We start from the raw sequence: 225,138 nt of genomic DNA, 5'->3' as shown, positions 1-225,138 counted from the left end.
AGGGCATCACGGGGGGCGGCTCTCTGCTCGACAGCCCGATCGCCTCGACTCCCAACCAGATCTTCCGGGCGCTGGGGGGCGGTGCCGGCTTCACCATCTCCGACGGCAACTTCAATGTGGCGGTCAGCCTGCTCAAGACCCAGGGGGACGTGAACACCCTGTCGAGCCCGCGCGTCACCGCCACCAACAACCAGAAAGCGGTGATCAAGGTGGGGACGGACGAGTACTTCGTCACCAACGCCTCGACCACCACCACCACCTCGGGCAATTCGGCCCCCATCGTCACCCCGAACGTGGAGCTGACCCCCTTCTTCTCGGGCATCGCCCTGGACGTGACGCCGCAGATCGATGAGCAGGGCCGGGTGCTGCTGCACATCCACCCCTCCGTCATCGATACCGAGGAGCAGAGCAAGACCATCAACGTCGGCACCACCGATCCCCTGGTGCTGCCGCTCGCCAAGAGCTCCATCCGCGAGTCGGATACCGTGGTGCAGGCCAACAACGGCGACATCGTGGTCATCGGCGGCCTGATGAAGACCGACAAGCAGGAGATCGTCAGCAAGGTGCCCCTGCTCGGGGACATTCCTTGGGTCGGCGAGGCCTTTACCAACCGCCGCGAGAGCAACCGCAAGGTGGAGCTGGTGATCATGCTCAAGCCGACCGTGGTGGAGAAGGACACCTGGCAGCAGGAGCTGCAACGCTCCTCCGAGCTGCTCGACAAGTGGTATCCGCCCAAGGGCTAAGCCATGATGCGCCCCCCCATAGTGCCAGCGCCATCTCGCCGGCCTGTTGCCGCAGCGGCCCCCCATCTTGGGGCTGACGGGAACGGGGAGGGAACATGTATCTGAGCCATTTCGGCCTGCGGGAGGCCCCCTTCGGCCTGACCCCGAACACCGGCTTCTATTACGGCCTGCCGCCCCACGAGGAGGCGATGCAGGTGCTCAACTGGGCGCTGGGGCAGGGAGAGGGCTTCATCAAGGTGACCGGCGAGGTGGGTACCGGCAAGACGCTGCTCTGTCGCAAGCTGCTGAGCGAGCTGGGCTCGGAGGCGCACCCGGTGCGCCTGGCCTGGCTGCCCAACCCTCACCTCACCCCGGGGGAGCTGCGCACTGCCCTGGCCCTGGAGCTGGGATTGCCGCTGGCGGGGGAGAGCGAGCTGGATCTCACGGATCGCATCCACCGCCACCTCATCGCCCTGCACAGACAGGGAAGCCGGGTGGTGGTGCTCATCGACGAGGCGCAGGCCCTGCCGGACGAGACCCTGGAGGCGATCCGGCTGTTTGGCAACCTGGAGACCGAATCGAGCAAGCTGCTGCAGATCGTGCTGTTCGGCCAGCCCGAGCTGGATAAGCGGCTCGGCAAACCCCATCTGCGCCAGCTGCGCCAGCGTATCGGCTTCTCCTACCGTTTGCGGCCGCTGCGGCTCGACGAGACCCGGGCCTATCTGGAATACCGGCTGCAGGTCTCGGGCTATCGCGGGGCTGCACTGTTCGAGGGGCGGGCCCTGCGCCGCCTGTGGCGGGCCTCCCGAGGCATTCCCCGGCTCATCAACGTGCTGGCCCAGAAGTGCCTGATGCTGGCCTACGGCCGCGGGGAGCGCCGGGTCGACAGCGCCCTGGTGCGTCTCGCCATCCGCGATACCGATGATGCCGGCGTGCGCAGCGTCCCCCGCTGGTGGCCCCTGTTGCTGTTGCTGGGGGCTGCCCTGGCCTATGGAGTCTGGTCATGAGCGTGATCAATCAGATGTTGAAGGATCTGGAGCGACGCCAGCCGGGCGCCGAGGAGAGCGCCGTCTACGTGGCGCCGGTGCGCCAGCAGGGCTGGTGGATGCTGGTGCTGACCCTGCTGTGCACCCTGGCCCTGGCGATCCTCGGCTGGCGCACTTGGATCTACTGGCAGCAGAGCCAGCGGGCCACCCAGCCAACGGCGCGGGTCGAGCTCCGGGCCGTCGCATCTCCGGCCCAGGTGTCGTCTGCGGTTGTCACTCCAATCGTCTCGTCCGCTCTCCCTGCGATGGTGAGCACGGCAGTGCCCAGCGCCTCTTCGGTGGGCGCGACGAGCGTGCTGGCGGCGTCCCCCGCGAGGGCGTCGATCCCGGCCCAGACGCAGGCGCCTGTCGATGAGGCCCAGCCGGCGTCCGTGGCCCAGGCCGATGAGGATCAGGCGGATGAGAACCAGGTAGACGAGGTGCCGGTGGACGAGGCGATCCCGAGCGACGAGGAGTTGCAACCGGATCTCTATGCCGAGCTGGCCGTGGAGCAGGAGGCACAGGAGGCGGCGCCGGCCGTCCCGGCCCCGCGCAAGCCCGGGATCCTGAAGATCGAGACGGTGGAGCTCTCCCCCTCCGAGCTGGCCGCCCTGGCGGAACGCAAGGCGACCACCGCCATGGCCAAGGGACAGATGCAGGAAGCCCAGGACAACTACTACGAGGTGCTGGCCCATGACCCCCACAATCAGGGCGCGCGCGAACAGCTGGCGGGCCTGCTCTACGGGGCGGGGCGGCTGGCGGAGGCGGCTCGTGTATTGGAGGAGGGCTTGAGCCTGGATCCGGCCCAGGCCGATCTGCGCCTGCTGCTGGCCCGGGTGGCCATCGCTGGTGGCGAGCGCCAGAAGGCGCTGGACTGGCTCACCGGCTATCGGCCCGAGCTGGCCACCAACCTCGACTACTACGCCACCTGGGCCGGGCTCGCCCAGGAGCTGGGCCAGTCCGGCCAGGCGTCCGAGCTGTACGTCAGGCTGCTGCGCCAGCAGCCGGATCAGGGGCGCTGGTGGCTGGGGCTCGGCGTGGCCGAGGACGGCCAGGGCCACCGCCAGCGGGCGCTGGATGCCTATCGCAACGCCCAGCTGCACGGCGAGCTGGGCGAGGCCTCGACCCAGTGGCTGGAGCAGCGCATCGCCCAGTTGAACCCCTAAGAACCCGCCGTAACCCGAGGGCGACCGGCACAGGTCGGGCGGCCCAAGGGCGGGAGTGAAGCAACCGATTTGGAGTGTAAATGGCACAACCCAGACTGAAGATGCGCCTTGGCGACCTGCTGGTTCAGGAGCAGATCATCTCGGATGATCAGCTGCAGCTCGCCCTGCAGCAGCAGCGCCACACCGGCCGCAAGCTGGGCACCACCCTCATCGATCTCGGCTTCATCAGCGAGGTGCAGCTGCTGACCTTCCTCGCCCGCCAGCTGGACGTGCCCTTCTTCGATCTCAACAACCTCACCATAGACGCCTCGGCCGTGACCCTGCTGCCCGAGGTGCAGGCGCGCCGTTACCGGGCGCTGGCGGTGAACCTCACCGACGACAAGGTGACGGTGGTGATGTCGGATCCCGCAGATCTCAGCGCCCTCGACGCCATCGCGGCGCTGCTAAACCCGCGGGAGCTGGTGCTGGCGGTGGCCAGGGAAGGGCAGCTGCTGGAGTATTTCGACCGCCTCTACCGCCGCACCCGGGAGATAGAGAACTTCGCGGTGCAACTGCACGAGGAGCACCAGGAGACCGGCTTCGAGCTCGGCAACAGCGGCCTGAATACCGGTGCCGACGAGGGAGAGGCGACGGTGGCCAAGCTGCTGCGCTCCCTGTTCGAGGACGCGGTGCAGGTGGGGGCGTCGGATATCCACATCGAGCCGGACGAGAAGGTGCTGCGCATCCGCCAGCGGATCGACGGCGTGCTGCATGAGAACATACTGAGCGAGGTGCGCATCGCCCAGGCGCTGGTGCTGCGCCTCAAGCTGGTGGCGGGGCTCGACATCTCGGAGAAGCGACTGCCCCAGGATGGCCGCTTCAACATGAAGGTGCGTGGCCGCGACGTGGATGTGCGGATGTCCACCATGCCGGTACAGTACGGCGAGTCCGTGGTGATGCGCCTGCTGGACCAGTCTTCCGGCATCCTCTCCCTGGTCGAGACCGGCATGCCACCGGCCATGCTGGCGCGCTTCCGTCGCCAGCTCAAGCGTCCCCACGGCATGATCCTGGTGACGGGCCCCACCGGCAGCGGCAAGACCACCACCCTCTATGGTGCGCTCTCCGAGCTCAACCAGGCGAGCCACAAGATCATCACGGTGGAAGATCCGGTGGAATACCGTCTGCCGAGGATCAACCAGGTACAGGTCAATCCCAAGATAGGGCTCACCTTCTCCCAGGTATTGCGCTCCACTCTGCGCCAGGATCCGGACATCCTGCTGGTGGGGGAGATGCGGGACAACGAGACGGTGGAGATCGGCCTGCGCGGCGCCATCACGGGCCACCTGGTGCTGACCACCCTGCACACCAACGACGCCGTCACCAGCGCCCTGCGCCTCATCGACATGGGGGCGCCCGGCTATCTGGTGGCGAGCGCGCTGCGGGCCGTGGTGGCCCAGCGCCTGGTGCGGCGGGTGTGTGAACACTGCGCCTGCGAGAGCGCGCCGGACGAGGGGCAGGCCACCTGGCTCGGTGCCCTCAGCGGCGAGGTGCCGGGCCAGCATGTCTATCGCAAAGGGCGCGGCTGCCAGAGCTGCAACTTCACCGGCTATGCGGGCCGGATCGGGGTGTATGAGCTGCTGGAGCTGGATCAGCCCATGATGGACGCCCTGCGCCGCAACGATGCCGAAGGCTTCGCCCGGTCGGCGCGGGAGCACGCACACTACAGGCCCCTGGCCCTCACGGCGCTCGACTATGCCCGGGAGGGGATCACCTCGGTGGACGAGGTGCTCAGGCTGGCGGAGGATCTGGGGTAAGTCATGACTCACACCCATAGCAGTGCATCACAGTGCCCCCCGGGCGATCGAGGCCGCCCATGAGCCGCTTTGCCTACAAGGGGCGCGACAACCAGGGCCAGGCCGTCAGTGGCGTGGTGGAGGCGGCCAGCGAGCTGGCGGCAGCCGAGCAGCTGATGCGCCGGGGGGTGATGCCCACCGAGCTGAAGGCCAGCCAGGCGAAAGCGGCGTCCATCGACTGGTCCCTGCTGCTGGAGGGGGGTGTCAAGCTGGAGGAGCTGGTGGTATTCAGCCGCCAGATGTATGCCCTGACCCGGGCGGGCATCCCCATACTGCGCGCCATCGCCGGGCTGGAGGAGAGCGCCCACAGCAAGCCCCTCAAGCGGGCGCTCCACGCTCTGGGGGAGGATCTCGGCAACGGGCGGCCGCTGTCGAGCGCGATGCAGTCGCACCCCAGGGTGTTCAGCAACCTCTTCGTGGCCATCATCCACGTGGGGGAGAACACGGGCCAGCTGGAAGAGGCCTTTCTGCAGCTCGCCAATTATTTCGATCTGGAGCTGGAGACCCGCAAGCGGATCAAGACCGCCATGCGCTACCCCAGCTTCGTGATGATCGCCATCGGCGTGGCCATGGTGATCCTCAACATCATGGTGATCCCGGTCTTTGCCAACATGTTCGCCAAGTTTGGCGTCGAGCTGCCGCTCGCGACCCGGATCCTGCTCGCCACCTCCCACTTCTTCGTCCACTACTGGTGGCTGCTGCTGGCCATCCTGGTGGGGGCGGTCGTCGGCTGGCGCCGCTGGATTGCCACGACCAGGGGCAAGCTGGCCTGGCACCGCTGGCAGCTCCGGTTGCCCATCGTCGGCTCCATCATAGAGCGCTCCCTGCTGGCCCGCTTCGCCCGCAGCTTCTCCATGATGCTCAAGGCCGGGGTTCCGCTGAACACGGCGCTCACCCTGGTGGCCGATGCGGTGGACAATGCGTATATGGCCGGGCGGATCCGCGACATGCGGGGCGGCATCGAACGGGGGGAGAGTCTGCTGCGCACCGCCGGGGCCAGCGGCCTGTTCACCCCCCTGGTGATGCAGATGATCGCCGTGGGGGAGGAGACGGGCCAGGTGGACGAGCTGCTGCACGAGGCGGCCGAGTTTTACGAGCGGGAGGTGGACTATGACCTCAAGAGCCTCACCGCCCGCATCGAACCCATCCTGATCGGCATCGTCGCCGTCATGGTCCTGGTCCTGGCCCTGGGGATCTTTACCCCCATGTGGGACATGATGCGGGCGGTGCGTGGTCAATGATGGGGTTCTGCCTCTTCACTCCTCCTGGAGGGGGACATGATGAGGGCCGTGCGTGGTCAATGATGGGGTTCGGCCTCTTCACTCCTCCTGGAGGGGGACATGATGAGGGCGGTGCGAGGACAGTAAAGGGATGAGCAGACAGTCCGAACTGGATGATCGCTGGCTGGGAGGGTATCGGCGGATGGTCGCCCTTGCCCTGCTGCTGATCATCCTCGCCACCCTGGCCATGAGCTATCGCAGCCACAGGGAAGAGGCGCTGGCGGTCAGCCTGAGCCTGCTCGGGGAGCAGTTTGCCGAGCGGATCCAACGGCTGCACGGGCGCTGGCTCGATGAGCGGCGCCCCGCCGTGCTTCACGCCGAGGGCCTGGCCTGGCAGTTCGACGAGCGGGGCTGGCCGCTGGGGGTGCTGCCACTGGGTTCACCGTCCGAGAACTGCCGCCAGCTGTGGCTGGCCCTGATAGGGCCGGAGGAACAGGGGATGCCGTCATGGCAGGGGCTCGCCAGCCGGGATGGATCCGGGTGCGAATTCGGCCGGGAGGCGCACTGGCTGAGCTACCGTTTTCACGATGGCAGGGTGGTCAAGCCTTGAGCGCCCCCTCTCAAGTACTTCATCGACATGATTTTTTTCTATCTGCATGAAATAATGCACAACATTACGGAGGCAGCATGACAGCAAAGAGAGTGAGTCCCTGTCGGGGCCCCGGCAGGATGGGGGGCTTCTCCCTGATCGAGCTGGTGATCGTCATTGTCATCCTGGGGATCCTGGCCGTCACCGCCTTGCCCCGCTTTCTCGACGTGACCGACGAGGCGAAGAAGGCGAGCGTGGAGGGGGTCTCCGGCGGGTTCGCTACCGGCGTCTCCCTGGTGCGGGCACAGTGGGAGGCGGAAGGGCGCGCCAAACAGGATGGGCTCAACACAGTGCTCTATGACGGCTCGCGTTTTTACCTGACGACGCCAACCGACACTCAGGTCAATAACGGCGAACTCTCCCCGGGGTATCCTATGGACACGGCGGCGAGTGGCAGCGCCGATGTGAACCCGGCCAGCCTGACGGCGGCCCGCTGCCTCAATATCTGGGAGGGACTGTTGCAGAATCCGCCCAAGGCGACCACCAGCTTTAACGAGGTACGCGGCAGCGGCAATGACCTGAAGTTTTATGCTACCGTGAGCAGAAACGGACTCGATTCAGTCTGTCGTTACTATCTGGTCAACAGCCTGAGCAAGGGCAGCGATGGGCGCTATCAGGACCCGCAAGGGAGCACGGACGCCTACATGAGTTTCAGTTACCGCCCGGCCTCCGGCCAGGTGACCACCCATATCAATTGATAAACCGAGGAAAGACGTAATGAAGAAGCAATCGGGTTTCACCCTGATCGAACTGGTCATCGTGATCATCATTCTAGGCATTCTGGCGGTCACCGCCGCACCCAAGTTCCTGAATCTGCAGGATGATGCGAAAAAAGCAGCTGCTAATGGAGTGTTGGCGGCGGTACAAAGTTCTGCCCAGCTGGTGTATAGCCGCGCAGTGCTTGATGGGAAAGAAAAAGATGAAACCGGAAATGCGACTGTAAGCGGAGCCGGGTCAACAACAATCAAGATTTTTGCTGGTTATCCAAAAGCCTCCAAAGACGGTATTGAGGCTGCTATCAATCTTGATGGTGGCTGGAGTGGTTCCACCGTTTCTGGCAGTACTACAACTTATCAATTTGTACCGACTGCAAATAAGAAAGATGCTGAGTGTGTTTTGTACACCCAGGGTTCAAGCACTACAGCTGCCACATCCAAGGTGGGCAAGCTGGATGCTGATGCAGGGAAATGTAGTTAATTCAGTGATAAGCAAGCGAGGCTTCGGCCTCGCTTTCTCTTTTGTTCCGGTGAGAATCCGAATGGCAACAACCAAGGGCTTCACCCTGATTGAACTGGTCATCGTGATCCTGTTGCTCGGGATTCTGGCCGCCTTTGCCGTGCCCAAGTGGCTGGGCAAAGGCGGCTTTGAAACCCATACCCTGCGCGACGAGCTGGTGGCCCGGCTGCGGCTGGTGCAGACCATGAACATGCATGAAGGGGAAGGGCGTTGTACCCAGCTGGTGCTGGAGGCCAACCGCTTCGGCCACCTGACCCGGACGGGGAGCTGTACGCCCGGACCCATCGCTGGCTGGAGCGGGGATGAGCAGACCCGGGGGCGGCTGGTTACGGCCTCCGGTGGCCTCTCCCTCCCCCAAGGCAGCTTCTCTTTCGACAAGCGCAGCGGCCGCCCCCTCTCTCCGTCAACCTGCACCGGTGGTTGTAACCTGGTGGTGAGCGACGGCAGGGAAAGCGCCCGGCTGCGCATCGAGCCCGAAGGCTATATCCATGCGATCCCCTAAGGCTCGCCGCGGCTTCACCCTGGTCGAGTTCGTGGTCGGCATCGTGCTGCTGGCCATCGCGTTGACCGGCATCCTGGGGCTCCTTATCAACCAGGCGCCCCAGGCGGTGGATCCGGTGCAGCAGGTGCGGGCGGCCCAGCTGGCCCAGCGCATCCTGAACGAGGTGCTGCAGAAGTCCTTCGACGAGCATTCGGATCACAACGGCGGGCGTTTTCGCTGCGGCGAGACGGCAGATGAGCCTGCCGTAACCTATTCCCCCTGTACAGCCCCTGCCGACTACGGCCCGGACGGCGGCGAAAGCCGCCCCTATGGGTTCAACGACGTGGACGACTTCGACACCGGGGGGAGCTGGGTGGAGGCCAACCGCTTTACCCAGACTGCCGCCGGTGTCAGCGACGAAGAGTATCGCCACTATCAGGTGAAGATTGCTGTCACCCCCGACACCCTGTTCGGCAGCACGGGCCATGGCGCCGAGTCCATCGGCAAGCGCATCGAGCTGTGGGTGCGCCTGCCGGACAAGAGCGAGCTGGCCTTTGCCCTTTATCGGGGGAACTACTGATGCGCGCGCTATCGAGAGGGTTCACCCTGGTGGAGTTGGTGATGGTGATCCTGCTGCTCGGGGTCTTGGCCACCTTCTCCAGCCAGTTCATCGGCATCGGCACCCAGATCTACGGGGATGCCAGCCGCCGCGAGCAGTTGATGAGCGATGCCCGCTTCGCTCTGGAGCGGCTCAATCGCGAGGTGCGGGACGCGGTGCCGGGGTCGGTGCGCATCGAGGACGAGGGGGGCAACGCCCTGGAGCAGGGGGCCTGCCTGCGTCTCTGGCCCATCGCCACCGCCAGCCGTTACCTGGGCTCGGCCCTCGGCAACGGGCTCACCATAGTCGAGCCGGATCCGCTTCCCCGGGACGGGGAGAGTGCCATCGTCTACCCCCTTGCCGACCCCGTGCTGACCCTGGTTCAGGGCTGCCTCCATGGCACCTGCGTGGCCCGGGTCGATACCGTGGGCAGTCCGGTCTCGGGGGCACTGGCGATGACACTGGGCAGTGGCTTTGCCAGGGAGTCGCCGGGACAACGGGTCTACTTTGCCAGCCAGCAGGTGCGTTACTGCGTGACGGGCACCACCCTGACCCGGGCCAGCGCCGCCATCGGCCTGGATTTTAGCGGGAGCACACCGGCCCTGATGGCCGAGCATATAGGTACGGGTTCCTATTTCTATCGGGATCCCGCTGCCTTTATCTCGAGTGAGGTGGGGCTGCGGCTGGAGTTCGAGCAGCGCGGCGAGCGCGTCCTCTTCAACCACAAGTTGGAGACGCTCAATGTCCCCTAGGCCCCCCCGTATGCGACACGCCCAGCGCGGCAGCGCCATCATGATCGCTCTCTTCGTCATCGTCATCATGGCGCTGCTGGCGGCTGCCATGGGCCGTTTCCTGGTGGACAGCGGCGAGAAGAATACGGTGGAGGTGCGCGGAGTGCGGGCCCTGATGGCAGCCCAGAGCGGGCTGGAGATCGCGCTGTACCGACTCTATCCAAACGACGAGTGGACCGCCCAGCGGTGTGATGCATCGACCACGACCGCCTTTGCGCTGCCCGGGCTGGCGGATTGCGAAGCCGAGGTGAGCTGTCAGCAGATCGCCGTGAGCGCGGCCGGAGGGACCCAGACCGGGTACAGATTCCGCAGTGAGGGGCGCTGCGGCGATCCGGGCGTGAACAGTGGCCCCAACCCGGATTTTGCCGTCAGCCGGACTATGGTGGCTGAAGCCTTCGATGGAGTAAACCCATGATGCGTCGCCTGTGTGCCGCCCTGTTGCTGTTGCTGTGCCTGCCGGTCCAGGCCGCGCTGGATTGTAACAGCGTCTTCCCCGGCCCCATCCAGAGTCACGATACGGCCGGTACCCTCTATATGCAGTCCGGTGCCCGGGTGGAGAATTACAATGGCCTGGAGGTCTGCTTCAAGCGGGTCACCGGGTATACGAATGAGATGAACGCGCTGGCCTGCGGCACGGGCAAGTGCCAGATCACCGGGGTGGCGAGCCTGAAGCAAACCCGCCCTGCCTTTCCGGGCAGCACGGATTCGGCCAGCTATACGGTGGCGAACTGGACCACCCCCACCGTCATCCTCGGGACCACCCCCAACTACGGCAAGGAGGCCAGCAGCAGCCGCTGGGATCTGGGCAGCCTGACCATAGATGGCTTGGTCAATGCCAACGGGTCTGGCAATGTCAGCTTCTCGGACAAATACAGCACCTATGTGATCAAGAGCCTGACCATGCAAAATGGCGGCGTGATGACGCTGACGGCTGGCAAGACCTACATCATAGAGGGTGATCTGCAACTGACGGGGGGCAGCCTTATCAAGCTGGTTGGCAGCGGCACCACCTCGTTTTACGTCAAGGGCGACATCACGGCGCACAACGACTCGCAGCTGCAGACGGGGTCCGCCTTCAAGGCCTATGTGGTCGGCAGCCTCATGCTCACCGGCAGTGACCAGCTGGCCGGGACCTATTACGCGGAAGGGGACGCCACCTTCGAGAATGAGGTGGTGCTGCGGGGCCAGCTGAGCGCCAGGAACGTCAATCTGAAGGGCAACAGCAAGGTCATCTATGACAGCGGTGAGCCCTTGCTCACCTGCTTCAGCGACGACTTCTCCGCCAGCGCCCTCGGCAATAATTGGGTGGTGGCCCGCAGCAGCGGCAGCTTTACCCCGGCCATCGTCAATGGTCGGCTGGGGATGACCCAGGCCAGCACCAAGCAATCCACCTCGGCCACTTACCAGCGGCTCTTCCCCGCCGCCAACAACCTGGTGACCATAGAGTTCGACCAGTACGCCCACAGCGGCAACGGGGCGGACGGCATGGCGGTGGTGCTCTCCGACGCCAGGGTGACCCCCCAGCCCGGTGCCTTCGGCGGACCGCTCGGTTACGGCTTCAAACCGGGGTTGAACGGGTTTGCGGGGGGCTGGCTGGGGATAGGCATCGATGAGTTCGGCAACTTCTCCGGCGAGGGGGGCACGATCAACGTGGGCCAGCGTCGCCAGTCGGTCGTGGTGCGGGGCTCGGGTTCGGGCACCAGCGGCTACAACTATCTCAAGGGAACCTGCAACGACGGCACCACCAACACTACGGGCAACTGCCTGTCGCCGACCGTGGACAGCGGCACCAACACCAACCGGCCACACCGCTATCGGCTGACGGTCGACTCCCGGGTCAGCGGCCAGTCTCTGGTCAAGGTGGAGCGCAACACCGGCAGCGGCTACAGCACCCTGATCGGCAGCTTCAATGCCGCCGCCCAGAGCGGCCAGGCGGCGATCCCGGAGAACCTGCTGCTGTCGTTGACAGGCTCCACGGGGGAGCTGACCAACGCCCACCAGATCGACAACGTCCAGATCTGCGCCCTGCGTTCGAACCCGGTGGGCACCCAGATCGATCACTTCGAGTTCGATCACAGTGGCAACGCCCTGACCTGCAATCCGGAGACCCTGACCATACGCGCCTGTGCCAACGCCAGTTGCAGCCTGCTGGTCACGGGTCAGGTGAGCGCCACGCTGACCCCGCTCAAGAGCGGCAGCAATGGCTGGGTGGCCAGCAGCCAGGTGGCCTATGGAGGCAACGCCGCCACCGTGACCTTCAGCGGTGGCACCACGACCCTGCAGCTTCGCAACAATCTGGCGACGGCCATGACCGTCGGGGTGAGCGGCTCGACACCCGCCACCAGGCCGCTCAGTACTACCCTGTGCCGCGCCGGCAGCGGCGCCCTGAGTGCCGCTGCCTGTACCCTCAATTTTGCCGACAGCGGCTTCGTGTTCGATGTGCTGGATACCTATGCCAACAGGCCGCAGGATGTGGTGATCAGCGCCGTCAAGAAAGACGATGCGACCAAGCAGTGCGTGCCCGGCTTCGCCGGCGTGAGCAAGCCGGTCAGCTTCTGGGGCGCTTATATCACTCCCGATGCCAATGCATTTGGCAGCAAGGTCGCGATAGATGGCAACCCTGTCTCGACATATGCGGCCAATGTGGCGTCGCCGACGGGCACTGTCATCAACGTGAACTTCGATAGCCAGGGCAAGGCGACCCTGAAGAATGTTCGCTATCCAGACGCGGGCCAGATGCGGCTCAATGCCCGCCACGATGGCAGCGGAGATACGGCGGGGCTGGTGATGACGGGGTCGGACACCTTCATCAGCCGTCCGGTGGGGCTCTGCATCACGCCAACCCAGGGAGCCTGCGCGGCAGGCAACAGTAGCTGCCCGCTGTTCAAGCGAACGGGAGAGGCATTCCCGCTGACCGTTGCTGCCATGGCCTGGCAGGCCGACATTGATACCGACTTCTGTAGCGGCAACCTGCCCACTCCCAACTTTACGCTGGCCAATATCGCCCTTGGCAGCCAGCTGGTGGCTCCTTCACCCGGTGTGGAGGCAGTGGTCGGCACTGTCAGCTATGACCACTCCAACCAGCAGGGCAGTAGCAACCTCAACCCCCTCACCCAGACGGTCAATGAGGTCGGGGTGTTCCGGATGACGGCGACCCCGCCGGCCTCGGGTTACTTCGGGTACACCATCCCCCCTGCCAGCAGCGTGCCGGTGGGGCGCTTCGTACCCTGGGACTTCAATCTGGTGAGCGGCACCGTCACTCCGGCCTGCGGCGGTTTCAGCTATATGAGCCAGCCATTTGACGTGCAGACAACGGTGCAGGCGCGCAACAAGGAAGGGAGCGTCACGAAGAACTACCGTGATGCCTTTGCCAGGGGTGCCCTCACCCTGGTGGTCGCCAACAACCAGGACGGGGTGGACAGATCCAACCGGCTGGATCCCCTGGTGACCAGCTGGTCCGCCGGCGTGGCGGACTTCACCGGCCAGAGCCGCTTTATGCGGTTGCGCGAGCTGACCCCGGGCCTGAGTGCGCCGGAAGAGCCGTTGCGGCGGCTGCAGTTCGGCCTTCGGGTCGCGGATGGCGAGACGCCCGAGACCAGCTTCCTCGCCGACCGGGACATGAATCCCGCCGTGACCGGCACCTGCCAGAGCGGGGTGAATTGCACCGCGAAGCGGCTCGATGTCCCGCAGGGGACGGACAACACCATGATCGCCTACTACGGCCGCCTGCTGGCCAGCACCCGTCAGGGGGCCGCCAGTGCCCCCCTGGCACTGCCGCTCCAGGTGCAATATTTCGAGGCGGGCCTGTGGCGGGTGAATCAGGACGATCTCTGTACCCGGATATCCCTCGCGAACGAAGGCATTCGCTTTACCGATGGCGAGCAACATTACGACGCCGCGACCGGGGAGCTGGGCCTCCAGGATGGCGCCCGGATCCGCCTCGGCCTGGGGCAGGTTGCCCCCGGTGGCAGCGAGGGGCGCGTCGAGGGCGGGGAGACCCGGTTCCACTTCGCCGCGCCGAACCAGAGTGTGCGCATTCCCTACGAGATCCTGCTGGACAAACAGCCCCTCTCTCCCCTCTGGCTGGCGGACCCGGCCACGGCGGATCACCTGCTGGGGGAGGCCATCTTTGGCCGGGATCGGGGTAATGACAGAATTATTTATCGCCGGGAAGTGATGCCCTGACACCCGTGCCGCGGCGATGAGAGAGACGCATTGGTGTACACCTGCGTCTTATCTCCTTGTTTCGTAGAGTTTGTCGGCTTGTGCGGGTGAGTGATGACTCGCATTTTTGTCGCGCCTGATTGATTGGCGACAGTTTGAGCGCTTGCCCATTGGGGTGGGCATTGGTAAAGTTAGCCGGTTTTCTGCACCTCAAAATTCTTAGGATTTCCCGTAGCCATGTTCAAAAAGCTCAGAGGCGTCTTTTCCAACGATCTGTCGATCGACTTGGGAACTGCCAACACCCTGATCTATGTAAAAGATCAAGGGATCGTCCTTAACGAACCCTCAGTTGTCGCCATTCGCCAAGAGCGCGGGAACGCCAAATCGGTCGCTGCTGTCGGTCATGCCGCCAAGCAGATGCTGGGTCGTACCCCTGGTAACATCTCCGCCATTCGTCCGATGAAAGACGGCGTGATCGCCGATTTCTACGTGACCGAGAAGATGCTGCAGCACTTCATCAAGCAGGTTCACGACAACAACTATTTCCGCCCCAGCCCGCGCGTGCTGGTGTGCGTACCGTGCGGCTCCACCCAGGTGGAACGTCGCGCCATCAAGGAATCCGCCCTGGGCGCCGGTGCCCGTGAGGTTTACCTGATCGATGAGCCCATGGCTGCCGCCATCGGTGCCGGCCTGCCGGTTTCCGAAGCGACCGGTTCCATGGTGGTGGACATCGGTGGTGGTACCACCGAAGTGGCCATCATCTCCCTGAACGGCGTGGTCTACTCCCAGTCCGTCCGTATCGGTGGCGACAAGTTCGACGAAGCCATCATCAGCTACGTGCGTCGCAACTACGGCAGCCTGATCGGGGAAGCCACCGCCGAGCGCATCAAGCACGAGATCGGCTCCGCCTACCCGGGCGAAGAGGTGCGCGAGATCGAAGTCCGCGGTCGCAACCTGGCCGAAGGGGTGCCGCGCAGCTTCACCCTGAACTCCAACGAGATCCTGGAAGCGCTGCAAGAGCCGCTGTCCGGCATCGTTTCCGCCGTCATGGTGGCCCTGGAGCAGTCCCCGCCCGAGCTGGCGTCCGACATCTCCGAGCGCGGCATGGTGCTGACCGGTGGTGGTGCCCTGCTCAAGGACATCGACCGTCTGCTGATGGAAGAGACCGGCATCCCGGTCGTCGTGGCTGAAGATCCCCTCACCTGTGTCGCCCGAGGTGGTGGCAAGGCGCTGGAGCTGATCGATATGCACGGTGGCGATCTGTTCCACTACGAATAAGACCCAAAGCCGGCCGAGCGCCGGCTCTTTTTTGACGACTCATGAAACCCATCTTTGGTAGAGGCCCTTCGCTTCAGTTACGGTTGTTTCTCGCCGTCATCATCTCCGTCGCTGCCATCGTCGCGGATTCCCGCTTCGGTGTGTTCAGCCACGTCCGCGTTTACCTGAGCTCCCTGGTGAGCCCGCTGCAGTACATCGCCAACACCCCCGGTACCCTGCTCGACACCATGTCGACCCAGGTGCAGACCCGTGCCGATCTCATCGAGCAGACCAAGCAGCAGGAACAGCAACTGTTCACCCTGCGCTCGCGCCTGCTGAAGATGGATCAGCTGGAGCACGAGAACCAGCGCCTGCGGGAGCTGCTCGGTTCCCCCGTGCACAAGGAGTCCCGCAAGATGGTGGCCGAGCTGCTGTCGGTGGATTCCGATCCCTTCAGCCACCAGGTGCTGATCAACAAGGGGGCGCTGGACGGCGTCTACAACGGCCAGCCGGTGATCAACGATCAGGGGGTGGTCGGCCAGGTGCTGCACGTTGGATCCACCACCAGCCGCGTCCTGCTCATCACCGACTCCAGCCACGGCATCCCGGTGCGGGTGCTGCGCAACGACTTGCGCGCCATTGCCTCCGGCAGCGGCGAGCTCGACAAGCTGGAGCTGCGCAACCTGCCGCGCAACACCGACGTCCAGGTCGGCGACCTGCTGGTCACCTCGGGCCTGGGCGGCCGCTTCCCGGAAGGCTATCCGGTGGCCACCGTGACCCGTTCCGACTACGTGGAGGGCAAACCCTTCGCACAGATCGAGGCCAAGCCCCTGGTGGCGCTGGACAGACTGCGCTACCTGCTGCTGCTGTGGACCGACAAGAAACCGGACGTGCACGACAAGGATGAGGAGCCCGCGGCGAACGCCTCGGCGGCGACGGCGACCTCGGCGGCGGGGGCGACGCACTGATGCTGCAACCCGCCAGCGGCAGGATCTGGATCTGGTGCTCGATCCTGCTGGCCCTGTGCCTCTCCATCCTGCCGCTTCCCTTTCAATTCGAGCCCTTCCGGCCGGACTGGCTCGCCATGGTGCTCATCTACTGGGCGCTGGCGCTGCCGCACCGCACCAACGTCGGTACCGCCTGGGTGGCGGGCCTGCTGCTGGACGTGCTGCTCGGCAGCACCCTCGGGGTGCGGGCCATGGCCATGGCCATCACCACCTACCTGGCGGCCTTCCAGTTCCAGAAGATCCGCAACTTCTCCCTCTGGCAGCAGGCGCTGATCATCGGCCTGCTCTCCCTGGTGGGGAAGATCACCGTGTTCTGGGCCGAACACCTGTTCAGCCGGGCCAGCCTCAATTTCGCCTACTTTTGGTCGACGTTGACAACGATGTTAATATGGCCCTGGATTTTTATGGTCTTGCGCAAGGTGCGGCGTCGCTTCAATATCAAATGAATCTGAGCAAAAACAACGGATTGTGACTGCTCCTCGTCTCATTGAGTGAATATGAACAAGCACAACGAACTGCAACTGTATCTCGCCTCGGGCTCGCCCCGCCGGCACGAACTCCTGACCCAGCTGGGCTACCGCTTCGAGGTGCTCAGGCTGGATGTCCCCGAGCAGCGGGAAGCGGACGAGAAGCCACAGGACTACGTCTGCCGGCTGGCCCGGGACAAGGCGATGGCCGGCGTGGCCGCGGCCCCCACGGCGCTGCCCGTGCTGGGTGCCGACACCATAGTGGTGCTGGGTGACCGGGTGCTGGAGAAGCCCTCCGATCTGCTGGACGCCAAGGACATGCTGGAGGCACTCTCCGGGCGGGTACATCAGGTGATGACGGCGGTGGCCCTGGCCACCCCGGAGCGCTGCGACGTGCGGCTGGTCACCACCAACGTGGCGTTTCGCAAGCTGGACGAGGCGGAGATCGAGGCCTACTGGCGCACCGGTGAGCCCTGTGACAAGGCCGGCGCCTACGCCATCCAGGGCATTGCCGGCAAGTTCGTCAGCCGCATCGAGGGGAGCTACAGCGCCGTGGTCGGCCTGCCCCTGCTGGAGACGGACCTGCTGATCAAACAGCATCTGGAACAGCTCAAGTAACTTCCCGTCAGCTGGGCTCTGCTGCGTTTTCCTTGCGCGAGTTGTGCCGGATTGGCTTCATTGAATTCAACACTGGAACAGGCAAGGTAACTTATGTCGGTAGAACTGCTGGTGAACGTCACCCCCTCCGAAACCCGGGTCGCCCTGGTCGAGAACGGTCTGCTGCAGGAAGTGCACGTGGAGCGTCAGGCCAAGCGCGGCATCGTGGGCAACATCTACAAGGGCAAGATCAGCCGGGTGCTGCCCGGTATGCAGGCGGCCTTCGTGGATATCGGCATGGACAAGGCGGCCTTCCTGCACGCCTCCGACATAGTGCCCCACACCGAGTGCGTGGCGATCAAGGAGAAGGAGCAGTTCCAGGCCGGCAACATCGCCGAGCTGGTGCGCCAGGGTCAGGACATCATGGTGCAGGTGGTGAAAGATCCCCTCGGTACCAAGGGGGCCCGCCTCACCACTGACATCACCCTGCCTTCCCGCTACCTGGTCTTCATGCCGGGCAGCGCCCACGTGGGGGTCTCCCAGCGCATCGAGTCAGAGGCGGAGCGTGAGCGTCTCAAGCGCACCGTTGCCGGCTACGTGGACGAGCTCGGCGGCTACATCATCCGCACTGCCGCCGAAGGGGTGGGGGAGCAGGAGCTGGAGCAGGACGCCGCCTTCCTGAAGCGCCTGTGGCGCAAGATCCTGGAGCGCAAGCAGAAGTACCCGCCGTGCAAGATCCTCTACGAGGATCCCAGCCTGGCGTTTAGGGTGGTGCGCGACTTCGTCGGTGCCGAGCTCGACAAGATCCGGGTGGACTCGCGCCAGAGCTTCGACCAGCTCAAGCGCTTCACCGAGGAGTACGTGCCCGAGCTCGCCGGCAAGCTGGAGTATTACCTGGGGGAGTCCCCCATCTTCGATCTCTACGACGTGGAGAACGAGATCCAGCGCGCCCTGGAGCGCAAGGTGGAGCTGAAATCCGGCGGCTACCTCATCATCGACCAGACCGAAGCCATGACCACGGTGGACATCAACACCGGCGCCTTCGTGGGCCATCGCAACCTGGAAGAGACCATCTTCAATACCAACATCGAGGCGACCGCCGCCATCGCCCGCCACCTGCGGCTGCGCAACCTCGGTGGCATCATCATCATCGACTTCATCGACATGCAGTCCGAGGATCACCGCCGCCGGGTCTTGCACAGCCTGGAGCTGGCGCTCGCGAAAGACAGGGCCAAGACTAACGTCAACGGCTTCTCCCAGCTCGGCCTGGTGGAGATGACCCGCAAGCGTACCCGCGAGAGCCTGGAGCACGTGCTGTGCGCCGAGTGCCCCGAGTGCAAGGGGCGCGGTCGGGTCAAGACGGTGGAGTCGGTCTGCTTCGAGATCCTGCGGGAGATCATCCGGGTCAACCGCGCCTACGACGCGGATCAGTTCACCGTCTATGCGGCCCCTTCCGTGGCCGACTACCTGCGGGGCGAGGAGTCTCACAGCCTTGCCGAGCTGGAAGTCTTCATCGGCAAGCAGGTCAGGGTGGTGTCCGAACCGCTCTGTGGGCAGGAACAATTCGATGTGGTGATGATGTAATTGATCTATCGCTGGCTGAGTCGGGGCTGGTTGGCCCTCGGAGTCCTCTTCGTACTGCTGGCCATTCTGGTCAGCGTGGTGCGACTGGGCGGCCCCATGCTCAACCAGCACCGCCAGGCCGTGATCGCGACCCTGCTCGGGGAGAGCCAGCTGGAGGTGAGCGTCGGGCACGTCGGGCTGGACTGGACCCAGCGCGGCCCGGCCATCGAGCTGGAAGGGCTCGTCATCGCCCCCGATTCGGGCCGCTTCTCCCTGCGCCTTGGCAAGGTGTGGGCCCACCTCGACTTCTGGCGCTCCCTCCACGACTGGAAGCCGGTGTTCGGCCAGCTGCTCCTGAGCGACGGCGACATCGCGCTGGATCTGACCCAGCCGGCCACCCCGGCCAACGACAAGGGCGTGAACCAGCAGGAAGCCCTGCTGCGCTTCCTGCTGACCCAGCTCTCCACCTTCGACATTCACGACAGCCGCCTCAGCCTCACCACGGCGTTCGGCGAGGTGCGTGCCCTCAGCATCGCCCAGCTGCGCTGGCAGAATCGCGGCAAGCGTCATCAGGGGGTCGGCAAGGCCTACCTCATCAACGGGATGGGCGAGAGCACCCTGGATCTCATCATCGACGTGGATGCCCCCGAGGCGCGCCTCGACCGCCTCAGGGGTCAGCTCTACCTGGGGGCCAGCGAGCTCGACATCAGCCCCATGCTGGCCAGGATCCACGCCGGCGAGCCAGCGGTGAGCGGCCAGCTCGATTTCCAGCTCTGGAGCGACTTTGCGGACGGCAGGCTGGGAGACTCCCTGCTGGCGTTTGGCAACAACCATCTGATCTGGAAGGATGAAACCAAAGGCGAGCCCCATCGACTCGATCTGCGGGGCGGCAAGATCCAGTTGCGCCGCGACGGCGAGGAGTGGCAGCTCGCGAGCCACGACGTCACCTTCAAGCTCGACGGTGCCACCTGGCTGCGCAGCCGGCTCCAGCTCGAACGGGTGGGCTCCCGCATCCAGGGCTATGTGCCTGCCATCGATCTCGACCAGGTCGCCAACCTGAGCCAGCTGGTGTCCGGCCTCTACCCCGAATTGACCGAGACCCTCAAGCGCACCCGGCCCAGGGGTCAGCTGCAGGAGCTGGTGCTGCAGGCTGATGGCGACTGGCAGGATCTGTCCCTGAGCGGGCAGCTGAAGGGGTTCGAGACCCAGGCCTGGCACGACGTGCCAGGCCTGCAGAAACTGGATGGCGACTTCTGGCTGACCCCGACCGGTGGCAGCGCCCGCCTCACCCTGGGCAAGGGGAAGGTCGACCCCGCCCGTCACTTCAAGGAGCCCATCCCGGTCGACAGCCTGAGCGCTCGGCTCGACTGGTGGCAGGTGCCGGAAGGCTGGGTGCTCTATGGCCAGGACATCGCCCTGGACAACCCCGACCTGCGCCTCGTCAGCCGCTTTCGCCTCGAGTTGTTCGAGCACCCCTTCCTCGCCCTGACTGGCCGCATCGACGTCAAGAATGCGGCCCATGCGGATCGCTACTACCCCCTGGCCGTGATGAGCGACGATCTGGTGGATTACTTGAGCGGGGCCATCAAGGGGGGCAAGGCGAAGGGGGCAGACCTGCTCTGGTACGGGGAGTTCAAAGACTTCCCCTACGCACACGGAGAGGGGGTCTTCCAGGTGGCGGTGCCCCTGGAGCAGGCCACCTATGAATTCTTCCCCGGCTGGCAGCCGCTGACCGACCTGCAGATTGATCTCCTGTTCCAGAATGCGGGGCTGGACATGCGCAGCAGCGCGACCCGGCTCGGCAAGGCGAGCTCCGACTCGGTGCACGCCTGGATCCCGGATCTCTCCCCCGGTGCCCACCTCTATGTGGATGCCAGGGTCCAGGGGGAGGGGCAGGCCATCAGCGACTATCTGCAGGATTCCCCCCTCGGCGACTCGGTGGGGAAGGCGCTGCGGGAGGTGGAGATCCACGGTCCCATGAAGGGCACGGTCAAGCTGGACATTCCCCTGGATGGAGAGGGCGAGGTCAAGGCCAGCGGAGACGCCAGCTTCCACGACAACAAGGTGAGGATCGCCTCCCTGGACCTCCCCTTGGAGAAGGTGGAGGGGCGACTCGAGTATGACAACGAGCAGACGCGCATCCACAACCTCAAGGCCAGCCTGTGGAACCAGCCGCTGACTCTGGACTATCAGGGCAAGCGGCTGCCCCATGCCTACCAGGCCGACCTCAAGTTCAAGGGCAGCTGGGACAGCAGTCGCCAGCGCCAGGACATCCCCGCCCTGGCGATGCTCCAGGGGCGCAGCAACTGGGCGGGGACCCTGGGGCTGACCCTGCCGGAGAAGCAGGCCTTCAGCTTCCAGCTCGCCCTGAACTCCGACCTGCAGGGCATGGGGCTGGATCTGCCGGTGCCGCTGACCAAGGCCCCGGGGGATCGTCTTCCCCTCAGGGTGACGGCGCGGGGCAGGGACGGCAGCGCCGACATCCGTGCCGTGCTGGGGACGGACGTCGACATGCAGAGCCGCCTGGTCTATGGCGAAGGGGCGGCATACCTGAGCCGGGTGCGAGTCAATGTCGGTCAACCCGGGGCGCGGGTGATCCAGGACAGGCCCATGCTGCTCACCATCAACCAGCAGCAGGCGGACGTGGCGGGCTGGCTGGCCCGGCTCGCACGCTGGCTGCCCGGCAAGGGCGAGGAGACGGGGGCGGCGGTGGTCGGTCCCGCCTTCCTGCCCCAGGAGTGGTGGGTCGATGGCCAGCTGGCCCGTGCCGACATCGGCAGCGCCAACCTCAAGGCGGTGCACTTTACCGTGGGGCCGGTGAACCAGGCGACCGAGGTCGTGATCGACAGCCCGGACGTCATGGGGGTGGTTCGCCTGCCGGTGGCACCCCGTCAGCCCGTCGACGCCAGGTTCGCCCGCATCTACTGGTCAGGCAAGGGGGCCGATCTCAGCCCGGATCCCGATGAGCGACAGGACAAGGCCATCATGGATGCCATCCCCTGGCTCACCTTCAGCTGCGTGGACTGCCGCTTCGGCAAACTGCCCCTGGGCGAGCTGAAGGGGGAGCTGGTCCCCGGCGCCAACCGGCTCGATCTCAAGGGGCTGGAGATGCGCCTGGCCGGCAGCACCCTGACCGGCAGCGCCGAGTGGCTGGCGCGCAGCGGCCAGATGCAGACCCGTGCCCGGGTTCACCTCGCGACCCCGAACAGCGAGATGCTGCTCAAGCGCCTTGGCTTTACCTCGCCCATCGGCGATGCGCCGGGCAAGCTGGCGCTGGATCTGGCCTGGCGTGACACCCCCTACCGCCTGAACCTGCAGAGCCTGGCCGGCAGTGCCGACTATCAGCTGGAGGGGGGGACCCTGCGGGAGGTCAACGACAAGGGGGCACGGCTGCTCTCCCTGCTCAGCCTCGACTCATTGCTGCGCAAGTTGCGCCTCGATTTTCGCGACGTGTTCGACAAGGGCTTCTACTTCGAGTCCATGTCCGCCTCGGCCAAGGTCAGGCAGGGGGTGGTGGAGAACAACGACTTCTACATGAAGGGGGCGGCGGGCAACCTGCGCGGGGAGGGGATCGCCGACCTGGTACGCTGGCACCTCGACTACGAACTGAGCTTCTCGCCGAACCTGGGGGGCACCCTGCCGGTGGTGGCGGCCTTCTCCCTGACCCCGATCACCGGGCTCTATGTGCTGGCGCTCTCCAAACTGCTCGAACCCGTGGTGGACGTGGTGACCCGCATCGATTTTCGGGTCTCCGGCCCGCTGGATGATCCCAAACTGATCGAGGCGGGGCGCAACCGGGCTCGCATCAAGCTCAACCAGGAGCAGAAGGAGGCTGTCGATGCGGTGGCTCCCAGCCTGCCGGCGCATGAGGTGACCCCCTTCCTGCTCAGCCCCAAGCACGACGGGCCAGGTCAGCGTTGAGACGGGCAGACTTTCACCCCGCGGGGTAAAGGGCCATAGTGCACCATGAGGGCCCGGGGCAGTCAGCCTCCCGGCCGAGAACACGACAAGGAGCGAGTCATGTGGTTAGCCGCAATACAGCTGGTATCGGGCCGTCAGTGGCAGGATAACCGGGAAGAGATCGCCGCCCAGCTGGCTGCGTTGCCGGCCGGGCGGCCGCTGCTGGCCCTGCTGCCGGAGAACTTCGCCCTGTTTGGCGAGCGTCAGGGCTACCTGGACGGGGCCGAGGCGATCGGTGACGGCCCCATCCAGGCCCAGCTGGCCGAGTGGGCCCGCGAGCACGGCATCTGGCTGGTGGCCGGGGCCATGCCCACCACCATCCCCGGGTCCGATCATATCCACACCAGCTCCCTGGTGTTCGATCCGGCCGGGGAGCTCAGGGGCCACTATCACAAGATCCACCTGTTCGACGTGGACGTGGCGGACAACCATGGCCGTTACCGGGAATCGGAAACCTTCAGTCCGGGGGCGTCCCCCGTGGTGCTGGACTCCCCCTTTGGTCCCCTCGGCCTCTCGATCTGTTATGATCTGCGCTTCCCCGAGCTTTATCGCCAGCTGGCCCGGGCCGGTGCCCGCGTGTTGCTGGTGCCCGCCGCCTTTACCGCCGTGACCGGCGAGGCGCACTGGGAGCCGCTGCTGCGGGCCCGTGCCATCGAGAACCAGTGCTATGTGGTGGCCGCCAATCAGGGGGGCACCCACGAGACGGGGCGCCAGACCTGGGGCCACAGCATGGTGATCGATCCCTGGGGCCGGGTGCTGGCCTGCCGGGACAGCGGGTGTGGCACGGTGCTGGCACAGATGGACGAGCAGCTGGTTGCCGAGCTGAAGCGCACCATGCCCGTGATGGAGCACGCCCGTTTGCTCTGATGCTGTGGTGAAGAACTGAAGCGCAGCCGTTTACCGGTGCTGCAACACGCCAAGCCGTTGTGAATATACGCAGGTTCGATTCGCCCCATGGCGGCGTACTCGGATGTTCGCGAATCCTATAGTGTATTTGACGTCCGCTGACGGTTCGCGAATCGAACCCAGGGTCGGGATTTCACCATTACGACATCTCACATCGAGATTGGAGAGAAAGATTTGAGTCTATTGAGCCAGGTTAGTGCCTCCCTGTTGGCCCCGAATGATCTCGACGAAGGGCGCCTGCAACAGCTGCTCGGCAGCCTGATGAGCCATCAGGTAGAGTTCGGCGACCTCTATTTCCAGCGCAGCTGGCACGAGTCCTGGATGCTGGAAGATGGCATCGTCAAGGACGGCAGCTACAACATCGATCAGGGGGTCGGGGTGCGCGCCGTCAGCGGCGAGAAGACCGGTTTCGCCTACTCGGACGAGCTGAGCCTGCTGGCGCTGCAGCAGTCGGTGACCGCCGCCCGCGGCATCGCAGCCGCCGGTGCCCAGGGCAAGGTGAAGGCCTGGGCCCGCACGGAGGCGAACCTGCTCTATCCGGCCATGGATCCCCTGCAGACCCTCGACAAACAGCAGAAGATCGCCCTGCTCGAGCAGATGGACAAGTTCGCCCGCAGCCTGGATCCCGCCATCAATCAGGTGATGGCCTCCATCAGCGGCGTCTATGAAGAGATCCTGGTGGCCGCCACCGACGGCACACTCGCCGCCGATGTGCGTCCCCTGGTGCGCCTCTCGGTGACCGTGATCGCCGAGAAGGGGGAGCGCCGGGAACGCGGCAGCGCCGGCGGTGGTGGTCGCTTCGGCTACGACTACTTCCTAGAACTGGACGGGCTGGAGAGCCGCGCCTTCGGCTATGTGCGCGAAGCCGTGCGCCAGGCGCTGGTCAACCTGGAAGCCATCGACGCCCCGGCCGGCACCATGCCGGTGGTGCTCGGGGCCGGCTGGCCCGGCGTGCTGCTGCATGAAGCGGTGGGCCATGGCCTGGAGGGGGACTTCAACCGCAAGGGCTCCTCCGCCTTCGCCGGTCGCATCGGCGAGCAGGTGGCCTCCAAGCTCTGCACCATCGTCGATGACGGCACCCTGGTGGGCCGTCGCGGCTCCGTCTCCATCGACGACGAGGGGACACCGGGCGGTTACAACGTGCTGATCGAGAACGGCATCCTCAAGGGGTACCTGCAGGACAAGCAGAACGCCCGCCTGATGGGCGTGCCGCTCACCGGCAACGGCCGGCGCGAATCCTACGCCGCCCTGCCGATGCCGCGCATGACCAACACCTATATGCTGGCCGGGGAGTCGGATCCCCAGGAGATCATCGCCTCGGTCAAGCGCGGCATCTATGCCCCCAACTTCGGCGGCGGCCAGGTGGACATCACCTCCGGCAAGTTCGTCTTCTCCGCCTCCGAGGCCTACCTCATCGAGGATGGCAGGATCACTGCCCCCATCAAGGGTGCCACGCTCATCGGCAACGGCCCCGAGGCCATGAGTCAGGTCTCCATGGTGGGCAACGATCTGGCGCTGGATCGCGGGGTCGGGGTCTGCGGCAAGGAGGGGCAGAGCGTGCCGGTCGGTGTCGGCCAGCCCACCCTCAAGCTGGATCAGCTCACCGTGGGCGGCACTTCGTAGGTTGGGTTAGCCGCGCAAAGAGGTAACCCGACACATTCAGACCCCGGCCCTTGCCGGGGTTTTGCTATTCAGGGGTCACAGACAACAAAAAGCCCCGGTCAGTAGGCCGGGGCTTGCAGAATAATCGGTGTCAATTGACCGAGATGGCGCGGGCATCGATGTAGTAGCGGGTGTGGCCCTTGGCATCGCGCTTGATCAGGGCCACCAGGCGGTCGGCCTCCTTGTATTCCCACCCCTGCGTACCTTGGGCGGGGGTGGGGCCATCGACACCGACCACGTTCAGATACTCGTGAAACAGGCTGTAGCTTCCAATCTCGGTCAGCGTATCTTCCATGGTATCTCTCCTGAGGGTTGATGTGCCGGATCCATTCTAGGCCCACCCGGCTGAATGCCAGCTGTACAAAAAAACATCGCAATGCGTTCGAGGCAGGCTCACCTGTCAGGGGGCGGTACTCGGTGCCTGTGGCAAGGTCTCCTTGTCCGCTACAGGCACGGGGTGCTCGACCTGGACTGCGGCAGGACCGTGGAACACGGGATCCTGGGCCACCTCCTTGACGCCGTTGATGCAGAACTGCATGCCCATGCACACCAACAGGAAGCCCATGATGCGGGTCATGGCGTCAATCCCGGTGGCGCCGAGGATCTTGCACACCGGATCCGCCAGTTTCAGCACGCCCCAGCTGAGCAGGCTCATCAGGGCGAAGGCGGTGACCATGCCGGAGTAGATGACAAAACGATTGTAGTCTGCCGGCAACTCGGCGATCTGGGCGGCGCCGCTGATGACCAGGGCCATGGTGCCCGGCCCGCACATGCTGGGCATGGTGAGGGGCACGAAGGCGATGCTCTGGTTGATGTCATTCTCGGTGGCCTGGCTCGGCGCCGGGAACAACATGCGAAAACCGATGAAGGCGATGATGAGGCCACCGGCGAGGCGCAGCCCGGGGATGGAGATCCCGAACAGATCCAGAATGGAGGATCCGATGAAGAAGCTGACGCACAGGGTGGCAAACAGATAGAGGGCGGCCAGATTGATCTGGCGGCGAATGTGCTCGCGGGACATCCCCTTGCTCAGGCCCAGCAACAGGGTGGCCGTGGTGGGGGGGTTGACCATGGGCAGCAGGGCCAGCAAGGCGAGAAATACGACCTGGAAGAACATCTTGCACCTCGGGGGGGTTGGCAAAAACAGGGGGGCGGACGACGGATCCGACCCAGGGGGGTGGCAACTCTACAGGAGCCCGGCTGAATATAGCCGGAACGAGCGGGCCCCGACAGTCGGGGCCCCTGTTCATCTCATGTCATCAGGCGTCGCCGGCGCAGGCCGATCAGGCTGCCTGGGGCGTGACCTGGCGTTGGCCGCGCTGACGCAGCCAGAGCCAGCAGCCGAGCACGAAGCCGAGGCCGGCCAGGCTGACCACGTAGTGGGAAGGGGCCAGCACGTCGCTCTTCATCCACAGGGTCACCAGCATGGGCGTCAGGCCGCCGAAGATGGCGTAGGCCACGTTGTAGGAGAACGAGAGCCCGGAGAAGCGCACCACTGCCGGGAAGGCGTTGACCATGACGTAGGGCACGGCGCCGACGATCCCCACCGCAAATCCCGCCAGCATGTAGAGGGGAACAAGCTGCTCCGTACCGGCCGCCAGACCGTGATAGAAGGCGTAGGCGGAGCCGGCCAGCAGCAGGGAGCCCAGGATGAAGGTCGGGCCGCTGCCGAGGCTGTCTATCAGGCGGCCGTAGACGATGCAGCCCAGGGTGAGCGCGACTATGGCCAGGGAGTTGGCGGTCAGGGCATCCGCAGGGCTGATGCCGTGCACCTTCTGCAGGTAGGTGGGGGTCATCAGGATCACCACCACGATGCCGGCGGAGAGCAGCCAGGTCAGCAGCATGGAGACGACGACGCTGCCCTTGTGCTCGCGCAGCACCGTCTTGAGCGGCAGCTCCTCGGCCAGGGACTTGTTGGCCTGCATCTCGGCGAAGACCGGGGTCTCGTGCAGCCAGCGGCGCAGGTACATGGCGACGATGCCGAATACCCCGCCGAGAACGAAGGCCAGGCGCCAGCCCCACTCGCTCACATCGCTCGGACTCATGCTGCGGTTGATGGCGGTGGCGACCAGGGAGCCGAGCAGGATGCCGGCGGTCAGTCCCGCCGTGAGGGTGCCGCAGGCGACGCCAACCCGCTTGGCGGGTACGTGCTCGGCCACGAAGACCCAGGCACCCGGCACTTCGCCGCCGATGGCGGCACCTTGCAGGATCCGCAGCAGCAGCAGCAGCAGAGGCGCGGCGATGCCGAGGGCGGCATAGGTGGGCAGCAGGCCGATCAGCAGGGTTGGCAGCGCCATCATGATGATGCTCAGGGTGAACATGCGCTTGCGGCCGATGAGATCGCCGAAGTGGGCCATGATGATGCCCCCCAGGGGGCGGGCCAGATAGCCGGCGGCGAAGATGCCGAAGGTCTGGAACTGGCGCAGCCACTCGGGAATGTCGGCCGGGAAGAAGAGTTCGCCGATGACAACGGCGAAGAAGACGAAGATGATGAAGTCGTAGAATTCGAGGGCGCCGCCGAGGGCAGCCAGGCTCAGGGTCTTGTAGTCCTGTCGATTGAGGGGACGACCGTGGTCGTGAGGTGTGCTGACTGTACTCATATCCTTATGTTTCCCATCGTTTTTTTAGTTATTCTCCCCCATGCTCTGCGGGGATACGCTCAACCACGAGGGTATGCTTTTGTATCCCGCAATGTAAATCGCACAATTTGCAACACTGTCTTTCAGCTTCTTGCCGGGGCGGGACAGTCGGAGAAATCATGACCAAGACCAAGGTGCTGCTCTCCTGGAGCAGCGGCAAAGACAGCGCCTGGGCCCTGCATCGCCTGCGCCAGGATCCTTCCATCGAAGTGGTCGGGCTCTTCACCACCCTCAACGAGGCCTTCGAGCGGGTCGCCATGCACGGGGTGCGCAAGCGCCTGCTGGAGATGCAGGCCGAGTGTGTGGGGCTGCCCCTGCACTGCATCGATCTGCCCTGGCCCTGCAGCAACGAGGAGTACGGCCGCATCATGACGGGTTTCATTGCCGGGGTGCTGGTGCAGGGGATCCACCACGTGGCGTTCGGCGATCTCTTCCTCGAGGAGGTGCGGGCCTACCGGGAGAAGCAGCTGGCGGGTACCGGGATCACGCCGCTGTTCCCGCTCTGGGGCAGCGACACCACGGATCTGGCCAGGGAGATGATGGCTGCCGGGCTCAAGGCGAGGATCTGCACCCTGGATCCGGGGAAGCTGGATGTCGCCCTGGGGGGGCATGAATTTGATTCGGGGCTCCTCGCGGCCTTGCCCGCCGGGGTGGATCCTTGCGGCGAGAACGGCGAGTTCCACACCCTGGTGTACGACGGGCCCATGTTCCTCCGCCCCCTGGCGGTCCGGGTGGGAGAGACGGTGCAGCGGGACGGCTTTGTCTTCACCGACCTGCTGGCGGGCGGCCCCGTATGAGAGGTAGCCCTGGCCGGCGGTAAACAGAAGGGGCCGGCTCCCGAAAGAGCCGGCCCCTCGTGCTGACTGCGTTCAGCGGGCGGCGAAGGTGTCGCAGCTGGCGGGGCTGCCGCTGTCAAAGCCCTTCTTGAACCAGGCGAGGCGCTGGGCCGAGGTGCCGTGGGTGAAGCTGTCCGGCACGACCCGGCCCTGGCCCTGCTGCTGCAGCCGGTCGTCACCTATGGCCTGGGCGGCGTTGAGGGCCTCCTCCAGATCGCCACGCTCCAGCACCTGCTCCTGTTCCATGTAGTGGCCCCAGACGCCGGCAAGACAATCGGCCTGCAGCTCCAGCCTGACCGACAGCCGGTTCTGGGCAACCTGGCTCAGCCCCTGCTGTTGCTGGCGCACCTTGGTGGAGATGCCGAGCAGGTGCTGCACATGGTGGCCCACCTCGTGAGCGATCACGTAACCCTGGGCAAAGTCGCCGTCGGCACCCAGCTTGTCGCGCATGTCCTGATAGAAGGAGAGATCGATGTAGACGGTGCTATCCGCCGGGCAGTAGAAGGGCCCCATCACCGACTGGCCCTGGCCGCAGCCGGTGCGGGTCGCCCCGCGATAGAGCACCAGTCTGGGAGGCTGGTAGCGCTTGCCGCTCTGCTGGAACTGCTTGTCCCAGGCATCCTCGGTGGAGGCGAGCATCACCGAGGTAAAGCGGGCGAGAGGATCGCTTGATGCCTGTGACGGGTTCTGGCGCTGGGTCTGGCTCTGCGGGGCCGGCTCGTCGAGCAGGGGGCTGAGGTCCACGCCGTAATAGCCCGCCACCATGACTACCAGCAGCAGGATGAGGCGCCCTTTGCCGCCGATGGGCAGGCCGCCACCCCCGCTGCCACCGCCCTCCTGGCGCCTGTCTTCCACGTTGTTGCTCTCACGGCGATCTTGCCAGCGCATGTCCCCATACTCCCGTCATTGGTGGTGGGAGTAATGATAATGGCTGGTCACCCGCCTTGCCTAACGAGGGGGCTTACTCGGCCCAGGGCATCTCGGGCAGGCTGTCGAGGAACTCGGCGTAGCGGGTCAGGTTGAACGGGCCCTGCTCGGCCTCCATGGCCATGAGTTCGGCACCTAGGGCACAGGCGATGTATTGCAGCGCCTCCTCCCGCGGGGTGCCCTTCATCACCAGCCGCATCAGGGTGGCCTTCACCTGCAGGGGATGGCCGTCGGCGAGCTGGTTTTCCACCATCTCCAGCAGCGTCTCTTCGTCAAAGAATTCGGGGGTCCCGGTCATGGTGGCTCTCCTGCCTGTTGCATGGGGTTGTCGTGGGGTGGGCAGTATAGCGGGAAGCGCGGCGCGGCTCATGTCATCCCGGCAGAAATGTCGGCAGGCCCTTGCCAAGGGCGGGCGGCGGGCGCAGTCTTGGGGCCTGTTTCTGCTGAATGGAGCCCTTGCCATGATCCTCTCCGAGCGCCTGATGCTGCGCGAACTGACCCCTGCCGACGCCCCCTTCATTCTCGAGCTGCTCAACGACGGCGACTTCCACCGCTACATCGGCGATCGGGGTCTGCGCACGCAGGGGGATGCGGAAGAGTACATTCAGCAGGGACCTATGGTGAGCTATGCCCGTCACGGCCACGGCCTCTACCTGGTGACGCGGCGGGAAGATGGTGCCAGCCTCGGTATCTGCGGCCTGATCCGGCGCGATACCCTGCCCTGTGAAGACATCGGCTACGCCTTCCTGCCGGCCTGGCGCGGGCAGGGCTACGCCATTGAGGCGGCGCGGGCGGCGCTGCAGGATGGTCGTGAGAGGCTGGGGGTAAACCGGGTCGTTGCCATCGTCACTCCGGGCAATGAACGCTCGGTCCGGCTACTGGCCAAACTGGGGCTGAGTCAGTGCAATCGGGTCAGACTGGGTGACAGCGAAGAGGAGTGCCTGCTGCTGGAGGTGCCTGAACCGGCTGCCTGCCAGGTCTAGGACTGTCCGGGACTAAGAGTGCAAGGGGCCGCCGTGAGATGCGGCCTGCCTGCATCACGCAGGATCAGTTGAGTTCTTCGATGGAGAACTCGCCCGGGATGCCATCGCAGGAGATGGCGAAGCCACCGCTGAAGCGGGTGCTGAACTGGATCAGAAACGCATCGTCGTCGTGCTCTTGCACAGGCAGGTTGATGGGTTTGCTGCGACGCAGGGGTTTGCGGGTTTGTACGCTTTTCATCATGGTATTTCTCTATATAAATTAAGTGTTTGCTCCTTGTGTTGGCAAATGTCAGGTCAATGGGCGCGGTCAGATCTCTGGCTGACGGGCGCGCAGGAATACCCAGCCCGGTTCAGGGGCGTCTGCACTTTCAAGGAATGCGCCAAGGACCATGCGGATGCATGATGCTACTTGGGAGTGGGCAGATCGGGTCTGCACCGTGAGAGCCGGGCAACGCAGGCAGACAGCCTGAACGGTTCTCAAGGCGAGTAAATCAGAAGAAGGTTATGCGGGTACTGGCAGGATTCATCGTGAGGTGAAGCATTGCGAACATAATCAGGGCTGATTAACTAGCCGGCGCGCATTCTCTCCTCGAAAAGCATAAAAAGCAAACACTAATTGTGTCGTGACGGGGCGGGGGCTCTCCCTGCCCGGTCAGGACGAACGAAAAGGGCTCCCGAGGGAGCCCTTTTTCAGGTGGCCAGTCAGGGAGTGGCTCAGGCGTCGCCACAGGCCTTCTTGGCCGCGGTGATCATGGGGGTGATGGTCATGCCCTGGACCACGATGGAGAACATCACCACCGAGTAGGTCATCACCAGGATCACCTGGCGCAGATCGACGCCGTGCTCCGGCAGCATCATGACGCCGGAGGGCAGCGCCAGTGCCATGGCCATGGCCAGACCGCCGCGCAGACCGCCCCAGGTGAGGATGCGCACCGAGAAGGTGTTGTAGCTGCGGAACTTGCGGAAGGCCACATAGGGCAGGGAGACGCTGATGAAGCGGGAGGCCAGGCAGAGCGGCACCGCGATGACCAGCAGGATCCAGTCTTGCCAGGCGAGATCCAGCAGCACCAGCGCCAGACCGATCAGCAGGAACAGCAGGGCATTGAGGAACTGATCCATCAACTCCCAGAAGTGATCCAGGTGATGGCTGCTCTGCTCGGAGAAGCCGGAGTGGCGGGTCCAGTTGCCGATCATGATGCCGGTCACCACCATGGCCAGGGCGCCGGAGACGCCGATCATGTTGGCGAAGGCGAAGCCGGCGGTCGGGATGCAGAGGGTCAGCAGCAGCTCCAGGGAGCCATCATCGGTGGCGCTGATCATCACGTGGGCGATGAGGCCCAGCACGGCACCGAACAGGATGCCGCCGAGGGCCTCATGCAGGAACAGGCCGGCCACGCTGGTGAAGGTGGGCTCGACACCGCCAAAGGCCACGGCAAACACGGTGGCGAAGATCACCAGGCCGACGCCGTCGTTGAACAGGGACTCCCCCTCGATCTGGATGGCAATCTGGGGTGGCGCCTTCATCTTCTTGACGATGGCCAGCACGGCGATGGGGTCGGTGGGGGAGATCAGGGCACCGAACAGCATGCAGTAGACCAGCGGCACATCCCAGCCCAGCAGCCTGGCTATGAACCAGAAGCCGTAACCGATGAGGAAGGTGGAGAGCAGGGTCGCGGCGATGGAGAGAATGGTGATCTCCCACTTCTGGCTGCGCAATGCCTTGAGGTTGATGCCAAGTCCGCCGGCGAACAGCAGGAAGCCCAGGATCCCCTTCAGCAGGAAGTTCTGGAAGTCGATGCTCTCCATGGTCTTGACGGCCAGGGGTTCCAGATTGAACCAACCCAGTTTGCCGAACAGCACCATCAGCGCGGAGATCAGCATGGAGCCGGCGGTGATGGCGATGGTGGTCTGGATCTTCACAACATACTGGTTGGCAAAGGCGATAAAGATCGCCAACGCTGCCAGGAAGCAGAGTGTGTAGTAGACGCTCATAGTTGTTTTTCTCTTTTTTAGTAAACAGCAAGCACGTATCCCTCTTGAGGACGGGCATAGGGTACTCTTGGGCCACATCTTACTCATTACCTACTTATGAGTATATGCTCGAATCTTCGGACAGATAGACGGCTAGATTTCCATTTGATTTGTTTGCTGCTAGGATGCTGTTTACGCAGTTGCATGGATGTAAGAGGAACGAGCGGTGTCGAACAAAAAGTCGGATGTGACAAACAAGCTGGAAGCCTGTCTCAAGGAGCGGATCCTGATCATCGACGGGGCCATGGGCACCATGATCCAGGGCTACAAGCTCGGTGAGGCGGACTACCGGGGGGAGCGGTTTGCCGACTGGCATACCGACATCAAGGGAAACAACGACCTGCTGGTGCTGAGTCGTCCCGCCGTGATCCGCGAGATCCACGACCAGTACTGCGCCGCCGGCGCCGACATCCTCGAGACCAACACCTTCAACGCCACCCGCATCGCCATGGCCGATTACGAGATGGAGGATCTCTCTGCCGAGATCAACCGGGAGGCGGCCCGCCTGGCCCGCGCCGTGGCGGACGAGTGGACCGCGAAAGAGCCCCACAAGCCGCGCTTCGTGGCCGGGGTCCTGGGGCCCACCAACCGTACCGCCTCCATCTCGCCGGACGTGAACGACCCGGGCAAGCGCAACGTCACCTATGACGAGCTGGTGGCCGCCTACACCGAGTCGACCCACGCCCTGATCGAGGGCGGTGCCGACCTCATCCTGATCGAGACCATCTTCGACACCCTCAACGCCAAGGCGGCAGCCTTCGCGGTGGACCTGGTGTTCGAAGAGCTGGGCTACAGCCTGCCGGTGATGATCTCCGGCACCATCACGGACGCCTCCGGCCGCACCCTCTCCGGCCAGACTACCGAAGCCTTCTACCATTCCCTTCGCCACGTCAAACCGGTCTCCTTCGGCCTCAACTGTGCGCTAGGGCCCGATGAGCTGCGCCAGTACGTGGAGGAGCTCTCCCGCATCAGCGAAACCTTCGTGAGCGCCCACCCCAACGCCGGTCTGCCGAACGCCTTCGGGGAGTACGACCTGGATGCGGTCGAGATGGCGGAGCATATCCGCGAGTGGGCCCAAAGCGGCTTCCTCAACCTGGTGGGGGGCTGCTGCGGCACTACTCCGGCCCATGTCCGTGCCATGAGCGACGCCGTGGCGGGCATCACGCCCCGCGCCCTGCCGGATCTGCCGGTGGCTTGCCGGTTGTCGGGCCTGGAGCCCCTCATCATCACCCCCGAATCCATGTTCGTGAACGTGGGGGAGCGGACCAACGTCACCGGCTCGGCCAAGTTCAAGCGACTCATCAAGGAGGGGCTCTACGACGAGGCCCTGGATGTGGCCAAGCAGCAGGTGGAAAACGGTGCCCAGATCATCGACATCAACATGGATGAGGGGATGCTGGACGCCGAGGCGGCCATGGTGCGCTTCCTGAACCTCATCGCCGGGGAACCGGACATCGCCCGGGTGCCGGTGATGATCGACTCCTCCAAGTGGGAGGTGCTGGAGGCGGGCCTCAAGTGCGTGCAGGGCAAGCCGGTGGTCAACTCCATCTCCATGAAGGAGGGGGAGGAGAAATTCATCGAGCAGGCGAAACTGCTGCGTCGCTACGGCGCCGCCGTCATCGTCATGGCGTTCGACGAGGTGGGCCAGGCGGATACCCGCGCCCGCAAGTTCGAGATCTGCCAGCGTGCCTACCGCATCCTGGTGGACCGGGTGGGTTTCCCGCCGGAAGACATCATCTTCGACCCCAACATCTTCGCGGTGGCGACCGGCATCGACGAGCACAACAACTACGCGGTGGACTTCATCGAGGCGGTGAAGGACATCAAGGATAACCTGCCCCACGCCATGATCTCCGGCGGTGTCTCCAACGTCTCCTTCTCGTTCCGTGGCAACGAGCCGGTGCGCGAAGCCATCCATGCCGTCTTCCTCTACCACGCCATCAAGAACGGCATGGACATGGGGATCGTCAACGCCGGCCAGCTCGCCATCTATGAAGACATCCCGGCCGAGCTCAAGGAGAAGGTCGAGGCGGTGGTGCTTAACCTCAATGACAACGCCACCGAGGAGCTGCTGGCCATCGCCGAGAAGTATCGCGGCGCGGGCGCCCAGGCCGAAGATCCGCGGGATCAGGAGTGGCGCGGCTGGCCAGTGGGCAAGCGGCTGGAACACGCCCTGGTCAAGGGCATCACCGACTTCATCGAGGAGGACACCGAAGAGGCGCGCGCCCAGGCCGAGCGGCCGCTGCACGTCATCGAGGGGCCGCTGATGGACGGCATGAACGTGGTGGGCGATCTGTTCGGCGCCGGCAAGATGTTCCTGCCCCAGGTGGTGAAGTCGGCCCGGGTCATGAAGCGGGCGGTGGCCTACCTGCAACCCTACATCGAGGCGGAGAAGTCCGGCGGCTCCAGCAACGGCAAAATCGTGCTCGCCACCGTCAAGGGAGACGTGCACGACATCGGCAAGAACATTGTCGGCGTGGTGCTGCAGTGCAATAACTTCGAGATAGTTGACCTCGGGGTCATGGTCTCCTGCGAGACCATCCTCAAGACGGCCCGGGAAGTGAACGCCGACATCATCGGCCTGTCGGGCCTCATCACCCCGTCCCTGGACGAGATGGTGCACGTGGCCAAAGAGATGGAGCGCCAGGGCTTCAAGCTGCCGCTCTTGATCGGCGGTGCCACCACCTCCAAGGCGCACACTGCGGTGAAGATAGAGCAGAACTATTCCGAGCCCGTGGTCTATGTCTCCAACGCCTCCCGCGCCGTGGGGGTAGCCCAGAGCCTATTAAGTGCGGATCTCAAGGAGGCGTTTGTCGCCCGCATCGACAAGGAGTACGAGATTGCCCGCGAGCAGCACGCCCGCAAGCAGCCGCGCTCGCGCCCCATCACGCTGGCGGAGGCCCGTGCCAACCGCCATCAGCTGGACTGGGTGGGGTATGAGCCGCCGGCGCCCCGGGAGTCCGGCGTGCAGAAGTTCGAGAACGTGCCCATCGCGGTGCTGCGCCCCTACATCGACTGGACGCCGTTCTTCCTCAGCTGGGAGCTGGCGGGCAAGTTCCCCCGCATCCTGGAAGATGAAGTGGTGGGGGAGGAGGCGACGCGCCTCTTTGCCGACGCCAACGCCATGCTGGACCAGCTGGAGAAGGATCAGAGCGTGCGCTGCGCCGGCATCGTCGGCCTGTTCCCCGCCAACGCCGTGGGGGACAGCATCGAGGTCTACACCGACGAGTCGCGCACTGAAGTGAAGAAAGTGCTGCACCACCTGCGCCAGCAGAGCGAGAAGCAGGGCTTCCCGAACTACTGTCTGGCGGACTATGTGGCCCCCAAAGAGAGTGGCAAGCCTGACTGGATCGGCGCCTTTGCGGTGACCGGTGGCATCGGTGAAGAGGCCATCGCCAAGGCCTACAAGGCGGAGCACGACGACTACAACGCCATCCTGATCCAGGCGGTGTGCGACCGTCTGGCGGAGGCCTTTGCCGAGTACCTGCACGAGCAGGTGCGCAAAGTGCACTGGGGCTATGCCCCGGACGAGGCGCTCTCCAACGAGGAGCTGATCCGCGAGAACTACCGTGGCATCCGCCCGGCCCCCGGTTACCCGGCCTGCCCGGAGCACACCGAGAAGGGGAGCATCTGGGAGCTGCTGGACGTGGAACAGGCCATCGGCATGCAGCTCACCGAGTCCTACGCCATGTGGCCGGGGGCGGCGGTGTCCGGCTGGTACTTCTCCCACCCCGACAGCAAGTACTTCGCCGTGGCCCAGATCCAGCCCGATCAGGTGGAAGACTACGCCGTGCGCAAGGGGATGACCCTGGAGGAGGCCCAGCGCTGGCTGGGGCCGAACCTGCACTGATCCCTGCCCGCCCCGCATCACGCGTGCGGGGCAGGCTTCGGGAACAGACGCCATATCGAGGTTGCCATGAAGGTTGGATTCGTCGGCCTAGGGGCCGTGGTGCAGACCGCCTATCTGCCTGCACTCGCCACCCTGGCGCCAGATGTCGAGATACGGGGCTTTGACCCCGCCATCACCCTGCCCGGTGTCATCCCTGCACCGACCCTGGCGGCCCTGCTGGCCGCGCCGCTGGACAGGCTGGTCATCGCCACCCCATCCCTGTTGCACCTGCCCGTGCTGGAACAGGCGCTGGCCAGTCCCGTTCCCCTTATCCTGGTGGAGAAACCCGTGGTGGCCACTCTGGCCCAGCGCGATCGTCTGCACGCCCTGCTGGCAGACCCCGCGGTAGCGGGCCGGGTGCTGGCGCTGGATCACTGGATGGCTCGCACCGCCGTGCAGCGGTTGCTGCTGACTGGCGGGCTGGATGAAGGCTGGCTGCCTCGGGAACAGGGCAGCGTCGGTATTGCGCCCGCCACCCTCGCCGAGGTGAGCGCGGTGGAGGGCTTTCTGCTGGAGCCCTGCGGCCTCGACGAGGCGGGACATCCCTATGCCCTGAATTTTGCCACCGGCGAGCCGGATCGGCGGGAACTGCGCCACCCCGACGGGGTGATCCTCGACATCGGCACCCACCTGCTGGCGATGATCCGCGAGTTGCTGGTGGCCCTGGGTGGGGACGACAGCCTGCGTCTGGTCGCGGACGGTGTCTGCGATCGCCTGGGGCAGCCCATCCGGCGCGGGGATCTGGAGACCGCCGAGGGACGGGCCTGCCTGCGCGGCGAGGCGGCGGGAGTGCCCCTGATCCTCTGGCTCGACAAGTACGCCGGTCCCGGGGTGGAGAAGAAGGGGCTTTGCCTGCACTTCAAAGACGGGCGGCGCATCGAGCTGCTTCGCCGCGGCAACCTGGAGTGGTTGCACCATCACGACGTCGACGGGGTGCGGGGCTGGCAACATGAGGGGCCCCTCTATCGCCACTGCATCGCCCAGACCCTGCTGGCCCCCGTGCCGCCGGGCGGCTGGGGCGGGGTCACAGCCCGCCGCCTGCAGGAGGTGGCCCTGCTGCTGGCACTGCAACAGGGGTTGCGCGGCTCCCATTGATGCCAATCTGGCCCTTTTGCAGTGTGGCTCCCTCTGTTTTGTACCGTTCTTGCAGAACCGCGCATGGTGAGGGGAAAGGATTGGCGTTGCCAGTCGTTCATGGCACCTTATACTCTCCAGTCCGATTATCAGGTCTGCCATTTCCATGAATATTGCCATTTTATCCCGTGAGCCCAACAACTACTCCACCCGCCGTCTGGTCGAGGTGGCCCGGGCCCGTGGGCATCAGGTCGAGGTGCTCGACACCCTGCGCTGCTACATGAACATCGCCTCCCACAGCCCCTCCATCCATTACGAAGGACGGGAGCTGGAGAGCTATGACGCCGTGATCCCGCGCATCGGTGCCAGCATCACCTTCTATGGCACCGCCGTACTGCGTCAGTTCGAGATGATGAGCACCATGGCCCTCAACAGCTCGGTGGCCATCTCCCGCTCCCGGGACAAGCTGCGCGCCATGCAGCTGCTCTCTCGCCACGGCATCGGCCTGCCGGTGACCGGCTATGCCCACAGCACCCACGACGTACCCGACCTCATCAAGATGGTGGGGGGCGCCCCCCTGGTGGTGAAGCTGCTGGAAGGGACCCAGGGGATAGGGGTGGTGCTGTGCGAGACCCAGAAGGCCGCCGAGAGCGTGATCGAGGCCTTTATCCAGACCAACAACAACATCCTGGTGCAGGAGTACATCCGCGAAGCCAATGGCGCCGATATCCGCTGCCTGGTGGTCAACGGCAAGGTGGTGGCCGCCATGCGCCGCCAGGCCCAGCCGGGGGAGTTTCGCTCCAACCTGCATCGGGGTGGCGAGGCCTCGGCCATCAAGATCACCCCGGAGGAGCGAGCCACTGCGGTGCAGGCCGCCAAGATCATGGGGCTGGACGTGGCCGGTGTGGATATCCTGCGCTCCGCTCGTGGCCCCCTGGTGCTGGAGGTGAACTCCTCTCCCGGCCTGCAAGGGGTGGAAGCGGCCTCCGGCAAGGACGTGGCGGGCAAAATCATCGAGTTCCTCGAGCTCAAGGCGAGCCGCAAGCACAAGCCGGCGGAGTAAACACCGGGCGAGTGTCAGACAGGTAGAAACAGGGCGCCCTCGGGCGCCTTGCTGCTATCTGGCGGGTGGGTTGGAGGGCAGCGAGCTTGCCGGGACGTGTCTCCCTTCTCCCACTCTGTTGCATCGCCGGGGAGAAGGGTCGGGGATGAGGGGCTATGCCTTCGTGGTTTCGCCGGGGATCATCGCCAGCCGGGCGCTGAAGATGCCGTCTTCCAGCCGGGTCTCTATCTGCCAGCCGAGCTTCTCGCAGATGCGCTGGATGATGGTGAGGCCGCAGCCGTAACCGAGGATCTGATCCGGCGCTGCCGCCGTGGGATTGCTGATGGTAAGCACCTGCTCGTGCAGGGTGATCTCGATGTGCCCCTCGGCGTAGCTCAGGGCATTCTTGAGCAGGTTGCCGAGCGCAATGGCGAGCAGGGAGAGGGGCGCTTGTACCTCGCTCTCCTCGTCCAGGTGCAGGCGGATATCCAGCGTCTCCCGTTGCAACAGGGGAGCGAGGCGGGTCAGCTCCCGGCGAATGAGCGGCGCCACCTGTTGGGGTGGGCGCTCCACGGCCTCCTTGCGGCCCAGCAGCAGGAAGGTCTCGGTGAGCAGGGCCATCTCGTCGGCGGCAGCGCGGATGCGGGCCACGGCACGGGTCGCCGGGGCGGGCAGATCCGTCACCTTGCCGAGCAGGGCGGCGGATCCCTGGATCACCATGTTGGGGGTGCGCAGCTCGTGGCTGGCGAAGCGGCTGAACTCCTGTTCGCGGGCAAACACGGCGGCTACCTCGCGCTTGCCCGCCAGCAGCGCCTGCTCTATCTCTCGCAGCTCCTGCCAGGGGGCATCGGGCACGAAATCGCCCTGATCCGGGGTGAGATGAGCGACCCGCTGGCGCAGCCGCTCCAGGGGCCCCGTGATGTGGCGCACCAGCCAGATACCGAAGGCGAGGCTCCCCAGCAGCAGGGCCAGGCCGATGAGACGGGTGACCAGGTGCAACCTGTCTTCGTAGGGGTCCAGATAGTCGTCGGCGTCGTCGTTGAACACCAGGTAGAGCAGCCCCTGGCCGGACGGATGGTGCCGCACCAGGAAGTGTTTGTCCTCGCGGCCGAGCTGATGTTCGAAGAAGCCGGGGTTGCGGTAAGCCTTGAGCCAGGCCGGCAGGCGGCCCGCCTCGGTCCAGTAGCTGGAAAACTGGCGCGGGCTGGGGGCGGGAGCCAGCTCGCCCAGGCGCAGCCAGTCATCGCCGTAGCGGGTCGCCTCGGCTTCCAGCCAGTGGCGCAGGCTCAGCTCCTCCATCTTGTCCTCGGCCACCACCATCAGCAGGCTCAGCAGCATCAGCAGCAGCAGGCCGGCGCCCCCCAGCGCCAGGATCAGCCGCCGGCGCAGGCTCGGCAGCGGCGGGCCAGGGGGCATAGGGGCACTCATGGTTTCACCAGCCGGTAGCCCTGGCCGTGCAGGGTCTCCAGCATGGGGGTGGGGAAGGGTTTGTCGAGGGCGCTGCGCAGGGCGTAGATGTGGCTGCGCAGGGCGTCGGAGTCCGGTTCCTCGTCCCCCCAGACGGTGTCGAGCACCTCCTGGCGCGTCACCAGCTGGGGGGCGCGTTTCACCAGCAGGGTGAGGATCCGGAACGGGATCTTGCCGAGCTTGAGCTCCACTCCGGCGCGGGTGGCGCGGCTCTCGGCGGTGTCTACCGTCAGATCGCCGAAGCTGAGGGCGCCCATGTCACCCCGGGGGCCGCGCAGGGCAAGGGCCTGCAACCTCACCTCCAGCTCCTCCATGGCGAATGGCTTGACCAGGTAGTCGTCGCCCCCGGCCTTGAAGCCTGCGAGCTTGTCTTCCAGGCTGTCGCGGGCGGTGAGGAAGATCACCGGTGTCGAGATGCCGTCTGCCCGCAGCCGCTCCACGGTGCTAAGCCCGTCGAGGCGGGGCATCATGACGTCCATGATGATGACGTCGAAGCGCTCCTCGGCCAGCCGCTGCAGGGCGGCCTGGCCGTGGTAGGCGCAGTCCGCCCTGTGCCCGGCCAGCTCCAGATAATCCATGATGGTTTCCGCCACCTGGGGATTGTCTTCCACCACCAGTATTTTCATGCTCTGATCTCCTGGTTCTGGCCGGGATTTCACGGCCATTTCACTCCGGATGCGTCATCCTGTGTGCCAGTGTAACCCCGAGGATCCCCGATGAAGAAGTTTCTCTGCACCCTCTGGCTATTGATTTCATTACCTTTTGGTCTGGTGCAGGCGGCCGAGTTCAAGCTCACCGGCCGCACCAGCTGGCAGCTGGGCCAGCTGATGGTCAACGGCATGCCCTTCGTGCTCGATGAGCAGACCCGCTTCAAGGAGGGTCTCGGCGAGGACGATCTCGGCGGCACCTGGGTCGAGCTGGAGGGGGTCGTGCAGGAGACGGCGGCGGGGCCGTCACGGCTGATCCGCGAGGTGGAGCCCCTGGAGGAGGCGGACGAGATGGAGCTGGAGGGGCCGGTAGCGCAGGGGCGGATCTGGGGCTACACCACCTCGGACGACAGCCTGGCACCGTTCGAGGGGCGCTGGCTGGAGCTGGAGTGCAGATTCGACGGCATGCGCCTGAGCCAGTGCCGGGAGGAGGACTGAGGCGCGCCACGAGGGGAAAAATCGCGCATCCCGGCCCATAGTTAAACCTCATCGTGCTGACCCCGGGCCACCCTGTCATGACCAGAACCGCATTGTGTTTGCTGCTGTTGCCCTTCTGCACCCTCGCCGACGACACCGAGCTCTGGCTGGTGGAGCTGGAACACAACGACGGGGTTCGCCTGCAATTCCAGGGGGCTGAGCTCGAGCTCGGCAGTGCCGAACTGCACGGCGTGGCAGGCGATGACGCTCTCAGGCCCGGCATGCGCCTCGCCATCCAGAGCCGCTATGGCGTGGCCGAGACGATCCGTGTACTCCACGCGGCGCCGGATCCGGTGCAGGAGGGCCACTGGCGGCGGGCGGAGGATCGGCTGCTCGCCAGCTCGGGCCAGGCATTGCTGCTACAGGATCTCGGCGTGCTGGTGTTTGATGCCGAGACCCGCTGGCTGAACGGCTCCGCTGCCGATCTGCAACCGGGGCGCCGCCTGGTGCTGAGCCGGGATGAGGAGGGGCGTCTCACCGAGATCCTCATACCCAACCCGGAAGATGAATAAATAGCGCCACGGAGTGGCGCTATTTTTGTCTCTTATTGGAAGTGTATGTGCTCGAGAGGTATCTGGATGGCGTTCCAGGAGGTGGCACAGGGTGTTGGGCTCGGATAGGTGAACTCGAAGAGTTTTTGCTTGTCCTTGTTTATGCCCTGAATGACGACCTTGCTCCGGTTGTCGGCAGCAGCATAGTTGATGAGAAAATCACCTTGAGTCGCCAGTTTATCTTCATAGATGCTGGAACAGATGTCTGAATAGATACCATCGTCGAAACTCCAGGTTACCTGAGCAGTCCTGTTGAGGTTGTCTATATCAAAGATCGCGGTTTGGCTGCTGGCAAGATCTATACCGGCCGGTGTGCCGGCAGGGTTATTGAAACTTCTTAGCCCATTGTTGAACAACATCAGCTTGCCATCTTTGGTCATGGAGACGGCGTGCTGTCCTATCGGGGTCTGTCCGGAGGAGAGCGAAAGAGCCAGTTTCTGCAGGGAAGGGTAGGAGTACCAGTGCTTGGTCTCATCTCCTAGTAGCCAGATCAGTTTGCCGGTGTTGTAGTCCAGCTTCACGACAAAATTTTCCCGGCTGGAGATCACCAGGGTGTCATCAGTTGGATCATATGTGGCTGCATTCATGTGGAACCAGTCCACGCCATCTCTTACAAAGTTGCTGGGGTCATCTCCCTCTTGCACCATATATTCAGAAAATATTTTCCCGAGGTCCCACTCTTTAATCACATTGCCAGAACCATCTATCTCACTTAAAAAAGACTCTATTTTTAACGTGCCGTTAGTTGTACCATCGAGCTCAATCAATATACCTTGTTTGCCAAGATCTATATTGTGATGAAAATAAGCGTCGCTACCCATTGTTGTACCATTGATATGCAAAGTGCCAGACTTTCCATATAGAGATAAAATCTCAATTCTGGTGGCTGCATTCTTAATGTTGCCTGTCCAGAATGCATTGTTTATAAAGGCAGATGAACTTGATACTCTCTTAATGTCGGCATCCCAACGAACTTCTCCATCGACATCCATGATGATGGGGGATTTGAGAGCCCCCTTTAGATAAAAATAACTGTAACTCGGTGTGGCGGTTGGCTTGATACTGATACTAACGTTGTCATAAATGCCAGCACTATCAACATAGGTAGCCGTGGGGATCACTTTCTGAAATGAGTAGATGCTGTCATCGATGTACTTAATGTCTATCGTGAGCTCATTCAGATAGCCGCTGTAGAGACCGAATATCGGGAGCTGTAAGCTGTTATTGACGCTGTCGTATAGTCCATTGCTGGACAGGTAGCTCCAATCATATGTAACAGATACGGGCTTGGCAAAGTTGCCGTCTTTTGTTTTGATGTTGAAGGATATGTTTTTTATCTTTTCTGTATCAAGCCCAGTCATCTTCAAGGCTGAGATAAATACTGATGTATGTGGGTCGTCTTCAAAAACCTGCGTCGTAGGGTCATAAGCGAATTGTTCAGCCAGAGTCCTGCTGTCATTGCTACTATCGCATCCATATAACCCGAAGCAGGTCATGCCAAGAAATAGTGCCTCTTTATGATTCATAATAAACATCATCCCTATGTTAATGAACAAGATTCATTATAGTGAGAAAATCATGGTTGAGTTAAAAGATAGGCCGTATATACTGGCGCCATCTTGTCGGAGTGCTGACCGTCGAACGACGCTAAGCTGAGACCGTTAATTCGGGATCCGTGGAACCTGATCAGGTTAAGACCTGCGAAGGGAAACAAGGGTAACTTGCGGGTTACCGCACCGGGGAAGGAGCACCTTCCCGCCAGCCAGGGGCAGACCGCCTCTGACTGGCACAGGGGGGGAGGCTGTCCCATCCGGTTGTCCATAGGGCGCCGGGTTTCCAGACTAGGGAAACACCGGGACGGCAGAGCTGGGAAGATCCATGCCCGACTCACTCCCCCGAGCACATCCCGCCGCAAGTTCATCTTCTCCTCGAACTCCAGACAAGCAAACACCCATAACTTCAACCAGTTAATGTGAGTTTTGCTATGTCTACCAATGTTTCTGATACCACCAAATCCAGCCGCCGCGAGCAGCGCTCCAGCGCGCAGACCTTTATCGACAACCTCAAGGGGATGGCTCACCCCAACTCCCGCCGCATCTTTATCGAAGGTTCTCGCCCCGACATCCGGGTGCCTTTGCGGGAGATCCAGCTGGCCGACACCTTCGTCGGCGGCACCAAGGAAGCCCCCCAGTTCGAACCCAACGAGCCGGTGCCGGTCTACGACACCTCGGGCCCCTACGGGGAAGAGGCTGCCCCCATCGATGTGCGCCGCGGCCTGCCGCGCCTGCGCGAGGAGTGGGTGCTGGAGCGCGCTGACACCGAGGCGCTGGAGGGCTTGAGCTCCACCTTCACCCAGGAGCGCCTGGCCGACGAGGGGCTGGATCACCTGCGCTTCGAACACCTGCCGAGCGCTCGCCGCGCCAAGCCGGGCCGCCGGGTCACCCAGCTGCACTACGCCCGCGCCGGTATCGTCACCCCCGAGATGGAATTTATCGCCCTGCGCGAGAACATGGGCCGCGAGCGGGTGCGCTCAGAGCTCTTGCGCACCCAGCATCCGGGCCAGGGCTTTGGCGCCAGACTGCCCCAGAACATCACCCCTGAGTTCGTGCGCGATGAAGTGGCCGCCGGGCGCGCCATCATCCCCAGCAACATCAACCACCCGGAAGCGGAGCCCATGATCATCGGCCGCAACTTCCTGGTGAAGATCAACGCCAACATCGGCAACTCGGCGGTCACCTCCAGCATCGAAGAGGAAGTGGAGAAGCTGGTGTGGTCCACCCGCTGGGGCGCCGACACCGTGATGGATCTCTCCACCGGCCGCTACATCCACGAGACCCGCGAGTGGATCCTGCGCAACAGCCCGGTGCCCATCGGTACCGTGCCCATCTACCAGGCGCTGGAGAAGACCAACGGTATCGCCGAAGACCTCACCTGGGAGCTGTTCCGCGACACCCTGCTGGAGCAGGCCGAGCAGGGGGTGGACTACTTCACCATCCACGCCGGCGTGCTGCTGCGCTTCGTGCCCATGACCGCCAAGCGCCTCACCGGCATCGTCTCCCGCGGCGGCAGCATCATGGCCAAGTGGTGCCTGTCCCACCACAAGGAGAACTTCCTCTACGAACACTTCCGCGAGATCTGCGAGATCTGCGCCGCCTACGACGTGAGCTTGTCGCTCGGTGACGGCCTGCGTCCGGGCTCCGTCTATGACGCCAACGACGAGGCCCAGTTCGCCGAGCTGCGCACCCTGGGCGAGCTCACCAGGATCGCCTGGGAATACGACGTGCAGGTGATGATCGAGGGCCCCGGCCACGTGCCCATGCACATGATCGAGCGCAACATGACCGAGCAGCTGGAGCACTGCCACGAGGCGCCGTTCTATACCCTGGGTCCGCTCACCACCGACATTGCGCCGGGTTACGATCACTTCACCTCCGGCATCGGTGCCGCGCTCATCGGCTGGTATGGCTGCGCCATGCTCTGCTACGTGACCCCCAAGGAGCACCTGGGCCTGCCCAACAAGGAAGACGTGAAGCAGGGCCTCATCACCTACAAGATCGCCGCCCACGCCGCGGATCTGGCCAAGGGCCACCCGGGCGCCCAGATCCGCGACAACGCCATGTCCAAGGCGCGCTTCGAATTCCGCTGGGAGGATCAGTTCAACCTGGCGCTGGATCCCGACACCGCCCGCGCCTACCACGACGAGACCCTGCCCCAGGAGTCCGGCAAGGTGGCCCACTTCTGCTCCATGTGCGGGCCCAAGTTCTGCTCCATGAAGATCACCCAGGACGTGCGCGACTACGCCGCCAAGCTGGAAGCCGTAGAGATCAAGCTGGTGGGTATGGATGGCCAGCAGGAGCGGGTCGTGGCCGAGGTGGAGAGCGGCATGGCCCGCATGGCCGAGACCTTCAAGGAGACCGGCGGCGAGATCTACCACCAGGCGGCGACCCTGAAGCAGGCCGCAGGGGAGGAGGCGTGAGCAGCAAGCGCGGGGCTGTCAGCCCCGCCGACCTGTCCGCCGTGACGCAGGCCCGCCCCGTGGTCTGGACCATCGCCGGGTCAGACTCCGGCGGCGGCGCCGGCATTCAGGCCGACCTGCACACGATGCATGACCTTGGCGTGCACGGCTGCTCGGTCATCTCCGCCATCACGGCCCAGAACTCGGTGGCGGTGAAGATGGTCGACCCCGTGCTGATGCAGACCTTCACCGCCCAGATCGACGCCCTGGGGCTGGATCTGCCGCCGGCTGCCATCAAGATTGGCCTGCTGCCGACCCGGCTGCACGTGGAGGTGCTGGCCCGCAGGTTGTCGACCGTCGATGCTCCCTTCGTGGTCTACGACCCGGTGGCCATCGCCAGCACCGGCACCCCCATGGCGGAGCCCGGCATGCTGGCGGCGGTGCGCGAGCAGTTGTTGCCGCGCCTCTCCTTGATTACCCCCAACGGTCCCGAGCTGGAAGCCCTGACCGGTCTGCCCGCCACCAGTCCCGAGCTGGTGCGCCTCGCCGCCCGGCGGCTGCGCGAACTCGGCGCCCGCGCCGTGCTGGTCAAGGGGGGCCACCTTGAATGGGGCGAGGATCTCTGCCTCGACTACTACCAGGACGAGACCCGCGAATTCTGGCTCGCCGCGCCGCGCCTCGATACCCGCCACGGCCACGGCACCGGTTGCTGCTACGCCAGCGCCATCGCCGCCGTGGTGGCACAGGACTACCCGGTGGAAGACGCCATCACCCTGGCGCGCGCCTACCTGCAACAGGGCTTGGCGGCGGCGCAGGGGGTGGGGGCGGGCCCGGGGCCCATCGCCCACCTGGGTTGGCCAGACAATCTCGCCCACTTCCCCCGTGCCGTGCTGGCAGGATCAACCCTGGATCGCCGTTTCGGCCTGTATGAGGTGAGCAGCGCCCGCCTGCCGCAGGGCCCCTTCGCGCCGACCGAGCACAACCTCGGCCTCTATCCGGTGGTGGATTCGGTCAAGTGGCTCAAGCGCCTGCTGGGGGCCGGGGTCAAGACCATCCAGCTGCGCATCAAGGACCTGCCCGCCGCCCAGGTGGCACCGGCCATTCGTGATGCGGTCGCGCTCGGTCGCCGTCATGGGGCGCGGCTCTTTATCAACGACTACTGGCAGCAGGCCATCGAGGCGGGCGCCTGGGGCGTACACCTGGGGCAGGAAGACATGGAGACCGCCGATCTCGCCGCCATTCAGGCCGCCGGGCTGCGCCTTGGCATCTCCACCCACGGCTACTTCGAGCTGATGCGGGCCCGCGAGCTGGCTCCCTCCTATATCGCGCTCGGTCATATCTTCCCGACCAACACCAAGGCGATGCCCTCGCGCCCGCAGGGGCTGGCGCGGCTGCACCACTACCGCGCCCTGATGGCGGAGTGGCCCACGGTGGCCATCGGCGGCATCAGCGAGGAGCGGGTGGCGGCGGTCAAGGCAAGCGGGGTCGGCAGCATTGCGCTGGTCTCGGCCATCACGGCGAGCGACGACTGGCAGGGGGCGACCGAGCGGCTGTTGGCTGCCGTGGGGGCGGGGGACGAGCCACGCTCGGCCACTGATATAAGGGAGGTGGAACATGCGCTCTGATGCCGCGTCCCTTAGTGACGAAGAGTATTTGCGATACGGCCGTCAGCTGATGCTGGCGGAGATAGGGGAAGCCGGTCAGGCGCGACTGAAAGGCAAATCCGTGCTGATTGTGGGCCTGGGCGGGCTCGGCTCGCCGCTCGCCCTCTATCTCGCCGGGGCCGGTGTGGGCACCCTCTGGCTCGCCGATGGCGACACGGTCGATTCCAGCAATCTGCCGCGCCAGATCCTGTTCGACTCTGATGCGGTCAACCACTCCAAGGCGGAGCTGGCCCGCGAGCGCCTTAGCCAACACAACCCCCTGGTGGAGCTGATCGCCATCAATCAGCGGCTCGATGCCACCAGCCTGCCCGGCTTTGTGGAAGAGGTGGATCTGGTTGTCGACTGCTGCGACAACCTGGCCACCCGCCAGGCCATCAACGCCGCCTGCGTGGCCCAGGGCAAACCCTGGATCTCCGCCGCCGCTGTGGGCTGGCAGGGACAGCTGATGGCACGAGTAAACAGCGATCACGCCTGCTACGCCTGCCTCTATCCGCAGGATAGCAAGGTGAGCCAGAGCTGCGAGACCAGCGGCGTCACCGGCCCGCTGGTCGGGGTGATGGGCTCTTTGCAGGCCCTGGAGGCACTGAAACTATTGCTCGGCCTGCCGAGCCCGGTCGCCGGCACATTGCGCCGCTTCGATGCGCTGGCCCATCAGTGGCAGACCCTCGCTCTGGCCCCCGATCCCGATTGCCCGGTTTGCGGGCCGCACAAGGAAATCACCCCATGACCTTGACCATTCGACTCAACGATAAAGCCCAGCCGCTGGCGGCAGGGCAGAGCGTGGCCGACCTGCTGGCCGCCCAGGGCGTCCATCCTCAGGGGGTGGCGGTGGCCCTTAACGGCGCCGTGCTGCCACGAGGCCGCTGGGCCGAGATCCGTCTCAACGACGGGGATGAACTCCACCTCTTTACCGCCATTGCAGGGGGCTGACATGCTCAAGATTGCCGATCACACCTTCTCCTCGCGCCTCTTTACCGGCACCGGCAAGTTTGCCCGCCCGGATCTGATGGCTGCCGCCATCGAGGCGAGTGGCTCCCAGCTGGTCACAATGGCCATCAAGCGGCTCGAACCGGGCAAGACCCACGACGATATCCTCAGCCCCTTGCTGCAACTCGGGGTCAAGCTCTTGCCCAACACCTCGGGCGCCAAGACCGCCGCCGAGGCGGTGTTTGCCGCCCACCTGGCCCGCGAGGCGCTGGGGACGAACTGGCTCAAGCTCGAGATCCACCCCGACCCGCGCTATCTGCTGCCAGACCCCATCGAGACGCTGAAAGCCGCCGAGCAGCTGGTGAAAGAGGGCTTCGTGGTGCTGCCCTACTGCGGCGCCGACCCTGTGCTGTGCAAACGGCTGGAAGAGGTGGGCTGCGCCGCCGTGATGCCGCTCGGCGCCCCCATCGGCTCCAATCAGGGGCTGGTGACCCGGGAGTTTCTCTCCATCATCGTCGAGCAGGCCAATGTGCCCGTGGTGGTGGATGCGGGGATCGGTGCGCCGAGCCATGCGGCCGCCGCCTTTGAGCTGGGCGCCGACGCCGTGCTGGTCAACACCGCCATCGCGGTGAGCGGGGACCCGGTCGCCATGGGCCGCGCCTTCGCGTTGGCCTGTGAGGCAGGCCGTAGCGCCTATAAGGCGGGCCTGGGGGCCCGCGGCGTGCAGGCCCAGGCCTCCAGCCCGCTCACCGATTTTCTGGGGGCCCTATGAGCGTGCACTTCGACTCCATCGAGGGCGTGAGTTTTCTCGATAGATGGCAGGCGCTGGAGTGGGACGACGTGGGGATGCAGGTACGCGCCAAGACCGCCGCGGACGTGGAGCGGGCGCTTGCCACTCCACGCCGCAGCCTGGATGACTTTATGGCGCTGATCTCGCCGGCTGCCGAGGCGTATTTGCCGCAGATGGCGGCCGAGGCCGAGCGGCTGACCCGCCAGCGCTTTGGCAACACCATCGGCTTCTATGTGCCCCTCTATCTGTCGAACCTCTGCGCCAACGACTGCACCTACTGCGGCTTCTCCATGAGCAACCGCCTGAAGCGCAAGACCTTGAATGCAGAGGAGATAGAACGCGAGTGCCTCGCCATCAAGGCGCGCGGCTTCGACAGCGTGCTGCTGGTGACCGGCGAGCACGAGACCAAGGTGGGGCTCGGCTATTTCCGCGAGGTGATGCCCATCATTCGCCGCCACTTCAGCACGGTGGGGATGGAGGTGCAGCCCCTCTCCCAAGACGAATACGCCGAGCTCAAGACCCTCGGCCTCGATTCGGTCATGGTCTATCAGGAGACCTACCACGCCCCCACCTACGCCCGCCACCACCTGCGCGGCAACAAGCAGGACATCGCATGGCGCCTCGCCACGCCGGACCGGCTCGGCCGCGCCGGTATCGACAAAATCGGGCTGGGGGCGCTGATCGGCCTCTCCTCGGACTGGCGTGCCGACAGCTACTTTGTCGCCGAGCATCTGAGCTGGCTTGAGCGCCACCACTGGCAGAGCCGCTATTCGCTCTCCTTCCCGCGCCTGCGCCCCTGCACCGGTGGGCTGGAGCCTGCCGTGGTCATGTCGGATCGCCAGCTGGCCCAGCTTATCTGCGCCTGGCGCCTCTTCTCGCCCACGCTGGACTTGTCCCTTTCGACCCGTGAGTCGGCCACCTTCCGCAACGGCGCCGTGCGTCTTGGCATCACCCAGATGTCGGCCGAGTCGCGCACCCAGCCGGGTGGCTATGCCGAGGGGGATAAAGAGGAGCTGGAGCAGTTCGCCATCCACGACGACAGACCGGTGGGGGAAGTGGCCGCCGCGGTGCGGCAGGCAGGGTTGCAGCCGGTGTTCAAGGACTGGGAACCCTTCCTGGGCCGATAGGGGCGGCCAGGCCCCTCTTTGCCGGTCGCATCCGGCATGGTTGGGCGGTGTTCGGCCACACACCTTGCTGGTGGCGATGCTTTGGCTCCCTCCCCTGCGAAGGGGAGGGCTGGGGAGGGGTCTTGATGCGATGTTTCATTGCCATCGTAGGGTCGATTAGCCGTCAGGCGTAATCGTCCGCTTTGTGGTGTGTGTGATGGATGGCTCGGCTGTGCCGTGCAGGACGCGAGGCCGCTGGCCTCGAAGGGGTTTCGCCCGCCCTTCGGGCTTGGGCGAGTAACTTTTCTTTGCGTGGCCAAAGAAAAGTCACCAATCGAGCTGCCACCCCCGCCAACCCGACCGCTACGCGGTTTCTCTCGGGTCAGGTGCAAGGTCGGACGGACCGCCGCAGACGGCACATCCCTTCCCTGGACGGATTGGGGGATGATGTTGTGGCTGCCAGAATTCGGAATCAACCTTGGAGTAAACTGCTTCGGCTCCATGAAGTCATTACCAAGCGAGTAGTTTTTATCTCGAAATACCAGTAGATTAACTACTCAACAAAAAAACAGCGCCAAAAGAAAATGACAGCATCATTGGTATCTGCACGCTACACCTACTTGCATTATCTATTAATTGCCAGTGTTCTTGGCATGTTTAGCTCCATTTCCAATGCTGCTACAGAACAGCCAACCTCACGATTTACTGAAGAACGGCAGGAGCAAGTTCCCAATCATTTAATTGGTGTGATGTACACAAACCAACAAATGCAGCTTGAAACGGTCAAGGCTCAGCAGAAACTGGAATTTGAAAGGCTACGTGATGACTTGTCTAAAATGGATAGCCGCATAGATAGTTTTCAGGAGAGTTTGAACAGCCAGAAACAGAGTCTTGAGACTGGTAGACAAGAACTAGCAACGGTTAGCAAGCGAATAGATGATTCACTGATATATGCAGCTTTGAGCCTCGATAGATTTGGTCTTGGTATCACAATAGGTTTAGCTGTCGTGGGTTTTGTTGGTTACTTCTCCTTTGCTGAGAAGACCAAGCGTGAAGCGAAGATGGTTGCTAAACAATGGTTTGACAGTCAGGCATCAGAGCTTCAGAAAAAGATAGAGATTTTAGAGGCTGAGTTTATCAGCGCCAAGGATAAAATATCAGAGCATGTTAATGCTTTTGGTCTATTTGCAGAAGAATCTAAAGCAGAAATCAAGCGGAATGGCGCTCTAGTAGTATCAGATACGCAAGAGCAGCATTTCGATTTGTCCTCTGTAGTGCAGCAACGGGCAGACTTTCTGAGAGATATTCCTATCAGCAGTTATAAGTATGATGACTGGAATTCACTTGCCTATGCATCCTACTCAAGCAGCAAGTTTGAAGAAGCAGCTTTCTATTGGCTTAAAGCCTCGGAAGAAAAGGGGGTTAGTGATGTTGAAATAGCAATCTCACTTTATAACCGAGGTGTGGCACAAGGCCAGCTGACCCAGCTAGAAGCATCTGTTGGGAGTTATGACGAAGTGGTAGACCGTTTTGGTGACACACTCGAACCTGAGTTGGAAGAGTTTGTTGCTAAGGCACTACTTAATAAAGGTTTTTTACAAGCCAAGCTAAATAAGCCAGACGAAGCACTGAGGACTTATGAGGAGGTGTACCGTCGTTTTGGTGATGCAATCGAGCTTGTGTTAAAAGAACAGGTTGCCAGCGTGCTGGTCAACAAAGGTATTTTACAGGGGCAGTTAAACCAGCTAGATGCCGCAATTATTTCCTATGGTGAGGTAGTGCGTCGTTTTGGTGATGCGGGTGAGTATGCGCTGAAAGAACAAGTGGCGAGGGCACTGGTCAACAAAGGTATTTTACAGGGGCAGCTAAACCACTCAGATGCCGCAGTTAGTTCTTGTGATGAGGTTGTTCGCCGTTTTGGTGATGCAACCGAGCTTGTATTAAAAGAACAGGTTGCTAGGGCGCTAGTCAACAAAGGCTTTTTACAGGGGCAACTAAACCAGCTAGACGCTGCGGTGGGTACTTATGATGACGTGGTTTGTCGTTTTGGTGATGCAACCGAGCTTGTATTTAAAGAATCGGTTGCTAGGGCTCTAGTTAACAAAGGAGCTCTCCAGAGACAACAAAACCAGTTAGATACAGCGATGGGTACTTATGAAAATGTAGTTTGTCGTTTTGGTGATGCGGGTGAACTTGTGCTGAAAGAACAGGTTGCCAGAGCGCTGGTTAATAAAGGAGCTCTACAGGGACAGCAAAACCAGCTAGACGCTGCGGTAGGCACTTATGATGATGTGGTTCGTCGTTTTGGTGATTCGCCCGAACTTGTTTTAAAAGAAGCGGTTGCTAGGGCTTTGGTGAACAAAGGTGCTTTACATGGACAGCAAAACCAGCTAGATGCTGCAGTTGTTACTTATGACGAGGTGGTTCGCCGATTTGGTGCCGCGGTAGAGCTTGCGCTGAAAGAACAGGTTGCTAGGGCGCTGCTTAACAAAGGAATTCTACAGGAGCAACGAAGCCAGCCAGATGCTGCAGTTATTACTTATGGCAAGGTGGTTCACCATTTTGGGGATGCGACGGAGCTTGTGCTGAAAGAACATGTTGCCAAGGCGTTGATTAGGAGAGGGGCTATAGAGAGCCAACGAAACCAGCTAGACGTAGTGGTGGATAGTTATGAAGAGTTAGTTCGTCGATTTCGTATGGCAACCGAGCTTGAGTTAAGAACAGCTGTTGCCCACGCACATAATGGTATTGGCTTTAACCTACTGTGTAAAGGTAAACGAGACATAACTGAACATGGTATCGCTGAAGCTGAAATGAAATTCAAGAAGGCTCTTGGGCATTTTGATATAGCATTAACCTATCTTGATTCCAATCAATATAATGGCTTTATTTTGGGGAATCGAGCTTATTCCTTAGCGTTGCTTGGGGAAAGTAAGTTAGCAGAAGAGGTATTTTGGACAGCATTGTGTGCCCCCGACAGTGGTGGGGAAACGCTTTATGAGGCGACACTGTCTGACTTTGATATCTATCCCATTGTTCAGGATACGGTAATGAGGGAATTAGTTGAGCGTCAGTGGCAACTTTGGCTTACGAAACATGAATCTGAACATTAAGCAGTATTAAAAATATAAGGATGTTGGGGTTCACATATCATCATCTTCATAAAAACATGGGTATCCCCAATGAGAAGTGACTATTGATACAGGCCTTGGCGAGGGTTGTAATATCATCAGTTATCCTGCTTCTTCAGAAAGTAACTCACATGCCCCGGCGGCATATCGGGCAGCTGGCCAAAGACCTCGTAGCCCTGCTTCTGGTAGAAGGGGAGGGCCTGGAAGCTGGTGGTTTCGAGATGAAAATTGGTGATGCCCTGGCTTCTGGCGTACTGCTCCATGGCGCTGAGCAGGCGGGCACCCCAGCCAGTTTGACGGATGGCGTCATCGACCCAGAGCCCCTCAAGATGGAGCCAGCCCCATTTTATCTCCCCCAGGATGCCGCCCAGCACCACCCCTCTTCACCCTTGATAAAGCTGGCGATCCGCTCGCGATGGAGGGGGCCGGTTACTGCTTCGTTGAAACCGTTAAGGCCACGCCGCAGGGCCTCGAATTCATGGGCCTGAGGCGGTTGGGGTGGGGTTAGTTGCATGGTGCTTCCTGCTTGATGGTGGTCGTCTCTATCGGGTTGCCGCTTCCAGCGTGGCTATCTCGCCGCCGCTAATCAGCGCCACGTGCTGGCTGATCCGTTCCACCGGCCAGTCCCACCAGGCGATGGCGTTGAGACGGGCGATGGTGTCGTCGTCAAAGCGATAGCGGATCACCTTGGCGGGGTTGCCGCCGACCACGGCGTAGGCGGGCACGTCGCCGGTGACCACGGCGCGGGCGGCGATAATGGCGCCGTTGCCGACCTTGACCCCCGGCATGATCAGGGCCTCGTAACCTATCCAGACGTCGTTGCCAACCACGGTATCCCCCTTGTAGGGGAGGCTACCCGGGGCGGGGGCTGTGCTTTCCCAGCCGTTGCCGAAGATAAAGAAGGGGTAGGTGGAGGGGCCGGCGCTCTGGTGGTTGGCGCCGTTCATGATGAACTTCACCCCGCGGGCGATGGCGCAGAACTTGCCGATGATGAGCTTGTCGCCGATGAAGGGGAAGTGGTAGAGGACGTTGCGCTCGAAGCCTGCCGAATCCTCGGGGTCATCGTAGTAGGTGTAGTCCCCCACCTCGATATTGGGCCCCTTGATGGTGTTCTTGATAAAACACACCTGGGGGAAGCCCGCCATGGGGTGCGGGTTGGCGGGGTCGGGTCCGTGCATGGGGGGGCTCCTCTGGTGTCTGGGCTCAGGCTACCCTAACGGAACCGGGTGGGGCCGGGCCACCCTTTTGTGCGCTGCCGGTTCGCCAGCCTTTGTCGCCCCCTGACCATGTGCGCATCGACCCGGGGCAGGTTTGTCTCTAGCATGGAGGGGAGGCGGAGCCTGGCTCCGCAAAATGGACTGGATTATTGGCGAAGTTCGTCCTGCGAACTTCAGGCGGAGAGAAAAAGATGAAGCTGCGTTCCTTGTTGATGGTGGGGGCCCTGATGCTGGGCGGTTGTGCGGTCAATCCCTATGGGGAGACCCCGGCGCCGGTCGGCGAGCCGGACAAGCCGGTGACCCAGCCGCAAAAGCCGGCGACCCAGCCCGGCAAGACGGAGCCGGTGCCGGCGCCCAAGCCGGTGGCGCCGACGGGGCTGGCGGTCTCCATGGCGGATGCCTTCCTGAAGTCTGCCGAGGTGCAGTCGATCGCGGGCAGCAGCCCGGTGCTGTTGCTGATGGCACCCCAGAACGGCACGGGGGAGGCCTTCAGCACCCAGCCCATGGCGGTGGCCATGATCCAGCGCATTCAGGCCAACAGCGGCTTTCGCTTTGCAGACCCCGGCCAGGTGGCGGCCATCACGGGTCAGCTTGAATACCAGCAGGGGGGCATGAACCCCGCCTCCCTGGTGCGCCTGGGTCGCCAGACCGGCGCCGGCTACATGCTCTACGGGGATCTCGTCTCCGAGGGGAGCCGCTACCGTCTCGCCATGAGCCTGATGGATCTCAAGAGCGGTGAGCTGCTCTGGAACGGGAGCCGCTCCGCCCCCCGCTGATCCCCACTGCACGCCGGATCCCCTCCCTCGCGGGGGGATCCGGCCTTGCCAGCAAGCCACTTGCGACCCCTCTTCACACGCCGGCCCTGTGCCACCTGCGTTCCCAAGGCGCTGCCCGCCCATCCCCCTGTGCGATACTCGATGAGTCCTGTATAACAGGGGTATCGAGGCCTCACCCGCAGACAGCAAGGAGCTTGGATGGCGCTCTCAGTAGTACAACTCTATGAAGTGATGGCCCAGCTGCCGGACCCGGTCTTCATCCTCAGCGAGGATGGCTACTACATCGAATACATCGGTGGGGTGGAGCAGCAGTCCTACCAGAACGGCAACCCGCTTGTCGGCAAGCGGCTGCTGGACGTGCTGCCCGAGGAGAAGGCTCTGTGGGTGATGGAACAGGTGGCGCAGGCCCTTGCCAGCGGTCAGGTGCAGGTGGTGGAGTACGAGCTCTCCCCTGCCGAGGTGGACGGCATCGATGCCGAAGCGGGCCCCCAGGGGATGCAGCGCTTCGAGGGCAAGATAGCGCCGCTGCCTTCCCTCTACGAGGGCAAGCGGGCGGTGGCCTGGGTGACCCGCAGCATCACCCGCCAGCACGAGCTGCAGCAGCGGCTCAAGCGACTCGGCGAGACGGATCAGCTCACCGGCCTCTACAACCGCCACTTCTTCTTCGAGCACTACCACCACAGGGTGCAGGGCCAGCAGCTCACCGGCCTCATCATGCTGGATCTCGATCACTTCAAGCAGATCAACGATCGCTTCGGCCACCAGGCCGGGGACGAGGTGCTGTGCCGGGTCTGCGAGTGCGTGGCGGCCCAGTTGCGGGGGGAGGATCTGTTCGTGCGCAGCGGAGGGGAGGAGTTTCTGATCCTGCTGCCGCAGATCGACGAGGGGATACTGCTGAAGGTGGCGGAGCGGATCCGCGCCGCGGTGGCGGCCATGGCGCCGGATCCGGCTCCCGTCACCGTGAGCCTGGGCACCACTCTGATCCGGCCGGGTGAGGAACTCGGCGCCGTGCTGGCCCGGGCGGACGAGTGGCTCTATCGGGCCAAGCGGGGTGGGCGCAACCGCATCGCCCACGACGGAGAATCCTGAAGAGGCGAGGACTCTGACGAACGAGGGCGACCCTGTTTGGCTGACACGGTCGCCCTCGTCGTTGTCGGCCCCCGCCCGGGTCAGCCAAACAGGGTCGAGATATTCTGGCCCGCCATCAGCAGGCCGATGGCCAGCACGCTGAACCAGACCAGGGTGGCGCTGACCAGGGTGTAGCCAAGGGCGACGAAGAGGCCGTCCCGCTGCAGCATGCCGATGGCCAGCAGCAGGATGGCCCAGGCGGGCATGGCGTTGGTGAAGGGAATAGCGCCCAGCGGCAGCATCAGCAACAGGGCCGCCAGCATGATCAGCAGGCCGTTGCAGCGGTTGATGGCGTAGCTGCCGGTCAGGATCAGCAGGCGCGGCCGGATGAAGCGGTCGATGCGGGCCAGCAGATCGGCCCCCTTGTGCAGGGTCGGCTTGAGGTGCTCGGCGGCGAAGCGGCGCTCCATCAGGAAGGCGGGCAGCCAGGGTACCCGGTTGAGGGTGATGCCGACGCCGATGAAGAGGATCAGCAGTCCGAAGGGGGTGCTGACGCCGGGAATGGAGACCGGCAGCAGGAAGGGGACGGTGAGCAGCACGCAGAACAGCAGCATGCCCTGCTCGCCCACCAGGGCCAGCATCTGGCGCAGGCTGATGTGGCTCTCCTCGATGGCGTGGGCGGTGGCCCTCAGGGTATCGGAGAGCGTGCTTTGTGGGTCGTTGAGTTGCGTGGCAACCATTCCTGGGATCCTCATCCTGTTGACGCCACCGCTGTGGCGCCGCCAGCTTACGGAGGCGAGGTTAATCCGAGATGAACATGGTGAGCCGGCGCAAAAAATGGGGGTGGAGGGTGCTGATCCCCCAGTGGCAGGCCAATATCGGCTTGACCCTGAGGTTCTGAGTCCCATGATGGCAGGACGCTTCCAACAGGATCCTGCGCCTTGAACCCACAGCCATCCCTGCCCCGCACACTGCCCCTGCTGTCGACCCGGCGACTGCTGCTGCGCCCGCTCACCCCACAGGACGGCGCGGATCTCTTCGCCATCTACGGGGATCCCGAGGTGATGCGCTTCGTCGGGGAGCCGCCGTTTCCCGAGCCGGCCACCGTGGGGCTGATGTTGGCGAGCGTGGCGCGCCTGCTGGCCGCCGGGGAGTCCCTGGAGTGGGGCGTGACGGCACGGGAGGGGGGCCGCGTCATCGGCACCTGCGGCTTTCACAGTTTTGACGAACACCTCTGCCAGGCAGAGATGGGCTGCATGCTGGCCCGGCGCCACTGGGGCCATGGCCTGATGGGGGAGGCGCTGACTGCCGTGATGGAGTATGCCGGGGAGCTGGGCATTCATACCCTGCTTGCGGATATCGAGCCGGAGAATCTGCCCAGCCAGCGGCTGTTTGGCCGGCTGGGCTTTGTCTGGCAGGGGGAGACCCGCTACCGACTGCTTCTGGGGGAAGGGGTCAGGCCAGACCGCGGGTGAGACGGCTGAGGGGCTCGTTGACGTCGAATACCCTGTACTGCACCGCACTGGCGCCCATGGCGAGCACCCGCTGCTCGTGCATGGTGGCGTAGGCGAGGGCGCTCGCTTCGTCTTCGAACAGATAGATGCCGCCCGCCTCGCCGGTGCGCGGGTTTTCGGTCCAGATCTTGGAGATGAAGCCCGGCTCCCGGGTGATGGACTCGGCCAGCGGCATGGCCGCGCTCGTGAGGGCTGGCCCCATCATCTCGGCGGGGAAGTTGAAATGGATCTGCAGCAGGCTGGGCATGATGAAGCTCTCTCGGGGGAATGATGGAATCCGCATCATAGGAAGCCGGCATCTTGGCTGCAAGAAGGCACATTTTCGTGGCATAGTTACCGCAAAGTAACCACTCGCGAGCCATCCTGTGTCCTCACTGCCCTGTCCCGCCTACCGGGTGCTGCGCCTGCTGGCCGGCAAATGGAAACCGGCCATCCTGTTTCATCTGCGCGAGCAGACCCTGCGCTTTGGCGACCTGCGCCGCTGCCTGCCCGAGGTGAGCCAGAAGGTGCTCACCGCCCAGCTCAAGGAGCTGGAGAGCGACGGCGTCATCATCCGCACCCTCTACCCCGACGTGCCGCCCCGGGTAGAGTACACCCTGAGCCCCCTCGGCATCGCCCTGATCCCCCTGCTCCAGCAGATGCACGACTTCGCCCTGAGCCACGGCGATCTGTTGGCCGGGTCGGAACCGGTCTCTTCTAGCGAGCCCGCAGCAGCCAGCGACTGAGCGGGTTTGCCGCCAGCAGCCCATAGGCGAGCAGGGTGAGCGCCAGCAGCACGGGCACCTTGATGATCTCCCACCACACCAGCTTGCCCTGGGGGCCGAAGATCATCAGCCACACCACCAGCATCATGTGCAGGCAGTAGAGGCCGAGCACCTTGGGGGCCTGGCGCTCGAGCCAGCTGCCCTTGCCCCACGCAGGGTTCGCCAGCAGCAGGCCGAACAGGCCGAGGGCCCAGGGAAGCGAACCCAGCAGGAAGTCGTGGCGGTTGAGGGGGACGGCGGCAAAACGCAGTAGGCCCCAGGCCTCCAGGGCGTAGAGCCCCATTCCCGTCACCATCAGCAGGGCGCAGCGCCGCCCGTCCGGGCGCCAGGCACGGTGGCGCAGCTCGGCGCCAAGGGTCACGAACAGCAGGGAGAAGAAGGGGCCGTTGCGGGTCAGCAGGGCCCACTCGCCCCCCGGCAGCAGCGGGCCATAGGAGCCGCCAAGCAGGGCCAACCCGAAGAGCAGGGCGCCGAGCACCAGGGCGAGCCGGGGCAGTCCGGCGCGCTGGCAGAGCGCCAGGATCAGCACCGCCAGCATCAGGGCGGGCAGGAACCAGAGGTGGATCATGCCGCCCACCCACCAGACGTTGAGAGGATCCCCGAGCTGCATCTGCCACTGGCTCGCCATGGCGGGCAGGTAGCCCTCGCTCACCGCCGCGAGCGGATTGAAGGGCACCAGCACGTAGAGCAGGCTCCACGCCAGCCAGAGTCCCAGCAGGGGGCGGCAGTAGCGCAGCGCCACCGTCAGGGGATGGCCCGCAACCAGGGCGGGTTGCAGAAAGTAGCCGGCGCAGAGGAAGAAGAGCGGCACCGCGAAGCGGCAGAGCTGGTTGATAATGGCTCCGACCAGAGGGTAGGGCGTGCCGTCCCACAGGGCGGGGTCGAAGGGGTTGCTGAAGGGGGAGAGGTGAATGGTCATCACGGCCAGGATGGCCACCACTCGTCCGCATTCGATGCTGGAGATGCGCATGATTCCTCGCGGCGTTCGGGGTGTTGGCACACCCTAGCAGCCCCACCCGACCCCGGCCAGCGCGCCGGCCGACAACTGTGACCCCGTCCCTCGCCGGTTACCCTTTGTTACCTGTGCCGACGGGGTGTTACGCCCCGCGGGCTTCGGGCCGCGCTCAGATCAGGGCGACCAGCAGGGTCGCCAGGGCCCCCAGCAGCAGCAGGGCGATGCCGCGCCCGGCCGGGCCGTGCAATTTGTTCCACATAAGCAGGCTGGTGAGGGCCAGCAGCAGCATGGCCAGGGCCGCCAGATCCCCGAACAGCTGCCAGGAGAGGCCCGTACCCATGCCGCGGTGCAGCCGGTTGAGGCTGGCGGCGAAGTTCGCCTGCTGCAACTCGGTGCGCACCAGCAGGGTGCCTTCCACATAGCTGGCCGCCACGCTTTCGCTCAGGGTGACGCCGCGCAGCTCCCAGCGGGCCGGCAGGGTGAGGGGGCCCGTCGGGGTAGGCAGGATCTGGGGCGGGGTGATCTGGGGGCGGGCCTCCTCGAACACGTCGGTATAACGCCGTTGCAGCAAGGTTTTCAATTCATCCGGGCTGGCCAGGGGGGAGGTCAGCACTATCTCCTCGCTGGATTTCGCGGTGTGGGGGCCCGGCAGGGGCAGCACGGCCCTGTGCTGGAGCCAGAGACCGGTGAGGCCATAGAGCAGGATCAGGGTGAGGGTGGCAAAGCCGGCCCAGGCGTGGATGCGGCGCACCCACTTGTTGTTGTGCAAGGGAAGTCTTCTGCGTCTCATTGCTCGGTGCTTCATAAGAATCTGGCCAGCAGGAGCTGGCCAGAGGGGTCGGTAAACAGGGAGGATCAGAAGCGGTAGGCGGCGGTCAGGTTCAGCTGACGGGGCGTGCCCGGCATGATCTGGGCCGCGCTGGTGGCGCTGACGAAGTAGTCGTGGTCGGTCAGGTTCTCCACGCTCAGCTGGGTCTCCCACTGGGACCAGCGGTAGCCGGCGCGGGCGTCGAAGCGCGCGTAGCCGGGCAGGGTGGTGGTGTTGGCGTTGTCCGCGAAGCGATCCCCTACCGCCGTCACCCCGGTCTCGCCGAACCAGCCCTGCTTGCCGCTCTGGTAGCCGGCGAACAGCTGGCCGTTCTGGCGGGAGACGTTCATTGGGCGCTTGCCCTGGAGATCCGCGTCCGCCTTGACCTGCTCCGCATCCTGGATGGCGATGCCGCCGCGCAGGTAGAACTCGTCGGTCAGCTGGGCGCGGGCGCTCAGCTCGATGCCGTCGGTGCGCTGCAGGCCGGTGAGGAGCACCAGGGTGGGATCCAGCGGATCCTTGCTGCGCTTGTTGTACATCTCCAGCCGGTAGAGGGAGAGTGTGGTCGCCAGGCGGCCATCCAGCCAGTCGCTCTTCACGCCGCCCTCATACAGCCGGGTGTGCTGGGGATCCAGGTGGTTGTTCTTGTCCCCCGGGGTGATGCCGATAAGCTCCCCGCCCACCGGGGTGAAGGTCTTGCTGTAGGAGGTGTAGAAGGCGTGATCCTCGACGGGGTTCCACACCAGGCCCAGGCGCGGGCTCAGGCTGGTGACGGAGAGGGTCTCCTCCTTGTTCAGGTCGTTGCGGCGGCTGGTGACGGTGAAGTCGTCCCGGCGCAGACCCGCCAGCAGGTGCCAGTCACCCAGGCTGAGCTGATCCTGCACGTAGAGGCCGTAGCCGCGCACCCTGTGGCGGGAGTCGCTGGCAAGCTTCATGGTGCCGTTGTAGCTGGGCAGGGAGCCGGGATCGTAGAGATCCCCGGCCGGGATCGCGGTGGCGTTCTGGTAGAGCTTGGGGGTGCGTTCCTGCCAGCCCTGCTCCAGGCCCACCAGCAGGCGATGCTCGACGGGGCCGGTCTGCAGCAGGCCTTCGGCCTCGGTGTTGCTGGTGAGGCTGCTGGCCTTGAGATCCTGCTGCCAGCGGGCACGGGTCACCTTGTCCCCCTTGACGCTGGTGACATAGGTGTTGTCGAACTGGCTGTCGAGGGTGGTGTAGCCGAGCTGCTGGCGCAGCTGCCACTGATCGTTGATGTCCCAGGTGAAGCGGGAGCGGGTGGACTGGGCCAGGTCATCGATGAAGTCGCGGCGGGTGTCGCTGTAGACGCTCTCGATGGGGACGTCGGCCGGGCGACCGTCGACGCCGGGGATGCCGCGATCCGGGGTGCGGTCGTGCTCGTTGCGCTCGTACTGCACCAGCCAGTTCAGGCTGTCGCTGATCTCCCAGTTGACGGAAGGGGCGAGCAGGGTGCGCTTGCTGGTCACGTCGTCGCGGAAACTCTCCTTGTCTTCCTGAGCCAGGTTGAGGCGCAGCTGCACCCGTTCACCCGCCTCGCCGTTGAGGTCGGCGGCGAAACGTCGGCTGTCGAAGCTGCCGACCCGGGCGGTGACGCTGGAGGCCTGCCCCTTCTGGGGCGTCTTGCTGACCCGGTTGACGATGCCGCCGGTGCTGCCGCGGCCGTAGAGCACAGCGGCCGGCCCCTTGAGCACCTCGACCCGCTCGATGTTGCCAAGGTCGCGGGTGTACTGCATGTCGTCGCGCAGACCATCCAGATAGAAGTCGTTGCTGGCGCTGAAGCCGCGGATGTTGACCCCGTCGAAGCGGGTGTCACCGCTGGCGTTGACGCCGGGGATGCCGGTCAGGGCCTCGCTCAGGGTGGGCTGGCCGTAGGCGGTCAGCTCGCTCGCCTTGACGCTGTCGATGGTCTGGGGCACCAGCTTGGCCGGGGTGTTGGTACGGGTGGCCGTGGCGACCTCTTCGTGCTGGCTGCGTTTGCCAACCACGGTGAGGGTCTCGTCTTCGGCGCGGGCGCTGGCACAGAAGGCCAGCAAGGCGACGCCCAGCAGGGCGCGCGGGGAGTTGGAGTTATGCATCTAGGTGTGACTCTTGTCGACCTGTTGGCCTGAACTTATTGATTTATTTGTAGTTATTGATGTCCCCAGTGCTGGGGGATGCCAATGATATTGATTTTCATTTGCCTTGCAAGGAGAAGATGTAGGAAAACTACATGGATGGCGCAGGAGGGGATGACAGGCCCTCACCGGGCGGGGGTATCCGCCTTGGTGCCGGCGGGTGGCCCGGTTACCATGGCGACACGACGCCGCCGGCGTACCGCTCACGACAGGGACAGGGAGAGAGACATGGTAGAGATCATCCGGGCCGATCTGCACGACAGCCGCCACGGGGAGGCGCTGATCGCGCTGCTGGACGAATACGCCAGGGACGAGATGGGGGGCGGGACCGCCCTGGCCGACGAGGTGAAGGCCAATCTGGCCCGGGCCCTGGCGGATCGCCCCGGTGCCCACGTGCTGCTGGCCTGGGTGGACGGGGAGCCGGCCGGCGTGGCCACCTGCTTCGAGGGTTTCTCGACCTTCGCCTGCCAGCCCCTGCTCAACCTGCACGACCTGGCGGTGCACCCGGCCCATCGCGGCCGCGGCATCGGCAAACGGCTGCTGGCCGAGGTGGAGCGGCTCGGCCGGGAGCTCGGCTGCTGCAAGCTGACTCTGGAGGTGCTGGAGGGCAACAAGGTGGCCCAGGCCGCCTACCGGGCGAGCGGTTTTGCGGGCTATGAACTCGATCCCGAGGTGGGCCGAGCCCTGTTCTGGCAGAAGACGCTGGGGTGAGCCGGACGGCAAACATGGACTTTCGGGCTTGCCTCCCGGGCTCGCAGCCCCTAGAGTGGCGCCAGCTGATTTCCTTCTTTCAACGGCCAGCCTTGGCCAGGTGAACGAGATGACCCTTTATGCCTCGGATCAACGCGTGACCCGAGTGAACTCCGTACAGATGCGCGCGATGAAGCATTGTCCGGAGCCCGGGGAGGCCTGAGCCTCCCACCCATTCATCGTATTGCACCGGCCGGATCCCCTTTATCGCGGGATCCGGGCCCTTGCCGTACGACTGAACAAAGGCCATAGACGCTGCCTCGTCTATGGCCTTTTTTGTTGGCCCGCAGCCAGGTTGCGGGCGCGAGACAGAGCAGAGGCCCGCCCGGGTTCTCTGCTTTTTTTATGGCCGGCGCTGGCCGACGGGTATGCTTGGCAAGGGCCGGGCCGCCGATCGGACAGGTTGGCAACATCCACGAGGAAGACGTGACATGTCACAAAATATCTATGACAACCCAGGTTTCTTTGAAGGCTATGCCCAGCTGCCCCGATCGCAGCAGGGGTTGGCGGGGGCCCCGGAGTGGCCGGCGCTGCAGGCCATGCTGCCGACACTGGCCGGCAAGCGGGTGCTGGATCTGGGCTGCGGTTATGGCTGGTTCTGCCGGGCAGCCAGAGAGCTCGGGGCTGCCGACGTGGTCGGTATCGATCTCTCCGCGAAGATGCTGGCGCGCGCCGCCGAGCTGACCCGGGATGAGGCCATCCGCTATCGGCAGGGGGATCTGGACGGTCTTGCGCTGTCCGATGAGCCTTTCGATCTCATCTACAGCTCCCTGGCGCTGCACTACCTGCCCGAGGTGGCGCCGCTGTTTGCGGAGATCCACCGTGCGCTGGCGGCGGGGGGCAGCCTGGTGTTCTCGGTGGAGCACCCCATCTTCACCAGCCCGCAGCCACAAGGCTGGCTGGTGGACGGAGAGGGGCGCCGTTCCTGGCCAGTCAACGGCTACCAGGCCGAGGGCAAGCGGATCAGCAACTGGCTGGCGGATGGGGTGATCAAGTACCACCGCACCCTGGGTACCTACCTCAATGCGCTCATCACCGCAGGCTTCGAGATCCGCCGCGTGGAGGAGTGGGGGCCGACGGCGGCGCAGATCGCCGCCAACCCGGCCCTGGCGGAGGAGGCGGAGCGCCCCATGCTGTTGCTGGTGTCGGTGCAAAAGCCCCTGGCCTGACGCAATAAAAAAACGGCGCGCAGAGGGATCTGCGCGCCGCGTCGTCAGGTGGCTGCCGACTTAGAAGTCGTAGCGGGCTGCCAGCTGGAAGTCATCCTTGGTGTTCAGCTTGCCGCTGTCATTGCTGTCCAGATTGTTGATGCGGTACTCGCCGATGACGCGCAGGTTCTTGTTGAACTTGTACTGGGCACCCAGGGTGTAGTAGTCGATGGAGTCGTAGTCAGACTTGCCGGACTGCTCCACCTTCTGCTTGTTCCACAGGGCCATCAGGCCGAAGCCGTTCTCGAAGTTGTAGCCCAGGGCCCCTTCCCAACCGGTGTGATCCTTGCCGGTGGCCAGGAAGTCGCTGCCGTCCGCATAGCTCAGGGCGGCGTAGACGGCCTTGTTGTCGTACTTGGCGGAGAGCAGCCACAGCTTGGCATCCTCTTCACCGCTCTTGTCGCGGATACCCACGTTGTAGGCGGTCCCCAGCGACAGGTTGAACGGGAAGGTGTAGGCCACGGCGGCACCGTAGGCGGCATCGCTGTCCTTGCTGGTGGTCTCTTCGGTGTCACCGCCGTCAAACTTGTAGCTGGTGTCGACCTGGAAGCCGTTGAACAGGCCGGAGTACTTCAGCACGGAGCCGGCGCGGTTGGTGGCGAAGGTGTCGGTCTTGGCGCCCAGGGCCTCGTTGCCGTAGCCGTCGGAGAGGGAGACGTCAGTCCAGTCGGCCAGGAAGCCCGGGGCCCCCTTCTGGCGACCGAAGGTCACTGTGCCCCAGTCTGCGCCCACCCCGGCGAAGGCCAGGCGGGTGCGCATGTTGTCGGAGTTCTCGCTGACAGTCTTCTCGCTGTCGTTGATGTAGATCTGCAGCTCATACTGCGCCAGCGCCTTGAGGCCCGGGTTGATCTCGCTCTCTGCCTTGGCGCCCAGGCGGACAAACTGGTTGGCACCCTGCTTGTCGCTGTATTCGTTCTTGATGTCACCGTTGGCATCCAGCTCCTTCTTCTCGCCGAAGAACTGGCCGGCGTAGATGCGGCCGTAGATGTCCAGCATGGTGCTGTCGTTCTTGTAGACTTCGACGGCTTGAGCCTGGAAGGCGGCGGTGAGTGCCAATGCGACTACTGTGAGCTTTTTCATCATGATCCCTTGTGTTGCAAGCTTCTGTTTTGAAAGACGGGGCCATGCTAGGAGGGGTAGATGACAGCGGGGTGACCGCACGGTGAACAAACCGTGTCGGTTTCATGTCAGCGGGATGAAAACCGCGATTTATGTGGCTGACCGCCACTTTTACGCGCAAAGGTTTGCCCTTGTGATAGAATGCCGCCCGTTTTTCGAGCTCCTAAGGTTGGATATGCGATGAGACGTGAACTGGCAATCGAATTTTCCCGAGTGACGGAAGCGGCGGCACTGGCTGGCTACAAGTGGCTCGGACGTGGTGACAAGAATATCGCCGATGGCGCGGCCGTGGCGGCCATGCGTCACATCCTCAATCAGATCCAGATCGATGGCGAGATTGTGATAGGCGAAGGGGAGATCGACGAAGCCCCCATGCTCTACATCGGCGAGAAGGTGGGCACGGGTCAGGGCGACGCCGTGGACATCGCGGTCGACCCCATTGAAGGGACCCGCATGACCGCCATGGGTCAGGCCAATGCCCTGGCGGTGCTGGCGGTCGGCGACAAGGGCTCCTTCCTCAAGGCCCCCGACATGTACATGGAGAAGCTGATCGTGGGTCCCAAGGCCAGGGGCGCCATCGACCTCGACCAGGCCCTGGAGCTGAACCTCAAGGCCGTGGCCAAGGCGCTAGGCAAGCCGCTCTCCCGTCTGACCGTCATCACCCTGGCAAAGCCGCGTCATGACAAGGCGATCAAGGAGATGCAAGGGCTGGGCGTGCGGGTGTTCGCCATTCCCGACGGCGACGTGGCCGCCTCCATCCTCACCTGCCTGCCGGACAGCGAAGTGGACATGCTCTACGGCATCGGCGGCGCCCCGGAAGGGGTGATCTCGGCGGCGGTGATCCGCGCCCTGGATGGCGACATGCAGGCCCGCCTGATCCCCCGTCACCAGGTCAAGGGTGACAGCCCCGAGGTTCGCGCCCTGGGCGAGCAGGAGATCGCGCGCTGCGAGGAGCTGGGCATCGACGTGAACAAGGTGCTCAAGCTGGAAGATCTGGCCAAGAATGACAACGTCATCTTCTCCGCCACCGGCATCACCAAGGGTGATCTGCTGGAAGGGATCACCAGCGACGGCGTCATGGCCACCACCGAGACCCTGCTGATCCGCGGCAAGTCGCGGACCATCCGCCGCATCAAGTCGATCCACTTCCTGGATCGCAAGGACAGCGTGGTGCGCGACATCATCCTGTAAGCAGGAGGATGGTTGTGGCGGCAAGTCGCATCCTCTCATGCCGCCGCAACGAGTCGATCCACTTCCTGGATCGCAAGGACAGCGTGGTACGAGACATCATCCTGTAATCGGGATGTACGCGGGGCAACCCGCATGATACCGCCTGAAAAGCCCGGCACTGCCGGGCTTTTTGCTGCCTGGTGCCATGTTGCCCGGGCAGGGATAAGGCTTAGGAGAAACCGGACTCCTTGCTACACTGCGGTGCCCCACAGAGGAATAGATCACATGGAATGTCGTCAAGGTTGCGGTGCCTGCTGTATCGCCCCCAGCATCAGCAGCGCCATTCCCGGGATGCCGGGTGGCAAGCCGGCGGGCGTGCCCTGCGTGCAGCTCGATGCGCAGCTGGGCTGCAAGATCTTCGGCCAGCCGGAGCGCCCGGCGGTGTGCGGCGGCTTCCGGCCCATGGTGGACGTCTGCGGCTCCCATCGCCAGGAGGCGATCTGGCTCATCGGCGAGCTGGAGCGGCTGACCGCCTGAGGCGCAGGCCGCCAGAGAACCCGGACAAAAAAAGAGGCCGCAATCGCGGCCTCTTTTCACATTCCGGCAGATATTCCGGCAGATACGCCGATCAGACGTCCGCCAGTTGCAGCGCCTGACGGTAGTACTCGTTGGCCTTGTTGGTCAGCCGGCGCTTGTCCATCACCTGGCCGAGGGCGTGGTAGAGGGCGGCATCCGGCGCCTTGGCCACTTCCTGTTCCAGCAGCTGCTGGGCGTCGTCCAGCTGACCTGCCAGCAGGTAGACACGGGCCAGCGCCGCCTGGGCACCCGGCTGATCCTGGCTCTTCTTGAGCAGGGTCAGCATGGGCTGGTAGTCATCCAGCTTGAGCCTGGGCAGGCGGGCGAACAGCTCGGGGGAGGGGTCCTTGCGCAGGGCCTCCAGCCAGAGCTCGGCGGCCTCGGCATCGGCACCCAGCCGGCGCAGGTGATCCCCATAGCTGGCCAGCAGCGCCGGCTCCTGGCGCAGCTTGCGGGGCATCTCCTGCCAGACGGGGCGCAGGGTCTCCAGGGCCTCGCTGGCGGCCTCGAGACGGCCGGACCAGGCCTGGTGCAGCAGGGCCTCCTCTTCGTGGGCGGTCAGCTTGCCCACCTTGCGCAGGGTCGGGGCGAGATCGATCAGGGCCGGCCACTCCTGGCGGGCCAGATACACCTGGCGCAGCTGATCCAGCACCATGGGATGGCGCGGATGGAGGGCATAGATGGACTCGAGGCGACCGAGGGCGCTGTCGTACTGTCCCTGCTCGATCTGCAGCTGGGTCTGGATCAGGGTCAGGGCCAGCTCGGCCTTGGGGTTCTCCTCCTGAGCCTTCTGCAGGTAGTGATCCCGGCGCACATCATCGCCCCGGGCCTGGGCCACCCGGGCCGCACTCAGGTAGTTGAGCAGCGGGGTGTCGCTGTTGTCGGCCCCCTTGATCAGGAGCTTCTCGGCCTGGTTGTAGTGCCCCTCGGCCATGGCCAGGGTGGCGTTCACCGTCTGCAGGTTCGCCTTGCGACGACGGCGGGAACCGAACCAGCCTTGCGTCTTGCGGCGCAGGCCGAACACCCGGACCAGCAGCCACTCGACGATGAGCAGGGCGCCGTAAAACAGCACCGCCAGGATCACCGCGCTGGTAACCGAGGACTCCACCGTGTAGTTGCCCAGCGAGATGAGCACATACCCCTTGTTGCCGGAGGCTTGGGGGCCGAAGATAAGGCCCGCCACCATGACGGCCACCACGACGATCAGACGAATCATGGTCTCCTCCTCAGTTGCCGGCCAGGATGCGTTGCAGGCGCTCGTTCAGCACCTGCTCCAGCATGGCCTGGGTCTTGAACTGATCCGGGTAGTCAAACTGGATCTGCTCGCCTTTGAGCTTGTCGAGCTCGGACTGCATGTACTGGGTGGCGCTGTTGTCCGCATCGAAGTACTGGGTCAGCCAGCGCTGGGCCTTGTCCAGGCTGTCGGTGTAGAGCGTCTGCTGCTCGCGGTAGACGGCGAGCTGGGCCTGCAACAGCTTGGTCTTGAGGTTCTCCCGCAGGAAGATCTCCTGCTGGGGGGAGAGCAGGGCCTCCACGGCGCCGTCGCGACGACGGATGGTGATGAAGTTCTCGGTGAACTTGACCCAGTTCTTCTTGAGGTTGCTCTCCCACTCGTTGGGATTGGCGCTGACCGCCTGGTCCGGCTCGGCCTTGGCTTCCGGCATGCTCACGGTGGAGAGGGGCAGCAGTTCGATCTGGTCGGAGAGGGCGGCCAGCTTCAGGGTCAGCCCCTCGCGGTCGACCCGCGGCATCCCCTTGAGTTTGGCGATGTCTTCCGCCAGCGCCTGGCGGATGGGCATCAGGCTGGGATCGTTGAGCGCCCTGATGCGCTCGTCGGCGTTGCCGAGCAATGTGATGGCGGAGACGAGATCGTGCTCAAGCCAGAGCTTGCGGCCCGCCATGCGCACCAGGTATTCGGACTCGGCCAGCATCCAGTCGTTGGGGCGCTTGTCGTTGAGATCCAGCACCCGGGTCTGCAGACCTTTGAGCTCGCCCTGCAGCAGTTGCTGCTGCTTGTCGAGGCCGGCGATCTGTTCGGCGTCCTTGCTGCTGTTCTGATCCAGCCTGGCCATGGCGTCGGCCAGCTGCTGCTTGAGGGCGCCAAGCTCGGCCTTCTGGGCGACGGCGTTCTGGTGCCCGTGCAGATAGAGGCCGCCGGTCAGGCCGAGGGCCAGCAGAATGGCGATGCCGCCGAGCACTGCACCCGAGCCGCCCTTCTTGCCGTTGGGGGCCTTCTGGCCGGGCTGGTTGTTGTCGGCCACGGGGGCCGCGGCACTCGGCTGGACTTCTTGCTGTTCAGTCATTCCATCTTCCTCAGTTCCAGGGCGGCCACCAGAGCCTGGTTGGATGCACCTTGGGCAATCACGATACGGGTAAAACCAGCCTCCCCGGCCATCTCGGCCACCCGGGGGCTGGGCACCACCAGCAGGCGGTCATAAAGCCAGGGGTGCTGCGGGCCGGGCACCAGCGCCAGCAGCCGCTGCAGCAGTTCACCGCTGGTAACGAGCAGGCTGTCGAGGCCGGCCCCCTGCCAGCGGCGGGTCAATGCGTCCCCGTCAAGGTCGGGGTAGTGGCGCTCGTAGGTGGCACAATAGTGCACCAGTGCGCCGCGTGAGGCCAGCGTCCGGGCGATGAGATCCCGCCCGTCGTTGCCACGCAGGATCAGCACCCGCTTACCGCTCACCTCCTGCAGGGCCGGGAGGGCCAGCAGGCCTTCGCTGCGGGGGTCGTCCGGGCACAGGGCCTGGATGCCCGCCTCGGCGAAGGCATCCGCGCTTGCCTGACCGACCGCAAAGTAATCAATATGTGGCCAGGTCAGACCAGTTTGCAACAGAAAATGATGTGCAAAATGAACGGCATGCATGCTGACGGCGATGACGATATCCGCTGCAGGCAGCCATTCGGGCAGACGGGCGAGTTCGCTGCCCGGCCGGGTTTCCAGCAGCGGGCAGCAGAGCGGAGCGTGACCATGCTGACGCAGCAGGGCTGTCAGCTCGGCGGCCTGGGCGGCCGGACGCACCACCAGGGGGACCATCAGGCCGCGCCCCGGCAGGGTGGCCATGATCCGATCCTGACCGGACTCATGCCCGGTAGACCTCGGCCAGTATGGTGTCTGCCCCGTCGGCCAGCAGACGCCGGGCCAGCGCTTCTCCCAGGGCCTCGCCGTCGGCCAGGGGGCCGCGGATCTCGTCGCGGATGACGCGGGCACCGTCCGGGCTACCCACCAGGCCGCGCAGCCACACTTCCTCTCCCTCTACCAGGGCGTAGGCGCCGATGGGGACCTGACAGCCCCCTTGCAGGGCGCGGTTCATGGCGCGCTCGGTCAGCACCCGGATGCGGGTCTCGGCGTGCTCCAGCGGCGCCAGCAGGGCGTGCAGCTCAACATCGTCCAGGCGGCACTCGATGCCGACCGCCCCCTGGCCGTTGGCGGGCAGGCTCTGCTCCGGCTCGATGAAGGCGGTGATGCGGTGGGCCATCTCCAGCCGTTTCAGACCGGCGGCGGCCAGGATGATGGCGTCGTAGTCACCGGCATCCAGCTTGGCGAGGCGGGTGTTGACGTTGCCGCGCAGGTCGCGGATCACGAGATCCGGGCGGGCCGCGCGCAACTGGCACTGACGGCGCAGGCTGGAGGTGCCGACCACGGCCCCCTGCGGCAGCTCGTCAATGGCGGTGAAGCGGTTGGAGACGAAGGCATCGCGCGGGTCTTCCCGCTCGCAGATGGTGTGCAGGCCGAGCCCCTCGGGAAACTCCACCGGCACGTCTTTCATGGAGTGGACGGCGATGTCGGCCCGTCCTTCGAGCATGGCAGTCTCCAGCTCCTTGACGAACAATCCCTTGCCACCGACCTTGGCGAGCGGGGTATCGAGGATCTTGTCACCCTGGGTGCTCATGGGCACCAGTTCGACCTGCAGATCGGGGTGGAGCGCCTCCAGCCGATCTTTCACAAAGTTGGCCTGCCACAGGGCCAGTGGGCTCTTGCGAGTGGCAATTCTCAGGGTTCGGGCTGCCATATCAATCAGTTGTTTCATCTTTAGAGAGGAAAACGATCTTACCACCCTTTGCAGGGGCTTTCATGGCGCAGCCCGCAAAAGCGGGGCCAAGCTCAAAAACGGCAGTTGAAAAGAATTTTCATTACGCCAAAAATTGATTTTAAGACACTGAAAATACAGTGTTTTATTGCTTTCCATTGATACCGTTAAGGCAGTGCTCAGAAATAATCCGGTGATTGTGTGCGGGCTTGTTTACCACCGCTGTTTGCATTGTTAACATGATCACACTTTTTTGACGTCTCCCCGTTTTGGTGCGTCATTTCTCTTCCCCCATAGGTAGGGCATTGCTGGTAAAACTCGACACGCTGGTGGCGCGCTACGACGAGCTGAATCGTCTCAAGACGCAACGAGCGCTGGATCTCATGAGCCGGTACGGGCAGCAGGTTTTCCAACTGCTGCCCGTCATGCTGCACTTCAATCATCCCCTGCTGCCCGGTTATGTGGCAGGGGACGTGCCTCATGGTATCTGGAGTTTCGTGGCAAACGACGCCCAGCAGGCCTTCATCCAGGATCTCTGCCAGAACGCGAACTGCCAGGGGGGGCTCAGCACCCACGACAAGTCCATCCAGGGCCTCTACTCCATGGGGAGCACCTCCTCTATCGGGCAGTGCTGCCACTCGGATCTCGATATCTGGGTCTGCCACGTGGCCGGCCTGTCGAGCGAACGCCTCGCCCTGCTGGAGCAGAAGTGCCATCACCTCTCCCTGTGGGCCGAGCAGCGGGGGGTCGATCTCAACTTCTTCCTGATCCCCGAAGACAAGTTCCGCCAGCGCAACGATGCCCAGATGCAAGGGGAGAGCTGCGGCAGCGCCCAGCACCTGCTCTTACTCGACGAGTTCTACCGCAGCGCCATGCACATCGCGGGCAAGCGGCTGCTCTGGTATCTGGTGCCCGCCGAGTATGACGATCACTACGACGACTATGTGAAGGGTCTGTTCGCCCACGGCAAGCTGAGCCAGGACGACTGGCTCGATCTCGGGGGCTTCAACCGCATTCCTGCCGAGGAGTACTTCGGTTCCGCCCTGTGGCAGCTCTACAAGGGGATCGACTCCCCCTACAAGGCGGTGCTCAAGTCGGTGCTGATGGAGGCCTACTCCCACGAGTACCCCAACACCCGGCTGCTGTCTGTGACCAGCCGCGACTGGTTCCAGCACAACGAGGGCATGCACTACCGCCTCGACAACTACTGCCTGATGCTGGACAAGGTGACCAACTACCTCAAGTCCATCGGCGACATGCAGCGCCTCGATCTGGTGCGCCGCTGCTTCTACCTCAAGGTGTGTGACGGCCTGAGCCATCCGAAGGAGGATCACTCCCCGGACTGGCGCCGGGAGCAGATGGCCCAGCTGGTGGCCTACTGGGGCTGGAGCCCGGAGCGCCTGCACCACCTGGATCACCGCCAGGAGTGGAAGGTCGAGGACGTCAAGGTGGCCTACGCCGAGCTGCTGGAGGCCCTGATGCAGAGCTACCGCAACCTCATCCAGTTCGCCCGGCGCAACAACATCAGCGAGTCCATCAACCCGGAAGACATCGGCATTTTGTCGCGCAAGCTCTATGCCGCGTTCGAGAGCCTGCCGGGCAAGGTGCAGCGCATCAACCTCAAGATAGCGCCGGATCTCGGCGAGCCGGACCTCAGCCTGGTGCAGGTGCCCCACGGCCGCCTGAACCGTGCCGGCTGGTATCTCTACAAGCATTCCCTCGAGCCCGCCGACATCATAGGTCGGGCGCCGCTCGAATATAACGGTTATATCAGCAAGCTGGTGGCCTGGGCCTATTTCAACGGCCTGCTGACGCCCCAGTCCCGGGTGCACCTGTTCAACCAGGGCTCGGATCTGCACATTGACAACCTGCACCAGTTCTGCCGCGACCTGTCCGGGACCTTCCCGGTCAAGTACCCGCGCGCCACCAACCTGGCCCTGAGCCGCCCGTGCGAGATCCGTCAGCTCTCCATCTTCCTGAACCTGGAGACGGACCCGTCCAGCCACTGGGTCGGCCAGGTGATCGAGTTCGACGCCAACGCCGCCGATGTCTTCTCCTTCGGTCGCAACCAGGAGTGCCTGGTGGGCTCGGTGGATCTCGTCTATCGCAACTCCTGGAGCGAGATCCGCACCCTGCACTTCGAGGGGGAGGAGGCCGTGGTGGACGCCCTCACCACCATCCTCGGCAAGATGCACCAGGATGCCGCGGCCCCCGAGATGATCGAGGTGTTCTGCTACAGCCAGCACTTCCGCTCCCTGGTGCGCTCCCGCTTCCAGCAGCTGGTGGCCGAGTGCATCGAGCTGCGCCTGGCCCGGGACAAGCAGCAGCTGGTCAAGACCCTGGCGCTTGGCAAGGAGAAGTACGGCATCTTCTTCGAGCGGCGCGGGGTGTCGGTCAAGAAGCTGGAGAATGCCATCGACTTCTACCGCCACATCTCCCACAACAAGCTGGATCACCTGCCGCTGCGCCTCGACAAGACCCACAGCCAGCACCTGCCGGGCATCGTCGACGCCTACGCGAGCGAAGGGCTGGTGCAGTTCTTCTTCGATACCCGGGATGCAGGCACCAACATCTATATCCTGGACGAGGCGAACCGGGTGGAGATCTACCAGCACTTCGCCGGCAACAAGGACGAGCTGGTGCAGGGGGTGAACCGCTTCTACACCTCGGGCCACGAACGCTTCAGCCATGCGGGTCAGTTCAGCAACTTCAACCTGCCCCAGTACTACGAAATCGTGCAGGTGGGTGACAAGCTGGAGGTGATCCCCTACCGCAGCCAGAGCCCGCAGCGGGAGAATCCGGGGGCGGCCCGGGAAGTGGGATGAGGGACGCGGATGTGCCGCGCACATCGTCAACGGGATGAAAGCAAACGGCCTGCATGATGCAGGCCGTTGTCATATTCGTGGTCCGAGAATCAGGCGCCGAGGCGGGCCAGCAGCCAGCGGCGAATGTCGCCCAGCTGGGGGCGGCAGATCTCGTGGCGCATGGGGTACTCGTGCCACTCGGGACTGAGCCCCGCCGCTTCCAGCCGGTTCTTGGCGTCCCAACCCATGGAGAGGTTCACCACGTCGTCATAGATGCCGTGCATGTAGCAGATGGGCAGGCTGCGGGCGGCCTCGCTCATCTCCCCCAGCAGGGCATCGGGCGCCGCCAGGTAGGTGGACATGCAGAGCAGGCCCGCCAGCTGCGCCGGATAGCGCAGGGCGGTGTCGGCGGCGATGACGCCCCCCTGGGAGAAGCCGGCAAGCACGATGCGCTCGGGGGCAAAGCCCTCGGCCATCAGCTGATCCAGCAGAGCTGCGATCCGGGTGGACGATTCGTGTACATGGGAGGCCACGGCGCGATCCGCCGGGTCGTCGAAGCTCTTGATGTCGTACCAGCCGCGCATCCGGTAGCCCATGTTGATGGTGATGGGGCGCTCGGGGGCATCGGGCAGCAGGTGGCGTACCGGCAAGCCGGCGGGCAGGGCCAGCGCGTCCACCAGGGGGGCGAGGCCGGCGCCGGAGTCACCCAGCCCGTGCAGCCAGACTACCGCATGGCGGGCACCCTGGGGGTGCAGGTCGATCATGGGAAGACCACGGGCTCGCCTGCCTGGCTGGTGCAGGCACGGGTCAGCAGGGTCTTGAGCTCGTCGCCGAAGCGGTTGTCGATCCAGCTGTCGCCACGCAGTTCGAAGTGGAAGCCGTTCTCCCGGGTGGCGACCCAGATCTGGTGCAGGGGCTCCTGCTTGTTGATGATGACCTTGGTCTTGTTCTCGAAACTCAGGGTCAGCACGCCGCCGGCCCGTTCGCAGTCGATATCCGGATACCCCTCGTCGATAACGTCTTCCACGTACTGGAAAAAGGCGTCGGTCAGGGCGTGATACTCGTGATCCTTCATCGGTTTATCCTGTTGCTTTTAACAATGTGAGTGCGATTATAGAGGGCCAAAAATTTTTTCGCAGCGAACCATTATGATTACCCAGCTCACCAAGTGCCTGTTTGCCGTGTCGCTGTCGCTCGGGTTGGCCGCCTGCGGCCTGACGGGGCCGCTCTACATGCCGCCGGCCGAACAGCCCGCTCCTGCAGAGCAGACACAACCCAAGACAGAGAGTACACCGCAAGCCGCCTCGCCTGCGACCGCTACACCGGCCTCAGAGGCCGCGCCGCAATAATCTAGGAAGGAACCGCCCCCTTGGATCACTTTAACTACGACGCCGACGGTCAGCTTCAGGTCGAACAGCTTCCCCTGCAACAGCTCGCCGATCAGCACGGCACCCCGCTGTACGTCTACTCCCGCGCCACCCTGGAACGCCACTGGCACGCCTTCGATCAGGCGGCGGGCGACATCCCCCACCTGATCTGCTATGCGGTCAAGGCCAACTCCAACCTGGCGCTGCTCAACCTGCTGGCCCGCCTGGGCTCGGGGTTCGACATCGTCTCCGGCGGGGAGCTGTCACGAGTGCTGGCGGCGGGCGGTGATCCGGCCAAGGTGGTCTTCTCCGGCGTTGCAAAGAGCGAGGCCGAGATGCGCCTGGCGCTGGAAAAAGAGATCCTCTGCTTCAACCTGGAGTCGGAAGCCGAGCTGGAGCGCCTGAACCGGGTCGCGGGCAGCATGGGCAAGAAGGCGCGGGTCTCGGTGCGGGTCAACCCCGACATCGACGCGGGCACGCACCCCTATATCTCCACCGGCCTCAAGCAGAACAAGTTCGGCATCCCCATCGAGCAGGCGCCCGCCATCTACCGCAAGGCGGCGGCCATGGCCCACATCGAGATCAAGGGGGTGGATTGCCACATCGGCTCGCAACTCACCGAGCTCAATCCCTTTATGGAAGCGGCGGACAAGCTGCTGAGGCTCATCGACGAGCTGGCGGCGGAAGGCATCCACATCCATCACCTGGACGTGGGCGGGGGGCTCGGGGTCAACTATGGCGCCGAACAGCCGCCGCACCCCACCGAGTATGCCGAGGCGCTCAAGCAGAAGCTGGCGGGCCGTGACCTGACCCTCTTGTTCGAGCCGGGCCGTGCCATCGTCGCCAACGCCGGCGTGCTGCTGACCCGGGTCGAGTTCCTCAAACCCGGCGAGACCCGCAACTTCGCCCTGATCGACGCCGGCATGAACGATCTGCTGCGCCCCTCCCTCTACGGCGCCTGGATGAACATCATCGAGGTGGACAGCCGCGCGACCCACGAGAAGGCGCTCTACGACGTGGTGGGCCCGGTGTGCGAGACCGGCGACTTCCTCGGCAAGGAGCGTACCCTGGCCATCGCCGAGGGCTCCCTGCTGGCGGTGCGCTCCGCCGGGGCCTACGGCTTCACCATGTCCTCCAACTACAACACCCGCCCCCGTGCGGCCGAGGTGCTGGTGGACGGTGACCAGGCCCACCTCATCCGGGAGCGCGAGCAGTTGGCCGACCTCTGGCGTGGCGAGCACTTGCTGCCGTGATAGGTATGGAATGTCAGCGTTCCTCCATGTGAGAGCGTGATTAACGGTGAGACAGGAACGCGCGATGTTGATTGAGTTTTCAAAAATGCACGGCCTCGGGAACGACTTCATGGTGGTGGATGGCGTCACCCAGAAGGTGTTCTTCAGCAACGACATCATCAAGAAGCTGGCGGATCGCCACTTCGGCATCGGCTTCGACCAGCTGCTGCTGGTGGAGCCGCCCTATGATCCCGAGCTCGACTTCCACTACCGCATCTTCAATGCGGACGGCAGCGAGGTGGAGCAGTGCGGCAACGGGGCGCGCTGCTTCGCCCGCTTCGTGCGCCTGAAGGGGTTGGTCAACCGGGATCGCATCGCGGTCAGCACGGCCCGGGGTCGCATCACCCTGCAACTGGAAGGGGAGAACCAGGTCACGGTCAACATGGGGGTGCCCCAGTTCGAGCCGGGCAAGATCCCGTTCCGGGCCCAGAAGGCGGAGAAGACCTACCTGCTGCGGGCCCAGGAGCACACCGTGATGTGCGGCGCCGTCTCCATGGGCAACCCTCACTGCGTCATCGAGGTCCCCTCGGTGGCGGACGCCCCGGTGGAGACCCTGGGGCCCATCATGGAGCGCCACGAGCGCTTCCCCGAGCGGGTCAACGTCGGCTTCATGGAGATGGTCAACGCCAGCGAGATCAAGCTGCGGGTGTTCGAGCGCGGGGTGGGGGAGACCCTCGCCTGCGGCACCGGCGCCTGTGCGGCCGTGGTGATCGGCATCAGCCAGGGCAAGCTCAAGGAGCGGGTCACCGTCACCCTGCCGGGGGGCAAACTGACCATCGCCTGGAAGGGGCCGGGTCAGCCGGTCTACATGACGGGCCCGGCCGAGCACGTGTTCGACGGCCAGATAGAGTTGTAGACAGCGAGCGGGGAGGCCCCCGCTCCGCCACATGTCAATGTCGGGGCCTTTGGCCCCTTTTTCGGATGGATCAACCAAGTTATGAGCGAACTCAAACGGCAGGAATCACTGGTGGATGAAGCCACAGTGCTGGAGTACCTGGCCCGTTACCCCGAGTTTTTCCAACGCCACGGAGCCATGCTGGACCGGATCCGCATTCCCCACGCACAAAAGGGCGCCATCTCCCTGGTGGAACGCCAGCTGGACAGGCAGCGCGAGCGCATCGAACAGCTGGAGCAGGAGATCACCGAGCTGATGGGGGTCGCCAGCGAGAACGAGCGGATCTTCCGGATCTACGCCGACCTTTATGGGGAGATCTATGGCTGCCAGAGCCTGTTCGAGCTGAGCGCCGTGATGGGCAAGGCCTTCGTGCAGCGGCTGCGCCTCACCGGCCTGCGGCTCTGGCTCAGCCCGAAGCAGTTCCAGCTGAGCGGCCCGGAGCAGCGCTTCCTGGCAGAGGGCAGGCAGCTCGATCAACTGCTCGGGCAGCGTCTGCCGGGCACGGACTACTATTTCGGCCGCCTCAACCAGAGCGAGAAACAGGCGTTGTTCGGCAACGACGTCCTGGTCAACTCGGTGGCCCTGATGCGCCTCGGCGATCTCGGCGTGCTGGCTTTCGCGAGCTCGGATCCCAGCCACTTCGCCCCCCACAACGACACCCTGCTGCTGGGCCAGCTGGGTCGCCTGCTGCAACTGCGCCTGCCCGAGCTGGCCCGTGGCTAAGGCACCGCCCCGATCACCTGCCAAGGCGCCGCCTGCCGCCGAGCCTCTGCCGGCTGTATTGGCTGACGAGCTCGCGGCCTTTATCGAATACCTGAGGGTCGAGCGCCAGCTCAGCCCCCACACCCGCAACAACTACCAGGCCCACCTGGAAGCCATGACCGCCGAGCTGGCGAGGCTGGGGCTCGATGACTGGGCCCGGCTCGAGGCGAGCCAGGTGCGCAGCCTGGTGACCCGGATGCACAAGGGGGGGCTGGCGCCCCGCTCCCTTGCTACCAAGCTCTCCGCCTTGCGCAGCTTCTGCGACTGGCAGGTGCGCCAGGGGCGGATCAGCGCCAACCCGGCGCGGGGCATCGCCACCCCCAAGCTGGGGCGGCCCCTGCCCAAGAATCTGGACGTGGACGAGATGTACCAGCTGCTCAACATCACCGACGAGCAGGATCCACTGGCGGTACGGGATCGCGCCATCATGGAGCTGATGTACTCCTCCGGCCTGCGCCTCGCCGAGCTGGTGGGGCTGAACCTCGCGGACGTGAAGCTCGATGATCGCCAGCTCAGGGTGACCGGCAAGGGATCCCGGGAGCGGGTGCTGCCCATCGGGCGGATGGCGGTGGAGTGGCTGCAGAAGTGGCTCAAGGTGCGGCCACTGCTGGCGGGCGACGAGCCGGAGGCGCTGTTCGTCTCCAAGCGCCGGCAGCGGTTGTCGGCCCGCTCGGTGCAGGAGCGGCTCGATGGCTGGGGCAACAAGCAGGCGCTCAACGCCCACGTGCATCCCCACAAGCTGCGCCACAGCTTCGCCACCCACATGCTGGAGTCTTCCGGTGATCTGCGGGCGGTGCAGGAGCTGCTGGGCCACGCGGATCTCTCCACCACCCAGATCTACACCCACCTCGACTTCCAGCATCTGGCCAAGGTGTATGACAGCGCTCATCCCAGGGCCAAGCGGGATCCCGCCGCGCCGGATGAAGAGTAAACAGGAGTAGCCATGCAGTTTTATCGTCGCTGGCAGCCGGTGGCCGCCATTACCTTCGATCTCGACGACACCCTCTATGACAACGGCCCCGCCATCGCGCGGGCCGAGCAGTGGATGCTGAGCCACCTGCGCAGCGAATACCTGGCCACCGCCATGCTCGACAAACCGCGCTGGCTGGCGCTCAAGCGCCAGCTGCTGCTGAGCCGGCCGGAGCTGCGCGACGATGTCAGCCTGGCGCGCTTGCACGGCATCCGCGAGGCCCTGGTGCAGGGGGGCATGGCCCCCTCGCAGGCGGCGCTGGAGGCGGAGACGGTGTTCGCCGGCTTCCTGGCGGAGCGCTCGAAGATAGAGGTGAGCGACGAGACCCACGCCTTGCTGGCGCAGCTGGCCGGGCGCTATCCCCTGGCCGTGATCACCAACGGCAATCTCGACCTGGTCCAGGCTGGTCTCGCGGATTACTTCACCCTGGTGTGCAAGGCGGGGGCGGGCGCCCGGATGAAGCCGGCGCCGGACATGTTCATGCAGGTGCAGGCGGCCCTCGGGCTCGCGCCAGACCGGATCCTCCACGTGGGGGATCACCCGGAGACCGACGTGCTGGGGGCCAGATTGCACGGTTTTCGCGCCGCCTGGCTCAACGAGCGTGGCCAGTCATGGCAGTCGCTCTCCCTGCTGCCGGACGTGGAGCTGGGGGGGCTTCACGAGCTGGCAGGGCTGCTGCTCTAGGCGGGAGCGGGCATCGGGCAAGAGGCGCCGGAGGTGGCGCGGGTGGTTCGGGCTGGGGAGCGGCCACCGGGAAAAAGATGCGCCAGAGAGGCGGTTTATTTATCCTTGACGCGAACTGACAAGGGAGTGCAGGCGTGAGTGGAATGAAGAGTGTCATCTGGTTGGCCATCCCCCTGGTGCTGGGGGGGTGCGACCTGCTGCGCGACAGCTACCGGGTGGAGTTTCGGGATGGCTCCTGGCGGGAGATCACCATCTCCTCTTTCTCGGATGAGGCGCTCTGGCGCGAGGGGTGTGCCACCGGCGAGATCCTGGTGGACATGACCTTGCCCCTGAAGCGGGGCAAGGTGGTGGAGGGTCGCGAGCAGCTGCTGATCGGCGGCGAGCTGTTCGAGCTGGAGGAGGCCCGCCTCTATCGCGGCAACGGCACCGTGCTCGGACAGGCCCCGGATCACATACAACGGGGCCTCAAGGGGCTGGATGTCTGCCGTACCCTGCGTCCTGCCCGCGGCTCCCTGCCCAGGCTCAAGACCAAGGGGTTTGGTGACTAGCCCGCCTGCTGCCGGTACTGGCGGCAGGCGTCACCGAATGCCTTGAACAGCTTGACGGAGTGGGGGTTGTCGTTCGCCTTCCACTCCGGGTGCCACTGCACCGCCAGAGTGAACTGGGGCAAGCTGGGCGCGTGGATCGCCTCGATCAAACCATCCTCAGCGTGGGCCAGGGGCGCCAGCCCCTGTGCAAGCCGCTTGATCCCCTGGCCGTGCAGGGAGTTGACCGGGATCTGCTCCTCCTCCATCAGATCGGCAAACCAGGTACCGGGCACCAGGCTCACCTGGTGGCTGTGGCCATACTGCTCATCCACGGGATCGTCCGCATCCTCTCTGTGATCCGCATAGCCGGGTTCGCTATAGACCTTCTGGTGAATGTCGCCACCCAGGGCCACGTTGATCTCCTGCATGCCGCGGCAGATGCCGAGCAGGGGCAGTCCCCTGTCGATGGCGGCGCGCACCAGGGGGATGTCGAACAGATCCCTATCCCTGTCCTGGGGCTTCTCCGGGGTGAGGTTCTCCTGGCCGTAGAGGGCGGGATCTATGTTGGATCCGGCGCCGCTCAGGTAGACGCCATCTGCAAGATCCAGATACTGCTCCAGATCTTCGGTGCCGCAGCAAGTGGGGACCAGCAGAGGCACGCAGCCGCTGATCTCCACCAGGGGCTTGATGTATTTGTGGGTCATTACCTGGTAGGCGTGGCCACTACGGGCCTGGGCCCCCATGGTCATCAGCACAACGGGTTTGGTTTGGGAACTGGGGTTTGGCATAGGTCACCTGGCTATCCTTGGCGGTCTCATCCTGCGCCTTGGGAAAGCCCTTGCCGCGCCATGCTGGCAAAGGCATGCCTCAAGGCATGGTCATGGGATCAGGGTCGTGCCGCAGTACCAGAATCGTCGGTCAGCCTGGGCAACGACAGCCTGGATCCTGTTCCCAGTCTGCCAAGGCCGTTCAATATGTCAAACGAAATGATGCGGTTATGTTAATAAAAAACATAACAAAGCCAGCTTGAGTCCCGTTTTAAGGGGGCTGCAGGGGAGGGGCTGGCGAGGGGGGATGTGAAATGGTGGATATATTAAACATTTGACCCAGAGGGCCGGATAGCAAAAGGGGCCGAAAGGCCCCTTGTCGTTTGGTCAGGCGTTCAGGATGAACCGTTCGATCACCCTGGCCACGCCGTCGTCGTCATTGCGGCTGGTGATGTGCTGTGCCAGCGCCTTGATCTCGTCGGTGGCGTTGCCCATGGCGACCCCGAGGCCGGCATATTCGATCATGTGGCGGTCGTTGCCCGCATCCCCCACCGCGATCACCTGGTCGGCGGTCAGGCCGAGGTGCTCCGCCAGGGCGGCCACGCCGGTCCCCTTGTTGCTGCGCTTGTTCATGAACTCGAGGAAGTAGGGGGCGCTGCGCACCACGGTGTAGCGTTCGTAGAGTTCGGCGGGCAGTTGGGAGATGGCGCGGGAGAGCTGGGGCTCGGGATCGATCATCATCACCTTCATGATCTGCTCGTCGGCGGGCAGGGTGGCAAAGTCCACCAGGTTGATGGGCATCCTGATGAGGCGGGACTCGTGCTCGGTATAGGTGCTGACCCTGGGACTGATGAGGCCCTGGCGGACGGAGAAGCCGTGGACGTTGACCCCCAGCTCGTTGGCCAGATGGGCGATGGCGCTGGCATCGCTGCCGGTCAGCAGCTGGCTGCGGATGATGCGCTGCTCCGCAACCTGCTGCACCAGGGCGCCGTTGTAGCAGATGACGTAGTCATCCTGACCGGTGAGGCCGAGCTCGGCCAGGGAGGGGGTCATGCCTTCCAGGGGGCGACCCGACGCCAGGACCACGGTCACGCCCTGGGCGCGGGCCGCCGCGATGGCGTCACGGGTGCGGGGGGAGATCTGGCCCTCTGGGTTCAGCAGGGTGCCATCCATATCCAATGCGATCAGCTTGTACATCTTCTCACTACCTGAGTCTGGCCGGCCCGCCCGATGGGGCCAAGGGGAGGCCGAGTGTAGCGAAAATCGCCGCCGGGATCACGCCATCGCCTCCCTGGGCATGCCCCCGATCCTTCAGCGCTGGCCCTGGTAGGGGGTCAGTTGCAGCTGATCTTCCCGGATGGCGAAGTGGATGGGGCCGTGCTCGATGTCGACCCTGTTGTGATGATGGGCCATCTCCACCTCGACGCCGGGAAAGAGGCGCTGGGTGGCGATGATGTCCATGCTGGCCATCAGCGCCTGCAGCTCGCGCTGTGCCTCGACCAGCTGTTCGTCCAGGGACTTGCTCTCGTCGAGCTGGCGGGTGCGCAACGTCTTGATCTTCGCCAGGGTCTCGGGGTTGCGCTTGTCGCCGGGCAGCTGCAACAGGCGCAGGATGAGATCCTGCAGCTTGTCGAGCTGCTCCCGGCAGCTCTGCTTGCGCTGGCGCAGGGCCAGCTCCTGCTCCTTGTGGCTGAAGTAGCCGCCGAGGATCTGCAGCCGGGTCCGGTTGGCCGCCGAGGCCCCGAGCACCGGGGCCATGATGAGGCGGTTGGCGATGTTGACGCCCCCGATGAGGTGGCCCTTGCGCATGGCGCTGTCGCCGACCTTCAGATCCTGGCCGCTGCGGCAGTAGCAGTGGCTGAGCTGGCTCTGGATATGGATGTCGCCGTCGGCCTCCAGCCTGGCGTACTGGGCATAGCCGGCGTGGATCTCGCCACCGGCGCTGAGGTGGCAGAGGTACTCCTCCTCCCCCAGCTTGCGGCCTATGATGCCGTTGCGCACCGTGATGGTGCCGCCAGATTCGATAACCCCCCCCTCGACAAAGCCACCGATCACCACGTCCCCGCGGGTCTTGATGCGCATGCCGGGCATGACATCGCCGGTGACCAGCAGGGAGCCCTCGAACTCGACGTGGCCGTGGCGGATGTCGACCTGCTTGACGTTCAGCACCTCGTCGACCCGCATGCCTGCACGCTCCTGGCAAGGGAGCCCGGTGCGGGTCGCCAGCAGCAGGTCAGGATCCTCCCGAGAGAGGCTGGTGCCGTCACCCGCGCTCATGGCGATCTCCTTGCCGTCCCGGGCCGGCAGCGTCTGACCCGTCACGGTGACGCCGTCCAGGCCCTGGGTGGCGGGGTGGCGGCGCATCAGCGGCGACCCCGCCCTGACGGTGAGCAGGGTGCCCAGATCGCGCATGTCCACCTTGCCGTGGTCGAGCTCCTGGGGTTTGAGGATCCGCTCGGCCGCGGTTTCCACCAGCCGCTCGAAACGGGTGTCCTGGCCGTGTTTCGCCGCCCGGCCGAGGGCGATGACAGGGCTCAGCTGCGCGCCGGGGGCGGCTGAGCTGGCGGCCTGGAGGGCGGCGGCGAGCAGCCGCTCGCTCACCCCCACCCTGACCGGACTAGCCGCCAGGGCCTCATGCAGCTGGGCCAGGGTGAGGGGGTTGCCACCCCAGTCCGCGGTGATCTGCGCCCTGGCGCTCATCTGATCCTTGTCGACCTGGATCAGCAGCCTGGCATCCTGGCGCCGGGCGATGGGCACGGGGGGATGAGCCGGGGCATCCGGCTGGCTGAGCAGGGCGTTGAGCAGGGTGACAGCCTGGCGGATCCCTTCGTCGAGGGGCTGGTAGCGCCGGCAGTTGGAGAGCCGCAGCAGGGCGAGGACGTCCGCCTCCTGGATGGGGGCGCCAAGGCCGGGGATGATGCGCAGGCAGACACAGGTCATGTCTGCCGACAGCTGAAACCACGCCTTACTCAACACCGGGGCACCTCCCTCGTCGTCCCGATCCGGCGTTCCCCGGTGACCGGGGCGGATCCCTGCCGGATGCCGCGGCCGCCGGGGCGGCCCAAAACCGCAGTATTCGGGTCTTTTTCCTTCCGGGTCAACGCGCTGGGTGCAAATGGGTGATCCGGGTTGAGGAAATTTATGCTGACAGGGGGGCGGGACCCCGCCTTGTCGGACGGTGGCTGCCTGAGCTTTGAGCGATCGCGCCTGTCCCCGGGCACGGGCGGGGGATTCTCCTTGCCAGACGGGAGACAAGGGATTCTAATCTGCCGCCGCGAGGCGCCGGGGATGACTGTCACCGGCCATCCTGCCCATCTGTTCCACCGAATGCCCAACCGAACGAGCCCCATGACCGCCCAAGGCCACCTGCTGTTTTCCGTCACCTGCGTCCTGCTTGCCCACAAGGTCGAACTCACCCCGGCCCTGGCCGACGCCAGCCTGTGGCACATCATTCCCATGGCCCTGGCGAGCGCCCTGCTGCCCGACCTGGACCATCCCCACTCCCTGCTCGGCCGGCAACTGCCCTGGATCTCGGGACCCCTCTCGCGGATCTTCGGTCATCGCGGCTTCACCCACAGCCTGCTGGCGGTGGCCATGGGGGTCTGGGGGCTGGCACAGGCCCCGGGCCTGCTGTCGGGGGCGGTGAAGGATGCCCTCATCGTGGGTTACCTCAGCCACCTGCTGGGGGACTGGCTCACCCCGATGGGGATTCCCCTGTGCTGGCCCTGGCGCCGCCGCTTCCGCCTGCCCGGTCTGCCCCTCAAGAGCGGGGGTGGCTACGAGCGGGCCTTCTGCCTGCTGACCCTGGCGCTCGCCGGCTACTGGGTTCACGGCGATCTGGGGCTAGGCGCCTTCTAGCCGGGGTCAGGCGAGGCGGCTGGCGGTGCGCGTCAGGGTGAGGTAGTCGGCGAGCACCGGCAACCCCAGCAGGTGACGGCGCAACATGTCGAGGGCGGCGAAGGCGAGGATCCGGCGGCCGCTCTCGGGATCCGGGTGGCTGACCTTGAGGGTCTGGCCGACGGTGATGCCGTCGATGCACAGCAGCAGGGGCACGCCGTCCGGCCCGGCCCGACCTATGGTCAAGCCCAGGGTCAGGCCAGGGCGAGGGCCGTCACTCACCAGCTGCTGGAGCTCGTCGGGGAGGGCGTGGCTGTAATGGGCCTCCAGCGCGGGGTGGGCGTGGCACATGGCCAGCAGGGCACCCCGGGTCTCCCCTTCTCGCAGGCACAGTGGCCGCTCCCCCAGCAACGCCAGGATCTGGCTGGCCGGCTCCTCGTCGCCTCGTCCCACCAGCCAGGGGGTGATCACCTGCAGCAGGCGGGCTTCGGCGGCGTCCATGTCCGCAGGGGCAGCGCCGTGGCCGATGAGCTTGAGCTCGATCAGCGGCATGGAGGAGCGGTAGCCGAGTTCTATGCCCGTGGGCCAGGGGGCCGCATCCAGCCGATCCGAGAGGGCGGATTCCGAGATGCCGAAGGTGTAGAAGCGGCGCAGCTCGGTGTCGGTCTGCGCCCCCGCCAGCGTCTTGAGACGCGGCACGATCTGCTCGCGCACCATCTGCTTGAATTCGAACGGCACGCCCGGGGTGAAGAAGAGCCGGCTCTGGCCCGTCTGCACCAGGAAGCCGCAGGCGGTGCCGACCGGGTTGTCGAGGATCTCGCAACCCTGCGGCAGCCAGGCCTGCTTGGTGTTGCTGGATGGCATGGCACGGCCCCGGCTGGCGTAACGGGCCTCCATGGTGGCGAGCCAGTCGGGGAACAGGGTCAGGGGCTGGTCGAAGGCCTCGGCCGCCGCCTGGGCGGTGAGGTCGTCGGCGGTGGGGCCGAGCCCGCCGCACACCAGCACCACTTCGGCGCGGCTGGCGCACTCGCGCAGCACGGCCTTCAGATCGGCGAGGTTGTCCCCGACCGTGGTGCGGCGGCGTACCTGCCAGCCCTGCTCCAGCAGCAGGGCGCTGAGCCAGGCGGCGTTGGTATCTACCACCAGGCCGGTCACTATCTCGTCGCCGGTACTGAGGATCTCGATGCGCATGCAGACTCCTTGGAAATGGCGAACCCGGATCAGGACTGGTTGTGTTCGAAGTAGTAGCTGATCCGGGTACGCGGGTTGAGGTATTCAAACACCGCGGGGGGCAGGCGTTTGGGGTGGATCACCTTGACGATGGCAAGCCCGGTCTCCTCGAGATCGATGATGGCCGCCTCCTGGCGCGGGATGCGCGGATCGTACACCAGCACCGCGGGGTAGAGCAGGCGGGAGGCGTTGACCGACATCACCAGCCCCACCTGGCCATTGGAGAGTTGCACCACGCTGCCGGGGGGATAGATCCCCATCAGCCGGATCAGCATGCCGAGGTGATCGGCGTTGAACTGGGCCTTGCGCTGCTTGTAGAGGCTGCCGAGGGCCGAGTAGGGCACCTTGGCCTGCAGGTGGCAGAGGTTGTCATACTCGTTGATGAGGGAGACGATCTGGGTGAGGGGGTCGAGCTGGGCCCCCTTGAGCCCTAGTGGCCCGCTGCCGTCCAGGTATTCGTGGTGGTGCCGCACTATGTTCCTCGCGGGCTCCGGAAATTCCCTCGCCAGGCTCAGCAGCTCCAGCCCGTAACGCGGGTGCTGGGCCACCAGGTTCTGCTCGGGCCTGGTGAGCGGCTCCGTCTTGCGCAGGATCTGGCTCGGGAGCTTCAGCTTGCCGATGTCGTGGAACAGGGCCCCCATGCCGACCTGGCGGATCGCCTCGGCCGGCAACTTGCACTCCCGGGCCAGCAGCATGCTGAGCACGCTGACGTTGAGGGAGTGAAACTGCAGGCTGTTGCCATCCGAGCTGTCGGACACCAGGTGCAACACCATCTCGTCCACCGACAGCAGCTGCTCCGTCATGGCGTTGATCAGCTCCTGCGCCTCCCCGATGGCGTTGAGGGGGCGGGACTGGATCTTGCCCATCAGGTTGCGCACCTGGGCCAGGGACTGGCGGAACTGCTTCTCGCACTGCTGCAGATCGCGGCGATAGCGCTGCAGCTGTTCGATGCGCCGGCTCTTCTCGGATTCCATGGCCTGCTGGCGGGCGAGGAGCACCTCGTCGTCTTCCCCCTGGAGGGCAGGCTGACCGAGGGGCTTGGGGGGCGTGTCGCTCTTGTCGGGAATGATGGTCACCAGCTTGAGCCCCAGCCGGCGGATGAGCTCTATCTCCTCCTCGCGCTTCAGCTTGAAGCTGGAAAACAGGAAGGGGTGCTCGCGCCACCCCAGCGGCAGGGAGACAAAATTGCCGACTTGCAGCCGGTCTACGGAGATCTTGATGCCTGTCATGGGGTTGGACGCGAGGGACACACTGAGCCGTATGCTAGTCAAAGGCCGGAGTGAATAAAAGGTATCTGGTGACAGCGTGGGCGCTTTATTATAGGCTTCTAGATGTCCAGACATATTTACCGATGCAGTACAGGGAGTCAGCATGCCGATCAAGATCCCGGACCAGTTGCCCGCCGCCGAAGTGCTGGGGCAGGAGAACATCTTCGTGATGACGGAATCCCGGGCCGTCACCCAGAACATCCGTCCGCTGCGGGTGCTCATCCTCAACCTGATGCCCAAGAAGATAGAAACCGAGATCCAGCTGATGCGGATGCTCTCCAACTCGCCGTTGCAGGTGGATGTGGATCTGCTGCGCATCGACGATCGGGAGTCGAAGAACACGCCCCAGGCGCACCTGGAGAACTTCTATCACGACTTCGAGCAGGTGCGGGGGAACAACTACGACGGCATGATCATCACGGGGGCGCCGCTCGGGCTGGTGGAGTTCGAGGAGGTCATTTACTGGCCGCGGATCGTCGAGATCATCGAGTGGTCCCACCAGCACGTGACCTCCACCCTGTTCCTCTGCTGGGCGGTGCAGGCGGCGCTGAAAGCCTTGTATGGCATGGAGAAGCAGACCCACGGCGAGAAGCTCTCCGGCGTCTATCGTCACCACCGCCTCGACGAGCACGAGCCGCTGCTGCGCGGCTTCGACGACGAGTTCGTGGCGCCCCACTCCCGCTATGCGGCATTCGACGGGGACCTCATTCGTGCCCACACGGATCTGCAGATCTTCGCAGAATCGGAAGAGGCTGGCGTCTATCTGGCGGCGACCAAGGACTGTCGCCAGGTGTTCGTCACCGGCCACCCGGAGTACGACGCCCTGACTCTTGACGGGGAGTACCGGCGGGATCTGGCGGCCAGCCTCTCCCCTGTGGTGCCGGTCAACTACTACCCGGACAACGACCCGAACCAGACCCCGCGCGCCACCTGGCGCAGCCACGGGCATCTGCTGTTTTCCAACTGGCTCAACTACTACGTCTATCAGCTGACCAGCTACAGGGTGGAAGACATCGGCAAGGTATTCACCTACCAGCCACCCAAGGGGTAGGCCGCCGTCAGTCGAGCCCGGCCAGCTCTCGTCCCCGGGTGTCGAGCCAGTGGCGGTGGCAGGCCAGGGTGAAGGCCCGTGGCCGCCTGGCCCGGATGACGGCCATGGCCTCCTGCTGGGGCAGCCCCTGGGTCATCAGCAGCAGGGCCGCCGCCAGCCCGGTGCGCCCGCTCCCCCCGTGGCAGTGAATGACCAGATGCCGCCCCTCCCGCAGCAGGGCGAGCAGCTCGGGCAAGACCCGGGGCCAGGCCTGTTCGAAGGCGACATCGGGGGCCTGGTCGTCCGCGATGGGCAGGTGAAACCACGCCATGCCCCTGGCGTCCACCTGGGGACCCAGGTCCGTGAGGCCCTGGGCGGTCAGCTCCTCCTGCGTCATCAGCGTGAGCACCCCGCCGGCCCCGGCCAGCTGCAGCTGGGCCAGGGCCCGGGTCAGGGCGACCTGCTGGCTGCCAGGACAGGGGGTGAGCAAGAGCTGCCCGTCGAGGCGCAATACCTCCAGGCTCCAGAAGGGGTGGGCACTGAGCATGGGGCGTCTCCTCGCCGTCGGAAAAGCGGCGGGATGGGGCACCCCGCGCGGGTGCGGCACAGCATAGGGGGGACGGTGGCGATGTCAATGCGCGTTGTGTTCGTCCCGGTTTACGGGCAGAGTCTAAAAAAATCGAGCGATGCAAGGACAAGGAGTAGAGATGAGAAACCTGGATCAACTGGACTTGGACATCCTGGCCCATCTGTTTCGCGACGCGGGCATGACCAACAAGGATCTGGCGGCCCTGGTCGGGGTGGCGCCCTCCACCTGCCTGGAGCGGGTACGCAAGCTGCAGCAGGACGGAGTGCTCAAGGGGGCGCACTGCGAGGTGGATTATCAGGCGCTGGGTGGTCATATCCAGGCCATGGTCTCCCTGCAGTTGGCACGCCACAGCCGCCAGATCATAGACGCGTTTCGCGACGCCATCCTGGCGCTGCCCGAGGTGATCAGCCTGTTCCACATGGGCGGCAAGGACGACTTCCTGGTGCACCTGTGCGTCTCCGACACCGAGCACCTGCGCAACTTCGTGTTCGATCACTTCACCTCCCGGGAAGAGGTGGTGCACCTGGAGACCTCCCTGGTGTTCGAGCACAGATTCAGCCGCTCCCTGCCCTGCTTCCCACACGGCTGAGCCAGGGGAAATGAAAAAAACCGCCCGAGGGCGGTTTTTTTGTGGGCGCGCCCTCAGTTGAGAGCCAGTCTGCTGTCCTGTGCCGTCCGGTAGAGCCCCTGCTGATAGGCCAGGCTGCCCCACAGAACCAGCCCCAGGGCGGCATCCTTCATGGTGCCTGGTTGTGGTGCCGGGGTGAGCGTCTCTGTCGCATCCTCGTAGATGAAGCCTTCCGGCGCCCGCTCGGGCTGCAGGATCACCACATCCTTTCCGCGCATCAGGGCGAAGTTCTTGTCGTATTGCATGATGGCGCGCCCCGGCCAGTCGGCGGGCATGCGGGTGAGATCCTTGCCCAGCATGGGATAGTCGGCACTTATGCCCATCAGGGAGAGCAGGGTCGGGGCCATGTCGATCTGGCTGACGATGCGAGGATCCTTTCTCGGCGTTATACCGTCCCCCAGGATGATGCCCGGGATGTGGAAGCGGGGGATGGGTACCAGGCTGGCCCCCCCGACCCGACTGTCGTGATCGGCGATGACCAGGAACAGGGTGTCCTTCCAGTATGCCGATGCCCTGGCCTTCTTGAAGAACTCGCCGACGGCGTAGTCCGCGTACTTGGCGGCGTTGTTGCGGGTCTGCTTGGGCTGCTCGTACAGGGCGATGCGGTTGTCGGGGAATTCGAAGGGATCGTGGTTGCTGGAGCTGAACACCAGGCTGAAGAAGGGTTTGCCCTCTTTGTGCAGCGCCGCGAAGGTGTCGTTGGCCTTGGCCATCAGATCTTCATCCGAGGCACCCCAGGATCCCTCGAACACCGGGTGCTTGAAGTCCTTCTGCTCGACAATGGTGGGGAAGCCGTTGCCGAGGAAGAAGCTGCGCATGTTGTCGAAGTGGCTCTCGCCGCCGTAGATGAAGCTGGTGTCATAGCCTTGCCGCTTGAGCAGGTCGGCGATGGTGAAGAAGTTGGTCTGGCTCTTGCCGAGCTTGACCACGGCCTGGGCCGGGGTCGGCGTGAAGCCGGTGAGCACCGCTTCGATGCCGCGTACCGAGCGGGTACCGGTGGCGTAGAGCTGCTCGAAGGCCCAGCCCTGCCGGGAGAGTGCATCGATGTTGGGGGTGAGCGGCAGGCCGCCGAGGGAGCCGACGAACTGGGCCCCCAGGCTCTCTTGCAGCAGGATCACCAGGTTTTTGGGCTTGCCCTGGTAGCTGGCCGTGTTGAAGGTCTGGCTCGGCAGCTCGGCGGAGGTGAAATCACCGAGCGGGCGACCGCTCTCCTCGCGGACTATCTCCAGCACCTGATGGTCAGCCATCTTGCCGTAAAACTGGCTGGCGTCCTCCTCGGCCCCCATCTGCTTGATGGCAAAGAAGAGGGAGTAGGCGGAGTTGACGGTGAGGGCGTTGACCAGGGGATCGTCGGCAAAGGCCACCATGGCCGGGTTCAGGGCGCGGTGGCCGAGACTGGAGCGGGCGCCGAGAAAGCCGACGGCGAGGATCAGCAGGGCGAAGGCGGGGCGCCAGTACCAGCGGGGGAAGCTGAGGTCGCGTACCAGGCGGCCGCTCAGCCACCAGCCACCGCCCAGCACGGCGCCGCTGAAGATCACGGCCAGCAGCAGCTCTCCCTTGCGACCTGCCCACAGCATGGAGAGCACCTCCTTCGGATAGATGAGGTACTCCACAAAGAGGCGGTTGGGGCGCACTCCATACTCGGTGACGAAGGCGGGGGTGGAGATCTCGAGAAAGAGCATCAGCCAGAGCCCCAGGGTGAGCCAGACCCGGATAAGCTGCATCCAGAGCCGCCCCGGCGTGTGGGGCCCGGCCAGCAACTGGGTCAAGACGGCGGGCACGCCCCAGACCCAGCAGAGGGTGGCGACGTCGACGCGAATGCCTTGCAGCAGCATCTCCTGCCAGCCAGAGACGGCATCCACCCGTTCCAGTTGCCAGAGCCCGAGGCCAAGGCGGCTGACGGTGAGGGAGATGAGCGCGATCAATGAAAAGACGGCGATGGGCCAAACCGGTCCCAGCCATTGTCTGATGGTGGTCATATTGTTCCTGCAAACCTGTTTGCGCCCATTCCCCGGGCACATTGTTGTTATGGTGCGGGAATATGACCCTGGGGCTGAGCAAAGGTTGCATGGGAATGGGGATATATGGAGAAGTTGGCACGTTTTATGATTTTTTGTGACCGGAAGCAGGGTTTGAAGAGAGCATAAAACGCTGGGAAAACTGTGATCCTGCCAGCACAGCGAGGCAATGGCTGTGCCTATAATAGCGCCGAATTTCTCAATCGGAGCCGAAGGGATGCCGGTCTTTATCGATGTGGAATATCTGCGGGGATGGAGCCTGTTCGTGGTGCTGTCCGACGGCACCACGGGGGCGCTGGACCTGACCCCCTGGCGGACCCAGCCGCTGTTCGCGGCGATGGATTCGGAGCGGCGCTGTGCCCGGGTATTCATCAACCGCCGTCACCAGCTGGAGTGGCCCTCTGGCTGCACCCTGTCGGCCCAGGAGGTTTACCACCTCATCACCCCCATCGACGAGCGTGAGGTCTTCAACGATCGCCAAGGCCGTTGAAAACGACGTGCTAACCCGTTGAGGCAGGTAACGTTTTCAGTCACAGACCCGCTCCGGTCTCACCGTTATCATGACCCCAGTGGGGCGCCTTTCGCGCCCGCAACACCACAGCGGGAACATAACAATGAAACAAGGAACGTTGCGTCGTGGCGGCCTGATCGGGGCCGCCCTGTTACTGACGGCTTGCGGCAGCGGAGGCGGTGGTGCCAGCACCGAGACCGCGCCGCCGGTGGTCAATCCTGCCCCCCCGGCTGCGGCCCGCGCCTGCTACGGCGATGATCAGCCGGCCTGCAACCTGCGCACCTACCAGGTGATGGTGGAGTCCTTCGTCGACGGCGACGGCAGCGCCAACTACGGCGTCGGCTACGGCCCCTCCCGCCACAACGGCGATCTGCAGGGGATCATCGACAGCCTGGACCACATCAAGAGCCTCAACGTCAACGCCATCTGGCTGACCCCGGTGTTCGACTCCTGCGCCGGGCAAGGCGGGGACGACAGGCTGGATGCCACCGGCTACTTCGCCTGCGACTTCTTCAACGTGGACCCCAACTTCGGCAGCAACGCCCAGCTCAAGACCCTGGTGGACGCGGCCCACCAGCGCGGCCTCTATGTCTTCCTCGACGGGGTGTTCGGCCACGTGGGCAAGGTGGGGGTGAGCAAGCTCTCCCCCGAAGGGCGCCTGCCCGCCCTCAAGAGCGGCGGTGCCGGCTACCCGGGCCAGCTGGTGGATTACGGCCAGCCCGAGAGCCTCGCCTACTTCAAGGAGGTGGCCCGCTACTGGGTCGAGCAGTACGGTATCGACGGCTGGCGCCTCGACCAGGCCTATCAGCTCGATCTTGACGACTGGCGCGCCATTCGCAGCGAGGTGGAGCAGGCGAGCGCGGCGCGCAAGGCCGCCGGCCAGCAGTGGGGCACCCTCGGCTACCTGGTGGGGGAGGTGTGGAAGGGGGCCGACGAGATCCGGGCCCAGGCCTATGGCTCGAGCGACAACCCGGCACTCTCCTCGGCGTTCGACTTCCCGCTGCGCTACGGCCTGGTGCAGGCGCTGGCGGTGGAGGAGTCCGGCAAGGGCGGGCAGGGGGCTGGTGTGCTCGATGCCAGCTGGAACAAGGTGGAGAACTACCCGGACCACGCCATGCCGAACCTGATGCTGGGCAACCACGATCTGGTGCGTTTCGGCGATCTGCTGGAGCGCGGCAACTTCAACCCGGAGGACTACTGGCAGCGCCACAAGGCGGCCTTCAGCTTCCTGGCGGCCCGCTCCGGCCCCATCACCCTCTACTATGGCGAAGAGTTCGGCGACGAGGTACCAGGCTTTGCCAGTCAGGTGGGGGGCGACTGTGCGGCCCAGGGGCTCTGTGACGATCACGTGGCCCGCAGCGACGGCAAGGTGCCCGGCGTGACCGGCTTCGTGCCGAGCGGCGAGCAGGCCGAGCTCAAGCAGTGGCTCGGCGATCTGCTGGCCCTGCGCGCCAAGCATCCCGCCCTCTATCAGGGGGAGCGGGTAAAGCTGGTGGCAGAGGGCAGCGTCTACGGCGACATCAAGCAGACGGCGGGCGAGCAGATAGTCTACCTGCTCAACGTCTCCAGCACGCCCCAGAGCTATGCCCTGCCGGCGGGCAAGCTGCGCAGCGGCAGCGCCCTGGTGGATCTGCAGAGCGGCGAGCGCCTGGCCATCGGTGGCAGCAGCCTGACGGTGACGCTGCCCCCGCTCACCGGCCGCTTCCTGTTGCTGCAATGATCCTGCGGCCATGACCCGTATGATGACAAAAGGGCCCCTTGCGGGGCCCTTTTTGCGGGTTCAGGCGACCGCGCTCTGGCCCCGGTTCTCCAGCCGCTGGCGGAAGGCCCGGGCGAGGCGATCGTAGAGATCCTTCGCCTCCCTGTCCTCCACATCCCCCCGGATCCAGGGGTTGTCGATGATCTCCAGCAGCACGCAGCCCTGCCCCTGCTGGCGCAGATCCACCCCGAACAGGCCGTTGCCGAGCAGGTGGACGGCGCGGCGGGCGGTTTGCAGCACCCGCTCCGGCACCTCGGTGAGGGGCAGTGCCTCGATGCGGCTCATGTCGAGGGGGTGCTTGCGGCGGCGGATGCGGTTGCCGGGCTCGGGCCGGTAGCGGCGGCAGGCGAACAGGGGCGAGCCGTCGAGAAAGCCGATGCGCCAGTCGAACTCGGCGGGGATCCGGCTCTGCACCAGCAGCAGGGCGGAGCGCGCCAGCCCCTCGTCCAGCAGGCGGGCGAGCTGGGTCTCGTCGCTTGCCATAGCGAGATCCCGCCCCTGGGCGCCGTCGGGCACCTTGACCATCAGCGGCAGGCCGAGGCGCTGCACCAGCTCGTCCACGTGCTGGCGGCCGCGCCGGGTCACCACCATGGTGGGGGGCATGGGCACGCCGCTGCGCACCATCAGCTCGTAGAGGTAGAGCTTGTTGCTGCAGGCCAGGATGGCCCGGGAGCTGTCGATCACCGGCATCTTGAGCTGCTCGGCACGGCGGGCGAACTCGAAGGTATAGTGGCCGACCGCGGTCTCGGCGCGCAGCCACAGGGTGTCGAACTCCGGCAGCCGCTCGATGGCGGAGGGGGCCAGGATCTCGGCCCGGATCCCCTGGGCGGCGGCGGCCTCGATGAAGCGCTCGAGGGCGAGGGCGTCGCTGCTGGCGCGGCCGTCCCCCTGATCCACCAGGATGGCGAGCTGGTAGCGCGGTGCCGCCTGCTCCTCGTCGCCCACACCCACCAGGGCCTGGGCGTGCTGCACCATCAACGCCTGCTCGCTCTGGCTCAGCGCCAGCGGCGACAGGCTCTCCTGCTGGCGCACCGACCAGCCGTGGCGACCGCGCTTGAGGGTCAGCTCCTGCAGCGGCAGCTGGCTCAGGCCGTAGTAGTAGCGGGCGAGCCCCGCCAGCTCGCACTGCTCGCACTGGCCGAAGATGGCGCGTACCCGGATCCTGTCCTCGCTCTGCTGGCTCAGCCAGCCCTGCAGCTTGCGCCACAGCTTGGCGGGAGGCTGCTGGGGTTGCAGCCGGCCGATGGCCTGCAACCCCGGCAGGCAGTGGTGGCCACGGGCCTGGGCCAGCAGGGAGCAGTAGTAGCCCGCGCTCAGGTGCTCCAGACTGCGGCAGAGGTTGATGATGCGCGGACGCCCGCCCGTGGTGGGCAGGCCGTGCTGCAGGTAGGTGCGGGCGGTCAGCAGGTAGTCGGCAGGGCAGGGCCAGTCGCCCGGCTCCTCGACGATGACATAGGTACTCATATTTTGGGCTCCACGGATCAGACTGCCGGAAACGGCAGTATCCCCAGTGGGCTTCGATGCACCGACAAGCACGACAATGGCGCGAGGGGAAACAAGAGGTTACAGTGCCTAATATTCTGCCTTGGTAACTTGTGATACAAGTCGCATTTCTGGTGCTGAGGATAAATAACCGAACAAGGACTCCCCGTGTTGACCGTCCGCGCCGCCCGAACCGACGATCTGGGCGCCATCGTGAAGCTGGAACGCTACTGCTTTCCCCCCGAGGTCGCCTTCGGTCGCAGCCGTTGGCACTATCTGCTCAGCCAGGCCAAGGGGCGCACCCTGATCCTGCAGGACGACAGGGCCCAGCTGATGGGCTACCTCAGCGTGCTGGAGCACAGGGGCTGGGATCGCCTCGTCATCCAGACCCTGGCCATCCGCTGGACGGTGCGCCGCCAGGGCTGGGCCCGCCGCCTGCTGGAGCAGGTGATCCGGGAGGGACGGGAGGCCGGCTGGGGGGCCATCCGGCTCGAAGTCGCCGACGCCAATGCCGAGGCTCAGGCTCTCTACCACGGGCTGGGGTTTCGCCCAAGGCTGCGGCTGCCCGATTATTACGGGCCCGGCCAGCATGCGCACCGCCTGGTACTGGCGCTGGGGGATGAGCGGCAGGAGCCATCATGAGTTGCGAGGATTGCCTGGCCACGGCCATCCGGGCCAAGCTCGGGCGCTGTCCGGTCTGCGCCGGCCAGACCTTTCTCATCGGCGCCGTCGGCTGGCTGGTGTGGTGGTGGTGCGGTGCCGACACCTCGGTCAACGCCCTGACCGGTCTGCTGTTTGCGCTGGGTGGCTCGGGCCTCTTCCTGCTGCACCTGGTGGCCTTTGCATGGCGAAAGCTGGTGAAACGCGACAGATAACGTGCTGATTTTAAAAGAAGACAAATAACAATGGAGGTTCACATGATTGCAATGGTAACAGGCGCCTCGTCCGGCTTTGGTGAGGCCATCAGCCGTCTGCTGGTGAGCGCCGGCCATCGGGTGATCGGCACGGGTCGCCGCGCTGAGCGTCTGGCCGTCCTGGCCAACGAGCTGGGGGACCACTTCCTGCCCCTGGTGTTCGACGTGCAGGACAAGGCCGCCACCCGCGCTGCCATCGAGGGGCTGCCGGCCGCCTGGCGCGAGGTGGATCTGCTGGTCAACAACGCAGGTCTCGCCCTTGGGCTGGAGCCCGCCCATAAAGCAGATCTCGAGGACTGGGAGCAGATGATCGCCACCAACGTCAGCGGCCTCACCCTGATCACCCGGCTGCTGCTGCCGGGCATGGTCGAACGCAATCGCGGTCACGTCATCAACATCGGCTCCATCGCCGGCACCTACCCCTATCCGGGTGGCAACGTCTACGGCGCCACCAAGGCCTTCGTGAAGCAGTTCAGCCTGAATCTGCGGGCCGATCTGGCGGGCACCGCCATCCGCGTCACCAACGTGGAGCCCGGCCTGTGCGGCGGTACCGAGTTCTCCAACGTGCGCTTCCACGGGGATGATGCCAAGGCGGCCACCGTCTACCAGGGGGTGCAGGCCATCCAGCCGGAGGACATCGCCAATACCGTGCGCTGGATCAGCGAGCAGCCCCCTCACGTCAACATCAACAGCATCGAGATCATGCCGGTGGCCCAGACCTTCGGCCCGCTGCACATCAGTCGCCGCTGAGGTCGGCCTGGTGACTCACCCACCCAAGAGAGGCGCCCTTCGGCGCCTCTCTTTTTTTATGGCGGTGATGCCGGGGGGGCGTGACTCCGGGTTGTCTGGCGCAAGGTACTCATGTTGGCCCGCAATTTGCTGCCCCAGGCCATGGCGGGGCGAAGTGCCCCAAAGGCCGGTGCGACCGGCAGTCAGCATGGAGTCTTCATGGATATCAAACCCTATGGTCAGCAGCTCGCCCAGAGCGCGTCCCAGAGCCGTGCCCTGGCCACCCTCGGCGACAGCGACGGCAAGCAGAGCGGCTGGTCCCAGCAGGTCAGCCTCTCCAGCCAGGCGCTGACCGGCAAGGCGCAGCAGGCACTCACCTACGAGCACCTGGCCAGGAATGGCAAGAGTACGGCCCTGACCGGTGGCGTCAAGGATGCGCGGGTGCAGCAGATGGTGGACAAGGCCCTGGGCTTCGATCGCAAAAAATTTGACGATCTCGAGAGCCAGATCAAGCGCCTGGCCGACGACAAGACACTCCCGGATGAGGAGCGGGAGAGCCAGACCCGGGGACTCACCGAGCAGCGCGACGCCATGCTCGAGGCGGCCATGGATCGCCTCACTGGCAAGTCGTCGCTCGTGCAGGCGTGACGGGAATGAAAGAGCGTCCTGACGGGGCGTCGAGATCCCGGGGGGACCGGGCCGGATGAAAGCAGGGAGGGTCTTGATCCTCCCTGCCCAGCGCGGGGATCAGGGCTGTTTCGGGGCTATGCCGATGGCGATGGCCGTGGTCTGCACGGCCTTGATCTGATCCCCCTTGGCAATCAGGGCAAGCTGGGCGGGATCCTTCACCTTGAGAGTGAGGGTCTTGTCCACTCCCTTGACCCTGATGGTCTGCTGCTCCTTGTCGACGTCGATGACGTCTGCATAGATAGTCGTCTGCATGCCGGCGCCGATCGCGGGTTGCTCCCCCGGGGCGGCCTTGCTCTCCTCCGTTTCCACCACCCGTTTTCTCACCCCGGCGGTGCCCTTGAGCAGCGTCAGATCCAGCAGTTGCAGGTATCTCAGGGCAACCACGTCCCCGACCTTGAGGCGCTGCAGGTTGCTCACCTTCTCGTCGGCGACGAGATCGAAGGTCCGGCCTTCGGCATTCTTCAGGCTGACCTTGCGGGTGGCCAGATCGATGGCGGTGACGGTGGCCTCGGCCTTCAGCTCCTCCGCCAGGCTGGCCTGACCCGGCGTGACCGCGACATGGGTGGCCACCTCGGCGGCCTGTAACAAGGGATGAGTGCAGAGGGCGAGTGCGCCGGCGATCCATGCGTGCTTCAGTTTCATGATTGAGACCCTGTGGCTGGGAAAGGGACCCCGGGAGGGGTCGTGACGACGGGAGGGCGAGGTTGCCCCCCGCTTTCACCATAGCAAAACCGGGTCAGGGTACCCGTTCGGCATCGCAGTTTTGACGGAGCGCTCTCGCTTTTGACCTGGCGGCACGGCAGGCGCACAATCCCCCTGCATGCATTCAACCGAGGGCTCAGCCGTGTACAACTTCCAATATGCCAATCCCACCCGCGTCTGTTTCGGTGAGGGCCAGATCGCCACCCTGGCCGAGCTGATCCCGACCGGCAGCCGTTTGCTGGTGCTCTACGGCGGCGGCAGCATCAAGCAGAACGGGGTCTATGACCAGCTGACCCGGGCGCTGGCAGGCCGGGAGTGGCTGGAGTTCCCCGGCATCGGCGCCAATCCCCAGTACGATCAGCTGATGGAGGCGGTGGACCTGGTCAAGCGCGAGCGTATCGACTTCCTGCTGGCGGTGGGGGGCGGCTCAGTGGTGGACGGCACCAAGTTCGTGGCCGCCGCGGCCAGCTTCGAAGGGGACGACCCCTGGGACATCCTGCTGCACAAGGCCCCCGTCAAGGCCGCGCTGCCGCTCGGCTGCGTGCTGACCCTGCCGGCCACCGGCTCGGAGAGCAACCCGGCCGCCGTGGTGAGCCGGGGAGAGGCCAAGCTCTCCTTCATGAGCCCGCTGGTGCTGCCGAGCTTTGCGGTGCTGGATCCCACCACCACCTACAGCCTGCCGCCGCGCCAGGTGGGCAATGGCGTGGTGGATGCCTTCGTCCACATCCTTGAGCAGTACCTCACCTTCCCGGTGGGGGGCGAGGTGCAGGATCGGCTGGCGGAAGGGCTGTTGCAGGTGCTGGTGGACAACGGCCCGCGGGCGCTGGCGGAGCCGACCAACTACCAGGTGCGCGCCAACCTGATGTGGGCGGCCAGCCTGGCGCTCAACGGCCTCATCGGCCGCGGCGTGCCCCAGGACTGGTCCACCCACGCCATCGGCCATCAGCTCACCGCCCTGCACGGGCTGGATCATGCCCAGAGTCTGGCGGTGGTGCTGCCCTCCCTGCTGCGGGAGCAATCGGCCCAAAAGCAGGAGAAGCTGGCCCAGTTCGCCGAGCGGGTCTGGCACTCCAGCCGCGAGGACAGGGCACTGCGCATCGAGGAGGCGATTATCCGCACCGAGCAGTTCTTCCAGCAGATGGGGGTGGGTACCCGTCTCGCCGACTATGGCCTGGATGCGCGCTGCATCCCGGGGATCTGCTCCAACCTCAAGCTGTTCGGCCTGACTGCCCTCGGGGAGCAGCAGGACATAGATCCGGACAAGGTGGCCAGGATCCTGTCCCACGCGCTTTAAGTCATCCTGGCAACCATAGTGGTGTGGATCCTCTCTCACGCCCTCTGATCACTGACAGGCCAACGGAAAAGACAACGCCCCGATCATCGGGGCGTTTTGCATGGTGAGGCGCACGGGATGGGGATCAGGCGCTCTTGTCCAGTTCGTGCTCGAGGGCCGCCGCCTTCTGGCGGGCCGGGTGGGTGTTGAGCCGCTGCCAGTAGGCCTGCAGGTGCGGGAACTGGTCCAGCTGGCCGCTCTGGGCCAGCAGATCCACCAGGAAGGAGTTCAGGATGTCGGCACCGGTGAGGCGATCGGCCACCAGGTAGCGGCGGTTCGCCAGCACCTCGTTGAGGTAGCCCAGCACCTTGGCGCACTCGGCTTTGGCGTAGTCCGGCAGGAAGCGCATCGGGCTGCCGTCCTTGCGCACGAAGATGTCGAGCAGCAGCGGCAGAATGCCGGAGCTCTCGGCGAAGTGGAGCCACTGCAGGTATTCGGCATACTCCGGGCTGTCGGTGGCCGGCGCCAGCCGTTCCGGGGCGTGGCGGGCGATCAGATACTCTGTGATGGCGCCCGATTCGGCCAGCACCCGGCCGTCGAACTCGATGACCGGCGACTTGCCGAGGGGATGGACGGCCTTGAGCTCGGGGGGCGCCAGAAAGGTGGTGGCGTCGCGCTGGTAGGCCTTGATCTCATAGGGCAGGTCCAGCTCTTCGAGCAGCCAGATGATGCGCTGGGAGCGGGATTTGTTCAGGTGGTGCAGGACTATCATGGGAACCTCGACGGGATGACGGAAGGGCATGATACGCACCGGCATGGAAACCGGTTCACCGGTTCACAGAAGAAAAGAGCGGGGCTGCCCCCGCTCTGCTGCTGGCTCAGGCCTCCAGCGCCTGATCCAGGTCTGCCAGTATGTCCTCGATGGCCTCGATCCCCACCGACAGCCGGATCATCTCAGGTTTCACCCCGGCCTTGGCCTGCTCCTCTTCGCTGAGCTGACGGTGGGTGGTGGAGGCGGGGTGACAGGCCAGGGACTTGGCATCCCCGATGTTGACCAGCCGCTTGAAGATCTTGAGCGCATCGTAGAAGCGCACTCCCGCCTCGTAGCCCTCCTTCAGGCCGAAGGAGAGGATGGCGGACGGGCGACCTGCCATGTACTTCTCCGCGAGGGGATAGTGGGGATGGCCCGGCAGGCCGGCGTAGCTGACCCAGGCCACCTTGGGGTGGTGCTTGAGGTGGTGGGCCACCCGCAGGGCGTTGTCCACGTGGCGCTCCATGCGCAGGCTGAGGGTCTCCAGCCCTTGCAGCAGCAGGAAGGCGTTCATGGGGGCGAGCGCCGCGCCGGTGTTGCGCAGGGGCACGGTGCGCACCCGGCCGATGAAGGCGGCAGGGCCGAAGGCCTCGGTGTAGACCACACCGTGGTAGGAGGGCTCGGGCCGGGTGAGCTGGGGGAAGCGTGCTGCGTGATCCGCCCAGGGGAACTTGCCCGCGTCGACGATGACGCCCCCCAGGGAGTTGCCGTGGCCGCCGACATATTTGGTCAGGCTGTGCACCACGATGTCGGCGCCGTGCTCGATGGGCTTGCACAAGACCGGGGTAGCGACCGTGTTGTCGACGATGAGGGGCACGCCGCGGGCATGGGCCGCCTTGGCCAGAGCCGCGATGTCGACGATGTTGCCCGCCGGGTTGCCGATGCTCTCGCAGTAGACCGCCTTGGTCCTGTCGTCGATGAGGGCGGCGATGGCCTCGGCGCTGTCATCCCTGGCGAAGCGTACCTCGACCCCGAAGCTTGGCAGCATGTGGGCGAAAAGGGTGTAGGTGCCGCCATAGAGCTGGGGCGTCGAGACGATGTTGTCCCCGGCGGCGGTCAGCGCCTGGATGGCGTAGGTGATGGCGGCGGAACCCGCCGAGACCACCAGGCCGGCGATCCCCCCTTCCAGGGCGGCCATCCGCTGTTCCAGCACGTCGTTGGTCGGGTTCATGATGCGGGTGTAGATGTTGCCCGGCACCGCCAGGTTGAACAGATCCGCCCCGTGCTGGGCGCTCTCGAACTCGTAGGCCACCGTCTGGTAGATGGGCACGGCCACCGCCTTGGTGGTGGGGTCGTTGGCAAAGCCGTGGTGCAGGGCCAGGGTCGCATCTTTCATCACACACTCCTTGTTGGATGTCGCCATCATGGATGGATAGACGTCCAATCTAGCAGGCCCGGCGCCGATGTAAACCACCCAATCCGGCAAAGCTATGCCGGAGAACGCCATGGCCCGTCCGGAGCTCGTTCAGAGGCGGCGGCGATATTCCCGATCGTCTATCTGGTGCATGTCCCACTGCATCAGGCGGTTGAGCTGGCTCATGGGATCCTCGACCAGTGCCAGGGGACGGGGCAGGATCCGCAGGAAGTAGCGACGCAGGGTTTGCTGGATCCGGTTCGGCTTGAGGGGGGTGGCTTGGCTCATGATGGTACTCCTGTGCTGTGGTGTTCACGTTCGCCAGCAGTATTGAGCTAAAATGAGGAAGTAAAAACTGATGACTTTAAGCAATGGGATTTCCTCTTTTATGCCCAGCAGCCGCCTCTACCAGCAATTCCAACGGCTCGCCCAGCAGCTTGGCGGCGACGAGCGGGAGACAAGCCTCGCCGAGGTGGCGGATCTGCTCTGCTGCACCCCGCGCAACGCCCGCCTGCTGCTGCGCCGGATGCAGGAGCAGGGCTGGCTCGACTGGTCGGCCGAGGCCGGGCGGGGGCGGCGATCCCGGCTCACCCTGCTGGACAACCAGGAGAGCCTGACCCGCCGGCGGCTACGGGATCTGCTGAGCCAGGGCCAGCTCGCCCAGGCGGTGCGGCTGGCGGAGGATAGGCTGGATCTGCTCACCCCGCTGCTCATCGAGCAGCTCGGCCAGGCCACCCGGGAGGGGCGCCAGATCCTGCGGGTGCCTTACTACCGGCCCTTGCCGCGCCTGCTGCCCACCGATCCCCTGCGCCGCTCCGAGGTGCACCTGAGTCGCCAGATCTTCAACGGCCTGACCCGGCGAAATGAGGAAAATGGGGAAATCGAGGGGGATCTCGCCCACCACTGGGAGTGTCTGGGCCCCTGCCACTGGCGCTTCTACCTGAGGCCGGCGGTGCGCTTCCACCACGGTCGCATGCTGGCGGTGGAGGACGTGATGGAGAGCCTGCAGGAGCTGCGGGATCGCCCATTGTTTGCCCATCTCGTCCGGCTGGAGAGCCCCTGGCCCCGCACCCTGGATCTGCACCTCGACAGCCCGGATCCCCTGCTGCCCCATCTGCTGGCGGAGCCGGTGGCGGCCATCCTGCCCCGCGAGCTCAAGGGGGAGCCGGGCTTTGCCCTGCAGCCGGTGGGGACGGGCCCTTATCGGGTGACCACCAACGATCCCCTGCACCTGTGTCTGGAGGCATTCGACGACTACTTCGGCCTGCGGGCTCTGCTCGACGAGATCGACATCTGGATGCTGCCGGAGCTGGCGGATCGGCTGGAGAGTCACCTGCGGCTCGGCAGCGACAGCCCGGAGCTCGGCACCATGCGCGGCGAGTCCGAGCTCGAATCCGGCTGCTACTTCCTGCTTCAGGATGACAGATCCGCACAACTGCAGGATCCCGCCCTGCGCCAGTGGCTGAGCCGGCTGCTCAACCCCATCGCCCTGATGGCACGGGTCGCCCCCGAGCTGCAGCGGGGCTGGACCAGCGCCCTGGGCCTGCTGCCCCACTGGCGCGAGGCCCTGCCTGCCCCCGAGCCCGCCCCGGCCTGTTTGCCGACCCGCCTGGTGCTGGCCTGCTTCAACCAGCACCTGGAGTTTGAGGAGTGCGCCGGCGCCATGAGCAGCCTGCTGGCAGAGCAGGGCATAACGCTCGAGGTGCGCACCCTGGACTATGGCCACTGGGTGAGCGGGGCGGACGAGGACGTGGATCTCTGGCTCGGCACCCTCAACCTGGAGCACGAACACGCCTTCGCCTCCTATGCCTGGCTGCAGGGGACACCGCTGCTGCGCAGGGTGTGGGGTAAACGACAGGCCCTGTGGCAGGGATTGACGCAGTGGCGCGCCAGCGGCGTCGAGCCCGGCCCCCGGGCCCTGCTGGCCGAGGTGCAGCGCCAGGGCTGGTTCGTGCCGCTGTTTCACCACTGGCTGGAGCTGGAGAGCCGGGTCGGCGTGCACGGGGTGCGGATGACGGCCCTCGGCTGGTTCGATTTTCGCAGCGCCTGGCTAAGACCCGAGCAGGAGATGGCGGCGGCGGAAACCGGAGGAGGCTCTCACCCCCTGACCGGAACGCTTGAGTCGTGAGGGTTGGCGCGCTAGCCTGTGCGCGGTCCTACGACAAGGAGTCGATACCCATGCTGGAAATGCAGATCCAACCCCGTTTTCAGGAGACGGACGCCCTCGGCCACATCAACAATACGGTGCCGGCGGTCTGGTTTGAATCGGCCCGTGATCCCCTGTTTCGCCTCTTTTCCCCCGAGCTGGATGTGCACGACTGGCATCTGATCATCGCGGGCTACACGGTGCAGTTCAAACGGGAGCTCTTCTATGGCCAGCAGGTGTCGATCAGGACGGGAGTGCGCCGCATCGGCAGCAGCTCCTTCACGGTCTGGCAGGAGGCCTGGCAGGACGGCGAGCTGGCCGTGACGGCCGAGACGACCCTGATCCATTTTGACTACCGGACCCGCCAGTCCATCCCCCTGAGCGACGCTCACCGGGAGGGGTTGCGGGCCTGGTTGGTAGAGAGTTAATCCGGCCTGCGGGCCCATCACAGGACAACTATGCGCAACACCCTGATCGCTCTGACGCTGGGACTCTGTTCCCTGCCGTCTCTGGCCGCCACGCTGGCGGAGCAGTTCACCCTGATGGAGAAGGGGGCCGACAGCGCCCTCGACACCCGGCTGTTCAGCCATGACGGCGTCGACATCAAGGCCTGGATCGACGGCACCCCCGTCATCATCGCCGTGCCCATCATGAACGAGCAGGGCAAGCAGGAGGGGGAGAGCCGCTACTACTTCAAGGGCGGCAAGCTGTTCGGGGTGAAGGAACCTGCCGCCCAGTTCGCCTTCGACGACAATGGCAAGCTGACCCGGTGGCTGGACGACAAGGGCCAGCCGGCCGAGTTCGTCAGCAAGATGAGCATGCAGCAGCGCGAGGCCTGGCTCACCAAACGATCCGCCGAACTGGGGGCGCTGTTTGCAGCTAGCCCCGCCGAGGAGAAGGCAGACAAGGGGGGCGTCAAGCTCAAGGGCGCCGAGCTTGCCCATTGGCTCTGCAACGGCAAGCTGATGACGCTCGCCGGCGGGGACAAGGTGACCTTCGAGCAGGGCAAGCTCAAGACGACTGCCGAGGGTATCGAGGGGGAGGTCTCCCTGCGCCGGGAGAAGGGATGGCAGGATCTCTGCCTCACCTGCGAGGTGCAGGGCAACCGGGTGACCCGCCTTACCTGGCAGCCGCTGCCGGGGGCCAACAAGCCTCAGTGAGTACGGCTGCAGCATGAAGCAAGGGGGCCGTCGGGCCCCCTTGTCGTTGTGGTCTATTCCCCTCCAGGCAGCCGCTGCCGGGGTCAACAAGCCGCAATAAGCGTGACAGTATCAAAGCGAGGGGGCCCGGGTGTGGGCCCCTTTTCATTGCGCCGATGACTCGCCCAGCTTGAGCCGGGTGAGGGCCTCCACCCGTCGCCACTGACCGGGTTCGAACCAGCGCGCCAGTATCTCCTGCTGCTGGCTGGCCCGCGCCTCGGCAGGCAGGGGGGCCAGCTCCGCCAGATAGCCCGTGAGACGCTGCTCGAACAGCTGCTGGCTCTGGGCGAGCTGGTGCAGCCTGTCCACCGCCTCGGGGCCGAGCCGCTCCAGCAACACGGCATCCCGCTCGGCCGGGGGCGCCTGCTCCAGGCGCTGCAGATCCCCGAGCAGACGGCCATTGGCCTCCGCCTCCTGAAACCACTGGGGCTGCTCTGCCAGCCAGAGCGCGAGTTCCTGGCTCAGGGGTCCCTTGTCGGCATCGTCCGCCTCCGCCAGCGCCTTGCGCTTCATGGTCCACTGCTCCATCAGCCGATCCTCGGCAAACAGCCTGGTCTGCTCGGCCGGGCTGAAGTGTTGCCGGCGTAGCCGCTCCCGTTCGTCAAATAGCTGCTGCAGGCTGGCCAGGCCGGGATCCGTCGGCACGGTCAGCCCCCCTTCAGCCCGCAGAAACTGCCGGTAGCGGGCAAGCAGCGGATCCTCTTCCCCCGTCTCCCCCTGTGCGAGGCGCTGGGCCAGCTGGTGGCGCAGGGCACCGCGCTCCGGGGCCGCTGCCAGGTCGGGGGCGGGGGCAGGCCAGAACAGGACGCCTCCCAGGAGGAGGGCACCCAGGGCGAGGGCGCCTGGCAGCAGGCCTCTCATAGCCCCAGCCCCTGCAGCCGGTTGGCATGCTGGCGATAGAGGCTGACCGGATCGGTGTCGAACAGGTGGTGGATGCCGAAGGACTGGTTCACCTCGTCCAGGTGGTTCATCCGGTAGCCGGTGCCGATCACCTTGCCGAGATGGCTGCTGCAGACCCCCACCAGGCCGTCATTGGGTTCGCCGAAGAAGGTGCCGGTCAGCGCCAGGGCCGGATCCACCGGATCCAGGATGTTGGTCATGTTGCCGCGCCCGCTCCAGGAGAAGTAGTAGACCCCGTTGGCGGCCAGCATGGGCCCCTCGCCGCAATGCTGGTCGGGGAGCCCTTCCGGGTAGCGCTGGTTGAAGCGCCGGGCACCTTCGCTGGTCAGGGCGTCGAGGGAGGCGAGGGGATCCTGGGGCAGATCGGCACCTCCGGAGAGCAGGGAGATGACCCCGGAGAGTGCCGAGGCGGCGGCCACCGCCAGCTGCTCGGCCGCCGAACCCGGCGCCACCTTGGCGCGCACCAGGTCGGCGATTTCAGAGCCCTGGTTGACCCCCCCCACGCTGGTGGCGGAAGCGACCAGCTCGGGGGCGACCGAGGCGACGTAGCGAATGGTGGGGCCGCCGTGGGAGTGGCCGATGAGGTTCACCTTCTCAGCCCCGGTGATGGCGAGCACCTGCTGCACCTGCCTGAGCAGCTGCTCGCCGCGCAGCTCCGAGCTCTGGGTCGCGGAGACCTGGGCCACGAAGACCCGGGCACCGTCCCGGGTGAGGGCCTGAGGAATGCCGTAAAAGTAATCGACCCCCAGCAGCCGGTCAAAGCCGAACAGGCCGTGCACCAGCACTATGGGGTAGCGGGTCTGGGTATAACCCGCGCTCTGCCCCAGCATGGGCAGGGTGCACAAGAGCATCAAGAGCCATCTCTTCATCTTCACCGTCCTTGTGAAAATCGGCTGCCCATCCGGCAGCGACCGGCATCATGCCAGTGTCACCAGCATGGTATGCGAACTCAAATGCATCTGTGGATGGGATCACTAAACCGGGCATTGTGGGAACCTCCTCCCCATATGGGCGAGGCGGTGGCGCCAACCAGATCTTGTGTTCATGACCAGTTCAAGTTAAATAATAATTATTATCATTTAAGTGGTCAAATCATGACGGGAACCTGGGTGAAGGGGTGGATCGGCACCACGGAGGCGGACAGCAGCATGGCGCACTGGAAGGGGCAGACCCTGAGTGGCAACCGCCATTTCGAGGCGGGGGAGCACGCCAGGGCGCTCGACTGCTACCAGCAGGCCCTGTGGCTGGCTCGCCAGCAGTTTGCCAGCTGGCCGGATGCCGACGAGGCAGTGGCAGCCCTGGTGGTGGCCCACCACAACCTGGCGGATCTGCTGGTGGCCATGACGCTGCCAGAGCGGGCGGCCGATCTGCTGTGCCACATCCACGACTGCCTGCTTGCCACCAGCCAGTCTCCCGCGAGCTCCGAGGTGCTGCGGGCTGCGGCCCAGCGTCACAGCCGCAGCACCCGCACCGAGCTGCTTGCCTTCGTGCGCAGGCACGGTCACCACGACGGCATACAGCATTGCCTGGGTCAATGCCACTGCCAGGCCGGGCCCGCCCATCAACTGCATTGAATCCAACACGAGAGAGAACGAACATGAGCCATACCCTGCCCGCCCTTGCCTATGCCTATGCCTATGACGCCCTGGAGCCCCATATCGACGCGCTGACCATGGAGATCCATCACAGCCGCCATCACCAGACCTATGTCACCAACCTCAATGCCGCCCTGGCCGATCTGCCGGAGCTGGCTGCCCTGCCGTTGGAGGCCCTGCTGGCCAGCGTCGACAGCCTGCCAGCCGCGGTGCAGGGGGCGGTGCGCAATCACGGTGGCGGCCATGCCAACCACAGCCTGTTCTGGCAGGTGATGAGTCCGCAAGGGGGCGGTGAGCCGACGGGTGAGCTGGCCGCGGCGATCCAGCGGGATCTGGGCGGGCAGGAGGCCTTCAGGCAGGCCTTCACCCAGGCGGCCCTGAGTCGCTTTGGCAGTGGCTGGGCCTGGCTGGTGGTGGACGAGACGGGCAAGCTGCAGGTGGTGAGCAGCGCCAACCAGGACAGCCCCCTGATGGACGGGCTGGTGCCCATCCTGGGGCTGGACGTGTGGGAGCACGCCTACTACCTCAAGTACCAGAACAAGCGTCCCGACTACATTGCCGCGTTTTACAACGTCATCGACTGGCCCGAGGTGGCGCGGCGCTACCGTGGGGCGCTGGCATAAAGCTGGCGGATGTGCCTGACGTACCCAATGAAGAGACCCGCCAATCGGCGGGTCTCTTCATTTGCTGGGCTCGGGGATCAGTCGGTCGCGCTGGTCGGTGCCGCCGCACTGGTGGGGCTGGTGGCACTGGTCGGGGTCGCGCCGCTGGCGGGGGCAATGGCCTGGGTGGCCGCACTGGTGGCCACGGCGCCGCTGGTTGATACGCTGGCGGCGGGATCGGTTGCCGGCACCCGGGATGGCGGGGGCAGGCAGGGCTGGCTCGCCCCTATGGTGCTCAGGGACTGGCAGGGGGCGGGGGCGCCGATGACGATGGGCTCGCCGAGGAACTTGGGCCCCTTGTCCAGCACGTAGAGGTCGAGCAGTCCCATCAGGCGGGCGAACACCTCGCGTACCCGGGTCTTGATGCCCTGGTAGGCGCTGGGATCCACGGCGTTGAAGCCGACCGCCTCGATGCCGAAGTGGCGGGCGATGAAGATGGCGCGCTCGTTGTGGAAGGCCTGGGAGACCACGGTGAAGTGGCTCTGGCCGAATACCTCCTTGGCCCGGACGATGGAGTCCAGGGTGCGAAAACCGGCGTAGTCGCTGTAGATGGCGCTGGCCGGGATGCCGGCCTGGATCAGGGCTCGCCGCATCTGGCGCGGCTCGTTGTACTGCACGGTGGCGTTGTCGCCGGAGACCAGGATGTAGTCCACCTTGCCGTTGTTGTAGAGCTCGGCGGCGGCCTTGATCCTGTACTTGAAGTAGTGGTTCGGGCTGCCGCCGATCAGGTATTTGGAGGTGCCGAGCACCAGGGCGACCCGGTTGTAGGGCACCGCATCGACGTCGTCATAGGTGTAGTGACGGGCGTCGGAGACGGTCCACTCGCTGTAGCCGAGCAGGGCGGCGGCGAAGGCCAGCAACAGGCAGAGGCAGGCGAGCAGGATCTTGGCAAACTTCTTCATGCGCGGTGCGGTTCGGGTCTGAAGTAAGAGATGACAGGGGGCCATTCTATTACAAGTTGCCGCGGCGCGTCAGGTCTGATGGCGGTGAAGGGAGTCACTCGGGCAGAGGTTGTCGCATGACGGGAGTGGCTAACTGCTTGATCCTGTCCCGCTTAACATCCTCCAATCAAAAGGGCGGCCATGGCCACCCTTGGGAATCGATGCCAGCGTCTCAGTGGGAAGAGTCGTTGGCCTGCGCGGCCAGCAGGGTGCGGGAGGGTTTCAGGTTGCCGCCGAGATCCGGCCAGGGGAGCCACTGGTCCGGCACCATAAAGCCGGGTAACGACAGTCTGATCCAGGCGGCCAGCTCGGCAGGGGGGACAGGTTCGCCGTGCCAGTCGATAAAGGCGGCGGGGCGCTGGCCCCACTCCTCGCTCGGCACCGGTACCACCAGGGCCTGGGCCACGGCGGGGTGATCCACCAGCCGCTGCTCTATGGTCTCGGGCTGGATGTTCTCTCCCCCGGAGATGAAGAGGTTGTCGAGGCGCCCCTCCACCACCAGCTCGCCGCCTGTGGTGAGGTAGCCCTTGTCCCGGGTGTGGAACCAGCCGTCCTGATCGAGGGGCAGCGCCAGCGCGCCGTCCCTGAAATAGCCCGCAAACAGGGTCTCGCCGCGCACGCAGATCTCCCCCTGACGGATGCAGACCTCCCGCCCCGGCAGGGGCAGGCCCACCACGCCGGCCCCGGCGGGTTGGCCGGTACAGACCTGGCTGCCCATCTCGGAGAGGCCGTAGCTCACCTTGGGTACCAGCCCCATGGCGGTCAGCCGCGCCACCAGGGGCGCCGGGATGGCGGCGCCCCCGAGCAGCAGCTCGCGCAATCGGGTGCGGGCGGGATCGAACCCCTGCGCCAGCAGGCGCCAGAGCTGGGTTGGCACCAGAGAGAGGTGGGTGATGGGTTGGCGCTCGAGCCGCTCCCCGAGGGGGCGGCCGCGATCGTCCAGCACCAGGGCGGCCCCCGCGAGGAAGACCCGGAAGAGGATGGCGTAGCCGCCGACGTGGAACAGCGGCAGGGAGAGCAGCCAGCCGCAGCGCTCATCGAGCGGGATCTGGCTGGTGGACCCCCGCGCCGAGGCCAGGTGGTTCGCCAGTCGGTGTACCACCGCCTTGGGCGTGCCGCTGGAGCCCGAGGTGAGGATCATGTTGTTGAGCCGCGCCGGCACCAGCCAGACGGGCTCCTCGTCCATCTCCTGCTCGGCCGTGAAGTCCAGCCGCAGTGCCTGCCAGGGGCCGGTCGGGATCTCGCCAGCCGACCAGCAGGCGGCCACGTCAAGCTGGCGCGCCAGTTCGGCCTGCCTGGCAACGGGGAAGGCGGGGTTGAGGGGGCAGAAGACGAGGCCGGTGCGCACGCAGGACCAGGCCAGCAGGACATCTTCCAGGGCCCCGCGCACCACGGCGGCGAGGCGGTCTCCGGCCTTCAAGCCCGCCTGTTCCAGCTGCTGGCACAGGGCGTTGAGCCGTGCATCCAGCTGCCGGTAGCCGAGGGTCAAATCCGGATGAGAGGCGCCGTGGAGGGCGATGCGGTCGGGTGCAACCCGTGCCCAGTGGCGTACCGGGCAGGGTTCGACGGGGTGAGGCTCCGGCGACAGGCTTTTCCGGTCAGTCACGGTGGAACAGGGGCTCCATCTTGCCGGGATCGGGTTGACCCTGCGGGTCCAGCAGATCCCCGGCCAGCCAGCGCCGGGTGTCGAGGCCGGGGGCCTGATCCGGTGCCCACTCTCCCGCGAGGCGGGCGAGCTGGCCCAGACCCACTCCGGACTCGAAGCAGGAGGAGACGATGACCTTGAGGCGCAGCTCCCGGGCGCGGGCCACCAGGGCCTCGCAGCGGGTCAGGGACCCGAGCAGGGTCGGCTTGAGCACCAGGGCGCGCAGCTGGGGGATGGGCTCCCAGGCCTTGCCCTGGGCCAGCAGCTCGTCCAGCGCCACCGGCATGCCGGTGCGGCTGGCGACGAAGGCGATGTCCTCGAAGTCGGCGCAGAGATCTTCCAGATATTCGATCCGGTTCGGATCCAGGTGGCCGCAGAAGGCCCAGGCCTCCTCGCGGGTCCAGCCCTGGTTGGCATCCAGCACCAGCTTGAGATTGGGGCGCCTGTCGAGCAGCAGGCGGATCAGGGCCAGCTCGTCCCGCATGGGGTAGCGGGCCACCTTGAGCTTGGCCTTGAGGGGCGTCTCGTGCAGCCACTGCTTCCAGTTCTTGAGCAGCTCCTGGGGAGAGCCCTGAATGAGCGGATAGGGCTCGGGCAGTGGGGCGCCCTGCTCGGGCCAGTGACGGTGCGCGCAGTCCAGGCCGAACTGCACCGAGGGCAGCCGGGGGGCCGTGGTCTGCCCCCGTGCCAGCCTGGCGAGGCAGTCGAGGGCTTCCGCCTCGGCCTCGGCCAGGGTCTCTCTGGAGAAGCCGGGCAGGGGGGCTATCTCCCCCCAGCCGTTGCCGATGCGCACCAGCAGGCCCTCTCGCGCCACCTCCACCTTGCCGTGAAAGGTCAGGGGCTGGGTAAAGGGCAGCTGGTAGCGATAGAGGGCGAGTGTCATCAGGGATTCCGCTTGTATTTGGAGAAGTCGGGACGGCGTTTCTCGTTGAACGCGTTGCGCCCTTCCTGACCCTCTTCGGTCATGTAGAACAGCATGGTGGCATTGCCCGCCAGCTCCTGCAACCCGGCCTGGCCGTCGCAGTCGGCGTTCAGGGCGGCCTTCAGGCAGCGCAGCGCCATCGGGCTGTGTTGCAGCATCTCGCGGCACCAGCGCACGGTTTCACGCTCCAGCTCGGCGACCGGCACGACGGTGTTGACCAGCCCCATGTCGAGGGCCTGCTTGGCGTCATACAGACGGCACAGGAACCAGATCTCGCGGGCCTTCTTCTGGCCGACGATGCGCGCCATGTAGGAGGCACCCCAGCCGCCGTCGAAGGAACCCACTTTCGGGCCGGTCTGGCCGAACTGGGCATTGTCGGCGGCGATGGTCAGGTCGCACATCATGTGCAGCACGTGGCCGCCACCGACCGCGTAGCCGGCCACCATGGCCACCACGGGTTTCGGGCAGGTGCGGATGTCGCGCTGGAAGTCGAGCACGTTGAGGTGATGGGTGCCTTCATCATCCTTGTAGCCACCGTAGTCGCCACGGATCTTCTGGTCACCGCCGGCGCAGAAGGCCTGCTCGCCGAAGCCGGTGAGGATGATGGTGCCCACCTGATCGTCGTAGCGGGCATCGGCCAGGGCCTGCAGCATCTCCTTCACGGTGCGGGGGCGGAAGGCGTTGCGCACCTGGGGACGGTTGATGGTGATCTTGGCAATGCCATCCCGGGACTTGTGATAGAGGATGTCCTCGTAACCGGCGGAGCAGTCTTGCCACTCGACAGGGGCGTAGAGCTCGGCTTCCGTCATCGCTTCAATCATGGATCTTCTCTTCTGGTTGGTTGACCCACTCCCGCAGGAGCCGGGCAAAGGTATCGGGCTGGCCGGCGTGCAGGTTGTGCCCGCCTTCCAGAGCCAAGTGTTTGATATTGCAGCCTTGCTTTACCAGCTGGCAAGCCAGGCCATGGAATTTGTGATCCCGGTTGCCGGAGACCCAGCACACCGGCAGCCCGGTTTCCCCGAGCCAGGGGGCGAGGCTCGGCTGCCTGCCCAGGGAGGTGGCCCGCAGCATGGCGGCCACGGCCCGGCCGTCGTTGCCAAGGCGCCGGGCAGCCTGACGGGCCCGGGCTGCGTCGTCCAGATCGGCGAACACCCCTTGCAGATACCAGTCTGCCAGCACCTCTGTCAGGGGCTCGCTCTCGAATCGTCGGGCCCAGGCCTCGTCGTGGGCCAGGCGCGCGGCGCGCTCCCCGGCGGGCAGGCCGGGATGGCAGTTCTCCAGCAGCAGGGCTTGCAGCCCCGCCGGGGACTGGCTGGCGTGATAGAGGGCGAGGCGTCCACCCAGGGAATAGCCCACCAGGCGGTAGCGACGGATGCCACGGGCGGCGAGCTCGTCGCAGAGCCAGCGATGGGCCTCGTCAAAGCCGCTCACCCGCAGTGCCCGGTTGCGGCCGTGGCCCGGCAGATCCAGGGGATGGCATTCGACATCGGGCAGGGCCCGGATGACGGGCTGCCAGTCGTCGGCGTCGCCGAGCAGACCGTGCAGCAGCACCAGGACTGGCCGGTCAGCGTTAGACGCCACGGATAGCCGCTCCCAGCGCCTTGAGATCCTCGGCGACTTCACTGCTCGGCACCTTGATTTCAATCAGGGTAACCCCGCTTTGCAGCGCAGCGGCGTAGTCCCGTTCAAATTCTGCGAGGGTGGTCGGCGCCCGGTACTGCAGGCCGAACATGGCGGCGGCGTGCTCGAAGTGCAGGCCGTGGGGCAGGCAGTAGTAGGTCTCCAGCAGTGCGTCTTTGGTCGGCACCGGCAGCATGCGGAAGATGCTGCCGCCGTCGTTGTTGAGCAGGATCACCACCATAGGGTGGCTCCCCTTGCCGAGCAGGGCCAGGCTGTTGAGGTCGTGCAGGGCGCTGAGATCCCCGAGCAGCAGGGTGGTGGGCTCGTCGCTGTCCGGCCGGACCGACTGGGCGAAGCCATGGGCGGTGGCGATGAGACCGTCGATGCCGGAGGCGCCGCGGTTGGTCATCACCCGGCTGGGGCCGTGACCCGCCTCGCCCAGCATGTCCATCAGCCGGGCCGGCATGCTGTTGCCGACAAACAGCTGGCCCCGAATGAGCCGATTCAGGCGATGGCAGACCCCGAGCTCGGAGAAGCGATCGCAGGCGGCCCGGATCTGCTGGCTGATGCCCTGCTGGCGTTCCGCCAGCCTGTGCCAGGGTTGCTGCGGATTTGCCACCGGATGGGCTGCGGCAAAGGCGTCGGGTTCGCACACCAGGCGCCGGCGCAGCCGGTAGTCGGGGTCGAGCCGGGCCGGCTGCGGATCCACCAGCCAGTAATCCTGCCAGGGGTGCTGCTTGATGAACTGGCCGAGGCGCTTGGAGATGAGGCGGGCGCCAAATTGCAGCAGTACTTCGGCGCGGGCCAGCTCGGTCACGAAGCCGCTGTTCTGCAGGGCGAGGTCCGTGTGCACCAGATTGCGGGTGTCGAAGCGGATCTGGCTCTGCAAGTCCGCCAGCAGCGGCCAGCCGAGCCGCTCGGCCAGCGCGGCGACCGCCTTGCCTTGCGCAGGATCCTGGATGCGCCCGGCGACGATGACGCCGCGCCTGCCGGTGAGGCTGTCCCAGTCGGGTTGACGGGGGCAGTGCTGTTCGCTCTGCTGCCAGGGACTCCAGGGCTCGCTCGAGTGGAGCCAGTCCCCGAGGGGGGCCAGATAGGCGGAGAAGTCCAGGTAGGCATCGCCGGGATAGAGGGGCTCGGGGTACATGCAGTTGAAGTGTACCGGCCCCGGCGTATGCGCCTGCCGGGCCAGCGCCTGATCCACCGAGCTCAGCACGAAGGCGGCCGGGATGCTAGGGGTGGGGCTCGGCAGGTTCTGCTGGTGGACGGGGTAGCGGCCGAAGATCCCCTGCTGGTCGATGGCCTGGTTGGCCCCGTTGTCGATGAGCTCGGGTGGCCGGTCGGCGGAGAGAATGATGAGCGGCACGCCGGTCAGCTGGGCCTCGGCCACTGCGGGCCAGAGGTTGGCCACCGCCGTGCCCGAGGTCATGATCACCGCCACCGGGCGACCGCTCCCCTTGGCCAGCCCCAGCGCCATGAAGCCCAGACCCCGCTCGTCAAAATGCAGGTGACGGCGAAACCCCGGGTGGGCGGCGGCGGCCATGGTGAGCGGCGCCGAGCGCGAGCCGGAGGCCAGGGCGATGTCGCGCACGCCGAGGCGATAGAGCTCTTCCAGCAAGAGGGAGGACCAGACGTGGTTGAAGGTGGCATGGTGGCTGGCAAAGGCGGGATGCGCGGACACTTGGCTGGCGGACATGGGGCTCTCGCAGTGAGGAAACGGTGAGAAACGCTATCCCAACAGGGAGAGCACGTTGGCGATCTTGTTGTCGAGTTCGGCCCACTCGGCGGCAGGCTCCGAGCCCGCCACTATGCCGGCACCGGCAAACAGGCTGATGCGCTGCCCCCTGATCCGGGCGCTGCGAATGGCGACCGCAAACTCCGAGGTTTCCCGGCTCAGCATGCCGCAGGCACCGGCATACCAGCCGCGATCATAGGGTTCGAACTCGCGGATGAAGGCGAGCGCCGCCTCCCGTGGGGCGCCACCCACGGCGGGGGTGGGGTGCAGCGCGGCCAGCAGCTGCCAGTCGCACACGCCGGGCTTGAGCTCGGCCTCGATGTCGCACTTGAGGTGCTGCAGCAGCCGCAGTTTCAGGATGCGCGGCTCGGTCAGGGTGGCATCGGTGGTGAGGGGGGCCAGACGGTTGAGAATGTCGGCGTGGACCAGCCGGTTCTCCAGCCGGTTCTTGTTGTCGGCCAGCAGCTCGGCGGCCAGGGCCGCATCGGTCGCTTCGTCGCCGGAGCGGCGAATGGTGCCCGCCAGCGCCTCGGTGAAGAGGTGGCCGCGCTCCCGGCGGTAGAGGCGCTCGGGGGAGCAGGAGATGAAGCTTTGCTCGGGGGAGAACTGGAAGCCGAAGTGGAAGCACTCCTGGGCCAGGCTTGCCCACTGGGTCAGCAGGGACCAGGGGCAGAGGGGGGCCTCCTTCTGCTCGCTTTCGAGCAGGCTCTCCCGCGACAGCACCACCTTGGGGGTGCGGGCCTGGAAGCCGGGATCCGTCACCCGCGTCACCAGGGTCTGCCACTGGGCCTGGCCCGGCACATCCCGGCGCTGCCATGGCCGCTTCTGCAGCACAGGCAGGGGGGCCTCAGGTTGCAGCGCATCGAGGGCGGACTCGGCCGCCTGCAGCTCGGCCTCGAACTCGGCGCCGTGGGCCGGGTCGGGCAGCCAGAGGTTGAGACACAGGCTGGTGCACTCCCCCCGGCGCACCAGCTCGACGCGGGGCAGCACAAAGCGGCAGGGACCGAAGCCCTGCCAGCCCGGCTGATCCGGGTCGAACGCCAGGCCGCCGTAATAGCGGGGGCTGTCTTCGCTGCCGGCGGCGGCGAGATCGCAGACCCGCTGGATCTCCTCCGGCCGGGTCAGCTCATGGATGGCGCCGAGCGCGACATACTCCGGGCTCTGCTGCCCTCTGGCCTGCCAGTAGATACGGGGGTAGAGGGTCTGGGCCGCCAGCCAGCCCGGGAAGGCGTCGACGCTGGCCGCCACGCGCAGGCGCACGAAACCGCTGACATTGCTGTGACGCAGGGCGTCCAGTTGTTGCTTGAGATGGGTCTGAGCCAACATGGATGTCTTGTCTGAGCCGGATAGTCGCGCTCGCTCTGGGGGAGGATGGCGCAGGTTGATGCCAAAGGGCGATGATTTCCTATATATTATCTGCCCATTCTTCCATGTAAATTGCCCGAGGGAGCCCAGCCCCCACGGAGCCAAGTATACCTAAATCCGGTTCGATAACCCTTAACACGATCAATATCCGATCGTTTGGCCATCACAATATGACTAATACCCTCTCTGTTTGGTTGCTGGCGGCGCGTTTGCGAACTTTGCCCCTGGCGTGCTCCTCCATTCTGCTGGGCTCGGGGCTCGCAGCCAGTCGGGGTGCCTTCGATGGCACCATCATGGGTCTCTCTCTGCTGACCGCCATCCTGCTGCAGATCCTCTCCAACCTGGCCAACGACTACGGGGATGCGGTCTCCGGCGCCGACAACGGGGAGCGGATCGGCCCCCAGCGCGCCGTGGTCTCCGGCCTCATCACCAAGAAGCAGATGTGCGTGGCCATGGGGCTGACCGCCCTGGCGGCCGTGGTGAGCGGGCTGGCCCTGCTGGCCTGCGCGTTTGGCGAGGAGTGGCGGCAGATCCTGGCCTTCATCCTGCTGGGGGGCGCAGCCATCGTCGCGGCCATCACCTACACGGTGGGCAAGACCCCCTACGGCTATCGCGGCTTCGGGGATATCTCGGTGTTCCTCTTCTTCGGCCTGTTGGGGGTGCTCGGCTCCTACTACCTCTTCACCCATAGCCTGGCGTGGGACCTGCTGCTGCCAGCCACCGCCTGTGGTCTGCTGGCCACCGCCGTGCTCAACATCAACAACGTGCGCGACATCGAGACCGATGCCGCCAGCGGCAAGATCACCCTGGCGGTGCGCCTGGGTCGCAACCGCGCCATCGCCTATCACTGGGTACTGCTGGGGGCGGCGCTGCTGGTCACCATCGCCTTCATCCTGACCCAGCCCGCCAGCGTCTGGCCCTGGATCTTCCTGCCCGCCATGAAGCCGCTGACCGATGCGGCCAGGACACTGCGAGAGAGTTTCGATGGTGAGGTGCTGACAGGTGCTCTCAAGAAGACCGCCATCAGCGCCTTCCTCTACAGCCTGCTGCTCTCCATCGGGCTGGCGCTCTCCTGAGTCGCGACCTTGTTTGGCAATGAAGAAAGGCTCCCGCAGGGGAGCCTTTTTGCTGGCGGGTGCGTCAGGTTGCGTTAACCCTGGCCTGCGACTAGCTGGCCCGTGCCAGTCGGGAGGCCCGACGGCGAGCGAAGAGCAGGCTGTCCAGCAGCCAGATCACCAGCATGGAGCCGCCCACCAGGGGGAAGCAGATCCCGAGCACCACCAGCACGGCGATGGCACCGCCCATGGGGGGCAGGGTTGCCGGCAGGGGCGGGGCGGCGAGGCGGCCGCTGGGGCGGCGGCGCCACCAGATCCAGAGCCCACTCACCGAGCTGGCCAGTATCATCAGGCAGATGATCAGCATGACGAGCTGGTGGGGCCAGCCATACATCTTGCCCATGTGCAGCATGACGCCTGTCTCCACCGTCTTGGCGAGCGGGCTGTAATCCTGCCAGCGCACGTCGGCCAGCACCTCGCCGCTGTACTGGTCGATGTGCAGGGTGGCGTCGTTGCGCGGATCATCGGCAAAGATGGCGATGGTGTAGACGCCGGTGTCGCCGGCGGGCGGGGTGATGCTGTAACCCGGGCTGACCCGGCGCTCGGTGGCGATGTCGACCACCCGTTGCAGCGGAATGCGGTGGCTGGCCATGACCATGCCCTCGTGTCCGCCGCCATGGTCCATGGCGCTGTGATCATGGCTCTCTGGCTGGGGTTGCGAGCTCGGCATGGGCAGGGTCTCGGTCCCCCAGGGCAGGGTCTGCTCGTGGGCATGGTTGAGGCTGCGGCCGAGGGGGGCCGACTTGGGCACCTCGTTCCACATGGCGGCGGGGAAACGGTTCCAGAGGTCGGCGAACTGGCTGCCCCAGAAGCCGGTCCAGGTCATGCCGCTCAAGAGCAGCAGCAGCAGGAAGCCCGCCCCCCAGAAGCCGACCACGGCGTGCAGATCGCGCCACCAGAGGCGACCGTGCTGGCTGCGGCGCGGCCAGAGGATGCCGCCCATCCCCGGCCCCTTGCGGGGCCACCAGAGATAGAGCCCGCTGATGAGCAACACGATCCCCCAGCCAGCGGCGAGTTCGATCAGGCGATCCCCCGTGGTGCCGAGCATCAGCTCCGCGTGCAGGGCGCGGGCCACCGCCTGCAGATTCCACCTGTTGTCCATGGTGCCGAGCAGGGCGCCGGTGGCCGGATCCAGGAAGAGGGTCAGCTCCTGGCCGTCACGCATGACGATGAGCTGGGCGCTCGCGTCCTCCGCCGCCGGGGGCAGATATTTGCGCAGGCTGGCATCCGGCATGGCGATCTGCGCCTTGGCCAGGAGCGCATCGGCACTCAGGGAGTGGGTCGCGGGCGTCACCTTCATCAGCTCGGGATACATGAGGTTGTCCAGCTGGGGTTTGTACAGATAGACGATGCCGGTGAGGGAGAGCAGGATCAGGAAGGGGGCGACGAAGAGGCCGGCATAGAAATGCCAGCGCCAGATCCTTTGGTAACAGGCGGTGTCTTGGTGCTTCATCGTGGGTCCCCGGGTGGATGCCAAAAGGTTTCAGTTGGTGGAATGTTTTGAGTCGGCGCGGATGATAGCAGCAACGTTTTGTTAACTGCAACCGCAAAAATGGGCCGATATGGGTCCTTAAATGTTGCCGGGTTGCGGTGTTTCGCGAGGGATGACGACCGGTTTTCGCCGGGGCAAGGGCGGGGGCTCTGACGCTATATCCTTACCTCGCTGCCACATTGGAGGCGGTATCGCGAGGCGAGGATCCAGGACGGAAGGGAGGCTTGGGGTAGTGTCGGGATGCGATCCCTTCGGAGCGCGTTATTCGAGCCTGATAAACCACTTGTCCCGTTCGTCGAGGCAGTCGGGTTCCCCCATCTCGAACTCGCGGCAGATGAGCGGACGCACCTCGTAGATACGGCACATCATGGTGTTGCGGTCGAGCGCCGCGCACCAGCCATCCTCCAGCCGGTGCATCACCGGCACCTCTCCCTCCCGCTCTTCCACATAGCGATCCGGCACGCCGGTATCGGTAAACAGCATCACCTCGAGGCGGCAGCAGCAGGCCTCGCAGTTCTGGCAGCTGACATCGGTCTGGGTTGCTTGGCTCATGGCACCTGTCTTGCCGCAGGGCGGCATCGAACTATATGAAACAGGCGCCTGTCAGGCGCCTGTGGTCTGGATCCGGGGATGTAGAAAACCTTAGCCCAGTTTGCGGGCACGGTAGCTGCGCCCCTTGATCTTGCCTTCCTGCAGTCGCTTGAGCGCCGCCTTGGCCACGCCCTGCTTGACCGCAACGTAGGAGTACTGCTCGGCGATCTGGATCTTGCCCACCTCGCTGCCGGCAATGCCGCCCTCGCCGGTCAGGGCACCCAGGATGTCGCCGGCCCGTACCTTGGTCTTGCGGCCCGCATCGATGGAGAGCGTCACCATCTGCGGGGCAATCGGCTTGACGGCGCGGCCGATGGCGTCGAGATCCCCCAGGGGCATAGGGGCCCGCTGGTACTCCTCGATGAGGTTGACGCGCTGGGCTTCATTGGGCTGATAGAGACTCAGGGCCAGACCCTGCTGACCGGCGCGGCCGGTGCGGCCGATGCGGTGCACGTGCACCTCGGGGTCATAGGTGAGCTCGTAGTTGATGACGGCACCCAGCTCCTTGATGTCGAGGCCGCGGGCCGCCACGTCGGTGGCCACCAGTATGGTGGCGCTGCCGTTGGCGAAGCGCACCAGCACCTGATCCCGCTCCCGTTGCTCCAGATCGCCGTTCAGCGCCAGGGCCGAGAAGCCCTTGGCCGCCAGGTGGTCGGCCACGTCGCTGCAGGCACGCTTGGTGTTGCAGAACACCACGCAGGAGGCGGGTTGATGGTGGCTCAGCAACCAGGTGAGGGCGTCGAGGCGCTGACCGGTCGGCACTTCGTAGAGCTTCTGTTCGATGGCGCTCTCCTCGTGCAGGGACTCCACGCTTACCTCCACCGGGTTGCGCTGCACGCCGCGGCTCATCCGGGCGATCCCCTCCGGGTAGGTGGCGGAGAAGAGCAGGGTCTGACGCTCGTGCGGGGCATAGCCGATGACCCGGTTGATGTCTTCGCCAAAGCCCATGTCCAGCATGCGATCCGCCTCGTCCAGCACCAGCGTCTTGAGGCAATCCAGATCCAGGGTGCCCTGCTCCAGATGCTTGAGCACCCGGCCCGGCGTGCCGACGGCGATGTGGGCACCAAAGCCCAGGGTGGCCGACTGGGGGGCGGTCGGTGTGCCGCCGCACAGGGTCACCAGCTTGACGTTCGGCAGGGTGCGGGCCAGCCGACGGATCTCGGTGGCCACCTGATCCGCCAGCTCGCGGGTCGGGCAGAGCACCAGCGCCTGTACCTCGAGCCGGTTGACGTCGAGGTGGGAGAGCAGGCCGAGGCCGAAGGCGGCGGTCTTGCCGCTGCCGGTTTTTGCCTTGGCGATCAGATCTTTGCCATCGAGAACCAGGGGCAGGCTCTGGGCCTGGATCGGGGTCATCTGCAGATAGCCCAGGCTGGCGAGGTTCTCTTGCAGGGCGGGGGAGAGGTTCAGGCTGCTAAATTCGCTGTTGTTCACAAAAGGACTCTATTTCACTGAAAACGGGGTGCGCGGCGCGCAAGGGGGCGCATCATACCAGAATGTGGCGTTCGATGTGGCGGAAATTTGAGCTGTTGTCCATGAGGTACCGGGAGGGTGCCATACCATCTCCCGACATGGGGGGCTGGTCATGGGACTGCTCCGTATGACAACCATCCTGCCGGAATCATTATTTCCCGGAGAGAAAACGTTTTTAATTAGACGCAAGACGCGGGGCAGTGAATAAGATGGGTTTTATATTCTTGTATCATGATGTAGAGAAAAAACGTTTGCTAATGAAAGTGGGCGCATTGTGTCATTATATAATTGTTTTTTAACAGGTTTTATAGCTGGTGAAAAAATGATTAATAACGCTGGAAAGGGGAATTAATTTAAAAACGTTTGTATTATCTGGGATGCATATTTTTACTGCGGATTGTGATGGCCATCTGATTTTTAAATATGCAGTTATTTATGATGGCGCCAGTCAAAAATTACCACTTACTCAGGTGCTACTGGTATGGAATACGTTCACTTTGTGCTCGGACTCGTGATGGTCCTCGCTCTGGCGTTGCTGGCAAACCGCCGCAACTGGAAACAGATCAAGCTGCGCTACATCGGCCAACTGTTGGTGGTCGAGCTGGCGCTGGCCTGGTTCATGCTGAACTCCGAAGTGGGTCTGGCCGTCATCGGTGGCTTTGCCGCCGGCTTCACCAAGCTGATGGAGTTTGCCAAGCAGGGGACCGACTTCGTGTTCGGCGGTCTGATGAATGAGGGGGCCTTCTCCTTCTTCCTGATGGTGCTGATGCCCATCGTCTTCATCTCCGTGCTGATCGGCATACTGCAGTACATCCGCCTGCTGCCCATCGTCATTCGCGGCATCGGCACCGTGCTGGCCAAGATCAACGGCATGGGCAAGCTGGAGTCCTTCAACGCCATCAGCTCCATGATCGTCGGCCAGTCCGAGAACTTCATCGCCCTCAAGAACATACTGCCGCACCTCAACGAGAAGCAGATGTACACCCTGGCGGCGACCGCCATGTCCACCGTCTCCATGTCCATCGTCGGTGCCTACATGCAGATGATCGAGCCGCGTTACGTGGTGGCGGCCCTGGTGCTCAACATGTTCAGCACCTTCATCGTGCTCTCCCTCATCAACCCCTACGAGCCGGACAATACCGTGACCGACGCCAAGGCGCTGGCCGAAGGTGACGAGCACCACACCCCGAAGCAGGAGAACTTCTTCGAGATGCTGGGGGAATACATCATGGCCGGTTTCACCGTGGCGGTCATCGTCGGTGCCATGCTGGTGGGCTTCATCGCCCTGATCGCCCTCATCAACTTCCTGTTCGAGGCGGCGTTTGGCGTCAACTTCCAGCACGTCATGGGCTACATCTTCTACCCCATCGCCTGGGTCCTGGGCATCCCGAGTGGTGAGGCGCTGCAGGCCGGCTCCATCATGGCGACCAAGCTGGTGACCAACGAGTTCGTGGCCATGATGGATCTCGGCAAGGTTGCCGCCGAGCTCTCCCCCCGCACCGTCGGCATGCTCTCCATCTTCATGGTGTCGTTCGCCAACTTTAGTTCCATCGGCATCATCGCCGGTGCAGTGAAGGCGCTGAACGAAGAGAAGGGCAACATGGTCTCCCGCTTCGGTCTGAAGCTGGTCTACGGCTCCACCCTGGTGAGCCTGCTCTCCGCCGTCATTGCCGGCGTGATGATCTGATTCGTCCGCCCGCATTCGCGGTGACAAGCCCCTGCCCCGGCAGGGGGTTGTTTTTTCTGTACCGGGTGTTTCTATTGTTTGTTCCGTCCCGTCTGAATTAAGAAGAGAGGGGAGGATACAGTGACGATATGCTGGCCCTGGACATCGCCAGTGCCGCGGACGGCTGTGTCGCCAAAGGAGGATGCGCTGGCTGCGTGTGCTGGGCCGACGATGAGCCAGTCGCCTTGGCCAAGGTGCGGACCGGACCGTGACGCAGTCGCGTTGTGAACCCTGGATGACAGAAGGGCCACCCGGCAGGGTGGCCCTTCTGTTTTGGAAAGGGAGCCAGTCGTCGACTCCCGAGTTTCTCCTCAAGGGCAGGTAATGCTGTTGCTGGTCACGCCATTGAGGCTGGCCTGGTAAGTCACCGACTGGGTCAGCAACAGTATGTCGGTGTTGTTCAGGGTGACCCCGATGACCACGCCGTTCTTGCTCCAGGTCACGCTGTTGCTGACATCCAGGGTGCTGGAGTCCGAGAAGGTGGCGACGGCCTTGCGTGTCACCAGGTTGGCGACCGGGATACCGAGTGCCCCCAGCTGGACCTGTGTGGTGCAGCTGACAGCCAGGCTACCCAGAGTCGCTGCCGTGACGGTGACGGGCTTGCTGTCAGTGCCGGTCAGGAAGCTGGCACCGATGTTGGCCGTGCCTGCCGCAACCCCATATGCCAGCCCGCTGCCGGAGACGGTCACCACCCCGGTGTTGTCGCTCTGCCAATTGACCAGGCCGGTGACATTCTGGCTGGTCAGGTCGCTGAAGGTGGCCGTTGCCTTGAGCTGCACCTGGTTTCCGCTCGCGAGGTTGGGGATGGGATCTATGGTGAGCCCGGTCAGGGTGGCAGCCGTCGCCGCAATGTTGATGTTGGCGGTGGCGCCTCCCAGGCTGCCACTGATGGTGGCGGAGCCCACGGTCAGCGCCTTGATCTGGCCGCTGGCATCGACGCTGACCAAGGCGGGGGCGCTGCTGCTCCAGCCGACCTGGCTGGTGACATCGAGCACCGTATTGTCGGAGTAGGTCGCAATCGCCTTGAGTTGGCCACTGGTTCCCAGTGCCAGCGACGTCAGGGGAGTGCTGATCTGGATGGCACTCACCGTTGCCGCCGTGACCGTGATGGTCAGAATGCTGGTTTGCCCGCCGAAGCTGCCGGTGATGGTCGCGGTTCCCGGAGCAACGGCGGTGACCTGGCCGTTGGTATCCACGGTGGCGACGCCGCTGTCACTGCTGCTCCAGGAAACCAGGCCGGTAATATCCTGGCTGGAGCCATCGGAATAGGTGGCGATGGCGGTCAGCTGGGTCTTGGTTCCCGCCGCCAGGGTGGATGCCGTTGCCGACAGGTCGATCTGGCTCACGCTGGCATTGGTCACGGTCAGGCTGACTCCGTTGCTGCTGACTCCACTCTGGCTGGCGGTCAGGGTTGCGCTGCCATTGCTGACGGCACTGACTTCGCCGGACAGGTTGATGGTGGCGACGGCGATATTCGAGCTGTTCCAGACGACCTGGCTTGAAACGTCCTGGGTCGTGCCATCGCTATAGGTGGCGGCTGCCGTCAATTTACCCTTGGTTCCTTTGGCCAGTGAAAGGCTGGGTGGCGCGATCTGGATCTGGCTGATGGTGGCATTGGTGACCGTCAGAAGGGTGCCGGCACTGGTCACGCCGTTCAGGCTGGCGCTGATGGTGCTTGAACCAGCAGCAACCCCTGTCGCAAGCCCTTGGGCATTAATGGTGACCTTGGTCTGATCGCTGCTGAACCATGCTGCCTGGTTGGATATATCCAGCGTACTCCCGTCACTCAACACGGCTTGCGCCTTGAACTGGACCGAACTGCCCTTGGCCAGGGTGCCACTGCCGCCGTTCAAGACGATCTGGATGCTGTCTATGGTGGCATTGGTAACCACCAGCGTCACGGTATTGCTGGTAACCCCTTGGAATCTGGCCGAAATGTTCGAGCTGCCTTCACTGAAGGCGGTCGCCTCACCGTTCAGGTCCATGGTGGCCACGCTGATATCCGAACTGTCCCAATCCACCTGACTGGTCACATCCTGCGACGAGTTGTCGCTGAAGGTGGCGATGGCCTGGAATTGCAGCTTGGTCCCTTTGGGCAAGGAGGCGGTAGGCGGGATGACCTGTAGCGACGTCGTAATGGCATCGGTGACCGTCAGTGTTGCACTGCGACTGATGACATCCAGGGTCGCGGTGATGAGCGCCTGACCTATGCCCTGACCCGTGACCAGACCGAGGCTGTCGACACTCGCAACAACGGGGTCGCTGCTGCTCCATTGGACCTGACTAGACACATCCTGGGTGGAACCATCGGCAAAGGTCGCGATGGCCTGCAATTGGTTCTTGGTGCCGATGGCCAGGGTGCCCACGGCTGGGATTACCTGCAAGGATGTGGCGCTGGTATTGTTGACCTGAATACTGGTGCTGGCCGTGACGCCCAGCAGACTGGCTGATAGGGTGACAGAACCGGCTGCGATGCCGCTGACCAGGCCGGTGTTGTCCACGGTGGCGACAGCCGTATTGCTGCTCAGCCATGCCACCTGGGAAGAGACGTCCTGAGTGCTCTGGTCGGCAAAGGTGGCGACGGCGGTGAGCCTTGTCTTGGTACCAATGGCCAGTTGCACCGTGGCCGGAATGATCTGGATCTGGTTGATCGCCAAATTGACCGCCGAGACGCTGACCTGGCCGGAAACGCCCTGCAAGGTGGCAGTTACTGTGGCGTCCCCCAGTTCGAGAGCGGTGATTTTTCCCTTGGGATCGACACTCAATGCGGTCGGGTTGCTGCTCTGCCAGGTGGCCTGGGTCGACACATCCCTGGTGCTGTCGTCAGAGAAGGTAGCGATGGCCTGCAGTTGCAGAGTCAGCCCCTTGGCCAACCTGGTCGTCGGAGGAATGACGGAGATCTTGGTGGTGATCGCATCCGTGATGGTCAGGGTGGACGTGTTGCTGGTCACCCCCGCATAGCTGGCCGAGATCTGGGTACTGCTGAGCTTTAGTGCCTTGACCAAGCCCTTCTCGTTGACAGTTGCAACGCTGGGATCGGCGCTGCTCCAGGTGGCCAGATCGGTAATATCGGACGTGCTGTTGTCACTGTAGGTGGCGATGGCCAGATACTGGGTGCTGAGACCAAGGGGAATTCTGGGATTGACCTCAGCCCTGGCCTGGGTGCCGGCAGTGTCGGCAGAGATGTCTATCCTGGTCAACGTCTTGGCCGAGGGATTGGTGGGAGTGGTTGGCTTGGTGCCCCCTCCTCCGCCCCCTCCACCGCAGCTGAATAAGAAGAAGGTCAGGAAAAGTGAGAGAAATACGTTTATCGACTTGCTCATGGATATTCCCCTTTTATCTCTGTGCTTAATATGGGATCTGGATTGCCCTGTTTCGGGGATGACAAACCCCACAGAGATGACAGTCTCTGCTATGAAGCCTTTTTGGTTTTCATATACTCTATTGATATTTAATGATTTTATGTTCTCTCATTATTGTTGTGCATATATTTTTAGGCATTTTTGTTTGTTCTTAAAATGCCACAAAAACACTAATGATATTTTTGTTATATTGTGTTTTTAATATGTCTAGGTGAGGGTAATGGTTATTGCAACTCTACTGACAAAAGTAATGTTATTGTCCGGCGAAAAGGCTAGAGGTGACCTTTATATCGGGATTTCCAGTTGACTGAGGTGGTTGGGGCTAGGTGATGGGGATGGCTGAGGCTCTCTTTATGCCCGGAGCATGTATGCCGGAGTCGGTTTCAGAAGTGGGGCAGACGGGGCAGGCAGAGAGGATGGTGTTTGCCGACGGCAGGATGATGGGGGCGCGCATGCTGCGCCTCCACACCTCTTTGTCTGCGTCGCGCGTTTGTGTTCGAGTGCTGGCTATGCGAGCGAGCCCCTGACCAGCCACTTGTCCAGCGCATTGGCGAAGCGCTGCTTGTCGGCGGCGTTGAGGGGCGCGGGGCCGCCGGTCTGAACCCCGGCGGAGCGCAGCTCCTCCATGAAGTTGCGCATGCCGAGGCGCGCCTTGATGGTTTCGCGGGTGTAGATCTCGCCGCGGGGGTTGAGCGCCTCGCCGCCGGCATCGATCACCCAGGAGGCGAGCGGAATGTCGCCGGTGATCACCAGATCGCCGGGTTTGACCTGCTGGGCGATGACATGATCCGCCACATCGAATCCCTTCTCCACCTGCTGGGTCTTGATGAAGGGGGAGGGGGGAACTCTGAGCCCCTGGTTGGCCACTAGCGTGGTCACCACCTGGGCGCGGTGGGCGGCGCGGTAGAGGATCTCCTTGACCGGAATGGGGCAGGCATCGGCATCGACCCAGATGGGCATGGCATGGCTTCCTGTGACTGAAACGGGGTTGCATGTTAGCACGGCCGGCGCGGGGCGGCTGCCCCGGGGCTGAGTCGGCCGCGGCTTTGGTGTAAGCTCTGGGCCAACAACCATGATGAGAAGGACGTGTGGATGGATCGGGTGCCCAGTGATGTGATTTATGGCCTGACCCTGGATGGCAAGGGGGGGATGACTCCGCTGGCCGCAGGGAGCGAGATCCCGGGAGCCCGGCCCAGCTGGCTGCATCTGGACTACGGCAATCCTGAGGCGGCGCGCTGGCTGCTGCAGACCCCCTTGCTGGGAGACGCGGCGCGGGAGGCCCTGCTCGGCCAGAGCAACAGACCCAAGCTGGTGCGGATGGGGGAGACGGTGCTGCTGATCCTGCGGGGCATCAATCACAACAAGGATCACCGCCCCGAAGAGATGGTGGCGCTGCGCATCTACATCACCCCGGATCTCATCATCAGCAGCCGCCGCCGGCCGCTGTTGTCGGAAAAAGATGTCTTCGAGCAGCTGAAGCTGGGGGGCGGTGCTGACTCTCCGGCCGACTGGCTGGTGGAGATCTGCGACGCCCTGACCGACCGGGCCGGGGAGTTCGTCGAGGAGCTGCACGATCAGATCCTGGATCTGGAGGAGATGGTGCTGATGCGTGATCTGCCCCCCAATGGCCGTCTGGCAAGGATCCGCAAGCAACTCATCATGATCCGCCGCTACCTCTCCCCCCAGCGGGATCTGGTGGCGCGTCTGGCCAACGAGAAGATCAGCTGGCTGGACGAGGATGACAGGCGCCGTCTGCTCGACATCGCCGACCGGCTGCGGCGCTGGCTCGACGATCTGGATGCCGGCGTGGCGCGCACCGCCGTGCTGGCGGACGAGATCAACAACCTGATGGCCGAGGCGACCAACCGCCGTGCCTACCAGATGTCGGTGATGGCGCTGCTGTTCCTGCCCGCCAGCTTCCTGACCGGCCTGTTCGGCATCAACCTGGGGGGGATCCCCGGGGCGGAGAGCCCGACCGCCTTCTGGGTCTTCTGCGGATCCCTGCTGGCGCTGGCGACCGGGCTGGCGGTCTGGCTCAAGCACAGGCGCTGGTGGTAAGGAGCCGACATGACGACATGGGAATCTTTTGGCGTGACCCTGGTTCTGCTGCTGGGGCACACCCTGATCCGCGGGTTGATTCACAAGAGCCTGATGGCCCTCGGCCAGAGCCGGCAGGTGAGCGAAAACCGGGTGCTCTACGTAGAGCACGTGTTCCATTTCCTGCTCGGCTGCGCCACCCTGCTGATCCTGGCCGGGGTATGGGGGCTCGACTTCTCCCGGCTGGTGGTGCTCGCCTCCTCCTTCTTCGCGGTGCTGGGGGTGGCCATGGTGGCCCAGTGGTCGATCCTCTCCAACATCACCGCCAGCATCACCATCTTCTTCGCCTTCCCCTACCGGATTGGCGATCGCATCCGTATCCTCGACAAGGATGACTCGGTGACCGGCGTCATCACCGAGATCGGCCTCTTCTATGTGCGGGTACGCGATGACAACGGCGATCTGGTCACCTATCCGGCCAACCTGATCCTGCAAAAACCGGTCAGGCGGCTGGAGGGCAAGGAGCCTGAGCCCCTGTCTCCGGAATAAGAAGGCGGAATGAAAAAGGCTCCCTCGGGAGCCTTTTTGCTGAGCAGACACTCAACGTTCGAAGAAGCGGTAGAGGTGCTCGACTTGGATGGGACAATCGGCCACGAGGTGGATGTGGTCACGAGCCTCTTCGGTGGAAGAAAAACTCATCGGGCATCCCAGGGTATCCGTCATCACGTAGAGATGGCCGTCCAGCCCCCGAAACTCCACTATCCAGCCGGGCGCGATGACGTCGTGCATGATCTCCGCTTCCTTGAACCTGTGTTGCTGGTGAAGCGTGCGCAATTCGCTGACTGTCATGACATCCTCCTATGACTCATGGCGCACCCTCAAGTCTAGTCGTCAGCCTCCGTCATCCGCAAAGCGGGGTCAATCCGTTGTCGGCGTCTCCCGCGGGGGCTGCAAGGCGATCAACAGCTCACCGGCCAGCGGCGAGACGGGACCGGTGACAACCCTGGGTTTGCCCCTGGCATCCAGCACGAACAGGGGGATGGCGCCCGGATTGGCTTCCTGATAGCGATCCCAGTCAAAGGCCTCGCTCAACCGGGTTGCCTTGATCTGGCCGCCCCGGCCCAGCAGGCCGCTCAGGCGGGCGAAGTTCATGTCGGGGCCGAACAGGTTCTGGCGGGCGCGGAAGGTGGCGCTCTCCCGGTTCGCCTTGCCGTGCTGCTCGCTGGATCGCAGGGAATGGACCCGCTCCTCGCCGTAGAGGTGGGCGAAGTGCAACACGCCGAGGGCGTTGTTGTGGCGGTTGGGGGAGACGGCGAGCACTGTGCTGATGCTGGTGAGGGGCAGGTGCAGCTCGGCGTGCTCCGACTGCGGGTTGCCGAAATAGCAGGGCAGGCCGCTCATGCGGGCCAGCTTGCAATGCTCCCAGGCGGGATCGGAGAGATGGACGGGGATGCCCTGATCCGCCAGCGCCTTGCCGATGGCCCGCGCCACCGAGTTGGCACCGATCAGCAGCCAGATATTGGGGGCACTCTGGCGCATGCCGAGCAACCTGGCGAGGGGGGTCGCCGTCAGGCTCTGCAGCACCACGGTGAAGATGATGACGGCAAACACCAGGGGCACCAGCTTGTCGGCATCCGCAATGCCGGCCTCGTGCATGCTGATGGCGAAGGAGGCGCTGACCGCCGCGGCCACTATGCCGCGGGGGGCTATCCAGGCCAGCAGGGCGCGCGCCCGCCAGGGGAGATCCGAGCCCCAGGTAGAGAGCAGGATGCCGAGGGGGCGGGCCACGAACTGCACCACGCACAGCAGTACCAGCACCATGGGGCCGAGCTGCCAGAGCTGGGCCAGATCGAGGCGGGCCGCCAGCAGGACGAAGAGGGAAGAGATGAGGATGACGGCGAGATCCTCCTTGAAGGCCAGCACCTCCTCCAGGTCCAGCCCCTCCTGATTGGCGAGCCAGATGCCGAACACGGTGACCGCCAGCAGACCGGACTCATGACTGAGCCAGTTGGAGAGGGTGAAGGTGACCAGCACCAGGGCCAGCACCCCAAACTTGTGCAGGCTGACCGGCAGCCAGTCCTTGCGAATGAGCAGGGTGGTGAGCCATCCCGCCGCTATCCCGATGAGGGAGCCCACGCCCACCGTCTTGGCCAGGGCCAGCAGGGTGTGATCGATAAGATCCCCCTGGCTACCGAGGCGCACCGCCTCGAACACCAGTACCGCAAACAGGGCGCCGATGGGGTCGATGACGATCCCCTCCCAGCGCAGGATCTTGTCCACCTCCCGCACCGGCCGGATCACGTTGAGCATGGGGGCGATCACCGTGGGGCCGGTGACCACCAGAACGGCGCCGAGCACCATGGCGACCCGCCAGTCCAGTCCCAGCAAGAAGTAGCTGGCCCCGCCAATCACCGCGAAGCTGACCAGCATGCCGGTGGAGCAGAGGTTGCGCACCACCTTGCCGATCCCCTTGAGCTCTGCCAGGTGCAGGGTCAGTGCCCCCTCAAACAGGATGATGGCGACCGACAACGACACCAGCGGGAACAGCAGGTCCCCGAGCAGGGCATCCGGGTCGAGCAGGCCGGTGACCGGGCCGAGCAAGAGGCCGCTCAGCAGCAGAAACAGAATGGCGGGAACGCGCAGCGACCAGGCTAGCCACTGGGCCAACAGGGAGATCAGGGCGATCCCGGCGAGGGAGAGTGCAATCATGCCAACCTCGAGCAGATGATGGGGTTGGGAGTAGTGTAGCGGGGAAGCGGGGCACATTGACACCCGCCAGCAGGGGGCTCAGCGCGCAGGCCTGATCAGATGGGGCTCTCTTTGTGGAGTTCGGTGACGCAGTCGGTCACCGCCAGCACCAGGGCGGAGCGCACCATCTGATCGAGCCGGTTGAGTTGCATCTGGTAGAGGGGCCAGTCTTCCTCGTTGGCCGGGGGATCCTGCGGCATCATGCTGGCCTGATTGATGGCATTCAGGCGTTCGAGCAGATCGCGGATCGGCTTGTCGCTGAAGCGGTAATCCTTGGGATCGCGCACCAGAAAATCGCGGATCTTCAGGTAGGCCTCGAGATCCTGATAGCACTCGAGGGAGATGAGGCCGAGGGCGAAGATGAGCTTGAGGCGCACCTCCAGCTGGCCGAGGGGGCCGCTCTGGTTGAGCAGGGGTTCGATGGCGTATTTGACGGCATACTCCTCCTGGCGAAAGGCTCGCCGCATCAGGGAGTCGACCGCCTCTTCCAGGATGGTCACGACCTCGAGAAAGAAGCCACGGGGGCCATCCTGCTCGTTCAGTCGTTCCAGTACTTCATCTTCCTGGTGTGTGGTCATAAGTGCATTGGGTCCAGCTGACAGGGAGAGAGCCGGCCTCTCTCCCGGTTTTTATCGTATGAGGCGCTTCACGTGTCAGCCTGTCGGGGCCGGCGGCAGTGAAGGCGCCTTATCGGGTCACTTCAGGTTGTTGTAACGGGCGACTATGGTACGGACGATGTCGCTGTCCTCCTCCAGACCGGTCACCTTTGCCAGGGCCCGGGCCGGGCCCTGCTCCGCCAGCAGGGCTTGCAGCTCCACCGCCTGGGGATCATCGGCGTTGCGGTAGTGCAGCGCCGCGGCGATGCCCTCCTGCAGATGATCGCTCGGCAGACCGTACTCCAGGGTGCCCAGCAGCGGCTTCACCAGCCTGTCCCCCGCCGCCAGCTTGCGCAGCGGCTGGCGACCGACCCGGTCAATCTCGTCCACCAGATAGGGGTTGGCGAAACGGGCCAGGATCTTCTCGATGTAGGCGGCGTGCAGGCGTGGGTCGAAGCCGTAGCGCTTGACCAGCACGGCCCCGCTCTCTTCCATGGCGCGGCGCACCTTGCTGCGGATCACCGGATCCTCGATCGCCTCGCGCACGGTGTGATAGCCCCTGAGCTTGCCCAGGTAGGCGGTGACGATGTGACCCGTGTTGAGGGTGAACAGCTTGCGCTCGACGAAGGCCATCAGGTTGTCGGTGGTCTCCATGCCTGCCACCTGGGGCAGCTCCCCCTTGAACTGGGTCTTGTCGACGATCCACTCGCTGAAGCTCTCCACCGTCACCTCCAGCGGGTCGTCGTTTGCCGCTGCCGTGGGCGGGACGATGCGATCCACCGCCGAGTCGACAAAGCCGACGCACTGCTCGAGGGTGGCATGATACGCGACCGGCAGGTACTTGAGTACCTCCTCCTTGAGGTGGCTGGTGCCGCGTACCATGTTCTCGCAGGCGATGATGTTGAGCGGCGTCAGGTTGCCGGCATCGAAGCGGGCCTGCAGCCCCTTGGCCAGGGTGCTGGCAATCTTGTCCAGGATGTTGGGGCCGACCGCGGTGGTCACCAGATCGGCGGTGATGATGCGGGCGATCACCTCGTGGCCGGCGGAGCTGACGGCGGCGACGTTGCGCACCACGTCCAGCTTCTGATCCGTGCCCACCACGTGCACCTTGTACTCCTGCCGGTGGTTGAGCTGATCGATCAGGGTCTCGTTGACGTCGGCGAAGGTGACCTGGTGGCTGGCGTCAGCCAGCAGTTTGCCGATGAAGCCACGACCGATATTGCCAGCACCAAAATGCAATGTTTTCATGATATTAACCTCTATAACCAAAGACGATGAAGGATGTTCAGGCGGCCTGTTCGGCGCCCAGCAAGTCCAGGAACTCCTGGGGATCCTGGGTGCTGGCCAGCCGGTCGATGAGACCGGGCTCATCCAGTGCATTGGTCAGTCGGGTTATTACCTGAATGTGTTCGTCATTGCGGGCGGCGATGCCGATCACCAGGCGTGCGACCTCGTCCGCTGCCTCGCCGAACGGCACGCCGGCCGGATACTGGCAGATGACGATGCCGGTGCGCTTGACGTGCTCCTTGGCGGCGATGGTGCCGTGGGGCACGGCGATGGACTCGCCGAGGTAGGTGGAGACCAGTTTCTCCCGTTCCAGCATGGCGTTGACGTAGTCCGGTGCCACATAGCCCCGCTCGGCCAGCAGTTTGCCGGCGGTGAGGATGGCGGCTTCCTTGTTGTCGGCCTTGAGGCCCAGGTGGACGTCCTGCAGGCTCAGGGTGAAGACTTCCGGCTCCTGCTGTTCGTAGCTGTCATCGTTGGCCGCTACCAGCAGCTGCGGGTTGGCCACGTCGTCGTTGGCCGCATTGGCCATGCTGAGGTTCATCACCAGCTCCTGGTAGAGCTCGTTGTCCAGGAAGTTGCTCAAGGAGATGTGCTGGGCGTGCGGCGCATGGCGACGGGCGCGGTCGGTCAGATCCTTGTGGGTGATGACCAGGTCGACCTGATCGTCCAGGTTGTTGATGGCGCGGTTGGTGACGCTGATGTTGAGGCCGGCGGCCTGCACCCGCTTGCGCAGCATGCCGGCGCCCATGGCGCTGGAGCCCATGCCGGCGTCGCAGGCGACCACGATGTTGCGTACTGCGGTCAGCTCGGCACCCGGCTTCTTGGCCGCTGTGGTCTCGGGTCTGGCCCCCTTCATGGCTTTCATCTTGCGAGTGGCTTCATCCAGGGCATCGGCCTCGTCGGCTTCCGGCTGCTGGGCGCGAACGAACACGGAGGCGACCAGGAAGGAGACGGTGGCAGAGGCGATGATGGAGAGCAGCACCCCGATCAGGGAGGCTTTCGGCGTCATCAGCAGCACGGCGAAGATGGATCCCGGGGAGGCGGGGGAGACCAGACCTGCGTTGAACAGGGTCAGGGTGAAGACCCCGGTCATGCCGCCAGCGATCACCGCCAGGATGAGGCGCGGATTCATCAGCACGTACGGGAAGTAGATCTCGTGGATGCCGCCGAAGAAGTGGATGATGGAGGCACCTGCCGCGGATTGTTTGGCATTGCCACGGCCGAACACAATGTAGGCCAGCAGCACGCCCAGACCCGGGCCCGGGTTGGCTTCAATCAGGAAGAAGATGGAGCGGCCCTGTTCGGTGGCCTGCTGGATCCCCAGCGGCGAGAAGATGCCGTGGTTGATGGCATTGTTCAGGAACAGGATCTTGGCCGGCTCGACGAAGATGGAGGTGAGCGGCAGCAAACCGTGGGCGACCAGGAAGTCGACGCCACCGGCCAGGGCACCGGAGAGCACCTTGACGAAGGGACCGATGACGAAGAAGGCGAGGATGGCACACAGCATGCCGATGATGCCGGCGGAGAAGTTGTTGACCAGCATCTCGAAGCCGCTCTTGACGCGACCTTCCATCGCCTGGTCGAAGCGCTTGATGGCCCAGCCACCCAGCGGGCCGACCATCATGGCGCCCATGAACATGGGGATGTCGGTCCCCACGATGACGCCCATGGTCGTGATGGCACCGACCACGGCACCGCGATCACCCCCGATCAGCTTGCCACCGGTATAGCCGATGAGCAGCGGCAGCAGGTAGGTGATCATGGGGCCGACCAGCTTGGCCAAGGTTTCGCTCGGCAGCCAGCCGGTGGGGATGAAGAGGGCGGTAATGAAGCCCCAGGCGATGAAGGCGCCTATGTTGGGCATGACCATATTGGACAGGAAGCGTCCAAAATTCTGTATCTTGACTTTGGTATCCGGTGATAACATGACGGCACCCCGTTTAAGCCTGTGTGATTGTAAGTGGTAGTCGGAATGGTCGGTTTTGCAGAACCCCATCCCTGTCGTCTAAGCAACTTCAATCTACCAGCTTGTGATCAAATTAGGCTGAAAACGGGGGGTATTGTGATCCGGATCTCGAATACCCCGATCCCCCCCCTCCCTTCATGGTGATGTAGATCACATCATTGCTCCGTATTTCGGCTACATTTCGTTCTCTTCTGTCGCGCAGACCCTATTTATGTGAAGTGGATCACCAATTACGGTTTGCGCAAACCTCGTGTCAATGTGATTCACATCACATATATGAAATGTGTATTCATTTGATGCCTGTCTGGCGGTGGTGTGAACCAGGGTTTCAGCGATGGATTTTCCATTATTGCCTGTTAACAGCCGATGGATCTGGAAAGATGTAATTTACTTTCAGTTTTTCCGCTCCCACGACAGAGCAGCGTATGGGGCACCATCAGCCACCAAGGGGGAGGTGATACCCATGTGCTACTTCTCCGACCCGGAGGAGCGGGGGCTGGGATCTGCTCGCGTCGAGGGGACGTTACCGGGTATCCATCCCCGTTGTTTGCTGGTTGGAGAGGGCCGACACCGACAAGGGGAGCGAAACATGCCGGGCTGGTGGGGGTAGGGTCGTGCCCTGTGACTCCTTCCTCACGCTTTGACTGCCACCGGCACGCATAAAAAAAGCCCGCATCATGCGGGCTTTTTTGGCGAAAAGGCGGGGTGGGATTATTCCGCCTTGGGAGCCTCGTCGGTCGGCGCTGCCACGGCATCGCTGGCCGGCGCCACCGGCGCCGGGCCCGGCACCAGATCCACCGCCGGCTTGGCGATGAGGGAGCGGGTCTCTTCCACCGCCTCGGTCAGCTTCACCTCGATGATCTGGCCCAGTTCATAGACCACCTCGGTCTTGTCCAGATAGACGCGGCCGTTGTCCCAGTTGCACTCCAGCCGTTCCTTGTTGTCCAGGATGTGGCGGGCGGGCATGAAGACCACGGCGCCGTTCTCCTGCAGGCGCAGCTTGAGGCCGGCACGCATCACGTCGATGATCTCGGCGTTGAATACCTGATCGGTGCCGGCAGCCGCCTTCAGGTAGCGCACATAGAGCCAGTCGCCGATGTCGCGCTCCACCATGCGGTGCAGGCGGCGGCAGGCGGTCAGGTGCTCGGTGAGCTCCAGGCTCGGGCGCTCACCCGGGGTCTTGCCGGCGATGACGGCCTTGAGCAGGCGATGGTTGACCATGTCGCCGTATTTACGGATCGGGGAGGTCCAGGTGGCGTAGGCGTCCAGCCCCAGGCCGTAGTGGGCGCCCGGCTCGGCAGACATCAGCGCGTAGCTCTGGAAGCGGCGGATCTTGCCGTCCAGCCAGCGAGTATCCAGGTTGTCGATCCAGCGGCGCAGGGCGCAGAAGCCGGAGAGGCTGGCGATATCTTCCTTCTCGAAGGGGGCTTCGGCGCTCTTGAGCAGCTCGATGGCACCGTCGAGGGACTCCTCGTCAAAGCCGGTGTGGACGTTGAAGATACCGTAGCCGACGGTCTTGCCCAGCACGCGACCGGCGCAGATGTTGGCGGCGATCATCGACTCCTCCACCATGCGGTTCGCGATGCGGCGTGGCTCGACGTGGATGGCCAGCACTTCGCCGTTCTCGCCCAGCTCGAAGTCGTAGTCGGGGCGGTCCGGGAACACCAGGGCGTGCTCGGTACGCCACTTGATGCGCGCCTCCGTCATCGCCTTCATCAGGGGTAGCTGGGCCAGCACGCCTGCGTCGATATCCAGCGCTTTGCCGTGCTCGGCCCAGTCGGAGACGTCGTCATAGCTGAGGCGGGCGTGGGAGTTGATGCGGGCGGCGAAGAACTCGGTCTCCTCCAGCAGCAGGCCGTCCTCGGCGATCAGCAGGCGGGCGCACAGGGTGTTGCGCTCCTCGCCCTCCTTCAGGGAGCAGAGCTCGTCGGAGAGGGTGCGCGGGATCATGGGCACGTTGCGGCCCGGCATGTAGACGGTGAAGGCGCGCTGGGCGGCCTCCTTGTCCAGCTCGCTGCCTTCGGCCACATAGGCGGTCGGGTCGGCGATGGCCACCAGCAGCTCCCAGCCGTTCTCCAGCTTGGTGATGGCCAGGGCATCGTCCATGTCCTTGGTCTTGGCGCCGTCGATGGTGAAGAAGGGGACCTGGGTGAGGTCGCGGCGGGGCAGCTCTTCCTCTTCGATCACCTTCCACTCCGGCAGATCCGCCGGCTCGACCTGGGCCAGATTGTGGCGTGCCAGCACCACCCACCAGGGCACGTTGTGGTCTTCCTGGGTGGCGATGAGCTGGGTGATCTCGGCGGAGAAGTTGCCGTCCGCCAGGGCGTGGCGCTTGAGGGTCGCAACCACCCAGTCCCCTTCCTTGAAGGATTTCTCGTCCAGACCCTTCTTGGCGCGGGCCTTGATGGCGTCCTTGATGAGGGGATGGTCCGGCACCACGTTGAGGCGGTCGCGGAACATCTTGACGCGGCCGACGAAGCGGGTGACTGCCTGCTCCAGCAGGGCATCCGGCTCGGCCACTTCCTTCTCTTTTTCGGTACGGATCAGGGCGCTCACCCGGTCACCGTGCATCACCTTCTTCATATAGGGAGGCGGCACGAAATAGCTGGTCTTCTCATCGACCTCCAGGAAGCCGAAGCCCCGATCGGAGGCGCGGATAACACCCTCTTTCTTGGGGATGTTTTCGCGGATTTGTTGTTTGAGCTGGGCCAGCAGCGGATTGTCTTGGAACATAAATGGGGAACCTGAGTGGAGACCTGATGGTTAATCGCCCAGCACTATACGTTTTTACCCCTCCAAAGCCAAGGTGAACGGCCCCCTCAGCGCGGCTGCAGTGCCCGGCGTCCCTGCTGGATGAGGCGCTGGGAGATCTGCTTGTGCAGCCCTCGCTCCAGCACCCAGCGGTGCCAGTAGAGTCGCTCTATCAGGTGGTGCTCCGGGCTGAGATCGAGCAGGCGCCCCTCGGCAAGTTGCTGACGGATCTGCAGTTCAGGGATGAGACAGCAGGCCAGCCCCTGTTCGGCCATGGCGACAAAGGCCTCGGACGAGCGCACCGTGTGGCAGGGGTAGCCACCGGGGGGCAGTGCGAAGTGGCGGGCCATGAAGCTCACGTGCATGTCGTCCCGCTGATCGAAGGCCACCGCCGGCGCCTTGGCGAGTGCCTCCGGGGTCAGGCCGTGGGGGAAGTGGCGGGCGACGAAGGCGGGGCTGGCGGTCAACAGGTAGCGCATCTCGCCGAGCTCGTCGACGCAGCAGCCGGCCAGTGCCTGGGACTGCAGGCTGACGGCGCCGAACGCCTGCCCCTCGCGCACCCGATCCAGAGTGCGGCTCTCGTCGTCCACCAGGAGATTCAGCTCGATGGGGTGCTGCTCCAGCAGCGGCGCCAGGGCGGGCAGGAACCAGGTGGCCAGGCTGTCGGCATTGACGGCGATGCTGACCCGGATCGGCGCCTGGGGCGCGGCGGGAGAGAGCTCCCCGGCCAGCTCCAGTTCCAGCTGGCGCACCTGACGGTAGTGGGCCAGCAGCTTCTGGCCGAGCGGGGTGGCCTGCAGGGGCTGGCTGCGGATGAGCAGGGGCTCGGCAAACTGTTGCTCCAGCTGCTTGATGCGCTGGGAGATGGCAGACTGGGTGATGTGCAGGCGCTGGGCGGCGCGCTCGAAGTTCTGCTCCTGCATCACCGCATCCAGCGCCAGCAGCAGCTTGTAGTCCAGCGTCTTCATCAGCATTCCTTATGAGAAGGAGGATTGAGCAAGAATGCTACTGGAGCGGCGCCGGGAGGACAACCCGCTGCGGATGGTGGAGAGGGGGCGCCACTGTGAGATGTGACAGTAGAGGTCAAATGAGATTCATAAGATACTCATTTGGTCCGTTTTTGCATGGGGTGGAAACGGGCCATAGCGAGCGTCTTGGTCCCGGGCACAGCCCCGGGGCCTTTTTACGGGATCAGGTCGCCGCAACCAGCGTGCTGGCGACTCTGTACTCCCCTTGCAAGGGGGCTGAACACATATCGCTCTGGTAAAGCTGAGCAGGTGGTGTCAGCTGCACAGGTTATGCTCCACTTCCGCTCTGTACCCGATGGGTATCCAGTTTGGCGATGTCGTTCCGGGTGGGTTTCCTTCAGGTTTTTGCCTCGATTGAGTCTATTTAGGGGGCTCGTTTGCGAAACCGATTGCGCTCGTTTCCGGCCTACCATCTGGGGTGTTCGGCTGATTTTTCTTTGAAAACAAGCATTCATATCTCTGTATTTCAGGGTTAGCCGCTATAATCCCAGGCCTTGGCCACGGGGAGGCTTGCCCATGACACGCGACCAACTGCTTGAGTATCTGGAACATTTCACTCTGGTGACCGATGGCAACCGGCTGTCCGAGCTGATCGGTCGTTTCTCTCGGGGTATGGGCTACGACTACTATCGCTTTGCGCTCATCCTGCCCATGTCGATGCAAAGGCCCAAGGTCGTGCTGTTCAACCAGTGCCCCGACTCCTGGGTGCAGGCCTATACGGCGAACAACATGCTGGCCTGCGACCCCATCATCCAGCTTGCCCGCCAGCAGACCTTGCCTATCTACTGGAATCGACTGGACGAGAAGGCGCGCTTCCTGCAAGAGGGGAGCATGGACGTGATGGGACTGGCGGCGGAGTTCGGGTTGCGCAACGGCATCTCGTTCCCGTTGCACGGCGCGGCGGGGGAGAACGGCATACTGTCGTTCATCACCCGGGAGCGGGCGTCGAGCGACCTGATGCTGGAGTCCTCGCCCATCCTCTCCTGGATGTCCCACTACATCTTCGAGGCGGCGATCCGGGTCGTGCGCAGCAGCATGAGGGAAGATGCTCCCCAGGAGGCCCTGACGGAGCGGGAGACCGAGTGTCTGTTCTGGGCCAGCGAGGGGAAGACGTCGGGGGAGATCGCCTGCATTCTCGGGATCACCGAGCGTACGGTGAACTACCACCTCAATCAGGTGACCCGCAAGACGGGCTCGATGAACCGCTACCAGGCCGTCGCCAAGGGTGTCAGCAGCGGCATCCTGCTGCCCAACCTCGAGCAGGTCGTGGTCACCAACTTCCCCAAGTTGCCGCAGTGAGCCCCGACCGGGCCGCGCACTCCTGTCGTTCGATATTTTCCCAGTCGCCATCCTCACCATCCTCGCCTTCTCACCCGTACTTCCTATCCCGCCGATTGTCGGGGCTGTGTCAGGGCGCCACAATGGCCAGATCCTGCCACTGACAGCCCGCCTCCGAGCAACTTCCCGTTCTGGTCATAAGATTTTCGAATGCACCAGAAAATGAATGAATTTCTCTGATTGCGTGCTCCCCTTTATAGTGCGTCCAACTCTTCTACAGGAACGCATGTCCATGTTTGCCACCACCCTGCAAGGCTTTACCCTCGGCCTCGCCATGATCATCCCCATCGGAGCCCAGAATGCCTTCGTGCTGAGCCGGGGCATCCACCGCAACCACCACCTGCTGACGGCGACCCTCTGCTGCCTGTGCGATCTCGTGCTGATCGGCATAGGTGTCTTCGGTGGCGCCAACCTGCTGGCGGCCAGTCCGGTGGGGCTGGCCCTGCTCACCTGGGGCGGCGTGCTCTTCCTCGGCTGGTTCGGCGTGCGTTCCCTGCGCAGCGCCTGGCGCGGCCAGGAGGCGGCGCTGGCGGATTCGCCGCAGCTGATGGGGGTCAAGAGCGTGCTGGCCATGACACTCGGGGTGACCCTGCTCAATCCCCATGTCTATCTGGATACCCTGATGCTGCTCGGCTCCTTCGGCAGCCAGTTTTCCGAGGAGCTGCGGCCTGCCTTTGCGGCCGGTGCCATGCTGGCGTCCCTGGTCTGGTTCTACGGGCTGGCATTCGGGGCGGCGGCGCTGTCACCCTGGCTCGCTCGGGGAAGAGTGCAGCAAGCCATTGATCTTGTTGTTGGTCTCATCATGCTGGTGTTGGCGGCCAAGCTGGCAGGCGGGGCCATCCTGGCCTCATAAGGCTATTTTTGTGCCGGGCTTCATAAAAATGAGTCCCGGTGTCATCTGCTGACATATTCGTCTGTTAAATTCCCGGCGCTGGTAAAGCGTTACTCATAATAAAAGGGAAAATACAGTGAATAACACCATGAAGCTGGGGGCGATTGCCGCCATCGTGCTGCTGTCTGCCTGCAGCAACGAAAACGACAGCAAGGCGCAGCCGGGGACCGTCTCCCTGCGCCTGATCCAGACCTCCGATATCCACTCCAACGTGCTGGGGTATGACTACTACCAGAACAAGGAGGACCGCAAGTTCGGCCTCTCCCGCACCGCCTTGCTGATCCGCGCGGCCCGCGCCGAGAACCCCAACAACCTGCTGCTCGACAACGGCGACCTGATCCAGGGCACGCCGCTGGCGGACTACATCTTCGAACAGTCCGGCGCCGGTTACCTGGAGAAGCAGGCCCACCCTGTGTTCAAGGCGATGAACGAGCTCGGCTACGACGCCGGCAACCTCGGCAACCACGAGTTCAACTACGGCCTGGACTACCTCGGCAAGGTGCTGGCGGGAGCCGAGTTCCCCTATGTGAACGCCAACGTGTTCGAGGCGGCGGCCTTCAAGCGGGACGCCAAGGGGCAGATTGAGTGGAGTGGCAACAAGTTCACCCCCTACCTGCTGCTGGATCGCGAGGTGACCGACGACAAGGGTCAGCGTCAGACCGTCAAGGTGGGCATTCTGGGCCTGACCCCGCCCCAGGTGCTGCAGTGGGACAAACGCCATCTGGAAGGCAAGGTGGTGGTGGCCGACATGGTCGAGGCCGCGAACCACTACGTGCCCGAGATGCGTGCCAAGGGGGCCGATCTGGTGGTGGTGGTGGCCCATACCGGCATCAACGCCAGCAGCTACGAGGCCATGATGGAGAACTCCGCCTGGCACCTGGCCAAGGTGAAGGGGGTCGATGCCCTGATGCTGGGCCATGCCCACAAGAACTTCCCGGGGGATTTCCCGGATCTGCCGGAGGTGGACAACCAGGCCGGCACCCTCAGCGGCATCCCGACCGTGATGCCCGGCTACTGGGGCAACCACCTCGGCATCATCGACCTCAAGCTGGAGCAGGTGGACGGCAAGTGGCAGGTGAAACAGAGCCAGGCCAGCCTGCGCAAGATCGACGCCAGCGAGGGCAGCGCCGTGGATCAGCGGGTGGTGGACCTAGTGCAGGCGGATCACGACGCCACCAACCAGTGGCTGGACGAGCCGCTGGGCAAGATCACCTCTCCCATCCACAGCTTCTTCGCCCTGGTGCAGGACGACCCCTCGGTGCAGCTGGTGAGCGATGCCCAGCGCCGCCACGCCGAGCAGCTGCAGCAAGACGGCCTGCTCAAGGAGTCCTATCCGATCCTGTCGGTGGCGGCCCCGTTCCGTGGCGGGCGCAACGGCATCAACGACTTCACCTATGTGGCCCAGGGCGACATCTCCCTGCGCAACGTCTCCGACCTCTACATCTACCCGAACACCCTGCAGGTGGTCGAGGTGAACGGGGCCACCGTCAAGGAGTGGCTGGAGATGAGCGCCGGCCAGTTCAACCAGATCGACACCACCAAGACAGAGGTGCAGTGGCTGGTGAACGAGAACTTCCCCACCTACAACTTCGACGTGATTGACGGGGTCAGCTACGAGGTGGACATCACCCAGCCCGCCCGTTACGGCAAGGACGGGGTCAAGGTGAGCGACGGCCAGCGCATCAGCGGCCTCACCTTCAACGGCCAGCCCATCGATCCGGCCCAGAAGTTCTACGTGGTGACCAACAACTACCGTGCCAGTGGCGGCGGTCACTTCCCGGGCATCGATGGCAGCAACATAGTGCATGAAGATCCCTTCGAGACGCGCGAGATCATCGCCCAGTACCTGAAGACCCAGTCCGCCGAGAACCCGGCCGGCTTCAGCCCGGCAGCCAACAACAACTGGCACATGAAGGCTCTGCCCGCCAGTGTGGATGTGCGGCTCTACTCCTCGCCGACGGACGAGGCCAAGGCCCTGGCGGGGGCGGATCTGGCGTACCAGTCCACCCTGCCGACGGACGACGCCAAGCACCCCGGCTACGCCATCTACCGCCTGACTCGTCAATAACGACCACCCAGGCAGATAACACAAAGCCCTCGCAGTGCGAGGGCTTTGTCATTGGGGCCGGTGGCAAGGCGCTGTCGGCAGTGTCACCCTCCGGCGTCGGGAGTGACGGGCCGGCCATCAGTAGTAGCCGGGATCTTCCGGATTGGGACGGGTCTTGAAGCGGCGGTGCAGCCACATGTACTGCTCGGGGGCCTTGCGCACGGCGGCTTCTATCTCCCGGTTGGCGCGGCTGGCATCCGCCACATCGTCGCCGCTCGGGTAGTCTGTCAGCGGCGCCCCTATGTGCAGGGTGTAACCGGTGGCGGTACGGATGTTGTAGCAGGGCAGGGTGACGGTGTTCTTCACCCGGGCCAGGGTGGCGGTGCCCGTGATGGTGGCCGCCTGCTCTACCGCGAAATAGGGCACAAAGACGCTGGCATGGCTACCGTAGTCGTGATCCGGCGCATACCAGAGGGCGTCGCCGTTGCGCAGCGCCTTGATCATGCCCTTCACGTCCATGCGGTCCACCAGGTATTTGTTGGAGGCGCAGCGGCCGTGGTACTGGGCGTACTCCAGCACCGGGTTGGTGTTGGGGCGATAGACGCCGACTCCGGGCCGCACCAGGCCGAAGCAACGGGCATTGAGTTCAAGGGTGAGGAAGTGGCAGGAGAGCAGCAGCATGCCCTGGCCCTGCTCCACGGCGCGGGCGACGTGCTCTTCCCCTTCCACCTTCATCAGGCGGCGCATCCGCCAGTCCGGCCAGAACCAGGCCATGCCCACCTCGAAGATGGCGCAACCCACGCTCTCGAAGTTCTGCACCAGCAGGGCCTCGCGCTGATCCCGGCTGAGCTCCGGCATCGCCAGCTCCAGGTTGCGGCGGGCAACCTTGACGCGGGATTTCAATACCTTGCGGGCCAGGGTTCCGAGCTGGCGACCCAGCCACATCTGGCTGCGCCAGGGCAGCAGCACCAGCAACCAGAGCAGACCGAGGCCCAGCCAGCTGCCCCAGTAACGGGGATGGAACAGGCGGGGTTCGAGTCGGGGAGCTTGTTCTTGGGCCATGAAGAGTCTCTTGTTCACAAACGCAAAATAGGGGAGTCCAGCCGAACGGGGCGGGCCGTGCTTGTGCCTGGCCGTGCGGATGGTGCCACTCGCAATCTGGGGATTCTATCCGAAAAAGCGGGACGGGTGCGAATCACCGTCGCCTGGTCAGAGGGGTCGGGAGGGATGGGGCCGGTGACCACGGCAGCGCTTTTTTCACGTCGGAGAAAAGAGTGTGATAAAATCGACCGCTGAATTTTTCAGGTTTTGAGAGCCGATACAGATGAAGATCACCCTGCCCGAGTTTGAAAAAGCCCGCGTTCTGGTCGTTGGCGATGTCATGTTGGATCGCTACTGGCATGGCCCCACCGGCCGGATCTCCCCCGAGGCACCGGTGCCCGTGGTCAAGGTCGAGCACATCGAGGAACGCCCGGGTGGCGCCGCCAACGTGGCGCTCAACTCTGCCGCCCTCGGCGCCCAGGCCGTGCTGCTGGGGCTGACCGGTCAGGATGAGCCTGCCGATGCCCTCGCCGGCCAGATGGCCGGGGTCAAGGTCGCCTGTGATTTCGTTCGCCTGGCCGACTACCCGACCATCACCAAGCTGCGGGTGCTGTCGCGCAACCAGCAGCTGCTGCGCCTGGACTTCGAAGAGGCCTTCCACGACGTGGATGCGAGCCTGCTGATGGGCAAGGTCGAGCAGGCGCTGCCCGAGGCGGACGTGATGATCCTCTCCGACTATGGCAAGGGTGCCCTCAACGACGTGCCCGGCATGATCCGCCGCGCCCGCGCCGCCGGCATTCCCGTGCTGGTCGACCCCAAGGGGACCGACTTCGAGAAGTATCGCGGCGCCACCCTGCTGACCCCCAACATGTCCGAATTCGAGGCCGTGGTGGGCAAGGTGAAGGGGGAGGAGGATCTGGTCGCCAAGGGGCTGGATCTGGTCAAGCGCTTCGAGCTGGACGCCCTGCTGGTGACCCGCTCCGAGAACGGCATGACCCTGATCCGCGAAGGGCAGCCCGAGCTGCACCTGCCGGCCCAGGCCCACGAGGTCTATGACGTGACCGGTGCCGGCGATACCGTCATCTCCACCCTGGCCACCTCGCTGGCCGCCGGCATGAGCCTGGACGAGGCTTGTGCCCTGGCCAATACCGCCGCCGGCATCGTGGTCGGCAAGCTGGGGACCTCCACCGTCAGTCCGGTGGAGCTCGCCAACGCGCTCTACACCGAGCAGGAGACCGGTTTTGGCGTCATGTCCGAGGCCCAGCTCAAGGTCGCCGTCCAGGCCGCCCGTCTGCGGGGCGAGAAGGTGGTGATGACCAACGGCTGCTTCGACATTCTGCATGCGGGCCACGTCTCCTACCTGGCCAATGCGGGCAAGCTGGGGGATCGCCTGATCGTGGCGGTCAACACCGACGAGTCCGTGCGCCGCCTCAAGGGGCCGGGCCGTCCGGTCAACCCGACCGAGCGCCGCATGACGGTGCTGGCTGCCCTGGGCGCCGTGGACTGGGTGGTTCCCTTCAGCGAAGACACCCCCCAGCGCCTGATCGCCGAGATCCTGCCGGATCTGCTGGTCAAGGGCGGCGACTACAAGCCTGAAGATATCGCGGGTTACGCCGAAGTGACCGCCAATGGCGGCGAGGTGCGGGTGCTGAACTTCGAGGACGGCTGCTCCACCACCGACATCATCAAGACCATCCGCGAGCGCGGCTGAGGCGAGAGACCTTGTGCATGGCCGGCCCCGCAAGGGGCTGGCAAGCAGGCAGCAAAAAGGCGACCCGAGGGTCGCCTTTTTTCATGGGGTGCGCCTGGCTCAGGACTGCTTGGTGACCTGAGGGGCGGGCATCAGACCCTGGTTCACCTCTTCCAGATCCTTCTGCTCCAGAATGCCGGCGGCCTGCTTGAGGGAGAGGATGCTGAGGATGTAGTTGTAGCGGGCCTCGGAGAGCTTCTGCTTGGCCTCGTACAGCTTGCGGGTGGAGTCCAGCACGTCGACTATGGTGCGGGTACCGACCTCGTAACCGGCCTCGGTCGCCTTCAGGGCGCTGTCGGCGGAGATGACGGACTGGCTGTAGGCGCGCACCGAGCCGATGCTGGCGTTCACGTTGTTGTAGGAGGAGCGGACAGTGCTCTGCACCGAGCGGAAGCTGCGCTCCAGCTGCTCGCTGGCGGCCACGTAGTTGAACTGCGCCTGCTTGACCTGGGAGGTGGTGGCACCACCGGTGTAGAGCGGCAGGTTGAAGTTCAGACCGATGTTGCCCTGGTTGCTGTTGCTCTCGGGGTTGCGGATCTCGTCCTTGTAGTCGTTGTAACCGGCGCTGAGGCCGGCGCCCAGATCCAGGGTCGGCTCGTGGCCGGTCTTGGCCAGATCGATCTGCTCCTTGGCGATGTCCTTGCCGATACGGGCGCTGTGCAGCTCCAGGTTCTTGTCCAGCGCCAGCTCCAGCCACTTGTCGGAGTTGAAAGCGGTCTTCTGCGGGCTGAAGCGATCGGTGTTGAGCACGTCCAGCTGGCGGTGATCGATACCGGTCAGCTCGCGCAGGCTCTCGTAGCTGTTGTCCAGGGTGTTCTCGGCGTTGATCTCGTCCGCCAGCGCCTGATCGCGCTCGGCCTCGGCTTCGTGCACGTCGGTGATGGCGGTCAGGCCCACCTCGAAGCGCTGCTGGGTCTGTTCAAGCTGACGCTCGACCGCGGTCTTGTTGGCCCGCACGAACTCCAGGGTATCCATCGCCTTGAGCACGTTGAAGTAGGCCTGGGCGGTACGCAACATCAGGGTCTGGTATTCCAGGTTGTAGGCCACGTCGGACTGGGTGGCGCTCTTCTCGGTGAGGTCCAGGTTGACCCAGTTGCTGCGACGGTAGATGGACTGATCCAGGGTCAGGGAGCCGGTGGCGCCGGTGTTGGTCTGGGTGTCATCCTTGTTCTGCAGGTAGTTCAGGCCGGCACCCAGGTTGATCTGGGGCAAGAGGGCGGCACGGGATTCGTTGATCTTCTCGAAGGCTTGGTCGCGCTTGGCCTTGGACTCCAGCAGTTGGGTATCCTTGAGCTGGGCTTGTTGGTAAATATCGAGCAGGTTTTCGGCATGAGCGGTCGCGCTCACACCCAGCATCACCATGACTGACAAGAGTGTTCTTTTCATATGATAGTTTTAACCTTTTGTATCAACCCAAAGCTGTCCGCTGGATGAAGAGAGGGATTGTCACCGACCAAGCTTGATTTCAGCTTAACCACTCTACTATAAGCAGATTTCATTGCGAACTGTCTCTTTTCCAGCAGGGGCAACGTCAAGGTTTGGGGCGAGTTTTCTCGGCAAGGCGCCTAGCCAAATGTCCTGTGACTGCTAAAATCCTTCCCTCATCGTCGGCGAGCACGAGTGAATGAATGTTCATTCATGACCCCGAATATTATGGTCAAACCAAGCCAAGTCAAGCTGGCAGGAGTCTCGAATGTCACAGCAAGCCTTGCCTCAAACCGCCCACTTTGCCAGTGATGATGTGAAAATCATCGATAAATCAGCTGGATATAACGGCTTCTTCAAGGTGAACGTCTACCGTCTGCAACACAGGTTGTTCGCCGGTGGCTGGAATGAGCCCATAGTACGCGAGCTGTTCGAACGGGGCCATGCCGCCGCCCTGCTGCCCTATGACCCGGTGCGCGATGAGATAGTGCTGGTGGAGCAGTTTCGCATCGGTGCCATGGAGACCAGTGCCACCCCCTGGCTGCTTGAACTGGTGGCCGGCATCATAGATGAAGGGGAGACCGCCGAGGCTGTGGTGCGCCGCGAGGCGGTGGAAGAGGCCGGCATCGAGGTGGGCCTCTGCGAGCATGCTATCAGCTACCTGGTGAGCCCGGGTGGCAGCACAGAGCGGATCGAGGTCTATGTGGGCGAGGTGGATGCGAGTCGGGCCTCGGGGATCCACGGTCTGGCGGAAGAGGGGGAAGACATCCGGGTTCACGTGGTGAGCCGTGAGCAGGCCTATGCCTGGCTCAAGGAGGGGCGCATCGACAACGCCGCTTCCGTCATCGCCCTGCAATGGCTGGCCCTCAATCACGGCGAGCTGCAAGCCCGCTGGCTGGCGGGGCGCTGAGGTGGCGCTCGTTCAGACCGGGGTCAGGTGTCGTGTGGCCGACTGGAACACTGTGCAGTGGGTCCACCCTTCATGGACCCTGATTGAGGGAGCCGCGACATGTCATTAGTCCAGAGCCCGATGAAGCGCTATGTGCCTGATCTGATGTCCTTGCAGCGTACCTGCGAGGTTAATTACATGGCCTTGATGAAGCTCTTGCCCCCCGACTGTGTCGTGGGGGCCGAGCGCCGCTATCAGGTGGGCAACGGCCTGCAGTTCCGGCTCACCGTCACCGAAGAGAGCCGCTTCACCAGCCAGGTGATCCTGGCCCAGCACAATCCCGAGTTGCCGAGCTACTTGCAGGCTCGCATTGAGATTCGTTTGTATCACGACGTGCGGATGGCGGAAGTGTGTGCGGCGCAACAGATTTCGATGTTGCAACCACGTTATGATTATCCCAATCAAAAAATGCACCACAGGGATGAAAAAGAGCAGGTAAATCTATTTCTGGCCGATTGGTTAAGATTTTGTCTCAAACACGGCACCAGCCTGATCAACATCCTCTAGTCGAACTCATAAAAAAAGAAGCGTGATTTTGGAAACAGAGCTACCTCAGGCGCCGGACGGCAGTGTGCGCCTGTTACAGATTACCGATACCCACCTCTTCGCCAGTGCCGAGGGGCGGTTGCTGGCCGTGCCCACCGCAGCGAGCCTGGCAGCCGTGCTGGAGCAGGTGCAGGGCAACGACCATCCGTTCGATCTCATCCTCGCTACCGGGGATCTCTCCCAGGATCACAGCCCGGAATCCTATCAGCGCTTTGCCTCCATGATGGCTCCCCTGGCGCGCCCCATCTACTGGCTGCCCGGCAACCACGACGACGGCCCCCTGATGACCGAGTACCTCCATGCGGCCGGGATCAGCGAGGCCAAGCAACTGGTGGGGGAGCACTGGCAGGTGATCCTGCTCGACACCCAGGTGCGTGGCAAACCCCACGGGGTGCTGGGGGATCACCAGCTAGCGGCGCTGGACAGCGCACTGCGCCAGCATCCCGAGCGGCACGCCCTGATCGCCCTGCACCATCAGGCGGTGCCGGTGGGCTGCGCCTGGCTGGATCAGCACAACCTCAAGAATGCCGACGATCTCTTTGCCGTGCTGGCCCGTCACCCGCAGCAGAAGACCATTCTGTTTGGCCACGTCCACCAGGAGTTTGACGAGGTGCATCGCGGTGTGCGGCTCATCGCGAGCCCCTCCACCTGCATCCAGTTCAAGCCGCTCTCCGACGGTTTCGCCCTGGACGAATCCGGCCCGGGCTGGCGCTATCTCACCCTGCATCCGGACGGCCGGATCGCGAGCCAGGTGTGGCGCCTGCCGCTGGGGCAGTTTGTGCCAGACCCCAATGCCACCGGTTATTGAGGAGCACTGCATGACCTCAGTTCTCCTGTACCTGCACGGCTTCAACTCCTCACCGGGTTCCGCCAAGGCGCAACAGATGGCGGCCTGGGTGGCAGAGCACAGGCCCGACATCGAGGTGGTGATCCCGGCCCAGCCCAATACTCCGGTGCAGGCCTGGGCGGCCATCGAGCAGACCCTTGCCGAGCTGCAGGCCCGTCATGGGGAGGGGCTGCGCCTCGGCGCCGTGGGCAGCTCCCTCGGCGGCTTTATGGCGACCCGGGTGAGCGAGTTCTATGGTTGCCGCGCCGCGTTGATCAACCCGGCGGTGCGCCCCCACGAGCTCTTGTGCGACTATCTCGGCCCCCAGACCAATCCCTACACGAACGAGCAGTTTGAACTGCTGCCGGCGCACATGGACGAGCTGCGGGCGCTGGCGGTACCGGTCACGGCCCCCGAGCGGCTCTGGATCCTGCAGCAGCAGGACGATGAAGTGCTCGACTATCGCAAGGCGCTGCAGGAATACGCCTTCGCCCGCCTCTCCCTGGAGTGCGGTGGCAATCATGCCTTCGTGGGCTTCGAGCGCTATCCCGCCCAGATCATCCGCTTTCTCGGGCTCTAGCCGTGCAACCGCCGTTGGCCGCCTTCCTCGAACAGGTGCTGGCCACGGCGCAGGCCGGGCTCACCTACTCCAAGGATCCCTTCGACATCGGCCGCTTCGAGGCGCTGCGAGCGGCCACGGTTGCCTTGATCGCCAGCCAGAGCGGGCTGGATCCCGCAGCCATCGGCGACTGGATTGCCCTCGATAATGGCTACCCCACCCCCAAGCTGGACGTGCGGGCATTCATTCAGAACGATGCGGGCCATATCCTGCTGGTGCAGGAGCGCAGCGACGGGGCCTGGACCCTGCCGGGAGGCTGGTGCGACATCGGCGACTCGCCATCGGATGCCGTGGTGCGCGAGGTGGCGGAGGAGACCGGCCTGGCGTGTCGGGCCGTGCAGCTGCTGGCCTTGTTCGACAAGCTCAGGCACCCCCATCCGCCTCAGCTGCCCCACGCCCACAAGGCCTTCTTCCTGTGCGAGGTGACGGGGGGCGCTCTGCTCACCGAGACCGACGAAACCCTGGGCGCCGCCTACTTCCCCATAGACCAGTTGCCCGAACTCTCCCGCCACCGGGTCGTGGCATCCCAGCTGCGCACCCTCCATGACCATGTGCGGCAGGGGCGGCGGGATACCCTGTTCGATTAACCGGTTCGAAGCCTGACCCCGTCTGCAAGGAGGCAGGATGATCAAGCGTATCGGCAATACCCCCATCCAGGAGAAACACAAGGCGAGCTGTCATTGCGGCGCCGTGGTGCTGGAGCTGACCCTGCCGGACGGCGTGGTGGATCCGCGTCGCTGCGACTGTTCGCTCTGCCGGCGGCGGGGGGCCATCGTCGCCTCGGTGCCGCTCTCCGGCATCCGCATCCTGCAGGGGGAGGCGGCGCTTCGCTGCTACCAGTTCAATACCCGCACCGCGAAGCACTATTTCTGCTCTGTCTGCGGCATCTACACCCATCACCAGCGTCGCTCCAACCCGGCGGAGTATGGCTACAACCTGGCCTGCCTCGAGGGCGTCAATCCCTATGAACTCGGTGAGGTACCTGTGCTGGACGGCATCCACCATCCTGCCGACCGTTAAGACCGGCCCGGCGTTCTCCCGAAAAATGGCAGGGCACCCATTCAGATCAAGCTTTCTGTGCTGGGAGTTTGTTCTGCCCCCGCCTAGCAGTTAAGATTCCCCTCAAACGTCAATTCGCAAGGCCCTCCATGTCCACTCAATACAATGCGGATGCCATTGAGGTCCTCAATGGCCTCGAACCGGTGCGTCGTCGCCCCGGCATGTACACCGACACCACCCGGCCCAATCACCTCGGCCAGGAGGTCATCGACAACAGCGTCGACGAGGCGCTGGCGGGGCATGCCCGCAATCTGGAGGTGATCCTGCACGAGGACCAGTCCCTCGAGGTGATCGACGACGGTCGAGGCATGCCGGTCGACATCCACCCGGAGGAAGGGGTCAGCGGGGTGGAGCTCATCCTCTGCAAGCTGCACGCGGGGGGCAAGTTCTCCAACAAGAACTACCAGTTCTCCGGCGGCCTGCACGGGGTGGGCATCTCGGTGGTGAACGCCCTCTCCGATAGGGTCGAGGTGACGGTGCGCCGGGACGGCCAGGTCTATGACATCGCCTTCGAGCGTGGCGAGAAGGTACAGGAGCTGACCATCACAGGCACCTGCGGGCGTCGCAACACCGGCACCCGGGTGCGCTTCTGGCCCCAGCCGAGCTATTTCGACTCGCCCCGCTTCTCGGTCTCCAAGCTCGAGCACCTGCTCAAGGCCAAGGCCGTGCTTTGCCCGGGCCTCACCATCAAGTTCCTCGACAAGAACACCGGCATCCGGCTTGAGTGGTGCTACGAAGACGGCCTCAAGGATTACCTGGTCGATGCGGTCAAGCAGTTCACCTGCCTGCCGGAGCAGCCCTTCGTCGGCTCCTTCAGCTCCGAGCAATCGGCGGTGGACTGGGCCCTGTGCTGGCTGCCGGAAGGGGGCGAGTGCCTCGCCGAGTCCTATGTGAACCTGATCCCCACGGCGCTTGGCGGTACCCACGTCAACGGCCTGCGTCAGGGGCTGCTCGACGCCATGCGCGAGTTCTGCGAGTTCCGCAACCTCTTGCCCCGCGGGGTCAAGCTGACCCCGGAAGATATCTGGGATCGCTGCGCCTACATCCTCTCCATCAAGATGCAGGACCCCCAGTTTGCCGGCCAGACCAAGGAGCGGCTGTCGTCCCGCCAGAGCTCGGCGTTCGTGTCGGGCGTGGTGAAGGATGCCTTCAGCCTTTACTTAAACAGCAACACCGAGCTCGCCGAACAGCTGGCGGAGCTCTGCATCTCCAGCGCCCAGCGCCGGATGCGCGCCGCCAAGACGGTGGTGCGCAAGAAGATAACCCAGGGTCCGGCCCTGCCCGGCAAGCTCACCGACTGCGGCTGCGCCGACCCCATGCAGGGGGAGCTGTTCCTGGTGGAGGGTGACTCCGCGGGCGGCAGCGCCAAGCAGGCGCGGGATCGCGAGTTCCAGGCCATCATGCCGCTTCGCGGCAAGATCCTGAACACCTGGGAGGTCGAAGCCGGTCAGGTGCTCGCCTCCCAGGAGGTGCACGACATCTCGGTGGCCATCGGGCTCGACCCCGACTCCAACGACCTCAGTGGCCTTCGCTACGGCAAGGTGTGCATCCTCGCGGATGCGGACTCGGACGGTCTGCACATCGCCACCCTGCTCTGCGCGCTCTTTGTGAAGCACTTCAGAACCCTGGTCGAAAAGGGTCACGTCTATGTGGCCATGCCGCCCCTCTATCGCATCGATATCGGCAAGGAGGTCTTCTACGCCCTCGACGAGGACGAGAAGAACGGCGTGCTGCAGCGGGTCGAGGCCGAGAAGAAGAAGGGCAAGGTGATGGTGACCCGATTCAAGGGGCTGGGCGAGATGAACCCCAAGCAGTTGCGGGAAACCACCATGGATCCCAACACCCGCCGCCTGGTGCAGCTCACCATGGGTGCGGAAGGGGAAGAGGGTGACGAGACCCTGCAACTGATGGACATGCTGCTGGCCAAGAAGCGCGCCGGTGATCGCCGTGAGTGGCTGGAAGAGAAGGGCAACCTCGCCATCATCTAAGCCGTCGGTCACCTGCCGACCCGCATTTCAGGCGTGCCCTCCAGGGGCGCGCCATAGCAAGAGAAAAACATATGAGTGATGCTATCGAGCTCAGTCTGGACGGGGTAGAGCGCCAGCCAATGCGCACCTTTACCGAGCAGGCTTACTTGAACTACTCCATGTACGTCATCATGGATCGGGCCCTGCCGCATATCGGCGACGGTCTCAAGCCCGTGCAGCGGCGCATCATCTACGCCATGAGCGAGCTGGGTCTGTCGGCGCTGTCCAAGCACAAGAAGTCCGCCCGTACCGTGGGTGACGTGCTGGGTAAGTACCATCCCCACGGCGACAGCGCCTGTTACGAAGCCATGGTGCTGATGGCCCAGCCCTTCTCCTACCGCTACCCGCTGGTGGACGGTCAGGGCAACTGGGGGGCGCCGGACGATCCCAAATCCTTCGCTGCCATGCGTTACACCGAGGCGCGGCTGTCGCGCTTCTCCGAGCTGCTGCTCTCCGAGCTCGGCCAGGGCACGGTGGAGTGGACGCCGAACTTCGACGGCACCATGAAGGAGCCGGTGGTGCTGCCCGCCCGCCTGCCGCACATCCTGCTCAACGGGGTGACCGGCATCGCGGTGGGGATGGCGACCGATATCCCGCCCCACAACGCGCGGGAAGTTGCCCACGCCTGCGTGGAGCTGCTGGATAACCCCAATGCCGGCCTGGATGCCCTGATGGCCCATGTGCAGGGGCCGGACTATCCGACCAACGCCGAGATCATCACGCCGCGGGACGACATCCGCAAAATCTACGAGACCGGCAAAGGCTCCATCAAGCAGCGAGCGGTGTGGAGCGAGGAGGATGGCGACATCGTCATCACGGCGCTGCCCCATCAGGCCTCCGGCGCGAAGATCATGGAGCAGATTGCCGCCCAGATGGTGGCCAAAAAGCTGCCCATGGTTACCGATCTGCGCGATGAGTCGGACCACGAGAACCCGACCCGTCTGGTGATCGTGCCGCGCTCCAACCGGGTGGACGTGGAGGGGCTGATGGCCCACCTGTTCGCCACCACGGACTTGGAGAAGAACTACCGGGTCAACCTCAACATCCTGGGTCTGGACAACCGGCCTCAGGTGAAAGACCTCAAGACCATCCTCACCGAGTGGCTTAGCTTCCGCCGCGAGACGGTGCGCCGCCGCCTGCAGTATCGCCTCGACAAGGTGCTGGCCCGCCTGCACATCCTCGAAGGTTTGCTCATTGCCTACCTCAACATCGACGAGGTGATCGAGATCATCCGCACCGAGGAGGAGCCGGGCCGGGTGATGATGGAGCGTTTCAATATCAGCGAGACCCAGGCCGAGGCGATCCTCGAGCTGAAACTGCGCCACCTGGCCAAGCTCGAAGAGTTCAAGCTGCGCGCCGAACAGAACGAGCTGGCGGAAGAGCGCGACAAGCTGGAACTGATCCTGGGTTCCGAGCGCCGTCTCAGCACATTGCTGAAGAAAGAGATCCTGGCGGATGCCGAGAAGTACGGCGACGATCGCCGCACCCCGCTGGTGGAACGTGCCACCGCCGTGGCCTTGACCGAGAAGGAGCTCACCCCGAGCGAGCCGGTTACCGTGATCCTCTCCGACAAGGGGTGGGTGCGCGCCGCCAAGGGGCACGACGTGGATGTGGCCGGCCTCTCCTACAAGGCGGGGGACGGCTATCTTGCCCACGCCCATGGCCGCAGCAACCAGCAGGCGGTGTTCCTCTCCACCCTGGGGCGCACCTATTCGCTGGAGGCCCACACCTTGCCCTCTGCCCGCAGTCAGGGGGAGCCGCTCACCGGTCGCTTTGCGCTGGGGGCTGGGGAAGAGGTACGCCATCTGGTGATGGGTAACGAAGGCGAGCCGTACCTCGTTTGCTCCGACGCCGGTTACGGCTTCGTCTGCCAATACGACGACCTGACGGCTAAGAACAAGAACGGCAAGGCGCTGCTGACCGTGCCGGAAGGGGGCGTCGTCATGGCGCCCCAGAGGATAGGGGCGCCGGAGACGGATCTCTGCATGGCCATCTCCAACGAGGGGCGCATGCTGCTGTTCCCGCTCAATACCCTGCCGGTACTCGGCAAGGGCAAGGGCAACAAGCTGATCAGCATCCCCTCGGCGCGGGTGAAGGCGCGGGAGGAGTTTGTGGTGATGGCCGCCGTTATCCCGCAAGGCCAGTCGGTGACCCTGTTTGCCGGCAAGCGCAAGCTAACTCTGAAACCGTCCGATCTCGACTACTACCGCGGCGAGCGCGGCCGCCGCGGCGCCAAGCTGCCTCGCGGTCTGCAGCGGGTCGATCGTATCGAGATTGAACCCGTCGCCGGCGCCGAGCTGGCAGCCGGGGAAAATCAGGAAGGGTAAGGGAGTACAGTACCCCACCAATAGAAGGGAGCGATTAGATCGCTCCTTTCTCTTTTCATCAGCTTACAGGAGACAAAGAGAGATATTTATTCTTCACCCATCCATATTTTCCCCGCTTACTAACGTAGGCCCATTCCCCTTCTGTTTTATATAGTAAAACGAAATCACCCTTTATAAGCTGTGTTGTTATATATGATGAAGTATTTGGTTCCGTTCGGACATTCAATTCCGAGGGGATGACGTATCTGATAAGGATGTTACTAGACTTCAGCGTGCTATCTCTCTTTTCATAGACCTTTGGTGTGGATAATTTCGATGAGGTCGATGGAGTAGACGATTGGTAGTTATGTGTGCTTATTCGGCATGTTTTACTCCATGAAATGCATGAATTACCACATGGTTGTCCTTTCTTGCAGTTTTTGGCATGTGCTGGGCTGATAAGGAAAAGAAAAACCGATAACAATAGCGCGATGTATTTCATAAAAACTCTTTTATTGTTAATGGCTCTCTAGGGGGCACGGTGGATAACTGTGCAGTAAATTCTGTTTAATAACGGCAGTAAATATAAAAGTTAATATAGATACCAGCAGACTAGCACCATCAAGTGACACTTTATCGTGAGCCAAGTCCTCTTTTATATCCATGGTTACATATTTGAGTCGTGAACCTTAATCAGGTTCTCGAGAAAATCAGAGCCCACTGTCCTGCCGGCAACCCCTCTTATTGTCCCTTCTTACCAATATCCACTGTGCCAATAGCATGGACATTCAAACCTCGTCCACCGTCCCCGCTCGCTAAGCTTAAAGGGAGCAGCACAGTGCCAGGAGGCCAATCATGGAGATCGACAAAGCCATCGGACTGATCGAGGCCCACGGGGTCTTTCACGGGGATCACTACAGCTTCAACAGCGGCGAGTTCGTACAGTGGTGCCAGGAAGATGCCCACCAGACCCTCAGCCTGGAGCAGGCCAATCACGATCTGGCGCCCTTCTGCATCCGGGTCGGCTACGCCGAGCCGGTCCGGTCGTGGCGTTACTACCTCACCTGAACTACTTCACCCGAGGGGTAACGCAGAGGGCGGGACAAGCCGCGCGATACGGGGAGTCAGTGAAAAAGGAGCCGGCAAGGCTCCTTTCTTGTGATGGGCATAGCGAAGGCGGGAGTGGCCCTAGTTGTCGAAGTTCCACTGTATGGGCAGCTCAAGATCGAAGACGAGCCGATCCCCGTCGAGGATAAAGGCCAGGCTGGTCTGGTGCTGGTCGTATTCATCGATAAGACGGCAGCCCTCTGAAAAGTTGGACTCGTAGTGGAGGCGGGCAGTGCCGCCGGTGTTAGCCCCATCGAGTTTCACCCCCAGTACCCGCAGCGGCTCTTTCTGGCTGAGCTTGACCCGACTGTCACCCACATCCACCAGCCGCTCCAGCAGGGGAAAGAAGTCCTGCTTGTTCGCCTCAATGGCCCGGGCGATGGCCTGCTCCAGCTCGGCACGGCTGGCAAGGGGGCCATTTAGCGTATAGCGGGTCTGTATCCTCTCCTGGGTCATCAACGGTTCCTCTCAGATGTTGCCGGCGGGGGCCTTAGTCCTGGCTGCGATGGGGCGCTCAGGCGGGAATGCGGCCATTGCGCACCAGGGCCCGGCGGATGTTCTTGCACATCTTGCCGAAGCGCTGGATCTCGTCGAAGGAGGGCGGAATGCCGCGATCGATCTGATATTGCCAGTAACAGAGGTCCGTATCCACCAGCTCCATCAGCTTCTTGGGGCAACCGATGCAGGTGTTGTCCGGCCCGCACTTGAAGGTATCCGGTTGGTAGAGCGGAAACTCCGCCTTTACGGCGTCGATGATTTGCTGCATCGCGGTGATCCTGTCGGGCTTTCTGCTCATGGCCTTGCTCCCCGGCTCTGGTATGAGGGAGTCATTATATCCCTGTCAAAAATGTGGCCAATCACGCTTACGGGGTAGTTTTCTGCCGAGGGTGGTGGCCATTGCTAGTGTTCGTGCTAAAAACGGGACGCTGGATAGCACAACGCCCGGCAAGCCGGGCGTTGGAATACGGTGAAGGGAAAGGCCCGTCATCAGAAGTCGTGGTAGAGCGGCCAGCCGAGCAGGGGGTGCTTGAGCCCGGCGCGCATCTCCATGTTGTCGAGCTTCTCCGGGGAGGCGTCCTCTTTTTGCAGCTGCTGGTACTGGCGCACAAACCCCAGGGTGTGCAGCAGGTTCGGCACGAAGCCCGGGCTCAGCTCCTGGCGCAGGGCCGCGGCCATGTCGGCGGGCAGCTCACTCAGCATCAGGGCGAGCTGGGTGGCCAGATGGTCGGTGTCGAACCAGGCCTCATCGAGCACAATCTCTCGCGCCAGCTTGCGCTTGAGATCCTGCTTCACCTTGAGGGGGGCGGCGCCGCTGCCCTTGCCGCAGAGGATGCGATAGAGCAGGGCCTCGGCCAGCTTGTCCTCCATGGTGGGGTGGTCGCTCTCGCTGGCGAAGAAGTGCTGATCGATAAGCCCCATCAGGCGGCTCTTGTTGTGTTCGGCCAGCGCCTTCTCGTACTCCTGCCACCCTTGCCACTCCTCGATGTCGGGGGGGCTCGAGATCTTGTCCAGCAGGCGCGCATCCACGTCACCGTAGAGGCTGTTGCCAGCCTGCTTGGGGCTGACGGTGATGAGCATGGACCAACCCTTCTGGAACGGCTTGATGGGGCCTTCCGGCGCCTGCAACAGGGCCAGCGCCTTGGCCGGATCCCGCTGGGAGAGCTCCTGCAATCCCAGGCTCACCACGCCGATGACGTCGTGAGCGGCCTGCTCCAGCAGGTGCATCTTGTACTTGTTGTAGTACTTGTCGGCGAATTTCAGGCTCATCAGCACCGCCTTGCCCTTGATGGCGGCCAGCTGTTGCTCGCTCAGGCGTTCATTGTCGCGGCCAAAGCGCAGCACCTGGGTGAGATAGGGGCCCTGGTTGGCATCGCGAATGACTAACTGCATGAATGGGCTCCTTAATCCAGAAAGCTGAACATGTCGTCGACGTCGCCGTACTCGTCTTCCTCGACCTTGTTCTTCTCTTTGGCCTGCATCACCAGCTCGGCGGCAAACTTGTTGATGATGCCGTCCCAGGTGGAGTGCTCATTGCGCAGCAGCGACTTGATGGACTTCTCCACCTCGGGGGCCAGCTCGCGGATCAGCATCAAGAGGCTGCGCGGGTCGTCCAGGGCGTAGTCGTGGACATCCTCGCTCTGCTGGCGTTCGCTGTAGCGCAGGGACTCTTCGAGATCTTCCTCCTCGGCGTGCAGCACGTCGCGATAGCCTTCCTCTTCTTCATAGCGATCGCCGCGATAGAACTCGATAAAGGGGATGGCGAGGTAGAAGAGGCCGGCCGGATCCTCGGCCACGCATTCGAGGATCTCGCGCTGCTTGGCTTCGCTCTCCTGGGTGCGGATCAGGTAGTTGAGGAAGTCGAAGGTGTGCTGTTGCAGCTCGTCGGCGTTGTTCTTGATCGCCTCTTCCCAGTAGAGGGGCTGCTGGCAGACGATGTCGCGGATCCGCTCCGGGGTCATCAGCTCGGAGATGATAGAGGGGAAGGAGATGTCGTGCTGGCCGTTGATCTGGGTCAGGGTGACGATATCAATATTTTCAATGACTTCCGCCAGCTGGTCATCAGACATGGTCTTGGCGATCAGCTCGAACTTCTCGCTGGCCTGCTTCGGCTCGATGACGGCCAGCTCTTTGATCTCGATGGCGGTAATTTCTATCAGACTGTTGCTCATGCCTTGCCCCAATTAGAAACGGACTTCGTCGTACATATCCTGCTCGCCCTGGTCGTCGCCATAGCGATCGCGGCGGCCACCGCCGTGGTAGTCGGCGTCGGCATCTTCCCCGTCATCTTCTTCCTCGTCGCGCAGCTCATAGTCGTCATCGGCACGGTGGCCGCCGCGCGGCAGCGGGTTGTCGAGCAGGAACAGCACGGCGCAGGCTTCCATCAGCTGATCTTCGCTCTGGGCCCGCACCGCCTTGACCAGCGGCAGGGCGGCGTTGTTGAAGCCGACGCTCACCTTGAACTCGTCCCAGGAGGGCTGCTCGCCGCTGGTGAGCCACTTGTTCCACTGCCCCTTGGCCTTGGGCGGGAACTGCACCCGGCCATAGAGGGCGAGCGGCAGGTACTCGGGCATGAACTCCAGCATGCTCATGTCGGCCAGCAGCAGGGCCTTCATCTGGTCGGTGAACTGCTCCAGCCCCTTGGGGTCGTCCTGATCCCGGTAGGATTCGATATTCTCGCTGGCATCGCTTTGCAGGGCCTTGAGCCGTGCCTGGTCCCATTTCTTTTGCATAGTCGCCTTCTTGCCTGGTGTCTCAGGGGTAGAACTGGTCCCACATCTCCTGCATGGCAGCAGCGGGATCGGTCACGATGACGTTGTTGAAATCCTTGATGAAGGCGGCCCGCTGTTTCGGATCGGACAACACCTCATAGGCCTGCTTTATCTGGTGCAGCCGGGCGGCTGCCTGCTCTTTCTCTTCATCCGTGGCCCCGTGCAGCTTGTCGGGGTGGTACTGGTTCGACAGCCGTCGATAGGCTTTCTTGATGTCGTTTTCACTGGCGTTGGACTTGACGCCCAACACCCGGAAGTAGTTGTTCATGACGGATCCTGCCTCACTGGCATCGTGGAATTCACCCTGCGGGGGCCTGGTGACGGGAAAGGTGGCAAACCAGGCTTGGCAAAAACCGGTGATTTTAACGCAAAGCTCCCGCCATCGCCATGAATAGGAAGAAAAGTAACCAGACGGAGAGTGCGGCCGGTGCGCTCTGGGATCTGGCTCCCGGTGGGGGACGGCCCCGGGGCTACACTACAGAAGGCGCCGGGCGTTGCCCCGGCGATCTTCAGCAGGCCTCGGCGGGGCCGAGACCCTTACTTAAGGAATGGACAGCCATGCTCAAATTTTATCTTTTGCCTCTGGTACTGCTTGGCGGCGCCGCCCTTGCTGCCGAGGAGCCCCTCGACGAACCCATGATGCTCATCAAGGGAGACATCACCAAGGCCCAGTTCATGGAAAGAGCCGAGCAGCGTTTCGCCCGGCAGGACACCGACAAGGATGGCACCCTGTCGGTGGCCGAGAGAGAGGCCGCCATGGCCAAGATGCACGAGGCGATGCAGCAGTCCGGCAAGGCCATGCCGGGCAAGATGGGGAACATGGGCAACATGAGGCCGATGCAGGACACGACCAAGGAGCAGTTCATGGCGCGCCATGAAGCCGTCTTCACCCGAATGGACAAAAACGGGGACGGGGTGCTCGACGAGGCCGAGCGGGCCAGCGTCAAGGGACGGCTCGGGCAGGGGATGATGACCCCCGCGCAGCAATAGGCTTGGCAGCCTTCAATAAAAAAAGAGCCCGGTAGCGATACCGGGCTCTTTGCATTTCTTGCGTGGCGACGGTTTACCAGCTGGCCCACAGCAGCCGCAGCTTGAGCCCCCAGCGGCTGCTCCAGCCCGTGGTGCTGCTCACCAGCTGCCCATCCCTGACGATGAGGAAGGTGGGGGTCACCCCCACTTCCCAGCGCTCGGCGAGGGCCCCGGACGCATCGTTGTGGGTGGGAAAGGCGAGCCCTTTCTTCTCCATCCCCGCGTGCAGCCGGGTGTCGTCGCCGGAGCGCAAGGCTACCGTCAGCACGTTCTCCCCCTCCTGCCAGAGCCGGTCCACGGTCGGCGTGGTGAAGCGGCACACCCCGCACCAGCTGGCCCAGTAGTAGACCAGCAGCGGCCGGCCCTGGCTCAGGGTCGCGAGATCCGTGGTGGTTCCATCCTGCAGGGTGAGGGAGGCGGTCATGGCGCCCTCCGGCAGACTGGGGCCGCGCCACAAATCCAGCAGAGTGGAGACGACCAGCGCCATCAGCAGCAGCCAGAGCGCTTCCTTGCCCCAGCGCCGCCAGCGCGGTGCCTTTTCAGCGGCATCCTCAGCCATGGTTTAGCTCCGCTTGGCCAGCTCGGCTTTCACCAGCTGATCCAGTTCGTCATAGGAGATGGCGCCCGGCACCAGCTGGTTGCCGATAAGCGTCGCCGGGGTGCCCTGCACGCCCAGGAGAGTGCCGATGCGCAGGCTGTTGCGCAGCTCCTCGGTCGCCTTGGCGTTGGGGGTGAGGCTCAGGTTGTCGGTGGCGGCCAGCGCCTTGTTGATGTCCGTCTCGGTTAGCATGCCCTGCTTGCTCATCAGCTTGTCGTGCAGGGGGAGGAAGCGGGCGGGATCCTGCTGCCACAGGGTGAGGCTGTACTGGGCCGCCTTGGCGGAGCTCTGGCCCTTGAACGGCAGCAGCTTGATGACCAGCCCCAGATCGTCCGGATAGGCCTTGAGCAGCTTGGTCAGCTGGGGATCGAACTGCTTGCAGTAGGGGCAGTTGTAGTCGGTGAACAGCACCAGGGTCAGCTTGGGGTTCTTGGCCCCCAGGCGCGGGCTGGTGGCGCTGTTGAACAACACATCCCGGTTGCCCTTGATGAAGTCACCAAGCTGGGACGCCTGGGCTGCGGCGTTCTGCTTCTCCCAGGATTCGGCCGCCTCGTCGAGGATCTTCGGGTTCTGGACCAGGGTCTCGCGGATCAGCTCCTTGATGCGGGCCTCCTGCTCCGGGGTGAAGGGGGCGGCGTGCAGGGCCGGGGCCAGCAGGCTGGCAGAGAGGGTGGCGATCAGGGTCAGGGTAGGCAGTTTCATGGCATTCTCCTTAGAACTGGGAGGCGGGCTGGATGAGGCCGGCCTTTTTCAAGACGATGAGCAGGTCAGCCCTGTCCAGCAGGGGGGAGAGGATTTCTCCCTCTGGCAGACCGGGCCCGTAGATCTGGTTGAAGGGGACGGCGGCCGCGCCGCGCTGGCGCAGGAAGGCCGAGATGGCGTCGTTCGGCCGGCTCCAGTCGCCGCGCAGGGCCACCACGTCCGGTGCCGACAGGGCGCTCTGCACCTCATCGCGCAGCAGCACGTTGTACTTGTTGGCCTTGCAGGTGACGCACCAGTCGGCGGTGACGTCCACGAAGACCCGTTTGTTCTGGGCCAGGGCGTCGGCGATGGCCCGCTCGGAGAGGGGCTGCCAGGCCACCCGGTCGACGCCGCCAGACCCCTGCGCGGTGAGCGCGCCCCCCAGCAGCAGGGCGCCGCCGATGAGGGCCGAGAGGGCGAGGGCCAGCGTGGCGCCCCGGATGCCGTAACGCCAGAGGATGCCCACCAGCAGCAACAGCACCATGGCCGCCATCAGCCAGCCGGTCGCCGTGCTGTCCAGGTGGTTGCCGAGCAGGCTCGCCAGCCAGAGGCTGGAGCCCAGCATCATCAGGCCGAGCAGGATGCGCAGGTGCCCCATCCAGCGACCCGGCTTCGGCAGCCAGAGGGCGAGGCGGGGCAGGGCCGCCACCAGCAGCCAGGGCAGGCTCATGCCAAGGCCGAGGGCCGTGAAGATGAGCCAGAGCTGGCCGAGGGGCGCCGCCAGGGCAAAGGCCACCGCGGTGCCGAGGAAGGGGGCGGAGCAGGGAGTCGCCAGCAGGGTGGCGAAGCTCCCCTGCAGGAAGTGCCCGCCCAATCCGTTACCGCCGCGGGTGGCGAGACGGGTACTGAGACTGCTCGGCAGCCTTATCTCGAACAGCCCCAGCAGGTTGGCGCAAAACAGCAGGGTCACCGCCACCATGAAGCCGATGAAACCGGCGCTCTGGAACTGGATCCCCCAGCCGACGGCGCCCTGGGTCGCGCGCAGCAGGCTGCTCATGGCCGCCAGCACCCAGAAGGAGGCGAGGATACCGGCGCTGGCGGCGAGGAACTGCCTGCGCACCTGTCGCTGTTCCCGTTCCTGCTGCTGCAGCACGGTGCCGAGTTTCAGGGCCAGCACCGGCAGCACGCAGGGCATCAGGTTGAGGATGAGACCGCCGAGCAGCGCAGCCCCCAGCAGCCAGAAGAGGGGGTGACCCTGGGTGGGCAGGGCCAGCGGCCCGGCTATGGTGGCACTGGTCTGCCAGGCTTGCTCGCCGCTGGCGAGCAGCAGGCCGAGGCGCTGGCCGCGCAGGTCGGGGGCATCCCCCTGCCAGCCGTCGCTCACCGGCACCCGGGCGATCAGGGTGTTGCCCTGCACGTCTATCACCGGCTTGCCGAACTCGGCTCCCTCCAGGGCGTCGATGAAGAGGGACGGGGCCTGCCAGCCGTCCGCCCGCTCGGCGCGCAGCTGCAGCTGGTTGTGCTGGTAGCCGAGCGCGACCCGTGTGTCGGCGGGCAGGGGCTGGGGCAGCGTGCTCATGGCCTGGGCCCAGGCGAAGTCGAAACCTGCGGGCGCCTGCCCATCCACCGCCAGGGTGAAGGGGTAGTCGGTCAGGATGCAGACGTTGCTGCAGGTGGAGAGGCGCAAGGTGCCCGTGAGGGGTTGCCCGGCCGGATAGCTGAGGCTCAGGGGGAAGCGCACCGCCTCGTCGTAGCCCTGGGTGCTGAGCCCGGCCACCTCGAAGGGGCGCGGCGTGGGCCAGTGCCACTGGAAGTCGCCGACCGGACCATCCCACAGGATCTGGGGCGCTATGCCCCCTTCACCCGGGCTGTGCCAGTAGGTCTTCCAACCCGATTCGAGGGCGACCTCGAGCAGGATGCGGGTGTGGTCCGGCGTGCTGCGGTCGGCCTGCAGCCGCACTTTGGCGTGATCGTTCCGGGGGCTGGTGAGCCAGCCGGTGTCGCCGGCCAACCCTGCGGATTGCCACAGCAAGCAGCCCAGTAACAGGGTTGCCTTGAAGAGATTTGACATCTTGTTGTCTCGCAAAGAAATGAATGACGGTGGATGAGAGAAACCGTCGAACTCATTCCCGCCAGACGCAGAGGGTGAGATGAAGACGCCGTTCGGGCGGGGAGATGACCCTGGGTGGGGGCAGAGGGGGGGCGTATCGCCAGAGCGGTGCCAGCAGGGCGACCACCAGTGCCACCGCGAAGAAAAGCTGTTCGACGCTGAGCAGGGTGGTGGCGCTCAGCCACTTGCCGTTGAGCTGGCAACTGGTGGGGTGCGGACTGGGGCTGGCATCGGCCTGCTTGTCGTCCGTCACCTGGGTGAGCTGGATCTGGCAGCCGATGGCCTGATCGAGCAGGGCGAGGCGGGCCAGCGGCTGGGCAGCGCAATTGAGCACCAGCAGGCAGACCAGCAGCAGGAGTCGTTTCGCCACGCGTTGTTGGTGAATCATGCTCGCCCCGTTCATCAAGATGGGCACATCCTAACGGCCAATGGCGGGAGGGGCAAGTCGGGGTGCGGATGGCCGTCCGGGGCTGGTCGGTTCTGTTTGGCGAACGCTTGTTCGCTAAAAGGGGGACCAGTATACTGCGCCGAATCACATTTCGAGGTGTTCGATGCTCAAACTTGCCCGTGTGCTGCTGCTGGCCCTGCTGCTCGTCTTCTGGTTCGTCTTTGGCCTGTTGCTCTGTCTGGTGCGCCCGCGCCATCCGAACAACGTCTATGTCTTCGCCCGCATGTACCACGCGGTCTGCCCCCTCATCGGGCTCAAGGTGCGGGTCACCATTCCGGACGAGGTCAAGTCGGTGGGCCCGGCGGTCTATGTCTGCAACCACCAGAGCAACTTCGACATCTTCACCGTGACCGGTGCGGTGCGACCCGGCGTGGTGGCGGTGGGCAAGAAGAGCCTGCTGTGGCTGCCCTTCTTCGGCCTCATCTTCTGGCTCTCCGGCAACGTGCTGATCGACCGCTCCAACCGCTCCCGCGCCATCGGCACCATAGGCCAGGTGGTGGATCGCATCAAGGCGCGTGGCACTTCCATCTGGATGTTCCCGGAGGGGACCCGCTCCCAGGGGCGCGGCCTGCTGCCGTTCAAGGCCGGCGCCTTCCATACCGCCGTCCAGGCCGAGGTGCCCGTGGTGCCCATCGTCTGCTCCAGCTATTTCGGCCAGGTGGATCTGAACCGCTGGGACAACGGCGAGGTGTTGCTGGAGATGCTGCCTCCCCTGTGCTCCAAGGAGCACGGCGCCGCCGGCATTCGTGAGCTCTCCGACACCTGCCGGGCGCAGATGGAAGCCAAGCTGGCGGAGCTGGACGGCAAGCTGGGTCACCGCCCGGCGGCCTGAGCCAGCCACAGCTGACAGAGAAAAGAGGGAGCCAGGGGCTCCCTTTTTTGTTGGTAAATATCGCCATAAAGGTGGTTTTTTTCACCACGCCAGGCCGGCTAGTAGCGAGCCTGAAATTCATATCCATATGTAAAACAACGATAATTTATCTTGGCACGGCTCTTGTAATGTCATGGGAAGAGATTGTCATCCCATCAACAAGGAGCCAGACCATGAGCGTATTCAGCCGCCTGACCGACGTGATCAATGCCAACCTGCACAGCCTGCTCGACAAGAGCGAAGAGCCGGAGAAGATGCTGCGGCTGATGATCGAGGAGATGGAGCAGGTCCAGATCGAGATGCGTACCCAGGCCGCCCGCGTCATCGCCGAACAGAAGCAGCTGGAGCGCCATCAGCAGGCGCTGCGCAACCAGATCCAGGAGTGGTCGGCCAAGGCCGAGCTCGCCATCCAGAAGGGCCGGGAAGATCTCGCCCGCGCCGCCCTCACCGAGAAGCTGGCCGAGGTGAAGCAGTGCGAACGGCTGGAAGAGGACAAGGCCCGGGTGGCCGAGGTACTGGCCCAGCTCACCGCCGACAGCGAGCGGCTGGCGGCCAAGCTGACCGAAGCGCGGGAGAAGCAGAAGCTGCTGACCCTGCGGGAGCAGACCGCCCACAGCCGCCTTCGTGCCCGCGCCCAGGTGGACAACCAGCGCATGCACGAGCTGGTGGCCCGTTTCGACGGTTTCCAGAACCGGGTCGATCAGCTGGAGGCGCAACTGGAGGCGGCGACCCTGGGGCAGAATCCGTCCCTCGAGGCCCAGTTCCGCGAGCTGGAGCTGAACGACGAGATTGAGCGGGAGCTGGCCCGCCTGAAAGGCCACAAGGCGGAGGCGTGATCATGACTCCCTGGCCCAAGGACCTGGCCCATCGCAAGCTGACCGGCGTCTGCGCCGGTCTGGCCAAGGGGCTCGGGATCTCCAGGGTGACGGTGCGGGTGGTGGCCCTGCTCACCCTGATCCTGATGCCACCGCTGGCCCTGGCCCTCTATCTACTGGCGGTGCTCGTCATGCCGCCCCGTCGTGAATTGAAGCGCTGGCTGGAGTGATCCCAGGATCCGTCCCGCCTGCAAGTGAAAGCCTGTGAGGAGCACAACATGCTGGAATTTATCGTCTTGATACTGGTGCTGATCGGCATGGCGCTGACCGGATTCACCGTGCTGGCCATGCTGCTGGTGAGCGGGCTCTTCGTGCTGTTTGGCGCCCTGGCCGGCATGTTTGCCCTCATCATCAAGCTGGCGCCCTGGTTGCTGCTGGTGCTGGTGGTGTGCTGGTTGCTCAGCAACAGGCGCAAGCAGTCGAACACCTACCGTTAAGCCTCCCTGACACTTTTCGGCCACCGCTTGCGGTGGCCTTTTTCATGGGGCGGGTGAGGGGAATCGCGAGTCTTGGGGTGGTGACTTCAGTTAGCCTGGGGAGCCGGCACGGGCTCGGCGGGGGCGTTTAGCCAGGACTGGCTCCAGTCGTGCCATTGCGCGGGATTGAGCACCAGACGCTCCTTGAACGCCTTGCTCTGCTGCTTGAGGCGGTACTCGAGGCGCAGTGCCTCCCCCTTGCCCGGGACTTCCTGCTGCCACACCAGGGAGAGGGGCCCCTTGCCGCGCAAGGCTCTGGCCCCCTTGCCGCTCTGGTGCTGGCGCAGGCGCCGCTCGGGATCCGTGCTGATCCCCGCATAGAGAGCCCCTGCGCCGGTGCGCACCAGATAGACAAACCAGCGGGATGACGGGGCGGCGGTCATGACGCTCGCCACCCGGCCCGCTGGCGCCGGAGCCGGTGCAGGGGGAGCAGGCTGACCAGCAGGCCGGCCCAGACGAAGGCGAATCCCACGGATTTCACCGGATCCGGGATCTCGCCAAACCAGAAGATGGCGAGCAGGAAGGCGAGGCTCGGCTCTATGTATTGCAGCAGCCCCACCGTGCTCATGGGAGTGCGCGTCACGGCATAGCAGAACAGGCCGACCGGCAGCAGGGTGGCGGGGGCGCTGCCCATCAGCAGCAGTCGCTCGGTCCAGTCACCGGCCATAAACTGGCTGGCGCCTTGCAGGGAGAGCCAGCCGATGATGAGAAGGGCGACGGGCAGCTGCACCAGGGATTCGAGATAGAGGCTGCTGCCGGCGTCCAGCTTCACCTGCTTCTTGATGAGGCCATAGAGGGCGAAGTTGGCCCCCATGATGAGGGAGAACCAGGGCAGCTGGCCGTAGGAGAACAGCATGTAGGCGAGCCCCGCCAGCGCCAGGGCCACCGCCAGATGCTTCTGCGGGGTGAGCCTCTCTTTCAGGAAGAGGACGGCAAAGGCGATGTTGAACAGGGGCGTCATGAAGAAGGCGAGGCTGGTGGCCAGCACCTGGCCCGTGGTCAGACACCAGGTGAACATGCACCAGCTGATGGACATGACGGGGCCGGCCAGCAGGATGAGGCCGAGCTGGCGGGGTTCGCCGCGCAGGGTCGCCCAGGGCACCCGGTGACTGAGCAGCAGGAACAGGCCGGCCAGCAGCACCACGGACCAGAGTACCCGGTGGGAGAGCAGCTCCCACATGTTGATCTCGGGCATGAACTGGTAATAGAGGGGTAGCATGCCCCATAGCACGAATGAGAGGGCCGCGCTGCCGGTGCCCATCCAGTTCTTCATCTCTCTCCGTTTATTAAACTAAACAATGGCGGCTGCATGATAAGTATCCGCTGACACTTTCACAAGCGGGAGCGGGGGAAAACTCTGGTACTATCTGGCCATGAACCAACTCGATTCCCTGTTTGAACAGATCCGGGCCTGCCGCCTGTGCGAGGCTCACCTCCCCCTGGGACCGAGGCCGGTGATCCGCGGCAGCGAGTGCGCCCGTCTGCTGATCATCGGCCAGGCTCCGGGGACCCGGGTCCATGCCAGTGGCATTCCCTGGGACGACCCTTCCGGTGATCGGCTGCGCCAGTGGCTAGGAGTGGACAAGAGCGTCTTCTACGACGAATCCCGCCTCGCCATCATGCCCATGGGGCTCTGTTACCCCGGCCGGGGCAAGTCGGGAGATCTGCCCCCCAGGCCCGAGTGTGCGCCGACCTGGCACGACAAGGTGTTGATGCTGCTGCCCAATATCGAGCTGACCCTGCTTATCGGCCAGTATGCGCAAGCCTATTACCTGGGCAAGGCGGGCAAGGAGACCCTCACCGAGACGGTGCGACACTGGACGGACTATGGCCCGGCCTGGTTGCCGCTGCCGCACCCGTCCCCGCGCAACACCCTCTGGCTCAAGAAGAATCCCTGGTTCGAACAGGAGGTGGTGCCTCACCTGCGGCAGAGGGTCGCCCCATTCTTGGGGTAAACCGCGTCTCCTAGAGCGCCGGTTCGACCTGGGGCTTGGGTTTGCGGGCCATGGCGATGAGCGGCAGTATGATGCACAGGCACCCCAGCAGCAGCGGCAGGCCGGGTTGCTCGTCGAACAGCCAGACCCCGATGGCGACCGCCATCAGCAACCCCGTGTACTCTGCCGAGGCGATCTTGCTCGCCTCTGCCTTGCGATAGGCCATCACGCACAGCCCCGCGTAGACCATGATCAGCGCCGAGGAGCCGAAGGCGGGCCACCACATCTGCCACTGCCACTCTCCCCCTTCCCACCAGGCCAGCGCCAGGATGAGGGGCATGCTCAGCACGTTGGTGAAAAACAGGGTCTGGGCGATGGGCTGCTGGAGCGGGATCCGCTTGATCAGCAGGTTGTTGAGCGCCAGGGAGAGGGCGACCCCGAGCGCCGCCAGGGCGGCCCAGTTCACCTCGGTCGGGCGCAGCACGATGAGCACCCCGACAAAGCCGAGCAGCGCCGTCAGCACTTTCTGGCGCGACAGCGCCTCCCCCGCCAGCCAGACCGCGAGCGGCACCATCAGGAGCGGCGCTGCATAAAAGAGGGCGTTGGCGGTGGCGAGCGGCAATCGGGTGAGGGCGACCACCATCAGGCAGACGCCGATGGCCCAGATGTGGGCCCGCAGCAGATGCCACTTGAGGGCCACCGGCGGGTGACGACGCCAGGACCAGAGCAGCCAGGGGGCGAGCAGCAGGGCGGCGGAGAGCTGGCGGAAGAAGACGAACTGGAAGAGGGGCTGGTCCGGTTCCAGCACCTTGACCAGTGCATCGGAAAAGACCGCCACCATGTTGCCCAGCACCAGATAGAGGATGCCTATTCCGACTGCGTTCATACCACCTCCAGATTCAGATGAGAGGAGGGTAGCCCGCCCTCAGTTATCCAGTAAAATGATAAAAAATCACCATGCATGAGAATTTTGGATAATGAAGCTGCCTCCCCTCCGTGCGGTGCAATATTTCGAGGTGGTTGCCCGCCTGCTGAGCTTCTCCCGCGCCGCTCTGGAGCTCAATGTCAGCCAGAGCGCGGTGAGCCACCAGATCCGCCTGCTTGAGGATTTTCTGGGGGAGCGGCTGCTGCTGCGCCAGGGCCGGCTGTTGTCACTGACGCCCCAGGGGGAAGTCTACTTCGAGGGGATCTCCGCCGGGCTCGGCCAGATAGCCCAGAGCAGCGAGCAGTTGCGCGGCGGCGGCGAGATGCGGGTGCGGCTCGCGGTCTACAGCTCCTTCGCGGTGAAGTGGCTGATCCCGCGCCTGGCGGGGCTGCGTCAGCTCCATCCCGAGCTGGATCTCAGCCTGGAGATGGTGGCGGAGGATCCCGAGCTCTCCGACCGGGTGGCGGACGGCTTTATCACCGTCTCCCCCGAGGGGCCGGGCTATCTGCACGACCTGCTCTACCGGGAGCGGCTGATGCCGGTGTGCAGCCGGCGCCTGTGGCAGCAGGTGGAGGGGGAGTGGCCCGCGGCCCTGTGGCAACTGCCGCTGCTCTCCATCCAGGCGATCTACCGGGAGAAGGGGGAGGACTGGCGGCGCTGGGCCGAGGTGGGCGGGCTGACCATTCCCCCCGAGGCGCGGATGCACCACTTCAGCCATATCCTGCTGGCGCTGGAGGCGGCCAGCTGGGATCAGGGGGTGGCGCTCATCAATGACTACATGCTGCGCCCGGAAGACCCGGGTCTGGTGCGGCTGCCGCTGCATGCACTCGAGACCGGTGACAACTTCTATTTCGTCTGCAAGCGCTCGCGGGCCCATGAGCCCGCCATCAGCCGGTTGCGCCAGTGGCTCTGGCAGGAGGCGCAGGCGAGCCTGCGCCCCGGGGAGAATGAGCCGTTCAGGAGAGGGTGAACCGGCTCAGGTGCGCTTGAACTGGCTCAGCACGAACAGACTGGTGGCGCAGACCACGACAGACGGACCGGCCGGCGTGTCCTGATACCAGGAGAGCGAGAGCCCTCCCAATACCGCCAGGCACCCGATCAGGGCGGCAAAGCCGGCCATCTGCTCCGGCGTCTGGCTGAAACGGCGGGCGGTGGCGGCGGGAATGATCAGGAGCGAGGTGATGATCAGCGCCCCGACAAACTTCATCGCCACCGCGATGACCAGGCCAATCAGCAGCATCAGCACGCAGCGCAGCACGTCCACCCGAACCCCTTCCACTCGGGCCAGCTCCTCCGAGATGGTCATGGAGAGCAGGGGATCCCACAGCCGCCACAGGGTGAGCAGCACCAGGGCGCCGCCGCCGTAGATCCAGAGCAGGTCAATGGGCTGCACCGAAAGAAGGTCGCCAAACAGGTAGGCCATGAGATCCACCCGCACGTTGTCCATGAAGCTCAGGGTGACCAGGCCGAGCGACAGGGCGCTGTGGGCCAGGATGCCGAGCAGGGTGTCGGTGGCCACTTGCTGGTTGCGGCTCATGATCACCAGCAGCATGGCCATGGCGAGGCAGCAGACCACGACCGCCAGGGTCAGATCCACCTGGAGCAGGATGCCGAGCGCGATGCCGAACAGGCAGGCGTGGGAGAGGGTGTCGCCAAAATAGGCCATCTTGCGCCAGACCACGAAGCTGCCGAGAGGGCCTGCCAGCAGGGCGATGCCGAGGCCGGCCGCGAGGGCGTATAACAGAAAGCTGTCCACGGGGTGATCCTATTTGTTGCGAGAGGGCAGGCGGATGACGGGGGCCTGCGGTTCATGGTGGTGATGTTCGCCATCGCAGTGGTGATGGTGGGTGTAGACCGCGAGGACTTCCCGCTCCGGCCGGCCGAACAGGCGGGCGAACTCGGGGTGTCGGGCCACGCTCTCCGGCTCGCCGTGGCAGCAGACGTGGCGATTGAGGCAGATCACCTCGTGGGTGCTGGCCATCACCAGGTGCAGGTCGTGGGAGACCATCAGCACGGCGCAGTGGAACTCGGCGGCGAGCTGGCTGATGAGGGCGTAGAGCTCGATCTGGCCCGTGATGTCCACCCCCTGCACCGGTTCGTCCAGTACCAGCAGCTCGGGTTTCACCAGCAGGGCCCGGGCCAGCAGCACCCGCTGCATCTCGCCGCCGGAGAGCTTCTGCATCCGGTTGTCCAGCAGATCCTGGGCGCCGACCCGGGTCAGGGCCTCCTCGATGGAGAGGCGGCCATTCTTGCCGAGCTGCAGGAAGCGGCGCACCGTCAGCGGCAGGGTGGGATCCAGATAGAGGCGCTGCGGCACATAACCGACCCGCAGATCGCGGCGGCGGGTGATCTTGCCGGAATCCGGTGTGAGCAGGCCCAGCACCAGTTTGCTCAGGGTGCTCTTGCCCGCGCCATTAGGGCCGACGAGGGTGGTGATTTTGCCTTTGTTCAGGGTAAAGGAGACCTTGTCGAGCACGGATCGCCCGTCAAACGACAGACAGACCTCTTTCAGCTCCACCAGTTGGGTCATGACAGCTCCGGGGTTTACAGCCTGTGAGAGTTATAATATAACAGCGATGTTGGTTTGTTATATTATCACACACATACTCCCTGACGAGACCCCTATGCGAATTCTTGCCCTGATCACTGCCTTGCTGGCGGTGAGCCTGCCTGTCCGTGCCCTAGAGGTGCTGACCACCATCAAGCCCCTCGGCTTCATCGCGGCGGCGACCACCGACGGCGTAAGCGAGCCCAAGGTGTTGCTGCCGACCGGCGCCTCCCCCCACGATTTTTCCCTGCGTCCTTCCGACATCCGCAGCATCAACGACGCCGGCCTGGTGGTGTGGGTCGGCCCTGAACTGGAAGGTTTCATGGCCAAGCCACTGGCTAGGCATCCCCATGCCCTGACCCTGACTCAGGTGTCGGGCATGCCCCTGTTCAACTACGCCACCCAAGCGAATCACGACGACCATGATCATGATGACCACGATCATGGTGCCCATGAGCAGGGTGACCATGACGAAGGACACGAGGGGCACCACCACGAAGGGGTGGATCCCCATCTCTGGCTGGGTCCGACCCAGGCCAAGGTGATCGCCAGGGCGATCGCGACCGAGCTGGGCAAACTGGACCCGGCCAACCAGGCTCGTTATGCCGCCAACCTCGCGGCGTTCGAGCACAAGGTAGATGCCAGGGACAAGGTGATCGCCGAGCAGATGAAGGTGGTCAACCAGAAAGGCTATTTCGTGTTTCACGAAGCCTATGGCTACTGGGAACGCCACTACGGGATGAGTTCCAGGGGGCACTTCACCGTGAGTCCGGAGCGTCGCCCCGGCGCCAAGACCCTGGTGGAGATCCGCAAGGCGCTGGAAGAGAAGAAGGCGAGCTGCATCTATGCGGAGCCACAATTCTCGCCGGCGGTGATCGAGTCGGTCGCCCGCAACACCGGGGCCAAGGTGTTGCTGCTGGATGAGGTGGGCGAGCAGGTGCCGCTCGGCCCGGATGCCTATCCGCAGTTCATGCAGCAGCTGGCCGACGCCTTCGCCCAGTGTCGTTGAGCCACGCCCGACATTTCTGATAGGACTGTCACTGCCAACTATACTGACCTCCAGCATCCGACATGGAGTGTCTGTTATGAAATGGTGGTTAGTTCCCGTCTGCACGTTGGCCCTGCTGGGCAACGTGCAGGCGTCTCGTCTCTCCAAACACGTTGTCAGCCCCGAGCTCAAGGCAAAGATGCAGGCCGTCTATGGGGCAAGGGCTATCCAGCGAGCCGAGGCCTTTTCTCGCCTGCTCACGCCAAGGGCTGGTACGACGGACCAGCAGAAGCTGGAGCTGGTCAACAACTACTTCAACAATCTGACGTACAGCGAAGATCCCAGGCTGTGGGGAGAAGAAGACTACTGGGCCAATCCGCTGGAGTTTATCGGTGCCCGGGGGGGGGATTGCGAGGATTACAGCATCTCCAAGTACTACACCCTGATGGAGCTCGGCGTCGACGAGAAGAAACTGCGGCTGGCCTATGTGAAGGCGATCCGTTACAACCAGTTTCATATGGTGACGCTCTATTTCGCGACGACCAAGTCCGATCCCATGGTGCTCGACAACATCAATGGCCGCATCTTGCCGGGCAGTCAGCGTACAGATCTGCAACCTGTCTACAGCTTCGATGCCAGGAGCATCTGGATCATGAAGTCACGCCGTGATGGGACGCTGGCGGGGAGTGCCGATCGCCTGACCCAGTGGACCTCGATGCAGAGCCGCTTCTCCAGCGACCATCTGCGCACTCCCCGCCGCCAGCTATAGCTTGCCTGCCGCCTTCAACTCCTCGAAGTATTTTGCTGCTCCCGGATGCTGGGTGACGCTCAGCACCGGACCCACCTTGTTGCGGGCCTTGTGGAACAGGTTGGCGTAGCCGTAGGTTTGCTCGTTGAAACTGGTTTGCCGGCTCAGCATGGCTTTGGTCAGGCGATAGACATCTTCGTCTGGCGTGGCGGCATTGGTCACCAGGGTGGCGGCGATGGCAAAGGTCGGGGTTGCCTTGAGGTTGCCGGGATAGATACGCGCCGGCACCTGGCTGCGCTGATAATATTTGACCCCCTTGATCAGCTGATCCCGTGTTTCCCCCTCGATCGGCAGGAAGCGGATGGCGCAGCGTTTCGCGGTCTCCAGGACGATCCGGTTGGGGTGTCCCATCACCAGCCCATAGGCATCGATCTGCTTGCTGCACAGCGCTTCGGAGAGATTGGCCACGCTCTTCAGGTCGAGGTCCTGCTCTCTGGTGCCCAGTGCGTTGAACAGTGCCAATGCCGTCTGGCGGGTGCCCGAGTGTTTCAGCCCCATGTCGATGGGCGCGAGCTTGAGCTGCGCCAGGGTGGTGATATCCCCATCGGCTCGCACCACTATGGTGAAGGGCTCGGCGTGGGTGGCGAAGAGCGTCCGCAATTCGGGTTGGGGTTTTTGGGCGAAAGGCCCGGTTCCGTTGCTGGCTTGATAAAGCCAGTCGGACTGGACGAGGGCGTAGGGTATGTCACCTGTCTGCAGCAGGTGCAGATTTTCGATGGAACCCGAACTGGCCTGCGGCTTGCATTGCGACCCGGGGTCACTCTTTTGGGCCAGCCGGCAGAATTCCTTGATGACCTGGTAATAGATGCCCTGCTCACCCCCCGTGCCTATGGTCAGCATGGCGGCATGCAGACCGGGTTGCCACAGCAGGGCCAGCAACAGCAGTGGGGTTCTCATACGGCCTCCTGGGCATAACCATCGATGCCCCAGTTGCGCAGGGTGTCCACGTCGCTCACCTCGCTGGCTTCGGCGAGCAGGGTATAGCCGGAAGCATGGAGGCACTGGGAGAGCAGGTTCCAGTAGAGGGGGGCCTGGGTCAGCTGGCAGCAGATGAAGACGGGCCTGACGGGGTCGAGCTTGGCCAGGTTGTCGTTGCTCATCGGCACATTGCTGAAGGCCATCTCGACGCCTTGGGCTCGCAGTGTATCCAGTCGCTCCTCGGCGAGGACAGGAAAGGCTGACAGATCCCAGCGCCAGTCCAGGGTCCTGCCTCTGGCGCCGGCCAGGACGGGCGCAAACTGTGCCCAGTCGGGATGGCTGAGCAGACTGAGAGGCAGCTGGAGCCCCTCCGCCTTCTGGGCAAGCCAGTCGTGGATCAGGGACCGGATCTCGTCGGGCGAGCTGTCCGTGCCGGGGGGATGTTTGGGCAGGAGCCGGCTATACAGCCTGATGCTGCCCTGGGTGGAGACGAAGTGTTGCAGGTACATGTCACCTGCGGTGTCGATCAATCCCGTCAGCTTCTGATGGGCTGACGGGGTGGCCTGCTTGCCGAGCTGGGTGATCTTGAGCCGTTGTTGCAGCAGATCCCGTTTGCGTTCCGAGACCAGCTGGTTGATGGACGCGACGACCTCCTTCAATTCGCGCAGCCAGGGAGTGGGCAGACTGCCGCTGAACTGGCGTTGGCGAAGCTGCGTCAGTTGCAGGCTGACTTGCTCGAGCGGACGCAGCAGGCGATGGCATACCCAGGTGATGATGAGGGTAAAGACCAGCACACCGGCGAGCAGTGCGAGCCCGGTGCGGCTGATGGCATTCCACAGGTGCTGGTAGGCATATCCCTCGTGCCCTTCCAGGGTGAGGGTGCCGAGGATCCGCCAACCATCGGTCAGCTCCTGCTCCACCTTGACCGGTGGCATGTGGACCAGGGAGGGGAGCCAGCTCGGCACGTTCTGCTGTGCAGAGTGGAACACCCTCTGGAACAACGGCTGGCCGTCCGGATCCAGCAAGACGACGGAGCTGACAAACCCACCGTCGAACATGGCGTTGACGATGGTTTCCGCGAGGACTTTGTCATCATTGAGCAGGGTGCCCTGCAGCACCAGACCGAGCGCCGTGATGGAGGTCTCAAGATTGGCGGACATCTGGTCGAGAATAGATTGCCGGACCGTGGTGATCTCCAGCAGCAGCAGCAAGGCGGCACCGATGGCGAACAGAACCACAATGATGATGTTTAACAATTTTGCCAATGACATACCCACTCCATGGAAATGTTTTTGCAACATGTGCGGGGCCAGGGGGCCACGCAACCGGACAGGGTTCTTAAAAATAGAAAAAAATGGCCCAAAACGACGATCATTTCTGCCCATGCTGGAAGGTTATGCATAAAATGTGAGTTTCGTGCATGTAGGTATGAACTTTTTGTAAGTATTTAGGTCTAACACCCAGATATTCGATTTTCATAATAAAAATTTATAAAGACAGACCCACAACCACCCTTAGATCTAATAACAGGATAGCGGATGAAACGTCTCCGTCCCTTGGTAGCGCAGGCTGCCAACTGGGAACCCCCGGTTCCCCGCAAACACTTTTACGCCATGCTATTGCTCACGGCCATGACGCTGTCAGCGGTAGCCGTATTGCCAGCTCCGGGTGACATCCTGGAGCGGCCACTGCGTCTGGAATTGCCGATTGCCACGACAGGCACGGCCACCAACGAAGACAACACCGACTTCAACGACATCCCGGATCACGAGCTGGTGGAGGCTGCGGCTCCGGATGATGACATTCCGGCCGATGCCACCCCCCAGTGGCAGGATTACCGGGTACGAAACGGCGAAACTCTCACCACCATCTTCAACAACCTGGGGCTGTCCACCACCACCCTCTACAAGGTGCTGGATGCGGATGCCAAGAACAATCTGGCTCGCCTCAAACCCGGTCAGACCATAGAGTTGCTGATCGATCAGGACAACATACTGCAGCAGCTCAAGATCCGCCTGAACATAAAGCAGACCCTGGTGCTGGAGCGCACGGATGACTCCTACAGCGCCAACATGCTCAACGAAGAGGTGGAGTGGCAGCAGAAGAGCTATGAGGGTGTCATCAATGGCAGCTTCTACGTCAGTGCCCGCAACGCAGGGATCCCGGCGAATCACATCCAGAAGATCGCCAACCTGTTCCAGTGGCGCATGAACTTTGCCAAGGATTTGAAAAAGGGCGACAAGTTCAAGGTGCTGGTGAGACAGGAGACGGTCGAGGGCAAGAGCACGGGCAACACCCAGTTGCTGGGGGTCGAAGTGCTCAGCCAGGGCAAGGCGGTGTCCGCCTGGTTGTCCGAGGATGGCAACTATTATGACGGTCAGGCGAACAGCCTGGAGCGCGGTTTCCGTCGTTACCCGACCCACAGCCGCTATCGCGTGAGCTCCAACTTCAACCCGGCACGACGCCACCCCATCACGGGTCAGGTGCGCCCTCACGAGGGGACCGACTTTGCCCTGCCGGTCGGGACGGCCGTCATGGCGACCGGGGACGGTGTCGTGCTCAAGGCCACCCGTCACCCGCTGGCCGGTACCTATGTGGTCATCAAGCATGGCCGTACCCTGACGACCCGTTACCTGCACCTGAGCAAGCTGCTGGTGAAACCGGGTCAGAGGGTGAAGATGGGGGACAAGATCGCGCTCTCCGGCAACACGGGCCGCTCCACCGGTGCCCACCTGCACTACGAGGTGCGGATCAATAACCGTCCGGTGGATGCCATGAAGGTCAAGCTGCCGATGGCGGAACCCCTCTCCGGCAAGGAGAAGCGCCAGTTCCTCGCCAAGGTGAAAAGCTACCGCAAGGAGATGGAGGCGGGTTGATCCTCCTCCCTCGCACAAACGAAGGCCCCGCCAACTGGCGGGGCCTTTTCGTTGGGCGGCTAGTAGCCCTTGTCGAAGTCAATCCGGCCGTCGAGTTGCTGGCCGTCGATGAAGCGGATGTAGTTGCGGATGAAGATCTGGGCCACATCCTCGGGGAAGCTGTAGGCGCTGTTGTGGGGGGTGATGATGAGGTTGGGCTGGCGCCAGAGCGGGCTGTCGGCGGGCAGGGGTTCCTGCTCGAACACATCCAGCACCGCCGTGCCGAGCTGGCCGCCGCGCAGGGCTGCCAGCAGATCCCCCTCGTGGACCGCGCTGCCCCGGCCGACGTTGAAGAAGATGGCGCCCGGTTTGCAGTGGTTGAAGCGATCGGCGGTGAACAGGTGGCGGGTCTCGCGGGTCGACGGCAGCACGCTGACGATGACGTCGGCCTGGGCCAGCATCTTGTTCAGGGCCGGCAACTGATATACCTGATCGAACCCGGCGCACTCATGGCCGCTGTGGCTGATGCCGAGCACCCTCATTCCGAAGTGTTTGCCGGTGTGGGCGATGTGCTGGCCTATGCTGCCGGTGCCGAGCAGCAGCAGGGTCTTGCCTCTCAGCCCCTGATAGGGGTGGCTCTGCCACAGCTTCTGCTGTTGCTGATCACGATAGAGCGGCAGCTGACGGGTGAGACTGAGCAGGTGGCCGAACACGTATTCACTCATCAGCGGGCCGAAAATGCCGCGCACATTGGTGAGCAGGTAGTCACGGCGGCAGCTCGCATCCAGCAGGACGTCGACCCCGGCATAGGTGGACTGGAGCCAGCTCAGCCGGCCGGCCTTGGCCAGCAGGGGTTTGGCCCTCGCCGGCTCGGCCATCAGGATGTGGGCATCGCCGATCAGTTTCTCGGCCTCGCCCTGATTGTCGGCCCGAAGGATGCGCAGATGGGGCAGATTGGCCGCCTTGAGCAGACGCTCGTAGTGGTGGTTGTCCTGGCTGAGCAGAAGCAGGGTACGTTGGCTCATACTCTTGTTCCTTATCATGTTTATGGCAGGGCGATGAGGGTGCTGTACCCATCTTACCCCAGTTGATTGGGCAAGAAAGTCGAGCTGGGCGCTTTTTCATTTTCGCCGCGCCCCTCGTGGGCTACAATCTGCCCCACATTTTGCAAAGGATCCGACTCCAGTGTTTGGTGACAAGTTTTATAAGCGACTGGCCGAGCTGCAACCCTGGCAGCAGACGGTCTACACCCTGGCGCTGGCAGAGCGCATGTACCCCAACTATGTGCTGTTTACCCAGGCGACCGGCTTCGGGGATGCAAAGGCGTTTCGCCACGCCCTGGATCAGATGTGGAACTACCTGACCGTCAAGGGATCCCGCGTCAATCTGGGCGCCATCCTGGAGGCGTTCGAGGTCTATATTCCCGAGCCCAGCAAGTTTGAATCCTATGGTGCCTATCCGGCGCTGGATGCCTGCGTGGCGCTGGGTTGTGCCTACAACTCGGTGATCTGCCGGGTGGGTGAGGAGGCGAACGACGCCAGCCATGCCTCGGTGGGGACGGTGGCGGGGTTCATCGACATGCTGGAAGGGCGCGAGCTGACCGACGAGGAGCTCTACGAGCACGAGCACATGGAGGCCGAGCTGGAGTTCCAGGTTGAGCTGCTCAAGCGGGTGGCTCACGAGCGCGACAGCGATCGCATCCTGGCCATCCGCAAATTTGCGGCCCAGGACGGTGTCTCCAACATCGGCATCAGTCTGGAAGAGTGAGCCTTTTCTTCAGGCCCTCATAAAAAAAGCTCCCGTCAGGGAGCTTTTTTTATGGCTGGCGTTCAGGCCCGCTCTTCGGTCAGGGGGCGGACGCTCAGCACCGGGGCCGCGTCGATCCCGTCGGCGTTCATCATGGCCGAGATACGCTGGAGGGAAGAGAGCAGCAGGCCCTGCTCCCAGTTTTCCAGGGCCTGGAAGCGTTGGATGAAGCTCTCCTGCAGCGGGGTGGGGGCCTGGGCGAGCAGGGCGCGTCCCGCGTCAGTCAGGGTCGCATGGACCTTGCGCTTGTCGGTATCGCTGCGGATGCGCTGCACCAGCTGACGACTCTCGAGCCGGTCCATGATGGTGGTCGCGGTGGCCTGACTCATGTTGGTGTGATCCGCCAGCTGGCGCATGGAGATCTGGCCCAGCTCGTCGATCCCCTTGAGCAGCAGGAGCTGGGGCGACGTCAGCCCGGCCTCCTTGATCAGGCGTTTGGAGTGCATGTCGATGGCACGGATGATCTGGCGCAGTGCGATCAGCACTTCATCATGTTTTTCCATGGGAGTCCGGGTTAGTGCAGGGCTGTGGAGAGGCGCAAAATTCTCCACCTAATTCACCATCGGGTCAATATGGTTTTTGGTGTAATCATTTCTACTCTAAATAATATTGTGTTAGGTTATTGAACCATTTTCCCATGAAAACCCGATATTTAAGGAGTGACATCATGCATGACGACCTGGATATCAAGTCCCTGGTTGCCGACCTGCGCGTGGTCAGAGTCCGTTATGAACTGCCTGATACTGCGGCTTTCGTACGTTATCAGCCCGCCTATGACGAGGACCCCAACAACCTCAAGGTGCATCACTATGATGGCGAGTTGCCCCTCTCCTGCAGCAATACAGGTTCTTTCAGCCTAAAGGAGTTGGTCAATGAACTGCGCTATGCCTATGTGCTGGTGCACCTCTTCCCCGACGAGAGCGCCATGAACTTCTACCTGGCGGGTCTGGACAACGGCCTGGCCCAGCTCGAGTTCATCGGCGGCTCCTACGATTTCAACCGCCTCTGGATCACCAGCGGTGTCTCCAGCCTGGGGGTCCCCATGGCCATCTTCCTCGGCAAGCGCCACGCGGTGAACGGTCAGCCTTCCGTCAGCCTGGTGGATCACCGTGAGCAGGTCGCCGGTCGACTGGTCTATCGTGCCATCGGCGGTGCGGGTGATCACGTGGGCGAAGACTTCTTCAACAACGACTAAGGAGGGTTGATGAGAGCAACCAAAGGGCTATTGAAAGGCCTCAATCCCACCATGGCCATGACGGCCCTGACCGTCGTGACCCTGTTCCTGCTGTTTGGTGTATTTGATCCCGACACCGCGGGCACCTGGTTCACCGGCGCCAAGGACACCATCATTGCAGGCTTCAAGTGGTACTACATTCTGGTGGTCGCCCTGTTCCTGTTCTTCGCCGTCTATCTGATGTTCAGCCGCTTTGGCAGCATCCGGCTGGGCGACGACGACCAGGTACCGGAGTTCGGCTACTTCGCCTGGTTCTCCATGCTGTTCAGCGCCGGCATGGGGATCGGTCTGGTGTTCTGGAGCATCGCCGAACCCATGTACCACCTGCAGGGCAACCCCTTCGTCACCGAAGGCATGACCCCGGAGGCGGCGCAGATCGCCATGCGTCTCACCTTCTTCCACTGGGGTCTGCACCCCTGGGCCATCTACGTGATCGTCGGCCTGTCGCTGGCCTTCTTCAGCTACCGGCGCAAGCTGCCGCTGGCCATTCGCTCTGTGCTTTACCCCATCCTCGGCGATCGCATCTACGGCTTCTGGGGCCACGCCGCCGACGTGCTGGCGGTGTTCGGCACCGTGTTCGGGGTGGCGACCTCCCTCGGCCTCGGGGTCTCCCAGATGAACACGGGTCTCAACCAGATGTTCGGCATGGAGGTCTCGCAGGCGAACCAGCTCTGGCTCATCGGGGGCATCAGCCTGATCGCGACCCTGTCGGCCATCTCCGGTGTCGGGCGCGGGGTGAAGATCCTCTCCGAGCTCAACATCTGGCTCAGCGTCTTCGTCCTGGCCCTGTTCCTGGCGCTGGGCCCGACCACCTATATCCTCAATGCTTATGTGCAGAACATCGGTGACTACCTGCAGAACATCGTCCGCCTGAGCTTCTGGACCAACACAGAGGCGAACGGCACCTCGGCCTGGCAATCGAGCTGGACCGCCTTCTACTGGGGCTGGTGGATAGCCTGGGCTCCCTTCGTCGGCATGTTCATCGCCCGCATCTCCAAGGGACGCACCATCCGCGAGTTCGTGCTCGGCGTGCTGCTGGTGCCCTCCCTGCTCGGCATGCTCTGGCTCACCGTTTTCGGCGGGACAGCCATGCACCTCGAGCTGTTCGGCTCGGGTGGCGTGGTAGAAGCGGTCAACCAGGACGTCACCCTGGCGCTCTACAAGACGGTGGAGTTGCTGCACTGGGAGACCTTCGGCTGGATCGCCAAAGGGGTGCTGACGCTGCTCATCTGCACCTACTTCATCACCTCCAGCGACTCGGGCACCCTCGTCATCACGACCCTGCTCTCCATCGGGGATCAGGATCCCCCCGTGCTGCACCGCGCGGTCTGGGGGCTGGGTCAGGGGCTGGTGGCGGCCATTCTGCTGGTCTCCGGCGGTCTGGCCGCCCTGCAGGCGGCCAGCATCATAGCCGCACTGCCCTTCTCCCTGATCATGCTGGCCATGTGCTACTCCCTGATGCTGGGCCTCAAGCAGGAGAGCCAGCGCCAGTTCGAATACCGCCAGAACCTCAAGCGCCACGATGGCTCCAGCCACATGAGTCTGATGGACAGGATAGGGCCGGCCTGATGACAGGCAGAACCATGACAACGAAAAGGGGAGCCTCGCGGTTCCCCTTTTTTTATGGCTGTGTTGGTGACGGGTTACAGCATCTGCTTGAGGCGATAGAGCAGATCCAGGGCCTGACGCGGGGTCAGCTCGTCCGGGCGCACCGCTTCCAGCTCCTCCACCACGGGATGGCTCTGGGGCGGCAGGGCGACCGGGGTCGGGCGCACTTCGCCGGCGGCCACCGGGGTGGCGCTCTCCAGCTCGTGCAGTTTGTGGCGGGCCTGCTGGATCACCGATTTCGGCACTCCCGCCAGGGCGGCCACCTGCAGGCCGTAGGAGCGGCTCGCCGCCCCCTCCTGCACCGCGTGCATGAAGGCGATGGTGTCACCGTGCTCCACCGCATCCAGATGGACGTTGGCAAGCCCGTTCATCAACTCCGGCAGCCGGGTCAGCTCGAAGTAGTGGGTGGCGAACAGGGTGTAGGCGCCAATCTTGCTCGCCAGCTGCTCGGCGCAGGCCCAGGCCAGGGACAGGCCGTCATAGGTGCTGGTGCCGCGGCCGATCTCGTCCATCAGCACCAGGCTGCGGGCGGTGGCGTTGTTGAGGATATTGGCGGTCTCGGTCATCTCCACCATAAAGGTGGAACGGCCGGAGGCGAGATCGTCCGACGCCCCGATCCGGGTGAAAATGCGGTCGATGGGGCCGATACGGGCGCTGTCGGCTGGCACGAAGGCACCGATGTGGGCCAGCAGCACGATGAGCGCGGTCTGGCGCATGTAGGTGGACTTACCCCCCATGTTGGGGCCCGTGATGATCAGCATGCGGCGTTCCCGCTCGAGCCGGATAGGGTTGGCGATAAAGGGGTCCGTCATCACCTGCTCCACCACCGGATGGCGGCCCGCCTCGATCAGGATCTGATCCTCGTCGATGAGGGTGGGGCAGCGGTAGTCCAGGGTTTCGGCCCGCTCCGCCAGGTTGGCCAGCACGTCCAGCTCCGCCAGGGCGGCGGCGGACTCCTGCAGCTCGCCCAGGTGCGGCAGCAGGGCATCGAGCAGCTCCTCGTAGAGGCGCTTCTCCAGCGCCAGCGCCTGGGCCTGGGCGGTGAGCACCTTGTCCTCGTACTTCTTGAGCTCGTCGATGATGTAGCGTTCGTTGTTTTTCAGCGTCTGGCGGCGGATGTAGTGGGCCGGCACCAGGTGGCTGTTGGCCCGGCTCACCTCGATGTAGAAGCCGTGCACCTTGTTGTAGCCCACCTTGAGGGTGTTGATGCCGGTCAGCGCCTTTTCCCGCTCCTCGATGCGGGCCAGGCTTGCGGTAGCGCCGTTGGCGAGATCCCGCAGCTCGTCCAGATCAGTGTTGAACCCTTCACGGATGACGCCGCCATCGCGGATCAGCACAGGCGGCACCTCCATCACGGCGCGCTCCAGCAGGTCGAACAGCTCGGGGAAGGTGCTGGCCCGCTCGCGCAGCTGCTGCACCGCCTCGTGCTCGCTCTCGGCCAACAGCCGCTGAAGCTCGGGCAGCTGGGCGAAGGCCTGGCGCAGGCGGGTGAGGTCACGCGGACGGGCGGAACGCAGGGCCAGGCGCGCCAGCACCCGCTCCACGTCGCCGACCCGGCGCAGCAGGCCGCCGAGATCGTCATAGAGGTTCTGCTCGATGAGCTCCTTGATGGTGCTCTGGCGGCCTTTGAGGATCACCCGGTCGCGGATCGGCTGGTGGATCCAGCGCTTGAGCAGCCGGCTCCCCATGGGGGTGGCGGTGCAGTCCAGCACGGCGGAGAGGGTGTTGTCGTGGCCGCCGGCCAGGTTCTGGGTCAGCTCCAGATTGCGGCGGGTGGCGGCGTCCATGATGACCGCATGATCGGGCTGCTCGAGGCGCACACTGCGAATGTGGGGCAGGGCGGTGCGCTGGGTGTCTTTCACGTACTGCATCAGGCAGCCGGCGGCGCACAGTGCGGTCTCGCTCTGCTCGACGCCGAAGCCCACCAGATCCTGGGTGCCAAACTGCTGGCACAAGAGCTTGCGGGCGGTGCCGAGCTCGAATTCCCACTCCGGGCGGCGGCGCAGGCCACGGCGACCCTCGACGTGGCGCAGGAACTCGAAGGATTCGGGGTAGAGCAGCTCGGCCGGGTTGGTGCGCTGCAGCTCGGCGAGCAGGGTCTCTTCCTTCTCGAACTGGTTGATGAAGAAGCGGCCGGAGCCGATGTCCATGGTGCCGTAACCGAAGCGGCGGCCGTCGTGGTAGACGGCGGCGATCAGGTTGTCCTGACGCTCGGTGAGCAGCGCCTCGTCGGAGACGGTGCCCGGGGTGATGATGCGAATGACCTTGCGCTCCACCGGCCCCTTGCTGGTGGCCGGATCCCCTACCTGCTCGCAGATGGCGGCAGACTCGCCGAGCTGCACCAGCTTGGCCAGATACCCCTCGATGGCGTGATAAGGCACCCCCGCCATGGGGATGGGGCTGCCCGCCGACTGGCCGCGCTTAGTCAGGGAGATATCGAGCAGTTGGGAGGCCTTGCGGGCATCGTCGTAGAAGAGCTCGTAGAAGTCGCCCATGCGGTAGAACAGCAGGATCTCCGGGTTTTCTGCCTTGAGGGTCAGGTACTGCTGCATCATGGGGGTGTGAGCGCTGAGATTGGCGCTGCTGACTGGGTGCTGTGCTGTCATGTGCTTTTCCAGAAGGTGCTCTGGCAGGCAAGCGTCTGCCATCATGGGTCTGAATCTGGAGGCCATTCTACATGCTCGGGAGCGGATGGTGAGGAGTTATCTCCGTCTTGGGGGCAAAGCCGGCGTCCTAGCCTGGCTTGGTCGCAGCTTGCTGGGTCGGGGAGGGGCTAAGAGAGGGGGCTCCTGAGCCTTGTCCAACCGGGGCAGAAGAGGAGGAACAGACAAAATCCCCGCATCGGCGCGGGGATTGGGGTCAGAGGAGGGAAACCGCCTCTCAGTACATCGCCTCGCCGCCGTTCAGCATCTCGTGCAGCTTGGCTTTCTGCTCAGGTGTCAGCACCTGGCTCACCTCGAACAGGTAGTGGGCGCGATAATAGCGAGCTTCGGCCTGTACGTCGCTGATGGTTTGCAGCTGTTTCTTGGCGGCCGCCTCGTCCCACTTGCCGGACTTGATCATGTTGACGATGACGTCCTGGCCGATGGCATCGAGCTTGACGGCTCCCAGGTCCTTGGCTGCCTGCTCACGCAGTCCCTTGATCTGCTCCATCTGCGCGTTCGAGAGGTTGAGCTCCTGGGCCAGGGTTGTCTCGGTCTGCAGCTCCGGGGTCGCCTCGGCTGCAAAAACCTGGGTGGTGGCGCAGAGGGCGAGGGCAGCCATGGCGGCTTTGAACGGGTGTTTCATCGGTGTGTTCTCCTTTTCTGTCACGGGGTGAAACCGCACGCATGACGGTGCCATGAGATGATACGAGGTGCCCTTGTACTGGAGCTTAAGCCGTGACAACTTGCTGACGCGCACGAACCCGGGTCGGTTGCCCGGGGGGCGGGGCAACTGCATAATGAGCCGCATATTTCGCCCTGCAAGGGGCAACTGAGGAGATGACGATGGGACTTGAGGCAGAGATCACCCGTTTATCCCAGGAGCTGGGCGAAGCATTGCTGGCCAAGGGCTGGCTGGCCGCCACGGCGGAGTCCTGTACCGGCGGCGGCGTGGCCACGGCCATTACCGATATCGCCGGCAGCTCGACCTGGTTCGATCGCGGCTTCGTCACCTATACCAACGAGGCCAAGCAGCAGATGCTGGGCGTCAGCATCGACAGCCTGCTGCGCCACGGCGCCGTCAGCGAGGCGGTGGTACTGGAGATGACCCGAGGCTGCCTGGCCCGCTCCGATGCGGGGATCTGCGTGGCCATCAGCGGCATCGCCGGGCCCGGCGGCGGTAGCGACGAGAAGCCGGTCGGTACCGTCTGGTTCGCCTGGGCGGATCGCACCGGTCGCCATCACTCTCTGCTCGCCCGTTTCGACGGGGATCGCCATCAGGTTCGTCGGCAGGCGGTCAGACAGGCCTTGTCCGGACTGCTGGCCCTGCTCAAATAAATTGGGCTTGATACTGTATGCATAAACAGTATACTTAGCCCAACTTCACTTCTTCATCACGATTCCCAGCGGAGATTGGCATGGATCAGAACAAACAGAAGGCACTGGCGGCTGCGCTGGGCCAGATCGAAAAGCAGTTTGGCAAAGGCTCCATCATGCGTCTGGGCGACAGCAAGACCATGGACATCGAAGCCATCTCCACCGGCTCCCTCTCCCTGGACGTGGCGCTGGGGATCGGCGGTTTGCCGTGCGGCCGTATCGTCGAGATCTACGGTCCGGAATCCTCCGGCAAGACCACGCTGACCCTGCAGGTGATCGCCGAGGCCCAGAAGAAGGGCAAGACCTGCGCCTTCGTCGATGCGGAGCACGCCCTGGATCCCGTCTACGCCGCCAAGCTGGGGGTCAATGTCGACGACCTGCTGATCTCCCAGCCGGATACCGGTGAACAGGCGCTGGAGATCTGTGACATGCTGGTGCGCTCCAACGCCGTCGACGTCATCATCGTCGACTCCGTGGCCGCCCTGACGCCGAAAGCGGAAATCGAAGGGGAGATGGGTGACTCCCACGTCGGCCTGCAGGCTCGTCTGATGTCCCAGGCCCTGCGCAAGTTGACCGCCAACATCAAGAACGCCAACTGCCTGTGCATCTTCATCAACCAGATCCGGATGAAGATCGGCGTCATGTTCGGTAGCCCGGAGACCACGACCGGTGGTAACGCGCTCAAGTTCTACGCCTCCGTGCGCCTGGACATCCGTCGTACCGGCGCGATCAAGGAAGGGGACGAAGTGGTCGGCAACGAGACCCGCGTCAAGGTGGTCAAGAACAAGGTGGCTCCCCCCTTCAAGCAGGCCGAATTCCAGATCTTCTACGGTGCCGGCATCTCCAAAGAGGGCGAGCTGGTGGACCTGGGGGTCAAGCACAAGCTGATCGACAAGGCCGGTGCCTGGTACAGCTACAACGGCGAGAAGATCGGTCAGGGCAAGGCCAACGTCATGAAGCTCTTCTCCGAGAACAAGGCGCTGGCTGGCGAGGTAGAAGCCAAGCTGCGCGAGCTGCTGCTCTCCGGTGCTGCGCCGGTGGAGGAGAAAGCCTCCGCCGCCGAGTACGACGAGTTTGAAGCCGAAAACGAACAAGAGTTCGAATAAGAGCAAAAGGAAGGCCGGGTTGATACCCGGCCTTGTCATTTATGGTTGATGAATCCGTTACCGACCCTGCCGAGCCCGTCGAACCCACCTTTGAGGAGCAGTTGGCCGCCGCCCGCGCCTTCGCCATGCGCAGCCTGGCACGGCGCGAGAGCGCCGAGTCGGAGCTGGCCAGGCGCCTGCGTCAGCAAGGCTTCAAGGAGGAAGTGATCGACGCCGTGCTCGACTACTGTCGCGGCTATCACTGGATCGATGACGAGCGCTACGGTGCCATGGCGGTGCGGGCTGGTGCCGCCAAGGGGCATGGCCCGCTCAAGATCCGTTTCGACTTGCGCCGCAAGGGGCTGAGCGATGTCCAGATTGATGCCGCCTTCGAGCAACCCGAGCTGGACTGGTTCGAGCTTGCCCTGGCACTGCTGGCGCGGCGTGCCCGGGCCGCCGATCTCGCCGACTTCAAGTTGCGCATGAAATGGCTCAAATACCTGCTTGGCCGGGGGTTCACGCAAGATCAGGCTCGCTATGCCCTCTCTACTTTGCAGGAGGAGGGGGAGTAGACACGTCTTGGTGTGCGGTGGCGGCGCCCTCGCTCGCACGACCATGTTTGTACTCCCATTAACCCCTCCGATTGCAGCCAGAGGGCTGCCAGTGTCAGCCGGCCGACCCCCCATTTACGCCCCGCTTGCGAACGCGTCGCTCGCCGCCGTATCCGTTGCGGGCTTTTTCACCCGCAAGGGGCCCGCGCGTTTTACTTTACCCGGCAGAAAACTTACATTAATGCGGTTAAAAGTCCGTATTCGAATCAAGCAGGATTTTCCATGTATATGTCCACGTCAGAGATACGCGCCGCGTTTCTCGAGTATTTCCGCTCCCAGGGGCACCAGGTTGTCACTTCCAGCTCGCTGGTACCGCACAATGACCCGACCCTGCTGTTCACCAACGCAGGGATGAACCAGTTCAAGGACGTGTTCCTTGGCGCAGACAAGCGTGCCTACAACCGCGCCACCACGGCCCAGCGCTGCGTGCGTGCGGGCGGCAAGCACAATGACCTGGAAAACGTCGGCTATACCGCGCGTCACCACACCTTCTTCGAGATGCTGGGCAACTTCAGCTTCGGTGACTACTTCAAGCAGGACGCTATCCGTTTTGCCTGGGAATTCCTGACCGGTACCCTCAAGCTGCCCAAAGAGCGCCTGCTGGTGACCGTCTATGAAACGGACGACGAAGCTTTCAACATCTGGGCGAACGAGATCGGCGTACCGGCCGATCGCATCGTGCGCATCGGTGACAACAAGGGCGCCGCCTTTGCCTCCGATAACTTCTGGCAGATGGGCGATACCGGTCCGTGCGGTCCCTGCACCGAGATCTTCTATGATCACGGCGACCACATCTGGGGCGGCCCTCCCGGTTCACCGGAAGAAGACGGCGACCGTTTCATCGAGATCTGGAACGTGGTCTTCATGCAGTTCAACCGTCAGGCAGACGGCACCATGGAGCCGCTGCCTCGTCCGTCTGTGGACACCGGCATGGGCCTGGAGCGTATCTCCGCCATCATGCAAGGCGTGCACTCCAACTACGAGATTGACATCTTCCAGGCGCTGATCAAGAAGGCCGCCGAGATCGTCGGTACCACGGATCTGAGCAACCAGTCCCTGCGCGTCATCGCCGACCACATTCGCTCCTGTGCCTTCCTGGTGGCTGACGGTGTCATGCCCTCCAACGAAGGCCGGGGCTATGTGCTGCGCCGGATCATCCGCCGCGCCGTGCGTCACGGTCGCAAGCTGGGCGCTACCGAGGTCTTCTTCTACAAGCTGGCGGCCGAGCTGGCCGTGCAGATGAAGGACGTGGCCGAAGAGCTGATTGCCCAGTTGCCCCTGGTCGAGCGCGTGCTGCGCATCGAGGAAGAGCAGTTCGTCCGCACCCTGGACAGGGGTCTGCTGCTGCTGGAAGACGCGCTGGCGAACCTCGGCGACGCCAAGGTCATCCCGGGCGAGGTGGTGTTCAAGCTTTATGACACCTATGGCTTCCCGGCGGATCTGACCGCTGACGTGGTGCGCGAGCGCGAGATCGGCATCGACGAAGAGGGCTTCAAGGTCGAGATGGAGAAGCAGCGCGCCCGCGCGAAAGAGGCCTCCAGCTTTGGCGTGAACTACAACGAGGTCCTGAAACTCGATTTCGAGACCCCCTTCACCGGTTACAAGCAACTGAGCCAGAACACCCAGGTGATCGGCATCTACAAGGATGGCGTCGAGGTCAACGGGCTGATCGCTGGTGAAGAGGCCGTGATCGTGCTGGCCGAGACCCCCTTCTATGCGGAGTCCGGTGGCCAAGTGGGCGACAGCGGCATCCTCAAGGTGGACGACGGCATTTTCGCCGTGACCGATACCCAGAAGGCCGGCAAGGCGATCATTCACAAGGGCTATCTGGAGCTGGGCACCCTGGAGAAGGGCGCCGAGGTCGAGGCCGTGGTCGATGGCGACCGCCGTCAGGCCGTGGCTCTGAACCACTCCGTGACTCACCTGCTGCACGCGGCCCTGCGCCAGGCGCTGGGCGAGCATGTGACCCAGAAGGGCTCCCTGGTGGGCGCCGAGCGCATGCGCTTCGACTTCTCCCACTTCGAAGGCCTGACCATGGCGACCATCCGCCGGGTCGAGGAGCTGGTCAACGCCCAGATCCGTGCCAACCACGAAGTCGCTACCCAGCTGATGAACCTGGACGCGGCCAAGGCGGCCGGTGCCATGGCGCTGTTTGGCGAGAAGTACGAAGACGACGTGCGCGTCGTGCGCATGGGCGACTACTCCACCGAGCTGTGTGGCGGTACTCATGCCAAGCGTACCGGTGACATCGGCTTCTTCAAGATCGTCGCCGAGAGCGGTATCGCCGCCGGTGTGCGCCGTATCGAGGCGGTGACCGGCAAGGGCGCCATCGACTTCATGCACCAGATGGGTGAGCAGATCGAAGAGGCGGCCGCCCTGGTGAAGGGGGATCAATTCTCCATCGTCGACAAGGTGCGCCAGGTGCTGGACAAGGCCAAGATGATGGAGCGCGAGCTGGAACAGCTCAAGGCCAAGCTGGCCGCCCAGGCCGGCAACGACCTGCTGAGCCAGGTCATCGAGATCAATGGCCAGAAGGTGCTGGTCGCGGCGCTGGAAGGGGCCGATCCCAAGTCCCTGCGCGGCATGCTGGACGAGCTGAAGAACCAGATGAAGTCCGGTGTCGTGCTGCTAGCAACCAGCAGCGACGGCAAGGTCAACCTGATTGCCGGTGTGACCAATGACCTGACCGCCAAGGTCAAGGCTGGCGAGCTGGTCAATCTGGTGGCCCAGCAGGTGGGTGGCAAGGGCGGTGGTCGTCCCGACATGGCACAGGCGGGTGGTACCCAGCCTGAGGCGGTGCCGGCGGCGCTGCAATCCGTTCACTCCTGGCTGGAAGAGCGCCTGTAATCGGGCGAGGTGATCTGTGGCACTCTTTGTTCAGAAGTACGGTGGTACCTCGGTCGGAACGCTGGAGCGGATCGAGGCAGTCGCCGATCGCGTTCAGCTGACCCGCTCCCAGGGACATGATGTGGTGGTGGTGGTTTCCGCCATGTCGGGTGAAACCAACCGGTTGCTGGGCATGGCCCAGCAGCTGGATCAGGATGCCAATCGGCGCGAGATGGATGTGCTGATCTCGACCGGTGAGCAGGTCACCATAGCGCTGCTGGCGATCGCGTTGAACAAGCGCGGTTGTCCCGCGGTCTCGATGACCGGCGATCAGGTTCGTATCCACACCGACTCCGCCTATGGCAAGGCGCGCATCACCCGGATCGACACCGAGCAGGTTCAGGCCGAGCTCGGTGCCGGCAAGGTGGTGGTGATCGCCGGCTTCCAGGGGCGTGATGAGCACAATGCCATCACCACCCTGGGGCGTGGGGGTTCGGACACCACGGCCGTGGCCGTGGCTGCGGCCATCAAGGCCGACGAATGCCAGATCTTTACCGATGTGGATGGTGTCTACACCACGGACCCGCGCATCGAGCCCAAGGCGCGTCGCCTCGATACCATCACCTTCGAGGAGATGCTGGAGATGGCGAGCCTGGGGGCCAAGGTGCTGCAGATCCGTTCGGTGGAATTCGCGGGCAAGTACCGCGTGCCGTTGCGGGTGCTGTCGAGTTTTGTCGACGGAGAGGGAACCTTAATCACATATGGAGGTGAGAGGATGGAAGCACCCCTGGTATCCGGCATTGCGTTCAATCGCAACGAGGCAAGCCTGACCATTCTGGGTGTGCCGGACCGGCCGACGGTGGCGGCGCAGATCCTGAATCCGATCAGCGATGCCAACATAGATGTCGACATGATAGTGCAGAACACCATGGGGGATGGCACCGCCGATTTCACCTTCACGGTGAATCGCGATGACTACCGCCGGGCCCGCGCCTTGCTGGAGGAGACCGCTACCCAGCTGGGGGCCGCCTGCGTGCAGGGCAACGGGGAGATCGCCAAGGTCTCCATCGTCGGGGTCGGCATGTGGAATCATCCCGGCGTCGCTCGCACCATGTTCAAGGTATTGGGCGAGGAGGGGATCAACATGCAGTTGATTTCCACCTCTGAAATCAAGATATCCGTGGTGATTGACGAGAAGTACCTGGAGCTGGCAGTGCGTTCGTTGCACTCGGCGTTCGGGCTGGATCAAGAGCCTCACGAGCAGCCCTTGGGAAACAATCCCTGATTGATTTAGTTTCAACCATTTACCATATCGGTATCTTTGTAAGATAATGGCGCATATCGATATAAATACAAAACAGGATACAGGAGCAAGCGAATGCTTATTTTGACTCGTCGTGTAGGGGAAACCCTGATGATTGGTGACGAAGTGACCGTGACCGTACTGGGCGTGAAGGGTAACCAGGTTCGTATCGGTGTCAACGCGCCGAAAGAGGTCTCCGTACACCGCGAAGAGATCTACATGCGGATACAGGCCGAGAAGGTGCCGGGTCAACCGAACTTCTAAGCAGTACAGGTAGCAGCTATCAGGCGACATATCATGTGTCGCCTTTTGTTTTTCCGGGCCCCCGCAATCGGCCTGCAGGGCGCGGCAGGACTGGGTAAGTGCCGATATTGCTTGAATATTCCACTCTTTGGCCAAATGCTGAGCGAACGCTCTGTTTTCTCCAAAAAAGTGTTTGACTAAAAATCCCTGTGAAGTATTATCAGCCCCGCAAACGGAGAGGTGGCCGAGAGGCTGAAGGCGCTCCCCTGCTAAGGGAGTATGCGGCTTATACCCGCATCGGGGGTTCGAATCCCCCCTTCTCCGCCATTAGCGCCCGTAGCTCAGCTGGATAGAGTACCTGGCTACGAACCAGGTGGTCAGAGGTTCGAATCCTCTCGGGCGCACCATATTGGACTCTTGGAGAGTCATGTGTTGACCATCAGCAAGTCGGCACTGAAAGAAGGCTTACTGTTGAGTAAGCTTTTTTTATCGCTTTAAATCAGGGCGCCCGTAGCTCAGCTGGATAGAGTACCTGGCTACGAACCAGGTGGTCAGAGGTTCGAATCCTCTCGGGCGCACCATTTAAAGCAAAATCAAAAGTTTATGAGCGCCCGTAGCTCAGCTGGATAGAGTACCTGGCTACGAACCAGGTGGTCAGAGGTTCGAATCCTCTCGGGCGCACCATATTTCAAGCAGTACCAAAGTTTGTGAGCGCCCGTAGCTCAGCTGGATAGAGTACCTGGCTACGAACCAGGTGGTCAGAGGTTCGAATCCTCTCGGGCGCACCATATTTCAAGCAGTACCAAAGTTTGTGAGCGCCCGTAGCTCAGCTGGATAGAGTACCTGGCTACGAACCAGGTGGTCAGAGGTTCGAATCCTCTCGGGCGCACCATACAGACAGCCTCGACTTCGGTCGGGGCTGTTTTTTTATGGACCGTTCCAGGCGTGTCGATACGACTCGGCTGGTTGTGATACTCGTCTCTTCACCTCTTCACCTCTTCACCTCTTCACCTTTTTGCCTCAGCGCTGCTGCTTCGCTGCTGTGGTCGCGATCATCCCATCCTGGCCATCCAGGCGGTCACCAGCAGGCTCGTGACAACGGCTGCCACGCCGGCATGGCGGGCGCTCGCTCGGTGCCTCACCCTGCCTCCTGTACCAACTCTGCCCCCCCACTCACGCTATCGCGCCCTATGCGTATCCCTTCGTCCGAGACAACACCTTGTCACCTTCTGCTGGTGCATGTGCTCAGATGTGGATAGAGGCGGTTTGCGGGCAATAAAAAAGGATGCCGCAGCATCCTTTCTTGTCGTCGTGGAGAGAATCAGCTTTTCAGCCACTTGCGGATGCGGTTGGCATCCCCGACCGGAGTGCGTTTCCCCACGGAGTTGAGCAGCACGATGGCGAGCTCCTGGCTATCCGGCTTGGCACGCATCAGCAGGCAGCGGCCCGCCTCGTCGGTGTAGCCGGTCTTGGAGAGGCGCACACCCCAGTCCGGGTTCTTCACCAGGGGGTTGGTGTTGTTGAACATCAGGCTGTAGGCAGGAGTGCTGAAGCGCATCTCCTTGCTGGTGTCCTGGGTGAATTCGCGGATCAGCGGCTGGCGATAGGCGGCGGCGATGAGCTTGGCCAGATCCCGGGCAGTGGAGACGTTGCGGGTCGACAGGCCGGTGGCGTCGTAGAAGCGGCTGTTGCGCATGCCGAGCTGTTTGGCCTTGTTGTTCATGGCGCGAATGAAGGCCGAGCGGCCGCCCGGGTAGTGGCGGGCCAGCGCCGAGGCCATGCGATTCTCGGAGGACATCAGCGCCAGATGCAGGGCGTCGCGGCGGCTCACCTTGGTGCCCATGCGCACCCGGGAGTAGGTGTGCTTGAGGTTGTCCCTGTCGTTCTGATCGATGGTCAGCGTCTGGTTCAGGCTCTGGCGGGCATCCAGCACCACCAGCGCCGTCATCAGCTTGGTGAGGGAGGCAATGGGACGGACCTGGGCGGGGTTCTTCTGATAAAGCGTCTTGCCGGTGTTGACGTCCATCACCAGGGCGCTGCCCGACTTGAGTTGCAACTTGGCCGGGTTCGGTGTTGCCAGGGCGGCCGGCGATCCGAGCAGTCCCATCAATCCACCTACCAGCGCGATTGCGCGAATCCAACACCCCATACGACCGACTCCATCCACAGCGAAAAAAGGCGGTAGATTCACTCATTTTTGCCCTTGCTTTACAAGAGCGGGCAGGGGGAATTCGCCACTATTTTCCATAAAAAAGGGCCGCCTGCCGGCGACCCTCTGATTTGCCTCACTTCGGAGAGACACCGGCCTTGCGTTTGCTCCACCAGCGCCAGACCAGGGCGATGAGCCCCCCCACCAGCAACACCACGGGCAGATAGAGGATAACGCTGAGAAATTGGGACTCATACTGCGCGGCCAACTTGGTGTGGCTCAGGTAGTAGCCCAATCCGACCAGGGGGCAGATCCACATGATGGAGCTGATGAGGTTGACTACCAGGAAGCGCCCCTGGGGGATCTCGTTGGCGCCGACGATATAGGGGTAGGCGGTGCGCACGAAGGCGATGTAGCGGGCGGTGATCAGGGTGATGATGCCGTACTTGTTGAGCAGGTAGTGCACCTTCTCCTTGTGCTTGTCGTCCAGATGGGACATCAGCCTGTGATACATCTGGGTGTGGCCAAGGAAACGCCCCTGCATGTAGCCGAGCCAGGTGCCGCAGAAGGTGGCCAGGATCAGCAGCGGGACGACTGCCAGGGGCAGCACGCCCTGATAGATGAGCACGCCGGTCAGGATCAGCAGGGTGTCGCCGGGCAGAAAGGCAGTGGGGATGAAACCATTCTCCAGCACCAGGAATGTCAGGAGGACGACATAGACCATGAAGACCATGTCGGGATTGGAAAGCGTCGCCAGATCCTGATTAATGAAGGCGTGAGCCAGGTGGTAAAACTGCTCCATACATGCAAACTCCGCAGGTTAGCTGGGTTGGTCGGTCAAGGGCATGGCAAGCACCTTGTCGATGCGCAGGCCGTCCATATCCACTATTTCCAGTTGCCACTGTTCCAGGGTGACCAGGTCTCCGGTCTGGGGAAGGCGGCCAAGGAGCAGCATGATAAGCCCTCCAAGGGTGTGATAGTGATGTTTTTCTTCTTCTGGCAGTCGCACCAGCTCCAGACAATCCTTCAGTTCGGGCAGGGGGATGAGGCCGTCGAGCAGCCAGCTGCCGTCGGCGCGCTGGAAGGCCCAGTTGTCCTCCCCACCTTCCTGCTGGAAGTCGCCGGCCAGGGTTTCCAGCAGATCCTGCTGGGTGACCAGCCCCTGCAGCTCGCCATATTCATCCACCACCAGCACCATGTGCTCGGAATGGGTGCGGAAATGGTTGAGCAGCTCCAGACCGTTCAGGGTCTCCGGCAGCAGGCTGCCATCCTGGGTCAGGGCCGCCAGATCGATGGGCTCCCCCTTGATGTAGGCGTGCAGCACCTTGCTGACGTTGAGAATGCCCACCAGATCCGAGAGGCTGCCGTCGCAGACCGGGAAGAAGCTGTGGCGATACTCCACCAGGCGCTGCAGGTTGGTTTCCAGCGGCAGGGAGAGGTCGATGTAGCGGATGTCGCTGCGGGGCACCATCAGTGACGAGAGGCTGCGCTCGTCGAGGCGGAACACATTCCGCAACATGGTGTGCTCGTGATCCTCGATCACCCCGGCTTCCGAGCCCTCCACCAGCATGGCGTGGATCTCCTCCTGGGTGACGTTGGCGCCGCTGCTCTGATCGACCCGCAGCAGGCGCAGGGTGGTGTTGGTGGAGGCGGACAGCAACCAGACGAAGGGGCGGGTCAGGGTCGCGAGCCAGAGCATGGGACGGGCCACCAGGCAGGCGATGCGCTCGGCGCTGAGCTGGCCGAGACGCTTGGGCACCAGCTCCCCCACTACGATGGAGAGGTAGGTGACCAGGACCACCACGATGACGGTGGCGAGGAGGCTGCTGCTCTTGGGGGAGAGTCCCCACTCCTGCAGCCAGAGGGCGAAGGGCTGGGCCAGCAGGGATTCGCCATAGATACCGTTGAGCAGGCCGATGCTGGTGATGCCGATCTGGACGGCAGAGAGGAAATGGGTCGGATCTTCGCCCAGCTTGAGGGCGATGGCGGCGGAACGACTCCCCTCATTCGCCATCTTGGCAAGCCGTGCCTTACGGGCGGTGACGATGGCGATTTCCGACATGGCAAAGACGCCATTGAGCAAAATCAATCCAAACAGGATCAATATTTCCATACTGCAGCAGCACTCCCGATAGATAAGACCGCTGGCAGTGTAATGAATTTGCGGGCGATGCGCTTGTGAAAGGAGGTGATTTGGCTCGTGAATTTTTCAATCAGCCTCCTCTGCAGGCGGCATTTTCACGTTAAGTCGGGCCGTAAGGGCCGGGCTAGGGTGCCAAGACGGGCCTGCGCCAGAAACGAAAAAGCCCCCGATGGACGGGGGCTTTGAAGGAGACAGACTCGCTTACAGGGCGGCGATCTCGGCCTGCTGGGCTTCCAGCTTGGTCAGCTGGAGACGGTAGTCCTCCAGCTTCTCGCGCTCCTTGGCGATGACCGCTTCCGGCGCCTTGGCGACGAAGGCCTCGTTGCCGAGCTTGCCCTCGATGCGGCCGCATTCGCCCACCAGACGGGCCACCTCTTTGGCCAGACGGGCCAGTTCGGCTTCCTTGTCGATGAGACCGGCCATCGGGATCATCAGCTCGGTGGCACCGATGAGCTTGGTCACCGACAGGGGAGCAGCTTCACCATCCGCCAGTACACGGATGGACTCCAGACGGGCCAGGGACTTGAGGAAGGCCTCGTTGTCAGCGGCACGCTCGGCATCCTTGGCATCGCATTTCAGCAGCACGTTGAGGGGCACGCTCGGTGCCACGTTCATCTCGGCGCGGATGTTGCGGATGCTGACGATGAACTCCTTCACCCACTCCTGATCCGCCATGGCGGCTTCGTCCAGCTTACGCTCGTCCACCTGCGGGAAGGCCTGCACCATGATGGTGTCGGCGTTGACGCCGGCCAGCGGGGCTACCGACTTCCAGATGGTCTCGGTGATGAACGGGATGATGGGGTGTGCCAGACGCAGCAGGGTTTCCAGTACAGTCACGAGGGTGTGGCGGGCAGCGCGCTGCTCGGCCTCGGAACCCTTGGTCAGCACCGGCTTGGTCAGCTCCAGATACCAGTCACAGAACTGGTTCCAGATAAATTCGTACAAGACGCCGGCCGCGATGTCGAAGCGGTAGGTATCCAGCGCGGTGCGGAAGTCACGGATGGCTACCTGCAGTTGGGACTGGATCCAGCGGTCCGCCAGGCTGAACTGCATCTCGCCGCCATTGCCTTGCGAAGAGAAGCCACAATCCTGGTCTTCGGTGTTCATCAGCACGTAGCGGGAGGCGTTCCAAAGCTTGTTGCAGAAGTTGTTGTAGCCATCCAGACGCTTCATGTCCCAGTTGATGTCACGACCGGTAGAGGCCAGCGCCGCCAGAGTGAAGCGCAGGGCGTCGGTGCCGTGGGCGTCGATCCCTTCCGGGAACTGCTTGGCGGTACGCTTGGCGATCTTCTCGGCCATCTGCGGCTGCATCATGTTGCCGGTGCGCTTCTCCAGCAGGTCTTCCAGGCTGATGCCGTCGATCATGTCGAGCGGGTCCAGCACGTTGCCCTTGGACTTGGACATCTTCTGGCCTTCCTCGTCGCGGATAAGACCCGTGATGTAGACGGTTTTGAACGGGACTTGCGGCTGGCCGTTCTCATCCTTGATGAAGTGCATGGTCATCATGATCATCCGGGCAATCCAGAAGAAGATGATGTCGAAGCCGCTCATCAGCACGTCGGTCGGGTGGAAGGTCTTGAGCGCCTCTGTGTTGTTCGGCCAGCCCAGGGTGGAGAAGGTCCACAGGGCGGAGCTGAACCAGGTGTCGAGCACGTCTTCGTCCTGACGCAGCACGGTCACGGACGGGATGCTGTGCTTGGCGCGCACCTCTTCCTCGCTGCGACCGACGAAGACATTGCCGGCATCGTCATACCAGGCCGGGATGCGGTGACCCCACCACAGCTGACGGGAGACGCACCAGTCCTGAATGTCGCGCATCCAGGAGAAGTACATGTTCTCGTACTGTTTCGGCACGAACTGGATGCGGCCATCTTCGACGGCTTCGATGGCGGTCTTGGCCATGGGGGCCACGCGCACGTACCACTGGTCGGTCAGCATGGGCTCGATGGGCACGCCACCGCGATCGCCGTAAGGCTGCTGCAGCACGTGATCCTTGATCTCGGCCAGCAGACCCAGCTCGTCCAGCTTGGCGATTATGGCCTTGCGGGCGGCGAAGCGCTCCATCCCGGCGAACTCGGTCGGCAGGGTGGCGTCATAGGCGGTGCTGGGGTTGCCGTTGCTGTCGACCACTTCGGCCTCGGCACGCACGTGGGCGTCCAGGGTGAAGATGTTGATCATCGGCAGGTTGTGGCGCTTGCCGACTTCGTTGTCGTTGAAGTCGTGGGCCGGGGTGATCTTCACGCAGCCGGTGCCCTTCTCCATGTCGGCGTGCTCGTCGGCGACGATGGGGATCAGGCGGTTCACCAGTGGCAGCAGGATGTGCTGGCCGATCAGCGCCTTGTAGCGCGGATCTTCCGGGTTCACAGCCACGGCGGTATCACCCAGCATGGTCTCCGGACGGGTGGTGGCGACGATCAGGTGATCCTTGCCTTCGGCGGTCTTGGCGCCGTTGGCCAGCGGATAACGCAGGTGCCACATGTGGCCCTTGATCTCGCGGTTTTCCACTTCCAGGTCGGAGATGGCGGTGTTGAGCTTGGGGTCCCAGTTCACCAGGCGCTTGCCGCGGTACATCAGGCCATCTTCGTAGAGACGGACGAACACTTCCTGGACGGCGGCGGAGAGGCCTTCATCCATGGTGAAGCGCTCGCGCTCCCAGTCCACGGAGTCGCCGAGACGGCGCATCTGGCGGGTGATGGTGCCGCCGGACTCTTCCTTCCACTGCCAGATCTTGTCGATGAAGGCTTCGCGGCCGTAATCGTGGCGGGTCTTGCCCTCTTCGGCGGCGATCTTGCGCTCAACCACCATCTGGGTGGCGATACCGGCGTGGTCGGTACCCGCCTGCCACAGGGTGTTCTTGCCCTGCATGCGGTTGTAGCGGATCAGGGTGTCCATCAGGGTCTGCTGGAAGGCGTGACCCATGTGCAGGCTACCGGTGACGTTCGGCGGCGGGATCATGATGCAGAAGGAGTCTTTGCTGGTGTCGCCGTGGGGCTTGAAGTAGCCCTGGGCTTCCCAGTGCTGGTAGAGCGCCTGTTCGATGGCGTTGTGATTAAAAGTCTTTTCCATGGTCTCGCCGTAATCTGGATGGATGGATTCTGGTGCTGATGGTGGTGGAGGAAACGGGGGGCAGTCAGGGCTGCGCCGGATCCTGAGTCGCGACGGGCTGATCCCTCATCTCGAGGGTGTGTCCCGCCTGGCGATAAAGCTTGTAGCGCTCGCGGGCCCGCTGCTTCTGCGTTTCGTCAGTGGGGACAAAATCTACCACTTGAGCGAAGTGTCCTGCAAACAAAGGTGTCTGCCGGGCCAGGTTGATGAGGCAGGCATAGCGCCGCCGTGGTGGCTGATGGCCTATCTCCACCGGGGCCTGGCCGCTCTCCCCCTGCAACTGGTGCGGCACGAAGCGATCCGGCGGCAGTTGCCACAGCAGTTCGTCCAGGCGCAGAGCCTGGGCCTCGTCGTCGCAGAACAGGTAGAGGTGGCCCGCGCTCCAGCCATCGGCCGCAAGCTGGCAGGCGAGGCGCTCGACGGCAGAAGCCTGGCCGTCGTCCGGCTCGCTCATCAGGTAAAAGGTCACTTGGCTCATCAGGTTGGTCCCGTTTGGCTGTGACGGACAGCGATTGGCCGTCTTCGGAGTACCGTGCCGGGCACGGATTTCCCCGGATTCTCTCAATGAAACAAGGAAGAGGGTGGCCTCTTCCTTGTGGTACAGGGTAATGCCTTGCGCATCGCTCATGGAGTCGATGGGGAAGGGGAATTACTCCTTGTCTTCGACGTCCGCCACGCCGGCTCGATTGAGCAGGAACTGGGTCAGCAGGGGCACAGGTCGGCCGGTGGAGCCCTTCTCCTTGCCGCTCTTCCAGGCGGTCCCGGCGATGTCCAGGTGGGCCCAGTTGTACTTCTTGGTGAAGCGCGACAGGAAGGCTGCGGCGGTGATGGTCCCCGCCGGACGGCCACCGATGTTGGCCATGTCGGCGAACGGGCTCTCCAGCTGCTCCTGATACTCGTCGAACAGGGGCAGGCGCCAGGCGCGATCGCCAGCCTGCTCGGAGGCGTTGAGCAGCTCGTGGGCCAGCGGGTTGTGGTTGGCCAGCAGACCCGAGGTGTGGTGGCCCAGGGCGATGATGCAGGCGCCGGTCAGGGTCGCCACGTCGATCACGGTCTCGGGATCGTAGCGGTCCACGTAGGTGAGGGCATCGCACAGCACCAGGCGACCTTCGGCGTCGGTGTTGAGCACCTCGACGGTCTGGCCGGACATGGTGGTGAGGATGTCACCGGGACGGTAGGCATTGCCACCCGGCATGTTCTCGCAGCCCGCCAGCACGCCGATGACGTTGATGGGGAGCTGCAGCTGGGCCAGGGCGTGCATGGTGCCGAGCACGGAGGCGGCACCACCCATGTCGTATTTCATCTCGTCCATGCCGTCGGCCGGCTTGATGGAGATGCCGCCGGAGTCGAAGGTCAGCCCCTTGCCCACCAGCACGATGGGCTTGGCATCGGCGTTGCCCTTGTATTCGATGATGGCCATCATGGCCTCGTTCTCGGAGCCGCGGGCCACCGCCAGGTAGGAGTTCATGCCGAGCTCGGCCATCTCCTGCTCGCCGATCACCTTGGTGGTGATGTTGTCGTAGGCATCTGCCAGACGGCGGGCCTGGGAGGCGAGGTAGGCCGGATTGCAGACGTTGGGCGGCATGTTCGCCACGTCGCGGCAGATGCGCACACCCTTGGCCACGGCCAGACCGTGGTTGATGGCGCGCTCGCCTATGGTCAATTCACGACGCGTTGGCACGTTGAATACCAGCTTGCGCAGGGGGCGGCGCGGTTCGGCCTTGTTGGTCTTGAACTGGTCGAAGCTGTAGAGGCCCGCCTTGGTGGTTTCTACCGCCTGGCGTACCTTCCAGTAGGTGTCCCGGCCCTTGACGTGCAACTCGGTCAGGAAGCAGACCGCCTCCATGGAGCCGGTTTCGTTCAGGGTGGTGATGGTCTTGTTGATGATCTGCTTGTACTGGCGTTCGTCGAGTTCCCGCTCTTTGCCGCAACCCACCAGCAGCACGCGCTCGCTGAGTACTCCGGGTACTTGATGCAGCAGCAGCATCTGGCCTGGTTTGCCTTCCAGATCGCCGCGGCGCAGCAGCGAGCTGAGGTAGCCGTCGCTGATCTTGTCCAGCTGTTCGGCAACCGGAGAGAGGCGGCGCGGCTCAAAAACGCCGACCACGACGCAGGCGCTGCGTTGCTTCTCAGGACTGCCACTCTTTACACTGAACTCCATGGAATCTCCTACATCCTAAAGACAAAAGGCACCTTTTATTGAATAATGCGGTGCTTGTTGGGGTATCAGAGGCGGAGCGAACAGCCACAGGCTCCGCAGTTCAAACTGGTAAAAATCCAATATAGGGCCCTATTTTTCAGGCATTCGACTAAAAACACAAGTTTACTTGGGAATGACTGTGATCGTTTTCCGATATTTGTTCAGGGAGACCCTGAAAACCCAGCTGGCGGTGCTCTTCGTACTGCTGCTTATCTTCGTCAGCCAGCAATTCATCCAGATCATTGGCGATGCCGCCGATGGCGAGGTGCCGACGCGCCTGGTGTCCACCCTCTTGCTGCTCAACCTGCCGAATATGGCCCTGTTGATGCTGCCGATCAGTCTGTTTTTAGCCATTCTGTTTGCTCACGGTCGTCTGTACGCAGAAAGCGAGATGACGGTGATGCACGCGGTGGGCTTCAGCCACCGTTTCATCATGGGAAGTGCCATGGTGCTGGCCCTGCTGACGGCGGCTGTCGCGGCATTCAACACCGGCTGGATTGCCCCCCAGGCCAAGGAGCGCGAGTACCAGGTAATCGACGAATTCAAGGCCGATCCGGGCATCTCTTTCCTGCAGGCTGGCCGATTCATGGAGCTCGACAAGGGGCGTCTGGTCGCCTACATCCAGGATCTGAACGACAAGGGCTCCGAGCTGCAGAAGATCTTCGTGCTGCAACGGGCAGAAGGAACGTCCCCTCCCTCCGTGGTAGTGGCGACGGAAGGGGTGGTCACGGTCGACGATAACGGACTGCAGTGGCTGACCCTGAAGGATGGCTCCCGCTACGAGGGGCGTTTCGGCACCCGCCAGTTCCAGGTCTCCGAGTTTGCCGAGTACAGCCTGGTGATCCGCCAGCAGGAGATGGAGCGTTCCAACCGCAAGGCGGCGGCCAAGCCGACCATGGAACTGCTCGGCACCCAGGACAACCAGCTGATGGCCGAGCTGCAGTGGCGTCTGTCGTTGCCGCTCTCCATCCTGGTGCTCACCTTCCTGGTGGTGCCGATGGCCAGGGTCAACCCCCGCCAGGGGCGTTATGCCAAGCTGCTGCCGGCCATCCTGCTCTATCTCTCCTACTTCCTGCTGCTCAGCGCCGCCCGCTCGGCCATCGACAGCGGGCGTCTGCCCCACTGGCCCGGCATGTTCCTGGTGCCGCTGGTCTATCTGCTGCTGATCGGGTTGCCGCTCAACCTGCAGGGCACCAGCTGGTGGAACGGGGTGAAGGGTCACTTCTTCCAGAGAAAGTCAGCATGATGCTGCAACATAGGAGTTTCTGCTGATGTTCGGCATTCTCGACAGATATATCGGCCGGGTCATCTTCATGTCGATCCTGCTGTGCGAGCTGACCCTGGTCGGGTTGGCAGCGCTCATCAAGTACGTGGAACAGCTGAAGGCCGTGGGGGAGGGCAACTATGACATGCTCAACGCCCTCTACTTCGTGATGCTCTCCATGCCCAAGGAGGCCGTGCTCTTCTTCCCGCTGGCGGCCCTGCTCGGTGGGCTCATCGGTCTCGGCCAGCTTGCGACCAGCTCAGAGCTGGTGGTGATGCAGGCGGCGGGTCGCTCCAAGATCAGCATCGTCATGGCGGCGCTCAAGACGGCGATCCCCTTGATGCTGCTGGTAGGGCTGATGGGAGAGTACGTGGCTCCGGCCGCCAAGCGGATGGCCGATGACATCAAGGCGGGCGCCATGTCGGAGGGGCGTCTGACCGTCTCCGCCTACGGGGTCTGGGCGCGGGATGGCAACAACTTCGTCAGCATCAACGGGGTACGCAACGACGGCGCCCTGACCGGCATCACCCTCTATCGTTTCACCCCCTCCCGGGATCTGATCGACGTGGTGCAGGCGCAGGAAGGGGTGTTCGAGCAACACCACTGGCGGCTCAACAATATCTCTGTCACCCGGTTTGACGATCCCACGCAGATAGTGACCGAGCAGCATCCCCAGATGGAGTGGCAGTCAGAGCTGACCCCCAAGCAGCTCGGGGTGGTCAGCATAGATCCCGAGAACCTGCCCGTCTCCGGGCTGATGGACTACATCGGCTATCTGGATGCCAACAAGCAGGATGCCGGACGCTACAAGCTGGAGATGTGGCGCAAGCTGTTGTCCCCCCTCTCCGTGGTGGCCATGATACTGCTGGCCTCCTCCTTCATCTTCGGCCCGCTGCGCTCGGTGAGCATGGGGGCGCGGATGCTGATGGGGATCATGACAGGCTTCGCCGTCTACGTGAGCGACCGGGTCTTTGGCCCCGTCAGTCTGGTCTATGCGGTGCCTCCCATACTGGCGGCCATCGCCCCCAGCCTGTTGTTCGGTGGCATCTCCTTCTATATCCTGAGCCGCAAGCAGTAACGGTGGCCGGGAGCACTGCGGCGTCAGCCATGCTCGCGGCCATGTGATGTCAGCAGATGCAAAGAGGGCACCCCAGGGTGCCCTCTTTCTATGCGTGCTGGCTCCGGTCACTTGTTCAGCTGTTCCAGGTTCTCCTCCTTGCTCAATACCACCACCTCGCACTCGGCCCAGATGTCCTGGAAGGCGCGGGGGCGGGCGCGGTTGAACACGCAGAGCAGGTTGCCAAGGCCAAAGGCCGAGGTGGCGAGCCGGATCAGGGCCTGAGTGATACGGATATTGCTGCCGTCCAGATTCTGGATGCGCAGCCGCCAGGCGCGCATGCCGATGGTCTGACCGGCGCGGGTCCAGAACCAGGTGTAGAAACCACAGATCACCAGGGCCAGCCAGGCGCTGTAGAGGGGGCTGGTGAGCAGCCAGGACGCATCCTTGCCCTCGGGGACGGTCGCCATGTCGGTAGCCAGCAGGAGTTGCGCTACCCCTATGCCGATGAAGCCGGCGATGATCAGGAGAGCGATGACCACCAGATAGTCGTAGAGCAGTGCACCCAGGCGTCGCAGCAGGCCGGCCGATGGGTGTCGATGCAGGGGGGGGGGCTGGAGAGAGGAGGGGGTCTTGCGCTTGGCCATGGTGATTATTCCATTAATATGATGCGGGCATTCTATGTAACAGATCCTGCATCGGCAAGGCGTTGAATAAATGAGCAAACAACAGTGGGCGAAAGAAAAACACCTTGCATGCCCAAACGCCATTCGTATAATCCCTCGCAGTTGCCCGGGTGGCGAAATCGGTAGACGCAGCGGATTCAAAATCCGCCGTAGCAATACGTGTCGGTTCGAGTCCGACCCCGGGCACCATTATTTTCCCCTGTTTGGTCAACAGGTTATAGCGCTCAAGAGCGCTCCTGCTCAAAGTTTCTGCGGTTGATAACACTCATTCATGTGCAAATCTGTGCAAGAGGTTTCAACCAATGGCAAGTATCCAAGTTCTCACTCGAAAAACCGGCAAGTCCTATCGCGTTCAGTTCATGCGTAACGGCAACCGTGTATCCAAAGTTTTTACCCGCAAAAAAGACGCAGAGCAGTTCCTGGCTCAGATCACCGTATCTGACGAGCTGGCAGATGCCTTAACCAACGTCACCCTCACTAGCACTACCATTCAACAAGCTATTCATGAGTACCTTGAACAGCACAAGGGGCGAGACAAGTCTGTACCCCAGCGTCTGGGCTGGCGGGTTGAACATCTTGGCGACAAGACGTTGAACAAGGTCAACCGCCAGCGGATCAAGAATGCTATCTCTATTCTGGAGGCGGAAGGGAAGGCCCCTGCGACCCTTAACCGCTACAAAGCAGCGTTGTCAGCGGTTTTTGCGTACATGTGCGATAGGTATGACCTCAAGGTAAATCCTTGCCTGGAAGTGAAGCAGAAGCGGGAAGACAATGCTCGCACACGCTTTTTGTCGGCAGATGAACTGGCTCGATTGATGAAGGCCACTGAATCGCCCCTACTTTCCTAGACACCCCAAGAGCCTCAAACTGAGGTCATTCAGGAGGTGTTATGAGCAAACAGCAACGTTACACGGAAGAATTCAAATTGGCCGCCGTCAAGCAAGTGACTGAGCGGAATTACCCAGTGGCAGAGGTTGCTGAGCGGCTTGGTGTTTCCAGCCATAGTCTTTACGCCTGGATCAGGCGCTACAGCCAACCCGACGTGCAGCAACAGCATGACTCCAGCCAGCAAGCCGAAATTAGGCGCCTCAAGGCTGAACTGCGCCGCGTCACCGATGAGCGAGATATCTTAAAAAAGGCCGCCGCGTACTTTGCCAAGCTGTCAGGGTAAGGTACGCCTTCATCCGGGAGCACGCGTCCACATATCCCATCCGCAGACTGTGTCGAATGATGAATGTCCACCCGAGCGGTTATTACGCCTGGCAGCTCCAGCCTTTATCTGCCCGAGCCCTGGAAGACCAACGCCTCCTGGGCCAGATCAAGCAATGTTGGCTAGAAAGCGGGGGCGTCTATGGTTATCGTAAGATCCGGGATGACCTGCGAGAGATGGGAGAGACCTGCGGGAAACACCGGGTGGCGCGATTAATGCGTCATGAGGGTTTACGTTCACAAACCGGTTATCGTCGCCGTCCCGGTCATTATGGTGGCCAGCCGGCAGTGGTTGCACCGAATCATCTTGAGCGCCAGTTCGATGTGACTGAGCCAAATAAGGTCTGGGTAACGGACATCACTTATATCCGAACCCATGAAGGCTGGCTCTATCTGGCCGCAGTATTGGATTTGTTTTCACGACAAGTCATTGGTTGGTCAATGAGGCCAAGGATCGACCGAGAGCTAGCCATCAGCGCGTTACTGATGGCGGTGTGGCGACGGCGACCTGAGCAGGAAGTGTTGGTTCATTCCGACCAAGGTAGCCAGTTTAGCAGCTATGACTGGCAGGATTTTTTGCGGGAGCACCGGCTCAAGGCCAGCATGAGCAGACGTGGTAACTGTCATGATAACGCGGTGGCGGAGAGTTTCTTCCAGCTCCTAAAACGCGAGCGGATCCGACGTAAAACCTATGCGGATCGCGAGGAGGCCCGGCGGGATGTGTTCGATTACATTGAAATGTTTTACAACCCCAAGCGTCGGCACAGTTTCAACAACGGGCTATCGCCAGTAGAGTGTGAAAAGCAATATTTCGAACGGCTCAAAAGTGTCTAGAGAAGCCGGGGCGATTCATTTTGTGATTTTTCACTTTCCGTCAGATCCTTTCACAAGTAGAGATGTAATGAATGAAAATGAGTAATTCAGTGAGCCAAAAGCACTCGTTTAAATATATTTAAAATACAAAATAAAACGCCCCCCATTTGATGGGGGGTGGTGTTGTTTATGGCTTAAAAAGCCGATCTTTCAGTCTGTCTATAAGGAATATTGAACCTGGTTTGGTCAGATGTCCCCAATCAACGGCAGTAATTCCACTAGGACCTTCTGAGGTCCTGGTCAAACACGCGCCATGTGTACACATTTCTGAATAAGATGATAGATATTCAACCCCTATTTTAGGCACGTTTTGTGAAAGGAACGCATCCCATTCTTTGATATCAGGTCTAAGACCATTAGCCATATATGTTGGCGGTGTTCTGCGATACGTTGAGTAGTACGTTACAATTTGCCAGATTAAAGTTCCATTCCATTCCGGAACAGGCCCTATTACTACAACTCTACTATCAGGGGATGCACCTCTTATTTTGTTAATGGTTTCTTTCAGTCCATGCATGGCAGCTTCTTTATCTGTGATTGAATTTTGCCCAAATATCATCCATGTAATAACGATGATTTTGGGTTGATATTGTTTCACAAAAAAAAGTCTTTCATTATTTGCTTCAGATAGTGTTTTATGTGTGTCAGTTAATTTTTTATCACTATAGAATGGTGGGCCATTACCATCCGTCATTTGACTTACATGAATATCGATCTTATATTCATCAATGCTATTTTTAATTCCATTATATAAAGCGGCGGCGTATGAATCGCCCCAAATAAATATCTGGTTACGTGATGTTGATATACAACCAGATGATATGGCTTGTGCTGGAGTCACCGAGTGGCATTGGTTACTCCTCAGTAACGTAGGATACTCAAAATAATCATATACATCAGTAATAGATGTGTACTCTTTAGCGATAGAGTTCACCTCTCTATCAAACACTCCATCTAGTCTATATATTGTTAGACCAATAAGTCCGATAGACGCCAGTATGCTTGTCACTAAAATGGCCTTTATCCCCTTCTTTTTTCCAAACCTAATTCTTTTTTCAATGAGAACATAAGTTAAAACCGAAAGAACAAAGGCCAATGTGATTAATACAGCTCCAGTTAATATGCCAGGCGCTTCTGCAGTTTTTATCCGGTAAAATGAAAGAATAGGCCAGTGCCATAAATAGAAGGGATAGCTGACCATTCCTATATATACTAGCGGTCTGATAGTTAATATTTTACCTATCAAAGAATGATTGCTAGCAGCTATAAAAAGACATGTACCTAATATAGGGGTGGCAGCAATATATCCGGGAAATTCAAGGCTTTTGTTAATAAGTGAAATCGAGAGAGCTATGAGTAAAATCCCTATCAAAGAAAGTAAGTTTCTATGATTTTTAACAAGGCGTTCAAAAATGGACTCTCTCATTATTATTGCAAGGAATGCCCCTGCCATTAATTCCCAGAATCTTGATATTGGAGAGTAGTAACTAACTGATGGGTTATGGATTGTTGAATATATGCAGTATGAGAAACTGACCAGGAATATAAGTATTGCTAATGCTTTTCCTGCTTTTTTATTCGAAAATAGCAGTAGTATTGTAATGGGCCAAACAATATAGAACTGCTCTTCAACACCAAGAGACCAAAGATGTAAAAGTGGTTTTAATTCTGATGCGCTATCAAAATATCCTGACTCTAATAAAAGCGCTAAGTTGGCGACAAAAAACGAACCTAAAAAAACGTGTTTACCAAGAAGTCTATACTCTCCTTGTAGTAAATTAAACCATCCGTACAATAAACATGCGAAAAGAACAGCTATTAATGCTGGGAATATGCGAAGAGCTCGGCGCTTATAAAAATCAATATAAGAGAAATTATTAGATTCTGCATCTTTGTATATGATGGATGTTATTAAATAACCCGAGATGACAAAAAATATATCAACCCCAACAAATCCACCAGATAGGGTTTGAGGAAAAAAATGATATATAATTACGGATAAGACAGCGACTGCTCTTAATCCATCTATCTCTGGCCTATAGTTTAGCATTTAATTTGGTGGCTCCATGTTTGATTGGCTGAGATTCTAGCATTGATAGTTTTGCATGGTTACTATCCGACTTAAATCTAAATCGGACTGTGGTCAGCGATCACCTGATGCAGTGCTGGCTGGTATGTGGGTGTACAGCTCTAGTTATCACCTGACACCGGCCTCAAACCGGTGTCTTGTTTACGCTACTTTAGAGCGCACTTCCTTCGGTATCAATTTCAGACCCTTTTTGAACATGCTGTAGGGGGTCTGACCCTCCATCATCCTGCCCTGATGTGGTCGCTGGTTGTTGTAGTGATCCAGATAGCTATCCAGGTCTGTCTGCATCTGCTCCACCGACTCATACCAGGTTGTCCTCCCTTTGATACGGAAGTGTTCATCCAACAAGGTTCGATGCAGCCGTTCGATAAAGCCGTTGCTCTGTGGCCTGCGTACCTTGGTGGTTCGGTGCTCAATCCCCTCCAGTTGCAGGAACAGCTCGTAGGGATGATGGTCAGGGCGCCCGCAGAACTCGCGCCCATTGTCCGACAGGATGGTATAGACCCGTGCCTCATGAGCCTCGAAGAACGGCAGCACCGTTTCGTTGAGTACATGGACCGACGTCACCGGCAGCTTGCTGGTGTAGAGCCGTCCCCAGGCGTGGCGGCTGTAGCAGTCCAGCACGGTTTGCAGATACACCTTGCCCACCCCCTTGAGTGCACCGACGAAGAAGGTATCGACCGCCACCAGTTCCCCGGTGTAGTGGACCTCTATCTGGCGTTCGCGGAACTCGGGACTGAAGCGCTCGAGCAGGCGAATTTGCTCGTCATTGAGCTCAATGGTCTGTTCCCTATGGGTTTTCTCGAGGCGCAACAAGCGGTCATGTTTGGAGAGCAAGTCATGACGTTGCCACACGCCACGCACACCGCCCGCACTGACGTTGATGCCTTGCAGAGCCAGTTCTTGCGCGACCCGCAGCGGGCCATGGGTTGGTCTGATGAGGGAGTAATCGAGGATGGCCTGTTCAATCTCGGGCGCAACCCGGTTGGGATGCGCCCCTTTACAGCCGGGGAGTTTGTCGAGCAACCCCTCGGCGCCATAGGTTTGGTAGTTACGGCGGATCTCGTAGAACTGCTGACGGCTGTAGCCGATGAGCTTGCAGGCTTTGCTGACGTTATTGAGCTCTTTGGCGAGCTCTAGCAGGCTGAGTTTACGACGTGCTACTTTCTCGTTGGTGGTCATACGGTGACTCCGGATAACACGGTAGGGGTACCGTTTTGTTATCCGGTTTGAAGCCGTATGACCACTCCCTTTTGTGGGCAACTGTCAGGTGAATACCATCTCCATACACCCCGGCACCATCAACAAATTCAATGACATAAGGCCACCCAAATGGGTGGCCTTATGTTTTTCTGGCGCCACACCATGGGCGGCTGCTCATCATTCCATCCAGGGGGGAAAGATCATTCTCCCGAGGCGTCTGCTTCCCCGTTCGACTTGGCCTGTGTGGCCGGACGCACCCCATCTTATGTCACCACATTCCCGCTCTTCATGACCCAGGCAAGTGGATGACGACTTGCCCGACCATCCCGCTCCTCGCTTCCGCCCAACCTTGTGCCGCAACAATGGGGCATCAGCTTCGCGTCCTGGTGGTATGCAAGGCCCCCTGTCCCATATCCCGGGATGACACTTTCCCCGGGGGATTGAGTCATCCTGGTGCACTCTTCCAGCGATGCACAGCCAAAGTGCGATTTTCCCTCCGTTGCGGGGCATGGTGCGCCAACATGGTGCATTAAAGTCATCATTTAGATATAAGAAATTGAATTTAAATGAAAATTTTTGTTGGCCTGCTTTATGCTTTTGCCCATGTCATGTCGCCATCACAAGTCTGCGACCTCATCCCCGGGTGGTACCTGGCAAGCGGAATGAACAGGACGGGTGATGATCAGGAATGGAATTCAAATCAGGAAATGGACCCGGATGCCGGGACGACAAGGAGAGGGCTGTATGTTCAAGAGACTCGTAATGACTGGCCTGCTGGCGTTGAGCGCCACCATGGCCGCCCCTGGCTGGGCCGAAGAGGTGGCCGCGCAGGCCGATGTGGTACAGGCGGCAACCGTGACCATCAACAAGGGGGACAATACCTGGCTGATGGTGGCGGCGGCTCTGGTGATCCTGATGTCCGTTCCCGGGCTCGCCCTCTTCTATGGTGGTCTGGTGCGCGCCAAGAATATGCTGAGCGTGCTGATGCAGGTCTTCACCCTGTTCTGTCTCATCACCGTTCTCTGGGTGATCTACGGCTATTCACTGGCCTTTACCGAGGGCGGCGCCTTCTACGGCTCCTTTGACAAGGTGCTGCTGGCCGGGGTGACGCCGGACTCCATCGCCGCCACCTTCAACAAGGGGGTGGGGATCAGCGAGTTCATCTATGTGGTGTTCCAGGGGGCCTTTGCTGCCATCACCTGCGGGCTCATCGTCGGTGGTTTCGCCGAACGGATGAAGTTCTCTGCCGTGCTGCTGTTCTCGGTGATCTGGTTCACCTTCGCCTACATTCCGATGGCGCACATGGTGTGGTACTGGGCCGGCCCGGATGCCTACACGGATGCCGCCGCTGCCGAGGCGGCTGGCGCCACTGCGGGTTATCTGTTCCAGCACGGCGCCCTGGATTTCGCGGGCGGCACCGTGGTGCACATCAACGCGGCGGTGGCCGGCCTGGTGGGTGCCTTCATGGTCGGCAAGCGCGTTGGGTACGGTCGTGACCCTATGACGCCCCACAGCCTGACCATGACCATGATCGGCGGCGCCCTGCTCTGGTTCGGCTGGTTCGGTTTCAATGCCGGCTCCTCCCTGGAAGCCAACGGCACGGCGGCCCTGGCCTTCGCCAACACCTGGATCGCGCCGGCCAGTGCCGCGCTCTCCTGGACCTTTGCCGAGTGGGCGATGAAGGGGCGCCCCTCCCTGCTGGGGGCGGTCTCCGGTGCTGTGGCTGGCCTGGTCGCCATCACCCCCGCAGCCGGCTTCGTCGGTGTGGGCGGCGCCCTCATCATCGGCCTGCTGAGCGGCGTTGCCGGTCTGTGGGGCGTACACGGTCTCAAGCGCCTGCTGGGGGCCGATGACAGCCTGGACGTGTTCGGCCTGCACGGAGTGTGCGGGATCCTGGGGGCCGTGCTGACCGGCGTGTTCGCCAGCCCGGATCTCGGTGGCACCGGGGTGTGGGACTATGTGACCAACCAGGTGGCCGAAGGTTACTCCATCCTGGCCCAGGTGAAGGTGCAAGTCATCGGCGTGCTGGTGACCGTGGTCTGGACCGCGCTGGTCTCGGCAGTGGCCTACAAGCTGGTGGACCTGCTGATCGGTCTGCGGGTGAAAGAAGATGCAGAGCGGGAAGGGCTGGACGTGACCAGCCATGGCGAGAAAGCCTACAGTCTGTGATCCCGTGAGCCTTGATGAGAGACCGCCGGCACCGTCCGGCGGTTTTTTTATGGCGGCAACGGGCCGCCATCGGGGCCAGGGGTGCAGTTCCCGCCGATATTTGCCTGACGAGGCGGTTTTGTGCCTGCATTTTGGGCGGATCTTCGCTAAACTCTGCCACCCTTTTATTCGGGGCCGCCGGATCCGCCCCGTCGCCCCCTTCTTTTACGCCTTCGGAGCCGCTCATGCCGTTAGTGGGACACCAACATCAGATCGATATTCTGGAACTGACCGACAAGGGGGATGGCAAGGGTCGCCTGTTCGATCGCCCCCTGTTTGTCGAGGGTCTGCTGCCCGGTGAGCAGGCGCTGGTCGAGTTGACCGAGGTCAAGCCCAACTACCTGCACGGCAAGCTGGTGGAGCTGACCCAGCCGTCTGCCGACAGGGTCGCCGATTTTTGCCCCAACACCGAATGCGGTGGCTGCCAGGTGCGCCCGCTAGCCTATCCGGCCCAGCTCGCCCTCAAGCAGACCCTGGTGCAGCAGGCGCTCGAGCAGGCTGGTCTGGGTGAGACCCCGGTCAACCCCATCCTCGGCATGGAGAGCCCGTTCGCCTATCGCAACAAGGCCCAGTACGCCGTGCGCGGGAGCGAGGCGGGGGCCGAGATCGGCTTCTATCGCAAGCACTCCCACGACCTCATCACCGCCGACGACTGTGCGGTGCAGGATCCGCTCCATGTGGAGTTGAATGCCCGGGTGCGCCAGTGGATGCGCGCGCACGATATCGCGGCCTATGACGAGGTCAACCACACCGGCTGTGTGCGCAACCTGATGACCCGCAAGGGTTTCAAGAGCGGCGAGCTGATGGTCGTGCTGGTGACCCTGAGTGAGGAGCTGCTGTTCGAAGCGGAGCTGCTGGCCGCCCTGAGCGATCTGCCCATCACCACCCTGGTGCAGAACATCAATGACGAGCGTACCAACCGCATCCTGGGCGCGACCAACCGGGTGCTGCTGGGGGAAGGGGTGATCCGCGACAAGATCCACGACCTCGAGTTCGAGATCTCGCCGCTCTCCTTCTTCCAGAACAACCCGAGCCAGACCGACGTGCTCTACTCCAAGGCGCTGGAGTATTGCGAGCTGACCGGCAGCGAGACGGTGTTCGACATCTATTGCGGCATCGGCACCATCTCCCTCTTCCTGGCAGGCAAGGCTGCCAAGGTGGTGGGGATAGAGTCGGTGGAGAGCGCCATCAGCGATGCCCGTCGCAATGCGGCCCTCAACGGCATCGAGCACACCGAGTTCCACGTGGGTAAGGCCGAGCAGCTGATGCCCGTGCTGCATGCCGACGGGGTGAGCGCCGACGTGGTGGTGCTGGACCCGCCCCGCAAGGGTTGTGACAAGGCGGTGCTGCAGACCCTGGTGGCCATGGCGCCGCGCCGTCTGGTCTATGTCTCCTGCAACCCGCAGACCCTGGCCCGGGATCTCGCCTGGCTGGTCAAGCAGGGCTTCGTGCTGGACGAGGTGCAGCCGGTGGACATGTTCCCGCACTCCATGCACGTGGAGGCGGTCGCCCGTCTGAGCCTGCCGGCGCAAGGCTGATCAGGCCTGGTTGGGAGGCAGCCTCGCCATGGAGGCATGGCATTAGCCAGATGGCTCTGATAAAAACGACTCCAAATGGAGTCGTTTTTTTATGGTCGGCCCGGGGTCGATCGGCAGGGAGCCCGATATGAGCATTCGTTTGGCCGGGGTGGAGGATGCCGCCATCCTGGATCACTTCTTCCGGCAACTGGATGGGGAGACCCGCTTCATGCTCTATGAGGCGGGGGAGCGCCCCTCGGATATCGAGGGGCAGCGCCAGCGTTTGGCCGCCATGGTAGCCAGCACCAATCAGCGCCTCTGGATCCTCGTTTTGGATGGGGAAGTGCAGGGGTTTGCGGTGATGATGGGGGGCGCTCTTAGGCGCAACCGGCACTGCGCCCTGGTAGTGATGGGGCTGCTGACGGGGGCGCGGGGCCTGGGGTGGGGAGAGCGCCTGCTGCAGACCCTGATCGCCGCCGCGCCGGGGTGCGGCCTCCAGCGGTTGGAGCTGGGCGTGATGGTGCACAACGAGGTGGCCCACACCCTTTACCGCAAGTGCGGTTTCATGGATGAGGGGCTGAGACGGCAGGCGTATCGACTGGACGAGGGCTATGTGGACGAGATCAGCATGGGCCTGTTGCTGCCGCTGGACGAGGCATGACGCCGCTGGCCCCGTGACGCTGGCACGGGGAGCGCGTCTGGGGCAGGCTGTGTCAGGAAGCAATCGAAACAAGGAGGCGTTCATGAAGGGGATATTGCTGCGTTGGCTCGCTCGCTACGATGCCTGGTGCGAGGAGTGGGGACTCACTCCTGAGAACCGGCGCTGCTGCACACCGGTGCGCCGCGAGCAGGATGAGCAGGCGCCAAAGCAAAGGGAGGAGGCGTCACTCACGGATACTGGCGGGTCACGGCACCAATGATGTCGTTGATGTCGAGGTTCTGCGTCCCCAGGGCGCTAAAGTGATAGAAGGACAGCGGTTCCTCCTTCACCTGGACCAGCCCGGCCGGCATGGGCGAGCTGCCCGCCGTCACCGAGAAATGGCTTTTGAGGGCATCGCTCTGGACGTTGATGATGTGGGGAGGGTGGTGACAGCCAGGATCCCCGGTACCGGCATGACAAGTTCCGGCATGAGGCTGCGGGAGATGCGTTGTGGCATGAGATGCACCCATTGAGTACGACCGACAGGTAAGCGCGACATGAAACTGATAGATACCCACTGCCACCTGGATTTTCCCGTCTTCGATACCGAGCGTGAGGCATTGCTGAACCAGTGGAACCAGCTGGGGGTGGGCGAGTACATCATCCCCGCCGTGGGGGAAGAGAATTGGGCCAGGGTGATGGCATTGGCAGGGAGCCACGACAGTATCCGTTATGGCCTGGGGATCCACCCCTGGTACGTGGGGGCCCAGACGGAGGGGGCGCTGGACAGACTCGCCGCCCTGCTGGCAAGCCGGCCCCGGGGACTGGTGGCGGTGGGCGAGTGCGGACTGGATCTGCGCAGCCAGGTGCCTCAGGAAGGGCAGGTCGAGGCATTCGAGGCTCAGGTCCGGCTGGCCATGGCCCATGAACTTCCGCTCATCGTGCACTCGGTGCGGGCCAACGACACGGTTGCCAGGATCCTGCGGCGCTTCAAACCGGCGCAAGGGGGCGTCATTCATGCCTTCAGCGGCTCCCTTCAGCAGGCTGAGGCCTTCTGGCAGCTGGGGTTTCGGCTGGGGATAGGGGGGGTCATCAGTTATGAGAGAGCCAACAAGACAAGGGAAGTGGTGCGAGCCATGCCGCTGGAGGCCCTGCTGCTGGAGACCGATGCCCCCGACATGCCGCTGCAGGGACGACAGGGGGAGACCAATACCCCGGCCAGCCTGCCGGAGATCGCCGCCTTGCTGGCGCAGTTGCGCCAGCAGCCGCTGGCAGATGTTATTTCGGTGTTACATGAATCCACCCAAAAACTGTTCCCGCTGAAAAATCACCAAATTAACATATGATTAACTATTGATGCCGGTGTGGTAAAAAACCAAACCCATAAAAATCGTTTTCGGTCTAATTAAACGATGTCCGGTCCGTTTCCGGCTTATAAAATGTGACCAGTATTCTATTTTGTCGCACCGTAATTAGTATAATGCGCACCCTTGATTAGCGGCTTCAATACACAAATCGTTAACAAGCTGGCAGGTGCTACTAAAGAGGAAGTATTAATAATGAATCTGATAATGGGTCTGGTAGGGATGGCGACGCTCATCCTGATTGCGGTGCTGTTCTCCAGCAACCGCAAGGCAATCAAAATACGTACCGTAGGCGGCGCCTTTGCCATTCAGGCCGGCCTGGGTGCTTTCGTGCTGTATGTCCCGGTTGGTCGCGACATCCTGGTGGGTGTATCTGACGCCGTTTCCAGCGTCATCGGCTATGGCCAGAACGGCATCGAGTTCCTGTTTGGTGGTCTGGTCGGCAACAAGATGTTTGAAGTGTTCGGTGGCGGTGGCTTCGTCTTCGCCTTCCGCGTCCTGCCCGTTATCATCTTCTTCTCCTCCCTGATCGCGGTGCTCTATTACCTTGGCATCATGCAGTGGGTGATCAAACTGCTGGGCGGTGGCCTGCAGAAAGTACTGGGCACCTCCCGTACTGAATCCCTGTCTGCGACTGCCAACATCTTCGTCGGTCAGACCGAAGCTCCGCTGGTGGTGCGTCCCTTCATCTCCAAGATGACCGACTCCGAGCTGTTCGCCGTCATGTGTGGTGGCCTGGCCTCCGTCGCCGGTTCCGTGCTGGCCGGTTACGCCTCCATGGGCGTCAAGATGGAATACCTGATCGCGGCCTCCTTCATGGCTGCACCGGGTGGTCTGCTGTTCGCCAAGCTGCTGGTACCGGAAACCGAAACCCCGAGCTACGACGAGAGCAGCGCCGAGAGCGAGCTGGACGACAAGCCGGCCAACGTGATCGACGCGGCCGCCGCCGGTGCTTCCGCCGGTCTGCAACTGGCCCTGAACGTCGGCGCCATGCTGCTGGCCTTCATCGGCCTGATCGCCATGATCAACGGCATCTTCTCCGGTGTGGGTGGCTGGTTCGGTTATCCGCAGCTCTCCCTGGAACTGCTGCTGGGCTGGCTGTTCTCCCCGCTGGCCTTCCTGATCGGTGTGCCCTGGAGTGAAGCCGTCGTTGCCGGTTCCTTCATCGGTCAGAAGCTGGTCGTCAACGAGTTCGTGGCTTACCTGAACTTTGCCCCCTATCTGAAGGACGAAGTGCTGATCAATGGCGTGGCCATGTCCGAGCACACCAAGGCCATCATCTCCTTCGCCCTGTGTGGCTTCGCCAACCTGTCCTCCGTCGCCATTCTGCTCGGTGGTCTGGGTTCCATGGCACCGAACCGTCGCGGCACCATCGCCAAGTTCGGTCTGAAGGCGGTACTGGCAGGTTCTCTGTCCAACCTGATGTCTGCGACCATCGCAGGCTTCTTCCTGGCGCTGTCCGGCATGTAATATCGCCTGACAGTCAGGGTAAAGACGAACGCCACAGCGAAAAGCTGTGGCGTTCTCGTTTGGGGCGGTGACAACCGTTTTCCTTTCTAGACTAATAATAAAATGAGTCAAATCGGAGGTTCTATGAACGAAGTGCTACTGGCAATGGCCGCCGGCTTTATCGTTGGGGTGTTGTTTTCTTTCCTCAAGTTGCCGATCCCGGCGCCCCCCGTACTGTCCGGGGTAATGGGGATTGTGGGGGTGTATCTGGGGGGGATTGCCTACTCCTGGATCCTGACCCGCTTCTTCTCGTAAGCACCTGTCAGTGCTGGGTTTGCCGGGTGTGAGATACCTCTGAAATTGGCAAATCCGGCTTGCAAACACGGGGTATCTCGGCTGAAATAGGCGATGCCAGCAGGGTGCTGGCATTGACTAATGCCCGGTGCATCCGGGTGTTGGCGGTCAAATGGAATTGATTGGGAAGTCGGGTCAGACCTTGTCTGCCTTTCTCAAGTCTTCATGGAACCAAGTCCGCACTTTTGTAAGAAAGTGACAGGGCTCTTGCCTAATTTGCAGCCGTATTGCCTGTGCACTTGCGCTGCAATTCCATATCCCGTTGCGCCGGGATCGCTCCTTGCCGACCTTGGTGTCCGGTGACGGCCGATCGTGGAGGGACGGGGCTTATCAAGACTTTGGAGACATAGCATGACTGATCTGAAACTGGCCGCCCAACGCGCCCTGAACCTGATGGACCTGACCACCCTGAACGATGACGACACCGATCAGAAGGTGATCGACCTGTGCCACAAGGCCAAGTCTCCGGCCGGCCTGACCGCCGCCGTCTGCATCTATCCCCGTTTCATCCCCATCGCGCGCAAGACCCTGCGTGACATCGGTGCTGCCGACGTGCGCATTGCGACCGTGACCAACTTCCCCCACGGCAACGACGACATCGAGATCGCCGTGGCCGAGACCCGCGCCGCCGTGGCCTATGGTGCCGACGAAGTGGACGTGGTCTTCCCGTACCGTGCCTTCATGGCTGGCAATGAACAGGTCGGCTTCGATCTGGTCAAAGCTTGTAAGGAAGCCTGTGGCGCCAAGGTGCTGCTGAAGGTGATCATCGAGACCGGCGAGCTGAAAGAAGAAGCGCTGATCCGCCGCGCCTCCGAGATCTCCATCGACGCCGGTGCCGATTTCATCAAGACCTCCACCGGCAAGGTGCCGGTGAACGCGACCCCGGAAGCGGCCAGAATCATGATGGAAGTGATCAAGGCCAAGAACCCGAGCGTCGGCTTCAAGCCCGCAGGTGGCGTGAAAGACGCCGCCGTTGCCGGCCAATATCTGGCCATGGCCGAAGAGATCCTGGGCAAAGACTGGGTATCCGCCCGCACCTTCCGCTTCGGCGCCTCCAGCCTGCTGGCGAGCCTGCTGGCAACCCTGGGGCACGGCGACAAGCCGGCCAACACCAGCGGTTACTAAGCGACGGCAGGGGGCGGTGTGCCGCCCCCTCTCCGGATCCTGTTCGGTCAGTGTTCGTGCGTGACGCACGGAGGGAATGAAAGATGTTTTTGCCTCAAGAAATCATTCGCAAGAAGCGCAACGGTGAAGCGCTCAGTACCCAAGAGATTCAATTCTTCGTTCAGGGCATTACCAACAACACCATCGGCGAGGGCCAGATTGCGGCCCTGGCAATGGCGGTCTACTTCAAAGACATGACCATGGATGAGCGGGTTGCCCTGACCTGTGCCATGCGCGACTCCGGCATGGTGCTGACCTGGGACCACCTCAATCTGGGTGGCCCCATCGTCGACAAGCACTCCACCGGTGGCGTGGGTGACGTCGTCTCCCTGATGCTGGGCCCCATGGTCGCGGCCTGCGGCGGTTTCGTGCCGATGATCTCCGGCCGTGGCCTGGGTCACACCGGCGGTACCCTGGACAAGCTGGATGCCATTCCTGGCTACCAGACCTCGGTAGACAACGACCGCTTCCTGAAAGTGGTAAAAGAGGCGGGTGTCGCCATCATCGGCCAGACCGGCGATCTCGCACCTGCCGACAAGCGCATCTATGCGGTGCGCGACATCACGGCCACCGTCGAATCCATCGCCATGATCACCGGCTCCATCCTCTCTAAGAAGCTCGCCTCCGGGCTCGAAGCGCTGGTGATGGACGTCAAGGTGGGCTCCGGCGCCTTTATGCCGACCTTTGAGGCATCCGAGGAGCTGGCCAAGAGCATAGTCGCGGTGGCCAACGGCGCCGGCTGCCGCACCTCTGCGCTCTTGACCGACATGAACCAGGTGCTGGCCTCCAGTGCCGGCAACGCGGTGGAAGTGCGCGAGGCGGTGCGCTACCTGACCGGTGAATACCGCAACCCGCGTATCCACGAAGTGACCATGGCCCTGTGTGCCGAGATGCTGATCTCCGCCGGTCTGGCCCGCGATGAGCAAGAGGCCCGTGCCAAGCTGCAGGCCGTGCTGGACAACGGCAAGGCGGCCGAGATCTTCGGTCGCATGGTGACCGGCCTCGGTGGCCCCGCCGACTTCATGGAGCGCTACGACGCCTACCTGCCCAAGGCTGCCATCGTACGCCCGGTGTACGCGGCCAACGCCGGTTTCGTCACCGCCATGGATACCCGTGAACTGGGTCTGGCCGTGGTCGCCATGGGCGGTGGCCGTCGCGCCGCGGGCGACAAACTCGATTACGCAGTCGGTCTGACCGACTTTATCCGCCTGGGGCAGAGCGTCGAGGCTGACAAGCCGCTCGCCCTGATCCACGCTCAGACAGAAGCTCAATTTGCCGAGGCCGCCCGCATGGTGCAGGCTGCCGTCAAGATCGGTGACACCCGACCAGAGGCACTGCCCGAGGTCTACCGTCGCATCGGTCTGGCTGATTTGTAACAAGGGGAAGTCCCATGAAACGTACCTTTATTCTGATGATGGACTCTTTCGGTATCGGCGCTGCCGCCGATGCCGACAAGTTCGGAGATGTGGGCGCCAATACCCTTGGCCATATCGCCAAGGCCTGCGCCGCCGGCGAGATCGAGGGCCGTGGCGCTCTCAACCTGCCGAACCTCAACAAGCTGGGTCTGGGTCACGCGGGCGAGCTCGCCAGCGGCGTCTTCCCAGCCGGCCTGAAGAAAGAGATCGAGGTGATCGGCGCCTACGGCTTCGCCCAGGAGCTCTCCTCCGGCAAGGACACCCCGTCCGGCCACTGGGAGATTGCCGGTGTGCCCGTGCTGTTCGAGTGGGGCTATTTCCACGATCACCACAACAGCTTCCCGCAGGAGCTGCTGGACGCCATCGTCGAGAAGGCCGGCCTGCCGGGCTACCTCGGCAACTGCCACGCCTCCGGCACCCAGGTGCTGGACGATCTCGGCGAAGAGCACATGCGCACCGGCAAGCCGATCCTCTACACCTCTGCCGACTCCGTGTTCCAGATCGCCTGCCACGAAGAGACCTACGGCCTCGAGAAGCTCTATGAGCTGTGCCACATCGTGCGCGAGCTGCTGGAGCCCTACAACATCGGCCGCGTCATCGCGCGTCCGTTCGTGGGCAGTGGCAAGGGCGACTTCAAGCGCACCGGCAACCGTCACGACTACTCCGTGCTGCCGCCGGCGCCGACCGTGCTGGACTACATGAAGGACGCGGGCGGCCAGGTGGTCTCCATCGGCAAGATCGCCGACATCTATGCCCAGCAGGGCATCACCAAGCAGGTGAAGGGCACCGGTCTGGCCGAGCTGTGGGACAGAACCCTGGAAGAGGTGAAGGCCGCCGGTGACAACACCATCGTCTTCACCAACTTCGTGGACTTCGACTCCTCCTACGGCCACCGCCGTGACGTGAAGGGCTACGCCGACGCGCTGGAGTACTTCGACTCCCGTCTGCCTGAGCTGTTCGAGGTGATGCAGGAGGGCGATGTGGTGGTGCTGACCGCCGACCACGGCTGCGACCCGACCTGGAGCGGCACCGACCACACCCGCGAATACATTCCGGTGCTGTTCTACGGCAAGCCGGTCAAGGCGGGCTCCGTCGGTCGTCGCGAGACCTTTGCCGACATCGGCCAGAGCATCGCGGCCTACCACGGCCTGCCCAAGCTGCAATACGGCACCAGTTTCCTGTAATGTACCGGCCCGCCGCCGCGAGGTGGCGGGCAACCCAATAAAGACAATAAAACTCAACCTAGTGTGAAGGAATAAAGAGAATGGCAACTCCTCATATCAATGCGAAAGATGGCGCCTTTGCTGATACCGTGCTGATGCCGGGTGACCCCCTGCGTGCCAAGTACATCGCCGAGACCTTCCTGGAGAACGTCGAGCAGGTGTGCGACGTGCGCAACATGTACGGCTTCACCGGCACCTACAAGGGTCGTCGCATCTCCGTCATGGGCCACGGCATGGGCATCCCGTCCTGCTCCATCTACGCAAAAGAGCTGATCACCGACTACGGCGTGAAGACCCTGATCCGCGTGGGCTCCTGCGGTGCCGTGCGTGAAGACGTGAAACTGCGTGACGTGGTGATCGGCATGGGTGCCTGCACCGACTCCAAGGTGAACCGTCTGCGCTTCAAGGATCACGACTTCGCCGCCATCGCCGACTTCGACCTGGTGGCCAATGCCGTGCAAGCCGCCAAGAACAAGGGCGTCGCCGTGCGCGTGGGCAACATCTTCTCCGCCGACCTGTTCTACACCCCGGATCCCTCCATGTTCGACGTCATGGAAAAGTACGGCATCCTGGGTGTCGAGATGGAAGCCGCCGGTATCTACGGCGTGGCCGCCGAGTACGGTGCCAAGGCACTGACCATCTGCACCGTTTCCGATCATATCCGTACCGGTGAGCAGACCACCTCCGAAGAGCGTCAGCTGACCTTCAACGACATGATCGAAATCGCGCTGGACTCCGTGCTGCTGGGCGACAACTGATCCCGCCACATCGGTATTCACGCAAAACGGCGACCTCGGGTCGCCGTTTTTTTATTCCTCGTGAGCGTCAGTGGCAGCCAGGTTGCGCTGTCTATACTTTCGGGCAACTCCTCACGAGGCTGACACCATGAAACGAATACATATTTTGACCCCGTTGCTGCTGATCCTGCTGGTGCCCATGGGATGGCAGGAGGTGGCGGCGGCGGAGGGCAGGCTCCAGCAGAGGGCGACGCAACACAGGGTCCCACAGCACAGGCCGGTGCAGCACAAACCGGTCCAGCCCAAGGCGGTGCGCCAGCATACCGCGCCGCGCCAGGTCAATCGGGAGTCGGTCAAGTTCAAGGAGGGCTGGGGCAACGTGCGGGCGCGGGACAAGGCGACCCGTCCGGTTCACTCGAGCGACCGTCAGCTGCATGTTCAGAATCGTCATGTGGATGGCAACCAGATCAAGAATCGTCATATCGACGATCACCGCAAGTTTGACAACAGTCGCGACATCCATGGCAATAACGTGGTCATCAACAATCGGCACAACCACATCGTCGTTCCCCCCAACCGGCGCCGGGTCTATCACGACGTGGTGGTGGTGCGCCCCTATGGCCACTGGTACGGGGGCTATGGCAACTACTACGATGACAACGATGCCTGGAAGTGGCTGGCCTTCACCGCCATCACCCTGAAGATCCTCGACAACCTGAATGAAGCGCAGCAGCGTGAACACGAGAGCGCCCAGGTCAGGGCAACCACGGCTCCCCTGAACGATCCCATCACCTGGAGCGACGGCAATGCCAACGGTTCGGTGACGGCGGTGCGGGAAGGCACCAGCAACAACGGTCGTTACTGCCGTGAATTCCAGCAGACCGTCAATGTCGGGGGCAAAAAGGAGGATGCGTTCGGTACCGCTTGCCAGAACGCGGACGGTTCCTGGGAGATCGTCTCGGACTGAGAAAATCTCGGGACGGGTAAAACGAGCAGGGAGGCATCACGCCTCCCTGTTTCTTGATGTTTGTCAGTCAGCGCCCTGGCGTGTCGGTCACAGATCGAGGGCAAAGCGCCCCTTGCCAGCCTGTTTTGCCTGGTACATGGCGCTGTCGGCCCGGTGCAGCAGATCGTCGATGTGGCAGTACTGGCCGGAGCGGCAGAGGGCGCCGCCTATGCTGCCGGCGAGGGGCAGCGGGTGGCCGGCCACGTCGGCGGGCACGGCCATGGCTGCCAGCAGGCGCTCGCACAGGGCGGGCAGCTCCAGCTCTGGTTGGCGCAGAGCGGGAAGTATGACGGTGAACTCGTCACCGGCGAGACGCGCCACCATGTCGCCAGGGCGCACCTCGGCCGCGAGCACCTCGGCAAAGCGTTGCAACAGGGTATCGCCGACGTGGTGGCCGAGGCGATCGTTGATCCCCTTGAAGCCGTCGAGGTCGAGGAACAGCAGGCCCAGGGGCTCGGCATTCTGATGCACCCGTTCCAGCTCACGGGAGAGGCGCAGGGTGAAGGCGCGCCGGTTGGGCAGGCCGGTGAGGGGGTCGTGGGCCGCCTCGTGCTCCAGCTGGTCCTGCAGTGCCTTGAACTCGGTGATGTCGCTACCGAGGATGTAGACCCCGGGCTCGTCGCCACGACTCGGGATCATGGTGATCCTGAGATCGCGGCGCCCGATGGGCAGCTCGAAACGGTTCTCGAAGCTCACCTGCTCGCCCGCCA

General features: G+C 63.4%; 209 protein-coding genes, 7 tRNA genes, 1 pseudogene and 1 riboswitch (2 of these 218 only partly in view). Of the genes and pseudogenes, 125 read left to right on the top strand and 92 right to left on the bottom strand.

The features are described 5' to 3' along the window. The 21 genes from mshL to tldD form a co-directional block, all read left to right on the top strand. Positions 1 to 743: the 3' portion of a pilus (MSHA type) biogenesis protein MshL gene (gene mshL / locus I6L45_RS04845; protein WP_216983594.1), read on the top strand. The gene continues 943 nt to the left of window position 1, outside the view; 743 of the gene's 1,686 nt are visible here — the last part of the coding sequence; the start codon falls outside the window, past its left edge; the stop codon is at positions 741 to 743. 95 nt (positions 744 to 838) lie between these two features. Continuing rightward, on the top strand, positions 839 to 1,729 hold the full coding sequence (locus tag I6L45_RS04840; RefSeq protein ID WP_216983593.1) for an ExeA family protein: 891 nt from the start codon (positions 839 to 841) through the stop codon (positions 1,727 to 1,729). Continuing rightward, entirely contained in the window at positions 1,726 to 2,913 is a 1,188-nt protein-coding gene (locus I6L45_RS04835; protein WP_216983592.1) for a tetratricopeptide repeat protein, read from the top strand. The genes I6L45_RS04840 and I6L45_RS04835 overlap by 4 nt, the downstream gene beginning before the upstream one ends. An 80-nt stretch (positions 2,914 to 2,993) precedes the next feature. Continuing rightward, positions 2,994 to 4,706 (top strand): MSHA fimbrial ATPase MshE, encoded by a 1,713-nt coding sequence (mshE, locus tag I6L45_RS04830; RefSeq protein WP_216983591.1) that lies wholly within the window; start codon positions 2,994 to 2,996, stop codon positions 4,704 to 4,706. Between the two features lie 59 nt (positions 4,707 to 4,765). Further along, positions 4,766 to 5,986 (top strand): type II secretion system F family protein, encoded by a 1,221-nt coding sequence (locus I6L45_RS04825; protein ID WP_134696235.1) that lies wholly within the window; start codon positions 4,766 to 4,768, stop codon positions 5,984 to 5,986. A 130-nt stretch (positions 5,987 to 6,116) separates the two neighbouring features. After that, complete coding sequence (locus I6L45_RS04820; protein ID WP_216983590.1) at positions 6,117 to 6,575, top strand: hypothetical protein; 459 nt, start codon at positions 6,117 to 6,119, stop codon at positions 6,573 to 6,575. A gap of 77 nt (positions 6,576 to 6,652) precedes the next feature. After that, positions 6,653 to 7,312, top strand: coding sequence for a prepilin-type N-terminal cleavage/methylation domain-containing protein (locus I6L45_RS04815; protein ID WP_216983589.1), 660 nt, complete (start codon positions 6,653 to 6,655; stop codon positions 7,310 to 7,312). Positions 7,313 to 7,331: 19 nt separating this feature from the next. Then, the gene (locus tag I6L45_RS04810) at positions 7,332 to 7,811 is read left to right on the top strand and encodes a prepilin-type N-terminal cleavage/methylation domain-containing protein (protein ID WP_109111820.1); all 480 of its coding nucleotides are present in this window, start codon (positions 7,332 to 7,334) and stop codon (positions 7,809 to 7,811) included. Positions 7,812 to 7,872: 61 nt separating this feature from the next. Then, entirely contained in the window at positions 7,873 to 8,352 is a 480-nt protein-coding gene (locus tag I6L45_RS04805) for a Tfp pilus assembly protein FimT/FimU (protein ID WP_216983588.1), read from the top strand. After that, complete coding sequence (locus I6L45_RS04800; RefSeq protein ID WP_216983587.1) at positions 8,339 to 8,911, top strand: type II secretion system protein; 573 nt, start codon at positions 8,339 to 8,341, stop codon at positions 8,909 to 8,911. Before I6L45_RS04805 ends, I6L45_RS04800 begins: the two co-directional genes overlap by 14 nt. Beyond that, positions 8,911 to 9,681: a PilW family protein gene (locus I6L45_RS04795; RefSeq protein WP_216983586.1), complete on the top strand. Its 771-nt coding sequence runs from the start codon at positions 8,911 to 8,913 to the stop codon at positions 9,679 to 9,681. The genes I6L45_RS04800 and I6L45_RS04795 overlap by 1 nt, the downstream gene beginning before the upstream one ends. 10 nt (positions 9,682 to 9,691) lie before the next feature. Continuing rightward, positions 9,692 to 10,135, top strand: a complete 444-nt coding sequence (locus I6L45_RS04790) for an MSHA biogenesis protein MshP (protein WP_254204372.1) — start codon at positions 9,692 to 9,694, stop codon at positions 10,133 to 10,135. Beyond that, positions 10,132 to 13,905 carry a DUF6701 domain-containing protein gene (locus tag I6L45_RS04785; protein ID WP_254204371.1) on the top strand — a complete coding sequence of 1,258 codons (3,774 nt, stop codon included), beginning with the start codon at positions 10,132 to 10,134 and terminating at the stop codon, positions 13,903 to 13,905. Before I6L45_RS04790 ends, I6L45_RS04785 begins: the two co-directional genes overlap by 4 nt. 216 nt (positions 13,906 to 14,121) lie before the next feature. Further along, complete coding sequence (locus I6L45_RS04780; RefSeq protein WP_005308111.1) at positions 14,122 to 15,162, top strand: rod shape-determining protein; 1,041 nt, start codon at positions 14,122 to 14,124, stop codon at positions 15,160 to 15,162. 41 nt (positions 15,163 to 15,203) lie between these two features. Further along, a complete protein-coding gene (mreC, locus tag I6L45_RS04775; RefSeq protein WP_134696229.1) occupies positions 15,204 to 16,109 on the top strand; it encodes a rod shape-determining protein MreC in 906 nt (301 codons plus the stop codon). Continuing rightward, positions 16,109 to 16,594 carry a rod shape-determining protein MreD gene (mreD, locus tag I6L45_RS04770; protein WP_010672635.1) on the top strand — a complete coding sequence of 162 codons (486 nt, stop codon included), beginning with the start codon at positions 16,109 to 16,111 and terminating at the stop codon, positions 16,592 to 16,594. The genes mreC and mreD overlap by 1 nt, the downstream gene beginning before the upstream one ends. A 51-nt stretch (positions 16,595 to 16,645) precedes the next feature. Next, the gene (locus I6L45_RS04765) at positions 16,646 to 17,233 is read left to right on the top strand and encodes a nucleoside triphosphate pyrophosphatase (RefSeq protein ID WP_043756905.1); all 588 of its coding nucleotides are present in this window, start codon (positions 16,646 to 16,648) and stop codon (positions 17,231 to 17,233) included. Between the two features lie 93 nt (positions 17,234 to 17,326). Beyond that, positions 17,327 to 18,796: a ribonuclease G gene (gene rng, locus I6L45_RS04760; RefSeq protein ID WP_043756908.1), complete on the top strand. Its 1,470-nt coding sequence runs from the start codon at positions 17,327 to 17,329 to the stop codon at positions 18,794 to 18,796. Further along, positions 18,797 to 22,696: a YhdP family protein gene (locus tag I6L45_RS04755; protein WP_216983585.1), complete on the top strand. Its 3,900-nt coding sequence runs from the start codon at positions 18,797 to 18,799 to the stop codon at positions 22,694 to 22,696. Between the two features lie 99 nt (positions 22,697 to 22,795). Beyond that, positions 22,796 to 23,602 (top strand): carbon-nitrogen hydrolase family protein, encoded by an 807-nt coding sequence (locus tag I6L45_RS04750; protein ID WP_216983584.1) that lies wholly within the window; start codon positions 22,796 to 22,798, stop codon positions 23,600 to 23,602. A gap of 213 nt (positions 23,603 to 23,815) precedes the next feature. Further along, entirely contained in the window at positions 23,816 to 25,264 is a 1,449-nt protein-coding gene (gene tldD / locus I6L45_RS04745) for a metalloprotease TldD (RefSeq protein WP_216983583.1), read from the top strand. Between the two features lie 130 nt (positions 25,265 to 25,394). On the opposite strand, the gene I6L45_RS04740 is transcribed toward tldD, so the two are convergent. From I6L45_RS04740 to I6L45_RS04730, 3 genes are all read right to left on the bottom strand, one after another. Further along, positions 25,395 to 25,598 (bottom strand): hypothetical protein, encoded by a 204-nt coding sequence (locus I6L45_RS04740; protein ID WP_210549277.1) that lies wholly within the window; start codon positions 25,596 to 25,598, stop codon positions 25,395 to 25,397. Between the two features lie 105 nt (positions 25,599 to 25,703). Further along, complete coding sequence (locus I6L45_RS04735) at positions 25,704 to 26,420, bottom strand: MarC family NAAT transporter (RefSeq protein WP_210549279.1); 717 nt, start codon at positions 26,418 to 26,420, stop codon at positions 25,704 to 25,706. Between the two features lie 166 nt (positions 26,421 to 26,586). Further along, entirely contained in the window at positions 26,587 to 27,903 is a 1,317-nt protein-coding gene (locus tag I6L45_RS04730; RefSeq protein ID WP_134696225.1) for an MFS transporter, read from the bottom strand. Positions 27,904 to 28,061: 158 nt separating this feature from the next. Between I6L45_RS04730 and I6L45_RS04725 the strand changes: the two genes are divergently transcribed. Beyond that, positions 28,062 to 28,739, top strand: a complete 678-nt coding sequence (locus I6L45_RS04725) for an adenine nucleotide alpha hydrolase (RefSeq protein WP_216983582.1) — start codon at positions 28,062 to 28,064, stop codon at positions 28,737 to 28,739. A gap of 72 nt (positions 28,740 to 28,811) precedes the next feature. Here I6L45_RS04725 and I6L45_RS04720 read toward each other — a convergent pair whose 3' ends face one another. Beyond that, on the bottom strand, positions 28,812 to 29,666 hold the full coding sequence (locus I6L45_RS04720) for a neutral zinc metallopeptidase (protein WP_216983581.1): 855 nt from the start codon (positions 29,664 to 29,666) through the stop codon (positions 28,812 to 28,814). Between the two features lie 73 nt (positions 29,667 to 29,739). Further along, on the bottom strand, positions 29,740 to 30,003 hold the full coding sequence (locus I6L45_RS04715) for a hypothetical protein (protein WP_216983580.1): 264 nt from the start codon (positions 30,001 to 30,003) through the stop codon (positions 29,740 to 29,742). Positions 30,004 to 30,166: 163 nt separating this feature from the next. Between I6L45_RS04715 and I6L45_RS04710 the strand changes: the two genes are divergently transcribed. Next, on the top strand, positions 30,167 to 30,688 hold the full coding sequence (locus tag I6L45_RS04710; protein ID WP_210549286.1) for a GNAT family N-acetyltransferase: 522 nt from the start codon (positions 30,167 to 30,169) through the stop codon (positions 30,686 to 30,688). Positions 30,689 to 30,752: 64 nt separating this feature from the next. On the opposite strand, the gene I6L45_RS04705 is transcribed toward I6L45_RS04710, so the two are convergent. Together I6L45_RS04705 and I6L45_RS04700 are read right to left on the bottom strand one after the other, a co-directional pair. Further along, entirely contained in the window at positions 30,753 to 30,926 is a 174-nt protein-coding gene (locus tag I6L45_RS04705) for a hypothetical protein (RefSeq protein WP_167332213.1), read from the bottom strand. A gap of 476 nt (positions 30,927 to 31,402) precedes the next feature. Next, positions 31,403 to 32,680: a sodium:proton antiporter gene (locus tag I6L45_RS04700; protein ID WP_210549289.1), complete on the bottom strand. Its 1,278-nt coding sequence runs from the start codon at positions 32,678 to 32,680 to the stop codon at positions 31,403 to 31,405. 205 nt (positions 32,681 to 32,885) lie between these two features. Here I6L45_RS04700 and metH point away from each other — a divergent pair, with 205 nt between their 5' ends. The 3 genes from metH (at position 32,886) to rimK (ending at position 38,745) form a co-directional block, all read left to right on the top strand. Next, a complete protein-coding gene (metH, locus tag I6L45_RS04695) occupies positions 32,886 to 36,569 on the top strand; it encodes a methionine synthase (RefSeq protein WP_216983579.1) in 3,684 nt (1,227 codons plus the stop codon). Positions 36,570 to 36,635: 66 nt separating this feature from the next. Next, a complete protein-coding gene (locus tag I6L45_RS04690; protein WP_216983578.1) occupies positions 36,636 to 37,703 on the top strand; it encodes an oxidoreductase in 1,068 nt (355 codons plus the stop codon). A 145-nt stretch (positions 37,704 to 37,848) separates the two neighbouring features. Then, positions 37,849 to 38,745 carry a 30S ribosomal protein S6--L-glutamate ligase gene (rimK, locus tag I6L45_RS04685; RefSeq protein WP_216983577.1) on the top strand — a complete coding sequence of 299 codons (897 nt, stop codon included), beginning with the start codon at positions 37,849 to 37,851 and terminating at the stop codon, positions 38,743 to 38,745. Between the two features lie 153 nt (positions 38,746 to 38,898). On the opposite strand, the gene I6L45_RS04680 is transcribed toward rimK, so the two are convergent. Together I6L45_RS04680 and I6L45_RS04675 are read right to left on the bottom strand one after the other, a co-directional pair. After that, positions 38,899 to 40,152 (bottom strand): HAMP domain-containing sensor histidine kinase, encoded by a 1,254-nt coding sequence (locus tag I6L45_RS04680; protein WP_254204370.1) that lies wholly within the window; start codon positions 40,150 to 40,152, stop codon positions 38,899 to 38,901. Next, on the bottom strand, positions 40,149 to 40,817 hold the full coding sequence (locus I6L45_RS04675) for a response regulator transcription factor (protein ID WP_216983576.1): 669 nt from the start codon (positions 40,815 to 40,817) through the stop codon (positions 40,149 to 40,151). Before I6L45_RS04675 ends, I6L45_RS04680 begins: the two co-directional genes overlap by 4 nt. Positions 40,818 to 40,907: 90 nt before the next feature. On the opposite strand from I6L45_RS04675, the gene I6L45_RS04670 reads away from it, so the two are divergent. Then, positions 40,908 to 41,336, top strand: a complete 429-nt coding sequence (locus tag I6L45_RS04670) for a hypothetical protein (protein WP_134696218.1) — start codon at positions 40,908 to 40,910, stop codon at positions 41,334 to 41,336. Positions 41,337 to 41,413: 77 nt separating this feature from the next. Further along, a complete protein-coding gene (locus tag I6L45_RS04665) occupies positions 41,414 to 41,887 on the top strand; it encodes a hypothetical protein (protein ID WP_216983575.1) in 474 nt (157 codons plus the stop codon). Positions 41,888 to 41,919: 32 nt separating this feature from the next. Here the strand turns inward: I6L45_RS04665 and I6L45_RS04660 are convergent, their stop codons facing one another. Beyond that, positions 41,920 to 43,452: an aryl-sulfate sulfotransferase gene (locus I6L45_RS04660; RefSeq protein ID WP_216983574.1), complete on the bottom strand. Its 1,533-nt coding sequence runs from the start codon at positions 43,450 to 43,452 to the stop codon at positions 41,920 to 41,922. A gap of 87 nt (positions 43,453 to 43,539) precedes the next feature. Continuing rightward, positions 43,540 to 43,653: riboswitch (TPP riboswitch) on the top strand. A 257-nt stretch (positions 43,654 to 43,910) separates the two neighbouring features. On the opposite strand from I6L45_RS04660, the gene thiC reads away from it, so the two are divergent. The 7 genes from thiC (at position 43,911) to I6L45_RS04625 (ending at position 53,481) form a co-directional block, all read left to right on the top strand. Then, complete coding sequence (thiC, locus tag I6L45_RS04655) at positions 43,911 to 45,902, top strand: phosphomethylpyrimidine synthase ThiC (RefSeq protein ID WP_302054808.1); 1,992 nt, start codon at positions 43,911 to 43,913, stop codon at positions 45,900 to 45,902. After that, complete coding sequence (gene thiE, locus I6L45_RS04650; RefSeq protein WP_216983573.1) at positions 45,899 to 47,506, top strand: thiamine phosphate synthase; 1,608 nt, start codon at positions 45,899 to 45,901, stop codon at positions 47,504 to 47,506. The genes thiC and thiE overlap by 4 nt, the downstream gene beginning before the upstream one ends. Further along, positions 47,496 to 48,272, top strand: a complete 777-nt coding sequence (locus tag I6L45_RS04645) for a HesA/MoeB/ThiF family protein (protein WP_216983572.1) — start codon at positions 47,496 to 47,498, stop codon at positions 48,270 to 48,272. The genes thiE and I6L45_RS04645 overlap by 11 nt, the downstream gene beginning before the upstream one ends. Further along, on the top strand, positions 48,269 to 48,475 hold the full coding sequence (thiS, locus tag I6L45_RS04640; RefSeq protein ID WP_216983571.1) for a sulfur carrier protein ThiS: 207 nt from the start codon (positions 48,269 to 48,271) through the stop codon (positions 48,473 to 48,475). The genes I6L45_RS04645 and thiS overlap by 4 nt, the downstream gene beginning before the upstream one ends. 1 nt (position 48,476) lies before the next feature. After that, positions 48,477 to 49,244 (top strand): thiazole synthase, encoded by a 768-nt coding sequence (locus I6L45_RS04635; protein ID WP_210549309.1) that lies wholly within the window; start codon positions 48,477 to 48,479, stop codon positions 49,242 to 49,244. Further along, positions 49,241 to 50,389 carry a 2-iminoacetate synthase ThiH gene (gene thiH / locus I6L45_RS04630; RefSeq protein WP_216983570.1) on the top strand — a complete coding sequence of 383 codons (1,149 nt, stop codon included), beginning with the start codon at positions 49,241 to 49,243 and terminating at the stop codon, positions 50,387 to 50,389. Before I6L45_RS04635 ends, thiH begins: the two co-directional genes overlap by 4 nt. 563 nt (positions 50,390 to 50,952) lie before the next feature. Beyond that, on the top strand, positions 50,953 to 53,481 hold the full coding sequence (locus I6L45_RS04625) for a tetratricopeptide repeat protein (protein ID WP_216983569.1): 2,529 nt from the start codon (positions 50,953 to 50,955) through the stop codon (positions 53,479 to 53,481). Between the two features lie 116 nt (positions 53,482 to 53,597). Here the strand turns inward: I6L45_RS04625 and I6L45_RS04620 are convergent. Together I6L45_RS04620 and I6L45_RS04615 are read right to left on the bottom strand one after the other, a co-directional pair. Beyond that, positions 53,598 to 54,013 (bottom strand): annotated as a pseudogene (locus I6L45_RS04620) (GNAT family N-acetyltransferase). A gap of 28 nt (positions 54,014 to 54,041) precedes the next feature. Further along, positions 54,042 to 54,677, bottom strand: a complete 636-nt coding sequence (locus I6L45_RS04615) for a Vat family streptogramin A O-acetyltransferase (RefSeq protein ID WP_216983568.1) — start codon at positions 54,675 to 54,677, stop codon at positions 54,042 to 54,044. Positions 54,678 to 54,907: 230 nt separating this feature from the next. Here I6L45_RS04615 and I6L45_RS04610 point away from each other — a divergent pair, with 230 nt between their 5' ends. Together I6L45_RS04610 and I6L45_RS04605 are read left to right on the top strand one after the other, a co-directional pair. Beyond that, complete coding sequence (locus I6L45_RS04610) at positions 54,908 to 55,492, top strand: penicillin-binding protein activator LpoB (protein WP_216983567.1); 585 nt, start codon at positions 54,908 to 54,910, stop codon at positions 55,490 to 55,492. Positions 55,493 to 55,690: 198 nt separating this feature from the next. Continuing rightward, a complete protein-coding gene (locus tag I6L45_RS04605) occupies positions 55,691 to 56,581 on the top strand; it encodes a sensor domain-containing diguanylate cyclase (RefSeq protein ID WP_216983566.1) in 891 nt (296 codons plus the stop codon). A gap of 80 nt (positions 56,582 to 56,661) precedes the next feature. Here I6L45_RS04605 and I6L45_RS04600 read toward each other — a convergent pair whose 3' ends face one another. Beyond that, complete coding sequence (locus I6L45_RS04600; protein WP_210549320.1) at positions 56,662 to 57,300, bottom strand: exopolysaccharide biosynthesis protein; 639 nt, start codon at positions 57,298 to 57,300, stop codon at positions 56,662 to 56,664. Positions 57,301 to 57,501: 201 nt separating this feature from the next. On the opposite strand from I6L45_RS04600, the gene I6L45_RS04595 reads away from it, so the two are divergent. Continuing rightward, complete coding sequence (locus I6L45_RS04595) at positions 57,502 to 58,035, top strand: GNAT family N-acetyltransferase (RefSeq protein ID WP_216983565.1); 534 nt, start codon at positions 57,502 to 57,504, stop codon at positions 58,033 to 58,035. Here the strand turns inward: I6L45_RS04595 and I6L45_RS04590 are convergent. Continuing rightward, a complete protein-coding gene (locus tag I6L45_RS04590; RefSeq protein WP_134695338.1) occupies positions 58,016 to 58,321 on the bottom strand; it encodes a monooxygenase in 306 nt (101 codons plus the stop codon). The two genes, I6L45_RS04595 and I6L45_RS04590, sit on opposite strands and share 20 nt — an antisense overlap. A gap of 118 nt (positions 58,322 to 58,439) precedes the next feature. On the opposite strand from I6L45_RS04590, the gene I6L45_RS04585 reads away from it, so the two are divergent. Continuing rightward, positions 58,440 to 58,799, top strand: coding sequence for a helix-turn-helix domain-containing protein (locus I6L45_RS04585; protein WP_216983564.1), 360 nt, complete (start codon positions 58,440 to 58,442; stop codon positions 58,797 to 58,799). Here the strand turns inward: I6L45_RS04585 and I6L45_RS04580 are convergent. The 3 genes from I6L45_RS04580 to I6L45_RS04570 form a co-directional block, all read right to left on the bottom strand. Next, positions 58,771 to 59,808, bottom strand: coding sequence for an acyltransferase (locus tag I6L45_RS04580; protein WP_216983563.1), 1,038 nt, complete (start codon positions 59,806 to 59,808; stop codon positions 58,771 to 58,773). The genes I6L45_RS04585 and I6L45_RS04580 overlap by 29 nt on opposite strands. A 154-nt stretch (positions 59,809 to 59,962) precedes the next feature. Further along, complete coding sequence (locus tag I6L45_RS04575; protein WP_216983562.1) at positions 59,963 to 60,583, bottom strand: PepSY-associated TM helix domain-containing protein; 621 nt, start codon at positions 60,581 to 60,583, stop codon at positions 59,963 to 59,965. 65 nt (positions 60,584 to 60,648) lie between these two features. After that, a complete protein-coding gene (locus I6L45_RS04570; protein ID WP_216983561.1) occupies positions 60,649 to 62,691 on the bottom strand; it encodes a TonB-dependent siderophore receptor in 2,043 nt (680 codons plus the stop codon). 267 nt (positions 62,692 to 62,958) lie between these two features. On the opposite strand from I6L45_RS04570, the gene I6L45_RS04565 reads away from it, so the two are divergent. Together I6L45_RS04565 and I6L45_RS04560 are read left to right on the top strand one after the other, a co-directional pair. Beyond that, positions 62,959 to 63,441 (top strand): GNAT family N-acetyltransferase, encoded by a 483-nt coding sequence (locus I6L45_RS04565; RefSeq protein WP_216983560.1) that lies wholly within the window; start codon positions 62,959 to 62,961, stop codon positions 63,439 to 63,441. A gap of 470 nt (positions 63,442 to 63,911) precedes the next feature. Next, positions 63,912 to 64,649, top strand: coding sequence for a bifunctional 2-polyprenyl-6-hydroxyphenol methylase/3-demethylubiquinol 3-O-methyltransferase UbiG (locus I6L45_RS04560; RefSeq protein WP_216983559.1), 738 nt, complete (start codon positions 63,912 to 63,914; stop codon positions 64,647 to 64,649). 60 nt (positions 64,650 to 64,709) lie between these two features. On the opposite strand, the gene I6L45_RS04555 is transcribed toward I6L45_RS04560, so the two are convergent. Then, positions 64,710 to 65,768, bottom strand: a complete 1,059-nt coding sequence (locus tag I6L45_RS04555; protein WP_216983558.1) for a porin — start codon at positions 65,766 to 65,768, stop codon at positions 64,710 to 64,712. A 219-nt stretch (positions 65,769 to 65,987) separates the two neighbouring features. On the opposite strand from I6L45_RS04555, the gene glpX reads away from it, so the two are divergent. Beyond that, positions 65,988 to 66,998 carry a class II fructose-bisphosphatase gene (gene glpX, locus I6L45_RS04550; RefSeq protein WP_043757022.1) on the top strand — a complete coding sequence of 337 codons (1,011 nt, stop codon included), beginning with the start codon at positions 65,988 to 65,990 and terminating at the stop codon, positions 66,996 to 66,998. A gap of 264 nt (positions 66,999 to 67,262) precedes the next feature. After that, entirely contained in the window at positions 67,263 to 67,514 is a 252-nt protein-coding gene (locus tag I6L45_RS04545; protein ID WP_134695329.1) for a YkgJ family cysteine cluster protein, read from the top strand. A gap of 91 nt (positions 67,515 to 67,605) precedes the next feature. Here the strand turns inward: I6L45_RS04545 and I6L45_RS04540 are convergent, their stop codons facing one another. Genes I6L45_RS04540 through hemC form a run of 4 tightly spaced genes read right to left on the bottom strand, consistent with a single transcriptional unit; the run spans position 67,606 to position 71,563 of the window. Beyond that, positions 67,606 to 68,769 (bottom strand): heme biosynthesis HemY N-terminal domain-containing protein, encoded by a 1,164-nt coding sequence (locus tag I6L45_RS04540; protein WP_216983557.1) that lies wholly within the window; start codon positions 68,767 to 68,769, stop codon positions 67,606 to 67,608. A 10-nt stretch (positions 68,770 to 68,779) separates the two neighbouring features. Next, positions 68,780 to 69,856 carry a uroporphyrinogen-III C-methyltransferase gene (locus I6L45_RS04535; protein WP_043757026.1) on the bottom strand — a complete coding sequence of 359 codons (1,077 nt, stop codon included), beginning with the start codon at positions 69,854 to 69,856 and terminating at the stop codon, positions 68,780 to 68,782. Further along, positions 69,853 to 70,587, bottom strand: a complete 735-nt coding sequence (locus I6L45_RS04530) for a uroporphyrinogen-III synthase (protein ID WP_210549533.1) — start codon at positions 70,585 to 70,587, stop codon at positions 69,853 to 69,855. The genes I6L45_RS04535 and I6L45_RS04530 overlap by 4 nt, the downstream gene beginning before the upstream one ends. Before the next feature lie 46 nt (positions 70,588 to 70,633). Next, on the bottom strand, positions 70,634 to 71,563 hold the full coding sequence (gene hemC, locus I6L45_RS04525) for a hydroxymethylbilane synthase (RefSeq protein WP_210549344.1): 930 nt from the start codon (positions 71,561 to 71,563) through the stop codon (positions 70,634 to 70,636). A 323-nt stretch (positions 71,564 to 71,886) separates the two neighbouring features. On the opposite strand from hemC, the gene I6L45_RS04520 reads away from it, so the two are divergent. Then, positions 71,887 to 74,406, top strand: a complete 2,520-nt coding sequence (locus I6L45_RS04520) for a class I adenylate cyclase (protein ID WP_210549346.1) — start codon at positions 71,887 to 71,889, stop codon at positions 74,404 to 74,406. Between the two features lie 89 nt (positions 74,407 to 74,495). Here I6L45_RS04520 and I6L45_RS04515 read toward each other — a convergent pair whose 3' ends face one another. Together I6L45_RS04515 and cyaY are read right to left on the bottom strand one after the other, a co-directional pair. Then, positions 74,496 to 75,149 (bottom strand): alpha/beta hydrolase, encoded by a 654-nt coding sequence (locus tag I6L45_RS04515; protein WP_216983556.1) that lies wholly within the window; start codon positions 75,147 to 75,149, stop codon positions 74,496 to 74,498. Next, positions 75,146 to 75,460 carry an iron donor protein CyaY gene (gene cyaY, locus I6L45_RS04510; protein ID WP_042077902.1) on the bottom strand — a complete coding sequence of 105 codons (315 nt, stop codon included), beginning with the start codon at positions 75,458 to 75,460 and terminating at the stop codon, positions 75,146 to 75,148. Before cyaY ends, I6L45_RS04515 begins: the two co-directional genes overlap by 4 nt. A 73-nt stretch (positions 75,461 to 75,533) precedes the next feature. On the opposite strand from cyaY, the gene I6L45_RS04505 reads away from it, so the two are divergent. The 7 genes from I6L45_RS04505 to I6L45_RS04475 all read left to right on the top strand — a co-directional run bounded on the left by I6L45_RS04505 (position 75,534) and on the right by I6L45_RS04475 (position 80,903). Next, positions 75,534 to 75,734: a lipoprotein gene (locus I6L45_RS04505; protein WP_216983555.1), complete on the top strand. Its 201-nt coding sequence runs from the start codon at positions 75,534 to 75,536 to the stop codon at positions 75,732 to 75,734. Between the two features lie 20 nt (positions 75,735 to 75,754). Then, a complete protein-coding gene (lysA, locus tag I6L45_RS04500; protein ID WP_216983554.1) occupies positions 75,755 to 77,005 on the top strand; it encodes a diaminopimelate decarboxylase in 1,251 nt (416 codons plus the stop codon). A 64-nt stretch (positions 77,006 to 77,069) separates the two neighbouring features. Continuing rightward, a complete protein-coding gene (dapF, locus tag I6L45_RS04495) occupies positions 77,070 to 77,900 on the top strand; it encodes a diaminopimelate epimerase (RefSeq protein WP_134695323.1) in 831 nt (276 codons plus the stop codon). Between the two features lie 81 nt (positions 77,901 to 77,981). Continuing rightward, complete coding sequence (locus tag I6L45_RS04490) at positions 77,982 to 78,662, top strand: DUF484 family protein (RefSeq protein ID WP_043757046.1); 681 nt, start codon at positions 77,982 to 77,984, stop codon at positions 78,660 to 78,662. Further along, complete coding sequence (xerC, locus tag I6L45_RS04485) at positions 78,655 to 79,632, top strand: tyrosine recombinase XerC (RefSeq protein ID WP_302054807.1); 978 nt, start codon at positions 78,655 to 78,657, stop codon at positions 79,630 to 79,632. The genes I6L45_RS04490 and xerC overlap by 8 nt, the downstream gene beginning before the upstream one ends. 12 nt (positions 79,633 to 79,644) lie before the next feature. Continuing rightward, complete coding sequence (locus I6L45_RS04480) at positions 79,645 to 80,355, top strand: HAD-IA family hydrolase (protein WP_216983553.1); 711 nt, start codon at positions 79,645 to 79,647, stop codon at positions 80,353 to 80,355. Between the two features lie 143 nt (positions 80,356 to 80,498). Next, positions 80,499 to 80,903, top strand: a complete 405-nt coding sequence (locus tag I6L45_RS04475; protein ID WP_043757051.1) for a hypothetical protein — start codon at positions 80,499 to 80,501, stop codon at positions 80,901 to 80,903. Here the strand turns inward: I6L45_RS04475 and I6L45_RS04470 are convergent. The 3 genes from I6L45_RS04470 to I6L45_RS04460 form a co-directional block, all read right to left on the bottom strand. Then, a complete protein-coding gene (locus I6L45_RS04470) occupies positions 80,900 to 81,670 on the bottom strand; it encodes a gamma-glutamyl-gamma-aminobutyrate hydrolase family protein (RefSeq protein WP_210549356.1) in 771 nt (256 codons plus the stop codon). The two genes, I6L45_RS04475 and I6L45_RS04470, sit on opposite strands and share 4 nt — an antisense overlap. A gap of 366 nt (positions 81,671 to 82,036) precedes the next feature. Beyond that, positions 82,037 to 82,846, bottom strand: a complete 810-nt coding sequence (yidA, locus tag I6L45_RS04465; protein WP_216983552.1) for a sugar-phosphatase — start codon at positions 82,844 to 82,846, stop codon at positions 82,037 to 82,039. Positions 82,847 to 82,960: 114 nt separating this feature from the next. Continuing rightward, a complete protein-coding gene (locus I6L45_RS04460) occupies positions 82,961 to 84,625 on the bottom strand; it encodes a FapA family protein (RefSeq protein WP_367947695.1) in 1,665 nt (554 codons plus the stop codon). A 372-nt stretch (positions 84,626 to 84,997) separates the two neighbouring features. Here I6L45_RS04460 and I6L45_RS04455 point away from each other — a divergent pair, with 372 nt between their 5' ends. Continuing rightward, on the top strand, positions 84,998 to 85,507 hold the full coding sequence (locus I6L45_RS04455) for a metal-dependent hydrolase (RefSeq protein WP_043757060.1): 510 nt from the start codon (positions 84,998 to 85,000) through the stop codon (positions 85,505 to 85,507). A gap of 6 nt (positions 85,508 to 85,513) precedes the next feature. Here I6L45_RS04455 and I6L45_RS04450 read toward each other — a convergent pair whose 3' ends face one another. Both I6L45_RS04450 and I6L45_RS04445 read right to left on the bottom strand, forming a co-directional pair. Next, positions 85,514 to 86,677 (bottom strand): CinA family nicotinamide mononucleotide deamidase-related protein, encoded by a 1,164-nt coding sequence (locus I6L45_RS04450; RefSeq protein WP_216983551.1) that lies wholly within the window; start codon positions 86,675 to 86,677, stop codon positions 85,514 to 85,516. 29 nt (positions 86,678 to 86,706) lie between these two features. Further along, the gene (locus I6L45_RS04445; RefSeq protein WP_216983550.1) at positions 86,707 to 87,945 is read right to left on the bottom strand and encodes an HD-GYP domain-containing protein; all 1,239 of its coding nucleotides are present in this window, start codon (positions 87,943 to 87,945) and stop codon (positions 86,707 to 86,709) included. Positions 87,946 to 88,087: 142 nt separating this feature from the next. On the opposite strand from I6L45_RS04445, the gene metA reads away from it, so the two are divergent. Next, the gene (metA, locus tag I6L45_RS04440) at positions 88,088 to 89,035 is read left to right on the top strand and encodes a homoserine O-succinyltransferase (protein ID WP_043757066.1); all 948 of its coding nucleotides are present in this window, start codon (positions 88,088 to 88,090) and stop codon (positions 89,033 to 89,035) included. A 7-nt stretch (positions 89,036 to 89,042) separates the two neighbouring features. On the opposite strand, the gene I6L45_RS04435 is transcribed toward metA, so the two are convergent. Continuing rightward, positions 89,043 to 89,561: a tyrosine-protein phosphatase gene (locus I6L45_RS04435; RefSeq protein ID WP_216983549.1), complete on the bottom strand. Its 519-nt coding sequence runs from the start codon at positions 89,559 to 89,561 to the stop codon at positions 89,043 to 89,045. A 160-nt stretch (positions 89,562 to 89,721) separates the two neighbouring features. Here I6L45_RS04435 and I6L45_RS04430 point away from each other — a divergent pair, with 160 nt between their 5' ends. After that, on the top strand, positions 89,722 to 90,192 hold the full coding sequence (locus I6L45_RS04430) for an Lrp/AsnC family transcriptional regulator (protein WP_043757071.1): 471 nt from the start codon (positions 89,722 to 89,724) through the stop codon (positions 90,190 to 90,192). A 53-nt stretch (positions 90,193 to 90,245) separates the two neighbouring features. On the opposite strand, the gene I6L45_RS04425 is transcribed toward I6L45_RS04430, so the two are convergent. Further along, positions 90,246 to 92,210, bottom strand: coding sequence for an LTA synthase family protein (locus tag I6L45_RS04425; RefSeq protein WP_216983548.1), 1,965 nt, complete (start codon positions 92,208 to 92,210; stop codon positions 90,246 to 90,248). A 256-nt stretch (positions 92,211 to 92,466) separates the two neighbouring features. Between I6L45_RS04425 and I6L45_RS04420 the strand changes: the two genes are divergently transcribed. Then, positions 92,467 to 92,739, top strand: a complete 273-nt coding sequence (locus I6L45_RS04420) for a DUF2442 domain-containing protein (protein WP_210549371.1) — start codon at positions 92,467 to 92,469, stop codon at positions 92,737 to 92,739. A gap of 124 nt (positions 92,740 to 92,863) precedes the next feature. Continuing rightward, complete coding sequence (locus I6L45_RS04415; protein ID WP_216983547.1) at positions 92,864 to 94,480, top strand: alpha-amylase family protein; 1,617 nt, start codon at positions 92,864 to 92,866, stop codon at positions 94,478 to 94,480. Positions 94,481 to 94,540: 60 nt separating this feature from the next. Here the strand turns inward: I6L45_RS04415 and I6L45_RS04410 are convergent, their stop codons facing one another. After that, positions 94,541 to 95,983 (bottom strand): RimK family protein, encoded by a 1,443-nt coding sequence (locus tag I6L45_RS04410; RefSeq protein WP_216983546.1) that lies wholly within the window; start codon positions 95,981 to 95,983, stop codon positions 94,541 to 94,543. Positions 95,984 to 96,169: 186 nt separating this feature from the next. On the opposite strand from I6L45_RS04410, the gene I6L45_RS04405 reads away from it, so the two are divergent. The 4 genes from I6L45_RS04405 (at position 96,170) to I6L45_RS04390 (ending at position 98,292) form a co-directional block, all read left to right on the top strand. Next, positions 96,170 to 96,643, top strand: coding sequence for a GNAT family N-acetyltransferase (locus tag I6L45_RS04405; RefSeq protein ID WP_216983545.1), 474 nt, complete (start codon positions 96,170 to 96,172; stop codon positions 96,641 to 96,643). Continuing rightward, positions 96,640 to 96,876 carry a DUF3624 domain-containing protein gene (locus I6L45_RS04400; protein WP_043757090.1) on the top strand — a complete coding sequence of 79 codons (237 nt, stop codon included), beginning with the start codon at positions 96,640 to 96,642 and terminating at the stop codon, positions 96,874 to 96,876. Before I6L45_RS04405 ends, I6L45_RS04400 begins: the two co-directional genes overlap by 4 nt. Before the next feature lie 42 nt (positions 96,877 to 96,918). Continuing rightward, positions 96,919 to 97,665, top strand: a complete 747-nt coding sequence (locus tag I6L45_RS04395; RefSeq protein WP_216983544.1) for an SDR family oxidoreductase — start codon at positions 96,919 to 96,921, stop codon at positions 97,663 to 97,665. 198 nt (positions 97,666 to 97,863) lie between these two features. Further along, positions 97,864 to 98,292: a hypothetical protein gene (locus I6L45_RS04390; RefSeq protein ID WP_216983543.1), complete on the top strand. Its 429-nt coding sequence runs from the start codon at positions 97,864 to 97,866 to the stop codon at positions 98,290 to 98,292. A gap of 99 nt (positions 98,293 to 98,391) precedes the next feature. Here the strand turns inward: I6L45_RS04390 and I6L45_RS04385 are convergent, their stop codons facing one another. Next, complete coding sequence (locus I6L45_RS04385) at positions 98,392 to 98,976, bottom strand: hypothetical protein (RefSeq protein WP_043757100.1); 585 nt, start codon at positions 98,974 to 98,976, stop codon at positions 98,392 to 98,394. Positions 98,977 to 99,154: 178 nt separating this feature from the next. On the opposite strand from I6L45_RS04385, the gene I6L45_RS04380 reads away from it, so the two are divergent. Further along, on the top strand, positions 99,155 to 100,330 hold the full coding sequence (locus I6L45_RS04380) for an iron-containing alcohol dehydrogenase (protein WP_216983542.1): 1,176 nt from the start codon (positions 99,155 to 99,157) through the stop codon (positions 100,328 to 100,330). Positions 100,331 to 100,454: 124 nt separating this feature from the next. On the opposite strand, the gene I6L45_RS04375 is transcribed toward I6L45_RS04380, so the two are convergent. The 3 genes from I6L45_RS04375 to I6L45_RS04365 form a co-directional block, all read right to left on the bottom strand. After that, entirely contained in the window at positions 100,455 to 101,081 is a 627-nt protein-coding gene (locus I6L45_RS04375; RefSeq protein ID WP_216984172.1) for a glutathione S-transferase family protein, read from the bottom strand. Positions 101,082 to 101,187: 106 nt separating this feature from the next. Then, the gene (locus tag I6L45_RS04370) at positions 101,188 to 102,456 is read right to left on the bottom strand and encodes an O-acetylhomoserine aminocarboxypropyltransferase/cysteine synthase family protein (protein ID WP_216983541.1); all 1,269 of its coding nucleotides are present in this window, start codon (positions 102,454 to 102,456) and stop codon (positions 101,188 to 101,190) included. Between the two features lie 129 nt (positions 102,457 to 102,585). After that, on the bottom strand, positions 102,586 to 102,762 hold the full coding sequence (locus I6L45_RS04365) for a hypothetical protein (protein WP_134695307.1): 177 nt from the start codon (positions 102,760 to 102,762) through the stop codon (positions 102,586 to 102,588). 100 nt (positions 102,763 to 102,862) lie between these two features. Here I6L45_RS04365 and sgrR point away from each other — a divergent pair, with 100 nt between their 5' ends. Genes sgrR through I6L45_RS04350 form a run of 3 tightly spaced genes read left to right on the top strand, consistent with a single transcriptional unit; the run spans position 102,863 to position 105,780 of the window. Further along, a complete protein-coding gene (sgrR, locus tag I6L45_RS04360) occupies positions 102,863 to 104,602 on the top strand; it encodes an HTH-type transcriptional regulator SgrR (protein WP_216983540.1) in 1,740 nt (579 codons plus the stop codon). Positions 104,603 to 104,652: 50 nt separating this feature from the next. Next, a complete protein-coding gene (locus I6L45_RS04355) occupies positions 104,653 to 105,048 on the top strand; it encodes a thioesterase family protein (RefSeq protein ID WP_210549394.1) in 396 nt (131 codons plus the stop codon). Between the two features lie 30 nt (positions 105,049 to 105,078). Beyond that, entirely contained in the window at positions 105,079 to 105,780 is a 702-nt protein-coding gene (locus I6L45_RS04350; RefSeq protein WP_216983539.1) for a hypothetical protein, read from the top strand. 144 nt (positions 105,781 to 105,924) lie between these two features. Here the strand turns inward: I6L45_RS04350 and I6L45_RS04345 are convergent, their stop codons facing one another. Continuing rightward, complete coding sequence (locus I6L45_RS04345; RefSeq protein WP_216983538.1) at positions 105,925 to 106,680, bottom strand: lipase secretion chaperone; 756 nt, start codon at positions 106,678 to 106,680, stop codon at positions 105,925 to 105,927. Then, on the bottom strand, positions 106,677 to 107,588 hold the full coding sequence (locus tag I6L45_RS04340) for a triacylglycerol lipase (protein ID WP_216983537.1): 912 nt from the start codon (positions 107,586 to 107,588) through the stop codon (positions 106,677 to 106,679). Before I6L45_RS04340 ends, I6L45_RS04345 begins: the two co-directional genes overlap by 4 nt. Before the next feature lie 279 nt (positions 107,589 to 107,867). On the opposite strand from I6L45_RS04340, the gene I6L45_RS04335 reads away from it, so the two are divergent. Both I6L45_RS04335 and I6L45_RS04330 read left to right on the top strand, forming a co-directional pair. Then, positions 107,868 to 108,293, top strand: a complete 426-nt coding sequence (locus tag I6L45_RS04335) for a hypothetical protein (protein ID WP_216984171.1) — start codon at positions 107,868 to 107,870, stop codon at positions 108,291 to 108,293. Between the two features lie 23 nt (positions 108,294 to 108,316). After that, a complete protein-coding gene (locus I6L45_RS04330; protein ID WP_216983536.1) occupies positions 108,317 to 108,937 on the top strand; it encodes a superoxide dismutase in 621 nt (206 codons plus the stop codon). A 77-nt stretch (positions 108,938 to 109,014) separates the two neighbouring features. On the opposite strand, the gene I6L45_RS04325 is transcribed toward I6L45_RS04330, so the two are convergent. The 7 genes from I6L45_RS04325 to I6L45_RS04295 form a co-directional block, all read right to left on the bottom strand. Next, positions 109,015 to 109,923: a vancomycin high temperature exclusion protein gene (locus I6L45_RS04325; RefSeq protein ID WP_216983535.1), complete on the bottom strand. Its 909-nt coding sequence runs from the start codon at positions 109,921 to 109,923 to the stop codon at positions 109,015 to 109,017. A 166-nt stretch (positions 109,924 to 110,089) separates the two neighbouring features. After that, the gene (locus tag I6L45_RS04320; RefSeq protein ID WP_254204369.1) at positions 110,090 to 111,523 is read right to left on the bottom strand and encodes an AMP-binding protein; all 1,434 of its coding nucleotides are present in this window, start codon (positions 111,521 to 111,523) and stop codon (positions 110,090 to 110,092) included. Beyond that, positions 111,516 to 112,445, bottom strand: a complete 930-nt coding sequence (gene menC / locus I6L45_RS04315) for an o-succinylbenzoate synthase (RefSeq protein ID WP_216983534.1) — start codon at positions 112,443 to 112,445, stop codon at positions 111,516 to 111,518. The genes I6L45_RS04320 and menC overlap by 8 nt, the downstream gene beginning before the upstream one ends. Next, on the bottom strand, positions 112,445 to 113,293 hold the full coding sequence (gene menB, locus I6L45_RS04310; protein ID WP_197068469.1) for a 1,4-dihydroxy-2-naphthoyl-CoA synthase: 849 nt from the start codon (positions 113,291 to 113,293) through the stop codon (positions 112,445 to 112,447). Before menB ends, menC begins: the two co-directional genes overlap by 1 nt. Before the next feature lie 4 nt (positions 113,294 to 113,297). Next, positions 113,298 to 114,065 carry a 2-succinyl-6-hydroxy-2,4-cyclohexadiene-1-carboxylate synthase gene (menH, locus tag I6L45_RS04305; RefSeq protein ID WP_216983533.1) on the bottom strand — a complete coding sequence of 256 codons (768 nt, stop codon included), beginning with the start codon at positions 114,063 to 114,065 and terminating at the stop codon, positions 113,298 to 113,300. Beyond that, entirely contained in the window at positions 114,055 to 115,800 is a 1,746-nt protein-coding gene (gene menD / locus I6L45_RS04300; RefSeq protein WP_216983532.1) for a 2-succinyl-5-enolpyruvyl-6-hydroxy-3-cyclohexene-1-carboxylic-acid synthase, read from the bottom strand. The genes menH and menD overlap by 11 nt, the downstream gene beginning before the upstream one ends. A gap of 33 nt (positions 115,801 to 115,833) precedes the next feature. Continuing rightward, positions 115,834 to 117,165 carry an isochorismate synthase MenF gene (locus I6L45_RS04295; protein WP_216983531.1) on the bottom strand — a complete coding sequence of 444 codons (1,332 nt, stop codon included), beginning with the start codon at positions 117,163 to 117,165 and terminating at the stop codon, positions 115,834 to 115,836. Between the two features lie 209 nt (positions 117,166 to 117,374). Here I6L45_RS04295 and I6L45_RS04290 point away from each other — a divergent pair, with 209 nt between their 5' ends. Further along, a complete protein-coding gene (locus tag I6L45_RS04290; RefSeq protein WP_216983530.1) occupies positions 117,375 to 118,280 on the top strand; it encodes a 1,4-dihydroxy-2-naphthoate polyprenyltransferase in 906 nt (301 codons plus the stop codon). A 91-nt stretch (positions 118,281 to 118,371) separates the two neighbouring features. Here I6L45_RS04290 and I6L45_RS04285 read toward each other — a convergent pair whose 3' ends face one another. The 3 genes from I6L45_RS04285 to dbpA all read right to left on the bottom strand — a co-directional run bounded on the left by I6L45_RS04285 (position 118,372) and on the right by dbpA (position 121,833). Next, positions 118,372 to 119,772, bottom strand: coding sequence for a PepSY domain-containing protein (locus I6L45_RS04285; RefSeq protein ID WP_216983529.1), 1,401 nt, complete (start codon positions 119,770 to 119,772; stop codon positions 118,372 to 118,374). A 300-nt stretch (positions 119,773 to 120,072) separates the two neighbouring features. Further along, positions 120,073 to 120,363: a YkgJ family cysteine cluster protein gene (locus I6L45_RS04280; protein WP_043757207.1), complete on the bottom strand. Its 291-nt coding sequence runs from the start codon at positions 120,361 to 120,363 to the stop codon at positions 120,073 to 120,075. A 90-nt stretch (positions 120,364 to 120,453) separates the two neighbouring features. Beyond that, positions 120,454 to 121,833, bottom strand: coding sequence for an ATP-dependent RNA helicase DbpA (gene dbpA, locus I6L45_RS04275; RefSeq protein WP_216983528.1), 1,380 nt, complete (start codon positions 121,831 to 121,833; stop codon positions 120,454 to 120,456). A 520-nt stretch (positions 121,834 to 122,353) separates the two neighbouring features. Between dbpA and I6L45_RS04270 the strand changes: the two genes are divergently transcribed. Beyond that, positions 122,354 to 123,559, top strand: a complete 1,206-nt coding sequence (locus I6L45_RS04270) for a NupC/NupG family nucleoside CNT transporter (RefSeq protein ID WP_216983527.1) — start codon at positions 122,354 to 122,356, stop codon at positions 123,557 to 123,559. Between the two features lie 350 nt (positions 123,560 to 123,909). On the opposite strand, the gene I6L45_RS04265 is transcribed toward I6L45_RS04270, so the two are convergent. Then, complete coding sequence (locus tag I6L45_RS04265; RefSeq protein ID WP_216983526.1) at positions 123,910 to 126,921, bottom strand: Ig-like domain-containing protein; 3,012 nt, start codon at positions 126,919 to 126,921, stop codon at positions 123,910 to 123,912. Between the two features lie 546 nt (positions 126,922 to 127,467). Beyond that, on the bottom strand, positions 127,468 to 127,920 hold the full coding sequence (locus tag I6L45_RS04260; RefSeq protein ID WP_216983525.1) for a YaiI/YqxD family protein: 453 nt from the start codon (positions 127,918 to 127,920) through the stop codon (positions 127,468 to 127,470). 132 nt (positions 127,921 to 128,052) lie between these two features. Between I6L45_RS04260 and zntB the strand changes: the two genes are divergently transcribed. Both zntB and I6L45_RS04250 read left to right on the top strand, forming a co-directional pair. After that, positions 128,053 to 129,018: a zinc transporter ZntB gene (gene zntB, locus I6L45_RS04255; RefSeq protein WP_043757227.1), complete on the top strand. Its 966-nt coding sequence runs from the start codon at positions 128,053 to 128,055 to the stop codon at positions 129,016 to 129,018. Positions 129,019 to 129,027: 9 nt separating this feature from the next. Continuing rightward, positions 129,028 to 129,546, top strand: coding sequence for a mechanosensitive ion channel domain-containing protein (locus tag I6L45_RS04250; RefSeq protein WP_043757230.1), 519 nt, complete (start codon positions 129,028 to 129,030; stop codon positions 129,544 to 129,546). Positions 129,547 to 129,597: 51 nt separating this feature from the next. Here I6L45_RS04250 and I6L45_RS04245 read toward each other — a convergent pair whose 3' ends face one another. The 7 genes from I6L45_RS04245 to I6L45_RS04215 all read right to left on the bottom strand — a co-directional run bounded on the left by I6L45_RS04245 (position 129,598) and on the right by I6L45_RS04215 (position 139,313). Continuing rightward, the gene (locus tag I6L45_RS04245; RefSeq protein ID WP_043757232.1) at positions 129,598 to 129,846 is read right to left on the bottom strand and encodes a hypothetical protein; all 249 of its coding nucleotides are present in this window, start codon (positions 129,844 to 129,846) and stop codon (positions 129,598 to 129,600) included. 69 nt (positions 129,847 to 129,915) lie between these two features. Then, on the bottom strand, positions 129,916 to 131,706 hold the full coding sequence (locus I6L45_RS04240) for a sodium:proton antiporter (protein ID WP_216983524.1): 1,791 nt from the start codon (positions 131,704 to 131,706) through the stop codon (positions 129,916 to 129,918). Between the two features lie 95 nt (positions 131,707 to 131,801). After that, positions 131,802 to 132,323 (bottom strand): MltR family transcriptional regulator, encoded by a 522-nt coding sequence (locus tag I6L45_RS04235; RefSeq protein WP_043764261.1) that lies wholly within the window; start codon positions 132,321 to 132,323, stop codon positions 131,802 to 131,804. 117 nt (positions 132,324 to 132,440) lie between these two features. Continuing rightward, positions 132,441 to 133,589 (bottom strand): mannitol-1-phosphate 5-dehydrogenase, encoded by a 1,149-nt coding sequence (locus I6L45_RS04230; protein WP_210549425.1) that lies wholly within the window; start codon positions 133,587 to 133,589, stop codon positions 132,441 to 132,443. A 37-nt stretch (positions 133,590 to 133,626) separates the two neighbouring features. Next, positions 133,627 to 135,555, bottom strand: a complete 1,929-nt coding sequence (locus I6L45_RS04225) for a PTS mannitol transporter subunit IICBA (RefSeq protein ID WP_043757244.1) — start codon at positions 135,553 to 135,555, stop codon at positions 133,627 to 133,629. 750 nt (positions 135,556 to 136,305) lie between these two features. Further along, positions 136,306 to 138,327 (bottom strand): exoribonuclease II, encoded by a 2,022-nt coding sequence (locus tag I6L45_RS04220; RefSeq protein ID WP_134695289.1) that lies wholly within the window; start codon positions 138,325 to 138,327, stop codon positions 136,306 to 136,308. An 86-nt stretch (positions 138,328 to 138,413) separates the two neighbouring features. Beyond that, positions 138,414 to 139,313 (bottom strand): LysR family transcriptional regulator ArgP, encoded by a 900-nt coding sequence (locus I6L45_RS04215; RefSeq protein ID WP_216983523.1) that lies wholly within the window; start codon positions 139,311 to 139,313, stop codon positions 138,414 to 138,416. Between the two features lie 576 nt (positions 139,314 to 139,889). Between I6L45_RS04215 and I6L45_RS04210 the strand changes: the two genes are divergently transcribed. From I6L45_RS04210 to I6L45_RS04200, 3 genes are all read left to right on the top strand, one after another. Further along, on the top strand, positions 139,890 to 140,672 hold the full coding sequence (locus tag I6L45_RS04210) for a LuxR family transcriptional regulator (protein ID WP_210549429.1): 783 nt from the start codon (positions 139,890 to 139,892) through the stop codon (positions 140,670 to 140,672). Between the two features lie 271 nt (positions 140,673 to 140,943). Beyond that, a complete protein-coding gene (gene lysE, locus I6L45_RS04205) occupies positions 140,944 to 141,564 on the top strand; it encodes an L-lysine exporter (RefSeq protein ID WP_043757303.1) in 621 nt (206 codons plus the stop codon). Positions 141,565 to 141,691: 127 nt separating this feature from the next. After that, the gene (locus tag I6L45_RS04200) at positions 141,692 to 143,671 is read left to right on the top strand and encodes a bifunctional 2',3'-cyclic-nucleotide 2'-phosphodiesterase/3'-nucleotidase (protein ID WP_216984169.1); all 1,980 of its coding nucleotides are present in this window, start codon (positions 141,692 to 141,694) and stop codon (positions 143,669 to 143,671) included. A gap of 117 nt (positions 143,672 to 143,788) precedes the next feature. Here the strand turns inward: I6L45_RS04200 and lpxL are convergent, their stop codons facing one another. Further along, the gene (lpxL, locus tag I6L45_RS04195) at positions 143,789 to 144,712 is read right to left on the bottom strand and encodes an LpxL/LpxP family Kdo(2)-lipid IV(A) lauroyl/palmitoleoyl acyltransferase (RefSeq protein WP_210549430.1); all 924 of its coding nucleotides are present in this window, start codon (positions 144,710 to 144,712) and stop codon (positions 143,789 to 143,791) included. Positions 144,713 to 144,974: 262 nt separating this feature from the next. Between lpxL and hldE the strand changes: the two genes are divergently transcribed. After that, complete coding sequence (gene hldE / locus I6L45_RS04190) at positions 144,975 to 146,402, top strand: bifunctional D-glycero-beta-D-manno-heptose-7-phosphate kinase/D-glycero-beta-D-manno-heptose 1-phosphate adenylyltransferase HldE (RefSeq protein WP_216983522.1); 1,428 nt, start codon at positions 144,975 to 144,977, stop codon at positions 146,400 to 146,402. A 99-nt stretch (positions 146,403 to 146,501) separates the two neighbouring features. On the opposite strand, the gene tolC is transcribed toward hldE, so the two are convergent. Then, positions 146,502 to 147,827 carry an outer membrane channel protein TolC gene (gene tolC, locus I6L45_RS04185; RefSeq protein ID WP_043757263.1) on the bottom strand — a complete coding sequence of 442 codons (1,326 nt, stop codon included), beginning with the start codon at positions 147,825 to 147,827 and terminating at the stop codon, positions 146,502 to 146,504. A 307-nt stretch (positions 147,828 to 148,134) separates the two neighbouring features. Between tolC and nudF the strand changes: the two genes are divergently transcribed. From nudF to parC, 8 genes are all read left to right on the top strand, one after another. After that, positions 148,135 to 148,776, top strand: coding sequence for an ADP-ribose diphosphatase (gene nudF / locus I6L45_RS04180; protein ID WP_216983521.1), 642 nt, complete (start codon positions 148,135 to 148,137; stop codon positions 148,774 to 148,776). 99 nt (positions 148,777 to 148,875) lie between these two features. Further along, entirely contained in the window at positions 148,876 to 149,322 is a 447-nt protein-coding gene (locus tag I6L45_RS04175; RefSeq protein WP_216983520.1) for a DUF1249 domain-containing protein, read from the top strand. A 28-nt stretch (positions 149,323 to 149,350) separates the two neighbouring features. Further along, positions 149,351 to 150,169, top strand: coding sequence for a 3',5'-cyclic-AMP phosphodiesterase (gene cpdA / locus I6L45_RS04170; protein ID WP_043757271.1), 819 nt, complete (start codon positions 149,351 to 149,353; stop codon positions 150,167 to 150,169). Between the two features lie 10 nt (positions 150,170 to 150,179). Further along, complete coding sequence (locus I6L45_RS04165) at positions 150,180 to 150,767, top strand: YqiA/YcfP family alpha/beta fold hydrolase (RefSeq protein ID WP_216983519.1); 588 nt, start codon at positions 150,180 to 150,182, stop codon at positions 150,765 to 150,767. A gap of 2 nt (positions 150,768 to 150,769) precedes the next feature. Further along, a complete protein-coding gene (locus I6L45_RS04160) occupies positions 150,770 to 151,393 on the top strand; it encodes an NUDIX hydrolase (RefSeq protein ID WP_216983518.1) in 624 nt (207 codons plus the stop codon). Positions 151,394 to 151,430: 37 nt separating this feature from the next. After that, on the top strand, positions 151,431 to 151,826 hold the full coding sequence (locus I6L45_RS04155; RefSeq protein ID WP_134695279.1) for a GFA family protein: 396 nt from the start codon (positions 151,431 to 151,433) through the stop codon (positions 151,824 to 151,826). A gap of 128 nt (positions 151,827 to 151,954) precedes the next feature. Continuing rightward, a complete protein-coding gene (gene parE / locus I6L45_RS04150) occupies positions 151,955 to 153,853 on the top strand; it encodes a DNA topoisomerase IV subunit B (RefSeq protein ID WP_216983517.1) in 1,899 nt (632 codons plus the stop codon). A 71-nt stretch (positions 153,854 to 153,924) separates the two neighbouring features. Continuing rightward, a complete protein-coding gene (gene parC, locus I6L45_RS04145; protein ID WP_216983516.1) occupies positions 153,925 to 156,219 on the top strand; it encodes a DNA topoisomerase IV subunit A in 2,295 nt (764 codons plus the stop codon). A 58-nt stretch (positions 156,220 to 156,277) separates the two neighbouring features. Here parC and I6L45_RS20170 read toward each other — a convergent pair whose 3' ends face one another. Beyond that, entirely contained in the window at positions 156,278 to 156,700 is a 423-nt protein-coding gene (locus I6L45_RS20170) for an SH3 domain-containing protein (protein ID WP_210549438.1), read from the bottom strand. A 353-nt stretch (positions 156,701 to 157,053) separates the two neighbouring features. Here I6L45_RS20170 and I6L45_RS04135 point away from each other — a divergent pair, with 353 nt between their 5' ends. Next, entirely contained in the window at positions 157,054 to 157,266 is a 213-nt protein-coding gene (locus I6L45_RS04135; protein WP_104451942.1) for a hypothetical protein, read from the top strand. 120 nt (positions 157,267 to 157,386) lie between these two features. Here I6L45_RS04135 and I6L45_RS04130 read toward each other — a convergent pair whose 3' ends face one another. The 6 genes from I6L45_RS04130 to I6L45_RS04105 all read right to left on the bottom strand — a co-directional run bounded on the left by I6L45_RS04130 (position 157,387) and on the right by I6L45_RS04105 (position 160,842). Next, positions 157,387 to 157,761: a hypothetical protein gene (locus I6L45_RS04130; protein WP_216983515.1), complete on the bottom strand. Its 375-nt coding sequence runs from the start codon at positions 157,759 to 157,761 to the stop codon at positions 157,387 to 157,389. 58 nt (positions 157,762 to 157,819) lie between these two features. Next, positions 157,820 to 158,071: a hypothetical protein gene (locus tag I6L45_RS04125; RefSeq protein WP_026080289.1), complete on the bottom strand. Its 252-nt coding sequence runs from the start codon at positions 158,069 to 158,071 to the stop codon at positions 157,820 to 157,822. Between the two features lie 221 nt (positions 158,072 to 158,292). Continuing rightward, entirely contained in the window at positions 158,293 to 159,195 is a 903-nt protein-coding gene (locus I6L45_RS04120) for a hypothetical protein (protein ID WP_216983514.1), read from the bottom strand. Between the two features lie 11 nt (positions 159,196 to 159,206). After that, positions 159,207 to 159,974: a hypothetical protein gene (locus I6L45_RS04115; protein ID WP_041212370.1), complete on the bottom strand. Its 768-nt coding sequence runs from the start codon at positions 159,972 to 159,974 to the stop codon at positions 159,207 to 159,209. Positions 159,975 to 159,986: 12 nt separating this feature from the next. Next, positions 159,987 to 160,535: a hypothetical protein gene (locus I6L45_RS04110; protein ID WP_216983513.1), complete on the bottom strand. Its 549-nt coding sequence runs from the start codon at positions 160,533 to 160,535 to the stop codon at positions 159,987 to 159,989. Between the two features lie 22 nt (positions 160,536 to 160,557). Further along, positions 160,558 to 160,842, bottom strand: a complete 285-nt coding sequence (locus I6L45_RS04105) for a J domain-containing protein (RefSeq protein WP_041212306.1) — start codon at positions 160,840 to 160,842, stop codon at positions 160,558 to 160,560. Between the two features lie 290 nt (positions 160,843 to 161,132). Here I6L45_RS04105 and I6L45_RS04100 point away from each other — a divergent pair, with 290 nt between their 5' ends. Beyond that, the gene (locus I6L45_RS04100; RefSeq protein WP_216983512.1) at positions 161,133 to 161,564 is read left to right on the top strand and encodes an EF-hand domain-containing protein; all 432 of its coding nucleotides are present in this window, start codon (positions 161,133 to 161,135) and stop codon (positions 161,562 to 161,564) included. Positions 161,565 to 161,637: 73 nt separating this feature from the next. Here I6L45_RS04100 and I6L45_RS04095 read toward each other — a convergent pair whose 3' ends face one another. The 4 genes from I6L45_RS04095 to I6L45_RS04080 are packed head-to-tail and all read right to left on the bottom strand — an operon-like array spanning position 161,638 to position 165,380. Further along, positions 161,638 to 162,162, bottom strand: coding sequence for a protein disulfide oxidoreductase (locus I6L45_RS04095; RefSeq protein ID WP_216983511.1), 525 nt, complete (start codon positions 162,160 to 162,162; stop codon positions 161,638 to 161,640). Positions 162,163 to 162,165: 3 nt separating this feature from the next. Next, positions 162,166 to 162,903: a DsbA family protein gene (locus tag I6L45_RS04090; protein WP_216983510.1), complete on the bottom strand. Its 738-nt coding sequence runs from the start codon at positions 162,901 to 162,903 to the stop codon at positions 162,166 to 162,168. 10 nt (positions 162,904 to 162,913) lie between these two features. Then, positions 162,914 to 164,953, bottom strand: a complete 2,040-nt coding sequence (locus I6L45_RS04085; protein WP_216983509.1) for a protein-disulfide reductase DsbD — start codon at positions 164,951 to 164,953, stop codon at positions 162,914 to 162,916. A 52-nt stretch (positions 164,954 to 165,005) separates the two neighbouring features. Continuing rightward, a complete protein-coding gene (locus I6L45_RS04080; RefSeq protein ID WP_216983508.1) occupies positions 165,006 to 165,380 on the bottom strand; it encodes a hypothetical protein in 375 nt (124 codons plus the stop codon). A 163-nt stretch (positions 165,381 to 165,543) separates the two neighbouring features. Here I6L45_RS04080 and I6L45_RS04075 point away from each other — a divergent pair, with 163 nt between their 5' ends. From I6L45_RS04075 to pspG, 4 genes are all read left to right on the top strand, one after another. After that, positions 165,544 to 166,272 (top strand): 1-acylglycerol-3-phosphate O-acyltransferase, encoded by a 729-nt coding sequence (locus I6L45_RS04075; protein ID WP_043757323.1) that lies wholly within the window; start codon positions 165,544 to 165,546, stop codon positions 166,270 to 166,272. A gap of 212 nt (positions 166,273 to 166,484) precedes the next feature. Further along, positions 166,485 to 167,147 carry a phage shock protein PspA gene (gene pspA / locus I6L45_RS04070; protein WP_216983507.1) on the top strand — a complete coding sequence of 221 codons (663 nt, stop codon included), beginning with the start codon at positions 166,485 to 166,487 and terminating at the stop codon, positions 167,145 to 167,147. A 2-nt stretch (positions 167,148 to 167,149) separates the two neighbouring features. Next, positions 167,150 to 167,356, top strand: coding sequence for a PspC domain-containing protein (locus tag I6L45_RS04065; RefSeq protein WP_043757374.1), 207 nt, complete (start codon positions 167,150 to 167,152; stop codon positions 167,354 to 167,356). Positions 167,357 to 167,404: 48 nt separating this feature from the next. Continuing rightward, positions 167,405 to 167,623, top strand: coding sequence for an envelope stress response protein PspG (pspG, locus tag I6L45_RS04060; protein ID WP_216983506.1), 219 nt, complete (start codon positions 167,405 to 167,407; stop codon positions 167,621 to 167,623). A gap of 86 nt (positions 167,624 to 167,709) precedes the next feature. On the opposite strand, the gene I6L45_RS04055 is transcribed toward pspG, so the two are convergent. After that, the gene (locus tag I6L45_RS04055) at positions 167,710 to 168,045 is read right to left on the bottom strand and encodes a GIY-YIG nuclease family protein (protein ID WP_216983505.1); all 336 of its coding nucleotides are present in this window, start codon (positions 168,043 to 168,045) and stop codon (positions 167,710 to 167,712) included. Further along, complete coding sequence (rarD, locus tag I6L45_RS04050; RefSeq protein WP_216983504.1) at positions 168,042 to 168,935, bottom strand: EamA family transporter RarD; 894 nt, start codon at positions 168,933 to 168,935, stop codon at positions 168,042 to 168,044. The genes I6L45_RS04055 and rarD overlap by 4 nt, the downstream gene beginning before the upstream one ends. 100 nt (positions 168,936 to 169,035) lie before the next feature. Between rarD and I6L45_RS04045 the strand changes: the two genes are divergently transcribed. Further along, complete coding sequence (locus tag I6L45_RS04045) at positions 169,036 to 169,617, top strand: uracil-DNA glycosylase family protein (RefSeq protein WP_216983503.1); 582 nt, start codon at positions 169,036 to 169,038, stop codon at positions 169,615 to 169,617. A gap of 10 nt (positions 169,618 to 169,627) precedes the next feature. Here the strand turns inward: I6L45_RS04045 and I6L45_RS04040 are convergent, their stop codons facing one another. Then, on the bottom strand, positions 169,628 to 170,482 hold the full coding sequence (locus tag I6L45_RS04040) for a DMT family transporter (RefSeq protein ID WP_216983502.1): 855 nt from the start codon (positions 170,480 to 170,482) through the stop codon (positions 169,628 to 169,630). Positions 170,483 to 170,573: 91 nt separating this feature from the next. On the opposite strand from I6L45_RS04040, the gene I6L45_RS04035 reads away from it, so the two are divergent. Continuing rightward, a complete protein-coding gene (locus I6L45_RS04035) occupies positions 170,574 to 171,491 on the top strand; it encodes a LysR substrate-binding domain-containing protein (RefSeq protein ID WP_043757344.1) in 918 nt (305 codons plus the stop codon). 6 nt (positions 171,492 to 171,497) lie between these two features. On the opposite strand, the gene znuB is transcribed toward I6L45_RS04035, so the two are convergent. Together znuB and znuC are read right to left on the bottom strand one after the other, a co-directional pair. Next, on the bottom strand, positions 171,498 to 172,277 hold the full coding sequence (znuB, locus tag I6L45_RS04030) for a zinc ABC transporter permease subunit ZnuB (RefSeq protein WP_216983501.1): 780 nt from the start codon (positions 172,275 to 172,277) through the stop codon (positions 171,498 to 171,500). Between the two features lie 9 nt (positions 172,278 to 172,286). Next, on the bottom strand, positions 172,287 to 173,051 hold the full coding sequence (gene znuC / locus I6L45_RS04025) for a zinc ABC transporter ATP-binding protein ZnuC (RefSeq protein ID WP_043757349.1): 765 nt from the start codon (positions 173,049 to 173,051) through the stop codon (positions 172,287 to 172,289). Positions 173,052 to 173,145: 94 nt separating this feature from the next. On the opposite strand from znuC, the gene znuA reads away from it, so the two are divergent. Both znuA and I6L45_RS04015 read left to right on the top strand, forming a co-directional pair. Further along, a complete protein-coding gene (znuA, locus tag I6L45_RS04020) occupies positions 173,146 to 174,078 on the top strand; it encodes a zinc ABC transporter substrate-binding protein ZnuA (RefSeq protein ID WP_216983500.1) in 933 nt (310 codons plus the stop codon). A 76-nt stretch (positions 174,079 to 174,154) separates the two neighbouring features. Then, on the top strand, positions 174,155 to 174,826 hold the full coding sequence (locus tag I6L45_RS04015; protein ID WP_043809034.1) for a transglutaminase-like cysteine peptidase: 672 nt from the start codon (positions 174,155 to 174,157) through the stop codon (positions 174,824 to 174,826). On the opposite strand, the gene I6L45_RS04010 is transcribed toward I6L45_RS04015, so the two are convergent. Further along, a complete protein-coding gene (locus tag I6L45_RS04010) occupies positions 174,821 to 175,762 on the bottom strand; it encodes a TAXI family TRAP transporter solute-binding subunit (RefSeq protein WP_216983499.1) in 942 nt (313 codons plus the stop codon). The genes I6L45_RS04015 and I6L45_RS04010 overlap by 6 nt on opposite strands. Continuing rightward, positions 175,759 to 177,054: a LapD/MoxY N-terminal periplasmic domain-containing protein gene (locus tag I6L45_RS04005; protein WP_216983498.1), complete on the bottom strand. Its 1,296-nt coding sequence runs from the start codon at positions 177,052 to 177,054 to the stop codon at positions 175,759 to 175,761. The genes I6L45_RS04010 and I6L45_RS04005 overlap by 4 nt, the downstream gene beginning before the upstream one ends. A gap of 267 nt (positions 177,055 to 177,321) precedes the next feature. Between I6L45_RS04005 and mepM the strand changes: the two genes are divergently transcribed. After that, entirely contained in the window at positions 177,322 to 178,659 is a 1,338-nt protein-coding gene (gene mepM, locus I6L45_RS04000) for a murein DD-endopeptidase MepM (protein ID WP_043757360.1), read from the top strand. Positions 178,660 to 178,718: 59 nt separating this feature from the next. On the opposite strand, the gene I6L45_RS03995 is transcribed toward mepM, so the two are convergent. Then, positions 178,719 to 179,663 carry a D-2-hydroxyacid dehydrogenase gene (locus I6L45_RS03995; protein WP_134695259.1) on the bottom strand — a complete coding sequence of 315 codons (945 nt, stop codon included), beginning with the start codon at positions 179,661 to 179,663 and terminating at the stop codon, positions 178,719 to 178,721. Positions 179,664 to 179,823: 160 nt separating this feature from the next. On the opposite strand from I6L45_RS03995, the gene I6L45_RS03990 reads away from it, so the two are divergent. Beyond that, complete coding sequence (locus I6L45_RS03990; protein ID WP_043757364.1) at positions 179,824 to 180,405, top strand: YjaG family protein; 582 nt, start codon at positions 179,824 to 179,826, stop codon at positions 180,403 to 180,405. Between the two features lie 62 nt (positions 180,406 to 180,467). Here the strand turns inward: I6L45_RS03990 and I6L45_RS03985 are convergent, their stop codons facing one another. Continuing rightward, the gene (locus I6L45_RS03985) at positions 180,468 to 180,947 is read right to left on the bottom strand and encodes a MarR family winged helix-turn-helix transcriptional regulator (RefSeq protein WP_043757386.1); all 480 of its coding nucleotides are present in this window, start codon (positions 180,945 to 180,947) and stop codon (positions 180,468 to 180,470) included. Positions 180,948 to 181,111: 164 nt separating this feature from the next. On the opposite strand from I6L45_RS03985, the gene I6L45_RS03980 reads away from it, so the two are divergent. Both I6L45_RS03980 and I6L45_RS03975 read left to right on the top strand, forming a co-directional pair. Next, a complete protein-coding gene (locus tag I6L45_RS03980) occupies positions 181,112 to 181,639 on the top strand; it encodes a hypothetical protein (protein ID WP_043757388.1) in 528 nt (175 codons plus the stop codon). Positions 181,640 to 181,648: 9 nt separating this feature from the next. Next, positions 181,649 to 183,247, top strand: coding sequence for a BCCT family transporter (locus I6L45_RS03975; RefSeq protein WP_216983497.1), 1,599 nt, complete (start codon positions 181,649 to 181,651; stop codon positions 183,245 to 183,247). 74 nt (positions 183,248 to 183,321) lie between these two features. Here the strand turns inward: I6L45_RS03975 and mutS are convergent, their stop codons facing one another. Together mutS and I6L45_RS03965 are read right to left on the bottom strand one after the other, a co-directional pair. After that, entirely contained in the window at positions 183,322 to 185,892 is a 2,571-nt protein-coding gene (mutS, locus tag I6L45_RS03970; RefSeq protein WP_216983496.1) for a DNA mismatch repair protein MutS, read from the bottom strand. A 274-nt stretch (positions 185,893 to 186,166) separates the two neighbouring features. Next, positions 186,167 to 186,574, bottom strand: coding sequence for a Spy/CpxP family protein refolding chaperone (locus I6L45_RS03965; protein WP_252424076.1), 408 nt, complete (start codon positions 186,572 to 186,574; stop codon positions 186,167 to 186,169). Between the two features lie 200 nt (positions 186,575 to 186,774). On the opposite strand from I6L45_RS03965, the gene pncC reads away from it, so the two are divergent. From pncC to I6L45_RS03905, 12 genes are all read left to right on the top strand, one after another. Further along, positions 186,775 to 187,266 (top strand): nicotinamide-nucleotide amidase, encoded by a 492-nt coding sequence (gene pncC / locus I6L45_RS03960; RefSeq protein ID WP_210549458.1) that lies wholly within the window; start codon positions 186,775 to 186,777, stop codon positions 187,264 to 187,266. Between the two features lie 80 nt (positions 187,267 to 187,346). Next, positions 187,347 to 188,411: a recombinase RecA gene (gene recA, locus I6L45_RS03955; RefSeq protein WP_043757404.1), complete on the top strand. Its 1,065-nt coding sequence runs from the start codon at positions 187,347 to 187,349 to the stop codon at positions 188,409 to 188,411. A 41-nt stretch (positions 188,412 to 188,452) separates the two neighbouring features. Next, the gene (locus I6L45_RS03950; RefSeq protein WP_216984167.1) at positions 188,453 to 188,962 is read left to right on the top strand and encodes a regulatory protein RecX; all 510 of its coding nucleotides are present in this window, start codon (positions 188,453 to 188,455) and stop codon (positions 188,960 to 188,962) included. A 261-nt stretch (positions 188,963 to 189,223) separates the two neighbouring features. Continuing rightward, positions 189,224 to 191,848, top strand: coding sequence for an alanine--tRNA ligase (gene alaS / locus I6L45_RS03945; protein WP_216983495.1), 2,625 nt, complete (start codon positions 189,224 to 189,226; stop codon positions 191,846 to 191,848). 16 nt (positions 191,849 to 191,864) lie between these two features. Further along, positions 191,865 to 193,112, top strand: coding sequence for an aspartate kinase (locus tag I6L45_RS03940; RefSeq protein ID WP_216983494.1), 1,248 nt, complete (start codon positions 191,865 to 191,867; stop codon positions 193,110 to 193,112). A 93-nt stretch (positions 193,113 to 193,205) separates the two neighbouring features. Continuing rightward, positions 193,206 to 193,394 (top strand): carbon storage regulator CsrA, encoded by a 189-nt coding sequence (gene csrA, locus I6L45_RS03935; protein WP_005315760.1) that lies wholly within the window; start codon positions 193,206 to 193,208, stop codon positions 193,392 to 193,394. A gap of 213 nt (positions 193,395 to 193,607) precedes the next feature. Beyond that, positions 193,608 to 193,700 (top strand) — tRNA-Ser (locus tag I6L45_RS03930). Positions 193,701 to 193,703: 3 nt separating this feature from the next. Beyond that, positions 193,704 to 193,780 (top strand) — tRNA-Arg (locus I6L45_RS03925). A gap of 97 nt (positions 193,781 to 193,877) precedes the next feature. Then, positions 193,878 to 193,954, top strand: a tRNA-Arg gene (locus I6L45_RS03920). Between the two features lie 26 nt (positions 193,955 to 193,980). Continuing rightward, positions 193,981 to 194,057, top strand: a tRNA-Arg gene (locus I6L45_RS03915). A gap of 27 nt (positions 194,058 to 194,084) precedes the next feature. Beyond that, positions 194,085 to 194,161 (top strand) — tRNA-Arg (locus I6L45_RS03910). Between the two features lie 27 nt (positions 194,162 to 194,188). Next, a tRNA-Arg gene (locus I6L45_RS03905) sits at positions 194,189 to 194,265 on the top strand. Positions 194,266 to 194,694: 429 nt separating this feature from the next. Here the strand turns inward: I6L45_RS03905 and pbpG are convergent. The 6 genes from pbpG to pepA form a co-directional block, all read right to left on the bottom strand. Then, on the bottom strand, positions 194,695 to 195,522 hold the full coding sequence (pbpG, locus tag I6L45_RS03900) for a D-alanyl-D-alanine endopeptidase (RefSeq protein WP_210549459.1): 828 nt from the start codon (positions 195,520 to 195,522) through the stop codon (positions 194,695 to 194,697). A gap of 136 nt (positions 195,523 to 195,658) precedes the next feature. After that, positions 195,659 to 196,324 carry a DedA family protein gene (locus tag I6L45_RS03895; RefSeq protein WP_043757427.1) on the bottom strand — a complete coding sequence of 222 codons (666 nt, stop codon included), beginning with the start codon at positions 196,322 to 196,324 and terminating at the stop codon, positions 195,659 to 195,661. Positions 196,325 to 196,342: 18 nt separating this feature from the next. Further along, the gene (locus I6L45_RS03890) at positions 196,343 to 197,635 is read right to left on the bottom strand and encodes a hemolysin family protein (protein ID WP_043757430.1); all 1,293 of its coding nucleotides are present in this window, start codon (positions 197,633 to 197,635) and stop codon (positions 196,343 to 196,345) included. 231 nt (positions 197,636 to 197,866) lie between these two features. Beyond that, positions 197,867 to 200,731 (bottom strand): valine--tRNA ligase, encoded by a 2,865-nt coding sequence (locus tag I6L45_RS03885; protein WP_216983493.1) that lies wholly within the window; start codon positions 200,729 to 200,731, stop codon positions 197,867 to 197,869. Positions 200,732 to 200,795: 64 nt separating this feature from the next. Then, positions 200,796 to 201,248, bottom strand: a complete 453-nt coding sequence (locus I6L45_RS03880; RefSeq protein WP_043757438.1) for a DNA polymerase III subunit chi — start codon at positions 201,246 to 201,248, stop codon at positions 200,796 to 200,798. Between the two features lie 171 nt (positions 201,249 to 201,419). After that, entirely contained in the window at positions 201,420 to 202,931 is a 1,512-nt protein-coding gene (gene pepA / locus I6L45_RS03875; RefSeq protein WP_043757441.1) for a leucyl aminopeptidase, read from the bottom strand. A 172-nt stretch (positions 202,932 to 203,103) separates the two neighbouring features. Here pepA and lptF point away from each other — a divergent pair, with 172 nt between their 5' ends. Beyond that, positions 203,104 to 204,216 carry an LPS export ABC transporter permease LptF gene (gene lptF, locus I6L45_RS03870; protein ID WP_043757443.1) on the top strand — a complete coding sequence of 371 codons (1,113 nt, stop codon included), beginning with the start codon at positions 203,104 to 203,106 and terminating at the stop codon, positions 204,214 to 204,216. 25 nt (positions 204,217 to 204,241) lie between these two features. Beyond that, positions 204,242 to 205,312 (top strand): LPS export ABC transporter permease LptG, encoded by a 1,071-nt coding sequence (gene lptG, locus I6L45_RS03865; RefSeq protein WP_134694909.1) that lies wholly within the window; start codon positions 204,242 to 204,244, stop codon positions 205,310 to 205,312. A gap of 107 nt (positions 205,313 to 205,419) precedes the next feature. Here the strand turns inward: lptG and I6L45_RS03860 are convergent, their stop codons facing one another. Beyond that, positions 205,420 to 205,938: an RDD family protein gene (locus I6L45_RS03860; protein WP_216983492.1), complete on the bottom strand. Its 519-nt coding sequence runs from the start codon at positions 205,936 to 205,938 to the stop codon at positions 205,420 to 205,422. Positions 205,939 to 206,081: 143 nt separating this feature from the next. Here I6L45_RS03860 and I6L45_RS03855 point away from each other — a divergent pair. From I6L45_RS03855 to I6L45_RS03845, 3 genes are all read left to right on the top strand, one after another. Beyond that, positions 206,082 to 206,166, top strand: a tRNA-Leu gene (locus I6L45_RS03855). 113 nt (positions 206,167 to 206,279) lie between these two features. Further along, positions 206,280 to 206,825, top strand: coding sequence for a hypothetical protein (locus I6L45_RS03850; protein WP_216983491.1), 546 nt, complete (start codon positions 206,280 to 206,282; stop codon positions 206,823 to 206,825). Positions 206,826 to 206,866: 41 nt separating this feature from the next. Next, a protein-coding gene (locus tag I6L45_RS03845) for an IS3 family transposase (RefSeq protein ID WP_216982260.1) occupies positions 206,867 to 208,020 on the top strand; the annotation gives its coding sequence in 2 pieces (ribosomal slippage) (positions 206,867 to 207,104 and positions 207,104 to 208,020; 1,155 coding nt in all). Between the two features lie 166 nt (positions 208,021 to 208,186). On the opposite strand, the gene I6L45_RS03840 is transcribed toward I6L45_RS03845, so the two are convergent. After that, entirely contained in the window at positions 208,187 to 210,109 is a 1,923-nt protein-coding gene (locus tag I6L45_RS03840) for an acyltransferase family protein (protein WP_216983490.1), read from the bottom strand. Positions 210,110 to 210,289: 180 nt separating this feature from the next. Next, positions 210,290 to 211,330, bottom strand: a complete 1,041-nt coding sequence (locus tag I6L45_RS03835; protein WP_216983489.1) for an IS481-like element ISAs19 family transposase — start codon at positions 211,328 to 211,330, stop codon at positions 210,290 to 210,292. Between the two features lie 765 nt (positions 211,331 to 212,095). Between I6L45_RS03835 and amt the strand changes: the two genes are divergently transcribed. From amt to I6L45_RS20165, 4 genes are all read left to right on the top strand, one after another. Continuing rightward, the gene (gene amt, locus I6L45_RS03830) at positions 212,096 to 213,520 is read left to right on the top strand and encodes an ammonium transporter (protein ID WP_043757450.1); all 1,425 of its coding nucleotides are present in this window, start codon (positions 212,096 to 212,098) and stop codon (positions 213,518 to 213,520) included. A 224-nt stretch (positions 213,521 to 213,744) separates the two neighbouring features. Continuing rightward, positions 213,745 to 215,097 carry a 23S rRNA (uracil(1939)-C(5))-methyltransferase RlmD gene (rlmD, locus tag I6L45_RS03825; protein WP_216983488.1) on the top strand — a complete coding sequence of 451 codons (1,353 nt, stop codon included), beginning with the start codon at positions 213,745 to 213,747 and terminating at the stop codon, positions 215,095 to 215,097. 127 nt (positions 215,098 to 215,224) lie between these two features. Next, on the top strand, positions 215,225 to 215,737 hold the full coding sequence (locus I6L45_RS03820; protein ID WP_216983487.1) for a GNAT family N-acetyltransferase: 513 nt from the start codon (positions 215,225 to 215,227) through the stop codon (positions 215,735 to 215,737). Beyond that, on the top strand, positions 215,688 to 215,996 hold the full coding sequence (locus I6L45_RS20165; protein ID WP_367947693.1) for a DUF5363 family protein: 309 nt from the start codon (positions 215,688 to 215,690) through the stop codon (positions 215,994 to 215,996). Before I6L45_RS03820 ends, I6L45_RS20165 begins: the two co-directional genes overlap by 50 nt. On the opposite strand, the gene I6L45_RS03815 is transcribed toward I6L45_RS20165, so the two are convergent. Next, complete coding sequence (locus I6L45_RS03815) at positions 215,965 to 216,246, bottom strand: hypothetical protein (protein WP_216983486.1); 282 nt, start codon at positions 216,244 to 216,246, stop codon at positions 215,965 to 215,967. The two genes, I6L45_RS20165 and I6L45_RS03815, sit on opposite strands and share 32 nt — an antisense overlap. Positions 216,247 to 216,273: 27 nt before the next feature. Between I6L45_RS03815 and I6L45_RS03810 the strand changes: the two genes are divergently transcribed. From I6L45_RS03810 to I6L45_RS03775, 8 genes are all read left to right on the top strand, one after another. Next, on the top strand, positions 216,274 to 217,062 hold the full coding sequence (locus tag I6L45_RS03810; protein WP_216983485.1) for a TatD family hydrolase: 789 nt from the start codon (positions 216,274 to 216,276) through the stop codon (positions 217,060 to 217,062). Between the two features lie 213 nt (positions 217,063 to 217,275). Continuing rightward, positions 217,276 to 218,550, top strand: coding sequence for a NupC/NupG family nucleoside CNT transporter (locus tag I6L45_RS03805; RefSeq protein ID WP_043757461.1), 1,275 nt, complete (start codon positions 217,276 to 217,278; stop codon positions 218,548 to 218,550). A gap of 123 nt (positions 218,551 to 218,673) precedes the next feature. Next, positions 218,674 to 218,844, top strand: a complete 171-nt coding sequence (locus I6L45_RS03800) for a XapX domain-containing protein (protein ID WP_010673027.1) — start codon at positions 218,674 to 218,676, stop codon at positions 218,842 to 218,844. A 390-nt stretch (positions 218,845 to 219,234) separates the two neighbouring features. Further along, complete coding sequence (deoC, locus tag I6L45_RS03795; RefSeq protein WP_043757466.1) at positions 219,235 to 220,008, top strand: deoxyribose-phosphate aldolase; 774 nt, start codon at positions 219,235 to 219,237, stop codon at positions 220,006 to 220,008. A gap of 83 nt (positions 220,009 to 220,091) precedes the next feature. Then, complete coding sequence (gene deoA, locus I6L45_RS03790) at positions 220,092 to 221,423, top strand: thymidine phosphorylase (RefSeq protein WP_043757469.1); 1,332 nt, start codon at positions 220,092 to 220,094, stop codon at positions 221,421 to 221,423. Between the two features lie 14 nt (positions 221,424 to 221,437). Next, positions 221,438 to 222,646, top strand: a complete 1,209-nt coding sequence (locus I6L45_RS03785; protein ID WP_210549468.1) for a phosphopentomutase — start codon at positions 221,438 to 221,440, stop codon at positions 222,644 to 222,646. Positions 222,647 to 222,726: 80 nt separating this feature from the next. Then, complete coding sequence (deoD, locus tag I6L45_RS03780; RefSeq protein ID WP_043757474.1) at positions 222,727 to 223,443, top strand: purine-nucleoside phosphorylase; 717 nt, start codon at positions 222,727 to 222,729, stop codon at positions 223,441 to 223,443. A 127-nt stretch (positions 223,444 to 223,570) separates the two neighbouring features. After that, positions 223,571 to 224,389 (top strand): RT0821/Lpp0805 family surface protein, encoded by an 819-nt coding sequence (locus I6L45_RS03775; RefSeq protein WP_254204368.1) that lies wholly within the window; start codon positions 223,571 to 223,573, stop codon positions 224,387 to 224,389. Positions 224,390 to 224,476: 87 nt separating this feature from the next. Here the strand turns inward: I6L45_RS03775 and I6L45_RS03770 are convergent, their stop codons facing one another. Beyond that, positions 224,477 to 225,138, bottom strand: partial view of a PAS domain S-box protein gene (locus I6L45_RS03770; RefSeq protein ID WP_216983484.1) — the 3' portion only. 1,585 nt of this gene lie beyond the right edge of the window; 662 of the gene's 2,247 nt are visible here — the last part of the coding sequence; its start codon lies off the right edge, out of view; it ends in the stop codon at positions 224,477 to 224,479.

It is taken from the genome of Aeromonas sp. FDAARGOS 1415 (assembly GCF_019048365.1).
Classification (GTDB): Bacteria; Pseudomonadota; Gammaproteobacteria; order Enterobacterales; family Aeromonadaceae; genus Aeromonas; species Aeromonas taiwanensis.
This window is presented reverse-complemented; position numbering and strand designations above follow the sequence as displayed.

Bases quoted from the DNA above. Each gene is read 5' to 3' on its own strand.
- znuC (WP_043757349.1), bottom strand. From the start codon at position 173,051: ATGACCCAACTGGTGGAGCTGAAAGAGGTCTGTCTGTCGTTTGACGGG.
- dapF (WP_134695323.1), top strand. From the start codon at position 77,070: ATGTTGATTGAGTTTTCAAAAATGCACGGCCTCGGGAACGACTTCATG.
- I6L45_RS04725 (WP_216983582.1), top strand. From the start codon at position 28,062: ATGACCAAGACCAAGGTGCTGCTCTCCTGGAGCAGCGGCAAAGACAGC.
- I6L45_RS04085 (WP_216983509.1), bottom strand. From the start codon at position 164,953: ATGTCAAATCTCTTCAAGGCAACCCTGTTACTGGGCTGCTTGCTGTGG.
- I6L45_RS20165 (WP_367947693.1), top strand. From the start codon at position 215,688: ATGTGGACGAGATCAGCATGGGCCTGTTGCTGCCGCTGGACGAGGCAT.
- recA (WP_043757404.1), top strand. From the start codon at position 187,347: ATGGATCAGAACAAACAGAAGGCACTGGCGGCTGCGCTGGGCCAGATC.
- I6L45_RS04285 (WP_216983529.1), bottom strand. From the start codon at position 119,772: ATGAAGCACCAAGACACCGCCTGTTACCAAAGGATCTGGCGCTGGCAT.
- I6L45_RS04390 (WP_216983543.1), top strand. From the start codon at position 97,864: ATGGATATCAAACCCTATGGTCAGCAGCTCGCCCAGAGCGCGTCCCAG.
- I6L45_RS04470 (WP_210549356.1), bottom strand. From the start codon at position 81,670: ATGCCAAACCCCAGTTCCCAAACCAAACCCGTTGTGCTGATGACCATG.
- I6L45_RS04560 (WP_216983559.1), top strand. From the start codon at position 63,912: ATGTCACAAAATATCTATGACAACCCAGGTTTCTTTGAAGGCTATGCC.
- I6L45_RS04175 (WP_216983520.1), top strand. From the start codon at position 148,876: ATGTCATTAGTCCAGAGCCCGATGAAGCGCTATGTGCCTGATCTGATG.
- metA (WP_043757066.1), top strand. From the start codon at position 88,088: ATGCCGATCAAGATCCCGGACCAGTTGCCCGCCGCCGAAGTGCTGGGG.
- I6L45_RS04535 (WP_043757026.1), bottom strand. From the start codon at position 69,856: ATGACTGAACAGCAAGAAGTCCAGCCGAGTGCCGCGGCCCCCGTGGCC.
- I6L45_RS04260 (WP_216983525.1), bottom strand. From the start codon at position 127,920: ATGCCCATCTGGGTCGATGCCGATGCCTGCCCCATTCCGGTCAAGGAG.
- I6L45_RS04575 (WP_216983562.1), bottom strand. From the start codon at position 60,583: ATGAGACGCAGAAGACTTCCCTTGCACAACAACAAGTGGGTGCGCCGC.
- I6L45_RS04095 (WP_216983511.1), bottom strand. From the start codon at position 162,162: ATGGCTGAGGATGCCGCTGAAAAGGCACCGCGCTGGCGGCGCTGGGGC.
- I6L45_RS04355 (WP_210549394.1), top strand. From the start codon at position 104,653: ATGCTGGAAATGCAGATCCAACCCCGTTTTCAGGAGACGGACGCCCTC.
- I6L45_RS03950 (WP_216984167.1), top strand. From the start codon at position 188,453: ATGGTTGATGAATCCGTTACCGACCCTGCCGAGCCCGTCGAACCCACC.
- I6L45_RS04795 (WP_216983586.1), top strand. From the start codon at position 8,911: ATGCGCGCGCTATCGAGAGGGTTCACCCTGGTGGAGTTGGTGATGGTG.
- znuA (WP_216983500.1), top strand. From the start codon at position 173,146: ATGCGAATTCTTGCCCTGATCACTGCCTTGCTGGCGGTGAGCCTGCCT.
- I6L45_RS03880 (WP_043757438.1), bottom strand. From the start codon at position 201,248: ATGAGCCAAGTGACCTTTTACCTGATGAGCGAGCCGGACGACGGCCAG.
- I6L45_RS04165 (WP_216983519.1), top strand. From the start codon at position 150,180: ATGACCTCAGTTCTCCTGTACCTGCACGGCTTCAACTCCTCACCGGGT.
- I6L45_RS04225 (WP_043757244.1), bottom strand. From the start codon at position 135,555: ATGTTATCACCGGATACCAAAGTCAAGATACAGAATTTTGGACGCTTC.
- I6L45_RS04740 (WP_210549277.1), bottom strand. From the start codon at position 25,598: ATGGAAGATACGCTGACCGAGATTGGAAGCTACAGCCTGTTTCACGAG.
- I6L45_RS04565 (WP_216983560.1), top strand. From the start codon at position 62,959: ATGGTAGAGATCATCCGGGCCGATCTGCACGACAGCCGCCACGGGGAG.
- I6L45_RS04735 (WP_210549279.1), bottom strand. From the start codon at position 26,420: ATGTTCTTCCAGGTCGTATTTCTCGCCTTGCTGGCCCTGCTGCCCATG.
- lptG (WP_134694909.1), top strand. From the start codon at position 204,242: ATGTTCGGCATTCTCGACAGATATATCGGCCGGGTCATCTTCATGTCG.
- I6L45_RS04055 (WP_216983505.1), bottom strand. From the start codon at position 168,045: ATGACCGCCGCCCCGTCATCCCGCTGGTTTGTCTATCTGGTGCGCACC.
- I6L45_RS04705 (WP_167332213.1), bottom strand. From the start codon at position 30,926: ATGAAAAGCGTACAAACCCGCAAACCCCTGCGTCGCAGCAAACCCATC.
- pncC (WP_210549458.1), top strand. From the start codon at position 186,775: ATGGGACTTGAGGCAGAGATCACCCGTTTATCCCAGGAGCTGGGCGAA.
- I6L45_RS04385 (WP_043757100.1), bottom strand. From the start codon at position 98,976: ATGAAACTGAAGCACGCATGGATCGCCGGCGCACTCGCCCTCTGCACT.
- I6L45_RS04815 (WP_216983589.1), top strand. From the start codon at position 6,653: ATGACAGCAAAGAGAGTGAGTCCCTGTCGGGGCCCCGGCAGGATGGGG.
- I6L45_RS04570 (WP_216983561.1), bottom strand. From the start codon at position 62,691: ATGCATAACTCCAACTCCCCGCGCGCCCTGCTGGGCGTCGCCTTGCTG.
- I6L45_RS04505 (WP_216983555.1), top strand. From the start codon at position 75,534: ATGATTACCCAGCTCACCAAGTGCCTGTTTGCCGTGTCGCTGTCGCTC.
- I6L45_RS04800 (WP_216983587.1), top strand. From the start codon at position 8,339: ATGCGATCCCCTAAGGCTCGCCGCGGCTTCACCCTGGTCGAGTTCGTG.
- I6L45_RS04790 (WP_254204372.1), top strand. From the start codon at position 9,692: ATGCGACACGCCCAGCGCGGCAGCGCCATCATGATCGCTCTCTTCGTC.
- pbpG (WP_210549459.1), bottom strand. From the start codon at position 195,522: ATGGGGTGTTGGATTCGCGCAATCGCGCTGGTAGGTGGATTGATGGGA.
- I6L45_RS04250 (WP_043757230.1), top strand. From the start codon at position 129,028: ATGACGACATGGGAATCTTTTGGCGTGACCCTGGTTCTGCTGCTGGGG.
- mreD (WP_010672635.1), top strand. From the start codon at position 16,109: ATGCTGCAACCCGCCAGCGGCAGGATCTGGATCTGGTGCTCGATCCTG.
- menD (WP_216983532.1), bottom strand. From the start codon at position 115,800: ATGTCCGCCAGCCAAGTGTCCGCGCATCCCGCCTTTGCCAGCCACCAT.
- I6L45_RS03840 (WP_216983490.1), bottom strand. From the start codon at position 210,109: ATGCTAAACTATAGGCCAGAGATAGATGGATTAAGAGCAGTCGCTGTC.
- thiS (WP_216983571.1), top strand. From the start codon at position 48,269: ATGACCTTGACCATTCGACTCAACGATAAAGCCCAGCCGCTGGCGGCA.
- I6L45_RS04105 (WP_041212306.1), bottom strand. From the start codon at position 160,842: ATGAACAACTACTTCCGGGTGTTGGGCGTCAAGTCCAACGCCAGTGAA.
- I6L45_RS03895 (WP_043757427.1), bottom strand. From the start codon at position 196,324: ATGGAGCAGTTTTACCACCTGGCTCACGCCTTCATTAATCAGGATCTG.
- mshE (WP_216983591.1), top strand. From the start codon at position 2,994: ATGGCACAACCCAGACTGAAGATGCGCCTTGGCGACCTGCTGGTTCAG.
- thiH (WP_216983570.1), top strand. From the start codon at position 49,241: ATGAGCGTGCACTTCGACTCCATCGAGGGCGTGAGTTTTCTCGATAGA.
- I6L45_RS04750 (WP_216983584.1), top strand. From the start codon at position 22,796: ATGTGGTTAGCCGCAATACAGCTGGTATCGGGCCGTCAGTGGCAGGAT.
- I6L45_RS04010 (WP_216983499.1), bottom strand. From the start codon at position 175,762: ATGAGAACCCCACTGCTGTTGCTGGCCCTGCTGTGGCAACCCGGTCTG.
- zntB (WP_043757227.1), top strand. From the start codon at position 128,053: ATGGATCGGGTGCCCAGTGATGTGATTTATGGCCTGACCCTGGATGGC.
- I6L45_RS04230 (WP_210549425.1), bottom strand. From the start codon at position 133,589: ATGAAAACATTGCATTTTGGTGCTGGCAATATCGGTCGTGGCTTCATC.
- I6L45_RS04245 (WP_043757232.1), bottom strand. From the start codon at position 129,846: ATGACAGTCAGCGAATTGCGCACGCTTCACCAGCAACACAGGTTCAAG.
- I6L45_RS04345 (WP_216983538.1), bottom strand. From the start codon at position 106,680: ATGAGAGGCCTGCTGCCAGGCGCCCTCGCCCTGGGTGCCCTCCTCCTG.
- deoA (WP_043757469.1), top strand. From the start codon at position 220,092: ATGTTTTTGCCTCAAGAAATCATTCGCAAGAAGCGCAACGGTGAAGCG.
- cyaY (WP_042077902.1), bottom strand. From the start codon at position 75,460: ATGAAGGATCACGAGTATCACGCCCTGACCGACGCCTTTTTCCAGTAC.
- I6L45_RS04380 (WP_216983542.1), top strand. From the start codon at position 99,155: ATGCATTCAACCGAGGGCTCAGCCGTGTACAACTTCCAATATGCCAAT.
- I6L45_RS04040 (WP_216983502.1), bottom strand. From the start codon at position 170,482: ATGAACGCAGTCGGAATAGGCATCCTCTATCTGGTGCTGGGCAACATG.
- I6L45_RS04840 (WP_216983593.1), top strand. From the start codon at position 839: ATGTATCTGAGCCATTTCGGCCTGCGGGAGGCCCCCTTCGGCCTGACC.
- tolC (WP_043757263.1), bottom strand. From the start codon at position 147,827: ATGAAAAGAACACTCTTGTCAGTCATGGTGATGCTGGGTGTGAGCGCG.
- I6L45_RS04670 (WP_134696218.1), top strand. From the start codon at position 40,908: ATGAAGAAGTTTCTCTGCACCCTCTGGCTATTGATTTCATTACCTTTT.
- I6L45_RS03805 (WP_043757461.1), top strand. From the start codon at position 217,276: ATGAATCTGATAATGGGTCTGGTAGGGATGGCGACGCTCATCCTGATT.
- I6L45_RS04420 (WP_210549371.1), top strand. From the start codon at position 92,467: ATGCCGGTCTTTATCGATGTGGAATATCTGCGGGGATGGAGCCTGTTC.
- hemC (WP_210549344.1), bottom strand. From the start codon at position 71,563: ATGGCAGCCCGAACCCTGAGAATTGCCACTCGCAAGAGCCCACTGGCC.
- rarD (WP_216983504.1), bottom strand. From the start codon at position 168,935: ATGAAGAACTGGATGGGCACCGGCAGCGCGGCCCTCTCATTCGTGCTA.
- I6L45_RS03860 (WP_216983492.1), bottom strand. From the start codon at position 205,938: ATGGCCAAGCGCAAGACCCCCTCCTCTCTCCAGCCCCCCCCCCTGCAT.
- I6L45_RS04365 (WP_134695307.1), bottom strand. From the start codon at position 102,762: ATGAGCCAAGCCACCCCCCTCAAGCCGAACCGGATCCAGCAAACCCTG.
- I6L45_RS04480 (WP_216983553.1), top strand. From the start codon at position 79,645: ATGCAGTTTTATCGTCGCTGGCAGCCGGTGGCCGCCATTACCTTCGAT.
- I6L45_RS04340 (WP_216983537.1), bottom strand. From the start codon at position 107,588: ATGAAGAGATGGCTCTTGATGCTCTTGTGCACCCTGCCCATGCTGGGG.
- I6L45_RS04590 (WP_134695338.1), bottom strand. From the start codon at position 58,321: ATGCCCAGCCTGCTGCAGATCCATTTCAACTTCCCCGCCGAGATGATG.
- alaS (WP_216983495.1), top strand. From the start codon at position 189,224: ATGTATATGTCCACGTCAGAGATACGCGCCGCGTTTCTCGAGTATTTC.
- I6L45_RS04090 (WP_216983510.1), bottom strand. From the start codon at position 162,903: ATGAAACTGCCTACCCTGACCCTGATCGCCACCCTCTCTGCCAGCCTG.
- I6L45_RS04135 (WP_104451942.1), top strand. From the start codon at position 157,054: ATGGAGATCGACAAAGCCATCGGACTGATCGAGGCCCACGGGGTCTTT.
- I6L45_RS04375 (WP_216984172.1), bottom strand. From the start codon at position 101,081: ATGATAGTCCTGCACCACCTGAACAAATCCCGCTCCCAGCGCATCATC.
- I6L45_RS04100 (WP_216983512.1), top strand. From the start codon at position 161,133: ATGCTCAAATTTTATCTTTTGCCTCTGGTACTGCTTGGCGGCGCCGCC.
- nudF (WP_216983521.1), top strand. From the start codon at position 148,135: ATGTCACAGCAAGCCTTGCCTCAAACCGCCCACTTTGCCAGTGATGAT.
- glpX (WP_043757022.1), top strand. From the start codon at position 65,988: ATGAGACGTGAACTGGCAATCGAATTTTCCCGAGTGACGGAAGCGGCG.
- I6L45_RS04410 (WP_216983546.1), bottom strand. From the start codon at position 95,983: ATGAGTACCTATGTCATCGTCGAGGAGCCGGGCGACTGGCCCTGCCCT.
- I6L45_RS04805 (WP_216983588.1), top strand. From the start codon at position 7,873: ATGGCAACAACCAAGGGCTTCACCCTGATTGAACTGGTCATCGTGATC.
- menC (WP_216983534.1), bottom strand. From the start codon at position 112,445: ATGACACTCGCCCTCTATCGCTACCAGCTGCCCTTTACCCAGCCCCTG.
- I6L45_RS04675 (WP_216983576.1), bottom strand. From the start codon at position 40,817: ATGAAAATACTGGTGGTGGAAGACAATCCCCAGGTGGCGGAAACCATC.
- I6L45_RS04780 (WP_005308111.1), top strand. From the start codon at position 14,122: ATGTTCAAAAAGCTCAGAGGCGTCTTTTCCAACGATCTGTCGATCGAC.
- I6L45_RS04820 (WP_216983590.1), top strand. From the start codon at position 6,117: ATGAGCAGACAGTCCGAACTGGATGATCGCTGGCTGGGAGGGTATCGG.
- I6L45_RS04700 (WP_210549289.1), bottom strand. From the start codon at position 32,680: ATGAGCGTCTACTACACACTCTGCTTCCTGGCAGCGTTGGCGATCTTT.
- I6L45_RS04615 (WP_216983568.1), bottom strand. From the start codon at position 54,677: ATGCACGGACCCGACCCCGCCAACCCGCACCCCATGGCGGGCTTCCCC.
- I6L45_RS04710 (WP_210549286.1), top strand. From the start codon at position 30,167: ATGATCCTCTCCGAGCGCCTGATGCTGCGCGAACTGACCCCTGCCGAC.
- I6L45_RS04005 (WP_216983498.1), bottom strand. From the start codon at position 177,054: ATGTCATTGGCAAAATTGTTAAACATCATCATTGTGGTTCTGTTCGCC.
- I6L45_RS04580 (WP_216983563.1), bottom strand. From the start codon at position 59,808: ATGCGCATCTCCAGCATCGAATGCGGACGAGTGGTGGCCATCCTGGCC.
- rlmD (WP_216983488.1), top strand. From the start codon at position 213,745: ATGCCGTTAGTGGGACACCAACATCAGATCGATATTCTGGAACTGACC.
- pspA (WP_216983507.1), top strand. From the start codon at position 166,485: ATGAGCGTATTCAGCCGCCTGACCGACGTGATCAATGCCAACCTGCAC.
- I6L45_RS03850 (WP_216983491.1), top strand. From the start codon at position 206,280: ATGGCAAGTATCCAAGTTCTCACTCGAAAAACCGGCAAGTCCTATCGC.
- I6L45_RS04810 (WP_109111820.1), top strand. From the start codon at position 7,332: ATGAAGAAGCAATCGGGTTTCACCCTGATCGAACTGGTCATCGTGATC.
- I6L45_RS03785 (WP_210549468.1), top strand. From the start codon at position 221,438: ATGAAACGTACCTTTATTCTGATGATGGACTCTTTCGGTATCGGCGCT.
- I6L45_RS04515 (WP_216983556.1), bottom strand. From the start codon at position 75,149: ATGATCGACCTGCACCCCCAGGGTGCCCGCCATGCGGTAGTCTGGCTG.
- I6L45_RS04270 (WP_216983527.1), top strand. From the start codon at position 122,354: ATGGAATACGTTCACTTTGTGCTCGGACTCGTGATGGTCCTCGCTCTG.
- amt (WP_043757450.1), top strand. From the start codon at position 212,096: ATGTTCAAGAGACTCGTAATGACTGGCCTGCTGGCGTTGAGCGCCACC.
- I6L45_RS04110 (WP_216983513.1), bottom strand. From the start codon at position 160,535: ATGCAAAAGAAATGGGACCAGGCACGGCTCAAGGCCCTGCAAAGCGAT.
- I6L45_RS04035 (WP_043757344.1), top strand. From the start codon at position 170,574: ATGAAGCTGCCTCCCCTCCGTGCGGTGCAATATTTCGAGGTGGTTGCC.
- I6L45_RS04690 (WP_216983578.1), top strand. From the start codon at position 36,636: ATGAAGGTTGGATTCGTCGGCCTAGGGGCCGTGGTGCAGACCGCCTAT.
- I6L45_RS04155 (WP_134695279.1), top strand. From the start codon at position 151,431: ATGATCAAGCGTATCGGCAATACCCCCATCCAGGAGAAACACAAGGCG.
- I6L45_RS04395 (WP_216983544.1), top strand. From the start codon at position 96,919: ATGATTGCAATGGTAACAGGCGCCTCGTCCGGCTTTGGTGAGGCCATC.
- I6L45_RS04330 (WP_216983536.1), top strand. From the start codon at position 108,317: ATGAGCCATACCCTGCCCGCCCTTGCCTATGCCTATGCCTATGACGCC.
- I6L45_RS04115 (WP_041212370.1), bottom strand. From the start codon at position 159,974: ATGAGCAACAGTCTGATAGAAATTACCGCCATCGAGATCAAAGAGCTG.
- pepA (WP_043757441.1), bottom strand. From the start codon at position 202,931: ATGGAGTTCAGTGTAAAGAGTGGCAGTCCTGAGAAGCAACGCAGCGCC.
- parC (WP_216983516.1), top strand. From the start codon at position 153,925: ATGAGTGATGCTATCGAGCTCAGTCTGGACGGGGTAGAGCGCCAGCCA.
- I6L45_RS04545 (WP_134695329.1), top strand. From the start codon at position 67,263: ATGGAATGTCGTCAAGGTTGCGGTGCCTGCTGTATCGCCCCCAGCATC.
- lpxL (WP_210549430.1), bottom strand. From the start codon at position 144,712: ATGGCCCAAGAACAAGCTCCCCGACTCGAACCCCGCCTGTTCCATCCC.
- yidA (WP_216983552.1), bottom strand. From the start codon at position 82,846: ATGTACAAGCTGATCGCATTGGATATGGATGGCACCCTGCTGAACCCA.
- I6L45_RS04295 (WP_216983531.1), bottom strand. From the start codon at position 117,165: ATGTTGGCTCAGACCCATCTCAAGCAACAACTGGACGCCCTGCGTCAC.
- I6L45_RS04435 (WP_216983549.1), bottom strand. From the start codon at position 89,561: ATGCTCAGTGCCCACCCCTTCTGGAGCCTGGAGGTATTGCGCCTCGAC.
- I6L45_RS04200 (WP_216984169.1), top strand. From the start codon at position 141,692: ATGAAGCTGGGGGCGATTGCCGCCATCGTGCTGCTGTCTGCCTGCAGC.
- I6L45_RS04400 (WP_043757090.1), top strand. From the start codon at position 96,640: ATGAGTTGCGAGGATTGCCTGGCCACGGCCATCCGGGCCAAGCTCGGG.
- I6L45_RS04065 (WP_043757374.1), top strand. From the start codon at position 167,150: ATGACTCCCTGGCCCAAGGACCTGGCCCATCGCAAGCTGACCGGCGTC.
- thiC (WP_302054808.1), top strand. From the start codon at position 43,911: ATGTCTACCAATGTTTCTGATACCACCAAATCCAGCCGCCGCGAGCAG.
- lysE (WP_043757303.1), top strand. From the start codon at position 140,944: ATGTTTGCCACCACCCTGCAAGGCTTTACCCTCGGCCTCGCCATGATC.
- I6L45_RS04220 (WP_134695289.1), bottom strand. From the start codon at position 138,327: ATGTTCCAAGACAATCCGCTGCTGGCCCAGCTCAAACAACAAATCCGC.
- I6L45_RS04415 (WP_216983547.1), top strand. From the start codon at position 92,864: ATGAAACAAGGAACGTTGCGTCGTGGCGGCCTGATCGGGGCCGCCCTG.
- mepM (WP_043757360.1), top strand. From the start codon at position 177,322: ATGAAACGTCTCCGTCCCTTGGTAGCGCAGGCTGCCAACTGGGAACCC.
- I6L45_RS04540 (WP_216983557.1), bottom strand. From the start codon at position 68,769: ATGATTCGTCTGATCGTCGTGGTGGCCGTCATGGTGGCGGGCCTTATC.
- I6L45_RS04120 (WP_216983514.1), bottom strand. From the start codon at position 159,195: ATGCAGTTAGTCATTCGCGATGCCAACCAGGGCCCCTATCTCACCCAG.
- sgrR (WP_216983540.1), top strand. From the start codon at position 102,863: ATGCCCAGCAGCCGCCTCTACCAGCAATTCCAACGGCTCGCCCAGCAG.
- I6L45_RS03815 (WP_216983486.1), bottom strand. From the start codon at position 216,246: ATGGGTGCATCTCATGCCACAACGCATCTCCCGCAGCCTCATGCCGGA.
- I6L45_RS04645 (WP_216983572.1), top strand. From the start codon at position 47,496: ATGCGCTCTGATGCCGCGTCCCTTAGTGACGAAGAGTATTTGCGATAC.
- I6L45_RS04240 (WP_216983524.1), bottom strand. From the start codon at position 131,706: ATGATTGCACTCTCCCTCGCCGGGATCGCCCTGATCTCCCTGTTGGCC.
- I6L45_RS04015 (WP_043809034.1), top strand. From the start codon at position 174,155: ATGAAATGGTGGTTAGTTCCCGTCTGCACGTTGGCCCTGCTGGGCAAC.
- mreC (WP_134696229.1), top strand. From the start codon at position 15,204: ATGAAACCCATCTTTGGTAGAGGCCCTTCGCTTCAGTTACGGTTGTTT.
- I6L45_RS04530 (WP_210549533.1), bottom strand. From the start codon at position 70,587: ATGGTCCCCCTGGTGGTGCGTCCGGCCGCCCAGGCCGCCGAGCTGACA.
- I6L45_RS04130 (WP_216983515.1), bottom strand. From the start codon at position 157,761: ATGACCCAGGAGAGGATACAGACCCGCTATACGCTAAATGGCCCCCTT.
- I6L45_RS03835 (WP_216983489.1), bottom strand. From the start codon at position 211,330: ATGACCACCAACGAGAAAGTAGCACGTCGTAAACTCAGCCTGCTAGAG.
- mutS (WP_216983496.1), bottom strand. From the start codon at position 185,892: ATGACAGCACAGCACCCAGTCAGCAGCGCCAATCTCAGCGCTCACACC.
- pspG (WP_216983506.1), top strand. From the start codon at position 167,405: ATGCTGGAATTTATCGTCTTGATACTGGTGCTGATCGGCATGGCGCTG.
- I6L45_RS04215 (WP_216983523.1), bottom strand. From the start codon at position 139,313: ATGAAGACGCTGGACTACAAGCTGCTGCTGGCGCTGGATGCGGTGATG.
- menB (WP_197068469.1), bottom strand. From the start codon at position 113,293: ATGACGGAAGCCGAGCTCTACGCCCCTGTCGAGTGGCAAGACTGCTCC.
- I6L45_RS04425 (WP_216983548.1), bottom strand. From the start codon at position 92,210: ATGACCACCATCAGACAATGGCTGGGACCGGTTTGGCCCATCGCCGTC.
- I6L45_RS04350 (WP_216983539.1), top strand. From the start codon at position 105,079: ATGCGCAACACCCTGATCGCTCTGACGCTGGGACTCTGTTCCCTGCCG.
- I6L45_RS04080 (WP_216983508.1), bottom strand. From the start codon at position 165,380: ATGATTCACCAACAACGCGTGGCGAAACGACTCCTGCTGCTGGTCTGC.
- I6L45_RS04785 (WP_254204371.1), top strand. From the start codon at position 10,132: ATGATGCGTCGCCTGTGTGCCGCCCTGTTGCTGTTGCTGTGCCTGCCG.
- I6L45_RS04265 (WP_216983526.1), bottom strand. From the start codon at position 126,921: ATGAGCAAGTCGATAAACGTATTTCTCTCACTTTTCCTGACCTTCTTC.
- I6L45_RS03820 (WP_216983487.1), top strand. From the start codon at position 215,225: ATGAGCATTCGTTTGGCCGGGGTGGAGGATGCCGCCATCCTGGATCAC.
- I6L45_RS03980 (WP_043757388.1), top strand. From the start codon at position 181,112: ATGCATGACGACCTGGATATCAAGTCCCTGGTTGCCGACCTGCGCGTG.
- rng (WP_043756908.1), top strand. From the start codon at position 17,327: ATGTCGGTAGAACTGCTGGTGAACGTCACCCCCTCCGAAACCCGGGTC.
- deoD (WP_043757474.1), top strand. From the start codon at position 222,727: ATGGCAACTCCTCATATCAATGCGAAAGATGGCGCCTTTGCTGATACC.
- I6L45_RS03800 (WP_010673027.1), top strand. From the start codon at position 218,674: ATGAACGAAGTGCTACTGGCAATGGCCGCCGGCTTTATCGTTGGGGTG.
- parE (WP_216983517.1), top strand. From the start codon at position 151,955: ATGTCCACTCAATACAATGCGGATGCCATTGAGGTCCTCAATGGCCTC.
- I6L45_RS04325 (WP_216983535.1), bottom strand. From the start codon at position 109,923: ATGGCCCCCTGTCATCTCTTACTTCAGACCCGAACCGCACCGCGCATG.
- I6L45_RS04475 (WP_043757051.1), top strand. From the start codon at position 80,499: ATGAAGAGTGTCATCTGGTTGGCCATCCCCCTGGTGCTGGGGGGGTGC.
- I6L45_RS04280 (WP_043757207.1), bottom strand. From the start codon at position 120,363: ATGAGCCAAGCAACCCAGACCGATGTCAGCTGCCAGAACTGCGAGGCC.
- I6L45_RS04715 (WP_216983580.1), bottom strand. From the start codon at position 30,003: ATGACCGGGACCCCCGAATTCTTTGACGAAGAGACGCTGCTGGAGATG.
- I6L45_RS20170 (WP_210549438.1), bottom strand. From the start codon at position 156,700: ATGAAATACATCGCGCTATTGTTATCGGTTTTTCTTTTCCTTATCAGC.
- I6L45_RS03810 (WP_216983485.1), top strand. From the start codon at position 216,274: ATGAAACTGATAGATACCCACTGCCACCTGGATTTTCCCGTCTTCGAT.
- csrA (WP_005315760.1), top strand. From the start codon at position 193,206: ATGCTTATTTTGACTCGTCGTGTAGGGGAAACCCTGATGATTGGTGAC.
- I6L45_RS04625 (WP_216983569.1), top strand. From the start codon at position 50,953: ATGACAGCATCATTGGTATCTGCACGCTACACCTACTTGCATTATCTA.
- I6L45_RS04450 (WP_216983551.1), bottom strand. From the start codon at position 86,677: ATGCGCATCGAGATCCTCAGTACCGGCGACGAGATAGTGACCGGCCTG.
- I6L45_RS04125 (WP_026080289.1), bottom strand. From the start codon at position 158,071: ATGCAGCAAATCATCGACGCCGTAAAGGCGGAGTTTCCGCTCTACCAA.
- I6L45_RS04610 (WP_216983567.1), top strand. From the start codon at position 54,908: ATGAAGCTGCGTTCCTTGTTGATGGTGGGGGCCCTGATGCTGGGCGGT.
- I6L45_RS04825 (WP_134696235.1), top strand. From the start codon at position 4,766: ATGAGCCGCTTTGCCTACAAGGGGCGCGACAACCAGGGCCAGGCCGTC.
- I6L45_RS04235 (WP_043764261.1), bottom strand. From the start codon at position 132,323: ATGACCACACACCAGGAAGATGAAGTACTGGAACGACTGAACGAGCAG.
- I6L45_RS04490 (WP_043757046.1), top strand. From the start codon at position 77,982: ATGAGCGAACTCAAACGGCAGGAATCACTGGTGGATGAAGCCACAGTG.
- hldE (WP_216983522.1), top strand. From the start codon at position 144,975: ATGAAGATCACCCTGCCCGAGTTTGAAAAAGCCCGCGTTCTGGTCGTT.
- I6L45_RS04835 (WP_216983592.1), top strand. From the start codon at position 1,726: ATGAGCGTGATCAATCAGATGTTGAAGGATCTGGAGCGACGCCAGCCG.
- deoC (WP_043757466.1), top strand. From the start codon at position 219,235: ATGACTGATCTGAAACTGGCCGCCCAACGCGCCCTGAACCTGATGGAC.
- I6L45_RS03775 (WP_254204368.1), top strand. From the start codon at position 223,571: ATGAAACGAATACATATTTTGACCCCGTTGCTGCTGATCCTGCTGGTG.
- I6L45_RS04680 (WP_254204370.1), bottom strand. From the start codon at position 40,152: ATGAGTGCCCCTATGCCCCCTGGCCCGCCGCTGCCGAGCCTGCGCCGG.
- I6L45_RS04045 (WP_216983503.1), top strand. From the start codon at position 169,036: ATGAACCAACTCGATTCCCTGTTTGAACAGATCCGGGCCTGCCGCCTG.
- I6L45_RS04075 (WP_043757323.1), top strand. From the start codon at position 165,544: ATGCTCAAACTTGCCCGTGTGCTGCTGCTGGCCCTGCTGCTCGTCTTC.
- rimK (WP_216983577.1), top strand. From the start codon at position 37,849: ATGAATATTGCCATTTTATCCCGTGAGCCCAACAACTACTCCACCCGC.
- I6L45_RS04665 (WP_216983575.1), top strand. From the start codon at position 41,414: ATGACCAGAACCGCATTGTGTTTGCTGCTGTTGCCCTTCTGCACCCTC.
- I6L45_RS03890 (WP_043757430.1), bottom strand. From the start codon at position 197,635: ATGGAAATATTGATCCTGTTTGGATTGATTTTGCTCAATGGCGTCTTT.
- I6L45_RS04370 (WP_216983541.1), bottom strand. From the start codon at position 102,456: ATGAAAGATGCGACCCTGGCCCTGCACCACGGCTTTGCCAACGACCCC.
- I6L45_RS03965 (WP_252424076.1), bottom strand. From the start codon at position 186,574: ATGAAACACCCGTTCAAAGCCGCCATGGCTGCCCTCGCCCTCTGCGCC.
- I6L45_RS04210 (WP_210549429.1), top strand. From the start codon at position 139,890: ATGACACGCGACCAACTGCTTGAGTATCTGGAACATTTCACTCTGGTG.
- I6L45_RS04555 (WP_216983558.1), bottom strand. From the start codon at position 65,768: ATGAAAAAGCTCACAGTAGTCGCATTGGCACTCACCGCCGCCTTCCAG.
- I6L45_RS04455 (WP_043757060.1), top strand. From the start codon at position 84,998: ATGACCGCCCAAGGCCACCTGCTGTTTTCCGTCACCTGCGTCCTGCTT.
- I6L45_RS04445 (WP_216983550.1), bottom strand. From the start codon at position 87,945: ATGACAGGCATCAAGATCTCCGTAGACCGGCTGCAAGTCGGCAATTTT.
- lptF (WP_043757443.1), top strand. From the start codon at position 203,104: ATGACTGTGATCGTTTTCCGATATTTGTTCAGGGAGACCCTGAAAACC.
- I6L45_RS03985 (WP_043757386.1), bottom strand. From the start codon at position 180,947: ATGGAAAAACATGATGAAGTGCTGATCGCACTGCGCCAGATCATCCGT.
- I6L45_RS03975 (WP_216983497.1), top strand. From the start codon at position 181,649: ATGAGAGCAACCAAAGGGCTATTGAAAGGCCTCAATCCCACCATGGCC.
- I6L45_RS03995 (WP_134695259.1), bottom strand. From the start codon at position 179,663: ATGAGCCAACGTACCCTGCTTCTGCTCAGCCAGGACAACCACCACTAC.
- I6L45_RS04635 (WP_210549309.1), top strand. From the start codon at position 48,477: ATGCTCAAGATTGCCGATCACACCTTCTCCTCGCGCCTCTTTACCGGC.
- I6L45_RS04600 (WP_210549320.1), bottom strand. From the start codon at position 57,300: ATGGTTGCCACGCAACTCAACGACCCACAAAGCACGCTCTCCGATACC.
- I6L45_RS04290 (WP_216983530.1), top strand. From the start codon at position 117,375: ATGACTAATACCCTCTCTGTTTGGTTGCTGGCGGCGCGTTTGCGAACT.
- I6L45_RS04765 (WP_043756905.1), top strand. From the start codon at position 16,646: ATGAACAAGCACAACGAACTGCAACTGTATCTCGCCTCGGGCTCGCCC.
- I6L45_RS04335 (WP_216984171.1), top strand. From the start codon at position 107,868: ATGGCGCACTGGAAGGGGCAGACCCTGAGTGGCAACCGCCATTTCGAG.
- I6L45_RS04430 (WP_043757071.1), top strand. From the start codon at position 89,722: ATGAGAAACCTGGATCAACTGGACTTGGACATCCTGGCCCATCTGTTT.
- I6L45_RS04720 (WP_216983581.1), bottom strand. From the start codon at position 29,666: ATGCGCTGGCAAGATCGCCGTGAGAGCAACAACGTGGAAGACAGGCGC.
- I6L45_RS03885 (WP_216983493.1), bottom strand. From the start codon at position 200,731: ATGGAAAAGACTTTTAATCACAACGCCATCGAACAGGCGCTCTACCAG.
- I6L45_RS04660 (WP_216983574.1), bottom strand. From the start codon at position 43,452: ATGAATCATAAAGAGGCACTATTTCTTGGCATGACCTGCTTCGGGTTA.
- I6L45_RS04730 (WP_134696225.1), bottom strand. From the start codon at position 27,903: ATGAGTACAGTCAGCACACCTCACGACCACGGTCGTCCCCTCAATCGA.
- I6L45_RS04605 (WP_216983566.1), top strand. From the start codon at position 55,691: ATGGCGCTCTCAGTAGTACAACTCTATGAAGTGATGGCCCAGCTGCCG.